Source organism: Curtobacterium sp. Leaf154 (assembly GCF_001424595.1).
In the GTDB taxonomy this organism is placed as follows: Bacteria; Actinomycetota; Actinomycetes; order Actinomycetales; family Microbacteriaceae; genus Curtobacterium; species Curtobacterium poinsettiae.
The window spans coordinates 228,223-450,963 of record NZ_LMOS01000006.1 but is presented as its reverse complement, the minus strand read 5'-3'; the positions used below and the strand labels follow the sequence as shown (position 1 = coordinate 450,963).

General features: G+C 71.0%; 231 protein-coding genes and 2 pseudogenes (2 of these 233 cut by a window edge). 163 read left to right on the top strand and 70 right to left on the bottom strand.

What is annotated here, in order from left to right:
- Positions 1–300: the 3' portion of a hypothetical protein gene (locus ASF75_RS13990; RefSeq protein ID WP_056072278.1), read on the top strand. The gene continues 57 nt to the left of window position 1, outside the view; 300 of the gene's 357 nt are visible here — the last part of the coding sequence; its start codon lies off the left edge, out of view; the stop codon is at positions 298–300.
- Between the two features lie 29 nt (positions 301–329).
- On the opposite strand, the gene ASF75_RS13985 is transcribed toward ASF75_RS13990, so the two are convergent.
- Complete coding sequence (locus ASF75_RS13985; protein WP_056072275.1) at positions 330–1,718, bottom strand: hypothetical protein; 1,389 nt, start codon at positions 1,716–1,718, stop codon at positions 330–332.
- Between the two features lie 139 nt (positions 1,719–1,857).
- Here ASF75_RS13985 and ASF75_RS13980 point away from each other — a divergent pair, with 139 nt between their 5' ends.
- The 3 genes from ASF75_RS13980 to ASF75_RS13970 all read left to right on the top strand — a co-directional run bounded on the left by ASF75_RS13980 (position 1,858) and on the right by ASF75_RS13970 (position 4,548).
- The gene (locus ASF75_RS13980) at positions 1,858–2,580 is read left to right on the top strand and encodes an SDR family NAD(P)-dependent oxidoreductase (protein ID WP_056072272.1); all 723 of its coding nucleotides are present in this window, start codon (positions 1,858–1,860) and stop codon (positions 2,578–2,580) included.
- Between the two features lie 97 nt (positions 2,581–2,677).
- The gene (locus tag ASF75_RS13975) at positions 2,678–3,427 is read left to right on the top strand and encodes a DUF6766 family protein (protein ID WP_235517681.1); all 750 of its coding nucleotides are present in this window, start codon (positions 2,678–2,680) and stop codon (positions 3,425–3,427) included.
- A complete protein-coding gene (locus tag ASF75_RS13970) occupies positions 3,424–4,548 on the top strand; it encodes a LacI family DNA-binding transcriptional regulator (RefSeq protein ID WP_056072268.1) in 1,125 nt (374 codons plus the stop codon). The genes ASF75_RS13975 and ASF75_RS13970 overlap by 4 nt, the downstream gene beginning before the upstream one ends.
- Here the strand turns inward: ASF75_RS13970 and ASF75_RS13965 are convergent.
- The gene (locus ASF75_RS13965; RefSeq protein WP_017887859.1) at positions 4,478–4,873 is read right to left on the bottom strand and encodes a MerR family transcriptional regulator; all 396 of its coding nucleotides are present in this window, start codon (positions 4,871–4,873) and stop codon (positions 4,478–4,480) included. The two genes, ASF75_RS13970 and ASF75_RS13965, sit on opposite strands and share 71 nt — an antisense overlap.
- A 95-nt stretch (positions 4,874–4,968) precedes the next feature.
- On the opposite strand from ASF75_RS13965, the gene ASF75_RS13960 reads away from it, so the two are divergent.
- Together ASF75_RS13960 and ASF75_RS13955 are read left to right on the top strand one after the other, a co-directional pair.
- The gene (locus tag ASF75_RS13960) at positions 4,969–5,670 is read left to right on the top strand and encodes an SDR family oxidoreductase (protein ID WP_042539945.1); all 702 of its coding nucleotides are present in this window, start codon (positions 4,969–4,971) and stop codon (positions 5,668–5,670) included.
- 121 nt (positions 5,671–5,791) lie between these two features.
- Positions 5,792–6,775 carry a matrixin family metalloprotease gene (locus ASF75_RS13955; RefSeq protein WP_017887861.1) on the top strand — a complete coding sequence of 328 codons (984 nt, stop codon included), beginning with the start codon at positions 5,792–5,794 and terminating at the stop codon, positions 6,773–6,775.
- Between the two features lie 87 nt (positions 6,776–6,862).
- On the opposite strand, the gene ASF75_RS13950 is transcribed toward ASF75_RS13955, so the two are convergent.
- Positions 6,863–7,513, bottom strand: coding sequence for an NAD(P)H-binding protein (locus tag ASF75_RS13950; protein ID WP_056072266.1), 651 nt, complete (start codon positions 7,511–7,513; stop codon positions 6,863–6,865).
- 146 nt (positions 7,514–7,659) lie between these two features.
- Between ASF75_RS13950 and ASF75_RS13945 the strand changes: the two genes are divergently transcribed.
- Entirely contained in the window at positions 7,660–8,145 is a 486-nt protein-coding gene (locus ASF75_RS13945; protein WP_042539939.1) for a DUF4126 family protein, read from the top strand.
- 430 nt (positions 8,146–8,575) lie between these two features.
- Positions 8,576–9,547 carry an NAD-dependent epimerase/dehydratase family protein gene (locus ASF75_RS13940; RefSeq protein ID WP_056072263.1) on the top strand — a complete coding sequence of 324 codons (972 nt, stop codon included), beginning with the start codon at positions 8,576–8,578 and terminating at the stop codon, positions 9,545–9,547.
- Positions 9,548–9,556: 9 nt separating this feature from the next.
- Here ASF75_RS13940 and ASF75_RS13935 read toward each other — a convergent pair whose 3' ends face one another.
- The 4 genes from ASF75_RS13935 to ASF75_RS13920 all read right to left on the bottom strand — a co-directional run bounded on the left by ASF75_RS13935 (position 9,557) and on the right by ASF75_RS13920 (position 13,369).
- Positions 9,557–10,750: an MFS transporter gene (locus ASF75_RS13935; protein ID WP_056072259.1), complete on the bottom strand. Its 1,194-nt coding sequence runs from the start codon at positions 10,748–10,750 to the stop codon at positions 9,557–9,559.
- 155 nt (positions 10,751–10,905) lie between these two features.
- A complete protein-coding gene (locus ASF75_RS13930; protein WP_056072256.1) occupies positions 10,906–11,109 on the bottom strand; it encodes a hypothetical protein in 204 nt (67 codons plus the stop codon).
- A complete protein-coding gene (locus tag ASF75_RS13925; RefSeq protein WP_056072253.1) occupies positions 11,106–12,023 on the bottom strand; it encodes a helix-turn-helix transcriptional regulator in 918 nt (305 codons plus the stop codon). Before ASF75_RS13925 ends, ASF75_RS13930 begins: the two co-directional genes overlap by 4 nt.
- 185 nt (positions 12,024–12,208) lie before the next feature.
- The gene (locus ASF75_RS13920; protein WP_056072250.1) at positions 12,209–13,369 is read right to left on the bottom strand and encodes a PQQ-dependent sugar dehydrogenase; all 1,161 of its coding nucleotides are present in this window, start codon (positions 13,367–13,369) and stop codon (positions 12,209–12,211) included.
- A gap of 110 nt (positions 13,370–13,479) precedes the next feature.
- Between ASF75_RS13920 and ASF75_RS13915 the strand changes: the two genes are divergently transcribed.
- Positions 13,480–13,878 (top strand): cupin domain-containing protein, encoded by a 399-nt coding sequence (locus ASF75_RS13915; RefSeq protein ID WP_056072247.1) that lies wholly within the window; start codon positions 13,480–13,482, stop codon positions 13,876–13,878.
- Positions 13,875–14,546 (top strand): SDR family NAD(P)-dependent oxidoreductase, encoded by a 672-nt coding sequence (locus ASF75_RS13910; protein ID WP_017887872.1) that lies wholly within the window; start codon positions 13,875–13,877, stop codon positions 14,544–14,546. The genes ASF75_RS13915 and ASF75_RS13910 overlap by 4 nt, the downstream gene beginning before the upstream one ends.
- Before the next feature lie 167 nt (positions 14,547–14,713).
- Here ASF75_RS13910 and ASF75_RS13905 read toward each other — a convergent pair whose 3' ends face one another.
- The 6 genes from ASF75_RS13905 to ASF75_RS13880 form a co-directional block, all read right to left on the bottom strand.
- Positions 14,714–17,536, bottom strand: a complete 2,823-nt coding sequence (locus ASF75_RS13905; RefSeq protein WP_056072244.1) for an ABC transporter permease — start codon at positions 17,534–17,536, stop codon at positions 14,714–14,716.
- On the bottom strand, positions 17,533–18,261 hold the full coding sequence (locus ASF75_RS13900; RefSeq protein WP_056072241.1) for an ABC transporter ATP-binding protein: 729 nt from the start codon (positions 18,259–18,261) through the stop codon (positions 17,533–17,535). The genes ASF75_RS13905 and ASF75_RS13900 overlap by 4 nt, the downstream gene beginning before the upstream one ends.
- Entirely contained in the window at positions 18,258–18,842 is a 585-nt protein-coding gene (locus ASF75_RS13895; protein WP_056072238.1) for a PadR family transcriptional regulator, read from the bottom strand. Before ASF75_RS13895 ends, ASF75_RS13900 begins: the two co-directional genes overlap by 4 nt.
- 177 nt (positions 18,843–19,019) lie before the next feature.
- The gene (locus ASF75_RS13890; protein ID WP_056072235.1) at positions 19,020–19,901 is read right to left on the bottom strand and encodes an aldo/keto reductase; all 882 of its coding nucleotides are present in this window, start codon (positions 19,899–19,901) and stop codon (positions 19,020–19,022) included.
- Positions 19,902–20,026: 125 nt separating this feature from the next.
- Positions 20,027–20,572, bottom strand: coding sequence for an acyl-CoA thioesterase (locus ASF75_RS13885; protein ID WP_042537617.1), 546 nt, complete (start codon positions 20,570–20,572; stop codon positions 20,027–20,029).
- A 141-nt stretch (positions 20,573–20,713) separates the two neighbouring features.
- Entirely contained in the window at positions 20,714–20,941 is a 228-nt protein-coding gene (locus tag ASF75_RS13880; RefSeq protein ID WP_156463884.1) for a hypothetical protein, read from the bottom strand.
- A 119-nt stretch (positions 20,942–21,060) separates the two neighbouring features.
- On the opposite strand from ASF75_RS13880, the gene ASF75_RS13875 reads away from it, so the two are divergent.
- Positions 21,061–22,047, top strand: coding sequence for an aldo/keto reductase (locus ASF75_RS13875; RefSeq protein ID WP_056072228.1), 987 nt, complete (start codon positions 21,061–21,063; stop codon positions 22,045–22,047).
- Between the two features lie 164 nt (positions 22,048–22,211).
- On the opposite strand, the gene ASF75_RS13870 is transcribed toward ASF75_RS13875, so the two are convergent.
- Together ASF75_RS13870 and ASF75_RS13865 are read right to left on the bottom strand one after the other, a co-directional pair.
- Entirely contained in the window at positions 22,212–22,694 is a 483-nt protein-coding gene (locus ASF75_RS13870) for an FBP domain-containing protein (RefSeq protein ID WP_056072225.1), read from the bottom strand.
- Between the two features lie 225 nt (positions 22,695–22,919).
- Entirely contained in the window at positions 22,920–23,624 is a 705-nt protein-coding gene (locus tag ASF75_RS13865; protein WP_056072222.1) for a class I SAM-dependent methyltransferase, read from the bottom strand.
- A gap of 38 nt (positions 23,625–23,662) precedes the next feature.
- Here ASF75_RS13865 and ASF75_RS13860 point away from each other — a divergent pair, with 38 nt between their 5' ends.
- A complete protein-coding gene (locus ASF75_RS13860; protein WP_017887883.1) occupies positions 23,663–23,866 on the top strand; it encodes a hypothetical protein in 204 nt (67 codons plus the stop codon).
- 45 nt (positions 23,867–23,911) lie between these two features.
- Here ASF75_RS13860 and ASF75_RS13855 read toward each other — a convergent pair whose 3' ends face one another.
- From ASF75_RS13855 to ASF75_RS17745, 3 genes are all read right to left on the bottom strand, one after another.
- Complete coding sequence (locus tag ASF75_RS13855) at positions 23,912–24,823, bottom strand: helix-turn-helix transcriptional regulator (protein WP_017887884.1); 912 nt, start codon at positions 24,821–24,823, stop codon at positions 23,912–23,914.
- A gap of 430 nt (positions 24,824–25,253) precedes the next feature.
- Positions 25,254–26,528, bottom strand: coding sequence for a hemolysin family protein (locus ASF75_RS13850; protein ID WP_056072219.1), 1,275 nt, complete (start codon positions 26,526–26,528; stop codon positions 25,254–25,256).
- A gap of 146 nt (positions 26,529–26,674) precedes the next feature.
- A complete protein-coding gene (locus ASF75_RS17745) occupies positions 26,675–27,727 on the bottom strand; it encodes a M23 family metallopeptidase (RefSeq protein ID WP_056072215.1) in 1,053 nt (350 codons plus the stop codon).
- 162 nt (positions 27,728–27,889) lie between these two features.
- Between ASF75_RS17745 and ASF75_RS13840 the strand changes: the two genes are divergently transcribed.
- Together ASF75_RS13840 and ASF75_RS13835 are read left to right on the top strand one after the other, a co-directional pair.
- Positions 27,890–28,384 (top strand): hypothetical protein, encoded by a 495-nt coding sequence (locus ASF75_RS13840; protein ID WP_017887887.1) that lies wholly within the window; start codon positions 27,890–27,892, stop codon positions 28,382–28,384.
- A 106-nt stretch (positions 28,385–28,490) separates the two neighbouring features.
- Positions 28,491–30,701, top strand: a complete 2,211-nt coding sequence (locus ASF75_RS13835; RefSeq protein ID WP_056072212.1) for an NADP-dependent isocitrate dehydrogenase — start codon at positions 28,491–28,493, stop codon at positions 30,699–30,701.
- Between the two features lie 227 nt (positions 30,702–30,928).
- Here the strand turns inward: ASF75_RS13835 and ASF75_RS13830 are convergent, their stop codons facing one another.
- Both ASF75_RS13830 and ASF75_RS13825 read right to left on the bottom strand, forming a co-directional pair.
- A complete protein-coding gene (locus ASF75_RS13830; RefSeq protein ID WP_056072209.1) occupies positions 30,929–31,384 on the bottom strand; it encodes a DUF3817 domain-containing protein in 456 nt (151 codons plus the stop codon).
- Positions 31,385–31,463: 79 nt separating this feature from the next.
- Positions 31,464–32,903, bottom strand: coding sequence for a DUF4832 domain-containing protein (locus ASF75_RS13825; RefSeq protein ID WP_056072207.1), 1,440 nt, complete (start codon positions 32,901–32,903; stop codon positions 31,464–31,466).
- Between the two features lie 140 nt (positions 32,904–33,043).
- On the opposite strand from ASF75_RS13825, the gene ASF75_RS13820 reads away from it, so the two are divergent.
- Both ASF75_RS13820 and ASF75_RS13815 read left to right on the top strand, forming a co-directional pair.
- The gene (locus tag ASF75_RS13820; RefSeq protein WP_235517678.1) at positions 33,044–33,820 is read left to right on the top strand and encodes a ThuA domain-containing protein; all 777 of its coding nucleotides are present in this window, start codon (positions 33,044–33,046) and stop codon (positions 33,818–33,820) included.
- Positions 33,817–34,974 carry a PP2C family protein-serine/threonine phosphatase gene (locus ASF75_RS13815; RefSeq protein ID WP_056072204.1) on the top strand — a complete coding sequence of 386 codons (1,158 nt, stop codon included), beginning with the start codon at positions 33,817–33,819 and terminating at the stop codon, positions 34,972–34,974. Before ASF75_RS13820 ends, ASF75_RS13815 begins: the two co-directional genes overlap by 4 nt.
- A 42-nt stretch (positions 34,975–35,016) precedes the next feature.
- On the opposite strand, the gene ASF75_RS13810 is transcribed toward ASF75_RS13815, so the two are convergent.
- Positions 35,017–35,460: a hypothetical protein gene (locus ASF75_RS13810; protein ID WP_056072201.1), complete on the bottom strand. Its 444-nt coding sequence runs from the start codon at positions 35,458–35,460 to the stop codon at positions 35,017–35,019.
- Positions 35,461–35,550: 90 nt separating this feature from the next.
- Here ASF75_RS13810 and ASF75_RS13805 point away from each other — a divergent pair, with 90 nt between their 5' ends.
- The 8 genes from ASF75_RS13805 (at position 35,551) to ASF75_RS13770 (ending at position 42,456) form a co-directional block, all read left to right on the top strand.
- On the top strand, positions 35,551–36,201 hold the full coding sequence (locus ASF75_RS13805) for a ScbR family autoregulator-binding transcription factor (RefSeq protein ID WP_056072199.1): 651 nt from the start codon (positions 35,551–35,553) through the stop codon (positions 36,199–36,201).
- 117 nt (positions 36,202–36,318) lie between these two features.
- Positions 36,319–37,197: an aminoglycoside phosphotransferase family protein gene (locus ASF75_RS13800; RefSeq protein WP_056072196.1), complete on the top strand. Its 879-nt coding sequence runs from the start codon at positions 36,319–36,321 to the stop codon at positions 37,195–37,197.
- Positions 37,198–37,255: 58 nt separating this feature from the next.
- Positions 37,256–37,858 carry a hypothetical protein gene (locus tag ASF75_RS13795; RefSeq protein ID WP_017887896.1) on the top strand — a complete coding sequence of 201 codons (603 nt, stop codon included), beginning with the start codon at positions 37,256–37,258 and terminating at the stop codon, positions 37,856–37,858.
- Positions 37,855–38,559 (top strand): DinB family protein, encoded by a 705-nt coding sequence (locus ASF75_RS13790; protein WP_017887897.1) that lies wholly within the window; start codon positions 37,855–37,857, stop codon positions 38,557–38,559. Before ASF75_RS13795 ends, ASF75_RS13790 begins: the two co-directional genes overlap by 4 nt.
- A 208-nt stretch (positions 38,560–38,767) precedes the next feature.
- On the top strand, positions 38,768–39,415 hold the full coding sequence (locus tag ASF75_RS13785) for an ABC transporter permease (protein ID WP_017887898.1): 648 nt from the start codon (positions 38,768–38,770) through the stop codon (positions 39,413–39,415).
- Positions 39,402–40,673 carry an ABC transporter ATP-binding protein gene (locus ASF75_RS13780; protein WP_017887899.1) on the top strand — a complete coding sequence of 424 codons (1,272 nt, stop codon included), beginning with the start codon at positions 39,402–39,404 and terminating at the stop codon, positions 40,671–40,673. Before ASF75_RS13785 ends, ASF75_RS13780 begins: the two co-directional genes overlap by 14 nt.
- Positions 40,670–41,434, top strand: coding sequence for an ABC transporter permease (locus ASF75_RS13775; RefSeq protein WP_017887900.1), 765 nt, complete (start codon positions 40,670–40,672; stop codon positions 41,432–41,434). The genes ASF75_RS13780 and ASF75_RS13775 overlap by 4 nt, the downstream gene beginning before the upstream one ends.
- Complete coding sequence (locus tag ASF75_RS13770) at positions 41,431–42,456, top strand: glycine betaine ABC transporter substrate-binding protein (protein ID WP_056072193.1); 1,026 nt, start codon at positions 41,431–41,433, stop codon at positions 42,454–42,456. Before ASF75_RS13775 ends, ASF75_RS13770 begins: the two co-directional genes overlap by 4 nt.
- A gap of 81 nt (positions 42,457–42,537) precedes the next feature.
- Here ASF75_RS13770 and ASF75_RS18015 read toward each other — a convergent pair whose 3' ends face one another.
- Positions 42,538–43,167 (bottom strand): TetR/AcrR family transcriptional regulator, encoded by a 630-nt coding sequence (locus ASF75_RS18015; protein WP_056072190.1) that lies wholly within the window; start codon positions 43,165–43,167, stop codon positions 42,538–42,540.
- A gap of 80 nt (positions 43,168–43,247) precedes the next feature.
- Between ASF75_RS18015 and ASF75_RS13760 the strand changes: the two genes are divergently transcribed.
- Genes ASF75_RS13760 through ASF75_RS13735 form a run of 6 tightly spaced genes read left to right on the top strand, consistent with a single transcriptional unit; the run spans position 43,248 to position 48,462 of the window.
- Entirely contained in the window at positions 43,248–43,976 is a 729-nt protein-coding gene (locus ASF75_RS13760) for an ABC transporter ATP-binding protein (RefSeq protein ID WP_031260145.1), read from the top strand.
- Positions 43,973–45,250 (top strand): ABC transporter permease, encoded by a 1,278-nt coding sequence (locus ASF75_RS13755; RefSeq protein WP_017887904.1) that lies wholly within the window; start codon positions 43,973–43,975, stop codon positions 45,248–45,250. Before ASF75_RS13760 ends, ASF75_RS13755 begins: the two co-directional genes overlap by 4 nt.
- A 27-nt stretch (positions 45,251–45,277) precedes the next feature.
- Entirely contained in the window at positions 45,278–45,805 is a 528-nt protein-coding gene (locus ASF75_RS13750) for a GNAT family N-acetyltransferase (protein WP_017887905.1), read from the top strand.
- Positions 45,806–45,859: 54 nt separating this feature from the next.
- Positions 45,860–46,528 carry a hypothetical protein gene (locus ASF75_RS13745; protein WP_017887906.1) on the top strand — a complete coding sequence of 223 codons (669 nt, stop codon included), beginning with the start codon at positions 45,860–45,862 and terminating at the stop codon, positions 46,526–46,528.
- A 39-nt stretch (positions 46,529–46,567) separates the two neighbouring features.
- Positions 46,568–48,013: a phytoene desaturase family protein gene (locus tag ASF75_RS13740; protein WP_017887907.1), complete on the top strand. Its 1,446-nt coding sequence runs from the start codon at positions 46,568–46,570 to the stop codon at positions 48,011–48,013.
- A 5-nt stretch (positions 48,014–48,018) separates the two neighbouring features.
- Positions 48,019–48,462 carry an SRPBCC family protein gene (locus ASF75_RS13735; protein WP_042537590.1) on the top strand — a complete coding sequence of 148 codons (444 nt, stop codon included), beginning with the start codon at positions 48,019–48,021 and terminating at the stop codon, positions 48,460–48,462.
- Between the two features lie 135 nt (positions 48,463–48,597).
- On the opposite strand, the gene ASF75_RS13730 is transcribed toward ASF75_RS13735, so the two are convergent.
- The gene (locus ASF75_RS13730; RefSeq protein WP_042537588.1) at positions 48,598–49,416 is read right to left on the bottom strand and encodes a shikimate 5-dehydrogenase; all 819 of its coding nucleotides are present in this window, start codon (positions 49,414–49,416) and stop codon (positions 48,598–48,600) included.
- Between the two features lie 103 nt (positions 49,417–49,519).
- On the opposite strand from ASF75_RS13730, the gene ASF75_RS13725 reads away from it, so the two are divergent.
- The 3 genes from ASF75_RS13725 to ASF75_RS13715 all read left to right on the top strand — a co-directional run bounded on the left by ASF75_RS13725 (position 49,520) and on the right by ASF75_RS13715 (position 52,175).
- Entirely contained in the window at positions 49,520–50,446 is a 927-nt protein-coding gene (locus ASF75_RS13725) for an NADP-dependent oxidoreductase (RefSeq protein ID WP_056072188.1), read from the top strand.
- Positions 50,447–50,539: 93 nt separating this feature from the next.
- On the top strand, positions 50,540–50,734 hold the full coding sequence (locus tag ASF75_RS13720) for a PspC domain-containing protein (protein WP_017887911.1): 195 nt from the start codon (positions 50,540–50,542) through the stop codon (positions 50,732–50,734).
- Positions 50,735–50,768: 34 nt separating this feature from the next.
- On the top strand, positions 50,769–52,175 hold the full coding sequence (locus ASF75_RS13715) for an L-serine ammonia-lyase (RefSeq protein ID WP_056072185.1): 1,407 nt from the start codon (positions 50,769–50,771) through the stop codon (positions 52,173–52,175).
- A gap of 39 nt (positions 52,176–52,214) precedes the next feature.
- On the opposite strand, the gene ASF75_RS13710 is transcribed toward ASF75_RS13715, so the two are convergent.
- From ASF75_RS13710 to ASF75_RS13690, 5 genes are read right to left on the bottom strand one after another with little or no spacing between them, the layout of a single operon-like run.
- Positions 52,215–53,051 (bottom strand): class II fructose-bisphosphate aldolase, encoded by an 837-nt coding sequence (locus ASF75_RS13710; RefSeq protein WP_017887913.1) that lies wholly within the window; start codon positions 53,049–53,051, stop codon positions 52,215–52,217.
- Positions 53,048–54,067 carry a 1-phosphofructokinase family hexose kinase gene (locus ASF75_RS13705; protein ID WP_056072182.1) on the bottom strand — a complete coding sequence of 340 codons (1,020 nt, stop codon included), beginning with the start codon at positions 54,065–54,067 and terminating at the stop codon, positions 53,048–53,050. Before ASF75_RS13705 ends, ASF75_RS13710 begins: the two co-directional genes overlap by 4 nt.
- Entirely contained in the window at positions 54,064–55,182 is a 1,119-nt protein-coding gene (gene nagA, locus ASF75_RS13700) for an N-acetylglucosamine-6-phosphate deacetylase (protein ID WP_056072177.1), read from the bottom strand. Before nagA ends, ASF75_RS13705 begins: the two co-directional genes overlap by 4 nt.
- Positions 55,179–56,090 (bottom strand): ROK family protein, encoded by a 912-nt coding sequence (locus tag ASF75_RS13695; RefSeq protein WP_056072174.1) that lies wholly within the window; start codon positions 56,088–56,090, stop codon positions 55,179–55,181. Before ASF75_RS13695 ends, nagA begins: the two co-directional genes overlap by 4 nt.
- A complete protein-coding gene (locus tag ASF75_RS13690) occupies positions 56,090–56,968 on the bottom strand; it encodes an SIS domain-containing protein (RefSeq protein WP_056072172.1) in 879 nt (292 codons plus the stop codon). The genes ASF75_RS13695 and ASF75_RS13690 overlap by 1 nt, the downstream gene beginning before the upstream one ends.
- Positions 56,969–57,101: 133 nt before the next feature.
- Between ASF75_RS13690 and ASF75_RS13685 the strand changes: the two genes are divergently transcribed.
- The 14 genes from ASF75_RS13685 (at position 57,102) to ASF75_RS13620 (ending at position 72,170) form a co-directional block, all read left to right on the top strand.
- Positions 57,102–57,890 carry a DeoR/GlpR family DNA-binding transcription regulator gene (locus ASF75_RS13685; protein ID WP_031260150.1) on the top strand — a complete coding sequence of 263 codons (789 nt, stop codon included), beginning with the start codon at positions 57,102–57,104 and terminating at the stop codon, positions 57,888–57,890.
- A gap of 147 nt (positions 57,891–58,037) precedes the next feature.
- Positions 58,038–59,279, top strand: a complete 1,242-nt coding sequence (locus ASF75_RS13680) for a Gfo/Idh/MocA family protein (RefSeq protein ID WP_056072160.1) — start codon at positions 58,038–58,040, stop codon at positions 59,277–59,279.
- Between the two features lie 23 nt (positions 59,280–59,302).
- Positions 59,303–60,628, top strand: coding sequence for an ABC transporter substrate-binding protein (locus ASF75_RS13675; protein WP_052481654.1), 1,326 nt, complete (start codon positions 59,303–59,305; stop codon positions 60,626–60,628).
- A 9-nt stretch (positions 60,629–60,637) separates the two neighbouring features.
- On the top strand, positions 60,638–61,615 hold the full coding sequence (locus ASF75_RS13670) for a carbohydrate ABC transporter permease (RefSeq protein ID WP_042537573.1): 978 nt from the start codon (positions 60,638–60,640) through the stop codon (positions 61,613–61,615).
- Positions 61,612–62,472 (top strand): carbohydrate ABC transporter permease, encoded by an 861-nt coding sequence (locus ASF75_RS13665; RefSeq protein ID WP_031260151.1) that lies wholly within the window; start codon positions 61,612–61,614, stop codon positions 62,470–62,472. The genes ASF75_RS13670 and ASF75_RS13665 overlap by 4 nt, the downstream gene beginning before the upstream one ends.
- Entirely contained in the window at positions 62,469–63,242 is a 774-nt protein-coding gene (locus tag ASF75_RS13660; protein ID WP_056072157.1) for a hypothetical protein, read from the top strand. Before ASF75_RS13665 ends, ASF75_RS13660 begins: the two co-directional genes overlap by 4 nt.
- 34 nt (positions 63,243–63,276) lie before the next feature.
- Positions 63,277–63,471 carry a hypothetical protein gene (locus tag ASF75_RS13655; protein ID WP_056072155.1) on the top strand — a complete coding sequence of 65 codons (195 nt, stop codon included), beginning with the start codon at positions 63,277–63,279 and terminating at the stop codon, positions 63,469–63,471.
- A gap of 54 nt (positions 63,472–63,525) precedes the next feature.
- Positions 63,526–65,211: a bifunctional 3'-5' exonuclease/DNA polymerase gene (locus tag ASF75_RS13650; RefSeq protein WP_056072152.1), complete on the top strand. Its 1,686-nt coding sequence runs from the start codon at positions 63,526–63,528 to the stop codon at positions 65,209–65,211.
- A 43-nt stretch (positions 65,212–65,254) separates the two neighbouring features.
- Complete coding sequence (locus tag ASF75_RS13645) at positions 65,255–66,073, top strand: phosphatase PAP2 family protein (protein WP_017887926.1); 819 nt, start codon at positions 65,255–65,257, stop codon at positions 66,071–66,073.
- A 151-nt stretch (positions 66,074–66,224) separates the two neighbouring features.
- On the top strand, positions 66,225–67,811 hold the full coding sequence (locus ASF75_RS13640) for a serine/threonine-protein kinase (RefSeq protein WP_056072150.1): 1,587 nt from the start codon (positions 66,225–66,227) through the stop codon (positions 67,809–67,811).
- Between the two features lie 85 nt (positions 67,812–67,896).
- Positions 67,897–71,010 carry a GH92 family glycosyl hydrolase gene (locus tag ASF75_RS13635; protein WP_056072148.1) on the top strand — a complete coding sequence of 1,038 codons (3,114 nt, stop codon included), beginning with the start codon at positions 67,897–67,899 and terminating at the stop codon, positions 71,008–71,010.
- 34 nt (positions 71,011–71,044) lie between these two features.
- Positions 71,045–71,275 carry a hypothetical protein gene (locus ASF75_RS13630; protein WP_056072146.1) on the top strand — a complete coding sequence of 77 codons (231 nt, stop codon included), beginning with the start codon at positions 71,045–71,047 and terminating at the stop codon, positions 71,273–71,275.
- A 64-nt stretch (positions 71,276–71,339) separates the two neighbouring features.
- Positions 71,340–71,552 carry a hypothetical protein gene (locus ASF75_RS13625; RefSeq protein WP_139179591.1) on the top strand — a complete coding sequence of 71 codons (213 nt, stop codon included), beginning with the start codon at positions 71,340–71,342 and terminating at the stop codon, positions 71,550–71,552.
- A gap of 72 nt (positions 71,553–71,624) precedes the next feature.
- Positions 71,625–72,170, top strand: coding sequence for a hypothetical protein (locus tag ASF75_RS13620; protein WP_056072143.1), 546 nt, complete (start codon positions 71,625–71,627; stop codon positions 72,168–72,170).
- Between the two features lie 81 nt (positions 72,171–72,251).
- Here the strand turns inward: ASF75_RS13620 and ASF75_RS13615 are convergent, their stop codons facing one another.
- From ASF75_RS13615 to ASF75_RS13605, 3 genes are read right to left on the bottom strand one after another with little or no spacing between them, the layout of a single operon-like run.
- Positions 72,252–72,797, bottom strand: coding sequence for a GNAT family N-acetyltransferase (locus ASF75_RS13615; protein ID WP_056072140.1), 546 nt, complete (start codon positions 72,795–72,797; stop codon positions 72,252–72,254).
- Between the two features lie 37 nt (positions 72,798–72,834).
- The gene (locus ASF75_RS13610) at positions 72,835–73,773 is read right to left on the bottom strand and encodes an aldo/keto reductase (protein WP_017887933.1); all 939 of its coding nucleotides are present in this window, start codon (positions 73,771–73,773) and stop codon (positions 72,835–72,837) included.
- Positions 73,774–73,824: 51 nt separating this feature from the next.
- Positions 73,825–74,445, bottom strand: a complete 621-nt coding sequence (locus tag ASF75_RS13605) for a CG0192-related protein (RefSeq protein ID WP_056072135.1) — start codon at positions 74,443–74,445, stop codon at positions 73,825–73,827.
- 67 nt (positions 74,446–74,512) lie between these two features.
- Here ASF75_RS13605 and ASF75_RS13600 point away from each other — a divergent pair, with 67 nt between their 5' ends.
- A complete protein-coding gene (locus tag ASF75_RS13600) occupies positions 74,513–75,325 on the top strand; it encodes a putative RNA methyltransferase (RefSeq protein ID WP_056072131.1) in 813 nt (270 codons plus the stop codon).
- A 13-nt stretch (positions 75,326–75,338) separates the two neighbouring features.
- On the opposite strand, the gene ASF75_RS13595 is transcribed toward ASF75_RS13600, so the two are convergent.
- Together ASF75_RS13595 and ASF75_RS13590 are read right to left on the bottom strand one after the other, a co-directional pair.
- Positions 75,339–75,872 (bottom strand): hypothetical protein, encoded by a 534-nt coding sequence (locus ASF75_RS13595; RefSeq protein WP_017887936.1) that lies wholly within the window; start codon positions 75,870–75,872, stop codon positions 75,339–75,341.
- A 96-nt stretch (positions 75,873–75,968) separates the two neighbouring features.
- Positions 75,969–76,388, bottom strand: a complete 420-nt coding sequence (locus tag ASF75_RS13590; RefSeq protein ID WP_017887937.1) for a VOC family protein — start codon at positions 76,386–76,388, stop codon at positions 75,969–75,971.
- A gap of 62 nt (positions 76,389–76,450) precedes the next feature.
- On the opposite strand from ASF75_RS13590, the gene ASF75_RS13585 reads away from it, so the two are divergent.
- The gene (locus ASF75_RS13585) at positions 76,451–77,395 is read left to right on the top strand and encodes a helix-turn-helix transcriptional regulator (protein WP_056072361.1); all 945 of its coding nucleotides are present in this window, start codon (positions 76,451–76,453) and stop codon (positions 77,393–77,395) included.
- On the opposite strand, the gene ASF75_RS13580 is transcribed toward ASF75_RS13585, so the two are convergent.
- A complete protein-coding gene (locus ASF75_RS13580; protein ID WP_017887939.1) occupies positions 77,382–77,720 on the bottom strand; it encodes a hypothetical protein in 339 nt (112 codons plus the stop codon). The two genes, ASF75_RS13585 and ASF75_RS13580, sit on opposite strands and share 14 nt — an antisense overlap.
- Before the next feature lie 259 nt (positions 77,721–77,979).
- On the opposite strand from ASF75_RS13580, the gene ASF75_RS13575 reads away from it, so the two are divergent.
- From ASF75_RS13575 to ASF75_RS13550, 6 genes are all read left to right on the top strand, one after another.
- Positions 77,980–78,069 carry a potassium-transporting ATPase subunit F gene (locus tag ASF75_RS13575; RefSeq protein ID WP_017887940.1) on the top strand — a complete coding sequence of 30 codons (90 nt, stop codon included), beginning with the start codon at positions 77,980–77,982 and terminating at the stop codon, positions 78,067–78,069.
- Positions 78,069–79,751 carry a potassium-transporting ATPase subunit KdpA gene (gene kdpA / locus ASF75_RS13570; RefSeq protein WP_056072128.1) on the top strand — a complete coding sequence of 561 codons (1,683 nt, stop codon included), beginning with the start codon at positions 78,069–78,071 and terminating at the stop codon, positions 79,749–79,751. The genes ASF75_RS13575 and kdpA overlap by 1 nt, the downstream gene beginning before the upstream one ends.
- Entirely contained in the window at positions 79,748–81,844 is a 2,097-nt protein-coding gene (gene kdpB, locus ASF75_RS13565; protein ID WP_056072124.1) for a potassium-transporting ATPase subunit KdpB, read from the top strand. The genes kdpA and kdpB overlap by 4 nt, the downstream gene beginning before the upstream one ends.
- Positions 81,845–81,846: 2 nt before the next feature.
- Complete coding sequence (gene kdpC / locus ASF75_RS13560; RefSeq protein ID WP_017887943.1) at positions 81,847–82,446, top strand: K(+)-transporting ATPase subunit C; 600 nt, start codon at positions 81,847–81,849, stop codon at positions 82,444–82,446.
- Between the two features lie 121 nt (positions 82,447–82,567).
- Positions 82,568–85,060, top strand: a complete 2,493-nt coding sequence (locus ASF75_RS13555) for an ATP-binding protein (RefSeq protein ID WP_017887944.1) — start codon at positions 82,568–82,570, stop codon at positions 85,058–85,060.
- Positions 85,057–85,740 carry a response regulator gene (locus ASF75_RS13550; protein ID WP_017887945.1) on the top strand — a complete coding sequence of 228 codons (684 nt, stop codon included), beginning with the start codon at positions 85,057–85,059 and terminating at the stop codon, positions 85,738–85,740. Before ASF75_RS13555 ends, ASF75_RS13550 begins: the two co-directional genes overlap by 4 nt.
- Positions 85,741–85,770: 30 nt before the next feature.
- Here the strand turns inward: ASF75_RS13550 and ASF75_RS13545 are convergent, their stop codons facing one another.
- Positions 85,771–86,616: a helix-turn-helix transcriptional regulator gene (locus ASF75_RS13545; RefSeq protein WP_056072121.1), complete on the bottom strand. Its 846-nt coding sequence runs from the start codon at positions 86,614–86,616 to the stop codon at positions 85,771–85,773.
- A gap of 110 nt (positions 86,617–86,726) precedes the next feature.
- Between ASF75_RS13545 and hxlB the strand changes: the two genes are divergently transcribed.
- The 4 genes from hxlB (at position 86,727) to ASF75_RS13525 (ending at position 89,316) form a co-directional block, all read left to right on the top strand.
- Positions 86,727–87,290 (top strand): 6-phospho-3-hexuloisomerase, encoded by a 564-nt coding sequence (gene hxlB, locus ASF75_RS13540; RefSeq protein ID WP_056072118.1) that lies wholly within the window; start codon positions 86,727–86,729, stop codon positions 87,288–87,290.
- 11 nt (positions 87,291–87,301) lie between these two features.
- On the top strand, positions 87,302–87,928 hold the full coding sequence (gene hxlA, locus ASF75_RS13535) for a 3-hexulose-6-phosphate synthase (RefSeq protein WP_017887948.1): 627 nt from the start codon (positions 87,302–87,304) through the stop codon (positions 87,926–87,928).
- 162 nt (positions 87,929–88,090) lie between these two features.
- A complete protein-coding gene (locus tag ASF75_RS13530) occupies positions 88,091–88,597 on the top strand; it encodes a GNAT family N-acetyltransferase (RefSeq protein WP_056072116.1) in 507 nt (168 codons plus the stop codon).
- The gene (locus tag ASF75_RS13525; RefSeq protein WP_017887950.1) at positions 88,594–89,316 is read left to right on the top strand and encodes an alpha/beta hydrolase; all 723 of its coding nucleotides are present in this window, start codon (positions 88,594–88,596) and stop codon (positions 89,314–89,316) included. Before ASF75_RS13530 ends, ASF75_RS13525 begins: the two co-directional genes overlap by 4 nt.
- A 71-nt stretch (positions 89,317–89,387) precedes the next feature.
- Here the strand turns inward: ASF75_RS13525 and ASF75_RS13520 are convergent, their stop codons facing one another.
- Positions 89,388–90,743: an APC family permease gene (locus tag ASF75_RS13520; protein WP_017887951.1), complete on the bottom strand. Its 1,356-nt coding sequence runs from the start codon at positions 90,741–90,743 to the stop codon at positions 89,388–89,390.
- Positions 90,744–90,944: 201 nt separating this feature from the next.
- Here ASF75_RS13520 and ASF75_RS13515 point away from each other — a divergent pair, with 201 nt between their 5' ends.
- From ASF75_RS13515 to ASF75_RS13505, 3 genes are all read left to right on the top strand, one after another.
- The gene (locus tag ASF75_RS13515; protein WP_056072113.1) at positions 90,945–91,730 is read left to right on the top strand and encodes an HAD family hydrolase; all 786 of its coding nucleotides are present in this window, start codon (positions 90,945–90,947) and stop codon (positions 91,728–91,730) included.
- A gap of 73 nt (positions 91,731–91,803) precedes the next feature.
- Positions 91,804–94,314: a glycoside hydrolase family 65 protein gene (locus ASF75_RS13510; RefSeq protein ID WP_017887953.1), complete on the top strand. Its 2,511-nt coding sequence runs from the start codon at positions 91,804–91,806 to the stop codon at positions 94,312–94,314.
- Positions 94,315–94,502: 188 nt separating this feature from the next.
- Positions 94,503–95,270, top strand: a complete 768-nt coding sequence (locus tag ASF75_RS13505) for an SDR family NAD(P)-dependent oxidoreductase (protein WP_017887954.1) — start codon at positions 94,503–94,505, stop codon at positions 95,268–95,270.
- A gap of 107 nt (positions 95,271–95,377) precedes the next feature.
- Here the strand turns inward: ASF75_RS13505 and ASF75_RS13500 are convergent, their stop codons facing one another.
- Positions 95,378–95,893, bottom strand: a complete 516-nt coding sequence (locus ASF75_RS13500; protein ID WP_056072111.1) for a DUF1697 domain-containing protein — start codon at positions 95,891–95,893, stop codon at positions 95,378–95,380.
- 26 nt (positions 95,894–95,919) lie between these two features.
- Positions 95,920–96,186 carry a hypothetical protein gene (locus tag ASF75_RS13495; RefSeq protein WP_056072109.1) on the bottom strand — a complete coding sequence of 89 codons (267 nt, stop codon included), beginning with the start codon at positions 96,184–96,186 and terminating at the stop codon, positions 95,920–95,922.
- Between the two features lie 133 nt (positions 96,187–96,319).
- Here ASF75_RS13495 and ASF75_RS13490 point away from each other — a divergent pair, with 133 nt between their 5' ends.
- The gene (locus ASF75_RS13490) at positions 96,320–96,772 is read left to right on the top strand and encodes a hypothetical protein (RefSeq protein ID WP_017887957.1); all 453 of its coding nucleotides are present in this window, start codon (positions 96,320–96,322) and stop codon (positions 96,770–96,772) included.
- Positions 96,773–96,943: 171 nt separating this feature from the next.
- Here ASF75_RS13490 and ASF75_RS13485 read toward each other — a convergent pair whose 3' ends face one another.
- Complete coding sequence (locus ASF75_RS13485; RefSeq protein ID WP_042537544.1) at positions 96,944–98,419, bottom strand: NCS2 family permease; 1,476 nt, start codon at positions 98,417–98,419, stop codon at positions 96,944–96,946.
- Positions 98,420–98,576: 157 nt separating this feature from the next.
- Here ASF75_RS13485 and folE point away from each other — a divergent pair, with 157 nt between their 5' ends.
- The 5 genes from folE (at position 98,577) to ASF75_RS13460 (ending at position 102,573) form a co-directional block, all read left to right on the top strand.
- Positions 98,577–99,188: a GTP cyclohydrolase I gene (gene folE / locus ASF75_RS13480; RefSeq protein ID WP_042537542.1), complete on the top strand. Its 612-nt coding sequence runs from the start codon at positions 98,577–98,579 to the stop codon at positions 99,186–99,188.
- On the top strand, positions 99,185–100,135 hold the full coding sequence (gene folP / locus ASF75_RS13475) for a dihydropteroate synthase (RefSeq protein ID WP_235517676.1): 951 nt from the start codon (positions 99,185–99,187) through the stop codon (positions 100,133–100,135). Before folE ends, folP begins: the two co-directional genes overlap by 4 nt.
- Positions 100,132–100,881, top strand: a complete 750-nt coding sequence (locus ASF75_RS13470) for a pyrimidine reductase family protein (RefSeq protein WP_235517675.1) — start codon at positions 100,132–100,134, stop codon at positions 100,879–100,881. The genes folP and ASF75_RS13470 overlap by 4 nt, the downstream gene beginning before the upstream one ends.
- Before the next feature lie 24 nt (positions 100,882–100,905).
- Complete coding sequence (locus ASF75_RS13465) at positions 100,906–101,559, top strand: HAD-IA family hydrolase (protein ID WP_056072102.1); 654 nt, start codon at positions 100,906–100,908, stop codon at positions 101,557–101,559.
- Between the two features lie 471 nt (positions 101,560–102,030).
- Entirely contained in the window at positions 102,031–102,573 is a 543-nt protein-coding gene (locus tag ASF75_RS13460) for a type 1 glutamine amidotransferase domain-containing protein (protein ID WP_031259152.1), read from the top strand.
- Between the two features lie 115 nt (positions 102,574–102,688).
- Here the strand turns inward: ASF75_RS13460 and ASF75_RS13455 are convergent, their stop codons facing one another.
- Positions 102,689–103,276, bottom strand: coding sequence for a hypothetical protein (locus ASF75_RS13455; RefSeq protein ID WP_056072099.1), 588 nt, complete (start codon positions 103,274–103,276; stop codon positions 102,689–102,691).
- 248 nt (positions 103,277–103,524) lie between these two features.
- Between ASF75_RS13455 and ASF75_RS13450 the strand changes: the two genes are divergently transcribed.
- From ASF75_RS13450 to ASF75_RS13435, 4 genes are read left to right on the top strand one after another with little or no spacing between them, the layout of a single operon-like run.
- Positions 103,525–105,108: an AlkA N-terminal domain-containing protein gene (locus ASF75_RS13450; protein WP_056072097.1), complete on the top strand. Its 1,584-nt coding sequence runs from the start codon at positions 103,525–103,527 to the stop codon at positions 105,106–105,108.
- On the top strand, positions 105,105–105,617 hold the full coding sequence (locus tag ASF75_RS13445) for a methylated-DNA--[protein]-cysteine S-methyltransferase (RefSeq protein WP_017885832.1): 513 nt from the start codon (positions 105,105–105,107) through the stop codon (positions 105,615–105,617). The genes ASF75_RS13450 and ASF75_RS13445 overlap by 4 nt, the downstream gene beginning before the upstream one ends.
- Before the next feature lie 28 nt (positions 105,618–105,645).
- Positions 105,646–105,906 (top strand): type II toxin-antitoxin system prevent-host-death family antitoxin, encoded by a 261-nt coding sequence (locus ASF75_RS13440; protein ID WP_031259153.1) that lies wholly within the window; start codon positions 105,646–105,648, stop codon positions 105,904–105,906.
- Complete coding sequence (locus tag ASF75_RS13435; protein WP_017885834.1) at positions 105,903–106,163, top strand: type II toxin-antitoxin system RelE family toxin; 261 nt, start codon at positions 105,903–105,905, stop codon at positions 106,161–106,163. The genes ASF75_RS13440 and ASF75_RS13435 overlap by 4 nt, the downstream gene beginning before the upstream one ends.
- Positions 106,164–106,174: 11 nt before the next feature.
- Here ASF75_RS13435 and ASF75_RS13430 read toward each other — a convergent pair whose 3' ends face one another.
- Together ASF75_RS13430 and ASF75_RS13425 are read right to left on the bottom strand one after the other, a co-directional pair.
- Entirely contained in the window at positions 106,175–106,768 is a 594-nt protein-coding gene (locus tag ASF75_RS13430; RefSeq protein ID WP_056072094.1) for a TetR/AcrR family transcriptional regulator, read from the bottom strand.
- 9 nt (positions 106,769–106,777) lie between these two features.
- Entirely contained in the window at positions 106,778–107,338 is a 561-nt protein-coding gene (locus ASF75_RS13425) for a hypothetical protein (protein WP_056072091.1), read from the bottom strand.
- Between the two features lie 211 nt (positions 107,339–107,549).
- Between ASF75_RS13425 and ASF75_RS13420 the strand changes: the two genes are divergently transcribed.
- From ASF75_RS13420 to ASF75_RS13410, 3 genes are all read left to right on the top strand, one after another.
- Positions 107,550–108,371, top strand: a complete 822-nt coding sequence (locus ASF75_RS13420) for an alpha/beta fold hydrolase (RefSeq protein ID WP_017885837.1) — start codon at positions 107,550–107,552, stop codon at positions 108,369–108,371.
- Between the two features lie 18 nt (positions 108,372–108,389).
- Positions 108,390–109,262, top strand: coding sequence for a hypothetical protein (locus ASF75_RS13415; protein ID WP_017885838.1), 873 nt, complete (start codon positions 108,390–108,392; stop codon positions 109,260–109,262).
- Between the two features lie 175 nt (positions 109,263–109,437).
- Positions 109,438–110,913 (top strand): APC family permease, encoded by a 1,476-nt coding sequence (locus ASF75_RS13410; protein ID WP_017885839.1) that lies wholly within the window; start codon positions 109,438–109,440, stop codon positions 110,911–110,913.
- A gap of 104 nt (positions 110,914–111,017) precedes the next feature.
- On the opposite strand, the gene ASF75_RS13405 is transcribed toward ASF75_RS13410, so the two are convergent.
- Positions 111,018–111,779 carry a LysE/ArgO family amino acid transporter gene (locus tag ASF75_RS13405; protein ID WP_056072089.1) on the bottom strand — a complete coding sequence of 254 codons (762 nt, stop codon included), beginning with the start codon at positions 111,777–111,779 and terminating at the stop codon, positions 111,018–111,020.
- Between the two features lie 70 nt (positions 111,780–111,849).
- On the opposite strand from ASF75_RS13405, the gene ASF75_RS13400 reads away from it, so the two are divergent.
- Entirely contained in the window at positions 111,850–112,764 is a 915-nt protein-coding gene (locus ASF75_RS13400) for a LysR family transcriptional regulator ArgP (RefSeq protein WP_017885841.1), read from the top strand.
- Here ASF75_RS13400 and ASF75_RS13395 read toward each other — a convergent pair.
- Both ASF75_RS13395 and ASF75_RS13390 read right to left on the bottom strand, forming a co-directional pair.
- Complete coding sequence (locus ASF75_RS13395; RefSeq protein WP_017885842.1) at positions 112,755–113,534, bottom strand: Fpg/Nei family DNA glycosylase; 780 nt, start codon at positions 113,532–113,534, stop codon at positions 112,755–112,757. The genes ASF75_RS13400 and ASF75_RS13395 overlap by 10 nt on opposite strands.
- A 50-nt stretch (positions 113,535–113,584) precedes the next feature.
- Complete coding sequence (locus tag ASF75_RS13390; protein WP_056072086.1) at positions 113,585–118,363, bottom strand: DEAD/DEAH box helicase; 4,779 nt, start codon at positions 118,361–118,363, stop codon at positions 113,585–113,587.
- 160 nt (positions 118,364–118,523) lie between these two features.
- Between ASF75_RS13390 and ASF75_RS13385 the strand changes: the two genes are divergently transcribed.
- Positions 118,524–119,198, top strand: coding sequence for a PadR family transcriptional regulator (locus ASF75_RS13385; protein WP_017885844.1), 675 nt, complete (start codon positions 118,524–118,526; stop codon positions 119,196–119,198).
- A gap of 72 nt (positions 119,199–119,270) precedes the next feature.
- On the opposite strand, the gene ASF75_RS13380 is transcribed toward ASF75_RS13385, so the two are convergent.
- A complete protein-coding gene (locus tag ASF75_RS13380) occupies positions 119,271–119,891 on the bottom strand; it encodes an alpha/beta hydrolase (RefSeq protein ID WP_056072083.1) in 621 nt (206 codons plus the stop codon).
- 73 nt (positions 119,892–119,964) lie between these two features.
- On the opposite strand from ASF75_RS13380, the gene ASF75_RS13375 reads away from it, so the two are divergent.
- Positions 119,965–120,507, top strand: a complete 543-nt coding sequence (locus ASF75_RS13375; protein WP_017885846.1) for an NUDIX hydrolase family protein — start codon at positions 119,965–119,967, stop codon at positions 120,505–120,507.
- Between the two features lie 107 nt (positions 120,508–120,614).
- Here the strand turns inward: ASF75_RS13375 and ASF75_RS13370 are convergent, their stop codons facing one another.
- Positions 120,615–120,818, bottom strand: coding sequence for a CsbD family protein (locus ASF75_RS13370; RefSeq protein WP_017885847.1), 204 nt, complete (start codon positions 120,816–120,818; stop codon positions 120,615–120,617).
- Between the two features lie 251 nt (positions 120,819–121,069).
- Positions 121,070–122,680 carry a DEAD/DEAH box helicase gene (locus ASF75_RS13365; RefSeq protein ID WP_056072081.1) on the bottom strand — a complete coding sequence of 537 codons (1,611 nt, stop codon included), beginning with the start codon at positions 122,678–122,680 and terminating at the stop codon, positions 121,070–121,072.
- A gap of 295 nt (positions 122,681–122,975) precedes the next feature.
- Between ASF75_RS13365 and ASF75_RS13360 the strand changes: the two genes are divergently transcribed.
- Positions 122,976–123,803, top strand: coding sequence for an endo alpha-1,4 polygalactosaminidase (locus ASF75_RS13360; protein WP_235517689.1), 828 nt, complete (start codon positions 122,976–122,978; stop codon positions 123,801–123,803).
- 140 nt (positions 123,804–123,943) lie between these two features.
- On the opposite strand, the gene ASF75_RS13355 is transcribed toward ASF75_RS13360, so the two are convergent.
- The 4 genes from ASF75_RS13355 to ASF75_RS13340 form a co-directional block, all read right to left on the bottom strand.
- Positions 123,944–124,303, bottom strand: coding sequence for a GntR family transcriptional regulator (locus ASF75_RS13355; protein WP_056072357.1), 360 nt, complete (start codon positions 124,301–124,303; stop codon positions 123,944–123,946).
- 10 nt (positions 124,304–124,313) lie between these two features.
- The gene (locus ASF75_RS13350; protein WP_056072354.1) at positions 124,314–124,886 is read right to left on the bottom strand and encodes a DUF1684 domain-containing protein; all 573 of its coding nucleotides are present in this window, start codon (positions 124,884–124,886) and stop codon (positions 124,314–124,316) included.
- Positions 124,887–125,018: 132 nt separating this feature from the next.
- Positions 125,019–125,501, bottom strand: coding sequence for a hypothetical protein (locus tag ASF75_RS13345; protein ID WP_056072075.1), 483 nt, complete (start codon positions 125,499–125,501; stop codon positions 125,019–125,021).
- A gap of 80 nt (positions 125,502–125,581) precedes the next feature.
- On the bottom strand, positions 125,582–126,220 hold the full coding sequence (locus ASF75_RS13340; protein WP_017885853.1) for a GNAT family N-acetyltransferase: 639 nt from the start codon (positions 126,218–126,220) through the stop codon (positions 125,582–125,584).
- Between the two features lie 91 nt (positions 126,221–126,311).
- Here ASF75_RS13340 and ASF75_RS13335 point away from each other — a divergent pair, with 91 nt between their 5' ends.
- Together ASF75_RS13335 and ASF75_RS13330 are read left to right on the top strand one after the other, a co-directional pair.
- Complete coding sequence (locus ASF75_RS13335; RefSeq protein WP_031259161.1) at positions 126,312–126,917, top strand: 2-phosphosulfolactate phosphatase; 606 nt, start codon at positions 126,312–126,314, stop codon at positions 126,915–126,917.
- 42 nt (positions 126,918–126,959) lie between these two features.
- The gene (locus tag ASF75_RS13330; protein WP_042537519.1) at positions 126,960–127,262 is read left to right on the top strand and encodes a DUF427 domain-containing protein; all 303 of its coding nucleotides are present in this window, start codon (positions 126,960–126,962) and stop codon (positions 127,260–127,262) included.
- 27 nt (positions 127,263–127,289) lie between these two features.
- Here the strand turns inward: ASF75_RS13330 and ASF75_RS13325 are convergent, their stop codons facing one another.
- The 6 genes from ASF75_RS13325 to ASF75_RS13300 all read right to left on the bottom strand — a co-directional run bounded on the left by ASF75_RS13325 (position 127,290) and on the right by ASF75_RS13300 (position 133,202).
- On the bottom strand, positions 127,290–128,549 hold the full coding sequence (locus ASF75_RS13325; RefSeq protein ID WP_017885856.1) for an Nramp family divalent metal transporter: 1,260 nt from the start codon (positions 128,547–128,549) through the stop codon (positions 127,290–127,292).
- 726 nt (positions 128,550–129,275) lie between these two features.
- The gene (locus ASF75_RS13320; protein ID WP_056072072.1) at positions 129,276–129,971 is read right to left on the bottom strand and encodes a CGNR zinc finger domain-containing protein; all 696 of its coding nucleotides are present in this window, start codon (positions 129,969–129,971) and stop codon (positions 129,276–129,278) included.
- A 47-nt stretch (positions 129,972–130,018) separates the two neighbouring features.
- Positions 130,019–130,510 (bottom strand): SprT-like domain-containing protein, encoded by a 492-nt coding sequence (locus ASF75_RS13315; protein WP_056072069.1) that lies wholly within the window; start codon positions 130,508–130,510, stop codon positions 130,019–130,021.
- Positions 130,507–131,337 (bottom strand): hypothetical protein, encoded by an 831-nt coding sequence (locus ASF75_RS13310; RefSeq protein WP_052481644.1) that lies wholly within the window; start codon positions 131,335–131,337, stop codon positions 130,507–130,509. The genes ASF75_RS13315 and ASF75_RS13310 overlap by 4 nt, the downstream gene beginning before the upstream one ends.
- 140 nt (positions 131,338–131,477) lie before the next feature.
- Positions 131,478–132,251 carry a DUF308 domain-containing protein gene (locus tag ASF75_RS13305; RefSeq protein ID WP_139179594.1) on the bottom strand — a complete coding sequence of 258 codons (774 nt, stop codon included), beginning with the start codon at positions 132,249–132,251 and terminating at the stop codon, positions 131,478–131,480.
- 108 nt (positions 132,252–132,359) lie between these two features.
- On the bottom strand, positions 132,360–133,202 hold the full coding sequence (locus ASF75_RS13300) for a spermidine synthase (protein ID WP_056072066.1): 843 nt from the start codon (positions 133,200–133,202) through the stop codon (positions 132,360–132,362).
- A 131-nt stretch (positions 133,203–133,333) separates the two neighbouring features.
- On the opposite strand from ASF75_RS13300, the gene ASF75_RS17735 reads away from it, so the two are divergent.
- The 6 genes from ASF75_RS17735 (at position 133,334) to rpoC (ending at position 144,547) form a co-directional block, all read left to right on the top strand.
- Positions 133,334–133,855 (top strand): hypothetical protein, encoded by a 522-nt coding sequence (locus ASF75_RS17735; protein ID WP_056072063.1) that lies wholly within the window; start codon positions 133,334–133,336, stop codon positions 133,853–133,855.
- On the top strand, positions 133,852–135,120 hold the full coding sequence (locus ASF75_RS13290; protein ID WP_056072060.1) for a sensor histidine kinase: 1,269 nt from the start codon (positions 133,852–133,854) through the stop codon (positions 135,118–135,120). The genes ASF75_RS17735 and ASF75_RS13290 overlap by 4 nt, the downstream gene beginning before the upstream one ends.
- Positions 135,117–135,782 carry a response regulator transcription factor gene (locus ASF75_RS13285; protein WP_056072057.1) on the top strand — a complete coding sequence of 222 codons (666 nt, stop codon included), beginning with the start codon at positions 135,117–135,119 and terminating at the stop codon, positions 135,780–135,782. The genes ASF75_RS13290 and ASF75_RS13285 overlap by 4 nt, the downstream gene beginning before the upstream one ends.
- Before the next feature lie 332 nt (positions 135,783–136,114).
- On the top strand, positions 136,115–136,714 hold the full coding sequence (locus ASF75_RS13280) for a hypothetical protein (RefSeq protein WP_056072054.1): 600 nt from the start codon (positions 136,115–136,117) through the stop codon (positions 136,712–136,714).
- Positions 136,715–137,132: 418 nt separating this feature from the next.
- A complete protein-coding gene (rpoB, locus tag ASF75_RS13275) occupies positions 137,133–140,621 on the top strand; it encodes a DNA-directed RNA polymerase subunit beta (protein WP_017885548.1) in 3,489 nt (1,162 codons plus the stop codon).
- Positions 140,622–140,665: 44 nt separating this feature from the next.
- A complete protein-coding gene (gene rpoC / locus ASF75_RS13270; protein ID WP_017885547.1) occupies positions 140,666–144,547 on the top strand; it encodes a DNA-directed RNA polymerase subunit beta' in 3,882 nt (1,293 codons plus the stop codon).
- A gap of 129 nt (positions 144,548–144,676) precedes the next feature.
- On the opposite strand, the gene ASF75_RS13265 is transcribed toward rpoC, so the two are convergent.
- Positions 144,677–145,072: a VOC family protein gene (locus ASF75_RS13265; RefSeq protein WP_017885546.1), complete on the bottom strand. Its 396-nt coding sequence runs from the start codon at positions 145,070–145,072 to the stop codon at positions 144,677–144,679.
- Positions 145,073–145,257: 185 nt separating this feature from the next.
- On the opposite strand from ASF75_RS13265, the gene ASF75_RS13260 reads away from it, so the two are divergent.
- From ASF75_RS13260 to map, 34 genes and pseudogenes are all read left to right on the top strand, one after another.
- On the top strand, positions 145,258–146,175 hold the full coding sequence (locus ASF75_RS13260; protein ID WP_235517674.1) for a prepilin peptidase: 918 nt from the start codon (positions 145,258–145,260) through the stop codon (positions 146,173–146,175).
- A 61-nt stretch (positions 146,176–146,236) separates the two neighbouring features.
- A complete protein-coding gene (locus ASF75_RS13255) occupies positions 146,237–146,485 on the top strand; it encodes a hypothetical protein (protein ID WP_017885544.1) in 249 nt (82 codons plus the stop codon).
- A 161-nt stretch (positions 146,486–146,646) separates the two neighbouring features.
- Positions 146,647–147,267 (top strand): CBU_0592 family membrane protein, encoded by a 621-nt coding sequence (locus ASF75_RS13250; RefSeq protein ID WP_414835790.1) that lies wholly within the window; start codon positions 146,647–146,649, stop codon positions 147,265–147,267.
- 27 nt (positions 147,268–147,294) lie between these two features.
- The gene (locus tag ASF75_RS13245) at positions 147,295–147,822 is read left to right on the top strand and encodes a DUF6121 family protein (RefSeq protein ID WP_056072044.1); all 528 of its coding nucleotides are present in this window, start codon (positions 147,295–147,297) and stop codon (positions 147,820–147,822) included.
- 37 nt (positions 147,823–147,859) lie between these two features.
- Entirely contained in the window at positions 147,860–149,092 is a 1,233-nt protein-coding gene (locus ASF75_RS13240; protein ID WP_056072041.1) for a hypothetical protein, read from the top strand.
- Positions 149,093–149,320: 228 nt separating this feature from the next.
- Positions 149,321–149,689, top strand: a complete 369-nt coding sequence (gene rpsL, locus ASF75_RS13235) for a 30S ribosomal protein S12 (RefSeq protein WP_017885540.1) — start codon at positions 149,321–149,323, stop codon at positions 149,687–149,689.
- 5 nt (positions 149,690–149,694) lie between these two features.
- The gene (rpsG, locus tag ASF75_RS13230; protein ID WP_017885539.1) at positions 149,695–150,165 is read left to right on the top strand and encodes a 30S ribosomal protein S7; all 471 of its coding nucleotides are present in this window, start codon (positions 149,695–149,697) and stop codon (positions 150,163–150,165) included.
- 87 nt (positions 150,166–150,252) lie between these two features.
- Complete coding sequence (gene fusA / locus ASF75_RS13225) at positions 150,253–152,370, top strand: elongation factor G (protein WP_017885538.1); 2,118 nt, start codon at positions 150,253–150,255, stop codon at positions 152,368–152,370.
- Positions 152,371–152,517: 147 nt separating this feature from the next.
- Positions 152,518–153,705 carry an elongation factor Tu gene (gene tuf, locus ASF75_RS13220; RefSeq protein WP_017885537.1) on the top strand — a complete coding sequence of 396 codons (1,188 nt, stop codon included), beginning with the start codon at positions 152,518–152,520 and terminating at the stop codon, positions 153,703–153,705.
- A gap of 173 nt (positions 153,706–153,878) precedes the next feature.
- A complete protein-coding gene (locus ASF75_RS13215) occupies positions 153,879–154,856 on the top strand; it encodes a DNA topoisomerase IB (protein WP_042537504.1) in 978 nt (325 codons plus the stop codon).
- Between the two features lie 79 nt (positions 154,857–154,935).
- The gene (locus tag ASF75_RS13210) at positions 154,936–155,763 is read left to right on the top strand and encodes a DarT ssDNA thymidine ADP-ribosyltransferase family protein (RefSeq protein WP_056072038.1); all 828 of its coding nucleotides are present in this window, start codon (positions 154,936–154,938) and stop codon (positions 155,761–155,763) included.
- Positions 155,764–156,284: 521 nt separating this feature from the next.
- Positions 156,285–156,593, top strand: a complete 309-nt coding sequence (rpsJ, locus tag ASF75_RS13205) for a 30S ribosomal protein S10 (RefSeq protein ID WP_017885534.1) — start codon at positions 156,285–156,287, stop codon at positions 156,591–156,593.
- A 12-nt stretch (positions 156,594–156,605) separates the two neighbouring features.
- The gene (rplC, locus tag ASF75_RS13200) at positions 156,606–157,262 is read left to right on the top strand and encodes a 50S ribosomal protein L3 (protein ID WP_017885533.1); all 657 of its coding nucleotides are present in this window, start codon (positions 156,606–156,608) and stop codon (positions 157,260–157,262) included.
- Positions 157,263–157,264: 2 nt separating this feature from the next.
- Positions 157,265–157,924 (top strand): 50S ribosomal protein L4, encoded by a 660-nt coding sequence (gene rplD / locus ASF75_RS13195; RefSeq protein WP_027466730.1) that lies wholly within the window; start codon positions 157,265–157,267, stop codon positions 157,922–157,924.
- A complete protein-coding gene (gene rplW, locus ASF75_RS13190; protein WP_017885531.1) occupies positions 157,921–158,220 on the top strand; it encodes a 50S ribosomal protein L23 in 300 nt (99 codons plus the stop codon). The genes rplD and rplW overlap by 4 nt, the downstream gene beginning before the upstream one ends.
- A gap of 18 nt (positions 158,221–158,238) precedes the next feature.
- Entirely contained in the window at positions 158,239–159,078 is an 840-nt protein-coding gene (gene rplB, locus ASF75_RS13185) for a 50S ribosomal protein L2 (protein ID WP_017885530.1), read from the top strand.
- Between the two features lie 11 nt (positions 159,079–159,089).
- Positions 159,090–159,371 (top strand): 30S ribosomal protein S19, encoded by a 282-nt coding sequence (gene rpsS, locus ASF75_RS13180; RefSeq protein ID WP_017885529.1) that lies wholly within the window; start codon positions 159,090–159,092, stop codon positions 159,369–159,371.
- 25 nt (positions 159,372–159,396) lie between these two features.
- Complete coding sequence (gene rplV, locus ASF75_RS13175) at positions 159,397–159,789, top strand: 50S ribosomal protein L22 (protein WP_017885528.1); 393 nt, start codon at positions 159,397–159,399, stop codon at positions 159,787–159,789.
- Positions 159,789–160,601, top strand: coding sequence for a 30S ribosomal protein S3 (gene rpsC, locus ASF75_RS13170; RefSeq protein WP_017885527.1), 813 nt, complete (start codon positions 159,789–159,791; stop codon positions 160,599–160,601). The genes rplV and rpsC overlap by 1 nt, the downstream gene beginning before the upstream one ends.
- A gap of 2 nt (positions 160,602–160,603) precedes the next feature.
- Positions 160,604–161,023, top strand: coding sequence for a 50S ribosomal protein L16 (gene rplP / locus ASF75_RS13165; protein WP_017885526.1), 420 nt, complete (start codon positions 160,604–160,606; stop codon positions 161,021–161,023).
- Complete coding sequence (rpmC, locus tag ASF75_RS18160; RefSeq protein WP_017885525.1) at positions 161,023–161,343, top strand: 50S ribosomal protein L29; 321 nt, start codon at positions 161,023–161,025, stop codon at positions 161,341–161,343. The genes rplP and rpmC overlap by 1 nt, the downstream gene beginning before the upstream one ends.
- Positions 161,343–161,627, top strand: coding sequence for a 30S ribosomal protein S17 (gene rpsQ, locus ASF75_RS13155; protein ID WP_017885524.1), 285 nt, complete (start codon positions 161,343–161,345; stop codon positions 161,625–161,627). Before rpmC ends, rpsQ begins: the two co-directional genes overlap by 1 nt.
- 31 nt (positions 161,628–161,658) lie before the next feature.
- Positions 161,659–162,027, top strand: coding sequence for a 50S ribosomal protein L14 (gene rplN / locus ASF75_RS13150; protein WP_017885523.1), 369 nt, complete (start codon positions 161,659–161,661; stop codon positions 162,025–162,027).
- A gap of 3 nt (positions 162,028–162,030) precedes the next feature.
- On the top strand, positions 162,031–162,390 hold the full coding sequence (gene rplX, locus ASF75_RS13145; RefSeq protein ID WP_017885522.1) for a 50S ribosomal protein L24: 360 nt from the start codon (positions 162,031–162,033) through the stop codon (positions 162,388–162,390).
- Positions 162,390–162,980: a 50S ribosomal protein L5 gene (gene rplE, locus ASF75_RS13140; RefSeq protein WP_042537502.1), complete on the top strand. Its 591-nt coding sequence runs from the start codon at positions 162,390–162,392 to the stop codon at positions 162,978–162,980. Before rplX ends, rplE begins: the two co-directional genes overlap by 1 nt.
- A gap of 153 nt (positions 162,981–163,133) precedes the next feature.
- Positions 163,134–163,532 (top strand): 30S ribosomal protein S8, encoded by a 399-nt coding sequence (rpsH, locus tag ASF75_RS13135; protein WP_017885519.1) that lies wholly within the window; start codon positions 163,134–163,136, stop codon positions 163,530–163,532.
- A 6-nt stretch (positions 163,533–163,538) separates the two neighbouring features.
- Positions 163,539–164,075, top strand: coding sequence for a 50S ribosomal protein L6 (gene rplF / locus ASF75_RS13130; RefSeq protein WP_017885518.1), 537 nt, complete (start codon positions 163,539–163,541; stop codon positions 164,073–164,075).
- A 2-nt stretch (positions 164,076–164,077) separates the two neighbouring features.
- Positions 164,078–164,452 carry a 50S ribosomal protein L18 gene (gene rplR, locus ASF75_RS13125; RefSeq protein ID WP_031259041.1) on the top strand — a complete coding sequence of 125 codons (375 nt, stop codon included), beginning with the start codon at positions 164,078–164,080 and terminating at the stop codon, positions 164,450–164,452.
- The gene (gene rpsE / locus ASF75_RS18155) at positions 164,449–165,297 is read left to right on the top strand and encodes a 30S ribosomal protein S5 (RefSeq protein WP_017885516.1); all 849 of its coding nucleotides are present in this window, start codon (positions 164,449–164,451) and stop codon (positions 165,295–165,297) included. Before rplR ends, rpsE begins: the two co-directional genes overlap by 4 nt.
- Complete coding sequence (rpmD, locus tag ASF75_RS13115) at positions 165,297–165,482, top strand: 50S ribosomal protein L30 (RefSeq protein ID WP_017885515.1); 186 nt, start codon at positions 165,297–165,299, stop codon at positions 165,480–165,482. The genes rpsE and rpmD overlap by 1 nt, the downstream gene beginning before the upstream one ends.
- Positions 165,479–165,787, top strand: a pseudogene (rplO, locus tag ASF75_RS13110) (50S ribosomal protein L15); the annotation flags it as partial. The gene rpmD and the pseudogene rplO, both read left to right, overlap by 4 nt.
- A gap of 283 nt (positions 165,788–166,070) precedes the next feature.
- Positions 166,071–167,393, top strand: coding sequence for a preprotein translocase subunit SecY (gene secY, locus ASF75_RS13105; protein ID WP_017885513.1), 1,323 nt, complete (start codon positions 166,071–166,073; stop codon positions 167,391–167,393).
- A complete protein-coding gene (locus ASF75_RS13100) occupies positions 167,390–167,980 on the top strand; it encodes an adenylate kinase (protein WP_017885512.1) in 591 nt (196 codons plus the stop codon). The genes secY and ASF75_RS13100 overlap by 4 nt, the downstream gene beginning before the upstream one ends.
- Positions 167,981–168,039: 59 nt before the next feature.
- On the top strand, positions 168,040–168,819 hold the full coding sequence (gene map, locus ASF75_RS13095; RefSeq protein WP_056072350.1) for a type I methionyl aminopeptidase: 780 nt from the start codon (positions 168,040–168,042) through the stop codon (positions 168,817–168,819).
- 166 nt (positions 168,820–168,985) lie between these two features.
- Here the strand turns inward: map and ASF75_RS13090 are convergent, their stop codons facing one another.
- Positions 168,986–170,275: an LCP family protein gene (locus ASF75_RS13090; protein ID WP_042537499.1), complete on the bottom strand. Its 1,290-nt coding sequence runs from the start codon at positions 170,273–170,275 to the stop codon at positions 168,986–168,988.
- 296 nt (positions 170,276–170,571) lie between these two features.
- On the opposite strand from ASF75_RS13090, the gene infA reads away from it, so the two are divergent.
- From infA to glmM, 14 genes and pseudogenes are all read left to right on the top strand, one after another.
- Positions 170,572–170,793, top strand: coding sequence for a translation initiation factor IF-1 (gene infA / locus ASF75_RS13085; protein WP_017885509.1), 222 nt, complete (start codon positions 170,572–170,574; stop codon positions 170,791–170,793).
- Between the two features lie 70 nt (positions 170,794–170,863).
- On the top strand, positions 170,864–170,980 hold the full coding sequence (gene rpmJ, locus ASF75_RS17420) for a 50S ribosomal protein L36 (RefSeq protein WP_022903266.1): 117 nt from the start codon (positions 170,864–170,866) through the stop codon (positions 170,978–170,980).
- A 186-nt stretch (positions 170,981–171,166) separates the two neighbouring features.
- The gene (gene rpsM / locus ASF75_RS13080) at positions 171,167–171,541 is read left to right on the top strand and encodes a 30S ribosomal protein S13 (RefSeq protein ID WP_017885508.1); all 375 of its coding nucleotides are present in this window, start codon (positions 171,167–171,169) and stop codon (positions 171,539–171,541) included.
- Between the two features lie 9 nt (positions 171,542–171,550).
- Complete coding sequence (rpsK, locus tag ASF75_RS13075; RefSeq protein WP_017885507.1) at positions 171,551–171,949, top strand: 30S ribosomal protein S11; 399 nt, start codon at positions 171,551–171,553, stop codon at positions 171,947–171,949.
- Positions 171,950–172,154: 205 nt separating this feature from the next.
- Positions 172,155–173,150: a DNA-directed RNA polymerase subunit alpha gene (locus ASF75_RS13070; protein WP_017885506.1), complete on the top strand. Its 996-nt coding sequence runs from the start codon at positions 172,155–172,157 to the stop codon at positions 173,148–173,150.
- Between the two features lie 63 nt (positions 173,151–173,213).
- A complete protein-coding gene (gene rplQ / locus ASF75_RS13065; protein ID WP_042537495.1) occupies positions 173,214–173,780 on the top strand; it encodes a 50S ribosomal protein L17 in 567 nt (188 codons plus the stop codon).
- A gap of 139 nt (positions 173,781–173,919) precedes the next feature.
- Positions 173,920–175,038: an FUSC family protein gene (locus ASF75_RS13060; protein WP_056072035.1), complete on the top strand. Its 1,119-nt coding sequence runs from the start codon at positions 173,920–173,922 to the stop codon at positions 175,036–175,038.
- 76 nt (positions 175,039–175,114) lie between these two features.
- Positions 175,115–176,023, top strand: a complete 909-nt coding sequence (gene truA, locus ASF75_RS13055) for a tRNA pseudouridine(38-40) synthase TruA (RefSeq protein ID WP_200942696.1) — start codon at positions 175,115–175,117, stop codon at positions 176,021–176,023.
- Positions 176,020–176,763: an MBL fold metallo-hydrolase gene (locus tag ASF75_RS13050; RefSeq protein WP_056072032.1), complete on the top strand. Its 744-nt coding sequence runs from the start codon at positions 176,020–176,022 to the stop codon at positions 176,761–176,763. The genes truA and ASF75_RS13050 overlap by 4 nt, the downstream gene beginning before the upstream one ends.
- A gap of 84 nt (positions 176,764–176,847) precedes the next feature.
- Positions 176,848–179,319 (top strand): annotated as a pseudogene (locus tag ASF75_RS13045) (ExeM/NucH family extracellular endonuclease); the annotation flags it as partial.
- 478 nt (positions 179,320–179,797) lie between these two features.
- Complete coding sequence (locus tag ASF75_RS18320; protein ID WP_082509762.1) at positions 179,798–179,896, top strand: hypothetical protein; 99 nt, start codon at positions 179,798–179,800, stop codon at positions 179,894–179,896.
- 331 nt (positions 179,897–180,227) lie between these two features.
- Entirely contained in the window at positions 180,228–180,674 is a 447-nt protein-coding gene (rplM, locus tag ASF75_RS13040) for a 50S ribosomal protein L13 (RefSeq protein WP_017885500.1), read from the top strand.
- Positions 180,675–180,711: 37 nt separating this feature from the next.
- On the top strand, positions 180,712–181,197 hold the full coding sequence (gene rpsI / locus ASF75_RS13035; RefSeq protein ID WP_017885499.1) for a 30S ribosomal protein S9: 486 nt from the start codon (positions 180,712–180,714) through the stop codon (positions 181,195–181,197).
- Between the two features lie 22 nt (positions 181,198–181,219).
- The gene (gene glmM, locus ASF75_RS13030; protein ID WP_056072023.1) at positions 181,220–182,593 is read left to right on the top strand and encodes a phosphoglucosamine mutase; all 1,374 of its coding nucleotides are present in this window, start codon (positions 181,220–181,222) and stop codon (positions 182,591–182,593) included.
- 94 nt (positions 182,594–182,687) lie between these two features.
- On the opposite strand, the gene coaA is transcribed toward glmM, so the two are convergent.
- Both coaA and ASF75_RS13020 read right to left on the bottom strand, forming a co-directional pair.
- Positions 182,688–183,632 carry a type I pantothenate kinase gene (gene coaA / locus ASF75_RS13025; RefSeq protein ID WP_056072020.1) on the bottom strand — a complete coding sequence of 315 codons (945 nt, stop codon included), beginning with the start codon at positions 183,630–183,632 and terminating at the stop codon, positions 182,688–182,690.
- 105 nt (positions 183,633–183,737) lie between these two features.
- The gene (locus ASF75_RS13020; protein WP_017885496.1) at positions 183,738–184,223 is read right to left on the bottom strand and encodes a glutathione peroxidase; all 486 of its coding nucleotides are present in this window, start codon (positions 184,221–184,223) and stop codon (positions 183,738–183,740) included.
- Between the two features lie 70 nt (positions 184,224–184,293).
- Here ASF75_RS13020 and glmS point away from each other — a divergent pair, with 70 nt between their 5' ends.
- From glmS to ASF75_RS12970, 10 genes are all read left to right on the top strand, one after another.
- Positions 184,294–186,141: a glutamine--fructose-6-phosphate transaminase (isomerizing) gene (glmS, locus tag ASF75_RS13015; protein WP_056072017.1), complete on the top strand. Its 1,848-nt coding sequence runs from the start codon at positions 184,294–184,296 to the stop codon at positions 186,139–186,141.
- An 8-nt stretch (positions 186,142–186,149) separates the two neighbouring features.
- Positions 186,150–186,545, top strand: coding sequence for a holo-ACP synthase (locus ASF75_RS13010; protein WP_017885494.1), 396 nt, complete (start codon positions 186,150–186,152; stop codon positions 186,543–186,545).
- Positions 186,542–187,645 (top strand): alanine racemase, encoded by a 1,104-nt coding sequence (gene alr, locus ASF75_RS13005; protein ID WP_056072014.1) that lies wholly within the window; start codon positions 186,542–186,544, stop codon positions 187,643–187,645. The genes ASF75_RS13010 and alr (ASF75_RS13005) overlap by 4 nt, the downstream gene beginning before the upstream one ends.
- On the top strand, positions 187,642–188,808 hold the full coding sequence (gene alr / locus ASF75_RS13000) for an alanine racemase (RefSeq protein ID WP_056072011.1): 1,167 nt from the start codon (positions 187,642–187,644) through the stop codon (positions 188,806–188,808). Before alr (ASF75_RS13005) ends, alr (ASF75_RS13000) begins: the two co-directional genes overlap by 4 nt.
- On the top strand, positions 188,805–189,320 hold the full coding sequence (gene tsaE / locus ASF75_RS12995) for a tRNA (adenosine(37)-N6)-threonylcarbamoyltransferase complex ATPase subunit type 1 TsaE (RefSeq protein ID WP_017885491.1): 516 nt from the start codon (positions 188,805–188,807) through the stop codon (positions 189,318–189,320). The genes alr (ASF75_RS13000) and tsaE overlap by 4 nt, the downstream gene beginning before the upstream one ends.
- Positions 189,321–189,412: 92 nt before the next feature.
- Complete coding sequence (locus tag ASF75_RS12990; protein WP_308159306.1) at positions 189,413–189,775, top strand: GNAT family N-acetyltransferase; 363 nt, start codon at positions 189,413–189,415, stop codon at positions 189,773–189,775.
- 20 nt (positions 189,776–189,795) lie between these two features.
- The gene (tsaB, locus tag ASF75_RS12985) at positions 189,796–190,431 is read left to right on the top strand and encodes a tRNA (adenosine(37)-N6)-threonylcarbamoyltransferase complex dimerization subunit type 1 TsaB (RefSeq protein WP_056072341.1); all 636 of its coding nucleotides are present in this window, start codon (positions 189,796–189,798) and stop codon (positions 190,429–190,431) included.
- On the top strand, positions 190,428–190,973 hold the full coding sequence (gene rimI, locus ASF75_RS12980; RefSeq protein ID WP_017885488.1) for a ribosomal protein S18-alanine N-acetyltransferase: 546 nt from the start codon (positions 190,428–190,430) through the stop codon (positions 190,971–190,973). Before tsaB ends, rimI begins: the two co-directional genes overlap by 4 nt.
- Positions 190,960–192,015, top strand: coding sequence for a tRNA (adenosine(37)-N6)-threonylcarbamoyltransferase complex transferase subunit TsaD (gene tsaD, locus ASF75_RS12975; RefSeq protein WP_031259030.1), 1,056 nt, complete (start codon positions 190,960–190,962; stop codon positions 192,013–192,015). The genes rimI and tsaD overlap by 14 nt, the downstream gene beginning before the upstream one ends.
- 156 nt (positions 192,016–192,171) lie before the next feature.
- Positions 192,172–192,843: a DUF4190 domain-containing protein gene (locus tag ASF75_RS12970; protein ID WP_056072009.1), complete on the top strand. Its 672-nt coding sequence runs from the start codon at positions 192,172–192,174 to the stop codon at positions 192,841–192,843.
- A 42-nt stretch (positions 192,844–192,885) separates the two neighbouring features.
- Here ASF75_RS12970 and ASF75_RS12965 read toward each other — a convergent pair whose 3' ends face one another.
- Positions 192,886–194,088: a class I SAM-dependent methyltransferase gene (locus ASF75_RS12965; protein WP_056072006.1), complete on the bottom strand. Its 1,203-nt coding sequence runs from the start codon at positions 194,086–194,088 to the stop codon at positions 192,886–192,888.
- 159 nt (positions 194,089–194,247) lie between these two features.
- On the opposite strand from ASF75_RS12965, the gene groES reads away from it, so the two are divergent.
- Together groES and rarD are read left to right on the top strand one after the other, a co-directional pair.
- Positions 194,248–194,544, top strand: a complete 297-nt coding sequence (groES, locus tag ASF75_RS12960) for a co-chaperone GroES (protein WP_017885484.1) — start codon at positions 194,248–194,250, stop codon at positions 194,542–194,544.
- 164 nt (positions 194,545–194,708) lie between these two features.
- On the top strand, positions 194,709–195,671 hold the full coding sequence (gene rarD / locus ASF75_RS12955) for an EamA family transporter RarD (RefSeq protein ID WP_056072003.1): 963 nt from the start codon (positions 194,709–194,711) through the stop codon (positions 195,669–195,671).
- Positions 195,672–195,825: 154 nt separating this feature from the next.
- Here rarD and ASF75_RS12950 read toward each other — a convergent pair whose 3' ends face one another.
- The 4 genes from ASF75_RS12950 to guaB all read right to left on the bottom strand — a co-directional run bounded on the left by ASF75_RS12950 (position 195,826) and on the right by guaB (position 200,661).
- Positions 195,826–197,154: an ABC transporter substrate-binding protein gene (locus ASF75_RS12950; protein WP_031259028.1), complete on the bottom strand. Its 1,329-nt coding sequence runs from the start codon at positions 197,152–197,154 to the stop codon at positions 195,826–195,828.
- 309 nt (positions 197,155–197,463) lie between these two features.
- Positions 197,464–197,865: a VOC family protein gene (locus ASF75_RS12945; RefSeq protein WP_056072000.1), complete on the bottom strand. Its 402-nt coding sequence runs from the start codon at positions 197,863–197,865 to the stop codon at positions 197,464–197,466.
- 181 nt (positions 197,866–198,046) lie between these two features.
- A complete protein-coding gene (locus tag ASF75_RS12940; RefSeq protein WP_056071997.1) occupies positions 198,047–198,952 on the bottom strand; it encodes a hypothetical protein in 906 nt (301 codons plus the stop codon).
- Between the two features lie 206 nt (positions 198,953–199,158).
- Positions 199,159–200,661: an IMP dehydrogenase gene (gene guaB, locus ASF75_RS12935; RefSeq protein WP_017885479.1), complete on the bottom strand. Its 1,503-nt coding sequence runs from the start codon at positions 200,659–200,661 to the stop codon at positions 199,159–199,161.
- Positions 200,662–200,987: 326 nt separating this feature from the next.
- On the opposite strand from guaB, the gene ASF75_RS12930 reads away from it, so the two are divergent.
- From ASF75_RS12930 to ASF75_RS12905, 7 genes are all read left to right on the top strand, one after another.
- Positions 200,988–202,298 carry a branched-chain amino acid ABC transporter permease gene (locus tag ASF75_RS12930; RefSeq protein ID WP_017885478.1) on the top strand — a complete coding sequence of 437 codons (1,311 nt, stop codon included), beginning with the start codon at positions 200,988–200,990 and terminating at the stop codon, positions 202,296–202,298.
- A 12-nt stretch (positions 202,299–202,310) separates the two neighbouring features.
- Positions 202,311–203,297, top strand: a complete 987-nt coding sequence (locus ASF75_RS12925; RefSeq protein ID WP_017885477.1) for a branched-chain amino acid ABC transporter permease — start codon at positions 202,311–202,313, stop codon at positions 203,295–203,297.
- Positions 203,290–204,192, top strand: coding sequence for an ABC transporter ATP-binding protein (locus tag ASF75_RS12920; RefSeq protein ID WP_017885476.1), 903 nt, complete (start codon positions 203,290–203,292; stop codon positions 204,190–204,192). The genes ASF75_RS12925 and ASF75_RS12920 overlap by 8 nt, the downstream gene beginning before the upstream one ends.
- Entirely contained in the window at positions 204,189–204,995 is an 807-nt protein-coding gene (locus ASF75_RS12915; RefSeq protein ID WP_017885475.1) for an ABC transporter ATP-binding protein, read from the top strand. The genes ASF75_RS12920 and ASF75_RS12915 overlap by 4 nt, the downstream gene beginning before the upstream one ends.
- Before the next feature lie 342 nt (positions 204,996–205,337).
- Positions 205,338–205,529, top strand: a complete 192-nt coding sequence (locus tag ASF75_RS17730) for a hypothetical protein (RefSeq protein WP_139179596.1) — start codon at positions 205,338–205,340, stop codon at positions 205,527–205,529.
- 95 nt (positions 205,530–205,624) lie between these two features.
- Positions 205,625–206,743 carry a GuaB3 family IMP dehydrogenase-related protein gene (locus tag ASF75_RS12910; protein WP_017885473.1) on the top strand — a complete coding sequence of 373 codons (1,119 nt, stop codon included), beginning with the start codon at positions 205,625–205,627 and terminating at the stop codon, positions 206,741–206,743.
- A 62-nt stretch (positions 206,744–206,805) separates the two neighbouring features.
- Positions 206,806–208,692, top strand: coding sequence for a glycerol-3-phosphate dehydrogenase/oxidase (locus ASF75_RS12905; protein WP_056071994.1), 1,887 nt, complete (start codon positions 206,806–206,808; stop codon positions 208,690–208,692).
- A 241-nt stretch (positions 208,693–208,933) separates the two neighbouring features.
- Here the strand turns inward: ASF75_RS12905 and ASF75_RS12900 are convergent, their stop codons facing one another.
- Positions 208,934–209,437, bottom strand: a complete 504-nt coding sequence (locus ASF75_RS12900; RefSeq protein WP_156463883.1) for a hypothetical protein — start codon at positions 209,435–209,437, stop codon at positions 208,934–208,936.
- Between the two features lie 75 nt (positions 209,438–209,512).
- Between ASF75_RS12900 and ASF75_RS12895 the strand changes: the two genes are divergently transcribed.
- From ASF75_RS12895 to guaA, 5 genes are read left to right on the top strand one after another with little or no spacing between them, the layout of a single operon-like run.
- Positions 209,513–210,043: a cation:proton antiporter regulatory subunit gene (locus tag ASF75_RS12895; protein WP_017885470.1), complete on the top strand. Its 531-nt coding sequence runs from the start codon at positions 209,513–209,515 to the stop codon at positions 210,041–210,043.
- A gap of 3 nt (positions 210,044–210,046) precedes the next feature.
- On the top strand, positions 210,047–211,498 hold the full coding sequence (locus ASF75_RS12890) for a cation:proton antiporter (protein ID WP_056071988.1): 1,452 nt from the start codon (positions 210,047–210,049) through the stop codon (positions 211,496–211,498).
- A 5-nt stretch (positions 211,499–211,503) separates the two neighbouring features.
- A complete protein-coding gene (locus ASF75_RS12885) occupies positions 211,504–212,280 on the top strand; it encodes an SURF1 family cytochrome oxidase biogenesis protein (protein WP_056071986.1) in 777 nt (258 codons plus the stop codon).
- Positions 212,281–212,290: 10 nt separating this feature from the next.
- A complete protein-coding gene (locus ASF75_RS12880) occupies positions 212,291–212,737 on the top strand; it encodes a DUF3817 domain-containing protein (protein WP_042539755.1) in 447 nt (148 codons plus the stop codon).
- Positions 212,734–214,314 carry a glutamine-hydrolyzing GMP synthase gene (guaA, locus tag ASF75_RS12875; RefSeq protein WP_042539757.1) on the top strand — a complete coding sequence of 527 codons (1,581 nt, stop codon included), beginning with the start codon at positions 212,734–212,736 and terminating at the stop codon, positions 214,312–214,314. The genes ASF75_RS12880 and guaA overlap by 4 nt, the downstream gene beginning before the upstream one ends.
- A gap of 352 nt (positions 214,315–214,666) precedes the next feature.
- Here the strand turns inward: guaA and ASF75_RS12870 are convergent, their stop codons facing one another.
- Together ASF75_RS12870 and ASF75_RS12865 are read right to left on the bottom strand one after the other, a co-directional pair.
- Positions 214,667–215,539, bottom strand: a complete 873-nt coding sequence (locus ASF75_RS12870; RefSeq protein ID WP_017885465.1) for a Bax inhibitor-1/YccA family protein — start codon at positions 215,537–215,539, stop codon at positions 214,667–214,669.
- Positions 215,540–215,570: 31 nt separating this feature from the next.
- Complete coding sequence (locus ASF75_RS12865) at positions 215,571–216,566, bottom strand: DUF817 domain-containing protein (protein ID WP_056071982.1); 996 nt, start codon at positions 216,564–216,566, stop codon at positions 215,571–215,573.
- 106 nt (positions 216,567–216,672) lie between these two features.
- Between ASF75_RS12865 and ASF75_RS12860 the strand changes: the two genes are divergently transcribed.
- From ASF75_RS12860 to ASF75_RS12845, 4 genes are all read left to right on the top strand, one after another.
- Positions 216,673–217,683 (top strand): glycerophosphodiester phosphodiesterase family protein, encoded by a 1,011-nt coding sequence (locus ASF75_RS12860; protein ID WP_042539763.1) that lies wholly within the window; start codon positions 216,673–216,675, stop codon positions 217,681–217,683.
- Between the two features lie 12 nt (positions 217,684–217,695).
- Positions 217,696–220,143, top strand: coding sequence for an ATP-dependent helicase (locus ASF75_RS12855; protein ID WP_017885462.1), 2,448 nt, complete (start codon positions 217,696–217,698; stop codon positions 220,141–220,143).
- 99 nt (positions 220,144–220,242) lie between these two features.
- Positions 220,243–222,234, top strand: a complete 1,992-nt coding sequence (locus ASF75_RS12850; protein WP_056071979.1) for a LamG-like jellyroll fold domain-containing protein — start codon at positions 220,243–220,245, stop codon at positions 222,232–222,234.
- A 95-nt stretch (positions 222,235–222,329) separates the two neighbouring features.
- Positions 222,330–222,741, top strand: partial view of a pyridoxal phosphate-dependent decarboxylase family protein gene (locus tag ASF75_RS12845; RefSeq protein ID WP_056071975.1) — the 5' end (the start) only. It continues 1,013 nt past the right edge of the window; the window shows 412 of its 1,425 coding nt (coding positions 1–412); it begins with the start codon at positions 222,330–222,332; the stop codon falls past the right edge of the window.

Below are 222,741 nucleotides of genomic sequence, written 5' to 3'. Positions count from 1 at the left end.
CGTGACCAGCTCCGGCGCTACGTCGTCCGGGGCGACCGCCTCGTCGCGTTCCTCACCGGTCACGGCGATCCGTCCGCCGCGCGGGTGCGGGCTCGCGTGGACCACGCGCGGGAGCTGCTCGAGCACGGATGGTCCCGTGACGACCTGCTGACGGTCGCCGCCCCGGTGTGGGCACCGTGGCCGAGCAGCGAGGGGCGTGATGCGGGGGCGCCTGCTCCGGAGTACGCCGACCGGGCGGACGGGTTGATCGCGGACCTGAACGCCGTGGCACTCGAGCTGCGGGCCGTCGCCGAGGTCTGACGGTGCACTGACCGGCAGCACGACACCCGTCAGATGTCGAGCACCCCGTCCACCGCGTCCGACCGGTCGGCGATGTGCCCGGTGGCGATCTCCTCCTCCAGGTGCACCGTGACGTACGTCCAGTCCTCCACGTGCCCGGCGTCGTCGAACACCCGGTAGCGCCGGCGGAGCCGCAGGTACGGCACGGCGCGGTGCTCGAACGACACCACGAGCTCGGTCGCCGGCCACTCCCCCTCGATGGTGGCGTCGACCGCCCGGTAGTCGCTCGCCGACCGGCGGGGCTCGGGGTGGTCGCGGGTCCACAGGATGCCGGGCTGGTCGAGGGCTTCGAACACGGCCACGAGGTCCGCGACCGCGCGCTCCCGTGCGGCAGCGTCCAGGTCGTGCAGCGGCCAGTGCGCGCCCTCGACGTCGGTCAGGTCGAACCGCTCCGTCCACGGCGCGAGGGCTGCTTCCAGACGCTCCTGTTCGTCCTCCCACGACGTCTCGTCCTCGTCGCTCGCGGGGCGGGACGGCAGGTCATCGGTGGTGATGACGCTGGGCAGTCCGGCAGCGACGTCGAGGTCGACCTCCCGAGCGTCGTAGTGGTAGGTCAACCCGCTCGTCCGATCGGGCGTGCGCCGGGGTCCGGTGGGCATGTACCGGACGGTGAGCACCGTGCCGTCGCGACGTACCTCCTCAGCCAGGTGGTCGACGAAGATTGCCGTCCGGCTGCCGTCGGTCCGGACGAGCACGAGCTCGGTCGGCGGGGTCGGCAGGGGTGGACCCGGTTCGGCCTGTGGTTCCGGTGTCGGGACGAAGCCGCCGACGCTGACACTCCAGGAACGGGGGCCGTCGTCGTCCTCGTCGTCGTCCAGCAGCTCGGGGTCGTCGTCCTCCTGCTCCTCGCCGGCAGCGAGCGTCGCTGCCCACTCTTCCGGTGACGGCCAGAACGGCTCCGACGGCGCCCACGGCAGGGTCTCCGGGTCGACGCCGTCGAACGGGTCGGCCGAGTCCTCGTCGAGGTCATCCGCGGACGCGTCGTCCTCGGGATCCTCGTCCTCGTCCTCGCCTGCCCACATCGACGCGTCACGCGGGTCGCCGATCCACAGGCCGTCGACGTCCGCCCCGAGCACGCGTCGATCACCGAGGTCGACGGTGCACGTCACCCCGGTCGGCGTGAGGTGCACGGCCGTCCGCGACTCGGTGTCGAGGTCGCCTCCCGCGTCCTCGCGTGACAGGTAGACGACCCAGGCGCCGGCCGCGGTCGCGAGGACCTCGACGTCGTCGACCGCACCGTCCGGCAACCGCGCGTCCGGCCACGTCACCCACCGCACGTCGTCGCCCGTGACGACCGCCGCGACCGGTCGTGTGGCGTCCGGCACGATCGTCGCGTCACCGACGCCGACGGCGTCGACGGGCTCGAGGAAGCTGCTCATGCAGCGACCGTACCGCGGCCCTGTGGCCGGCCCGTGAACCAGACAGGAGGCCCGTGGCGGGCCCGCACCGCGCCTCCCGTCCGCCCGTTCCCGGTCCACCTGCCGGACCCGCCGCAGCGGTCGGGCGCATGATGGGCGGATGGCACGCATCCTCGTCACCGGATCCACCGACGGCCTCGGGCGGGGAACCGCCGACTCGCTGCTCCGCAGCGGGCACGACGTCGTCGTCCACGCGCGCAACACGGCCCGCGCCGAGGCGGTCGCCGACCTGGTGGAGCGCGGCGCCGAACTCGTCGTCGCCGACCTGGCGGACCGCGACGCCGTGATCGCCACCGCCCGGGAACTCGACGCCGGCACCGCGCTCGACGCCGTCGTGCACAACGCCGGGGTGATCTCCGGCCGTTCCCTGGTGCCCGTCAACGTCGTGGCGCCCTACCTGTTCACCGCGTTGCTGCGCTCGCCGGAGCGGCACGTGTACCTGAGCAGCGGGATGCACCGGGGCGGTCGTCCGCGCCTGGACACCGTCGACTGGACCGGGGCCTCGGAGACGAACTCGTACTCCGACACCAAGCTGTTCGTGACGGCGCTCGCGGTCGAGCTGCCACTGCGGCGCCCGGGCGTGCTGAGCAACGCTGTCGACCCGGGGTGGGTGGCGACCAAGATGGGCGGGGCCGGTGCTCCGGACGACTTCGAGCTCGGACACCGCACGCAGGAGACCCTGGCGACCGATCCGAACCAAACCGTGACGGGTGGTTACTGGTTCCACGGTGAGCAGCAAGCACCGCACCCGGCGGTCGCCGACCAGCGGTTCCGCACCGACCTGCTCGACGCGCTCGCCGAGGCCACCGGCATCACGCTCTGAGTCGCTGACGGAACCACCGCGACCGGTCGGGTGCTCCTGCGAAGGCGTTCGTCGCGCCCGGACGAGGATGGCGTCGACGCGACGAACGGAGGACCCGGTGACCCTCGGCCTGCACAACGGATCGAGTGGGTGGCGGCGCGTGCGACGGCACGGCCTGCTCCTCGCGAACGTCGCCGTCTTCGTCGTGTGCTTCGTCGGCATGGTGTTCGCCGGGTGGCGGGTGCCCGCGGCGGACGCGATGCAGCACGGCGAGGCGGCCGTGTCGCTCTGGGGCTTCCTGACCAGCGGCGACTTCGCCGAGGCCACCTTCGAGAACTGGGAGAGCGAGTTCCTGCAGATCGGCGCGTACATCGTGTTCACGGTGTTCCTGTTCCAGAAGGGGTCGAGCGAGTCCGAGCCCCTGGACGAACAGGGCCCGCAGGACGAGGACCCCCGGGAGCACGCCGACGACCCGAAGGCGCCGTGGCCGGTGCGCCGGGGCGGGATCGTGCTCGTGCTGTACGAGAACTCCCTGCTGATCCTGTTCGCGGTGCTGTTCCTCGGCAGTGTCGTCGGGCACGTGGTCGGAGGCGCTGCGGCCTACAACGAGGAGCAGCTCGAACACGGTGACAGCGTGGTCTCGGCGTGGGGCTACCTGGGCACGAGCCAGTTCTGGTTTGAGTCGATGCAGAACTGGCAGTCGGAGTTCCTGGTCATCTCCGTGATGGTGATCGCCACCGTGTCCCTGCGGCAACGAGGGTCGTCCGGTCCGCACCGCGCTGGTGCGGTAGCGTCCTGCCCAACGCAGTCCGCACACGTGAGAGGGGGCGCCCGATGGCGCAGGGGCACCGCTCTCCACCCACGATGAGCGACGTCGCCGCCGTGGCAGGTGTCTCGAAGAAGACCGTCTCGAACGTGCTGTCCGGCTACGAACACGTCTCCGTCCGCACCCGTGACCGCGTGATGGCCGCCGTCGACGAGCTCGGCTACGAGCTCAACGTCTCGGCCCGCAACTTCCGCGCCGGACGCTCCAAGGTGCTCGGCCTCGCGGTGCCGGAACTGCGGCAGGCGTACTTCGCCGAACTCGCCGATGCCGTCATCCGCGCTGCCGGCGCCGTGGGCTACACCGTGCTGATCGAGCAGACCGCGAGCGGCGTGCGCGAGGCGGACGCGATCACCCGCATGCGCGAGCACTCCATCGACGGCATCATCTACAGCCCGTTGACCGTCCGACCGAGCGACGCCGCCGCGCTCGAGGTGAAGTTCCCCCTCGTCGTGCTCGGTGAGCCGATCCCGGACGCCCCTGTGCCGTTCATCGCCATGTCGAACGCCGACGCCCTGCGCGACGCGACCACCCACCTGCTCGACGCCGGTCGTCGTTCGATCGCGTTCATCGGTTCCGATCCGGCGGGCCCGGTGCGCACGGCGCAGGAGCGGTTGCGGGGCTACCGCGAGGCGCTCGACGACCACGGCGTGCCGTTCGCGCCCGAGCGCGTCGTGCCGACCGCGCTGTGGCACCGGGCCGAGGGGGCGGCGGCTGCACGACAGCTCCTGGAAGCCGACGTGCCGGTCGACGGGATCGTCTGCTGCAACGACGCGCTGGCGCTCGGGGCGATGAGCGCGCTGCAGCTGGCGGGCCGGACGGTGCCGGACGACGTCGCGGTCGTCGGGTTCGATGACATCGAGGAGTCGGCGTACTCCACCCCGGCGTTGACCACGGTGTCGGCCGACTTCGACCGCACGGCGGCGACGGCCGTCGGGGTGCTCGTCGCCCAGCTCGAGGAGGGTGCCCCGGCGACACCGGGCGTGCTGCGCTCGCGCCACGCGCTGGTGGTGCGGGCGTCGTCAGCGACCCGCTCGGGACGGGAGGCCCGTGGCGGACCCGCCACGGGCCTCCCGTCCGTCCTGGGGTGGTGTCTCAGGCCGCGACCGGCTCCGCAGGTCGGTCACGCAGTGCCGGGCAGTGCTCGGCGGTGGGGTGCTCGGTGATCGCGATGACCTGCTCGAGGCGCCCGCGGACCGCCTCGAGCTCGGCCAGCTGCGCGGTGATCCGGTCCCGCTCCGCGAGGAGGAGCGCGAACGACTCTGGCGTCGACTCCCCGCGGTCGACGCACGGCAGCAGCTGCACGATCGTGCGGCTCGCGAGCCCGGCGGCGAACAGCTGCTGCACGAGCTGGACCCGCTCCACGGCTGCGTCGGTGTAGATCCGCTGCCCGCTCGCGGTGCGCGACGCGGTGAGCAGTCCCTGCTCCTCGTAGTACCGCAGCGAGCGGACGCTGACGCCGGTCGCGGCTGCGAGGTCGCCGATGCGCATGTGGACTCCGATCCGGGCTTGCCCCTGACATGAATGTGAGGTCTTAGCGTAGCCGAGCCGCTGCGGGAGACACCCGCGCGGCAGGAGGAGACACCATGGACATCGCTGGATCGGTCGCACTCGTCACGGGCTCGAACCGGGGCATCGGACGCCGCTTCGCGCTGCAGCTGCTGGAGCGCGGCGCCACCAAGGTCTACGCGACCGCACGTCGACCCGAGCTCGTGGACATCGAGGGCGTCGTGGCGCTGCCGCTCGACATCACCGACCAGGCATCGGTCGAGGCGGCGGCCGCCGCCGCGGGCGACGTCACCCTGCTTGTGAACAACGCCGGCATCTCGACGACGGGCTCGTTGCTCACCGACGACCTCACCGATGCGCGCCGCGAGATGGACACGCACTACTGGGGGAACCTCGCGATGATCCGGGCGTTCGCGCCGGTGATCGAGCGGAACGGTGGCGGCGGCATCGTGAACGTCCTGTCCGCACTGTCCTGGTTCGTCTACCCGGGATCCGGCGCGTACGCGGCGGCGAAGGCCGCCGAGTGGAACCTGACGAACGCCGTCCGGTTGGAGCTCGCAGGCAAGGGGATCAGCGTGCAGGGGCTGCACCTCGGGGCGGCGGACACCGACATGATGGACGGCTACGAGGGGCCGAAGGTCGACCCGGCCGACGTGGCGCGGGCCGCGCTGGACGGCGTCGAGCGCGGTGCGGCCGAGGTCGTCGTCGACGACTGGAGCCGGATGGTGAAGGCATCGCTCGCCGATGCACCGGAGCGCTTCTACGCGCAGTTCGCCTGAGCGTCGCCCCTGACTGGGGGCATGTCCCCGCAGCGCAGTCCTGGACCCGGCGCTGGGTCATCAGCGACCATGGACCCGGATCAGGAACGGGGGGCACGTCGCCCGCCGCTGGAAGGGAACCATGCGTCCTGTCAGGAACGCACTCAGCACCGGGGCGATCGTCGCGATCCTCGCCGGGCTCACCATCACCGCAGCACCCGCCCAGGCGGCGACCCCGGGGACCGGCGCGAGCTGCGCCCCGGGGACCCTGTCGGTGCAGACGCTCGAGAGCGGCTGCACCGCGACGTCCGGCACGGTCGTCACGCCCGACGGCCGCACCTTCGCGCTCCCCGCACCGGGTGAGAGCGTGATGGCGAGCAGCACCTCGGCGCCGGGCGCGCCCGAGCTCGCCGACGTCCTCATCGCGAACAACGGCTCAGCCGGTGTCGCCGTCCGCGTCGACGAGGCCTGGACCGGTTCGGCCCCCGCCGTCCAGCAGGAACGTGCGCAGAGCCAGGCCGCGACCGCGCAGGAGCCCGCCGCGACGACCGCTGCGACCACGAAGTGCACGAGCACGGCGTGGAAGGCGTCCGGCTACAGCTGGGCGAGCACGGTCAAGTGGTACTACAACCAGACCGGCCAGAAGTCGACCTACGCCAAGGACGCCCTGCGCAAGGGCGCGAACGCGTGGAACGGCACCATCTCGGCCTGCGACCGCACCGTGACGTCGACGGCGAAGAACGACTACCTGCGCCTCGCGACCCAGAAGCCGAACCTCACCGACCAGGGCGGCTGCTCGCGCAACAACGGGTACAACGTGATGGGCTGGGGCAAGCTCCCCACCGGCACCCTCGGGGTCACGTGCGTCTGGTTCGACGGCAACGGCAACGCCCGTGAGGCCGACCAGCGCTACGCCACCGGCTTCAAGTGGAGCTCGACGGCCACCTGCTCGGGCGCCCGCTTCGACACCCAGGTCGTCGCGACGCACGAGTGGGGCCACCTGTACGGGCTCGACCACGTCGCCACCGGTACCGGTCAGGTCATGGAGCCGTCCGGCGGCTACTGCGAGCTCGGCGGCCGCACGCTCGGCCGCGGCGACATGACGGGCATCTCGACGCTCTACTGAGCTCGATGCGCTCCTGGGACAACGACGGGGTCGCGACGGAGAACCGTCGCGACCCCGTTCGTCTGTCTGTGGGGCTGGAGGTCTTGCTCAGACCGCGTCGGCGCGCAGGAACTCCGCCACCGGGGTCGACCCCTCGTTGAACCGGAAGGTGTTGCCGGCCGTGCCCGGGTTCTCGACCACGTCCGCGACCACGTGCGCCACGTCACCGCGCGGCACCTGGCTCGACGTGCCGTCCCAGTCGACGGACCCGGTCGGCTCGTCATCGGTCAGGGTGCTCGGGGCGACGATCGTCCACTGCAACCCGGAGTCGCGGAGCACGGCGTCGGCGATCATCTTGGACTGCGCGTAGGCGAAGAAGTCCTGGTCCTGCGGGACCCCGTGGTCGAGCTGCGAGCCGGAGAACGACACCATCACGTAGCGGTCGACCCCGGCCTGCTTCGCCCCCTGGATCGAGAGCACCGCGGCGTCGCGGTCGATGGCCCAGGTGCGGTCGACGGAACCGCCACCGGCACCGGCCGACCACACCACCGCGTCGTGCCCGCGCACGAGCTCGGCGAAGTCGTTCAGGGACTGCTGCTGGATGTCCGCGACGTGCGGTTCGCCGCCGTGCGCCCGGATCTCGTCGGACTGGTCGGCGTTCCGGATGACGGAGGTGACGGTGTGCCCGCGCTCGGACAGGATGCGGGTGGCGAGGAGTGCGACCTTGCCGTGGCCGCCGAAGACGATGACGTTGCTCATGGCCCGGACGCTACTCGGGGCGGCTCCGTACCCGGGGAACGCGGGACGTCCGCTCGTCGCTCGTCGCTCGTCGCCCGTCGCCTGCGATGCTCGGAACACCCGGGGGCACCGTGCGTACCGTCGGGGGCAACACGACAGGAGTCACGATGAGCAAGCAGCACGAGCAGCACACCCTGGTCCGCACCCTGGTCCTCGGCATCATGAGCGGCGGCCGGAGCGCCACCCCGCTCGCCGTCCTCGCACTGAACCACGACCGGTCCTCGTTGAAGGGGTCGTGGCAGCAGTGGAAGGTCTTCAGCACCCCGCTCGGCCGTGGGCTGCTCGTGGCGTCCGCGGTCGGTGAGCTCATCGGCGACAAGCTGCCGAAGACCCCGAATCGCATCGCCCCCTCTGCGCTGCTCGGTCGCGTCGCGTCCGGTGCCCTCGCCGGTGCGGCCCTCGGCACCACCGGCAAGCGCGACCTGCGCATCGAGGGCGCGATCCTCGGTGGCGTCGGCGCCCTCGTCGGCAGCTTCGTCGGCTGGGGCGCGCGCAAGCTCGTCGGGAGCACGGGACTTCCCGACCCGGTCGTCGCGCTCGCCGAGGACGCCGCGGTCGTCGCGGGCTCGGTGAAGGTCATCACCGCCGACTGAGGGGCGGGAGCGGCGGTCAGGACGTGCCGCTCAGGTCCGTGGGGTGGTTGCGATCTGTCGGTCGGCGGGTCGGCGGCCGACAGTTCGTGACCGGTCGGCGTTCGCCTCGCGACGTGTCGTGACCCGCCGACCGACGGCCCGACCGACAGGCCGACGGACGGGAGGCGCGGTGCCAGACCGCCACGGGCCTCCCGGCGGGCAGGTGCGAGCGGTCAGGACGTGCCGCTCAGGTCCGTGGGGTGGTCGCGAAGTGTCGGTCGGCGGGTCGGCAGTCGACAGTTCGTGACCGGTCGGCGTTCGCCTGGCGACGTGTCGTGACCGGCCGACCGACGGCCGACCGTCCGCCCGACAGCGGTAGGCACGGGCCTTCCGACCGCCACACCCGACCGTTCCTGCTCACGATCCACAGGCCGCGGCCTACGGTGGCCCCATGCACATCGTCGTCATCGGAGCCACCGGCCACATCGGCTCGTTCCTCGTCCCCCGTCTCGTCCGCTCGGGTCACCGGGTCGTCGCCATCACCCGCGGCACGAGCAACCCGTACGCCGACGCCCCGGAGTGGCAGCAGGTCGAGCGGATCACCGCCGACCGCGAGCAGGAGGACCGCGACGGCACCTTCGGCAGCCGCATCGCCGCGCTCGGTGCCGACGCCGTCGTCGACCTCGTCTGCTTCACCGAGTCCTCGGCCGCAGCGATGGTCGACGCGCTCCGCGGCACCGGTACGCACCTGGTGCACTGCGGCTCGATCTGGCGCGCGGGTGTCTCGCACGTGCTGCCGATCACCGAGCGGAACGCGACCCAGCCGTTCGGCGACTACGGCGTCCAGAAGGACGCCATCGCCCGGATGCTCAAGGAAGAAACTGCATCAGGCGGTTTGGTCACGACGTCGCTGCACCCCGGGCACATCAGCGGGCCGGGCTGGACGCCGATCGGTCCGCTCGGCAACCTCGACACGTCGGTGCTGACGAAGCTGTCCGCCGGCGAACCACTCGAGGTCCCCGGGCTCGGTGCCGAGACGATGGCACACGTGCACGCCGACGACGTCGCGCAGGCGTTCCAGCTGGCGGTCGAACACCGCGACGCTGCGGCCGGCGAGGACTTCTTCATCACGGCCCCGACGGCGCTCACCGCGCGCGGGTACGCACACCTTGCAGCGTCCTGGTTCGGCCAGGAGGCCCGGCTCGACTCCGTCACGTGGGACCGGTTCCGCGAGACCACGGCTCCGGAGCACGCTGACGCCAGCTGGGAGCATCTGTCCCGCAGCCAGGTCTTCAGCACCGAGAAGGCGAACCGGCTGCTCGGCTACGGCCCGGCGTTCACCGCCGAGGAGACCGTGCTCGACGCCGTGCGCTGGCTCGTCGACCACGGGGAGCTCGAGGTCGCGAACCCCCTGGTCCGCTGAGCACCGTGGTCACACCCGCTCCGGCTCGACCACGAGCCCGCGGTTCCGGTGCGCGACCCAGACCGTCGCGGCGAACCCGGTCAGCACCGCAGCGCCGATCGTGACCGCCGTCCAGCCTCCGGCGTTCCACAGCACCGACGCCAGCGCGGAGCCGATCGCCCCGCCGATGAAGTTCGAGGTGACGAAGGCGGTGTTGAGCCGGCTCCGCGCGGCCGGGTCGACCGAGAACAGCCGGGTCTGGTTGAGCACGTTCGCGGCCTGCACGGCGACGTCGAGCAGCAGCACGGCGAGCAGCACCACGACGATCGAGTGCGCACCGATCCCGGCGACGACCAGGGAGACGAGCAGGAGCACGATCGCTCCCCCGGTGACGGGTACCGACAGCCCCCGGTCGTGCAGTCGCCCGACCCGCTGCGCCGCCACGGCACCCGCGAGCCCCACCAGGCCGACCAGCCCGATGCTGCTGGTGGAGAAGTCGTAGGGGTCGCTGCTGAGCAGGAACGTCAGGGCGGTCCAGAACATCGTGAACACGGCGAAGACCGACGAGCTGATCACGAGCGTGACCTGCACGGTCCGGTGGGTCCCGATGGCACGGAACACCGACAGGATGAGCTGCGGGTACCGCACCCCGCCGCGGGCTTCGAGCTCCGGGATGGCGCGCCGCAGCAGCAGGGCGAGGACCACCGCGACGACGGCGGCGAGCACGTAGATCGCACGCCACCCGAACGCGTCCGCGACCAGGCCGCTGATCGTCCGCGACACCAGGATGCCGGTGAGCACCCCGGACGCGATCGTGCCGACCACGCGTCCGCGCTGCGCGGGGTCGGCGAGGTCCCCGGCCAGCGGGATGAGGAGCTGCCCGGCGACCGTGGTCAGCCCGACCAGCGCCAGGGCGACCAGGAGCGTCGCGAAGGTCGGAGCGATCGCGGCGAGCAGCAGCGCGACGGCGGAGGCGACGAGCACCCAGGGGATGAGGCGCCGGCGGTCGAGGACGTCCCCGAGCGGCACGACGAGCAGGATGCCGAGGGCGTAGCCGACCTGGGTCAGCGTGACGAGCAGTCCGGCGAGCGACGCCGAGGTGCCGAGCGACGATGCGATGTCGTCGAGCAGCGGCTGCGACCAGTACAGGTTGCCGACCGCCGCTCCCCCGGCGACGGCGAACAGCAGTGTCCGGCCCGTCGACATCGAGTGCTCCGTGCTCATGCTCCGGGTGCTCCGAGCGAGGCGTTCCGCAGGGTCTCGTCCACGAAGTCGGCGTGGTTCCGGGTGAACTCGGGGTCGGTGTCGACGAACGGCATGACCTCGACGCTAGGGCCGACCGCGGGGCCGTGACAGGTGCTGTCTTCCCCCCTCAGCCGTCACCGCCGCCGGAACAGCTCCCCCAGGTGCCACGGCCCGGGCGCGAGCCGCACCGCTGCCTCGGCTCGGACCCGTTCCTCGAGTTCGCGGTCGCGGGTGAGTTCGTGGATCTCCTGCTCGGCACGCCACCGGAACCGCAGTCGACCGAGGAACCCGGTCGTCGGAGCCGGGACGACGGTCTCGACGGACTCGGTCTCGTTCACGCGTCCTCCCCGGCAGCAGCGGCGGCAGCGCCAGCAGCACCAGCGGAGATGGTGTCCGTCGACACGGCCGTCGCGCTCGTCGCAGCGAGGTTCGCCAGCAGCTGCAGCCGTTCCTCGGAGGACGACCCGGGCTCGGTGCCGTACACGACCATGGTCAGTCCGGAGTCGGTGACGAGCTCCATCGTCTCGTAGGTCATGTCGATGTCGCCGACGTCCGGGTGGTGCACGCGTTTCACGCCGCTCCGGTGCCGCATCACGTCGTGCGCGGCCCAGCGTCGCCGGAACTCGTCGCTGCGGGTGGAGAGCTCCCCGATCAGGTCCGTCAGCCCCTTGTCGTACGGCGAGCGGGCCGCCTCGGCGCGCAGCGCGGCGACCACGTCCCCGGCGACCGAGTCCCAGTCGCGCCAGAACTGCTGCCCCCGCGGGTCGAGGAACGCGAAGCGCGCGGTGTTCGGGGTACCGGAGGGCGAGAGGAACAGCGGCGAGTACACCGCTCGGGCGAGGGTGTTGCCGGCCAGGAAGTCGAAGCGGCCGTTGCGGACCCAGGCGGGCGCGCTGATCGAGTCGAGCACCCGCTGCACGTTCGGCCGGACCTTCGACGTCGGGGTCGTCCGGCGCGAGGCCCCCGAGGCGTTCTGCAGGCGGGCCAGGTCGAACAGGTGCGCGTGCTCGGCGTCGTCGAGACGGAGTGCGCGGGACAGCGCTTCGAGGACGCCCTCGGACACACCGGTCAGGTTCCCGCGCTCGAGGCGGACGTAGTAGTCGACGCTCATCCCCGCGATTAGTGCGAGCTCTTCACGACGCAGTCCCTTGACGCGGCGGACCCCGCCGAAGTCGGGCAGCCCGACCTGCTGCGGCGTGACGCGCTCGCGGCGTGTGCGCAGGAAGTCACGCACTTCGCTCCTGGTGTCCATGCGTCCACGGCACGGCCGGCAGGGTGGCGGAAGCAGGGGCTGCTGGTACCCGTCAGGTGGCGCCCGGCGGTCTGACGCGACCACGAGCGGCCTGGAGGCGCGGTGCGGGCCGCGCTCGGACGTGCGGTGGTCGCCACCACCGCGTCAGGCGACCTGAAGCGAACGAAGGGACACAAGCGTCCCGTTCACGTGCGCGTGAACGGGACGGAGACGATCCGGTCGTCCCCGCTCGACGGTGTCCCGCGGCCGTCGGTGTTGTTCGTGACGAACCAGAGCGTGTCCGACGGGCCCTCGAGCACCGTCCGGATGCGGCCGAAGTCACCCGCGAAGTACTCGGTCGCGGTGCCGGGCTCGTCGGCGGGGACCGCCCGGAGCACCTCGCCCCGCAGGTTCGCGACGAACACGGTGTCGTCGACGACGGCGAGGCCGCTCGGGGACGCCTCATCGGTGGACCACTGCTGCACGGGGTCGACGAAGCCCTGGTCCTCGCCGCCGGTGCCCTCGACCTCGGGCCAGCCGTAGTTCGATCCCGGTTCGATCACGTTGAGCTCGTCGTGCGTGTTCTCGCCGAACTCCGACGCGAACATCGTGCCGTCCGACGACCACCCCATGCCCTGCACGTTGCGGTGTCCGAGGCTCCACACCGGTGACCCGTTGATCGGGTTGTCGGCGGGGACGTCGCCGTCCGGCGTGAGCCGCAGGATCTTGCCCGCGAGCGAGTCCTCGTCCTGCGCGTCCGTGCTCGCGCCGGCGTCCCCGACGCTCGCGTAGAGCATGTCGTCCGGACCGAACGCGATCCGGCCGCCGTCGTGGAACGAGTTCTTCGGCAGACCGTCGATGATCGTCGTCGCCTCGCCGAGCCCCCACGACCCGGTGTCCCCGGTCAGCTCGTACCGCTGGATCCGGTTGCCGTCGTCGGCCGTGGAGTACACGAACAGGTCGTCGTCGTCGTGCAGTGCGAGCCCGAGCAGTCCTCCCTCGCCGCCGTGGCTGACACCGTCGACGGTGCCGACCTGGCGGGTGGTGCCGTCAGACCGCAGCTCGAGCACCCGGGCCGAGTCGCGCTCGCTGACCAGCGCGTCGCCGTCGTCACCGGTCAGGACCACCGACCAGGGGGCCTCCAGGCCGGTGACCACGTCGGTGGTGTCACCGTCGAGCGCCACCTGCCCGGCCGACAGGTCGGCGGGTGCGGTCGCGCGCGCCGACGGCGAGCCGCCGCGATCGGACCCGTCCTGCTCCGTTCCGTCGCTGCTCGTGCAGGCGGTGAGGGCCAGCGCCGCGACGGCGGCGAGGCCGGCCACCGACCAGAGGCGGCGGCTGCGGGGCGTTCCGGCGGGTGTGTCCACGATGATCCTCCCGGGGTCGTTGGTCGATCACACACGCTGCGTTCGGGAAACCCCTGAGGGGGTCTGTCGGCACCTCCCGACGGTGCGCACGGCGGCCTACCGTCGTCGGCATGCAGATCGAACCGAAGCAGCCGACCGTCAAGAACCCGCCCGAGCAGTTCACCGGCGACGTGTACCTCGACGCCATCGCCTCGCCGAAGGAGCCCGGTCAGACGATGACCGTCGCCAAGGTCCGGTTCCTGCCCGGTGCCCGCACCGCCTGGCACTCGCACGCCAAGGGGCAGACCCTGCGCGTCACCGAGGGCGTGGCGCGGATGGGCACCCGGGACGGACACGTCATCGAGGTGCAGGCTGGACAGACCGTCACCACGCCGGCCGGCGAGGAACACTGGCACGGCGCGACCCCCACCGACTACATGGAACACCTCGCGATGCTCGATGCCGCCGACGACCCGGCGACGACCACCACCTGGCTCGAGCACGTGAGCGACGAGGAGTACACCGCATGACCACCATCGCCATCGTCGGGGCCGGCAAGGGCCTCGGCCTCGCCGTCGCCGAGCGCTTCGCCCGCGAGGGCTTCGCCGTCGCCCTGATCTCCCGCAACCAGGACCGCCTGGACGGCCTCGCCGCGGAGCTGCGTGAGCGCGGCCACACCGCAGCCGGGTTCGCCGCGAACGTCCGTGACGGGGACTCCCTGCGCACCGCACTCGAGCGCGCCACCGAGCAGCTCGGCCCCATCGAGGTGCTGCAGTACAGCCCGCTCCCCGCCAAGGAGTACATGCGCCCGGTGCTCGAGACCACGGCGGACGACCTGGTCGGCCCGATCGAGTTCTCGGTCTACGGCTCGGTCAACGCCGTCCGCCAGGTGCTGCCCGGCATGCGCGCGATCGGCCACGGCACGATCCTGTTCGTGAACGGCGGCAGCGCGGTCCGACCGGGCGCCCGCGTCACCGGCACCTCCGTCGCCTTCGCGGCCGAGAGCGCCTACGCGCAGCTCCTGCACGACGCCGTCCGCGACGAGGACGTCCACGTCGGGCAGCTCATCATCCCGTTCGGCATCGACGACGGGCAGCCCGAGCACTCCGGGGAGTCCATCGCCGACCGCCTGTGGGCGATCCACACGGAACGCGGCGACTTCCGCGCCTACGCGGAGGCGCTGCCCGAGCTCCCGTGAGCGGCATCGAGTGAGCAGAACGCGACGGGTCCGGAGACGCGACCCGTTGTCTTCTGCTCACTCCCTGACGGACTGGAGGCCCGTGGCGACGCCGCCACGGGCCTCCAGTCCGAGCAGCCGACTCGACATCTTCTGCTCACCAAGCGAAGCCTCACGCAGCACGCGCGTCAGTGCGCCCGTCGCACCGCCACCCGCCGCCGACCCCGCGACGTCAGCCACGCCCCGGCCGTCACCACGAGGGGCAGGCCGATCGCGAGCAGCGCCAGCACCGGCCAGTCCGGCACGAACGGCATGTGGTTCACCCCGACCGGACTCTCGGTGAACCGCAGGGTCAGGGCGCGGATCGGCAGGAGGCCGAGCAGCGTGCCGATCACCGAGCCGACCGTGGCCAGGATCGCCGCCTGCCAGGTCGACACCCCACGGCGCAGACGCGGAGCGGCACCGATGGCGTCGAGCACCTCGTCGTCCCGACGCCCGTCGGACCGTGCGAGTCCGATCGCCACCGCCGTCGCACCGATGGTCACGGCCGCGGCGAGTGCGAGGACGATCGCCCGGATGAGCGCCTCGTTGTCGGTGGGACCGGCTTCGTACGTGAACGTCGGGCCGCTCCACCGTGCACGGTCGTCGCCGCCGAAGCTCTGCCACGCCGAGCTCAGCTCGTCCGCCTGGGCAGGGTCGAGGTCGTGCGGCAACGTCGTGACGAGCATGCCGTCGACCACGGGGACGCCGTACCGCTCGGCAGTGGCCTTCGTCATGAAGACGCCGACCTGGATCCGCGGGGTCTGCACGTCGAGCACCGCGGGGATCGAGACGCTGGCCGCCGGTCGGGTGCGCTCGGTGATGGGCTCGCTGTCCCACGTCCGGTCGTGGAACGTGTCGACGCGGACCGCACCGTCGTGGGCGTACTCGGGCCAGAGCGACACGGCCCGACCGCCCTCGAGTGCGCTCCGGACGGCTGCGGACGGCTGGTGTCCGGTGAGCACGGCGTAGTCGTCGACGGTGCCCGTCCAGATGTGCGGCATCGACGCGCTCGCCGTGTCCAGGTAGTACGAGCAGCTCGTCGTGTCGTTCGCCGGGCAGTCGTACGCGCTCCAGCGGTGCGGGATCGTGACGGTCGAGGGGGTGTCGCCCGGCTGCTCCTGCGTGACACCGAGCACCCGGATGCGGTCCTGGTCGAAGACCCCGGACACCACCTTCGCGGCGTGGGCGGTCAGCTCCGCGTCGTGGCGACCGGTACTGCCGCCGTCCTTCGTCTCGGTCAGCACCTCGGACGTCGCCACCCCGACCGCCGTCGTGTACTCGTACCCGCGGACGTACTGGGCGTGGCTCGACGCACTCCACGTGATGACGACCGAGGCCACGAACACGACGCTCATCACGCTGGCGAGCACCGGCACCGTGCGGACCGGGTTGCGGCGGGCGTCGCGGGCGGCCAGTCGCGCCGACAGACCGGCCCGCGAGGTGAGCCGGGTGACCAGGGCGAGCAGCCACGGTGAGCAGATGGCGATGCCGAGCTGCATCAGGCACGGCCCGAGCGCGACACCGGCACCGACCACCCAGGCCCAGTGGTCGTCCTGCACGGGACGGTCGTTGAGCATGAGCACCCCGACGCCGCAGACCATCGTCGTCAGTGCCCCGAGGACCACGAGCAGCGGCCCCCAGATGCGCCGCCGTCGGCGGGCCGGACGGCTGACGGGCACCGGACGGAGCGAACCCCGCAGGGCTGCGAGCACGTTGATCCGGGTGGCCGACCGTGCGGAGACGAGCGCGGAGACGAGCCCGGCGAGCACCCCCGCGGCGGCGATGGACAACAGCAGGAGCGGCGGCACGTGCAACCCGGGGAACGACACCACGTTGCCGTTGTCGATGAGTCGGTAGGCGAGCACGCCGACCCCGGTGCCCACGGCCACGCCGAGGACCGCGCCGACGAGCCCGAGCACCAGGCCGGACCCGGCGACGATCGTGCGGACGAACCGTTTGTCACCGCCGACGCTCGTGACGATGGCGTACGAGCGGGTGTCCGCCCGGGTGCCGACCAGGAACGCGGCACCGGCGAGCAGGGCGACCTCGAACATCGCGAAGACGCCGAGCAGTGCCATCGCGCCGAGGTACCAGCCGATCGTCGAGCTCATCTGACCGCCGGGGAGCCGGGCGTCCGGCGGGTCGAGCACGACCGGACGCGACTGCACGACGATGCCGTGCGCGTTGAGCTGCCGGATCTCCGACCAGGTCGGGGCGTCCGACGGCAGGTACACGGTGACGTCGGTCAGCCCGACGTCGTCGGTGGTGTCGGTCGTCGAGAGCGTCGTGCCCCAGGGCAGGAAGATGCCCTGCGATCCCGGGTCGGTGCCCAGGTCGGTCATGGTGCCGGTGATCGTGAAGCGCTTGGTGACGGGGTCGGTCAGGTCCACCGTGTCACCGATCCGCGCCCCGAGGCGGTCGAGCGTGGCCGGCGTGACCATGAGCTCACTGCGTGTGGTCGGCCGGGAACCCTCGAGCACGTGCCAGTGACCGTCGAGCGACGGGTCCCAGACGCTGCCCTCGACGGCGGTCAGCCCGACCGGACCCTTCGGCCCCTGGAGCACGACGGGCGTGCTGCCGACCGGGATCGACAGCGCACCGTCGGGCACGTGTGCCAGGACGTTCGCGAACGGGGAGTCCTGGTCCGACTTCGTGACCGGGCTGTTCCGCTTCGAGTCGGTGAACTCCCACTGCACCGGGTCCTGCACCATGCCGGGCAGGTCCGGGCCGGACACCCGCATCTGCGCCGATGCGTGCCCGAGGTCGTGGTCGAGCCGCTCGGTGGCGGTGGCCTGCGTCGACTGCACCACGACGGCGACGGCCGCGAACCCCGCGGTGGGGATCCCGATGAGCGCGATGATCAGTGCCGCGCGGCCTGCCTTCGCGAACGCCAGCCGACGCCCCAGACGGAGCGCCGGTCGGAGGGCGAACGGCGTCCGGGCGGTCCCGGAACGCCGGCCCCGGCTCACGACGCGGTCCGGTCCGTCAGCGCGGTCTCGACGCCCGAGTACACGGTCTCGTCGACGACACGTCCGTCGCGCAGGAACACGATCCGGTCCGCCCAAGCCGCGTGCCGGGCGTCGTGGGTCACCAGGAGGGCGCCGGCTCCAGCGTCGACGTGTCGACGGAGCATGCGGAGCACGACCTCGCCGGTCTGCGAGTCGAGGGCGCCGGTCGGTTCGTCGGCGAGCACGAGTCGACGTTCACCGACCACGCCGCGGGCGATCGCGACGCGCTGCTGCTGCCCGCCGGACAGGTCGTCCGGGTAGGCGTCGGCACGGTGCGACAGCTCGACGTTGTCCAGCGCGAGTTCCGCGGCGCGGCGGGCCTGCGAGGCCTTCCACCCGTCCAGTTCGAGCGGCAGCGCCACGTTCTCGACCGCGGTCAACGAGGGGATCAGGTTGAAGTCCTGGAACACGAACCCGATCAGCCGGCGCCGCAGCGCTGCGAGTTCCCTGGCGGGACGGTCGGAGACGAACGCGCCGTCGATCAGGACCTCGCCGCTCGTCGGCGGCAGCAGGGTGCCGGCGCAGGCGAGCAGCGTCGACTTGCCCGACCCCGAGGTGCCCATCACGGCCACCATCTCGCCGCGTTCGACCCGCAGGTCGATGCCGGCCAGGGCGGTGACGGCCTTGGCGCCGGAGCCGTAGTGCACGCTCACGGCCTCGAGCTGCAGGAGCGGTGCGGCGGTCACCGTGCGCTCCGGGGCGCGGCAGCGGAAGCGGAGGCGTCGGCACTGGCCGGTGCTGCCGGGTGCTCGTCCGGCCGGTACCGCGCCACGCTCGACTCCACGTGGTCGAGCCAGCGCACCTCGGCCTCGGCCTGGAACACCATCGACTCGAGCACGAGCGACCACGCCAGGTCCGTCGACGGGTCGGTGGTCCGCTTCAGCCGCGTCAGGTCCTGCAGGTTCCGGATCGCGGCACCACGCTGCACCTGCACCAGCCGGGCGACGTCGACCCCGGGCACGGTCACGGCGAGGGCGAACTTGATCGCCAGCTCGTCGCGGCCGCGCTTCGCCGGCACGGGCTCGCTGAACCAGCGGGCCACCTCCGCCCGCCCCGCGTCGGTCGCCGTGTAGACGACGTGGCCGTCGTCGTCGGCGTCGCCGCGGGCGACCAGGCCGTCGCGTTCCAGGCGGTCCAGGGTCGTGTAGACCTGGCCGATGTTCAGTGGCCAGCTCCCGCCGGTGCGGTGCTCGAACTCCCCCCGGAGCTGGTACCCGTAGCCGGGTCCCCCCACCAGCAGCGCGAGTACGCCCATCCGAACGCTCATGACACTTCCCCTGTCCCGGGCCACCGTGGCCATACCGAGTATGCACATACCCGGTATGCGCGCGCAAGCGCGGATCTGGATAGGGCGAAAAACGGACGGGAGGCGCGGTGCCAGCTGGCACCGCGCCTCCCGTCCGTCGGCTGGTCGCGTTCGCGACCCGCGGTCGCGTCCGACGGGTCAGTGACCCAGCTTCGCCAGCTCCTCGAACTCGTCGTCGGTCAGCTCGACCGTGGCACCCGCCAGGTTGTCCTCGAGGTGCGCGACGCTCGACGTGCCGGGGATCGGCAGCATCACCGGGGAGCGCTTGAGCAGCCACGCGAGCGCCAGCTGCGCCGGGGTGGCGCCCTTGCGCTCGGCGATCTCGGTGAGCGGCGAGTCCTCGCCGGTCAGGCCACCCGTGGCCAGGGGGAACCACGGGATGAAGCCGATGCCCTGCTGCTCGGACCAGTCGAGCAGCTCCTCGGCGTCACGCTTCTGCAGGTTGTAGAGGTTCTGCACGGAGACGATCGTGGCGATCTGCTGTGCGGCCTTGACCTCGTCGACGGAGACCTCGGACAGGCCGATGTGGCGGATCTTGCCCTCGTCCTGCAGCTTCTTCAGCTCGCCGACCTGGTCCTCGAGCGGGACCTTCGGGTCGATGCGGTGCAGCTGGAACAGGTCGATGCGCTCCAGGCCCAGGCGGCGGAGGCTCATCTCCGCCTCTTGCCGCAGGTACTCGGGGCGGCCGACGGGCGGCCAGACGTTCGGGCCGGTGCGGGTCAGGCCGGCCTTCGTCGCGATGACGACGTCGTCGCCGTAGGGGTGCAGGGCCTCCTTCAGGAGCTCCTCGGCGACGTAGGGGCCGTACGAGTCGGCGGTGTCGAAGAAGTTCACGCCGAGCTCGACGGCGCGCTTGAGGACGCGGATCGCCTCGTCGTGGTCCTTCGGCGGTCCCCAGACGCCGGGGCCGGTGAGCTGCATGGTGCCGTAGCCGAGCCGGTTGATCTCGAGGTCGCCGCCGATGCGGAAGGTGCCGGAGGACGCGGCCGGACGGTTCGTGGTGTCAGTGCCTGTGGTCATGTCCCCGGTCTACGCCCGATGCGTTGCCGGTCCCTGAGTCGGTGTCCCCCGACCGCTTGCCGTGCTCGCAGAGTCCACGGACGGGTTCGTGCGCACCGTGGCGTTCGGAGCGGTCGTGCTGCCGTTCAGGCCGCGCTGCTGCTGATCCGGGTCGCGCTCGCCCAGTCGTGCACCCAGTCGGGCAGGGTCAGGTCGCGGTCCGCGCCACCCGCAGCCTCGAGCAGGTCCGCGGTCGGCACGGTCCCGCCGGCACGCCGCAGGAACCGGGCCTGCACCACGGCTCGAGCCATCACGGCGCCGCCGCGCACGAACGTCTGCTCCAGGTACACGGCACGGTCGTCGACCCCGAGCACGTGGGTGCGGAGCTCGAACCGCTGCCCGAGCGTCAGCGACCGCTTGTACGTGATCGTCTGCGCCGACACGACGGGGTACCAGCCACGTTCGGACAGCACCGCCCAGTACCCGGAGCGGAGCATCAGGTCGAGCCGACCCAGGTCGAGCATCGACAGGTACTTGCCGTTGTTGACGTGCCGCAACGGGTCGAGGTCGGTCGGAGCGACCCGGAACGGCGTCCGCACCTCGTCCCAGAGCGAGGCCCGGCGGCGTCCACCGACCCGAGCGCGCAACCGGGTGCGCAGCTGCAGCAGGAGCAGTCGGAAGTACAGGTTCACGGGACGATCACACCAGTGGACCGCGTGCTCGTGCCAGCACCTTGGAGGAACCTCACCAAGCGCGCGGGCGACCGGCGAACCGGAACGCCTGGTCCCGACAAGCGGCGCGAACGGCGGGGCCGACAGTCCAGCTCGGCCGGTTCAGCCGGGGATGCCGCCGCCGGCGCCGGTGATGCCGGGATGCGCGGACTTGGCGAGCCCCTCGGTCCTGGAGTGCGCCGCATCGGCTTCGGCCGCGGCGCGTGCGCTGTCACGCGGATCCGACAGGTCTTCGATCGATTCGAGCACCCGCCGACGACGACGGTTCTGCACCTCGAGCACGGTCAGCAGGGCGCCGATGACGACGACCACGGCGATGACGATCCACATGACGACCACGACACTCCCCCGAACCCGGGGCCCCTGCCCCGTCCTGGCAGCGTAGCGATGACGAGGCGGGTACAGCCAGTGCCTCCCGCCGTCCCGGGGACCGGGAGTAGACCTGCAGCATGCACACACGCAAGCTCGCAGACCTCGAGGTCGGACCCATCGGCCTCGGAACCATGGGCATGAGCGCCTTCTACACGGGCGCCGGCACCGACGACGACGAGTCGATCCGCACCATCCACCGCGCGATCGACCTCGGCGTCACCATGTTCGACACCGCCGAGGCGTACGGCCCCTACACGAACGAGGAACTCCTGCGCCGCGCGCTCGAGGGCCGTCGCGACGACGTCGTCATCGCGACCAAGTTCGGCCTGTACCGCCACGAGGCCGGTGAGGAGACCCCGACGCAGCAGCGCGGTCTCTCCAGTCAGCCGGAGTCCGTGCGCGAGGCGCTCGAAGGCTCCCTCCGTCGCCTCGGTACGGACCACATCGACCTCTACTACCAGCACCGCGTCGACCCCGCCGTCCCGATCGAGGACGTCATCGGCCAGCTCGCCGACTTCGTGCAGGAGGGCAAGATCCGGCACATCGGGCTGTCCGAAGCCGGAGCCGAGACCATCCGCAAGGCCCACGCCGTCCACCCGATCACCGCACTGCAGAGCGAGTACTCGCTGTGGACGCGGGACCCCGAGGGCGACGTGCTCGACACCCTGCGCGAGCTCGGCATCGGCCTGGTGCCGTACTCGCCGCTCGGCCGCGGGTTCCTGACGGGTGCCATCACGAAGCCGTCCGACCTGGACTCCGACGACTTCCGCCTGGCGAACCCGCGCTTCCAGCAGGAGGCGTTCGCGCAGAACATGCGCATCGTCGACGCCGTCAAGGACATCGCGATCGAGGCCGACGCCACTCCGGCGCAGGTGTCGCTCGCATGGCTGCTGGCCCAGGGCGACGACATCGTCCCGATCCCCGGCACGAAGCGGGTCTCACGCCTCGAGGAGAACGTCGGCGCAGCCGACCTGACCCTCACGACGGACCAGCTGTCGCGCCTGTCGGCGCTGCCCGTCCCGACCGGTGACCGCTACCCCGACATGTCGACCATCGGTCGCTAGACGCGACCGGTTGACGGACGGGAGGCCCGGTGCCAGCTGGCACCGGGCCTCCCGTCCGTCGTCAGTCGCGTTTGCGGACGCGAGACGCCGGCGTCAGCGCGTGACGCCCCCGAATCCGGCGGCGTCTCGCTGACTCGGCGGCGTCTCGCCACGACGCCGGCGTCTCAGACCTCGGCGGCGAAGGACGCGGCCCGGACCTGCAGGTCCTCGATGCGCCGGAGCCGCGCTGCCTCGACGTCGTAGCCCTCGTAGGCGGGCGGCGGCAGCTTCCGGACGTTCCGCGAGCACTGGAAGTCCTGGCACACCAGGGTGCCGACGGTGTTGCCGTTGCGACCGGCCGGCCCGGACCGCTTGGCGCTGTAGAACGTGACGTCGTTCGGCAGCTTGACGTCCTGGCACCACGAGCACTGGGCGCGGGAGCGCGGCGAGGCCTCGGCCTGCCGGAACAGGATGCCGATCAGTTCGCCGTCCAGGGTCGGCACGACGGCGTACGCCCGCCGACCGATCTTCGGGTCGCGCCAGCCGAGGTAGTCGAGCGCGTCCCAGTCGAGCGTCTCGAAGCCGGCGGGCAGTGTGATGTCGGTCGTCTCCTTGCGGGAGGCGTTGACGAAGGACGTGCGGAGGGTCTTCTCCGTGACGGGGAGCATGGGTGATCGCTTTCGAGCAGGCCCGGGGTGTGCGGACGCACACCGCACCGGGCGGAGGAGGTCAGGGTTCGACGAGGACGGCCGCGCCCGAGGGCACGACCGGGGGCCTCACGCCCTGATGCCGGCGATACGGGCGCCGACCACCTCCTGGAAGCTCACCCGACCAGCCTACGACCGGGTGTCAAGCCCGGGCCGGGCCGGTGCCGCCGCGTTGATCGTCCGCGGTCAGTTCGGCGTCGCCGTGACCAAGACGACGGAGCCCTCGTACGTCGGGCGGATCCGGAGCGACCCGTGCCGTCGGTCCCACTCCCCCGACTCCAGCGCGGTCCGGAGCGCAGCCACCGACCGCCGGACGGTGAACTCGTCGACCAGGTCCCATGCCGGGTCCGCGCGGCGCACGGCTGGGTCGAGCAGGCGTTCCGGGCGGGCGTAGTACGCCTCGGCGAACCCGTCGACGCACGTGAACGGGATCGGCAACGGGGTGCTCGTCGCGGTGTCGTCGCCGAGCGCGTCGGTGATCCGAGGCAGTGCCGGGTGGCGACGGGCCTCGGCCGACAGCACCTCGGGGGCGTACTCGGCGAGCCAGGAGCGCTCGATGCGGTCGGGGTCGAACGTCACGATCACGATCGGCCCTCGGGTCACCCGACGCACCTCGGCGAGCCCGCGCTCGAGGTCGGCCCACCCATGCAGCGAGAAGGTCGACACCGCGGCGTCGAAGGCGTCGTCGGCGAAGGGAAGGTCCTCGGCGGCCTGCACCGCGGTCACGTCGCGGTCGGTCGGCGCGTAGGACCCGGCGGCACCGGCACCGACGTCGAGCACGGTCCGGGCGTCGCCGAGGGCCTTCGCGACCGCACGGGCGAACGCGGGCTCGGGCCGGCGGTGCTGCCGACGGTCCGCATCCCCTGCTGAGCCGTCCGTCGTCCTGGTCACGTCCCCACCCTACGAACCCGCGCTGCTATCTTCGGCAGATGCTCGCAGACAGTGGTCTCGGATTCGTCGTCGTCCTGTACGCCCTGTTCGTGCTGGCGCTCGCCGTGCTGGCCGTCGCCCTCATCGTGCTCGTGTTCGCCGCGATCCGCGTGCTGCGGCTGTCGGCGACGGAGCGTCAGCTGCGCATCGAGCGGATGCGCTCACCGGAGCTGTTCGACGGCGACGTCCCGCCCCAGGCCTGACGGTCCGACCACGGCGCTGATGCACCCGTCCGTCGTCGGGGCGGGTCAGTCGACGGACTCGGACTCGGACTCCGACTCGCGGACGGCCGCGTACTGCTCGGCCCGTTCCGTCGCGGCCCAGCTGCCGAGCAGTGCGAGCGACCGCTCGGAGTCGCTGCCTGGTTCGGCCGAGTACGAGAACAGCGTCAGACCGGGGTCGGCGACCAGGTCGAGCGCCTCGTAGGACAGCCGGAGTTCCCCCACGATCGGGTGGTCGATGCGCTTCTTGCCGGTCCGCTGCATCCGGACGTCGTGTGCGGCCCACCAGCCGCGGAACTCCTCGCTCCGGGTGGAGAGCTCACCGACGAGCGTGATGAGCCCCGGCTCGCAGGGGTTCGACACCGCGGCGGTCCGGAGCACGGCCACGGCGTCCTTCGCGGTCTGCGCCCAGTCCGGGAAGAAGTCGCGGGCCGCCGGGTCGAGGAACGTGAAGCGTGCGGTGTTGACCGGGCGCCCGGGCCCGGCGAAGAGCGGTGCGTACAGGGCACGGCCGAGTTCGTTCGTCGCGACGACGTCCCCGCGCTCGTTCCGCACCCAGGCCGGGGCGCCGGTGATCGCGTCGAGCAGGCGCTGGACGCCGGGGCGGACGCGGGTCGGCACGTTCCGGTGCATGACCTTCGCGCCGGAGTTCGCCAGGCGCGTCAGGTCCCACAGGTGCGCACGCTCGTCCTCGTCGAGCTGCAGGGCGCTCGCCAGACCCTCGAGCACACTGTCCGAGACGCCCTTGAGCGAGCCGCGCTCGAGCCGCGTGTAGTAGTCGACGCTGACGCCGGCGAGCATGGCGACCTCGTGCCGACGCAGCCCGGGGACCCGCCGCACCCCGCCGCCGAACGACGGCATGCCGACCTGCTCGGGGGTGAGCCGCGCCCGCCTGGAGGACAGGAAGTCGCGGATCTCGTTGCGCACGTCGATACCCATGCGACGAGCGTACGTGCCCGGGCCGTGCGGCACGCGGGCGGGAGGGCCGTGGCGGGGCCGCCGGCCGTCGCCGACTGGTCACGACGCGTCGCGTGCTGCCCGCCGGGTGGTCGCGACCTGTCGGCTGGTGGCGCCGCAGGCGACGGCCTGTGACCGCTCGTCAGCGTCTGGCGGGGTGTTGTGACCGCCCGGAGCGGACGGGAGGCGCGGGACGGCCCCGCCACGCGCCTCCCGTCCGCCGTCTGGTCGCCTTCCGTTGCGTGACCGGCCGTGCCCGACTGGTCACGAAACGTCGCGTGCTGCCCGCCGGGTGGTCGCGACCTGTCGGCTGGTGGCGCCGCAGGCGACGACCTGTGACCGCTCGCCGGCGCCCCGCGGGGTGTTACGACCGCCCGCCGCCACGGGCCTCCCGTCCGCCGTGGTCCCGCGATCAGGGCGCGGCGTCGGCCCCGATGCGCACGCGCGCGACCCGGTGACCGTCCATGGCGGTCACCTCGAGGCGATGGCCGCCGGCCACGACGACGTCGCCGACCTCGGGCACGCGGTCCAGCTGCACCTGCACGAGCCCGCCGACCGTCTCGTAGTCGCCGTCCGGCAGCACCGGTCCGCCGTCCGCTGCCAGGTCCTCGAGCACCGTGGCGCCGTCGACGCCGTCGTGCGCCAGCACGGACTCGTCGTGCTCGGCGGTGTCCCACTCGTCCCTGATCCGACCGACGAGGTCTTCGAGCAGCGCCTCGAGCGTGACCATGCCCGCGCTGCCGCCGTACTCGTCGACGACCAGGGCGATCTGGTGGCCGTCGGTGCGCATGTCCGCGATCGCACTCGACAGCGACTTCGTCTCGGGCAGGGCGAGCACCGGCCGGACGAGCGTGGCGACGGGGGCCGCGGGGTCGACCGGACGCAGCAGGTCACGGAGGTGCACGAAGCCCTGCACCTCGTCACGCCCGCCGGAGGTCACGAGGTACCGCGTGTGCCCGGCCGCGATGGCCTGGTCGGTGGCCTCGGCGACGGAGACGCCGGCGTCCAGCGTCGAGACGTCGTACCAGGGGCGCATGGACTCGCGCAGGATGCGGTCACCGGCGTCCAGGGCGCTGCGGGCGATCCGGCGTCCCTGCTCGTCGACGCCGGTGTGCTCGTCGACCAGGCCGCGGAGCTCCTCGGTGCTCATCGACTCGCTGCGGGCGTTCGGGTCGCCACCGAGCAGTCGCACGACGGTGTCGGTGGACTTCGAGAGCAGCCAGATCACCGGCCGCATCAGCACCGCGAAGCGCTCCAGGGTCGGGGCGACGGCCATCGAGAAGCCCTCGGCACGCTGCAGGGCGAGGCGTTTCGGCACGAGTTCGCCGAACACGAGCGACAGGTACGCGATGACCAGGGTCATGAGCACGAGGGCAACTGCCTCGGACGTGCCCTGCTCGAGCCCGAGTCCCTGGAGGAGCGGCGCGACGTCGGGCGCGATCGACGACGCTCCGTACGCGGCGGAGAAGAACCCGGCGACGGTCACACCGATCTGCACGGCGGACAGGAACCGGTTCGGGTCGCGGCCGAGCTCGGCGACCCGCACGCCCCGGGGGCCGCGGCGTTCGAGCTGCTGCAGCTGCGATTCACGCAGGGAGACGAGTGCGATCTCGGCGGCCGCGAAGACCCCGCCGACGAGCACGAAGAGGATGACGAGCCCGAAGGCGATCCAGGTGTCGGCGCCCATCAGCGGGCAGCTTCCTCGGATCGACGACGGGCGGGCGGTCTGTGGGGATCGTCCATGCCTGTGAGTCTGCACAGGGCGACTGGGACATCACCGTGCTGGTGCTCGACAACGGCTGTGGATCGTCGCGCGGCGACGGGGCGTGGTCGCTACAGGGTGAGCGAGCGACCGATGCGGGCCTCGAGCCACGCCTTCGGGTCGATCGGCGTGACGCCGTCCATCAGGACCTCGAGGTGCAGGTGCGCGCCGGTCGAGACGCCGGAGGACCCGACGAGTCCGATGAACTGTCCGGCCGCGACGGTGTCGCCGACCTTGAGCGGCGACGACCCGGGGATCATGTGGCCGTACAGCGTGGACACCTGACGGCCGTCGACCACATGGTCGATGATGACCGCGTTGCCGTACGAGAAGTACGTGCCGGAGACCCGGACCTTGCCCGCGGCGACGGCACCGATCGGCGTCCCCATGCCCGGGGTGAAGTCGAGGCCCTGGTGCAGCGACGAGCACGCGCCGCACGGTGCCGAGCGGTAGCCGAAGCCGGAGCTCATCTGCACGGGGCCGGGGAACGGCGAGCGGACCGCGCCGCCGAACGACACGGCGCCACCGGCGGTGCCGGAGGACCTTGCCGTCTTCGTCGTGACGGTCGACCCGCCGCCGACGGTGAACCCGTCGCGGTCGGAGCCGGCGACCGTGACCGCCTGGGTCACGGCGTAGTCCTGGGTGCGCACGATCGGCGCGATGGTCGAGGTGGCCATCGAGGTGCCGGCGCTGGCGTGTGCGGGCATCGCCGACGCGGCGAACATCGCGATGGCGGCGGCGGCGCTGGTGAGCGTGATGCGTCCGGCGCGGGCCGACCGGGAGGCCCTGGGTGCGGTCGCCGTGCGGGTTGCCCGGGGTGCGGGGCGGCGGACCACGCGCTGGATGCGGTCGTCGACGTGCTCGGTGGTGGCGCGCGCGGCTGCGGCGCGGCGGCCGGTCGGCTCGGTGGTGGCGAGGACGAGGGGCTTCGCTGGCTTGGCGGCCTGCGCGACCTGCGCGACCTGCGCGACCTTGGCCGGCTTCGCGACCTTCGCCACCGGAGCCGCCTTGCTGCGACGCTGCGGTCCGCGGGCGGCTGCGCGCTCGGCTTCGAGGGCGGCGCGACGGGACAGGTGCACCACCGGGGTCGCCGGGTGCTGTTCGGGTTCGGGTGCAGTCGTCATGGCCGCCAACCATTCTGCACGACTCTGTCGCTTTGTACAGGCCCTTCCGTGATCTTTTCGTTACCGAGTCGGCTGGGAGGGGCCTGATCACCCTGTGCTGCCGCGTCCCCCGGGCCGCCCCGATCAGTACGGTCGAGGGAAAGCGACGGAAGGACCCGCACCATGGCCCGAACGCCGCGCGAGCGGTACGGAACGGTCGACCTGTCGTCGGCCGACGTCGTGCTGGCCGGTACCCAGGAACTCCTGCCCGTGCTCCGGGCCGCGGCCGTGCGCGCCGGCATCGACGCCGCACGGATGCGGGTCATCGGGGTCGACGACCTGCCGGACCCCGAGGAGACCTGGGATGCCGCGCTCGCCGTCATCGCGATCCGTCGCCCCGGTGACGACCCCGCGTTCCACCGGGCCCAGGCGGCGGCCGAGCTCATCGCGCCGCTGCTCGCGCCGCACGCCGTGCGCATCGTCGTCACGGTGTCCGGGGTGACCCGCCTCGCACCGAAGCTCGAGCGCACCCTGACGTCCGAGGTCCTGCACCAGATCGACGCGGCCTCGGCGTCGTCCGGGTTCCGACGCCCCTTCCGGCCCCTGCGCATGCGGCTCGGCCTCGCCGGGCTCCGTGCCGCGGGCGTCCGGGTGTTCCGCGTCTCGCTCGGCGACTGACGCGCTCACGCCCCACTCTGGGGGGCGATGTATCTTGATGTCGAGACATCCTGCGCCACGAGTACCGTGGACGTACCGACGGTCGAACAAGGGAGTACCCGCCAGCATGGCCAAGATCATCTACACCCTCACGGACGAGGCGCCGTTCCTCGCCACCCACTCCTTCCTCCCGGTCATCCAGGCCTTCGCCGGCACCGCGGGTGTCGACGTCGAGACCCGCGACATCTCGCTCGCCGGCCGGATCATCGCCCAGTTCCCGGAGCGGCTCACCGACGAGCAGCGCCTGGACGACGCCCTCGCCGAGCTCGGCGACCTGGCGAAGACCCCCGAGGCGAACATCATCAAGCTGCCGAACATCTCGGCGTCGATCCCCCAGCTCAAGGTCGCGATCAAGGAACTGCAGTCGCAGGGCTACGACCTGCCCGACTACCCAGACGAGGCCACCACCGACGAGCAGCGCGACGTCCGCGCCCGCTACGGCCGCGTCCAGGGCAGCGCCGTCAACCCGGTGCTGCGCGAGGGCAACTCCGACCGCCGCGCACCCCTGTCGGTCAAGAACTACGCCCGCAAGCACCCGCACCGCATGGGCGCCTGGTCGCGTGACTCGAAGACGAACGTCACCACCATGGGCGTCGACGACTTCCGGTCGAACGAGAAGTCCTGGATCGCCCCCGCCGACGACGTCCTGACGATCACCTTCGTGGCTGAGGACGGCAGCGAGCAGGTCCTCAAGCAGTCGATCCCCGTGCTGCAGGGCGAGGTCGTCGACGGCACCGTGCTGCACGTCGCCGCCCTCGAGTCGTTCCTGCGGAAGCAGATCGAGCGCGCCGCGGCCGAGGACGTCCTGTTCTCCGTGCACCTCAAGGCCACCATGATGAAGATCTCGGACCCGATCATCTTCGGCCACGTCATCAAGGCGTTCTTCCCGACGGTGTTCGAACGCTACGGCGCCGACCTCGCCGCCGCCGGCCTCACCCCGAACGACGGCCTCGGCTCGATCCTCGCCGGCCTCGGTGCGCTGCCGAACGGCGCCGAGATCGAGCGTGCCTTCAAGCAGGGCATCGCCGACGGCCCCGAGCTCGCCATGGTCGACTCGGACAAGGGCATCACGAACCTGCACGTACCGAGCGACGTCATCGTCGACGCCTCGATGCCCGCGATGATCCGCACCTCGGGACACATGTGGGGTCCGGACGGCGACGAGCACGACACCCTCGCCGTCATCCCCGACTCGAGCTACGCCGGGATCTACCAGGCCGTGCTCGACGACTGCCGCGCCCACGGCGCCTTCGACCCGTCGACGATGGGCTCCGTGCCCAACGTCGGGCTGATGGCGCAGAAGGCCGAGGAGTACGGCTCGCACGACAAGACCTTCGAGCTCCCCGGCGCCGGTGTCGTCCGCGTCACGACCGCCTCGGGCGACGTCGTCATCGAGCACGACGTCGAGCCCGGTGACATCTGGCGCGCCTGCCAGACCAAGGACGTCGCCATCCGCGACTGGGTGAAGCTCGCCGTCACCCGTGCCCGTGCCTCCGCGACGCCGGCCGTCTTCTGGCTCGACGAGACCCGCGCGCACGACGCCAACCTGATCGGGCTCGTCCGGAAGTACCTCGGCGAGCACGACACCGAGGGCCTGCAGATCGAGATCCTCGCGCCCGAGGACGCCATGCGCTTCTCGCTCGAGCGCATCCGCCGCGGCGAGGACACCATCTCGGTCACCGGCAACGTCCTGCGCGACTACCTGACCGACCTGTTCCCGATCATGGAGCTCGGCACCTCGGCGAAGATGCTCTCCGTCGTCCCGCTGCTCGGCGGCGGCGGCCTGTTCGAGACCGGTGCCGGTGGTTCCGCGCCGAAGCACGTGCAGCAGCTCGTGCAGCAGAACTACCTGCGCTGGGACAGCCTGGGCGAGTTCCTGGCCCTGGCGGTCAGCCTCGAGCACCTGGCCGGTGTGACGGGCAACGAGCGGGCGAAGATCCTGGGCGAGACCCTCGACCGCGCCACCGGGACGTTCCTGGAGCAGGACAAGTCCCCTGGCCGCAAGCTCGGCTCGATCGACAACCGCGGCAGCCACTTCTACCTGGCGAAGTACTGGGCCGAAGAGCTCGCCGCGCAGACCCAGGACACCGAGCTCGCGGCGTCGTTCGCGGACCTCGCGGCGAAGCTCGGTGAGCAGGAGCGCACCATCGTCGACGAGCTCGTCTCGGTGCAGGGCCACCCGGCAGACATCGGTGGCTACTACCGCCCCGACGACGCCAAGACGAGCGCGGTCATGCGCCCGTCCGCCACGCTGAACGCGGCGCTGGCAGCGCTCTAGCAGCGCCCAGCCCACGGACGGGAGGCCCGGTGCCAGCTGGCACCGTCCCTCCAGGCACGGCCGTCACCCCGCTGGCGCGGTGCGCCGGTACCGGCTGGTGGGGCCCACCTCCCGTCCGGCCGTGGTCGCGACCACAGCCGCGTCGAGTGAGCAGAAGACGTCGGGTCCCGCTTGCGAACCGGACGTCTTCTGCTCACTCGTTGATCAGCCGGGGGGCGCTCGTCGCCTCAGCCGCGCGACGGCACGGGCGGGCCGACGGTCAGCAGCCCGGTGAAGACCAGGGCGACGGCCACGACCCCGATGCCGGCGGCCACCGCGGGACGACGCACGACGAAGAACAGCAGGCGGTCCCAGAAGCCCGAGTGGGCGTCCGGCGAGCGGCGCCACAACCCCTCGAGCATGCCGCGGCGGGCGACCGCGACCTCGAACGGCACGGTGGCGTACGGCACGACGGCACTGACCCAGCCGAGCACGAGCGCCCCGAACGACCACCGCTGGTTCACGGCGACGACCGTCGTGACCACCAGGTACGCCAGGAACACGAAGCCGTGCACGCCGCCGCCGATGCGGACGCCCCAGTCGCCGGCGTCCAGTCCGTACTTGAGCACCATCCCGGCGATGAGCAGGGTCCAGGTCACGAGTTCGGCCACCGCGGCGGCGCGGAACAGGGAGCGCGGAGTCATGCCGTCAATCGTGGCGGACCCGGTTGACAGACAGCAGAACGCCCCGGATCGTCCGACCCGGGGCGCGCTGCAGGTCTGCTCAGTGCTGTACGACCACCGTCTGACCGAGGCGGTTCACGCCCGTGCTCGCGTCCCACGTGCCGGTGTTCGCCGTCTGGATCGCGAACGCGGGGTCCGTCGCCACCGAGGCCTCCGGTGCGGGCAGGGCCAGTGCGACGCTCCAGCGCCCGTTCGGCACGTCGGCGAGGGACGCCCGGACGGTCACGGTCCGTCCCGGCTGCCAGGACGACGCGTCGGCGGCCACGGGCACGGTCACCCGGCGGTCGCCGTCGGTCAGGACGAGGTGCACCGGGCGGCTGTTGTACGGCGCCGCCCAGCCGTCGTTCCGGATCGACACCGCCACCGACGCCTTCGCGCCCGAGGTGGCGGTGCTCGAGGTCATGGTGAAGCGGTAGCCGAGCTTCTTCGCGGCGTCGGTCATGCCGTCCGTGCCCCAGGTCGCCAGGACGTCCTTGTTGTAGTCCAGGTTGAGGTAGCTGTAGTGGTACTTCGCCATCTCGGCCGAGGCGGACGGGTAGTCGGTCCGCGGCGTGTTCACGGCGCAGGTCTCACCGCCGACGGGGACGTACCGCGACTCCGCCGCCAGGTAGTCCTGGTCGAGGGACAGCGGGTTGCTCAGGAACGTGCCGAAGTCGTCCGCCGAGGCGAGGAAGCAGTCGTTGTGGTGCCCGATCCGCGACGCCGGGGAACCGTCGTGCGCCTGCTCCGGGGTGAGCGCCCCGGCCGTGCCGGACGGGGTGCGGAGCGCGTCCTGCTTCATCTGCATGGTGCGGACCTGGACCGATCGGCTGGACGGCAGGGCGGCGAGCTCGGCCTGCAGGACCTGGCGTCTGGCGTCCTTGTCGGCCTCGGTCAGCACCCCCGGGTTCGCCGGGTCGCTGGCGAAGTGGTCGGTGTAGTAGCCCTCGCCCCAGAGCCCGATGAAGCCCCCCTGCAGGGTCGGGATGACGTCGGCGTTCCGGCGGAGCGTCGGGGTGAGCTGCTCGATGTGCGCGAGCACGGTCGGCAGGTCGGCGTCCCCGTAGGGCGCCGAGTACGGGTACGAGCCGCCCTGGACGTACGCGAACCGGGTGATCACACCCACGCCGGCTGCACGTGCGGTGTCGTAGTCGTGCTGCACGAGCGCGAGCCAGGCCGGGCTGAGCTGCCGCTGCTGGACGAACGCCTCCATGTAGAACACCCGGACGACCTGCGTGACGCCCTCGGCCCGGTAGCCCCGGAGCGTCGCGGCGTCGAGCGGCGTGTACCCGGTGCCGTCGGCGCGGTAGTGCGTCTCGGTGGTGTGGTCGAACCCGCGCGAGGGGTTCGGGATGACCGCGTCGCTCGCCGTGTAGGTCACGGTCGAGGTGGTCGCGGTCCGCTGCTGGTGGTGACCGGTGGGCGATGCCCACGCGGCGGTCGGTACGGCGAGTGCGAGCACCGCCGCGAGCGCGACGGTGGTGATGGTTCGGTGCTGCATCGGACGAGCCCCTGTCCTCGGCGCGGACGGGGATCGGTACCCCCTGGTACCGCCGTCTGCGCGTTTGTGATCCGAAGCTAGGCGAAACGATCAGAAAACGCCAGTGTCTGCGCAATCCGATCACGGGTAGCGTTGGTCCCATGTCGCCGTCGACCGAGAACCGTCCCCTGAACATCGTCGTCTGGAACGAGAACGTGCACGAGACCCGCGGTGACGCGACGGTCACCGGGCACTACCCCGACGGCATGCACACCGTGATCGCCGAGGCGCTCCGGCGGTCGCAGCCCGGGGCCGACGTCTCCACCGCCACCCTGCAGGAACCCGACCACGGCATCACCGCCGAACGACTGGCCACCACGGACGTGCTGTTCTGGTGGGGGCACGTCGCCCACGACGAGGTGCGCGACGCCGTCGTCGACCTGGTCGTCGACGCCGTGCACGCCGGCATGGGGCTGGTGGTGCTGCACTCCGGCCACTACTCCAAGCCGTTCAAGCGCCTGATGGGCACGACCTGCTCGCTGAAGTGGCGGAACGACGGCGAGCGTGAACTCGTCTGGACCGTCGCGCCCGAGCACCCGATCGCCGCCGGGGTCCCGCACCCGATCGTCATCGACCGGCAGGAGATGTACGGCGAGTACTTCGACATCCCGCGCCCCGACGAAGAGGTCTTCCTGTCGACCTTCGCGGGCGGCGAGGTGTTCCGCTCCGGCGTCGCGTACCGCCGTGGTCTCGGCCGGGTCTTCTACTTCTCGCCGGGCGACCAGGAGTACCCCGTGTACCACCACCCGGACATCCAGCGCGTGCTGTCGAACGCCGCCGCCTGGGCTGCACCGGTTTCCGAGCGCCGCGCGCTGACCGCCGACCCCCACCCGAGGGACTGGTTCCTGGCGGACGATGCGGGTAGACAGGCCGGGTGACCAACCATCTCGCCGATGCGGACCGCCGCACCGCGGTGATCGAGGCGCTCGCCATCTTGGGATCAGGACCCGAGGAGCGCTTCGACCGCATCACCCGCATGGCCCACGAGGCGTTCGACGTCCCGTTGACCTTCCTCAACCTCGTCCACCACGACCTCGTCACCACCCAGTCGACCTTCGGCTGGCACCAGGGCTCGAGCGTCCCCGCGAGCGAGCAGTTCTGCGCGACGACCGTCCTCTCCCGCGAACCGATGGTGATCCCGGATGCGTCGCTCGACGCCCGCTTCGCCGACACGGCCGCGGTGGCGGAGCACGGCATCCGGTTCTACGCCGGCGCACCACTGACCATGATCGACGGCACCCGGGTGGGCACGCTGTGCCTGATGGACGCGGTGCCGCGCACGTTCTCCCCCGAGGACGTCGCCCTGCTGCGTGACCTCGCCCGGTGGACCGAGCGGGAACTCGGCGTCGCCATCGACCTGGGACGGGTCCGTCGGGTGCTCGACGGGCTGGTGCCGGACCCGGTCGCGGTGCCGGGGTACGCCCTCGACGTCCTGGTCGCCCAGCACGACGGTGGCGGGGGTGACGTCGCCGACTGGCGCCTCGCCCCGGACGACGCCCTGCACGTCACCGTCGGCCGGGTGAGCGCCGCCGGACCGGCGTCCGGCCTGCTCGCCGCGGTGGTCCGCGGCGCCGTGGTGGCGCGGACCGGTGCCGAGGTGCAGGACACGATCGTCGGCCTGGAGGCCCAGGTCACCGCCGACCTGTCGGCCGCGGACGCCGTCGGCTCGCTCTTCCACCTGCGGCTCGACCCGACGTCGGGGCACGTCGACTTCGGCGACGCCGGCCACGGGCTCGCGGTGCTCGTCCCCGCGGACGGGCCCGCTCGGGTGCTGCGCCCGGTCGACCTGCCGCTCGGGTTGCAGCCGGTGTCGATCCCCCGGTCGTCCGGCTCGCTCGACCTGGCACCCGGCGACCGGTTGGCGATCTGCACGCAGGGTGTCCTGACGCTGGACGGGACCCGCCGCCTGGACGACCTCGCCGCGCTGGTGCGGTCCGCTCCGGACGGGGCGGGCGTGATCGAGCGGGTGCGCACGGCGGTCGCCGTGGACGCCGAGGTCGACGTCACGCTGGTGGTGCTCACCCGACTCTGAGCGCGGAGCACGTCCGGGCGCCGAGCGTTGCCACGGGGGCGGTCAGGAGCGGAAGCGGTCCTGCCGGGGGCGTGGCGTGCCGGTCAGCGAGACCACGAGCAGGGTGGCGAGCAGGCCGAACCCGGCGAGCTCGATGCCCAGGCCGGCGAGCTGCCAGTAAGCACTGCCGACGGTCTGCGGCTGCGTGATCGACTCCGGCCACCACGACGCGATGAGCGGGAACGAGCCCGGGAACGGGTCGAGGCCGAACACCACCAGGCCGCCGAGCAGCAGCACGACCCCGAGGGCGGCCATGGCCCCACGGGACCGACCGAGCATGTGCACCACCAGGGCCGCTGCCATGCTGGCGAGCCCGACGACGGCGATCAGGAACGCGAGCACCACGATGGTCTGCGGCGCGAGCGCGACCCAGTCGAGCACCGCGATCGGCAGCAGCAGCCACCGGCCCGTCCGTGCCCAGCGCGCAGGGTTCCGCCATCCGTCCATGGCGACCGACCGTAGGGCACGCGGCCGAACGCCTGCCGAATGCGGCCAGGGCTCCCCGGCGATCGCGTGCGCTGACTACGATCGGACCCCATGGCGCAGGACCGACCGACCCGGCAGCAGCGGTCGCTCGCGACCCGCACCGCGATCATCGAGGGCGCGGCCGCGGAGTTCGACGAACGCGGGTACGTCGGAGCCTCGATGGACGGCATCGCCGAACGCATCGGGATGACCAAGGGTGCGCTGTACTTCCACTTCACGTCGAAGGCCGACATGGCGGGGGGCGTCGTCGCCGAGCAGCACGCGATCTCGCGCCGGTACGGCGAGGCCGCGGTGGCGCGGGGCACCACTCCGCTCGAGTCGATCATGTGGCTGTGCCAGGGGCTCGCCGTGCAGATGACCACCGAGGTCGTCGTGAGCGCCGGGGTGCGCCTGTCGACCGACGTGGCGGCGAGCGACGTGGACCGGCGGGACCCGTACACCGACTGGGCCGCGGTGGTCGCCGGGTTCGCGCGGCAGGCCGTCGACGCGGGAGAGCTCGATCCGCGGTGGGACCCGGAGCTCGTCGGCCGGGTCGTCGTCCGTGCCTACACGGGCGTGCAGACCGTCTCGGACGTGATGACGCGGCGGGCCGACCTGTTCGCGGGCCTGCGGGAACTCTGGACGGTCCTGCTGGACGCGTTCGTCACCGAACGGCTGCGTCCGGAGATCCCGCGACTCGTCGCGCTCATCGCTCCGGAGTGACGCGAGTCCCCCCAGGGAAACACCCACGTCACCTCGCCTCTGAGACTACCGAGAAGCCGTTCGCGCCACCGGCCCCAGTTCGCGGGCATGTGTCCGGCGGCCCACTAGCCTGACGCGGTGCCCACACCCGCTGCCGAGGTCGACGTCGACGTCCCGCTCGTCCGCTCCCTGCTGCGTGACCAGCACCCCGACCTGGCCGGGCTGTCGCTCGAGGTCGTCGCGAACGGGTGGGACAACGTCGTCCTGCGTCTCGGTGACGATCTGGCCGTGCGGGTCCCCCGCCGGCAGCTGGCCGCACGCCTCGTCGAGCACGAACAGCGCTGGCTGCCGGACATCGCCGCCCGGGTCGGGTCGGTCGTCCCGGTGCCGGCTCCGGTGCGGACCGGCCGACCCGCCCTCGGGTACCCGTGGTCGTGGAGCATCGTGCCGTGGCTCCCCGGCACCCCGATCGGCGCACGCGCGGCCGGGGTCCCCGTGGCCGAGGCGCTCGCCGCGTTCGTCGGGCTCCTGCACGTGGCGGCCCCGGCCGGTGCCCCGGCGAACCCGTTCCGTGCGGTGCCGCTCGCGTCGCGGAGCGACGCGGTGCTGGCGCGACTCGATGGCCACGACGTGCACCGGGCCGGCGAGCTGGCCGCGCTCTGGCGGGCCGCAGCCGCGGCGCCGACGCACGCCGGGCCTCCTGTCTGGGTGCACGGCGACCTGCACCCCTTCAACCTGCTCGTCGACTCGTCATCCGCTGGCGTCGACCACCTGTCAGCCGTGATCGACTTCGGGGACGTCACCGCGGGCGATCCCGCCGTCGACCTCGCGACCGCCTGGTTGACGTTCGACCAGCCTGGGCGACGCGCGTTCCGTGCCCGCGTCGCAGCCTCGGACGCCACCTGGCAGCGCGCCCGCGGGTGGGTGGTGGCGCTCGCGTCCGCCCTGGCGACCGCCGACGAACACGCCTTCCGGAGCGTCGCCCGACGGAGCATCAACGCGGTGCTGGACGACTGAGTCTCCCCGGGGCTATCGTGACCGCACCATCCGTGCACAGTCGATCGGAGGGGCCGCCATGACCCTCGAGCTCCGCGTCCAGCACGACGTCGCCACCGACGCCTCCCCCGCCCCCGTCCGACGCGGTCTCCGCGGCCTGGTCGACCGACTCGCGGACCGCCGCGCCACCGCACGCGCGCGACGGGTCGACGACCGGGTGCGCGAACTCGGCGAACTCGTCCACCTGCTCTCCGACGCCCGCGCCGTCGTCGAGCGCGGCTGGGTGCAGCACGCCTGGTTCGCCTACCTCGACGAGCACGGCCACGAGCGGAAGGCCTCCAGTGCCGCCGCGATGGACGTGCAGGGCCGACCGCTCGTCGGCGCGTGCCTGGTCGGTGCGGTCGTGTCCGCAGCCGGTGGGCCGCTCGCGGTGCACGCACCGCGGGTCCAGCACGCGCTCGACGTCGTCTGGCACGCCCTGGCCCGCGACGAGGGCGAGCCCGTGCTGTGGTGCCCCGCGCCGGACATCCGGATGGGGCGCGTGCGCGACCTGACGAGCTGGAACGACGCCCCGGCACGCTCCGGTGCCGAGGTCGCGGGGCTGCTGCTGACGGCCGAACGGGTCGCGGTGCAGGAATCGACACGCCTGCAGGAGCTCCGGGTGGCACGATCGGGGGCATGAGCGACGTCGAAGCGGTCCCCGAGGTGCACCCCGCGAGCACCAGCACACTGGCGGCCAGCGGCAACGCGCTGCTGTCGGACGAGGGGTCCGCGCCGACCCCCGACCAGGCGGCTGCCGACGCCGCGGTGAAGCAGACGCTGCACCGGTACCTGCAGAAGCACCGAGCAGCACTGCTGGCCAAGCTCGACGGGCTGGCGGAGCGACAGGCACGCTGGCCGGTGACGCCGACGGGCACGAACGTCCTCGGGCTGGTGAAGCACGTCGCGGGCGTGCAGGCCGGCTACTTCGGCGAGGTGTTCGGGCGCCCGCTGCCGGACCCGCCCGCGTGGCTCGAGTCGGAGGACGGCGACGACATGTTCGCCCCGCTGGACGAGACGATGGCGGACGTCGTGGCCTTCCACCACCGGAGTGCCGCCCACGCCGACGCGACCATCGAGGCGCTCGACCTCACCGCGACGGGCACCGTGTCGTGGTGGCCTGAGGAGCACCGGCACGTCACGCTGCACCGGATCCTGGTGCACATGGCCTACGAGACCGCGCGGCACGCCGGGCACGCCGACATCGTGCGCGAGATGCTCGACGGCCTGGCCGGCGACGGCGACGGCAACCTGGCCGACAAGACGCCGGACGAATGGGTCCGGTGGCGCGAGCAGCTCGTCGACATCGCGGAGCGTGCCGGGTTGCGTGACCTGAGCGCATAGCCGGGCACCCAGCCCGATCGTTACCGTTCTCCCAGGCTTGCCCTGGTGTTCCCCCTCTGACCAGGGGTTGTCCTCATCGCAACTGCGAGGGAAACTGCCGCCTCGGCAGGGTTGCGTTGTACAACCGGTCCAGGTGCTGCGTAGCTTTGGCCGAGCTCGTGCCCCGATCTGTGGGCAGTTCAGCCGACCGGAAGGGGAGCGCCCACCCGTGTTCCAGTACGTCGTGGAGCGATGGAACCAGATCTGGTTCGCATCGTGGCAGCACTTCTCACTGGTCGTCCAGTGCGTCGTCCTCGCCACGGTCATCGCCGTGGTGCTCGCCACACTCGTCTACCGCAGCCCGCGCTTGACCGCGTTCGCGAACGGGGTGTCGGCCATCGGCCTCACCCTGCCGTCGTTCGCCGTCATCGGCCTGCTCATCGTCCCGCTCGGCTTCGGCGTCCTGCCGTCGGTCGTCACGGTCGTCTTCTTCGCCGCACTGCCGATCCTGCGCAACGCGGTCGTCGGTCTCGCCGAGATCCCGCCCACCGTCGTCGAGTCGGCGCGCGGCGTCGGCATGAGCCGGTTCCGCACCCTGCTGCAGATCGAACTGCCGATGGCGTGGCCGATCATCCTGAGCGGCGTCCGCGTCTCCGCACAGATGGTGATGGGCATCGCCGCCATCGCCGCCTACGCGCTCGGCCCCGGACTCGGCGGCTTCATCTTCTCCGGGCTGTCCCGCCTCGGCGGCGCCAACGCCCTGTCCTCCGTCGTGGTCGGGGTGGTCGGCGTCGTCCTGCTCGCCCTCGTCCTCGACCTGCTCCTCATCGGCCTCGGCCGCCTGACCATCTCGAGAGGTATCCGTGTCCAGCACTGACTCCGCCACCACCACCGCGCCCGACGGGGACGTCACCGGGCGCAGCATCCTGCTCGACGAGGTCACCAAGCGGTACCCCGGGCAGTCGAAGCCCGCCGTCGACGGCATCACGCTCGAGATCCCGGCTGGCAAGATCGTCATGCTCGTCGGCCCGTCCGGCTGCGGCAAGACGACGACGCTGAAGATGATCAACCGCCTGATCGAGCCCACCCAGGGCCGGATCGTCGTCGGCGACGACGACGTCACGGGCATCGACGGCGACGAGCTCCGCCGCCGCATGGGCTACGTGATCCAGGCCGGCGGCCTCTTCCCGCACATGACCGTCGCGGCGAACATCGCGATCGTGCCGAAGATGCTCGGCTGGTCGAAGGAGAAGATCGCGGCGCGCGTCGACGAGCTGCTCGACCTGGTCTCGCTCGACCCCGACACCTACCGGGACCGGTTCCCCCGCGAACTCTCCGGCGGCCAGCAGCAGCGCGTCGGCGTGGCCCGGGCGCTCGCCGCGGACCCGCCCGTCCTGCTCATGGACGAGCCGTTCGGCGCGGTCGACCCGATCACCCGCCAGCGCCTGCAGGACGAGCTCCTGCGCATCCAGGAGGAACTGCACAAGACGATCGTCATCGTCACGCACGACTTCGACGAGGCCGTGAAGCTCGGCGACTGGATCGTCATCTTCACCGAGGGCGCGCACATCGTGCAGTACGACACCCCGGAGCGGATCCTGGCCGAGCCGGCGAACGAGTTCGTCGAGAACTTCATCGGCTCCGGCGCGGGCCTCAAGCAGCTCACGCTGAACCGCGTGCGCGACGTCGAGGTCGAGTCGGCCGTGACGTGCTCGCCCGGCGAAGAGGTCAAGGCCGTGCTGCAGCGGATGAACGAGGCCGGCGGGCACCAGCACGCCGTCGTCGTCGACCACCGCCAGCGACCGATCGGGTGGCCGTCGCGCCGCCAGCTCGAGCGCCTCGACCGCATCCCCGACGGCGTCGAGCCCGGCCTGCCCGTCGTGGGCGAGGCCGCGACCCTCAACGACGCGCTCGACACCATGCTCGTCTCGAGCGCGGGTGCCGCACTGGTCACCGGTCGTCGTGACGCGTTCCGCGGGGTCATCACCGTCGAGACCGTGATGGAGGCGATCACCCGCTCCCGCGCGACCGCCGCCGGCGACCAGGCCTACACGCCCGTCGGCACGAACACGAACCCGATCGAGACCATGCCGTCGTCGCCGGTGTCGGCGATGCCCACCGGAGAAGACCTGTGAGCGCAGTCGCCGTCGCCGGTCCCGCCACCGGTGCGAGCACCTCGTGGAAGGGCCTGCTGTTCCAGCCGATCGCGATCCTGGTCGTCCTGGCCGGCTTCGCGGTGTGGCTCGCGACGGCGGACCTGACCCCGACCGAGCGCACGACGCTCAACCCGGCGGACATCCTCTCCCTGACCGGCCAGCACCTCGTCCTGACCCTGCAGTCGACGGTGCTCGTGCTCGTGATCGGCATCCCGCTGGGCGTCCTGCTCACCCGCGGCCCGCTGCGCCGGGCGAGCCCGTACGTGCTCGCCGTCGCGAACTTCGGGCAGGCTGCACCGGCCGTCGGCCTCATCGTGCTGCTCGCCGCCTGGCTCGGCCTGAACACGCGGTCGGCCGTCATCGCGCTCGTCCTCTACGCGATCCTGCCGGTGCTCCGGAACACCATGATCGGCGTGCAGAGCGTCGACGCCCGACTGGTCGAGGCCGGTCGCGGCATGGGCATGAGCGCCTTCAGCGTGCTGATGCGCGTCGAACTGCCGCTCGCGGTGCCGGTCATGCTCTCCGGCATCCGGACCGCGCTCGTGCTGCTCGTCGGCACGGCGAGCCTGGCCACCTTCGTCGGTGCGGGCGGACTCGGTCTGCTCATCACCACGGGCGTGACCCTGTTCCTGCCGAAGGTGCTCGTCTCGGGTGCCCTGCTGGTCGCCCTGCTCGCCCTCTCCATCGACTGGCTCGGCCGCGTGGTCGAGACGGTCGCACGACCGAAGGGACTCCGATGACCCGCAGCACCCGCAGCACCCGCCGCACCCGCACCCGGGTCGGAGCCGCCGCGTTCGTCGCCGGTGCCACCGCCCTCGTCCTGACCGGCTGCGGCCTGCAGCCCGCCACCTCGTTCGTGCCCGAGGCCGGTGCCGGTTCCATCCAGCGCATCGACGACCTGCCGGCCGGCGCCCACATCACCGTGACGTCGAAGAACTTCACCGAGCAGCTCGTGCTCGGCAAGATCGCCGTGCTCGCCGCCAAGGCCGCCGGGTTCGACGTCACCGACGAGACGAACGTGCCCGGCAGTGTCGCGGTCCGTGAGCTGATGACCTCGCACGCGGCCGACTTCACGTACGAGTACACGGGCACCGCTTGGCTGACCTTCATGGGCCACGCGAAGGGGATCCCGGACAAGACCGAGCAGTGGACGGCGGTGAAGAAGGAGGACGCCGGCAACGGGCTGACCTGGCTCAACCCGGCGCCGATGAACAACACCTACGCCTTCGCCGTCCGTGACGAAGCGGTCAATGAGCTCGGGAACGTCAAGACGCTCTCCGACATCACGAAGCTGCCGGTCGATCAGCGCACGTTCTGCGTCGAGTCGGAGTTCAACTCGCGTGCCGACGGCTTCAAGCCGATGCTCAAGAAGTACGGCTTGGAGCTCGGTGGCTCGGGGTCGAACGGCGTGCCGAGCAGCAACGTCAGCATCCTCGACACCGGCACGGTCTACACGGCCACCGACCGCGGCAAGTGCAACTTCGGTGAGGTCTTCACCACCGACGGCCGCATCAAGTCGCTCGGTCTGACGGTGCTCGAGGACGACAAGGGCTTCTTCCCGGCGTACAACGTCGCGCCCGTCATCGACTCGAAGACGCTCAAGGAGTACCCGCAGCTCGAGGGGATCTACGACCAGATCTCGCCGAAGCTCACCGACGCGGTGCTGCAGGAGCTGAACCGTCAGGTCGACGTCGAGGGGCGCGAGCCGGCCGACGTCGCCTTCGACTGGATGGTGAAGGAGGGCTTCATCACGAAGCCCTGACCGTTCTCGACGCATCCACGTCACGGACGGGAGGCACGGTGCCAGCTGGCACCGTGCCTCCCGTGCGTTCGTGGTCGCGTCTCAGGCCGCGGCGATGCGCGCCGCCGTGTCGCGGATCGCCGCGACCACTGCCGCCCGCACCTGTTCGGGGTCGGAGCCCTCGTGCCGAGCGGCACTGCGCAAGCCCGTCATGCACATGCCGAGGAGCATCTCGGCCGCCTGCGGGGTCGCGGCGTCCGGCCCCCAGGCCGGGTCGCGTTCGAGGATCGTGCGCACCGCGCCGGTCATCGCCTCGGCGACCGTGGTCATCCGCGCGACCTGCCGACGCATCAACTGCGGGAACCGCACGATGACGGCCTTGCGCTCGAGCCGCTCGTGCTCGTCGCCGAACGACGACCCGAACACCAGGAACGCCAGGTCGACGACCGCCTGCGCTGCCGGCTCCCCCGAGACGGCTGCCAGGTGTGCCTGGAGGGTGGCGGGTTCGAGGTCGAGTTCGGTGTGCCCGAGGACCGCGTCCTCCTTGCTCTCGAAGTAGTTGAAGAACGTCCGCGGGGACACGTCGGCGCGGGCGGCGACCTGCTCGATCGTGGTGCCGTCGACGCCCTGCTCGAGCGCCAGGGAGCGAGCGGCCTCGGCGATGCGGTTGCGCGTCTCGATGCGCTTGCGGTCACGGAGACCGAGTTCTGACGGCGTCGCGGAGTCGGGCATGGCCCGACTGTAACCGGAACGTCACATGATCTACAGCAAACGCAAACTTGCAGTCGTGCACCGGACACTACGGTGAACCCATGACCACTCCCGTGCTCGAGGCCCGTGACCTCGCCAGGACCTACGGCCGCGGCGCGACGCGGTTCGACGCGCTCAAGGGGGTGTCGCTGGCGGTGCACCAGGGCGAGAGCCTGGCGATCGTCGGCAAGTCCGGCTCCGGCAAGTCGACGCTGATGCACCTGCTCGCACTGCTCGACAAGCCGTCGGCCGGACAGGTGCTGCTCGACGGCACCGACGCCGCGACGCTCGGTGCCCGCCAGGTCAACCGCACCCGGAACAGCACGTTCGGGTTCGTGTTCCAGCAGTTCTTCCTGACGCCGAAGACCTCGGTGCTCGACAACGTCGTGCTCCCGCTCAAGATCGCCGGCGTCTCCGGGGCCGAGCGGAAGCGACGGGGCATGGCGGCGCTCGACGCCCTCGGGCTGGCCGACAAGGCGAAGAACGACGCCAACGACCTGTCCGGCGGCCAGAAGCAACGCGTGGTCATCGCCCGCGCGCTGGTCGGTGAGCCGAGCGTGATCTTCGCCGACGAGCCCACCGGCAACCTCGACACGAACACCGGACAGGTGGTCGAGGACATGCTGTTCGGGCTGCAGCGCGAGCGGGGGATCACGCTCGTCGTGGTCACGCACGACGAAGAGCTCGCCGCGCGCTGCGACCGCAGCGTCAACGTCCGCGACGGCCTGATCGTCGGCGGACCCGACGACGCGGTCGACGCGTCCGCCACGCACGGAAGGCACTCCGCATGAACTTCCTCGACCTCCTGCGCACCGCGGTCTCGAACACCTTCCGCTCGAAGCTGCGCACGACCCTGACCGTCATCGCGATCTTCATCGGCGCCTTCACGATCACGCTCACCTCGGCCATCGGCACGGGCGTCAGCAACTACATCGACACCCAGGTCTCGTCGATCGGTGACACCGGTTCCCTGACCATCACGAAGGCAGTCGACACCAGCTCGACCGACAGCGGCCCGGCGAAGTACGACCCCGAGGCCTCTGGTCAGAGCGTCGACCGTGGCCCGGCGTCGTTCTCGTACCTGTCGCAGTCCGACGTCGACGCGATCGAGAAGACCGACGGCATCAAGAGCCTCCGCCCCGCGGTCGCCCTCGCGCCGAAGTACGCCGAGTACGGCGACCACGGCAAGTACGTCGTCTCGCTCACGGCCAACGCCGGCGAGCTCGACGCCGACCTGGCGAGCGGCAAGCAGCTCGACGACCAGACCGACGCCAACCAGGTGATGCTGCCGACCGACTACCTGAAGAACATGGGCCTCGGCAGCGCCTCCGCCGCCGTCGGCAAGGAACTCACGATCGCCGTCGACGACTACCAGGGCAAGGCGCACACGCTCACCGCCACGGTCGTGGGCGTGCAGAACGAGTCGCTGTTCGGCAGTGGGGCCGGGGCGAACGCCGCGCTGACCGACGCCATGCAGGCCGCGCAGGAGATCGGCAAGCCCGACTCGATCGCGACCTCCTACGCCAGCGCCACCGCGACGCTCGATCCGGGCGCCTCCGTCACCACGGTCAAGAAGTCCCTGGCGGACGACGGGTTCCTCGGCCAGACCATCCAGGACCAGCTCGGTCAGTTCCAGACCGTCATCAGCGGCATCGTCGGGGTCCTGAACGCCTTCGCCGTGATCGCGCTCATCGCCGCCGGCTTCGGCATCATCAACACCCTGCTCATGAGCGTGCAGGAGCGCACCCGCGAGATCGGCCTGATGAAGGCGATGGGCATGGGCGGCGGCAAGGTCTACACGCTGTTCTCGCTCGAGGCGGTCTTCATCGGGTTCCTCGGCAGCGCCATCGGTGCCGGGGTCGCGATCGCGCTCGGCACCGGGATCTCGAACGTCCTGGCCGGCACGCTCCTCAAGGACCTGCCGGGGCTGCAGATCATGCAGTTCGCGCCCGGGTCCGTCGCCACGATCATCCTCGTCGTGATGTTCATCGCGTTCCTGGCGGGCACCCTGCCGGCACGACGAGCCGCACGGCAGAACCCGATCGAGGCGCTCCGGTACGAGTGACAGGCAGGGCTGCCTAGTGTCGGAGCGGTGACGACGTTCGGACGCGACCTCGGTGACGGCTCCACGCTGACGCTGCGCGACCTGACGACGGTCGACCAGGTGCTCGCACTCGTGCACGCCAACACCGATCGTCTGCGGGCCGCCGAGCCCTGGGCGTGGGACCCGCAGACACGCGAGGCCATCGCCCTGCACACGGAGCGGCTGCTCGGGCAGTACGCGATGGACCGCTCGCTGCCCTGCGTCATCCGCCACGACGACCGCGTGGTCGGGGTGGCCTCGCTGACGTTCGACCCGTACCTGGGGCAGGCGTCGCTCGGCTACTGGGTGGACGCCGGACAGGAGGGCCGTGGTGTCGCCCGGCGGGCCGCCACCGTGCTGATCGGGGTCGCCCGGGCCCGCGGCGTGGCCCGGGTGGAGATCCGGACGGCGGTCGACAACGTGCGGAGCCGGCGGCTCGCCGAGCGGCTCGGCTTCACCCACGAGGGCACCCTGCGTGGCGCCTTGCCGCTCGGCCCCGAGCGGGTCGACGTCGCCGTCTACGGCCTGCTCCTCTGACGTCCGCCGCCCTCGTGCAGACGGACCGACACCGGTCGCCGGTATCGTCGGAGCATGGCCTTGTTCGGACGACGCAACCACGACGTGCGCGATCGACCCATCAGCCAGGTCGAACTGAAGCGTGCGGTCGACGAGGGCTTCCTCATCGCGAAGGCCGCCGTCACCATCGCGGTGGCCAACCGCATCATCACGAACGCCTTGCGTGACCAGGGGTACTTCGACCACGCACTCATCGCCGAGGCCACGCGCGAGGAACTCCACCGCATGGCCGAGGAACAACGGGGTGACGCCGCACGGATGCGCGACATCCGTTCCACCTCGAGCAAGCAGAAGGGCCGTTCCCGCCACCAGCACGACTACCGGCGCGGCGACGACCTGAAGCTCCGGATGCGCGAGGCCACGTACGAGCAGCTCGCCGCCATGCTCGACAAACGCCGCGACGACCAGCACTTCGTCGACGGGATCGTCCTCGCAGCGCGGGCCCGCGCCTGGGACGACATCGGCACCACCGTCGTCGGACGCCTCGGCTGGGCACAGCGCCCGGCGGACGACTACGAGATCGGCCGCGACGACCGGTTGCAGCAGATGCTCGACGAGGACTTCGCCGAGTTGCTCGCCGAGCACCCCGTCGGGTCGACCCCGGTCGACGCCGACGAACCGGACGATGCCGACGGTGACCAGGACGAGTCCGACCCGGCCGACCCCGACACCTCGCGCACCTGACCGACACCACACGCAGTCACGAGTCCCTAGGCTCGGGGCATGGTGGATGCGGTGGTCGTCGGAGCGGGACCGAACGGACTCGCGGCGGCGGTGACCCTGGCCCGCGCCGGCCTGTCGGTCGAGGTCGTCGAACGGAACGACACGATCGGCGGCGGCGCCCGCACGGCCGAGCTCACCCTGCCCGGGTTCCTGCACGACGTCTGCTCCGCAGTGCACCCGATGGCCCTGCAGTCCGAGTTCTTCCGGCGCTTCCGCATGGAGGACCGCATCGAGCTCCGCCTGCCCGAGGTGCAGTACGGCCACCCGCTCGACCACGGTCGCGCCGGCATCGCGTACCAGGACCTCGACCGCACCGCCGCTGAACTCGGGGTGGACGGACCGGCCTTCCGGCAGCTGATGGCGCCGCTGGCGGAGAACGCCGACCAGGTCGCGGACTTCGCGACCGACGCGCTGCTGCACGTGCCGCGGCACCCCCTGACCGTCCTGCGGTTCGGGCTGCGGGCGCTCGAGCAGGGCACCGCCGCGTGGAACCTGCGCTTCCGCGGCGAGGCTGCCCCGGCGATGGTGTCCGGCGTCGCGGCGCACTCGATCCAGCACCTGCCGTCCCTGTCCACCGCGGCGGCGGCACTGTCGCTCGGCTCGTACGCGCACGCCCGCGGCTGGCCGGTGCCGATCGGTGGCAGCCAGGCGATCGTCGACGCGCTCGCCGCCGACCTCGTCGCGCACGGCGGCCGCATCGTCACCGGACACGAGGTCCGGTCGCTCGGTGACCTCACCCCGGCGAAGGCGGTGCTGTTCGACACGAGCGTGCCGGGCATGCTCCGGATCGCGGGCAAGCAGATCCCGACCCCGAAGCGCGGCGCACTGCGACGCTTCCGGTTCGGCAACGCGGCGGCGAAGGTCGACTTCGCGCTGTCCGACCCGGTGCCGTGGACCAACGAGTCGCTGCGGAAGGCCGGGACCGTGCACATCGGCGGGACCCGGCAGGAGATCGCGGCCGCCGAACGTGCCGTCGCGAACGGGCAGCACGCCGAGCGTCCGTACGTGCTCGGCGCGGAGCCCACGGTGGTGGACCCGACCCGCGCCCCGAAGGGCAAGCACGTCTTCTGGGCCTACGCGCACGTCCCCGCGGGCTCGGACGTCGACCCGACCGAGGCCGTCACCCGTCAGATCGAGCGCTTCGCGCCGGGGTTCCGCGACACGATCCTGTCGTCGAGCTCCCGCACCGCCGTGCAGATGGGCGAGTACAACCCGAACTACGTCGGTGGCGACATCGCCGCCGGTGCCGCGAGCTTCTGGCAGCTCGTCAAGCGCCCCGTCCTGTCGAGCGACCCGTGGCGGATGGGCGGCGGCATGTACCTGTGCTCCGAGTCCGCGGCACCCGGCCCCGGCGTGCACGGCATGGCCGGCTGGCACGCGGCGAAGAGCGCGCTCCGGCACACCTTCGGACTGCCGGAGGACGTCGACCTCACCCCGGAAGGCTGAACACCATGGCGAAGAACGTCCGCATCCTGCACTGCCGTCCCGAAGCCGTCTTCGACGTGCTCGGCGACGGGTGGCTCTACACGACCTGGGTGGTCGGGGCGTCGCGTATGCGCAAGGAGGAATCCGGGTGGCCGCAGGTCGGCACGCGGCTGCACCACTCGTTCGGCGCCTGGCCGATCGTCATCGACGACGTCACGACGTCGCTGGTCTGGGAGCCGCCACACCGCATGGTCATCCAGCCCAAGGGCTGGCCCATCGGCGAGGCCCGCGTCGAGCTGACGGTCGAACCGCACCGGCACGGCAGCAAGGTCACGATCACCGAGAACGCGGTGGCCGGGCCGGGTTCGCACGTGCCGGACTTCCTCATGCAGCCGCTCATCTGGATCCGCAACCGCGAGACGCTCCGCCGCCTCGAGTGGGTGGCCGTCGGGCGCTCGGCGACCGCCTGAGACGTCCCCACGAACGGACGGGAGGCCCGTGGCGGCGCCGCCACGGGCCTCCCGTCACGGCCGTCGTGCCGCTGGCGCGTCACGCCGGAACCGGCGGGTGGGGCCCACCTCCCGTCCGCCCTGTGGGTGCGTCGACTACTCGGCGCGCGAGAACTCGCTGGCCCGCGCCACCTGGTCGTCGGTCAGGGCGACGCCCGTGTACCGCTCGAACTGACGGGCTGCCTGCAGGGCGATGACCTCGGCGCCGGTGATGACGTGCTTGCCGGCGTCGCGGCCCGCCCGCACGAGCGGGGTCTCCGACGGGAACGCGACGACGTCGAAGACGGTGTGGGCAGCCTCGATCCGCTCCGGCGCGAAGGCGAGTGCGTCCTGCTGGTCGCCGCGCATGCCGAGCGGGGTGACGTTGACGACCAGGTCGGTCTCCCCCGCCTCACGCTCGTCGGCGACCCACTCGTAGCCGTACTGCGTCGCCAGGGCCGGGCCGGTCTGCTCGTTGCGGGCGACGACCGTCAACCGGTCGAAGCCGGCGCCTCGGAACGCCGCCGTGACGGCCTTGGCCATGCCGCCGGAGCCGCGGAGCAGCACACGCGAAGCCGGGTCGACCCGGTGCGACCCGAGCAGTGCGGCGATCGCCTCGTAGTCGGTGTTCGACGCGGTGAGCACGCCGTCGTCGTTCACGACCGTGTTGACCGACTGGATCGCGGCGGCGGAGTCCTCGATGTGGTCGACGAGCGGGATGATCGCCTCCTTGAAGGGCATCGACACCGAGCAGCCGCGGATGCCGAGCGCGCGGATGCCGGCGACGGCGCCGGGCAGATCCGTCGTGGTGAAGGCCTTGTACAGGAACTCGAGACCGAGCTCGTCGTACAGGAAGTTGTGGAAACGGGTGCCGATGTTGCTCGGTCGCGCGGCCAGCGACATGCAGACCTGCATGTCCTTGTTCAGGATGGGCATGCTCTCAGTCTCGCACTGTCGCACGCCCGCACTCTCCTGCTCTTGCAGGGATGGAGCGGTCCACGCAGGCCGGGTGCGGCGCTCCGGGGTAGCGTCTGTCCCGATGACTGAGATCCCGGAGACCATGCGCGCTGTCCGCTTCGACGAGTGGGGTGACCGATCGGTCCTGCACGTCGCCGAGGTGCCCGTGCCCGACGTGACCGCCGGGCGGGTGCTCGTCCGCGTGCGTGCCGCCGGGATCAACCCCGGTGAGTCGGCGATCCGCCAGGGCGCGTTCGGCGGCGACTTGCCGTCCGGGCAGGGCACCGACTTCGCCGGCATCGTCGTCGCCGTCGGGGCCGAGGTCGACGGCGTCGACGAGGGCGAAGAGGTCATCGGCTGGTCGTGGGACCGCGCGAGCCAGGCCGAGTACGTCTCGGTGCCGGCCGTGCAGGTCGTCCAGAAGCCACGCCTGCTCGACTGGACGGTGGCGGGTGGCCTCGACGTCATCGCGACCACCGCGGCGGCGGCCGTCCGCGCGGTCGACCCGCGTGCCGGTGAGACCGTCGTGGTGTCCGGTGCCGCGGGCGGGGTCGGCGGCTTCGTCACCCAGCTGCTCGCGAACGAGGGCATCGACGTCATCGCCGTCGCGTCCGAGGCGAACCACGAGTGGCTCCGCTCCAAGCGCGCACGACCCGTCGCGTACGGCGACGGCCTGCAGGAGCGCATCACGGAACTCGCGACGAACGGCGTCGACGCCGTGATCGACACCCACGGTGCCGAGTACGTCCGGCTCGGCATCGCGCTCGGGGTGCCGGTCGACCGCATCGAGACGATCATCGCGTTCGACGAGGCAGCCGAGGTCGGGGCGAAGACCTCGGGCAGTGCGGACACGGCCGATCCGGAGATCCTCGGCGCGCTCGCACTCGAGGTCGCGAACGGCGCGATCGAGGTGCCCGTCGCCGCGACCTACCCGCTCGACCGCGTGCAGGACGCCTTCGAGGAGCTCGAGCAGGGCCACACGCGCGGCAAGATCGTCCTCATCCCCTGACCCCACGACCACGCGGGTCCGGGGGTTTCCCCCACCACGCTCGGGGTGCGTCCCGGATGCGCCGGCCCGGCGGCGTTGCGTAGCGTCGTCGGTATGAGCACACTGTCCCGTCCCCGCAACGGTCGTCTGCTGGCCGGTGTCTGCGCCGGTCTCGCCGACCGCTTCACCCTGTCCCGCACCCTGGTCCGGGTGATCTGGGTCATCCTGAGCCTGTTCCCCGGGCCGCTGTGGATCGCCTACGTCGTGCTGTGGTTCGTGATGCCGCCCGAGGGTGGTCGGCGGCGCTGAGCACCGGTCCGTCCGGACGGGTTAGTGTGGCGGCGTGCCGGTCTCCGTCTTCGATCTGTTCAGCGTCGGTGTCGGCCCCTCGAGCTCGCACACCGTCGGCCCGATGCGGGCCGGTGCCGAGTTCGCGAGCCTGGTGCGTGGCCTGCCCGTCGCCTCCGTGGTGGTCGACCTGTACGGGTCCCTCGCATCGACCGGGCAGGGCCACGGCACGCTCGGCGCCGTCGTCGCGGGGCTCATGGGTTCGCACCCCGAGACCGTCGACCCGGATGCCATGGCCCGCGCACTCGAGGCGCTGGAACGCGACGGCGTCCTGCGGCTCGACGGCGGAGCGAGCGTGCCGTTCCGCCTCGCCGACATCGTCCTGCACCCCCTGACGATGCTGCCCCGCCACCCGAACGCCATGCGGCTGCGAGCCCGTGACGCCGCGGGTGTCGACCTGGCCGACGAGACCTACTACTCGATCGGCGGCGGGTTCATCGCGCGGGACGACGAGGCCGAACCCGCCGTGGACGCACTGGCTGCCGTCGCCGGTGCCGCGATCCCGGTCGACGACGCCGTGCCGTACCCGTTCTCGAGCGGTGCCGAGCTGCTCGTCGCCTGCGCGGATTCGGGCCTGCCGATCAGCAGCGTCGCCCTGGCGAACGAAGCCGTCGCCCGGACGGACACCGAGGTCCGCTCGGGGCTGCTCGGGATCCACGGCGTGATGGAGTCGTGCGTCGACCGATCCGTCCGCCGGGGCGGGTGCCTGCCCGGCGGGCTCGACGTCCGTCGTCGCGCGGCCACCTGGCACGAGCAGCTCACCCGCGAGGACCCCGACCACGACCCGCTCTTCGCGATGGAGTGGGTGAACCTCGTCGCCATGGCGGTCAACGAGGAGAACGCCACCGGTGGCCGCGTCGTCACCGCCCCGACGAACGGTGCCGCCGGCATCATCCCCGCGGTGCTGTACTACGCGCGCACCTACGTCCCCACGGTCGCCGACGCCTCCGCGGACGAACGGGACGACGCCGTCGTGCGATTCCTGCTGACCGCCGGGGCGATCGGGTCGATCTACAAGGAACGGGCGTCGATCTCCGGCGCCGAGGTCGGCTGCCAGGGCGAGGTCGGTTCGGCAGCGTCGATGGCGGCTGCGGGGCTCGCCGAGGTCCTCGGGGGCACGCCGGAGCAGGTCGAGAACGCCGCCGAGATCGCGATGGAGCACAACCTCGGGCTGACCTGTGACCCGATCGGCGGGCTGGTGCAGATCCCGTGCATCGAGCGGAACGCGATCGCGGCGAACAAGGCGATCAACGCCGCCCGGATGGCCCTGCGTGGCGACGGGGTGCACCACGTGTCGCTCGACCAGGTCGTCGAGACGATGCGGCAGACCGGGGCGGACATGTCCTCGAAGTACAAGGAGACCGCGATGGGCGGGCTCGCGGTGAACGTCCCGCTCTGCTGAGCGTCGCGGTCGCGCGTGCTCGTCTGCTCTGCTCGCTCGTCAGGCGTGCAGGAGCGTCAGCAGCCGCGCCGTCTCGGTGGCGATGGCGTCCCGGCCCGCTGCGACGTACTTGCGCGGGTCGACGACGTCCGGCCGCTCGTCGAGCACGGTGCGGAGCGCACGGGTGAACAGGCCGTTCAGGTGCGTCGAGATGTTGATCTTCGTCATCCCCGCGTGCACGGCGCCGCGGAGTTCGTCGTCGGACAGGCCCGAGGAGCCGTGCAGCACGAGCGGCACCGGCACCGCGGCACGCAGGCGCTCGACCAGGTCGCGGTCCACCGAGGCCTCGCGGGTCTGCATCGCGTGCGACGTCCCCACCGCGACCGCCAGGGCATCGACGCCGGTGTCGGCCACGAACGCGGCGGCGTCGGTCGGATCGGTGCGGACGCCGGGCGCGTGCACGCCGTCCTTGCCACCGACCTCGCCGAGCTCGGCCTCGATCGCGACCCCCGCGGCGTGACACCGAGCAGCGAGTTCCCGCGTTGCAGCCACGTTCGCGGCGAAGTCTAGGTGCGAGCCGTCGTACATGACCGAGTCGACGCCCAGGTCGACGCCGGCCGCCACCAGCTCGGGGTCCTCGATGTGGTCGAGGTGCACGAGGACCTCGACGTCGGCCGCACGTGCGACGGCCTGGGTCGCGGTCGTGATCGGTGCGAGGCCGCCGTGGTACCGGACGCAGTTCTCGCTGATCTGCAGGATCACCGGCAGCCCCGCCAGCTCGGCACCGGAGACGATCGCCTCGGCGTGCTCGAGCAGCACCACGTTGAACGCGCCGACCCCGCGGCGTGCCGTGCGGGCGGTGTCGAGCAGGCCGGTGAGGGCGAGGTCGGTGATCATGCGGAGGTCCTCGTTCGGTCGTGTGCGGGAGCAGGAGCGGGCGGGGTGGACAGGAAGCGGTCGACGTCAGCCGGGTCGACCGTGCCGGCCACCGGCTGCAGGACGGCGGCAGCCCCGTGTGCGGCGGCGGACCGCAGCGCGCGGAGCAGGGTGGCGTCGTCGGGGGCGCTGACACTGCCCTCGGGCGTGGGGAGGCCGGCAGCGACGAGCGCACCGACGAGTCCGGCGGTGGCTGCGTCGCCGGCGCCGGTGGGGTTGCCCGAGACCCCGGGGACCGCAGGCACTTCGAGCACGTGGTCGGCGGTGTGGGCGGCGATGCCCTCGGAACCCCGGGAGACCACGACGACCGCGGCCCCGAGACCGAGGAGCCGGAGCGCCCCCGACCGTTCGTCGTCGGCGCCGGTGGCCTCGACCAGTTCCTCGCGGTTGGGCTTGCAGACCGTCGCCCCGGCCGAAGCGGCAGCCAGCAGCGCGGTGCCCGAGCAGTCGACCACGGAGAGCACCCCGCGGTGGCGTGCGGCGGTGACCCAGGCAGTGACCACGGCGGGGTCGGTGTCGCGGGGCAGGGAGCCCGACACGACCAGGGCCGCGGCGTGCGGGGCATCGGCGGCACCGTCGGCACCGCCGACATCGCCGTCGAGCAGTGTCTCGACCGCGGTGGTGACGGTGTCCCACTCGCCGGGGCTGAGCACGGGCCCGGGCTCCCCGAACATCGTCGGGTGCGCGGTGTCGTCCACCACCGTCACGGTCGTGCGGGTCTCGCCACGGACAGCGACGTCGGTGTGGACGAGCCCGAGGCCGTCGAGTGCGTCGGCGATCCAGTGCCCGCCGTCGCCGCCGAGGGGCAGCACGGCATGGGTCGGGACACCGGTGGCGGCGAGGACCCGGCCGACGTTCAGCCCCTTGCCGCCGGGGCGTCGCTCGACCCCGAGCACGCGCTGGGTCTCGCCGATGCGCTGTTCGGCGACCCGGTAGGTCACGTCGACGGCGGGGTTCGGGGTGACGACGAGGATCACGAGACCACCGCCGTCGGCAGGGCTCGGACGCTGCCGTGCTCCGGGTCGAGCACGAGCAGATCGGCGGGGGCGCCCACGCCCAGGGGCGCCGGTGCCCCGAGCAGGCGTGCCGCACGCGCCGCGGAAGCAGCGACGACCTCGGGCAGGTCGGTCCCCGCGTCGAGCAGGCGGCGGACGGCGTCGGCGACCGTGATCGTGCTGCCCGCCAGCGACGAACCGTCAGCGAGCACGGCGAGCCCGTCGCGGACGGTCACGGCCGATCCGGCCACCGTGTACGCCCCGTCGGGGCAACCGGTCGCGGCCATGGCGTCGGAGACCAGGACCATCCGGCCCGGTGCGCTGCGCTGGACGACGTCGACGGTGACCGGGTCGAGGTGGTGGCCGTCGACGATGCACTCGAGCAGCACCCGGTCGTCGGTGAGCGCGACCCCGACCGGCCCGGGCGCGCGGTGGTGCAGCGGTGGCATCCCGTTGAACAGGTGGGTGACGAGCGAGGCGCCGGCGTCGACCGCGCGGCGGGTCTGCTCGGCGGTGGCGTCGGTGTGGCCGATGGCGACGACGACCCCGGCTCCGACGAAGCGGGCAACGGCGTCGAGGGCACCGGGCAGCTCCGGCGCGAGCGTGACGATGCGCAGGGCGCCACCCGCGGCGTCGCAGTAGGCGTCGACCTCGGCGGGGTCCGGGGCGTGCAGCAGGTCGACGCGGTGCGCCCCGCGACGGGCGGGCGCGAGCCACGGCCCCTCCAGGTGGAGCCCGGCGAGCGTGCCGTCCGCGACGAGCGGTCGGAGCCGGGTGAGGGCCGCCACGGTGTCCGTGCGCTCACCCGTGGCGATGGACCCGACCAGGGTGGTCGTGCCCCGTGACCGGTGGTGCCCAGCGGCGGCGCGGGCGTCCTCGGCGGAGCACCCGGCGAAGTCGTGCCCGAGTGCGCCGTGGGCGTGCAGGTCGACGAACCCGGGCACGATCGCACCGTCGACGGTGACGGCGGTGTCCGTGCGCATCGGGGATCCGGTGCCGGTCGCCAGCACGGTGTCGTCATCGCCGATGACGAGCCAGCCGTCGTGCAGGTCCGACTGGGCCGTGACGATGCGACGGGCTCGGACGAGGGTGGTCACAGCAGGACCCCGGTCTCGGTCTCGAGCAGCTCGCGTGCGAGGATCCCCGCACCGATGGCGCCGGCTGCGTCGCCGTCCCGGGCGGGGACGATGACGGGGACACGGACGCCCCGCAGACGCTCCGCGACGGCAGCGCGCAGCGGGTCGAGCAGCAGCGGTCCGGACTCGGCGAGTCCCCCGCCGACGATGATCGTGTGGTTCCCGGCGACCGCGGTGGTCCAGGCGAGCGCATCGGCCAGGACCGCGACGCAGTCGTCCCAGACCGCACGGGCGGCGGGGTCGCCCTGGCGGACCAGGAGCATGGCGGCGTGTGCGGACGGAGCAGCGGCACGACGTGCGACTCCCCCGGCGGACGCGATCTCCTCGACGCGGTGACCCGCGTGCGGGCCGGTCTGGATCCGGACCTGCCCGATCTCCCCCGCCCAGCCACCACCGGACACGACGACACCGTCGACCACCAGGGCGCTCGCGAGCCCGGTGCCGACCGGCACGAACGAGACCGACCCCCGACACAGTGCCGGGTCGCCGGCCCGGACCTCGGCCAGGGCACCGGCTCGGACGTCGTGGCCGAAGGCGAGCGGGACGTCGATCGCCTGTCGCAGGAGCTCGGCGCGGACGAGGTCACGCACCGGGACGTCACGCCATCCCAGGTTGACGGACAGGTCGACGGTGCCGCGGGTCTCGTCGACGACGCCGGGGGTCACCAGCCCGATCGCTCCGAGCGGCGCCCGTCGCGTGGCCTGGGCAGCCAGTCCGGCGACGACCAGGGCGAGGCGCTCGGCGTCCGGGTCGTCACGCGGCGTCGGTACCCGGGTCTCGTCGAGGACGAGTCCGTCGGCGGTCGTCAGACGGGTCTTGATGCCCGTGCCGCCGACGTCGACCCCGAGCACCGCGCCTGCGCCACCCATCAGGTGAGGATGACCGACCGGGTGAGCGACCGGGGGTTGTCCGGGTCGAGCCCGCGTCCCTCGGCCAGGGCGACGGCGAACCGGTGCACGACGACGAGTCCGGCGATCGGGTCGAGGTCGTGCTGGACGAACCGGGCCCCGGTGGCGGCGACCTCGGCGGCCAGGCCCTCGGGTGCTGCGCCGAGCGACCAGACGAGCCGGCCGGGCTGGGCGATCGCGATGGGGCCGTGCCGGTAGTCCATCGCCGGGTAGGACTCGGCCCAGAACTGCGCGGCCTCGCGCGTCTTGAGCGCGGCTTCGAACGTCAGACCCACGGCGGGCCCACGACCGACGAACGAGACCTGCTCGGCGTCGAGCAGGTCGTCGATCGGCACCGTCAGTGCGGTCTCGGCCTGGGCTGCGAGCGCGTCGACGTCGTCGCCGATGGACGCTCGCAGCAGTGCGAGCGTCGTGGTGGCGAAGCGGGTCTGGACGACCGAGCGCTCGTCGGCGAAGGGCAGTGCGACCACCTGGTCGGCGACGGCCGCGGCGGGGCTGTCGGCGACGGCGGTGACCAGCACGGTCCGCTGGGACGGCAAGGCCTGCAGCAGGTCGACGATCTCGGTCGTCGTGCCCGAGCGGCTGATCATGAGCACGCGGTCGTACTCGCGTGACGCGGGGTACTCGGACCCGGCGAAGGCGTCGGTCACGCCGAGGCCCGCCTGCTCACGGGCGACGGCGTAGCTCATGGCGATGAACCAGCTCGTCCCGCAGCCGATCACGGCCACGCGTTCGCCCGGCTGGGGGAGCGCGTCGGCGAAGGTCGGCAGGAGCGCGGCGGCTGCACGCCAGGTCTCCGGCTGCGAGGCCAGTTCAGCGCTCACGAAGGTGTCGGTCATGGGAGCCTTCCGGGTCCGGATCGATCCGGGTGATCGATGATCAGGAAGCGTAGCGAGCGATCGTGCGCAAGGGAAGGGCAAAACGTCATTTCCGATCACCGAGGGACGGCGGCGACGCCGTAGGATGACCGTCATGACCCCCCAACAGCGGCTGAACGCCCTGCTCGAACTGGTGAGCGAACGCGGCAACGTGTCGATCGCCGAGATCGGGGAGCTGCTGGGGATATCCGCCGCGACTGCCCGCCGTGACCTCGCCATGCTGGCCGACCAGCGACTCGTCACCCGCACGCACGGGGGAGCAGCCGCACTCGGTGCCGGCTACGAGCTGCCGCTGCAGTACAAGATCGCCCGGCAGGCCGAGGCCAAGACCGCGATCGCCCGTGCCGCCGCCCGGCTCGTGCAGCCCGGCGAGACCGTCGGGCTCAACGGCGGGACGACCACGACCGAGGTCGCGCGCGAACTCGGCAAGAGCGAACGGTTCATCCGCGCCGACGGCGAGTTCGGCATCACGATCGTGACGAACGCCCTGAACGTCGGGTACGAGCTGTCCGTCCGTGCCAACGTGAAGATCGTGGTCACCGGCGGCGTGGCCCGACGCCAGTCCTACGAGCTGGTCGGGCCGCTCGTCCGGGACACCCTCGACGAGTTCGCCCTCGACCTGGTGGTGCTCGGCGTCGACGGACTCACCGGGCAGTACGGCGCGACGACCATGCACGAGGGCGAGGCCGAGGTCAGCAGGCACTTCGCCTCGGTCGGTCGACGGGTCGTCGTGGTCGCCGACTCCACCAAGATCGAACGCTCCACCTTCGCCCGGATCTGCCCACTCGACCGCATCGACGTCCTGGTCACCGACCAGCCCGTGCCGGCCTCGTTCGCCGCCGACCTGGCCAGCGCCGGCGTGGAGCTCGTCGTCGCCGACTGAGCCCTCCGTGCGTCCGGCCCCGGGTGGGCCGGACGTTTCGATCGTGTAAAACCCTTCCCTGCGCGGATGCGTGAGCGATCCGTGAGCGCCTATTGTGCATTCATGAGCGATTCGGCATCATGGACGTCACATTCACGCAAGGGAGCGATGAGCATGGGCGTTGACAACGCAGGACTCCGCGTCGCGGTGATCGGGATGGGCCAGCGGTCCGCCATCGCGCGCCACGTGGCCGAGGCCACCGCCGCCGACGCGTCGCTGCAGGCCCGGGTCGTGGCCGTCGCGGACGTCACGGCGGCGGGCCGCCAGCGCGGACTCGACGAGTACCCGGATGCCCTGGTGGTCGAACACCACCTGGACCTCACCGGCCACGTCGACGCCGCCATCGTCACCACGCCGGACTGGACCCACGCCGAGATCGCGATCGACCTGCTCCGCGCGGGCATCGCCGTCTACCTCGAGAAGCCGCTCGCCATCACGGTCGAGGACGCCGACGCGGTCCTGAACACCGCGGCCCGGACCGGCACCCCGCTGTACGTCGGACACAACTTCCGGCACGCCGCCGTCGTCCGCCTGATGCGCGAGATCATCGGCCGTGGCGAGATCGGCCAGGTCAAGGCCGTCTGGTGCCGGCACTTCGTCGGCAACGGCGGTGACTACTACTTCAAGGACTGGCACGCCGACCGCAGCAAGGTGAACTCGCTCCTGCTGCAGAAGGCGAGCCACGACCTCGACGTCATCCACGCGCTCGGCGGGGGCGACACCGCCCGGGTCGTCGGGATGGGCTCGCTGTCGGTCTACGGCGACGTCACCGACCGCCGCGACCGCAGCGGTGAACTGATGGGGGACTGGTTCTCCCACGACAACTGGCCGCCGCTCGCCCAGACCGGGCTGAACCCCGTCGTCGACGTCGAGGACGTCTCGATGGTGATGATGACGCTCGACAACGGCGTGCAGGCCAGCTACGAGCAGTGCCACTTCACGCCGGACTACTGGCGGAACTACACCGTCATCGGCACCGAGGGGCGCCTCGAGAACATCGGTGACACCGGTGGTGGCGTCGTGAAGGTCTGGGCGCACCGCCGGGGCTGGGACACCGCGGGGGACCGCGAGTACCCGATCGACGGCGTCGAGGACGGCCACGCCGATGCCGACCTGCTCACCATGACCGAGTTCCTGCGGTCCGTCGCCCTCGGCGAACCGTCGGAGCTGTCCCCGATCGCGGCCCGTGCCGCCGTCGCCGCGGGCGCGCTGGCCACGCGCTCGCTCCGCAACGGGTCCGTCCCCATCGACGTCCCGCCCCTGCCGGCCGAGACCATCGCGCACTTCACGTCGAACGCCCTGCACTCCACCCCCTCCACCCCGCATCCCGCCCAGACCGTCGGCTCCTGACGGCCGTGCGAAAGGACACCCCGATGACCGCACACATCCCCACCCGAGGAACCGGCGTGCGCCGCGTCCTCCTCGGCGCCGTCGCCGCCCTCGGCGCGGCCGCACTCCTGGCCGGCTGCTCCTCGTCGTCCGGAGCGTCCGGCTCCGGCGGCGACTACGAAGCCGCGCCGAAGGACACCAAGGCGTCTCTGACCTACGCCGTCTGGGACGAGAACCAGGTGAAGGCGATCAAGGCCAACCTGAAGGGCTTCAACGAGGAGTACCCGGACATCAAGGTGAGCGTCGACGTCACGCCGTTCGCCAACTACTGGACGAAGCTGCAGACCCAGGGGTCGAGCAACACACTGCCCGACCTGTTCTGGATGAACGGCCCGAACTTCCAGCTGTACGCGGCCAACGGCAAGCTCGCGCCGATCACCGGCGAGGTCGAGTCCGGGGACATCGACGCGTCGAAGTACTCGAGCGCCCTCAACGACCTGTACACGTACGACGACACCCAGTACGGCGTGCCGAAGGACTTCGACACCATCGGGGTCTGGCTCAACAAGTCGCTGTTCGAGCAGGCTGGCATGGACCTGCCGTCCAAGGACTGGACCTGGGACGACTTCCAGCAGACCGGCGCCGAGCTGTCCGAGAAGCTCGAGTCGAAGGGCGCCTACGGAGCGGCCGGCGGCATGGACGGCCAGACGACCTACTACAACACGATCCTGCAGGCCGGGGGATCGGTCCTGAACGCTGACGGCACCGAGTCCGAGTACGCCACGAAGGCGTCCGAGGACGGCCTGCGGTTCTGGACCGACCTGATCGACTCGGGGGCATCGCCCTCGATCAAGCAGCTCACCGACACCACGGCGGACCAGTGGTTCACCTCGGGCAAGCTCGCGATGTACCAGGGCGGCAGCTGGTTCCGCTCTGCGCTGACCGGCACCGAGCTCGAGAAGGACGTCGTCGCCTACCCGCTGCCGAAGGGCAAGGAGCAGGCGACCGTCATCCACGGCGTCTCGAACGTCGTGTCCGAGGCCAGCAAGGACAAGGCCGCCGCCCAGGCGCTGCAGGTCTACCTCGCGGGCAAGACGGCCCAGCAGCAGCAGGGCGACATGGGCGCGGTCATCCCGGCGTACGAGGGCACGCAGGGCGCCTTCACGAAGACGATGCCCGACGCCGACCTGCAGGTGTTCCTCGACGCGGTGGACTACGCGAAGCCGCTGCCGGTGTCGAAGAACACCGCGGCCTGGAACACCCTCGAGACCACCCTGCTGCCGAGCGCGTTCGACGGGTCGAAGCCCGTCGACCAGGTGGCCGAGGACCTCGCACAGAAGATGGACGCCGCCCTCGCCAAGGAAGAGTAGGACCCGCGCGTGACGATCAACACCGAGCGGCCCCCGGCCGCAGCCGCCCCCGCCCGGACGACACGTTCGCCCGGGCGGGGTGCCCCGGCTCCGCGAGGCGGCGGCGGCCGAGCAGCACGACGGACCGACGGCTGGTGGCCGTGGCTCTTCGTGCTCCCGATGCTCGTCGGCGTCGGCACCTTCTACATCTGGCCGATCATCCAGACGTTCTGGTACTCGTTCACCAGCTGGGGCGTCTTCGGCGGTGCGACCTTCACCGGCGTCGCGAACTACGTCCGGCTCGTCGGTGACCCGCAGCTGTACCAGTCGCTGCTCAACACGGTGATCTACACGGCCGTCGTCCTGGCCGGGATCCCGATCGCGGTGTGGCTGGCCAGCCTGCTGAACACCCCGGGGCTGCGGTTCGCGCAGTTCTACCGGGTGCTCTTCTTCCTGCCGTACGTCGCCATGCCCGCGGCGATCGCGCTGGTCTGGCGCATCATGTACAACGGCGACTACGGCATCGTGAACTGGTTCCTCGGGAACGTCGGCATCGACGGCCCGTACTGGATCTCGACGCCCGGCTTCGCGCTGGTCGCCGTGAGCCTGGTCGGCCTCTGGTCGTCCCTCGGCTTCTCGATGATCATCCTCGGCGCCGGGCTCAAGGACATCCCGCCGGAGCTCTACGAGGCCGCCGAACTCGACGGCGCGAGCCGGTGGCGGCAGTTCCGCTCGGTGACCGTGCCGTTGCTCAGTCCGAGCATCTTCTTCGTGGTGATCGTGACGACGATCTCGAGCTTCCAGCTGTTCGACCTGCTGTACGCGATCCTCGGCAGCACCAACCCGGTGATCCCGAAGACGATGTCGCTCGTCTTCTACTTCTACAACGCCGGGTTCATCGACAACGACAAGGGCTTCGCGGCCGCGATCGCGATGGTGATCTTCCTGCTCATCGGCATCGTCACGCTCGTGCAGTTCCGCGTCCAACGGAAGTGGGTGCAGGGATGACCGCCACCGTCACACCACCCCGGGCAGCACGCCGGCCCGGCCGTCGAGGCGGCAGCCACTGGTGGATCCACGTCGTGCTGGGCATCGGCGGCTTCGCGATGGCGTTCCCGTTCCTGTGGCAGATCATCATGTCGCTGTCCACGAACGCGCAGGTGCAGTCCGTCACGCCGGTCTTCTGGCCGGGGGAGCTGCAGTGGCAGAACTACGCGCAGGTCTTCGAACGCCTGCCGTTCCTCAGCCAGCTCGGCACGTCGGTGTCCGTCACGATCATCCGCACGATCGCGCAGATCGTCCTGTGCACGCTCGCCGGGTACGCCTTCGCCCGGATGCGGTTCCGCGGCCGGGCGGCGCTGCTCGCGATCGTGCTCTCGATCCTGCTCGTGCCCTCGCAGGTCTATCTGATCTCGCAGTACCAGATCGTGCAGGGCCTCGGCTGGCTCGACACCCTGATGGGGATCGTCGCACCCGGGCTGTTCAGCGCCTTCGGCACGTTCCTGATGCGGACCGCGTTCCTGAACATGCCGCCCGAGCTCGAAGAGGCCGCGCGGATGGACGGCGCGAACCCGTTCCAGACGTTCTGGCGGATCATGCTGCCCCTGGCCCGTCCGTCGATCAGCGTGCTCGCGATCACGACCGTGCTGTGGTCGTGGAACGAGCTGCTCTGGCCGCTCGTGGTCTCCACCCGCGCCGAGGACATGCCGCTCGCCGCCGGCCTCGCGACGCTGTCGAGCGACCGCACGATCGACTACCCGGTGCTGATGGCCGCGAGCCTGATGGCGATGGCGCCGGTGCTCATCATGTTCGTCGTGCTGCAGCGTCGGGTGATGGACGGGCTCGCCTCGTCCGGTCTGAAGTGACCACCGCGACCCCCGGCCTGGAGGCCCGTCCCGCGTCCGTCGCGGTCCTCGCCGCCGCCGTGGGGTCACCGGACGACTCCGCGACGGTGGCGGCCGCAGTGGCCGCCACCGTCGCCGACGCCGGACCCGCGGAGCGGGACGCACTGCTGGTGGCAGCGCTCCGCGCCGCGGTGCCGGACACCGCCGATGCCCTCGCGGGGCGTGGGCTCCCGCGCGCGCTCGCCGAGGCATCCGTCGCCGACGTCGACCGCAAGCTCGCGCGCTACGGGCTGCACGGCACCGGGGTGGAGTGGCTCGTCGCCGTGGTGACCGGGCGCGTGGTGGCCGTGGGGCGCCTCCAGTTCGAACTCGGCGACCACCTGGCGGACGGCACGCTGGCCTGGGGTGTGCACGTGCCGGAGACGGGGCCGCTCGACCCGGCGGCCTGCGACCGCGCGTTCGCCGGCGCACCCGAGGTCCTGCGCGGCTTCGCGGGGCACCTCGCTGCGGACCGGTGGCAGTGCCGCTCCTGGATGCTCGACCCGGGGCTGCCCGCCGTGCTCGGTCCCGATGCCAACCTCGTGCGGTTCGCCCGGCGCTTCAGACTCGTCCCGCCGGGGGAGCACGATGCGACCGAGGGCGACGCCAGCGTCGCGAAGTTCGTCTTCGGGGTGCCGCTGGCGACCGCTCGGTCCGCGGCGCCGTCCGGTCGGTTGCGTGCGGCCATGCTCGACCGGTGGGCTCGCGGTGGGCACTGGACCGAGCGGACCGGAACGGCGCCGGTCGCGTGACCGTCCGCAGCCGCGGCCGCGTACCGTGCACGGCATGACGAAGCCCGACCACGACCACCTCGACGACGGCGTCGACATGACGTTCGAGGAACGCCGACAGGACACGTTCCGTCGCATGTCCGGATCCGACGAGCACGACGCCGATCCGCGGGTCGAGGTCTCCCATGCCGAGGACGGCGACGTCCGCATCGACGTCGCCGACACCGCGGCGGTCCGACCCGGCGAGTGACGGCCGTTCCGGCCCTGGTCCGCCGGGGTCGGTGGGGCACGGCATGATCGTGTCGTGCACCTCGTCCTCCGCCGCGTCGACGGCGGCGTCCTCGCGACGCCCCTGACCGACGCGGGGACCGCCGGGGGTGAGCCGGTCCGCCTGGACGAGCCGGGCCTCCCGGCCTTCGTCGCGGTCCACGACGCACCGGGCGTGCGCTGGGTGTGGGACGACACCGCGCGCTGGTACCCGGCCGTGCTCGCCGCCGGGGGTCGGGTCGGTCGCTGCGTCGACCTGCGCCTCGGTCGTCGGGTGCTGCGGGCCGCGCTCGCTGCTCGGGGATCCGTGCTCGCCGCTCGACCGGCCGACGGCCTGGACGCCCCGGTCGCCGAAGCCCGCGTGGTCCGCCCGACGCAGGCCCAGCTCTTCGACGACGCGTTGTTCACCGCCGCCGTGCCCGACGACGAGGTCGACCCGGTGGCAGAGTTCCGCGCGCAGCTCGCCGCCGTTGCGGGGTCGAGCGCGCCCGGCGCCCTGCGCCTGCTGCTCACCGCGGAGTCAGCCGGTGCGCTCGTGGCGGCCGAGATGCTGCACGCCGGGCTGCCGTGGCGGGCCGACGTGCACGAGCGCCTGCTCGAGGACGCCCTCGGGCCGCGCGTGCCCTACGGCGTGCGGCCGCGACGGCTCGAGGAGATCGCCGCCGTCGTGCGGGAACGCCTCGACGATCCCGGTCTCAACCCGGACTCGCCCGCCGACGTGCTGAAGGCGCTCCGCCGCGTCGGCCTGATGGTCACCAGTACCCGGAAGTGGGAGCTGCAGGAGATCGAGCACCCCGTCATCGAGCCGCTGCTCGAGTACAAGCGCCTGGCGCGACTGCTCACCGCCAACGGCTGGACGTGGCTCGACGACTGGATCCGCGACGGCCGGTTCCACCCGAAGTACGTCGTCGGCGGTGTCGTCACCGGTCGTTGGGCGGCCGACGGCGGGGGAGCGATGCAGCTGCCGAAGGGCATCCGCGGAGCCGTCATCGCCGACCCCGGGTGGAAGCTCGTCGTGGCCGACGCCGCACAGCTGGAGCCCCGGGTGCTCGCCGCGATGTCCGGCGACCGGGCGATGGCCGCGGCCGGCGACGGACGCGACCTGTACGACGGCGTGGTGGCCTCGGGCGCGGTCGAGACCCGGCAGCAGGCCAAGGTGGCGATGCTCGGCGCGATGTACGGGGCGACCCAGGGCGAGGGCGGTCGGCTCGTGCCGCGCCTGGTCCGGGCGTTCCCGCAGGCGCTCGACATGGTGGAGCGCGCGGCCCGTGCGGGGGAGCGCGGCGAACCGGTGACGACGCTGCTCGGGCGGACGTCACCGGTGCCCGAGGACTCGTGGTTCGAGGCCCGGAACCAGGCCTACACGGTCGAGGGGACCCCGGCCATGCAGCGTACCGTCGAGTCCCGCGCCCGGAGCTGGGGGCGGTTCACCCGGAACTTCGTGGTGCAGGGGACCGCGGCGGAGTGGGCGCTCGCGTGGATGGGGTCCCTGCGATCGCGGCTCCTCGCGCGGTTCCCCGGTGACGTGACGGACGGGCCGCACCTGGTGTTCTTCGTGCACGACGAGATCGTGGTGCACGCCCCGGCGGAGCACGCGGACTGGGTGGCACAGCAGATCCGGGAGGCCGCCGTCGACGCCGGACGGCTGCTGTTCCAGGACTTCCCGGTGACGTTCCCGCTGTCGGTCGCGGTGGTGGGGGCGTACTCGGAGGCGAAGGACTGACGCTGCCGGGACGGCTCCCGGCGGCTTCGGGCATGGTGGACGGATGCACACCGAACGCGGGGACGCCGCCGACCGCACCGTCGGCGAAGTCGACCTGACCCGCTGGCGCTCCCGGGTCGGCCGCGGTGTCGCCGGTGCGTGGACCGCACTCGGCAAGCGCTTCGGTGCCATGCCCGTGCTGCTGCTGACCCTCGCCGTGGGTCTCGGTGTCGCCGTCCTCGCCACGTGGATCGCCTCCGAGGTCTACGACGCCGTCCGTGAAGCCGACGACGTCGCGGTGCTCGACCGGCCCGTCCTCGACTGGGCCCTCACGCTCCGATCACCAACGGCCGACACGGTCGTCACCTGGTGGACCGACATCGCGGGCACGATCGGGATGCCGATCGTCGCGCTCGGGTTCCTGGTCGGCTTCACGATCCAGCGGCGTGCGTGGACGCCATTGGTGCTCCTCGTCGCCGCGAGCGGTGGTTCGCTGCTCATGACGATCGCGGGCAAGGACCTGATCGGTCGGGCGCGTCCGCCGCTGTCCGACGCGGTGCCGCCGTACGAGACGTCGCCGTCGTTCCCGTCGGGGCACACGCTCAACTCCACGGTGATCGTGGGCACCATCGTGTACCTGCTGCTCCTGCGGCAGTCGCGCGTCGTCACCCGGGTGCTGACGATCGTCGTGGGCACCCTCTTCGTGCTGTCGGTCGGTGCGTCGCGCGTGTTCCTCGGGCACCACTGGCTCACCGACGTGCTGGCGGCGTGGGCGCTCGGGCTGGCGTGGCTCGCGCTCGTGATCACGGCGCACCGGCTGTACCTGACGGCGATCCACCACGGTGCCGAGCCCGCGCCGGACGTCGACCGCGTCATCCACTGAGCAGAAGAAGTCGGGTGGCCGCGAGCGACCCGACATCTTCTGCTCACTCGACGGCCGCCCGGGCCGCCCGGGCCGCCCGGGCCCGCGCCCGGGCGTCGCCCGGGCGCGCTCCGGCAGAGCGCCGTCAGCCGCGACCGGTAGGTTGCCGGGCATGGAAGAACGGGTCTTCGGCGGCAGGTACCGCGTCACGGGCACGCTCGGACACGGTGGCATGGCGTCCGTGTACCGGGCGGTCGACGAGCAACTCGGTCGCGAGGTCGCGGTCAAGGTGTTCCGCATCGGCCCCGTCGACCGCGGTGAGCGCGCCCGCGCCGAGGCGGAGATCCAGACCCTCGCGACGCTCCGTGCCCCCGAGCTCGTCACGCTCTACGACGCCGCCCTCGACGACGTCGACGGCGACTCGTACCTCGTCATGGAACTCGTGCCGGGCAGCGACCTGGCGACGCGTCTGCGCGAGGGGCCGCTCGACCCCGCGACCGCCGCCCGCCTGGGTGCGCAGGTCGCCGACGGCCTGGCCGCCGTGCACGCGCAGGGGATCGTCCACCGTGACGTGAAGCCCGCGAACGTGCTGCTCGAGAGCGACGGCCGGCACGTCAAGCTCGCCGACTTCGGGATCGCCCTGCTCCGCGACGCCTCGCGCGTGACGGGGACGGGCACCGTGATGGGCACGGCCGCGTACCTGGCACCGGAGCAGGTCCTGGCGCAGGAGATCACCGGCAAGGCCGACGTCTACTCGCTCGGACTCGTGCTGCTGGAGTGCCTGACCGGCCGCCAGCCGTTCCCGGGCAGCGCCGTCGAGTCCGCCACCGCCCGGCTCACCCGCTCGCCCGAGATCGACCGCCAGCTGCCGACGGCCTGGCGGACCCTCCTGCACGTGATGACGGCGCAGGACCCGGCGGAGCGCCCGACCGCCGCCGAGGCAGCCGAGCGCCTGCGTGCCCTGGGCCGCGACGAGCCCACCAACGCCACGCAGCTCCTGCCCGGTGCGCCCGGTGCGGTGACGGCCGCGGCCGCCGGCGCGGCTGGTGCCGCAGTCGGCGCCGCCGCAGCGGCGAACGCCGACGACCGGACGCGGGCGATGCCGGCGAGCGAACTACCGAACGGCGGCGCGCAGCCGGGTGACGACGCCACGCGCGTCCTCGACACCCACGGTCCGAACGCCGCTGACGACGTCTCGACGACCGTCCTCGGCGCCCAGGCGAACGGGCGCGGTGCATCGGGCCCGAGCGGGCCGACCCCGCCGCCGGTCGCGCCCCGCCCGGTCCGGGGCGACCAGCCGGAGGACCAGTCGGCGAAGAAGAAGCGCGGGCCCCTCATCGCCGCGATCATCGTGATCGTCCTGGTGCTCATCGGCATCGGTGTGGCCGTGTTCGCCCTGAACGGTGACGGTGACGGCACGCCGGCTCCGACGGACACCACCTCGACGGCTCCGACGGAGCAGCAACCGACCGAGGACCCGGGGCAGGAACAGCAGCCGAGCGAGCCGGCGGAGCAGCAGCCGTCCCAGGAGCAGCAGCCGTCGCAGCCGGCCGAGGAGCCCAGCGAGCAGCCGAGCGAACCGACCGAGCCGGAGCAGCCCACGCAGGACCCGCCCGTCGGCCCGGAGCCGAGCACCCCCGCCTCGAACCCGGTGCAGGCGCCCCAGGACGGCACCGGCGCGGTCGACACCTCGTCGGACAAGGGCCCCGGTGCCGGCCCCGGCAAGTCCGGCAGCGCCCCCGGGCAGAACAAGGACTGACACGCCGGGGTTTTCGTCCAGTTCCTGGAGCAAATAGGCTCGCACGGTGCGAGAACTGCAACGGAGCGGTGGTCCGAATACGGCCGTGGCCGCTCGGAACGGTGTCGGCTTCGGTTCTGCCGCGGGCTGGCTCGTCGAACGACCAGCGGGCGCGTCGGTGGCCGAGGCGATCGTCCCCGGCCTCACCGGACGCACCATCGCCCCCGGCGACGAGCTGTCCTGGGTCTGGTTCCCCGAGCGGACCCTTCCCGACGGGGCGACGGAGCCGACGGAAGCAGACCTGCCGCACTTCTGGGACGCCACGGCCTTCGCCGTCGACGTCGTCTTCACCGACGGCTCGCGGCTGCGTGAGCACGCGGGGGCCCGCGACCAGTACGGCGACGCGGTCACCCCGGACGCGCAGGACGCGGCCCGCAAGCAGTGGGTGGACCAGTGGAACCGCCGAGCGGTCGACCTCACGCCGTTCGCGGGGCTGGTCGTCGACCGTCTGGAGGCCCGGCTCGGCTCCGACACGTCGGCTGCGGTCACCGACGGCGAGCGTCCGGCACTGCGCGGCTGGCTCGACGCCGTCCGGATCGGTCCCGCGCGCCCGACCCCGACGACCGCGCTCGGCCACGTCCGGACGACCCGCGGCACCCAGGCGTCGTCCCGGTTCTCCCGCGGCAACAACGCGCCGCTCGTCGGCGTCCCGCACGGCGGCGTGTTCGGCCTGCCGATGACGGACGCCTCGAGCAACCGCTGGCCGTACGCCTACCAGGAGCACGACCGGCTCGACGACCAGGGACGACTCCGTCCGGCGATCCAGGCCTTCGCGACGAGCCACATCCCGTCGCCGTGGATGGGCGACCGCGGGGTGTTCCAGGTGATGCCCTCGCCGCTCGACACCCCCGACGTCGACCGGGCCGCCCGCGCGCTCGGGTTCGACCACGAGGACGAGCAGGACGGCCCGCACCGCTACCGGGTCGCGCTCGACCACGGTGTGACGGCCGAGCTGACCGCAGGGGAGTTCGCCCTCGGGTTCCGGTTCACCGGTACCCGCAGCGTCGTGCTCGACCACCACGGCCGGGTGTCCGACGTCTCCGTGACGGTCACCGACGGCACCGCCGTGGTCGAAGCTCTGCTCGACGACCGCCCCGGCACCCCGCCGCACCACGTGCACCTGCGGGTCGCCGGGGTCATCGCCGACCACACCACGATCGGCGAGCACGAGCTGCGCGGCTGGCTGTCCGTGGGCCAGGCCGGGGATGTGGACGGCCCGGTCGACGTCCTGCTCGGCATCTCGACCGTCTCGATCGAGGACGCCCGCGCGAACCTCGACGACGCCGGCTCGTTCGACGCCATGTGCTCCCGTGCCGAGGCGCTGTGGACCGAGAAGCTCGCGACGCTGTCCTTCGACGGCGCGACCCCCGACCAGCTGACGAGCCTGTACTCGGGTCTGTACCGGCTGTTCCTCTACCCGAACCGTGCCGGGGAGACCGCCTTGACCGGCGCCCCGCGGCACCGTTCTCCGTACGGCGACGTGCTGGCGGACCCGATCCGCGACGAGCCCGGGCCGGAGATCGTCGACGGCCCGTTCACCACCACGAACGGCTTCTGGGACACCTACCGCACCGCCTGGCCGCTCCTCGGACTCCTGACCCCCGACACCGCGGGCGAGCTGGCCCAGGGCTTCGTCGAGCACCACCACGACGGCGGGTGGACCCCGCGCTGGAGCGCGCCCGGCGCCGAGGACTGCATGACCGGCACCACGAGCGACACCGTCTTCGCCGACCTCGCGGTGAAGGGCGTGCGCGGCTTCGACCTGGCCGAGGCGTACCGGAGCGCGGTGCGGAACGCGACCGTCCCGCCGCGGGACGAGCGCGTCGGACGCAAGGGGAGCCTCCCGGGTGCATTCCGCGGCCACGTCGACACGGCGACCCACGAGGGGATGTCGTGGACCCTGGACGCGGCCATCAACGACTGGGGTCTGGCCGTCATGGCGGGCCTGCTCGCATCGCGTGCGCGGACGCCCGCCGACCTGTCCCGGTACGAGGCCGAGGCCGAGTGGTTCGCCCGCCGGTCGCTGCAGTACCGGCACGTGTTCGACTCCGAGCGCGGGTTCTTCATCGGCCGCGACCCGGACGGCTCGTGGCGGGTCGGCACCGAGTTCGACCCGCGCGACTGGGGCGACGACTACACGGAGACGAACGCGTGGGGCACCGCGTTCACGGCGCCGCACGACGGCGCCGGCATCGTCGACCTGCACGGCGGGCCGGAGCGGTTCGATGCCGCTCTCGACGCGTTCTTCGCCACCCCCGAGACCGGTGCGCTGGCGCGGTCCGGCTCGTACGGGTTCCCGATCCACGAGATGACCGAGGCCCGCGACGTCCGGATGGGCATGCTCGGGCTGTCGAACCAGCCCGCGCACCACATCCCCTTCTTCCCGATGTTCACCGGGCGCCACGATGACGCGCACCGCATCGTCCGCGAATCGCTCGAGCGTCTGTTCGTCGGGTCCGACCTCGGCCAGGGCTACCCCGGCGACGAGGACAACGGCGAGATGAGCGCCTGGTACGTCTTCGCGACCATCGGCCTGTACCCGCTGGCGCCGTCGACCGGCACCTACGTGCTCGTACCGCCGTCGGTCCGCAGGACGGTGCTGCGGCAGCCTGGAGGCGCGGAGACGGTCATCGAGATCACCGCGGGCTCCGCAGGCGCGTACGTCGCGTCGGTGACGGTCGACGGCTCGCCCTGGACCTCGGTCACCATCCCGCACAGCGTGGTCGTGGCCGCGTCGCGGATCGAGTTCACCCTGTCCGACGATCCGCAGGGCTGGGCGTCGGACACCCGCCCCGTCTCCGCCTCCGACGTGCACGGCTACCGGGACGCCCCGGTGGACGTCCTGCCCGTCGGAGCCTCGGCGCTCACCGACGACACCGGCGGCACCGTTACGTCGCTGGCCGCGGGGGAGTCCGTGTCCTTCGACGTGTCGTGCGCCGCCGCTTCGCTGTACACGGTGACGGTGGCATCGCCCGGGTCGTACTCGTGGCGGGTCGGCCTCGACGACACCGTCACCGCGGTCGACGGCGCCGAGTTCACGTGGGCCGGCCAGACCCGGGTGTTCCGCATCATCGGCGGGGGTTCGTCGTTCACGTTCACCGCGGGCACCGACCTGGCACTCACGCAGCTCGAGCTCATCGCGGCCGACGGACAACGCTGACCACGCGTTCACCGAGCGGGAGCATGCTCCCACCATGTCGATGAGCGCACCGTTCGATCCCGAACAGCAGGGCCGGTCCATCGCCGTGGACGGCAGTGACGAGTCCGAACTCCAGGTGGAGGAGGACCGCGGCGCCGACGTCGGCGACGACTCCGCCGACCTGAGCGTCTCGCCCGTCAGCCACCACGACGAGGACGAGGCCGGCGGCGGCCCGGTGTTCCGGCGTCCGCAGGCTGGCGAGCGGCTGCACCCGGACGACCTCTGACCGTTCCGGGGGTCTTCCGGGGATTCTTGGGCGATTGCCAAGCGGCTCGGGCATGCTCGTGCGCATGTCGATCGCGAACTCGTGGGACCCGTCCGGTGGCCGTGCAATCCCGGAGGACCAGGTCCGTCAGGACGGGCTCGAACTCGACGAGGACCCGGCGATGCTGGGGATCTCGTTCGACGTCGTGGGTGGCGCCTCCGCCGATCCCGCCGGGGTGTCCCCGGTCGACGTGAACGTTCCGACGCCGAGGTCTGCTGGTTCCGCCTCCGACGACTAGCGCGGCTTCGGTCGGATCGGCCGTGCGTCACTGTCTGACCGGTAGTATTCCGGAATGGTACCGACGGCCTACGTGGACGAGTCCGAGCCCGGAGACGAACGTGACCCCGGCGCGTACATCCTCGGGGCGGTGACAGTCGCCGACCGCGATGCTGAGCGGTTCCGGGACTCGCTCTGCGCCATCAAGCCACGATCGGCACGGAAGCTGCACTGGTCCGAGAGCGACGCCCGGCACCGCACCGGGATCGTCGGGATGCTGTGCGACCATCCGTTCGAAGCCATCGGGGTCGTGAGCGTGACTGACCGATCCGTCCGGAGCGAGCGCCGTCGCCGTCTTGCTCTTGTGCACTTGATCCTCGAACTCCGCGCGGGCGGTGTCGACCGAGTCGTCCTCGAATCTCGCGGGCCCTCGGACCGGAACGATCGCGCGCACCTCGACGCCCTGCGGTCACGCAAGTTGGTTCACGGGCTGGTGTTCGAGCACCTGCCAGGTGGCCGCGAGCCACTTCTCTGGGCGGCGGATGCGGTCTGCGGCGTGGTCGCGCTGGCTCGGCGAGGGGAAACGGCCTACCTCGAGCAGCTGGACCATGTGCTGAGCGTCCACGAACACCGTCGGTGAACGCGCGAATCCCCGGGCCCCGCTATACCGCAGGATCTCCCGGGGATCACTTCCGCACCCACCTCGATGGGGCGACTGGTCTCAGTGTGACATATCAGGCGGGATGGCGGAAGGGTCGGGGACCCGGTACTTGAACCCGACGTGCGAGCCGGTGAAGCCGAGACGCTCGTAGAACCGGTGCGCATCGGTCCGTGCAGCGTCCGACGTGAGTTGCACGAGCGGGGTCCCGAGGGCCGGCGCCGCGACGTCGGTGACCCAGCGCATCAGCGCACTCCCGATGCCGGCAGATCGGCGTGCACTGCTGACCCGCACCGCCTCGACGAGCAGTCGGGTGGCACCACGACGAGCCATCCCGGGGATCCGGGTGAGTTGCAGCGTCCCGACGAGCCGCCCGTCGGCGTCCTCGGCGACGAGCAGCGCGTTCGCCGGGTCGTCCACGATCGATCGGAGTGCCTCGGCGTACCGCGGTCGGTCCTCCGGCGCGGCGACGTCACCACGTGCAGCGCTGATCGGGTCGTCGGACAACAGTGCCATGAGCGCATCGAGGTCCTCGTCCACCGCGTCCCGCAGCGTCACCTCGCCGGAGCGTGTGGTCAGGCGGACAGGCAGGGCGAGGTCGTTGAGCACGATCCCACCCTGCCCGACCTGACCGGGCGGTCCCGGTTCAGGGAACGGTGTGTCCGGCCGCGGTGAAGATCCGGTACCACTCCTCGCGCGACAGCTCGACGTCCGAGCCGGCGGCCGAGTCCCGCACGCGCTGCGGGTTCGTCGTGCCGAGGACGACCTGGAAGTGCGCGGGGTGGCGGGTGATCCACGCGACCGCGATGCCGGTCGGGGTGACTCCGTGCGCGGCGGCGACCTCCTCGAGCACGTCGTTCAGCTCGGCGTACTGCTCACGGTCGCCCAGGAAGACGCCGTCGAAGAAGCCCTTCTGGAACGGCGACCAGGCCTGCAGCGTGATGTCGTTGATGCGCGAGTAGTTGAGGATGTCGTTGTCGCGGTCGACCGACTGCTCGAGGCCGCCCATGTTCGCGGTCAGGCCCTGCGAGATCACGTTGGCGTGCGTGATGCTCAGCTGCACCTGGTTGAACGCGAGCGGCTGGCGGACGTGCTTCTTGAGCAGGTCGACCTGGCCGGGGGTGTGGTTCGAGACGCCGAAGTGGTGCACCTTGCCGGCGGCGTGCAGCTCGTCGAATGCCTTCGCGACCTCTTCCGGCTCGACCAGGGCGTCGGGGCGGTGCAGCAGCAGCACGTCGACGTACTCGGTCTGCAGTGCCTCGAGCGACTCGTGCACGGACTCGAGGATGTGCTCGTACGAGAAGTCGAAGTACGCGCCCTTCGGCGTCGGCCGGATGCCGACCTTGGTCTGCAGCACGATCTCGGCGCGTTCCGCGGGCGTCAGCGTGACGGCGGCGCCGAACCGCTCCTCGCAGCCGTGCCACTCGCCGTAGACCGCGGCGTGGTCGAACATGTTCACGCCCGCGTCGCGCGAGGCGCTGTAGAGCGAACGGATGCCCTCGTCGCTCATGTCGTTGATCCGCATCAGTCCGACGACGACGTCGGAGGCGGTGAGGTCTGTCTGTGGCAACTCCAGTGTCTTCACGTCGTCGATCCTGCCAGCCGGTCCCCGGCACAGGCAGGCCCTGCCAGTACCTCAGGCGCGTTCGGGCAGCAGGACGGCGAGCACCTCGGAGCCGTCCGTCCACGTCCCGGTCAGCGTCTCGCCCTCGGGCAGGGCCGTACCGACGACCCGAGCGACGACGATCGTGCCGTGGTCGGTCGCGATCGACGTCACCGCACCCGTCGTCGTCGCGTGCAACGAGGTGATCGTGGGGGAGTCGGGTTCGGAGCCGCTGCCGCTGGCCCAGGCGTCCTTCGGCCGCTGTCCGGCACCGTTGGCCAACTCGAGCTCCGCTTCGTGCCCGCCGGTGACGATCGCCCGGCGCAGCACGTCGGCGTGCACGGGATCGCCCACCGCGTCGTACACCCACCGTCGTCCGAGCACGGAGTGGTCCATTTCGGTCACCAGGAACGCGTCGGCACCCGGCAGCGGTGCGTCCCGGTAGGTCAGTGGTGCCTGCAGGACCCGGCCGCCGTCGGTGCGGACGAGCAGCACTTCGATGCCGACCTCGCCAGCGGGGTCGTCGAACCGGAACTGCCCGACGACCCGGATCGGCGCTCCCGCGACGACGCCGCTCCACGCCTGGTCGGGGAGCCAGGCGGCGAGCGCCTCGGCCTTGGAGGGGCGGAGCGTTGCCTGCTCGATGACTGCCATGTCCTGACCGTACTGCCGCGCAGCACCGACATCCGGTCAGGGGGAGCCAGGCCCGTACGCTGGGCCGGTGCGTGACGACCTGCTGCCGATGCTCGCCTGCCCCGTGTGCGCCGAGCCCCTCGGCCGCGTCGACGGCGGCCAGGTCGGCTGCCCGAACGGTCACCGGTTCGACGAGGCGAAGCAGGGCCACCTGACCCTCCTGCCCGCGAAGCGCCGCGCACTCACCGCGGACACCCCGGAGATGGTGGACGCGCGGCTGCGGTTCCTGGGGCGCGGCTACTACGCGCCCGTCGAGCGGGCGCTCGCCGCGATCGTCGCGGACGCCACCGCGCCCGGCATCGTGCTCGACGTCGGTTCCGGCCCGGGGACCTACCTGGCGCATGCGCTGCGCGCGGCGGACGGGAGGCTCGGGGTCGCGCTCGACCTGTCGGCCGTCGCGATCCGGCGTGCGGCACGCGCCCACGAGCGCGCGGGGGCCGTCGTCGGTGACGTGACCGAGCGCCTCCCGGTCGTCGACGGCGCTGCCGCCGTCCTGCTCGACGTCTTCGCACCCCGCAACCAGACCGAGTACGCCCGCGTCCTGCACGCCGACGGCGTGCTCGTGGTGGTGACCCCGCGGACCGGCCACCTGGCGGAGCTCGCCGAGGCGACGATCAGCGTGGACCCGGAGAAGGAGCGCCGACTGCACGACTCCCTGACGCCGTCGTTCGCGCTGCGGTCCTCCGAGGACCTGATGTGGTCCATGGAGCTGTCGGCGGAGGACGTCCACGACGTCGTGCACATGGGACCGAGCCACCACCACGTCTCGGCGGAGCAGGTGTTCGCGCCGACGAGCGTGACCGCGACCGTGACGGTCAGCACCTGGAGCCGCTCGGGCTGATCCTCCGACCGGGTCAGCGCTCGCCCACGTCCCGCGGACTGTCCTGTTCGGCCCGCCGACGGGCGGTGTGGGCTCGCCCGCGCACACGGTCGACGGCCATCCCGATCCGGGCGAGCAGGAGGACGACGCCCAGGCTCCCGGCTCCGATCGGCGTCACGAACAGCCCGAGGTCGATGCCGGGCATCCGCCACCAGTCGATCGACCACGCGGCGACGAGCGCGAACCCGAGCAGGAGCGCGCCCGTCCACCACCACCGCCCGGGGACCCGGACGGTGCCGAGACCGGCGAGCACGAGGAGCGCCCAGCACCCCTCCGGCGCGAAGGACCGCGGGTCGCTCGTGCCGCAGGTGGACACCGCGCACTCCCACTCGACCTGGTCGGCCACGCCCGCGTACCAGTGGAACAGCAGCGCGGCAGCGACGACGGCGACGAGTGCGACCGGCGGCCCGATCCAGCGCCACACGCTGCCGAACCGGGAGCGGCGTCGGCGGGCGGCCACCCATCCGTGGCCGAGCTCGTAACCGGGCATCGGGCGGAACTCGGGCATGCCAGCACGCTATCGGCGGCCGGATTCCGTGGGGAAGTGGTTCACAAACGTCCGAGCGTCGGTGCGGGGCGGGACCATCCGGGCCGCACCGCCGCGTCACTCGGTCGGGGCCGCGACGTCGAGCTGCCAGACCACGCCGAAGCGGTCGCGCAGCTGCCCGGCCAACGGTGCCCAGGCCGAGGGTTCCAGGGGCTGCCGTACTTCGGCGCCCTCGGACAGTGCCGCCCAGTACCGCTCGATCTCGGCCGTGTCGTCGCCGTGCACGAACACGTAGAAGGCGTTCGATCCCTGGTCGTAGGGCTGCCCGGGCCAGACGTCGAAGGCCATGACGCGGAAGCCGGCGGCCGTGGAGACCTGCCCGAAGACGATGCGGTCCGCCCAGTCCGGGTCGTCCAGGGCGCCCATCTGGCCGTAGGTGGCGGCGGTGACCTCGCCGCCGAAGACCGATGCGTAGAAGTCGAGCGCCGCGCGGGCGTCGCCGTCGAAGTTGAGGTGGGTTGTCGTCTCGATGCTCATGGGACGAGGATCTCGGGCAATGCGGTCAGATCCTGTCCGCTTCTCGGACGAAGATGGACGCCATGGCCGGACCCTCCGCACGGATGCTCACGCTGCTCTCCCTGCTCCAGGTGCACCGCGACTGGCCGGGGGACGAGCTGGCCGGGCGGCTCGAGGTCAGTCCCCGTACGGTCCGCCGCGACGTCGATCGACTCCGTGGGCTCGGGTACCGGGTCGAGGCGCTCCGCGGACCGGCCGGCGGCTACCGGCTCGAGGCCGGCTCCGACCTGCCCCCGCTGCTCTTCGACGACGACCAGGCGGTGGCGATCGCCCTGGCGCTCGCCGTGGCACCGGCATCGGGGGCGGACGTCGCCGAGTCGGCGGCCCGCGCCCTGGCGACCGTCCGGCAGGTGATGCCCGCGCGACTGCGGTCCCGGGTCGACGCGGTGCAGGCCGTGACCGCGACGAGCCGGACCACCACCGACCCGGAGGTCCTGGTGGCGGTGAGCGAGGCCGTCCACCTGCAGGAGGTCTTCCGCTTCGGGTACGGCGACGACGAGACCCCGCACCGGGTGGAACCGCACGCCGTCGTCGCCCGGAACGGTCGCTGGTACCTGCTCGACTGGGATGCCGACCGCGACGACTGGCGCACGCACCGCATCGACCGGATCACGCCGCGGATGCGCACCCGCGTCCCCTTCACGCCGCGACCGATCCCCGGTGGCGATGCGGCCGCGTTCGTGTCCGCGCGGTTCAAGGGGTCGGCGGTCGACGACTTTTGGCCGTGCACCGGTTCGGTGACCACGACGGCGGACGATGCGCGGCGGATCGCGCCGTACCTGCCCGAGGACGCCGTGGTCGAGCAGCTCGAGGGCGACCGGGCCCGCGTCACCCTCGGGTCGTGGTCGTGGGACGGGCTCGCCGGAGTCGTCGCCGGGCTGGCCGTGCCGATCCGGGTCGAGGGGCCGGAGGAGCTCGTCGAGGCCGTGGCAGACCTCGCTGACCGGTTGCGCGTCAGTCGCCCGTGATGGATCCGCCGAAGAACATCGCCACCGGCGCGAGCACGACGAACGCGATGCACCCGATGGTCAACGCCGCCCGGCTCCGGCCACCACCGCGGAACCACCCCGTCGCGGCGAGCACGAGCGCCGCGACGGCCACGAGCCACGGCACGACGGACAACGGTGCCGCCCAGAACCACAGCAGCATCTGTCGCCGTTCGCCGAAGATCCACAGCGGCGCGAACACCGTCCCCCAGAGCACACCGAACCCGACGCCGGCGACCGCCAGCAGTCCGGCCGCCACGACGGACGCCGTCGTACCGGGACGGGCGGGGACCACGGGGATCGTCACGTCTCGATCGTAGGACGCCGGAACGCGTTAGGAGCGTGCATGCGTCCGCCAGGGCGGCGTCAGGGATCCGTTAGGAGCGGACTGGAGGCCCGGCGCAGGATCCAGCATCGGTTCGGCACCACAAGTGGTGCCGGTCCGCGTCACCCGGCGCGGACACCGCAGACCTTCTGGAGTCCCTCGTGTTCGACGTGTTCGTCGTCGCCGGTGTCCTCGCCGTGTTCGGCGTGGTGGCACTGATCGCCAAGGGGGTGGAACGGCTGTGATCGGCATCACCATCGCGGCCGCCGTCCTCGGCATCGCCGCTGTCGTGTACCTCGTCTGGGCGCTCGTGCGTCCGGAGCGCTTCTAGTGGGCGCCGCGGACCTGTGGGCGGGCATCGCCCAGGTCGCCACCCTCGTCCTGCTGCTCGTCGTCGCGTACCGCCCGCTCGGCGACTGGATGGCGAAGGTCTTCACACCCGTCCGGCACAACCGGGTCGAGCGCGGGGTCTACCGGCTGATCGGCGTCGACCCGGACGCCGAGCAGTCCTGGCCCGTGTACCTGCGCGGCGTGCTGCTCTTCAGCGTCGCCGGGCTCCTGCTCGTCTACCTGCTGCAGCGCATCCAGGTCGTCCTGCCCGGCGACCTCGGACTGCCCGGTGTCGGACCCTCGCTCGCGTTCAACACCGCGGCGTCGTTCGTGTCGAACACGAACTGGCAGTCGTACTCGCCCGAGGTCACCCTCGGCTACACCGTGCAGATGGCCGGCCTCGCGGTGCAGAACTTCCTGTCCGCAGCCGTCGGCCTGGCGGTCGCCGTGGCGCTGGTGCGCGGGTTCGCCCGTCGCAAGTCCGGCACCCTCGGCAACGTGTGGGTGGACATCGTCCGCGGGCTCGGCCGGCTGCTGCTGCCCGGGGCGTTCGTCTTCGCGATCGTGCTCGTCGCCGGCGGGGTCGTCCAGTCGTGGGGGAGCGGCACCGACGTCACCACGCTCATCGGTGGCACGCAGCACATCCCCGGCGGGTTCGTCGCCTCGCAGGAGGCGATCAAGGAACTCGGCACGAACGGTGGCGGCTACTTCAACGCGAACTCGGCGCACCCGTTCGAGAACCCGCAGGCGTGGACGAACCTCGTCGAGATCTTCCTCATGCTCGTCATCCCGTTCTCGCTCCCGCGCACGTTCGGGCGGCTCGTCGGGGACGACCGCCAGGGCTACGCGATCCTCGCCGTGATGGGCGCGATCTTCCTCGTGTCGCTGTCGGTCATGTCGATCGCCGAGCTCGGCGGCGGCGGGATCGCCACACACGCCGCCGGGGCCGCGATGGAAGGCAAGGAGAGCCGCTTCGGCATCCTCGGTTCGACGCTCTTCTCGACCGCGACCACCTCGACGTCCACCGGCGCCGTCAACGCGATGCACGACAGCTACACCCCGATCGGCGGGATGATGGCGCTCGTCAACATGATGCTCGGCGAGGTCACCCCCGGCGGCGTCGGCTCCGGCCTGTACGGCATGCTCGTGCTCGCCGTCATCACGGTGTTCATCGGCGGCCTGCTCGTCGGCCGAACCCCGGAGTACCTCGGCAAGAAGATCCGCGCCAAGGAGATGACCTTCGCGGCGCTGTACATCCTCGTCACGCCGACGCTCGTGCTCCTGGCCACCGGGCTCTCGCTCGTGATCCCCGGGGTCCGCGAACAGGTGCTCGGGACGTCGATCTTCAACCCCGGCAACCACGGGCTGACCGAGCTGCTCTACGCCTTCACCTCGGGCGCGAACAACAACGGCTCGGCCTTCGGCGGACTCACCGCGAACACCACGTGGATGAACTCCTCGCTCGGCGTCGTGATGCTGCTCGGCCGCTTCGTGCCGATGGTGTTCGTCCTGGCGCTCGCCGGATCCCTCGCGGCGCAGGACCGGGTGCCGGAGACCGCCGGCACCCTGCCCACCCACCGCCCGCTCTTCATCGTGCTGCTCGGCGGCGTCGCCGTCATCGTCACCGCACTCACCTACTTCCCGGTGCTCGCACTGGGTCCGCTCGCAGAAGGACTGTCATGACCACCGTGACCTCCGAGCACGAGGCGACCACCGCCTCCAGGCCGGCCATCCGCTCGTCCGCATTCGGACCCCGCCAGCTGGTGGCGGGCCTCCCGGGCGCCCTGCGGAAACTCGATCCGCGACTCATGTGGCGGAACCCCGTCATGTTCATCGTCGAGGTCGGCGCGGCGCTGACGACGGCAGCCGCCGTCGTCGAGCCGTCCGCCTTCACGATCGCCATCGCCGTCTGGCTCTGGCTCACCGTCGTCTTCGCCAACCTGGCGGAGTCGGTGGCCGAGGGCCGCGGCAAGGCCCAGGCCGACACCCTGCGGAAGACCCGCTCGACCACGAGTGCCCGCCGGGTGCTCGGGTACGCGACGTCCGACGCGGCCGCGACCGGCAACGCGACCGAGGAGGTCGCTTCCGTCGACCTGGCCAAGGGCGACGTGGTCCTGGTCGTCGCGGGCGAGGTCATCCCGGGCGACGGTGACGTCATCGACGGCATCGCGTCGGTCGACGAGTCGGCCGTCACGGGTGAGTCGGCACCGGTCATCCGCGAGTCCGGCGGCGACCGCAGCGCCGTCACCGGCGGCACCCGCGTGCTGTCCGACCGGATCGTGGTGCGCATCACCTCGACCCCGGGCGAGACCTTCATCGACCGGATGATCCGTCTGGTCGAGGGTGCGGCACGGCAGAAGACGCCGAACGAGATCGCGCTGAACATCCTGCTCGCCTCGCTGTCGATCGTCTTCGTGATCGTCTGCCTGACGATGCAGCCCATCGCGGGGCTCGTCGGTGCGACGGTCAGCGTGCCGGTGCTCATCGCCCTGCTCGTCTGCCTCATCCCGACCACCATCGGGGCCCTGCTCTCCGCGATCGGCATCGCCGGCATGGACCGACTCGTGCAGCACAACGTGCTCGCGATGTCGGGCCGCGCGGTCGAGGCCGCCGGTGACATCACGACGCTGCTGCTCGACAAGACCGGCACGATCACCTACGGCAACCGCCGGGCATCCCGCGTGGTGCCCGTGCCGGGCGTGACGACCGCCGACCTGCTCGAAGCTGCAGCGCTGTCGAGTGCCGCGGACAGCACCCCGGAAGGTCGCTCGATCGTCGACCTGGCGCGCGAGGACGGCGCCGCCGTGGGCCTGCCGGACGGGGCCGTCGAGGTGCCGTTCACGGCGCAGACGCGCATGTCCGGTCTCGACCTGCCCGACGGATCGCAGATCCGGAAGGGCGCCGCTGCGGCTGTGCTCGCCTGGGCGGACACCACCGAAGCCGGTGTCGTTTCGGCCATCGACGCGACCGTCGCGGAGATCTCCGACCAGGGCGGCACACCGCTCGTCGTCGGCCGTCGGTCGTCGACCGGTACGGTCACGCTGCTCGGCGTCGTGCACCTGAAGGACGTCGTCAAGGACGGCATGGCATCACGGTTCGCCGAGCTCCGGTCGATGGGCATCCGCACGGTGATGATCACCGGTGACAACCCCCGCACCGCGGCAGCCATCGCCCACGAGGCCGGCGTCGACGACTTCCTGGCCGAGGCCACCCCGGAGGACAAGCTCGCCTACATCAAGCGCGAGCAGGAGGGCGGCAACCTCGTCGCCATGACCGGTGACGGCACCAACGACGCCCCGGCCCTGGCCCAGGCGGACGTCGGGGTCGCGATGAACACCGGTACGACGGCGGCGAAGGAGGCGGGCAACATGGTCGACCTCGACTCCGACCCGACCAAGCTCATCGACGTCGTCCGCATCGGCAAGCAGCTGCTCATCACCCGCGGTGCCCTGACCACCTTCTCCATCGCCAACGACGTCGCGAAGTACTTCGCGATCATCCCGGCGATGTTCCAGGCCGCGTTCCCGGGCCTCGCGGCGCTCAACATCATGGGGCTGCACAGCCCGTCGTCCGCGATCCTGTCGGCGGTCGTCTTCAACGCGCTGGTCATCGTTGCGCTCATCCCGCTGTCCCTGCGTGGCGTCAAGTACCGCGCAGCCGCAGCGTCGTCGATCCTCGGCCGCAACCTGCTCGTCTACGGGCTGGGCGGCGTGGTCGTCCCCTTCATCGGCATCAAACTGATCGACCTCGTGGTCGGTCTCATCCCGGGGTTCTAGTCATGGCATCTGCACGTTCCACCTTCCGTTCCGCCGGTGTGGCGATCCGCCTCACCCTCGTCGCCACCGTCGTCCTCGGCGTCGGGTACCCGCTCGCCGTCTGGGGCGTCGGCCAGGCGGCGTTCCACGACCAGGCCAACGGCTCGATGGTCACGGACTCGTCCGGCAAGGTCGTCGGTTCCTCGTTGATCGGGCAGTCGTTCACCGGCAAGCAGGCCGACCGCTGGTTCCAGTCGCGGCCGTCCGCCGCCGGGGACGGCTACGACGCGGGGGCGTCCTCCGGCTCGAACCTCGGGCCGAACAACGCCGACCTGCTCAAGGCCGTCGAGGAGCGTCGTACCGCCCTGGCGAAGGCCGACGGGGTCCCCGCCGCACAGGTGCCGGCCGACGCCGTGACCGCCTCGGGCTCGGGGCTCGACCCGGACATCAGCCCGGAGTACGCACGCCAGCAGGTGGCGCGCGTGGCATCGGCACGGGGGTTGTCCGTCGCCACCGTGCGGCAGCTCGTGCAGTCGCACACCGAGTCGCGGCAGCTCGGGTTCCTCGGTGAGCCCGTGGTGAACGTGCTCGCGCTGAACCTGGCGCTGGCGAAGGCGTCCTGAGCGTGGGCGACCCCTCCGCAAGACACCGGTGCTCGCGCGTCGAACACCCGCAGACCGCGGTGCGACAGGTGAACACCGGTGTTTTGCGGAGACCGACCCCCGCACGCGAGAGGATGAGCACGTGAAGCGCGGGAAGCTGCGGGTCCTGCTCGGTGCAGCGCCCGGTGTCGGCAAGACCTACACGATGCTCGAAGAGGGGCGTCGGCTGCTCGACGAGGGTCGCGACGTGGTCGTCGCCGTCGTCGAGACGCACGAGCGCGCCGCCACCGCGGCCCTGGTGAACGGGCTCGAGGTGGTGCCCCGCCGCACCGTCTCGCACCGCGGAGTCGACCTGGACGACCTCGACCTCGACGCTGTCATCGCCCGGGCACCCGAGGTCGCGCTCGTCGACGAACTCGCCCACACGAACGCCCCCGGCAGCCCGAACGAGAAGCGCTGGCAGGACGTCGAAGCGCTGCGGGACGCCGGCATCGACGTCATCTCGACGGTCAACGTGCAGCACATGCAGTCCCTCGGCGACGTGGTCCGCGAGATCACCGGCACCGTGCAGCGCGAGACCGTCCCCGACGCCGTGGTGCGTGCGGCCGACCAGATCGAGGTCGTCGACCTGGCCCCGGCAGCGTTGCGCGAACGGCTCTCCGACGGGCTCGTGTACCCGGCGGCCCGGATCGACGCCGCGCTGTCGAACTACTTCCGCCTCGGCAACCTCACCGCCCTGCGCGAGATCGCCCTGCTCTGGCTCGCGGACGAGGTCGACGACGCGCTCAAGGCCTACCGCGCCGAGCACGGCATCGAACACCGCTGGGAGACCCGGGAGCGCGTGCTCGTCGCCCTGACCGGCGGCCCCGAGGGCGAGACCCTGCTGCGCCGCGGCGCCCGCATCGCCGCCCGCAGCGCCGGCGGCGAGCTCGCCGCCGTCCACGTGACCACGAACGACGGCCTGCGCGTGCGGCACCCCGGCGCGCTCGGCAAGCAGCGGACCCTGCTCGAGCAACTCGGTGGGACGTACCACCAGGTCGTCGGCGACGACGTACCGAGCACCCTGGTGCGGTTCGCACGGTCGATCGACGCCACCCAGATCGTGATCGGGGTCAGCCGCCGCAGCCGGCTCGCGGCCGCCATGACCGGTCCGGGCATCGGCAACACCGTCATCCGGGAGTCCGGCGACATCGACGTGCACGTCGTCACGCACGAGCGGGCCGGCGGCGGGATCACCCTGCCGAAGCTCGGGGGCAGTCTGTCCCGCGGACGCGTGATCGCCGGGTTCGTGCTGTCGGTCCTGGTCGGCCCGCTGCTCACCTGGGTGCTGTCGATCGGCAGCGACCCGGACGCCATCACCGTCGACGTGCTGGCGTACCAGCTGCTCGTGCTCGTCGTGGCGCTCGTGGGCGGGATGTGGCCGGCGGTGTTCGCAGCCGTGCTGTCCGGGCTGAGTCTCGACTACTTCTTCGTGCAACCCCTCTACATGGTGACGGTCCAGCAGCCGTGGCACCTGTTCGCGCTGGTCATGTACGTCATCAGCGCGGTGCTGGTCAGCTTCGTGGTCGACCGGTCCGCCCGCCGGTCACGTGCCGCCCGTCGGGCCTCGGCCGAGTCCGGGCTCCTGATGGGCATCGCCGGCAGTGTGCTCCGTGGTGACGACGCCCTGCAGGCGCTGCTCGACCGCACCCGTGAGGCCTTCGGCTTCGCCGGCGTCCGGATCCGCCAGGGCGACGAGGTGCCGGCGACCTCCGGCGAGTTCGGTGCGACGCCGGACGCGTCGACGACGCTCGCTTCCGGCGCCGTGCTCGAGTTCGCCGGCGCACCCGACGACCCGACCCAGCGCCGCCTGCTGCGGGTCGTCGAGCAGCAGCTCGACGCCGCCGTCGAGCATCGCGAGCTGACCCGCACGGCCGTCGGTGCTGAACGCATCGCCGCCGCCGACCGGGTTCGCAGCGCACTGCTCGCGGCCGTCGGCCACGACGTGCGCCGACCGATCGCAGCGGCCTCCGCCGCCGTGCAGACGCTGCGTGCGCCCGACATCGACCTGTCCGGACCCGACCGGGAGGCGCTGCTCGCGACCGCCGACGAGAGCCTCGGTCAGCTGGCGGTGCTGTTGGCAGACCTGTTGGACGTCAGCCGCGTGCAGGCCGGTGTCCTCGCGGTCACCCCGGCGTCGATCGCACTCGAGACGGTGGTCGCCCCCGCACTCGACGAGCTCGAGCTCGGCCCCGACGACGTCGACCTCGACCTGCCCGCCGACCTGCCGCCGGTGCTCGCCGACCCCGTCCTGCTGCAGCGCGTCGTCGTGAACCTGCTCGCCAACGCCGCCCGGTACGCCCCGGATGGCACCCACGTCCGGGTCGCCGCCAGCGCCTTCGCCGGCGTGGTCGAACTCCGCGTCGCCGACCACGGCCCCGGGATCCCCGCGGACCGCCGCGACGAGGTGTTCCAGCCGTTCCAGCGGCTCGGCGACACCGACAACGAGACCGGCCTCGGGCTCGGCCTGGCTCTGGCACGCGGGTTCACCGAGGGCATGGGCGGCACGATCGAGGTCGACGACACCCCGGGCGGTGGCCTCACCGTCGTGGTGCGGCTGCCGATCGCCGGGCACGTGGGAGTGGAGATCCGATGAAGGTCCTGATCGCTGACGACGACGCGCAGCTCGTCCGTGCGCTGTCGGTGACGCTCTCGGCGCGTGGGTACGACGTCGTCACGGCTCGGGACGGGCGCGAGGCGATCGACGCCGTCATCACCGAGCGCCCCGATCTGGTGCTCCTCGACCTCGGCATGCCCCGACTCGACGGCATCGGGGTGCTCGAGGGCGTCCGGGCCTGGTCGCAGGTGCCCGTCCTGGTGCTCTCCGGCCGGACCGACTCGTCGGACAAGGTCGACGCGCTCGACGCCGGCGCCGACGACTACGTGACGAAGCCGTTCCAGATGGACGAGCTCCTCGCCCGGCTGCGGGCACTCGGACGACGCCGGGTGGTGGCGACGGAGGAGACCCCGACGATCGCGATCGGACCGCTGCTCGTGGACCTCGTCGCGAAGCAGGTCACCCCGGCCGAGGGTCCGGCGATCCGCCTGACGCCCACCGAGTGGCGCCTGCTCGAGGTCCTGGTCACGAACCCCGACCGGCTGATGACCCGCGAGATGCTGTTGACCGAGGTCTGGGGGCCGACGCACGGCAACGACTCCGGGTACCTGCGCCTCTACATGGCCCAGCTGCGGCGGAAGCTCGAGCCCGACCCCGCGCACCCGCGCTTCCTGGTGACGGAGTCCGGCATGGGCTACCGCTTCGCCCCCGGGGCGTAGGAACCCGGTACGCGTCGCGGTCCCGTCGGTTCACGCCCGGGAGCTGAACGCCGCGAGCTCGGCCCGGGTCCGGGCGCCGTGCTTCCGGAGCAGGTTCGCCACGTGGTACTTCACGGTGTTGACACTGATGCCGAGCCCCTCGGCGATCTCCCGGTTGCCGACACCGGTCGCCACGAGCCGCAGCACGTCGCGCTCCCGCGGGGTCAGATCGCCGTCGTCGACCGCGTCCACCTCGGTCGGTCGCGGGTCGAGGGGCAGCGAGATGTCGAGCACGGACCCCCAGCCGGGCGTGCTCGCGACCTGCACCCGCCCGTCGAGCGTGACGACCCGCTCGGCGATCGGTCGCATGGCGTCGTCCTGCACGTCGAGCGTGCCGGAGCCGTCGTCGCGGAGCTGCATGAGCAGGTTCCGGCCGTCGCAGTCCCACTGGATGCGCACCCGCTTCGCCGCACCGTCGTCGACCAGGGCGAGCACCGCGGTCCGCACGATCGCCCGGGCAGCGTGGGCGACGTCACCGGGGAGCGCACGCCCGGTTGCCGGCGGCTCGACGAACTGCACGTCGAGGTCCCCGAAGCGCACGAGCGGCCGCAGGTCGGCGCGCAGCCGCGAGAACGCACCGGTGACCGGTTCGAGCAGGGTGCTCCGCTGCTGATCGGTCACGGTGCGCAGGTCGACGAGGGCGGCCGAGGCGATCTCGACGGCCTCGGCCCGGGCGGCCGCGTCGGTGACCCGCGACGACCGGAGCACGGCGAGGACGGACTCGAGGGTGAGGGCGTGCCGGTCCGCCTGCTCGGCGACGGTGCGGGCGTGCTCGGCGGCCGCGAGCCGGATGGCGGAGCCGCCCCGGGCCTCCAGGGTGTCGACCGATGCGTGCATGGAGGCGACCGTACCCGTCCCACCCGAGCGGACGGGCCCACCCGATGGGATGGGACCCCTGCCGGGGCGGGTAGCGGCGCGCAGGGTCCGCTGACGGAAGGATCGTCGTCATGGCAGCAACCACCGTCTCCGCAGCGCTCGACCTGGTCGTCCGCGAGGTCGGCGACCTGGCGGCCCGCCTCGACGACGCTCCCGCACAACGCGCACTCGACCTGATCGAGGGCGCCGACCGGGTGTTCGTCCACGGCGCCGGTCGCTCCGGCCTCGCCCTCCGCATGACCGCGATGCGTCTCATGCACCTGGGGCTCGACGCGCACGTCGTCGGCGAGGTCACCACCCCGGCCATCCGGCAGGGTGACCTGCTCCTCGTCGCGAGCGGTTCCGGGACGACCACCGGCATCGTGCAGGCCGCACGCACCGCGCACGAGGTCGGGGCATCCGTCGTGGCGCTCTCGACCACCGACGACTCCCCGCTCTCCGAGCTGGCGGACGTCACGATCGTGCTGCCCGCCGCGACGAAGACCGACCGCTCCGGCACCGCCTCGGCCCAGTACGCCGGTGGCCTCTTCGAACAGGCGGTCGCCCTGGTGGGCGACGCCGTGTTCCACGCCCTGTGGACCCGAGGCGGGCAGTCCGCCGACGACCTCTGGCCCCGTCACGCCAACCTCGAATGAAAGGCACACCCATGCAGCTCCAGTTCGCCATGGACACCCTGACCACCGAAGCCGCCCTCGAGCTCGCCGCCGCGGCCGCGCCGCACGTCGACGTCCTCGAGCTCGGCACGCCCCTGATCAAGAGCGCCGGCCTGTCCGCCGTCACCGCGATCAAGGAAGCGCACCCCGACAAGATCGTGTTCGCCGACCTCAAGACCATGGACGCCGGTGAGCTCGAGGCCGACATCGCCTTCTCGGCCGGTGCCGACCTGGTCACCGTCCTCGGTGTCGCCGGCGACTCGACGATCGTCGGCGCCGTCAAGGCCGCGAAGAAGCACGGCAAGGGCATCGTCGTCGACCTGATCGGCGTCTCCGACAAGGCCGCCCGCGCCCGCGAGGTCGTCGCACTCGGCGCCGAGTTCGTCGAGGTCCACGCCGGGCTCGACGAGCAGGCAGAAGAGGGCTTCACCTTCTCGACCCTGCTCGACGCCGGCAAGGACTCGGGCGTCCCGTTCTCGATCGCGGGCGGCGTGAACGCGTCCTCGGTCGCCTCGGTGCAGGATGCCGGTGCCCGCATCGCCGTCGCCGGCAGCGCGATCTACAGCGCCTCGGACGTCGGCGCAGCAGCCGCCGAGATCCGCGCCGCCATCAAGGCGTAGTCCCGGTCGCCCTTCCCGGGCGACGGCCGACGAGTGAGCAGAAGACGTCGGGTGCGACCACCGCACCCGACGTCTTCTGCGCACTGGATGCGGGACCCTGCCGGTCCCGCCCTGCCGGTCCCGCCCTGCCGGTCGCACCCCGCTCCGCGGTACCGTCGGGACGTGGGGATCGAACTGCGCCGCGTGACCGCCGACGACTGGGAAGCGTGGCGAACCGTGCGCCTCCGCGCCCTCGCCGACGCCCCGCACGCCTTCGGCTCGACGCTGCAGGACTGGGTGGACGCCCCCGAGCACCGGTGGCGCACCCGCCTGTCGATCCCGGGAGCGCTCGACCTGCTCGCGGTCGACACCGATGCCGACGGACCCGGCGCGGTCGTCGGGATGGCCAGCGGCGTCCCGCCCACCGACCCGGACGGCCCCGCGGAGCTCATCTCGATGTGGGTCGACCCGGCAGCGCGCGGCCGCGGCATCGCCCGTGCACTCATCGACGCGATCGCCACGTGGGCGGCTGCTTCCGGAGCCACCGAACTCGAACTCTCGGTGCTGCCCGACAACGCCGTCGCCCGTCGCGCCTACGAGCACGTCGGCTTCAGCGCCCGCGACGAACCCGGCGATCCGTTGCCGGACGGCCGGACCGAGGTCCTGATGCGCCGTACGGTGGCCACATGAACCGAGCGCTGCGCTGGACCACCTGGATCGTCGCCGTCGTCGTCCTGCTCGCGGTGGTGTTCCTCGTGTGGGCGCACATCGTCATGCAGGGCACGCGCAGTGCCGCCCTGCAGGTCTGGCGTGACGACCGGATCGCGGTGCGGGACGCCGGTGACTCGGTGGTGATGACCCCGACCGGCCAGGCCGACGGGGTCGGGATCGTGTTCATCCCCGGTGCGAAGGTGGATCCCTACGCCTACATGGCGACGTTCCGGCAGGTGGTCGCCAACGGCACGACGGTCGTCATCACGAAGCCGACGCTCAACCTGGCGTTCTTCGACACCCGGCCGCTCGCCACGTTCGAGGCCCACGCCCCCTCGGTCACGCGCTGGGCCGTCGGCGGGCACTCCCTCGGCGGGGTCCGTGCGTGCCAGCTCGCCCAGGATGCCGACGGTCTGCTGCTCTTCGGCAGCTACTGCGCGAACGACATCAGCCGCTCGTACATCGACGTGCTGAGCGTCTCCGGTTCGCGTGACGGCCTGTCGACGCCGGCCAAGGTCGACGCCGCGCGGGACAAGCTGCCGTCGACCGCCACCATGACCGAGATCCAGGGGTCGAACCACGCCGACTTCGGTGCCTACGGCGACCAGCCGGGCGACCGGACGGCGACCATCAGCCGTGCTGATGCCCGGCAGCAGATCTCGGACGCGGTCGAGGCCTGGGTGCGCGACCTGCGCTGACTCCGCGCGCCGACCGGCGGACGCACCACGGGCCTCCAGACGGTCTGCCTGGAGGCCCGTGGTGCGCGACGTCAGTGGATCACGCCCGCCTCGTGGTCGCGTCCGGAACGGCGCCCGGTGAACCGGGCGATGAAGTAGAGCACCACGCCGACGGCGAGCAGGATCGCGGCGTAGAGCCAGACCTGCCCGCTCTGCTGCGTGAGCAGCAGGACGCACGACAGCACCCCGAGCACCGGGACGAAGGTCCAGACCCGGAAGTGGTCGTGCTCGACGTGGTCGCGGCGGAGCACCAGGACGGCAACGTTCGTGCTGATGAACACGAAGAGCAGCAGGAGCACGACGGTCTCGGCCAGCACGCCCACGTCACCCACCAGGGTCAGGAGCATCGCGACGACCGTCGTGGCGACGATCGCGGTCCACGGGGTCTTCCGGTTCGGCAGGACCTTCGCGAGCAGGGCGGGCAGGAGCCGCTGCTCGGCCATGCCGTAGGTCACGCGGCTCGCCATGATCATCGTGAGCAGCGCGCCGTTCGCGACGGCGACCAGGGCGATGAGGCTGAAGACCCAGTCAGGGATCGGGACGCCGGTGGCGGAGACGACCGCGAGCAGCGGGCCGCTGGACTCGGACAGCTCGGACGCGGGCAGGGCGATCGCGCTGGCGAGGGCGACGAGGACGTAGACGACACCGGCCGTGGCGAGGGCGCCGAACAGGGCCTTCGGGTAGACGCGGCGGGGGTCGCGGACCTCTTCGGCGATGTTGGCGGACGTCTCGAAGCCGACGAACGAGTAGTAGGCGACGATCGCGGCGCTCAGCGTCGCCAGGGCCGGGTTCGCCTCGGACGGGAACGCGCCGATGCGCGAGACGTCGCCGCCGCCCCCGCCGATCATCACGGCCACGACGACGACCACGATGACGAGGCCGGAGACCTCGATGACCGTCATCACGACGTTGCTCCTGAGCGAGTCGGAGATGCCGCGGGCGTTCAGGCAGGCGATCAGGGCGAGGAAGACGATCGCGGTGGGCACCGGAGGCAGGTCGACGAAGGTGCCGAGGTAGTCGCCGGCGAAGGCGAGCGACAACCCGGCGGCGCTCGTGACACCGGCGGCGAGCATGCTGAAGCCGACCAGGAACGAGACGATCGGCGTCTTGTAGGCCCGTTCGGCGAAGACCGCGGCACCGCCCGCCTTCGGGTACTTCGTCACGAGTTCGGCGTACGACCCCGCGGTGAGCAGGGCCAGCAGGAGCGCGAGCACCAACGGTGCCCAGAGCGCTCCGCCGACGTCCTCCGCCAGGGTCCCCATCAACGCGTAGATGCCGGCGCCGAGCACGTCGCCCAGGATGAAGAGGAACAGCAGCGGGCCGGTGATCGCCTGGCGGAGCTTCGACTGCGAGCCGTCGTGGGGTGCGGCGGTGGTGTCGCTGGTCATGGAGTTGCCTTTCGTCCGGGTCAGCGTGCCGGGGTGTGTCTCGGAGGCTTCACAGGTGCGCCGCGGAGGGGGTTCCCCCTGCACAGTGCAGCCCCTGGTGAACTCTCTCCACAGCGTGCGGCGCGTCGGGACCCGGCACCTGGAGCGGTCCTAGACTCGTCGGGAGCCACACGTCCACCACCAGTCCCCGGAGGACCGCAGATGACGACGCAGGACCAGCGCACGCCCGCTCGACTCAGTGACCAGCGAGCGCTCCTGTTCGACCTCGACGGCGTGCTCACCCCCACCGCCGACGTGCACATGCGGGCCTGGAGCCGGCTCTTCACGCCGTACCTCGAAGCGCACGGGGTCGCGCCGTACACCGAGCAGGACTACTTCACGTACATCGACGGCAAGCCCCGGTACGACGGCGTGCGCTCGCTGCTCGAGTCGCGTGGCATCGACCTGCCGCAGGGCACCCCGGACGACGCGCCCGACACCGACACGGTGTGCGGACTCGGCAACCGGAAGAACGCGGAGTTCACGGCCGAGCTCGACGAGCACGGTGTCGAGCCCTACCCGGGCTCGCTGCGGTTCCTGACCGCCGCGATCGACGCCGGTCTGTCCGTCGCGGTCGTCTCGAGCTCGGCGAACGCCACCTCGGTGCTCCGGACCGCGGGCATCCTCGACCGGTTCCCGGTGGTCGTCGACGGGCTCGTCGCGCGCCAGGATGGCCTGACCGGCAAGCCGGCACCCGACACGTACCTCGACGCGGCAACCCGGTTCGGGCTCACCGCCGCCGAGTGCGTCGTGGTGGAAGACGCGACGAGCGGGGTCGAAGCCGGCCGCAACGGTTCGTTCGGTCTGGTCATCGGTGTCGACCGCGGCGCCGGGGCGGACGCCCTGCGCGAGCACGGTGCCGACGTCGTGGTGTCCGACCTCGCCGAACTCCTCGACGACCTGCCCGCACCGGTCGCCAGCACCAGCACCAGCACCAGCACGACGTAGGCCACCCGGCCGGGCGCTCCCTGCCTGCCCGCCGCACCGACGTACCCATCTCCCTCCCTTCCCACGGAGCAGCATGAACCCCATCACCTCGGACCCCCTCGACCGCGTCCGCTACCCGATCGACGAGTGGGCCCTCGTCGAGACCGAGTACACCCCCGACGAGCAGGGCGTCGCCGAGACGAACTTCGCCGTCGGCAACGGGTACCTCGGCCTGCGCGGCAACCTCGACGAAGGCCGTGGCGGCGTGCAGTACGGCACGTACGTCAACGGCTTCCACGAGACCTGGCCGATCCGGCACGCGGAAGACGCCTTCGGCTTCGCGAAGACCGGGCAGACGATCATCAACGCGCCCGACGCCAAGGTCATCCGCCTCTACGTCGACGACGAGCCCCTGGTGCTGGCCGAGGCCGACATCCTGCGGCACACGCGCCGGTTGGAGTTCCGTGGCGGGTACCTGTTCCGCGAGACCGAGTGGTCGACGCCGTCCGGCAAGCGGGTCCTCATCCGGTCGCGCCGGCTCGTGTCGTTCACCGACCGGCACCTCGCCGTCATCGACTACGAGGTCACCGTGCTCGACGCGGACGCCTCGATCCTGCTGTCCAGCCAGATCCTCAACCGCCAGGACGTGCAGGACGAGTACCACGCCGGCATGCGGGCCGCGGCGAACGCCTTCGACCCCCGCAAGGCCGAGTCGTTCACCGAGCGGGTGCTCGTGCCGAAGGTCAAGCGCAGCACCGGTGACCGTTCGGTCCTCGGGTACCAGGCGTCCAGCTCCGGCATGACGATCTGCGTCGGCGTCGAGCACCACATCGAGACCGAGAACAGCTGGGACGAGTCGTCGTCGATCGAGGACGACCTGGCGAAGCACGTCTACCGGGTGCAGGCCCGCGCCGGTCAGCCCATCCGCCTCGTGAAGCACGTGGTCTACCACACCTCGCGCGGCGTGCCCGTGCGTGAGCTTGCCGACCGATGCGAGCGCACGCTCGACCGCGCACACGCCGAGAACGTCGACGAGACCTTCGCGAAGCAGCGCGAGTGGCTCGACGACTACTGGGCACGCAGCGACGTCGAGATCACCGGCCAGCCCGCGATCCAGCAGGCCGTGCGGTGGAACCTCTTCCAGCTCGCGCAGGCCACGGCCCGCACCGACGGCCACGGCATCGCCGCGAAGGGCGTCACCGGCTCCGGCTACGGCGGCCACTACTTCTGGGACATGGAGATCTACGTCCTGCCGTTCCTGTCGTACACGGCGCCGATCGTTGCCCGGAACGCCCTGCGCTTCCGCTACAACATGCTCGACGCGGCACGGGCGCGAGCCCGCGAGCTGAACCAGCGCGGGGCGCTGTTCCCGTGGCGGACCATCAACGGCGAGGAGTCCAGCGCGTACTACGCCGCCGGCACCGCGCAGTACCACATCGACGCCGACATCGCCCATGCACTCATGCAGTACGTGCGGGCATCGGGCGACCGTGAGTTCCTGAAGCGCGGCGCCATCGACGTGCTCGTGGAGACCGCCCGACTCTGGGCCGACCTCGGGTTCTGGCGGTCCAACGGCGACAAGAAGTTCCACATCGACGGCGTGACCGGACCGGACGAGTACACGACCGTCGTCGACGACAACCTCTACACGAACGTGATGGCGCGGGCGAACCTGTGGTTCGCCGTCAACGCCTGCCGCGAGCTCGCCGCCGACGACGCCGAAGAGTACGACCGCATGGTGCGCCGGACCGGCCTGCGCCCCGACGAGCTCGTCGAGTGGGAGCACGCCGCCGAGTCGATGGAGATCCCCTTCGACCCGCACCGCGGCATCCACCCGCAGGACGCCCAGTTCCTCGACAAGGAACTCTGGGACCTCGAGAACACCCCCGACTCCAAGCGCCCGCTGCTGCTCCACTACCACCCGCTGGTGATCTACCGGTTCCAGGTGCTCAAGCAGGCCGACGTCGTGCTCGCACTGTTCCTGCAGGGGCACGAGTTCACGGCGGCCGAGAAGCGTCGCGACTTCGACTACTACGACGCACTCACCACCGGTGACTCCACGCTGTCGGCGGTCGTGCAGTCGATCATGGCGGCCGAGGTCGGGTACCACGACCTCGCCGACCAGTACTTCCAGACCGCGCTCTACGTCGACCTGGCGGACCTGCACGGCAACACCTCGGACGGCGTGCACATCGCGTCGACCGGTGGCATCTGGGGTGCGCTGGTCAACGGCTTCGGCGGCATGCGCGACCACGGTGGCCGGATGACCTTCAACCCGCGGCTGCCGAAGCACTGGGACCGTCTGTCCTACCGCCTGACGGTGCGCGGCTCGCGCGTGCGGATCGACCTGGAGCAGGACACCATGACGCTCACGGTCGAGACCGGTGCGGGCTTCACCGTGTGGGTGCACAACCAGCAGTGGGACATCGAGGCGGGGGAGCCCACCGTGGTGCCGCTGCCGCACCACGGGCCGCGGATGTCCGGGCACGCCCCGACCACGAGCGACATCCAGGGCACGCTGCGGGCGGACGGCTCGGTGATCACCGCGTCGATCCCGACGATCTCGCTCGAGCGCGACTTCGACCTGGACGAGACGACCGCCTGACACCGGTTCCTCCGCCCCGCGGTCACACGTCGCCCCGGTCCCGCCTCGCGGTGCCGGGGTGACGTGCACCGCGGGGTGCTCCCGGCACCTCCGAACGCGTTCAGTCGCCCCCGGGCACCGTGGTCTGCCGTGCCCTTCGGGTCGATGGCGTCTCCCCGGGCACGGTTCGTGCAACGAGAGGAGACATCATGGGCAACCGGTTCGAGGGCAAGGTCGCGATCGTCACGGGCGCGGGTTCGGGCATCGGCGCAGCGACGGCGCGCGCGTTCGTCGACGAGGGTGCGTCCGTCGTGCTGACCGACAGCGTCGAGGAGAAGGTCCGCACGGTGGGAGATTCCCTGCCGACCGACCGTGTCGTCTCCCTGCACGCCGACGTGGCGAGCCCGGAGGACTGGGAGACCGTCGTCTCCGCGGCGATCGACCGCTTCGACCGGCTCGACGTCCTGGTGAACAACGCCGGGACCTTCAGCTCGGGCGACATCACCGACATCAGCACGGCCGAGTGGCGCCGCGTCATCGAGACCGACCTGTCCGGGGTGTTCTACGGCACCCGGGCAGCGTTGCCGTTCCTGCGCGAGACGAAGGGTTCGATCGTCAACACGTCGTCGGTCTCCGGTGAGGACGCCGACTGGCGGATGAGCCCGTACAACGCGGCGAAGGGCGGCGTCACGAACTTCACGAAGGCGGCCGCGCTCGACAACGGGCAGTTCGGCGTCCGCGTGAACGCCGTCGCTCCGGGACTCATCTGGACCGACCTGACCCAGGAGCAGGCCGAGGACGAGGCCCTGCAGTCGAAGTTCGAGGAGCGGATCGCGCTCGGCCGTGGGGGTCGCTCCGCCGAGGTCGCCGAGGCGATCCTGTTCCTGGCCAGCGACGCTGCGTCGTTCATCACGGGCGCGGTCCTGCCGGTGGACGGCGGCACCATGGCGAGCAACGGGCAGCCTCCGCAGGCCTGAGCCTCCGCCGCGTCGGCGGAGATTCGGCCCGGCGGACACTTCGGGCGGTCAGGAACGCCCGGATCGTCCGCGGGAGCGAGTCTCGGCCCGCTTCGAGTGCACGAGCGTCACAGGAGCTTCCGCAGGGTGTTCGTGTTGCGGGTCGTCGTCGTGCGCTTGAAGCGTGCGGCGCCGGCCCGCTTGGCGAACACCGTGTCGGTGCTCGACCCCTTCGGGCACGACCAGTAGACGACGCCGTTCCCACGGGCGACCTGCTCGACCGCGTCGTCGAACTCGAGGTCGGCCACCAGGGCGTCGAGCGCTGCATCCTCGGACCCGAACACGACGTAGTCGTGCCGATCGTCGTCACGCGCGAAGGGGAACCCGTCGACGACAGCGGCGAGGGCGTCGTGCCGGACGAGCACGATCCAGGCGTCGTACCCGAACCGGTCGCGCAGCCCCTGCTCGATCGACGTCTTGAGCCGTCCGGCGGGCACGTCGGCTGCGAACACGACGTTGCCCGAGGCGAGCACGGTGCGGACGTCGTCGAACCCGAGCCCCCGGAAGAGTTCCGCGAGTTCGGCGCTGCGGATCGTGATGCCGTTCACGTTGACCCCGCGCAGCAGCGCCACCCACCTGTCCATGTCCGGACGCTAGCGGTCCGAGCCGTTCACGTCCACGTCCGGGCCACGCCCCAACCGGAGCCCTGCGGGACGATGTCGACCACCAGCGCCTCACCGTCGTCGTCGCTGGTCGCCTGGAACCGCCAGCCCACGGTGCGCTCGGGTGCGTGCGTGATCGCGGTCGGCAGTTCGGCGCGCGTCACGGTCAGCCGCGTGGGGGTGTCGCTCACCCGCCAACGCCGTCCGGCCCACACCAGCCGGGTCGGCGTGCCCTCGGCCCACCACACCGTGGCGGCCGTTTCGGTGATCATCATCGGGTCTCCTCGTTCGAACGTGTGTTCGAATGGTAGGTGTCGACCTCCGACGTCGCAACCACCGGCAGTGGACCTCGGCGGGTCGTGGACGAACCCCTCGAACGACGCAGCAACCCTCGTGTAGACGGGACCCATGACGAACGACGCACAAGGCCCCGACGCACAGCACCAGGTTCCCGAGGGGGTGTCCGAGGCCACGGTCGAGGCGCTCGGCAGCCTGTCCGCGGCGGTCGAGGTCATCGAGCACGCCCGTGGCCTGCTCTACGGGTTCCACCGCCTGACCGGCACCGCCGACCTGAACCTCGGTGAAGCGGTCGAGCAGCTCCGGAAGGCCGGGCACACCGAACTCGCCGAGCGCATCGACACCGAACTCGTGGGCCGCAACGTCATCGCGGGCCGCTGGACGTTCCAGATCGTCGAGGACTACGACGACGGCTACTACGCCCTCGCCAAGGAGCTCGAGCGCACCGCGCGGGACGAGCTCGTGCAGGGCCGCCGCCACCTGTTCGAGGCGGGCATGAAGGAAGACCGACGCACCCAGGACCAGCGCCACCACGAGGCGACGCCGAGCGACCTGCCGGATTGAGCACGGGCCTCCAGGCCGACGCGGCCGACGCCGCCGACGCGGCCGACGGAAGACGCCGGCGTCATCCGGACACGGCCCGGAAACGTCGAGACGCCGCCGGATTCGGCGGCGTCCCGATGACACGACGGCGTCTTGCGCCGGACCCCGATCAGCAAGGCCCCGCAGCAAGCCTCAACCGACGCCGAGCATCGTCTCCAGCGGCCCCCGCGCGAAGTACAGCAGGAAGCCCGCGGCGACGACGTAGAGCAGCCACGAGACCTCGCGGCCACGGCCGGACAGCAGCTTGATGAGCACCCAGCTGATGAAGCCGGCGCCGATGCCGTTCGCGATCGAGTAGGTCAGCGGCATGACGACGATCGTCAGGAAGGCGGGCAGGGCCGAGCCGAAGTCCGACCACGAGATGTCCGCGACCTGCGCGACCATGAGCGCACCGACGACGACGAGCCCGGCGGCGGCGACCTCGAGCGGGACGACCTGGGTGAGCGGCGTCAGGAACATCGACGCCAGGAACAGCAGCCCGGTGACGACCGAGGCCATGCCCGTGCGGGCACCCTCGCCGATGCCGGAGGCCGAGTCGATGAAGACGGTGTTCGACGACACCGACGCGCCACCACCGGCGATCGCGCCGACGCCCTCGACGACGAGCGCCGACTTCAGGCGGGGGAACGTGCCGTCCGGCTTCGCGACACCGGCGGCCTTGGCCAGCCCCGTCATGGTGCCCATCGCGTCGAAGAAGTTCGTGAACACGAGGGTGAAGACGAGCATCGACGCGGCGAGCGGGCCGATGCGGGTGAAGGCGCCGACGACGTCGGCGTGGCCGACGAGCGACAGGTCCGGCACGGCGAACAGTGCGCTCGGCAGACCGGGGGCGTTGAGGTTCCAGCCGGTCTTCGAGTCGACCGAGGTCGGCACCTGGAAGATCGCCTGCAGGATGATCGCGATGATCGTGGTCGCGACGATGCCGATGAGCAGCGCACCCTTGACCCGGCGGGCCATGAGCGTGCCGATGATGATCAGGCCGATCAGGAACACGACGGTCGGCAGCGCCCCGACGGAGCCGTCCTCACCGAGCTGCAGCGGCGGCGACGGGTTCCCGGAGGACCGCACGAAGCCGGAGTCGACGAGCCCGATGAACGCGATGAACAGGCCGATGCCGACCGTGATCGCGGCTTTCAGCTGAGCCGGGACGGCGGTGAAGATCATCGTCCGGATGCCCGTCAACGCGAGGATCACGATGATCACGCCGTTGATGACGACCAGGCCCATCGCCTCGGCCCAGGTGACCTGGTGCACGACGCTGACGGCGAGGAACGAGTTGATCCCGAGCCCCGCGGCGATGCCGAACGGCAGGTTCGCGATGATGCCCATCGCGATGGTCATGACGCCGGCGACGAGGCCGGTCGCCGCCGCCACCTGAGCGTTCTCGAGCCACCCGCCGTTGACGTCCTTCGCGGCCTGGTCGGCGCTGAACCCACCGAGGATGAGGGGGTTCAGGATCACGATGTAGGCCATCGTGACGAACGAGACGAGGCCACCGCGGACCTCGCGGGGGATCGACGATCCGCGTTGCGTGATGGAGAAGAATCGATCGAGGCCGGTCGCGAAGCGGTTCCGGGGCGTGGTGTCGGTCTGCGGGGCGCTCACCACGAGAGTTTAAAGGACGCTGGGTTTCGGGCGTGTCACACCGGTCTCACAGGTTCCGGCGGCCGGGAGGCCCGTCCCACGCGGGTCGCGCACGTCGCGCTGGGCGTATGCCCGCGTTCTCCGGCCAGGGCTGGTGTTGGATGAGCGGGTGACGTCACACATGGACCGCGCCCGTGTGGAGGCCGCCGTCCGCGAGCTGCTGCTCGCCATCGGCGAGGACCCCGACCGCCCGGAACTCACCCGCACCCCCGCCCGGGTCGCCGACTCGTACTCCGAGTTCTTCTCCGGGATCGGCACCGATGCGGTCGCGATCGCCCGGGACGGCACCGTGCACGCCGAGGACGGCGAACGCGGTCGGCTCGTCATCGTCCGCGACGTGAAGTTCCGATCCGTCTGCGAGCACCACCTGCTGCCGTTCCTCGGGGTCGCGCACCTGGCGTACGCCCCGGGGGAACGGCTCATCGGCCTCGGCACGCTGGCACGGGTGCTCGACGCGGTGGCCTCCCGCCCGCAGCTGCAGGAGCGGCTCGGCGAACAGGTCACCGCGACCATCGCCGAGGGCCTCGGCGCCGAGGGTGTCCTGGTGGTCCTCGACGCGCAGCACCAGTGCGTGACGACGCGTGGAGAGCGCCAGACCGGTTCGACGACGGTGACGGTCGCGGCGACCGGCTCGCTGGCCGACACCGCGGGACGGGCCGAGGCGATCGCGCTCATCGGCGCGGGGCGTGGGACCGATGCCGCGGGTGCGGCGACTGCCGAGGCGGGCGCATGACCGGCCTCCCGCACGTCTCGGGCGAACACGCCGCGGGCGGACCCGACGCGGCCGGACCCGGCTGGGTCGTGCCGGACCTGCGGCACCCGGTCCGGACGTTCGGACGCCGCACCATCGACTTCGACCACCGCATCGCCGTGATGGCGATCGTGAACCGCACCCCGGACTCGTTCCACGACCGCGGCGCCACCTTCGAACTCGACCGGGCCGTCGCCGCCTCGGTCCGCGCAGCCGAGCAGGGTGCCGACTGGGTCGACATCGGCGGCGTGAAGTTCGCACCCGGCCCGGAGCTGCCCGCGTCCGACGAGATCGACCGGGTCGTCCCCGTCGTCGAGCAGCTCGCCCAGCAGTCCGACGTCGTCATCAGCGTCGACACCTTCCGACCCGAGGTCGCCGCGGCGGCGATCGCAGCCGGCGCGACCGTCGTCAACGACACCACCGGCCTGTCCGACCCGCGGATGGCCGCCGTGGTCGCCGACTCCGAGGCCACCGTCGTCATCACGCACTCGCTCGCCGAACCCCGTCGTCCCCTGCCGGCCCCACCGCAGTACGCCGACATCGCGGGCGAGGTCGTCGCGTTCCTGCGCGAACGGGTCGACCGGGCGCTCGCCGCGGGCATCCCGGAGTCGCGGATCATCGTCGACCCGGGCCACGACCTGCACAAGAACACCGTGCACACCCTCGAGATCACCCGGCGCCTGCCCGAGGTCGTCGCCCTCGGCTACCCGGTGCTCGCAGCAGTGTCGAACAAGGACTTCGTCGGGGAGTCGCTCGGCCGCCCCCGCGGGGAACGGCTCTCCGGATCGCTCGCCGTCGCGACCGTGAGCGCGATGCTCGGCGCCCGGATCGTCCGCATGCACGACGTCGCCGAGAGCGTCGACGCGATGCGCATGGTCGAGGCCACCCTCGGATGGCGCACCCCCGTGGAATCGAGGCACAACACGTGACCGTCCTGCCCCCGTCGATCGCGGACCTGTCCGACGACGACCTGCTCGAGCTCTACACCGCCGACGTCGGGGACCCCTGGCTCCGGGTGAACTTCGTCGCGACGCTGGACGGCTCGGCCTCGGCCGCCGGCGTGTCCGGGTCGCTCGGCGGCGACGACGATCTGCGGGTCTTCGACCTGCTCCGCCGCGTGGCCGACGTCGTGCTCGTCGCCGCCGGCACCGTCCGTGACGAGGGCTACGGACCGATGGTCCTGCACGACGCCGACGTCGCTTGGCGTCGGGCCCACGGCATGCCGGACCACCCCGTGTTCGCGATCGTCACCGGGTCGCTGTCGCTCGACCCGGCGTCGCGGGTGTTCACCGAGGCACCGGTGCGGCCGATCGTCCTGACCTCGGCGACGGCGGCTGCCTCGGCGACGGCCCGGGTGCTCGCCGAGGTGGCCGACGTCGTGTCCTGCAGCGCGGACGACGACCCCGACTCGGTGGACGCCGGACGGATCCGCGGTCTGCTGGCCGATCGTGGCCTCGGGACGATCCACTGCGAGGGTGGTCCGTCGTTCCTCGGGGCGCTCGTCGCCGCGGACGCCGTCGACGAGCTGACCCTGACGATCGACCCGTCGCTCGAGGGCGGGGAGGGGCCGCGCATCGCCCGCGGGTCGTCCCCGGAGCTCCGGCGGATGCGACCGGCGCACGTGCTGCTCGGCGCCGGCGACGTGCTGCTCACGCGGTACGTCCGGGCGCGCTGACCCCCTTGGGCTAGGGTCGGGCGCGTGATCGACATCGTGGCGTCCGGGGTCCTCTTCGACATGGACGGGACCCTCGTCGACTCGACCGCGGTGGTCGAGGCGACCTGGACCCGGTTCGGCCACGCGAACGGCATCGACCCCGACGAGATCCTCGCGTTCTCGCACGGACGGCAGGCGATCGACACCCTGCGGCGCTTCCTGCCCGACCTGCCCCTGGCCGAGCAGCAGCGGATCGCGGCGGAGCTCGTCGCCGAGGAGACCGCGAGCACCGAGGGCATCCTCGAGATCCCCGGCGCCGTCGCCTTCGTGCAGCGCCTCGTCGACCTCGGCGTCCCGGTCGCCCTCGTGACGAGCGCGCCCCGTGACCTCGCCGCGGGCCGGATGGCGGCCGCCGGGTTGGCCGTGCCCGAGGCCTTCGTCCCCTCGGAGGACGTCGAGCACGGCAAGCCCCACCCCGACGGCTACCTGCGCGGCGCCGCCCTGCTCGGTGTCGACCCCGCCGACTGCGTGGCGTTCGAGGACGCCCCCGCCGGCCTGGAGTCCGCCATCGCCTCCGGCGCGGCCACGGTCGTCGTCGGTCCCCTCGAGCACCCCGTGACCGCCGGGCTGCACCGGGTGCACGGGTACGACGGGCTGACCGTGGAGCGCGACGGCGGCGCCTTCCGCATCCGGGGCTGAGCCCCGGCCGGTCAGGACACCCCGCCCGCCCTGCGCCGAGTGGTCGCGAACCGTCGGCTGCGCCGTCGCCAGCCGACACTTCGTGGCCACCGCGCGGACGTGAGCGGGGAGTTGCGGCCGGTCGCGCTGTCGGCCTGGAGGCCCGTGGCGGGCCCGCACCGTGCCTCCCGTGCGACCGTGGGCGCGTCCACGGCGCCCCGCCCGCCGGTCTGGACACCCCGCCCGGCGTGCGCCGAGTGGTCGCGAGCCGTCGGCTGCGCCGCCGCCAGCCGACACTTCGTGGCCGCCGCGCGGACCTGAGCGGGGAGTTGCGACCGGCCGCCGGGCGACATGTCGTGACCGCCGGGCGGACCTGAGCGGGGTGTCGTGACCAGTCAGCCGGGCGCCGCACCGCTCCTGGAGGACTGCCCAGCCGACCCCGACGACCCTCGGGTGTGCGGCCGGAACGACCGGGCCGCGGAAGGAGCGATCATGGCAACTCTCGACGGCAAGAAGATCCTCGTCATCACGACGAACTACGGCGTGGAGCAGGACGAGATCGTCGTCCCCACCGAGCAGCTGCGCGAGCGCGGTGCCTCGGTGACCGTGGCGGCCAAGGAGACCGGCACGATCCAGACCCTGGTCGGCGACAAGGACCCGGGGCAGACCCTCGAGCCCGACACCACCCTCGCCGGTGTCGACGCGAACGACTTCGATGCCCTCGTCATCCCCGGTGGCACGATCAACGCCGACACGCTGCGCCAGGAGTCCCGCGCGGCGACGCTCGTGCAGGCCTTCGCCGAGGCGAGCAAGCCGGTCGCGGCGATCTGCCACGGCCCGTGGACCCTCGTCGAGGCGGGCGTGCTGTCCGGCAAGACCGTCACCTCGTTCCCGTCGCTGCAGACCGACCTGCGCAACGCCGGTGCCGAGTGGGTCGACCGGGAGGTCCAGGTCGACGGCGGCTTCATCACGTCCCGCACCCCGGACGACCTGCCGGCGTTCGTCGACGCGATCGAGAGCGCCCTCACCGCCTGAGCGCCTCGTCGCCGAGCCGAGTCTCGGCCGACCGGACACCGTGCGCCTCCGGCTGTCGACGAAGTGTCCGCCGGGCCGAGTCTCGGGTACGCCCGGGCGCCCGACGTCGCCGGCGTCAGCCGAGCGGCACGGGGCGGGCAGTGCGGAGCACCGCCGGACCGAGGGCGAGCACACCGTCGGACTCCGGATCGCACCGCGCGCCGCCCCGGCCGCGCATCGCCCGGAACGCACCGGGGGCCACCTCGTGGTCCATCCAGGCGCAGGGGTTCGCCGCACGGTAGCCACGGAACCGGACGGCACGACCGAGGTCGCCGCTGCCGCTGCCGTCGCCACCGGGGAGCAGGCTCTCCAACGAGAACGGCTGGCCCCGCAGCGCTTCGACGTCGGCGCCGCGCAGGAACACGTTCCGCCGGGTCGCGACGGGGTCGACGGTGGTGCCGATCGCCTGACCGACCGCCTCGAGCCCCTCGAGGCCGATCACGGTGACCGAGGCGTGCACGTGTGCCCGCGCGGCGAAGTAGCGGTCGCCGACGATCCCGAGCCCGGCCCGCAGCTCGATCCGGTCGCGCCGTTCGTCCGGGTCCGTCGACCGGGGTGGCAGCGCGCCGTCGGCGGGGCGCCCCTCGTACCGGTGCCGCGGTGAGACGAGCAGCAGTGCGATCTCGACCTCGGTCCGGAACGGCAGGTCGTCGAGCCCGGCCATGTCGTCTGCTGGGGTCACGCTGCCAACGCTAGCCGGGCCTCCCGGCCGTGCGCTGCCATGTCTGCCTGCTGTGACACGCCGTCGTGGCGCCGGGACGCCGGCTTCTTCGCGAGACGCCGCGGATTCCGGCGGCGTCTCACGCGGTCGGCGGCGTCTCGACGAGACGGCGGCGTCATGGCCACCTGGCCCTGCGCTGCTCCGTCCGATTCCCGCCAGTCGACGTCGGTGGCGCGTGCCAGGCTGAGGCCATGACCAGCCCGGACACCGACGCGCAGCACGACGCGCTGCACGCCGAACGACACCGCGCCGTCGCCTCGCGCGATGCTCGGTTCGACGGCCAGTTCGTCACCGCCGTGCACTCCACCGGCATCTACTGCCGCCCGAGCTGCCCCGCCCGCACACCGAAGGTCACGGGCGTCACCTTCTACCGAACGAGTGCCGCAGCACACCTGGCCGGCTTCCGTGCCTGCAAGCGCTGCCTGCCCGAGGCGACCCCCGGCAGCCCCGAGTGGGACCTGCGCGAGGACGTCGCTGGACGGGCGATGCGCCTCGTCCTCGACGGCGTCGTCGAGCGCGACGGCGTCCCCGGGCTCGCCGCACGCGTGGGCTACTCGGAGCGGCAGCTCAACCGCATCATGACCGCCGAGCTGGGTGCCGGGCCGAAGGCGCTCAGTCGAGCACACCGCGCGCAGACGGCCCGCACCCTGCTCACCTCGTCGGACCTGCCCGTCGCCGACGTCGCGTTCGCCGCGGGGTTCGCCAGCGTCCGACAGTTCAACGACACCGTGCGCGAGGTCTTCGCCGTCACCCCGACCGAGCTCCGCGCACGCCGGGTCGGCCGAGGCGACGGCGACCCCGACGGCGCACTGCACGTCCACCTGCCGGCCCGGGCACCCTTCGACGCGCAGGGCCTGCTCGACTGGCACGCGCTGCACGCCCTGCCGGGCACGGAGCAGGTGGACACCGACCCCGCCGGTCGAGTCACGTCGTACGGGCGGCTGGTCGACCTGCCTGGAGGCCCGGGCTGGTTCAGCGCGTCGGCCGCCGTCCCCGACGTGCCCGGTCGGGGCACCGGGATCGACCTGCGCGTGCGCGTCGCCGACCTGTCCGACCTGCCGGCGCTCGTGGCGCGGGTGCGCGCCCTGTTCGACCTCGATGCCGACCCGGTGGCGGTCGACGCCGTCCTCGGAGCCGTGCCCGAGCTCGCCGGCCCCGTCGCACGGGTGCCCGGCCTGCGGCTGCCCGGCGCGGTGGACGCCCACGAGATCGTGTTCCGCACCCTGATCGGGCAGCAGGTCTCGGTGGCCGCGGCGCGCACCGCCCAGACCCGGCTCGTGGCCGCGCTCGGTGCGCCGGTGCCCGACGCGATCCGGCCCGGCGGGCTGCTGTTCCCGTCCGCAGCGGTGGTCGCCGAACGCGGGCACGAGGTCCTGCGCGGTCCGGCCGCGCGCGTCGACACGATCCTGCGGGTGGCTGCGGCGCTCGCCGACGGGTCCCTGGTGGTGGACGGCGCGCAGTCCCTCGGTGACCTGCGCGACGGACTGCTCGCGGTGAAGGGCATCGGGCCGTGGACCGCCGACTACGTCGCGCTGCGGATCCGGCACCACCCCGACATCTTCCTCCACAGCGACCTCGCCGTACGGAACGGTGCACAGGAACTCGGGCTGCCCGGAACGGCGCGCGAGCTCTCCCTATGGTCGGAGCAGGTGGCCCCCTGGCGGAGCTACCTCACGATGCACTGCTGGCGACCGATCATCGACCGCGCGATGACCGCGACCGCCGGCGCCCGTGCAGCCCGTGCCCCCGAGGACCCCCGGAAGGACGACCGATGACCGACGCAACCATCCAGACCCTGGACACCCCCGACGGGCCGTTCACCGTGCTCGAAGACGCCGAGGGCAGGGTCCTCGCCTCCGGGTGGACCGACTCCGTCGAGCGGATCCTCGCCCGCCTGGCCGACCGCCACCGCCCCGATCGGGTGCTCGACGGCGTGGTCGCCTCGGCCGACGCGGTCGACGCCTTCTACTCGGGCGAGGTCGAGCACGCCATGCAGGTGCCCGTGCGGCAGTTCGGCACCGAACTCTTCACCGAGGGGTGGAGGCAGCTCCGCCGGATCCCCGCCGGCGGCACGCTGACCTACACCGGGTTCGCGGCGGCGATGGGGCGACCCGACGCCGTACGGGCGGCGGCGAGCGTGTGCGCCCGGAACGCCCCGGCACTGTTCGTCCCGTGCCACCGGGTGCTGCGCTCCGACGGCACGCTCGGGGGCTTCGCATGGGGGCTCGACGTCAAGCGGTCCCTGCTCGAACGAGAGTCGGTCGGCACCACGGCACTCGTCTGAATTGTACAAAACGCTCTAGAATGTACAGGTGAGCGAAGTGTCGATCTCCGAAGCCCGTGGCCGTCTGGCGTCGATCATCGACGACGCCCGGCATGCACCCGTCTACCTGACCCGGCGCAACAAGCGCGTCGCGGCCGTGGTCGACGCGGCCGTCCTCGACCGGTTGCTCGAGGCGGCGGAGGACCTGGACGACCTGGTCGCCTACGACGAAGCCGTCGCCGAGAGTGCCCGCATCGGTGGCGAGAACGTCAAGTGGGACGACCTCAAGCGCGAACTCGGCCTCGGGTGACGTACTCGGTCGAGGTCATCCCGGCCGCGCAACGCGTCATCCGCAAGCTCCCGCTCGACGGACGGCGGCGGATCGAGGGGCTCCTCGCGATCCTCGCCGAGCACCCCCGGCCACCCGCCGCACGCAAGCTCGTGAACCGGCCCGGATGGCGAGTCCGCTCGGGGGACTACCGACTGATCTACCGGATCGACGACGGCAAGCTCGTCGTGGTGGTCGTCGACGCTGGGCACCGGCGCGAGGTCTACCGGGACCGCTGAGCCGTCAGTCGTCAGCCGATCGTGCCGCGCAGGCTGTCCACGTGCAGTTCGACCAGCGCCAGGACCCGCTCCGGCGCACGCGCCGTCGGGTCCCACGTGTGCTCGATCGCCAGCCCGTCGATCAGCGCGTGCAGCCGGTCCGCCTCGTCGGTCAGGTCGCGATCGGCGCCGAGGCTGCCGTCCTCGCGCAGGATCTCCAGCGCCCGGGTGCACACCCGGCTGACCCCGTCGTTCAGGCGTCGAGCGCTCGCGGCCAGGTGTTCGTCGGTGCGCGCGAGCACGCCGAGCTGCACCTGCGCCAGGATCTCGGTCGTGCGCTCGGCGTCGAGCGGCAGCACCTGGGCGAGCACGTCCAGTGCACGGGCCCGGCCGGTCGAGCGCAGGGACGTGAGCCGAGCGATGACGCGTTCCTCGATGATCGTCAGGCAGTGCTCCCGCAGGGCGTGCTGCGTCGGGAACACGCGACGGAGTGAGGCCGGAGCGATGCCGGCCTCGTCCGCGACGTTCCGCACCGACAGCGCGCTCAGGCCGTCCCGCTCCAGGATCCGCAGGCACGCGGCGGCGACCAGGGATCCCCGTTCCTCCAGGTCGACGCGTCGTGGCACCGGGTCAGCCTACGACCGGGCCGCCTGTCCCGTCGGTGCACCGGCGGCGGGCCGGCGCGGCCAGATCGTGTAGCTGATCGCGCGCACCAGCTCGATGCCCATGAGCAGCCCGAGCAGGGACAGGTTGCCCTGCAGGTCGCTGGTGCGCTCCGGGTCCCCGACGACGAGGACGAGCACACCGATGACCCCGCCGGCGATCAGCACGGCGAGCCCGGTCCGCAGCACGTCGCCCCAGCAGTGGGCCGTGTGGCGCCGTCCGCTCAGGCGCTCCGGTGCGGGACCCCCGGCGAACCGGTGCGTGAACCGGACGTCGGCCCACGCGATCATCCGGTGCCCGTACACGACCGAGAAGCCGATGTAGATCGCCGCGAGGCCGTGGTGCCACGTCGCCGTCCCACCACCGAGCAGGTCGACCGTGACGACGGCGAGCAGGATGACGTCGATCACGGGGGCCGCGACGAGCATGGCCGCCCCCAAGCGCGGACGCCGCAGCAGGTACCGGGTGGCCAGCCCACCGAGGATCGCGACCCAGAAGGCGATCTCGCAGGCGACGATGGCGATGAGCGTCATGGGATCCCCGATGCAGTGGTGTTGATTGCTGAGTACAGGTGTACTCAAACAGCATGACACGGTGACCACCACAGCGTCGAGCGGCGGTGTTCTGCCCCTGGAAGCGGGGGGAGACACGGACCTCCACGCCTGCGACACTCGGAGCACCGGTAATCCGCACGGTCCCCTCCGAGGCCCGACGCATCGCCGTCGACAGCCCGCAAAGGACCCCATGCTCCCTCCCGTCGACCGAACGGTCGTCTCCTCCGACGGCACCACCATCGCCGTGTCCGAGGCAGGGGACGGACCGGCGGTCGTCGTCGTGGGCGGTGCCTTCGACCACCGGGGGACCCCGTACCTCGACCGCGTGGTCGCCGAGCTCGCTCCCACCCATCGTGTCGTCACCTACGACCGACGCGGTCGCGGTGCGAGCGGCGACTCGGCGTCGTGGGCGATCGAGCGCGAGGTCGACGACCTCCGCGCCGTCGTCGAGAGCGTCGGCGTCCCCACGACCGCCGTCGGCATCTGCGTCGGTGCCGGTGTCGTCCTGCACGGCCTCGCCACCGGCCTGCCCGTCGACGGCGCCGTCCTGTGGGAACCGCCGTACCGCGCCTCGGTCGACCCGCACGCCGACGACGTCGTCTTCGCCGACCTGCTCGACGAGCACGTGGTCGCAGGCCGCCGCACCCAGGCCGTCCGCGGCTTCCTGACCCAGGTGCTCGGGCTCCCGATGGGCCAGGTCACGGCGCTCCGACTCAAGGGCTCGCTCTGGCGCTCCCTGGTCGTCGACGCCCACGTGCTCAGCCGCGAGGTCCGGGTGCTGAACGGCCTCGCCGTGCCCGAGCGGGTCGCCGCAGCCGTCGGCGTGCCGGTGCTCGTCGGCGCCGGCGGTGACGGTCTCGAGTGGATGCGTCGTGCGGCCCGCGCCGTCGTGGACGCGGTGCCGGGTTCGGAGTACGCGGAGGTACCCGGGCAGGGACACGTCCCCGCCCCCGCCGCCCTCGGAGCACTGATCGACCGCGTCCGGAGCCGGATCGTCTCGCCCAGCAGCTGACTGCGAGAGGATGGGCTGGTGAACGCACCCCGCCTCGGTCTCCTGCTCGACGTCGACGGGCCCATCGCCAGCCCGGTCTCCCGCACCATCGCGATCCCGAGCATCGTCGCGGACCTCGTCGCGCTCGCTGCCGAGGGCATCCCGATCGTCTTCAACACCGGCCGCAGCGACGCCTTCATCCGCTCCGAGGTCGTCGGCCCGCTGCTCGCCGGTGGCCTCGCCGAGGGCGGCCGGGTGCACGCGGTCTGCGAGAAGGGTGCCGTGTGGTGCTCGATCGGCCCGCAGTACGACGGCGGCATGGGTGAGCTGACCGTCGCCGAGGACCTCGCGCTGCCGCGGGACTACGCCGACGAGATGCGCGAGCTGGTCCGCGCCGAGTACGCCGACCTGGTGTTCTTCGACGAGACGAAGCGCGCGATGGTGTCGATCGAGCAGCGCGTCGAGGTGCCGAACGCCACGTACCTCGCCCGCCAGCCGGAGTTCGACGCGAAGGCGATGGCCGCGCTCGAGCGTCGTGGCCTCGGTGTCCGCCGCCTCGACGATGCCCGACCCGACGCCGACGGTGCCGTGCAGTGGCGCATCGACCCGACCATCATCTCCACCGACGTCGAGTCCGACCGCAGCGGCAAGGACCTGGGTGCCGAGCGGTCGCTCGAACTCCTCGGGCAGGACGGCGAGCTCCCGATCACCTGGCGCACCGTGGGCGACTCCCGCAGCGACTACGCCATGGCGGACTGGCTGCACGCCAACGGGTACGAGGTCGCGCACGTCGACGTCCGTCCTGCCGACGGTGTGCCGGCCACGCCGTACCCGGTGCTCACCGCGCCCGACGGCGTCATCCACGACGAGGCCGGCGCCCGGTTCCTGGCGGACTGGCGCGCCGCGCGCTGACGCGACCGCGGCCCTGGACGCACCCGTCCGCCGACCGAGTGGTGCGCGCCGGACCGCCACCGCGCCTCCTGTCCGTCCCCGGACCGGCCCACCGTCCGGCCGGACGCTTTGCGTGACACAGTGGTACACCAGTACCCTTCCGAGGTCCGCCGCCAGCCGATGACGGGATCCACCCATGGCAACGAAGATCCGCATCAAGTCGATCGAGGCCTCCCTGGCCGACTCCGAGGAGCAGGGCAGGTCCCTGAAACGCTCCTTGAAGACGTTCGACATCGCCGCGATGGGCATCGCGGTCGCCGTCGGCGCCGGCATCTTCTCGGTCGGCGCGAACGCCGCCGCGAACTTCGCCGGGCCCGGCGTGATCGTCTCCTTCCTGCTCGCAGCCGTCACGTGCGGCCTGGCGATCATGTGCTACGCCGAGTTCGCGTCGACGATCCCCGTCGCCGGCTCCGCGTACACGTTCACGTACGCCACGATGGGTGAGCTGCTCGCCTGGATCGTGGGCTGGGACCTCATCCTCGAGACCCTCACGGCCAGTGCCGTGATCGCGAAGTACTGGGGCATCTACCTCAGCACCGCGTTCGACGTCTTCGGCGTGACCCTGCCCAGCACGATCCAGCTCGGTCCGATCCCGTTCACCTGGGGTCCGGTGCTCATCGTCGGGATCTTCACGGTGCTCCTCGCCTTCGGCACCCGCCTGTCCTCGCGGGTGTCGGCGGTCATCACCGTCATCAAGGTCGCCATCGTCGTGTTCGTCATCGTCGCCGGTGCGTTCTTCGTCAAGGCCGCGAACTTCACCCCGTTCATCCCGCCGGCCGAGCCCGCCAAGGGTGCCGAGGGCAGCGTCTGGACCCAGTCGCTCGTGTCCTGGTTCACCGGTGCGGAGCCCGCCCAGTACGGCGTCTTCGGCCTGCTCGCCGCCGCGTCCCTGGTGTTCTTCGCCTTCATCGGCTTCGACGTCGTCGCCACGAGCGCCGAGGAGACCGAGAACCCGCAGAAGACCCTGCCCCGCGGCATCTTCATCGGCCTCGGCATCGTGACGCTGCTCTACGTCGGCGTCAGCATCGTCATCACCGGCATGGTCTCGTACCAGCGCCTGGCGGAAGAGAAGGCACCGTCGCTGGCCTCGGCGTTCGACATCGTCGGGCTGCCGTGGGCCGCCGGCATCATCGCCATCGGCTCGCTGATCGGTCTGACCACCGTCGTCATGGTGCTGCTGCTCGGCCTGTCCCGCATCGTCTTCTCGATGAGCCGCGACGGCCTGCTGCCCCGCTGGTTCTCCAAGACCAACCCGAAGACGCAGACGCCGGTCCGCGTGCAGGTCGTCGCCGGTGTCGTCGTTGCGCTGCTGGCCGGGTTCACCGCGGTCGACAAGCTCGAGGGCATGATCAACATCGGCACGCTGTCCGCGTTCGTCCTGGTGTCGATCGGCATCGTCGTGCTGCGTCGTTCGCGGCCCGATGCCCCGCGGGCCTTCCGGGTGCCGTGGTCGCCCGTGCTGCCGATCATCTCGGCGGTGCTGTGCTTCTGGCTGATGCTGAACCTCGAGGTCGAGACCTGGCTCCGGTTCGTCGTCTGGCTGGTCATCGGCTTCGTCATCTACTTCGGGTACAGCCGCCGCCACAGCCGCGTTGGCCAGGGCATGCAGTAGGGCCGTCCCGCAAAACACCGGTGTTCGCACGTTGCACACCCGCACACCGCGGTTCGACGTGTGGACACCGGTGTTTTGCAGACCGCCGGTTCGCGCCGCAGCCGCTACGCGCCGACGAGCAGCAGCCCGCCGAACGCGAGCATCACGACGGCGACCAGACCGTCGAACACCCGCCACGTGAGCGGCTTCTCGAACAGCGGCCGCAGCAGCCGACCGCCGAACCCGAGCGCACCGAACCACAGGCAGCTCGCCGCGGCGGCACCGATCGTCCAGAGCCACCGGTCGTCCGCACCCTGCTGGTTCGCTACCGACCCGAGGAACACCAGCGTGTCCAGGTACACGTGCGGGTTCGCCCACGTGAAGACGAGCATGGTCAGCACCGCCGTCCGCATGGTCACCCCCTGGCCGGGAGGCACGGTGCGCGTCCGCCCCGCCGCCACCGTCGAACGCCCGGTCGCGTCGATCCCCGGACCGGCGCCCGCGCCCGTGTCGACCCCCGCGCCTGCGCCCGCACCGGCGCCCACGACCCCGTCGTCGGCCGCCTCGTCGGCGACCCGCATCGCGTCCCCCAACGGTCGCAGCGCCCGCCGCGCCGCGAGCACCCCGTAGGTGAGCAGGAACGCGGCACCGACGAACCGGACCACCAGGAGCGCCACGGGGAACCGCTCGACCACGGCGCCGACCCCGAGCACCCCGGCGACGATGAGCAGCGCATCCGAGACCGCGCACACCACGACCGCCGCGGCCACCACCCGGAGTCCTGCGCTGACCGCGAGCCGGAGCAGGTACGTGTTCTGCACACCGATCGCGACGATCAGTGCGAGTCCCGTGCCGAGTCCGGAGAGCAGGGGCAGGAGCGTGGTCACGGATCCGACGCTAGAGCAGCGCCCCGCTGCAGTACAGCTCACGTTCCTGCAGCGCCGTAAGCTCAGCTGCATGTCCCGCTTCCAGCGCGAACACCTCGAGACGCTGCTCGCCGCCGTCGACCACGGCACCCTGGACGCCGCGGCCCGTGCGCTGGCCATCACCCCGTCGGCGGTCTCGCAGCGGATCAAGTCGATGGAGCAGCAGGTCGGTCGGGTCCTGCTCCAGCGCACCACCCCGGTGCGCCCGACCGCGGACGGCGAGGTGGTGCTCCGGCACGCGCGGCAGGTCCGGCTGCTCGACGAGGAGACCTCCCGTGCACTCGGCGGTGGCTCCTCGGTGGTGCCGTCGATCCCGCTGGCCGTCAACGCCGACTCGCTCGGCACCTGGTTCCTCGACGCCCTCGCCCTCGTCCGGGCCGACACCGAGGTGGTCTTCGACCTGCACCGCGAAGACCAGGACCGCACCGCCGAGCTGCTCCGCGCCGGCACCGTGATGGGCGCGGTGACGGCCGAGGCGGACCCCGTGCAGGGCTGCTCGTCGGTGCCGCTCGGCATCGATCGGTACCGGGCCGTGGCGTCACCGGCGTTCGTCGCCCGGTACCTCGGCGACACCGGCACCGAGCGGCGGATGCTCCGGCGGCTCGACGAGGTCCCGCTCGTCGACTACGACCGCGACGACGACCTGCAGCAGGGGTACCTGCGCCAGGTCCTGGGGCACGCTCCCGGCGGCCCGCGCCACTTCGTCCCGACCTCTGCCGACTTCGCCCGCGCCGTCACGCTCGGGTTCGGGTGGGGGCTGCTGCCCGAGGCGCAGTGCCTCGACGCGATCGACCGCGGTGTCCTGGTCGAGCTGGCCCCGGGTCGGCACGCCGACGTCGCGCTGTGGTGGCAGCGCTGGAACCTGGCGTCACCGCTCCTCGAACGGGTCACCGACGCGGTCCGGGTGACCGCCGCGGAGCGCCTGCACCCCGTGCGTCAGGTCTGACAGCGCGGACACCAGTAGGTGTCGCGCAGGGTGAGCTCCGAGTCGCCGAGTTCGCCGTGCCGGATCGGGGTCCCGCAGCGCAGACACGGCTTGCCGGCGCGACCGTAGACCCAGAACCGTCGACCGGGGCGGTCGACACCGGTGGTCACGCGGGCGCTGCGGTCGCGGTTCGCCAGGATCAGTCGGCTGGCGAGCGTGATCGTGCGCGCCGGGTCGGGGACCTGGCCGGCCGGACGCGTCGGCAGCACCCCGCGCAGGAAGCAGAGTTCGTTCCGGTACACGTTGCCGAGCCCGGCGAGCACCCGTTGGTCGAGCAGCGCCAACCCGACCGGCCGTTCGGGGTCCTCCGTCAGGTTGGCGAGGGCCAGGTCGGCGTCCCAGTCGGGGCCGAGCAGGTCGGGCCCCAGGTGTCCGACGACCTCGGACTCCTGGTCGCGCGGGACGACCTCGAGCACCCCGAGCGCGAAGCCGACGGTGGAGACTCCTTCGGCGTCCAGGATCGCCCGGGCTTGGTGCGCCGGACGTCGCCAGCGGTCACCGGGCGCGTAGACGTCCCACCGGCCCTCCATCTTCAGGTGCGAGTGCACGGTCAGGTCGCCGATCCGGTGCAGCAGGTGCTTGCCGCGGGGGACGACCTCGTCGACGGTGCGCCCCACCAGGTCGAGGGTGGCGAAGGCCGGGACCCGGAAGTCGCTCTTCGTCAGGACCTTGCCCGCCAGCGCGGTGTGCAGGCGGCGTGCCGCACGGTAGACGGTGTCGCCTTCAGGCACGGGGCACCTCCGGCACGTGGTCACCGCACGGCCGGGAGGCGCGGCTCGCCTCACACACGGAGCCGCAGCCCCTGCGGGGTCGCCGTGAACCCCGCCTGACGGAGCGCGCCGCCGAGCGGCGTCTCGAGCACGAAGTCCCCGTCGACCCGCTCGACCGAGAGTTTCCGCAGCCCGGTCCGGACGATCGAGGCGATCGAGGTGGCGGCAGCGGCGAGGTCGGCCGCGTCGTCGGTGAACGTGAGCACGGACTTGCCGCCCCGCTCGACGTACACGGTGAGCTTGCCGTCGACGGTCGTCACGAGGGCGCCTGCCTTGCGCCCGGGCCGGTGACCGCGGGTGGCCTTCGCACCGCTCGCAACGCCGCTCGCCGCATCGTTCGCGCCGGTGCTCGCCCCACCGGCTGCGACGGCATCGTCCGCGACTCCGGGGTCGACGTCGCCCGTGGGCCACGGCAACGAGGCCCCGTACGGGTTCGCCGGGTCGGTCGCCGCGAGCGTCAGGGCCTCGCGCTTGCGGTCCGGATCGCCACGCTCGTCGTCGCCGAGCTCGCGGGCGTAGGTGCGCAGCCGGTCGACGGTCGGGCCGGTGGCGAACTGGGCGGCACCGAGCCCCTCGACGAAGTACCCGCGACGAGCCCGGCCGGACTCCTCGAACCGCGAGAGCACCCGGTACACCCCCGCGAAGCCGCCGCGGACACCCTCGACCTGCACGGCGCCGCGGGTCACGACGCCGTAGCGTTCGAGCAGCTGTTCGGCGGTCGCCGCGGCCCGCACGGTCGAGTCGGACTCGGCCAGCGGCAGGAGCGACCAGCGACCCCCGACGGACGGCGGCCCGGACTGCGTCGGCATGGTCGGCCGCCGACGGCCGCGGTAGGCCCGGGCCCGTGGAGCGCTCGAGCTCTTCGCCTTGCCGCCGAGCATCGACCGCAGCGGGGCGAACGTGTCGTTCGTGATCTGCCCGGCCCAGACCAGGTCCCACAGCGCGGTCGTGAGCGCCTGGTCGTCGCTGCTGCCCACGGCCTGGCCCAGCTGCCGGAAGAAGTAGGCGCCGCCACCGGCCAGCGCACCGAGCACGTCGCGCTGCAGCTCGGTCGTCTCGTCACCGGAGGGCTCGGCGAGCGTCGTCGCCGCGGTGTCGGCCAGGTGCAGACGCACCCAGCCGTCGTTGCCGGGCAGTGTGCCGCCGCCGGACCACAGGACCTCGCCCGTGGCGGTCAGTTCGTCGAGCATGCTCGTCGAGTAGTCGGTGACGCGCGACGGCAGCACCAGGGTCTCCCACGCGCTGGCGGGCAGGGCCACCCCGGCGAGCTGGTCGATCACCTGCAGCACGCCGTCGACGCCACGGAGGCCACCGCGGGTCCCGGGGGTCTGCACGTGCTGCCAGGCCGGCAGGAAGCGGGCGAGGGTGTCCGGCGAGACCGGTTCGACCTCGTGCCGCAGGGCCGCGAGGGACTTCGTGCGGATCCGTCGTAGGACCTCGGCATCGCACCACTCGGCACCCTGGCGATCGGGTCGGAACTCGCCCTCCACCACACGGCGGTCGGCGACGAGTCGGCGCAGGGTGTCCTGCACGACGGCGATCCCCAGGCCGAGGCGACCGGCGGCCTCCTGTGCGGAGAACGGTCCGTGCGACCTCGCGTAGCGGCCGATCAGATCGCCCAGGGGATCCGCCACGGGCTCGATGAACGCCGTGGGCACACCGATCGGCAGCGGGACCCCGAGGGCGTCACGCAGGCGGGCGGCGTCCTCGATCACGGCCCAGCGCGACGCCGCGGCGTGCGAGAACGAGAGCACCCGGCGATCCCGCTCCAGGACCTGGAGCGTGCTCCGCAGCTCGGCGGTGGCCCCGGCCCGGTCGGCGGTGTCGGCGAGCCAGCTCCGGTCGACCGCTTCGTCCAGGTCGAGCGCACCGACCAGCCGCAGGACGTCGACGAGCCCCTCGGCGTCACGGGCACGGCGGTCCGGCGAGAGCCGCTGCAGGTCGCGTTCCACCGACGTGATGACCGCAGGATCGAGCAGCTCGCGCAGCTCCGCACGACCGAGCAGTTCGCCGAGCAGCGTCGAGTCGAGCGACAGCGCCGCTGCCCGGCGTTCGGCGAGCGGGGTGTCGCCCTCGTACATGAAGGCCGCGACGTACCCGAACAGGATCGACCGGGCGAACGGCGACGGCTGCTCGGTCTCGGTCTCGACCAACCGGATCCGGCGCCCGGCGATGTCGTCGGCGATCCCGAGCAGTGCGGGCACGTCGTAGACGTCCTGCAGCACCTCGCGTACGGTCTCGAGCACGATCGGGAACGTCGGGTACTTCTGCGCGACCTCGAGCAGCTGCGAGGCCCGCTGTCGCTGCTGCCAGAGCGGCGACCGCTGCCCGGGGTTCCGTCGGGGCAGCAGCAGGGCGCGCGCCGCGCACTCGCGGAACCGCGCGGCGAAGAGCGCTGAGCCGCCGACCTCGTCGGTGACCAGGGCCTCGAGGTCGTCGCGCTCGAACACGAACAGGTCGGCACCCGGCGGCTCGGCGTCGGTCTCCGGGATGCGCACGACGATCCCGTCGTCGGCCGCCATCGCGTCGCCGTCGATGCCGTGCCGTTCGCGCAGCCGCGCGGCGACGGCCAGGGCCCACGGCGCGTGCACCTGCATGCCGTAGGGCGAGTGCAGGATGAGCCGCCAGTCCCCGAGTTCGTCGCGGAACCGCTCGACGACGAGCGTGGTGTCGTTCGGCACGTGGCCGGTGGCCGCGCGCTGGTCGCGCAGGAACGTCAGCAGGTTGGTGACGGCACGCTCGTCCAGTCCGCCGGCGGCGACCCGGGCGCGGGCGTCGTCGTTCGATGCGCCCTCGACCTCGCGCACGAACGCACCGGTGGCCCGGCCGAGCTCGGCGGGTCGGCCGATGCCGTCGCCCTTCCAGAACGGCACGCGACCGGGCTGCCCGAACGCCGGGCTCACGACGACGCGGTCGTGGGTGATCTCCTCGATCCGCCAGCTCGTGGCACCGAGGGCGAAGACGTCCCCCACGCGTGATTCGTAGACCATCTCCTCGTCGAGCTCGCCGACGCGGGACGCCTTCTCGCCGACCATGAACACGCCGAACATGCCACGGTCGGGGATCGTCCCGCCGCTCGTCACCGCGAGCCGCTGGGCACCGGGCCGCCCGGTCAGGGTGCCGTGCACGCGGTCCCAGACCAGCCGTGGCCGGAGTTCGGCGAACTCGTCGCTCGGGTACCGACCCGTGACCAGGTCGAGCGTCGCCTCGAACGCCGACCGGGGCAGGCCGCTGAACGGGGCGCTCCGCCGCACGAGTTCGAACCAGTGTTCGACGTCGAGGGTGTCGATGGACCCGGCCGCCACGGTGTGCTGCGCCAGGACGTCGAGCGGGTTCGCCGGCACCGAGATCGACTCGATCTGGCCCGAGACCATCCGCTCGACCGTGACCGCGCTGTTGACCAGGTCGGCCCGGTGCTTCGGGAACAGTACCCCGCGCGAGATCTCGCCCACCTGGTGTCCGGCACGACCGACGCGCTGCAGCCCGCTCGCGACCGAGGGTGGCGCCTCGACCTGGACGACCAGGTCGACCTCGCCCATGTCGATGCCGAGTTCGAGCGAGCTCGTCGCGACGACGCACCGCAGCCGACCGGACTTCAGGTCGTCCTCGATGATCGCGCGCTGGTCCTTCGACACCGAGCCGTGGTGCGCGCGGGCGAGCACCGGGTTGGAGGCGTCCGAGCCCCCGCCGGCGGTCTGCCCGGATCCGCCGATGAGCTGCGCCGGCGGCCGTTTGGCCCCCTGGGGCGCGACCGCGTGCGCCGAGGTGCGCGCCGGAGACTGCGGCCGCCCCCGTGCCACGGGCAGGCCGTCGTCGTCCGGGGACGCCCCTGCCGGCACCAGGGCGCCGTCGCCGGCTGCGGCGAGCACGCGTTCCTCGTGGATCTCGTTGAGGCGTGCCGTCAGCCGCTCGGCCAGCCGCCGCGAGTTCGCGAACACGATGGTCGAGCGGTGTTCCTCGATCAGGTCGACGACGCGCTCTTCGACGTGCGGCCAGATCGACCCGTTCGTCGGTGACTCGGACGCGTCCGCACCGACCGGCGGCGCCCCGAGCTCGGTCATGTCGTCGACGGGCACGACGACCCGCAGGTCGAAGGTCTTCTGCGCCGGCGGCGCGATGATCGTCACCGGGGCGCGGCCGCCCAGGAACCGCGCGACCTCTTCCGGCGGACGGACGGTCGCGGACAACCCGATGCGCTGCACGGGCTTGTCGAGCAGGTCGTCGAGGCGTTCGAGCGACACGGCCAGGTGTGCGCCGCGCTTGCTCGAGGCGACCGCGTGGACCTCGTCCACGATGACGGTGTCGACGTTCACCAGGGTCTCGCGTGCCTGCGAGGTGAGCATCAGGTAGAGCGACTCGGGCGTGGTGATGAGGATGTCCGGCGGCTGGCGCAGGAGCTTCTGCCGGTCGGACGACGGGGTGTCACCGCTGCGCACACCCACCGTGACGTCCGGTGGTTCGGTACCGAGACGGCGTGCGGTCTGGGTGATGCCGACGAGCGGGCTCCGCAGGTTGCGCTCGACGTCGACGCCCAGGGCCTTGAGTGGCGAGACGTAGAGCACCCGCGTGCGCTGCTTCGCCGGCGGCCGGTCGGTCGCGCTGATGAGCCGGTCGATCGACCACAGGAACGAGGCCAGGGTCTTGCCGGAACCGGTCGGGGCGATCACGAGCGCGTGCTGCCCGGTCGAGATGGCGTCCCACGCCCCGGCCTGTGCGGGGGTCGGTGCGTCGAAGGCGCCGCGGAACCACTCGGTGGTGGCGGGGGAGAAGCGCTCGAAGACGTCCGTCATGGTCCGTCCCATCCTGCCCGTCGCCACCGACAGCAGGCCGAGCGGACGTCGCTCTTGACAGAGCGATAGTTACCGATCTATCGTAAACACATCGCGATACGACGAAGACGATCAGGTCAGACCGGTCGCGAGCCGACTCAGCACGACGAAAGGACTCCTCATGCGCCCCTCGTATGACGACAACAGCAACACGTCCCCCCGCGACCAGCGCGGGTTCGGCCCGCGCGGCCCCCGCTTCGGCGGCGCGCGGCAGCACCACGGCGCCGGCTTCCCCGGCCGCGACCGCGGTGACCACGACCACGGCGGCCGGGGCTTCGGTGGCCGCGGGTTCGGCCCCGGCTTCGGCCCGGGCATGGGCTTCGGTCCCGGATTCGGCGGCCCCGGCTTCGGCCGCGAACGCCGTCGCCGCGGCGACGTCCGACTCGCGATCCTCGGCCTGCTGGCCGAGGGCCCGCAGAACGGCTACGCCGTGATCAAGACCATCGCCGAGCGCACCGGCGGCGCCTGGAAGCCGAGCCCCGGCTCGGTCTACCCGACGCTCCAGCAGCTCGTCGACGAAGACCTCGTGGTCTCGTCCGGCGACGGTCGCAAGACGCTCTTCGAACTCACCGACGCCGGCAAGGCCGAGACCGAGGCCAAGGCCGACGAGATCGCCGCGGCACTCGACGGGGCCCCTGGCATCCCGGACGCCCAGCGCGAGTTCTTCGAGGCGCTCCGGAAGACCATGGGCGTCCTGCACATGTACCGCAGCACCGCGACCGAGGAACAGGCCAAGGCGGCCACGGCCAAGGTGGACCAGCTCCGCAAGGACCTGCTCCAGATCCTCGCCGACTGACGGACGTCACCCCGTGACGGACAGGAGGCCCGGTGCCAGCTGGCACCGGGCCTCCTGTCCGTCGTCGTGCGCCTACACCGCGTCGACGAACGCCGTCACGTCCGCGAGCTCCGCCGTCGACACCGCGTGCGGCAGGCCCGCGTAGGTCCGGTCGGTCACGTCGGTGTGCGCCGCGGCCCACGCCTGTGTCCGAACGGTGGCCTCGGGCGGGATCACCGGGTCGAGGTCGCCGTGCCCCAGGAAGACCCTCGGCCGCACAGCCGAGACGGCCTCGTCACGCGAATCCGTGACGCCCGGCACCACGAACCCCGACAGCGACACCGCGAACGCGAAGGCCGCGGGCCGTGCCCGCAGGAGCTGGAGCGCCATCGAGCCGCCCTGCGAGAACCCGAGCAGTCCGATCCGCGGGTGGTCTGCGGCGACGGAGTCGATCCAGTCGAGCACCTCGTCGACCGCGGCGTCGACCGCCTCGGGCGCGGGGGAGCCGGGGGTGCCGAGCGGGTACCAGCTGAAGCCGGGCCCCCACGGCATCGGTGCCCGGAGCGAGGCGACGGTCCACGCGGGCGGCAGCGCGGGGGCGAGTCCGAGCAGGTCGTGCTCGTTCGACCCCACCCCGTGCATCGCGACGAGCAGGGGTGTGCCCCGCCGGTCCGAGGCACTCCGTGTCCACTGCACCAGGTCCGCATCGATCATGTGGACAACGCTAACCATCCCCAACTCCCGCGCCTTCCGCCGAACTCGCCGCCGTCCCTGGTAGACACGGTGCATGTCCTCGCTGCGCACCCCCGACCCCGACTCCGGCTGGCTGTCCGACGAGGAGCTCGCGAACGTCCGCCGTCGTCTGCCGATCTGCTACGTCGAAGCGGTCCCCGTCCGCACCGACGGCCTCGGTGTCGTGACCGAGGTCGGGGTGCTGCTGCGGGTCTCCCCGAGCGGTTCGATCGCCCGCACCCTGGTGTCCGGTCGCGTGATGTTCGGCGAGTCGATCCGCACCGCACTGTTCCGCCACCTGGAGAAGGACCTCGGGCCGATGGCGTTCCCGCAGCTGCCCTCGAGCCCGGCGCCGTTCACCGTGGCCGAGTACTTCCCGCTGCCCGGCGCCTCGGTGTACACCGACGAGCGGCAGCACGCGATCTCGCTGGCCTACGTCGTCCCGGTCACGGGGACGTGCGAGCCCCGGCAGGACGCTCTCGAACTCACGTGGATGAGCCCGATGGAAGCCGCGTCCGACGCCGTCGCCGACGAGATGGAAGGCGGCCGCGGCGCCCTGCTCCGGGCCGGTCTCGCGTCGGTCGGCGCCCTGCACTAGCCCGACGGGGGCGGTCGTACCCAGCGCACGACGAAGCCCCGCGCGCACGACGAAGCCCCCGGATCCGATCGGATCCGGGGGCTTCGCAGCGCGGTCGCGAACCGGCTTCAGTGCTTGTCGTTCTTGAAGCTGTCGGCGACGCCGTGCGCGGCGTCCTTGACGTCGGTGACGCCCTGCTTCGCCGAGGCCTTGCCCTGGTCGGTCTGGCCTTCGGCCTTCAGGCGGTCGTTGTCGGTCGCGTTCCCGACGGCTTCCTTGACCTTGCCTGCCGCCTTCTCAGCGGCGTTCTTGATGTCATCGATGCCAGCCATAGGCACTCCTTCCAGAAGCGGACGTGTTCCCCGTCAGCCGCTTGCGCGGCATCCGGTGAAGCAGACCGTACGCCCGCCGGGGTACCCCACCCCCAGCCCCCGCCAAGGTTCCGCCCCCGCCTTCACGCAAAACACCGGTGTTCGCGGATCACACCCCGGGATGCGGGGGTGCGAAACGTGAACACCGGTGTCTTGCGAGCACCGACGGGCTCAGGCCGACGGGCTCAGACCACGCGGGTCGAGCGGGTGGTTCAGTGGCGGTCCGCAGCGCCGGCCGGACGGGAGGCGCGGCGCGAGCCACCACGACGGTTGCCGCCCGACTCGTTGCCGGACCGACCCGCGGCGTAGCCGCCCTCGGACGACCAGACGGCCGACGAGCCGCCGCGCACGACGTCACCGCTGCCGGAGCGGCGGTTGCCGCCGCTGCGGCGACCACCGGTCGAACCGGCGGCCGCGGCGCCGGAGCGCCCGGCGCCCTCGGAACGCGCGCCACGGGCCGGACGGCCCTGACGGCCCCCGGCCGAACCGGCGGAATCGCCAGCGGAACCGGAGCGTGCGGGCTGCGCCGCGCCTCCCGACCGACCGCCGCGACCACGGCGACGACCGCCACCGTCACCGGCGGACTCGGCAGAGCGCTGCTTGGGCTGACGCTGCTGGGTGGGCTGCTCCTCGGCGACGTGGCGGATCGGGGCGACCTCGCCGACGAGCGCGGTGACCGCGGCGGAGGTCGAGGTGACGTGCTGCGGGGTGACCTTGATCGCGGCCGCACGCATCATCTGCGCGACGTCGCGACGCTCGGCGGGCATCGTCACCGTGACGACGTCACCGGACGAACCGGCGCGCGCCGTGCGACCCGAGCGGTGCAGGTACGCCTTGTGCTCGGTGGGCGGGTCGACGTGCACGACGAGCTCGACGTTGTCGACGTGCACGCCACGGGCGGCGACGTCGGTGGCGACGAGCACGAGGGCCTCACCGGAGGAGAACTTCGCGAGGTTGCGCTCACGGGCGCCCTGCGACAGGTTGCCCTGCAGGTCGACGGCCGGGATCCCCTGGCTGCTGAGCTGCTTGGCGAGGCGCTTGGCGTGGTGCTTCGTGCGCATGAAGAGGATGCGGCGACCGTTGCCCGAGGCGAGGGCGCTCACGAGGTGCTTCTTCGCGTCGGCGTCGGCGACCTCGAACAGGTGGTGGGTCATCGCCTCGACGGGGCTGTTCGCCTCGTCGACGGAGTGCATCACCGGGTTGTGCAGGAACTTCTTGACAAGCTTGTCCACACCGTTGTCGAGTGTGGCGGAGAACAGCAGACGCTGTCCCTTCTCGGGGGTCGCCTGCATGATCTTGGTGACGCCGGGCAGGAAGCCCATGTCGGCCATGTGGTCGGCCTCGTCGAGGACGGTGACCTCGATGTCGCCCAGGTTCACGTGGCCCTGCTGCATGAGGTCGGCGAGGCGACCCGGGCAGGCGACCACGACGTCGACGCCGCCGCGCAGGGCGTCGACCTGACGACCCTGACCGACGCCACCGAAGATGGTCGTGGTGTTCAGGCCCATGGCCTTGGCGAGCGGGGCGAGCGCGACGTCGATCTGCGTCGCGAGCTCACGGGTCGGGGCGAGCACCAGCGCGCGGGGGCGACCGGCGCGGCGCTTGCGGCCACTGGCGGCGAGGCGGGCGACCAGCGGGATCGCGAACGCGATGGTCTTGCCGGAGCCGGTGCGGCCGCGGCCCAGGACGTCCTTGCCCTGCAGGGAGTCCGGGAGCGTGTCCGCCTGGATGGGGAACGCCATGTCCTTGCCCTGGTCGGCGAGGACGGAGACCATCGGCGCGGGGACGCCGAGGTCGGAGAAACGGATGTCTTCGGTGGTCATGGTGACCTTTCGAGCCGGAGCGAGCCGGCTGTGGGCGCACTTGCGAGGCAGCGCGCGGGCGGGATGCGCGCCAACGGATGTGGCTGGCGCAGTCGCCGCAGCAGAGAAGCCTGGGCACCTTCGTGAGGTGCTCGATCATCGACCGGAGTCCGGAGACAGGTGGTCGGGAGTTCGGGGCGTCCGTACGACGCACGAGGCGATCGGCGCCTCGAGTACGACCAGCATAGCGTGCACATGCCCGGATCAGCGAGGGCCGGGTGGTTCTCCCCGCGCATGCGAGGATTCCGGGGTGCGCATGCGAACCGTCCTGTTGACCACCGCGATTGCCCTGGTGGCCGTCCTCGGTACCGCCGGCTGCGCCGAGGCCGCCACGACGAGCGCGGCCGCCAGCTACCGGAACCTGCCGACCTCGGGCCGTGTGGACTACCAGCTCGGCGGCGGCTACACCCCGCCGTCCGGCGTCACGATCGTCGAGCGGGACAGCACCGACCGCCCGGCCAAGGGCAAGTACAACATCTGCTACGTCAACGGGTTCCAGACGCAGCCCGAGGCCGCCCGCACCTGGAAGAAGTCCTACCCGTCGGCGATCCTCCGCGACCGCGCGGGCAAGCCGGTCGCGGACCCGGGGTGGCCCGACGAGATGCTCCTCGACACCCGGACGGCGGCCAAGCGTGCCCTGATCACGAAGGTGCTCGCGAAGACCGTCGCCCGCTGCGCTGACCGCGGGTTCGACGCGGTCGAGTTCGACAACCTCGACTCCTGGACCCGCAGTGGCAAGCGGCTCACCCGGTCCGGCAACCTGGCGCTCGCGAAGTCGCTCGTCGCCAAGGGACACCGGCACGGCCTGGCCGTCGGGCAGAAGAACACACCGCAGCTCGGGGCATCCGGCCGGAAGCAGACCGGGTTCGACTTCGTCGTCGCCGAAGAGTGCGTGCAGTACCGGGAGTGCGCGGCGTACACGAAGGCCTACGGCGGGCGGGTCATCGACGTGGAGTACTCGGACACCCTCAAGCGCTCGTGGGGGTCGGTGTGCACGCTGAAGAACCGTCCGGCCATGACTATCCTGCGCGACCGCGACCTGGTGACCCCGAAGGACGACGCGTACGTCTACAAGCGCTGCTGATCGCTCGGGCGTTCCTTCCCAGAACGCGTGCGATGCCTGGTCGAATCGGGCGGAGCGGGTCGGAACTCCCGACCCGGGTACGCCCGGAACGACCGGGTACGCCCGGAAGCGCCAGCCGCTCCCGCCCGTCCCGCGCAGCCCTACGCCGGCCAGGCCTCGCGCAACGCGGTCGCGGCCTGGTCCGCCGACAGCCCCGCCGAGCGCGCCGCGCCGGCCAGGGCACGAGCGGCCTCGGTCACGGCGTCGGGGACCGCCGCCGGCCGCACCACCCGGGTGCCGGCGCCCCGTGCGGTGTGCACGAGCCCGGCTTCCTCGAGCAGCTGGTAGGCCTTCGCGACGGTGCCGGCGGCGAGGCCGAGCTCGTCCGCCAGCCCCCGCACGCTCGGCAGCCGTTCGCCGTCCACCAGGTACCCGGCGGCGATCTGCGCGGCGATCTGCGATCGGACCTGCTCGAACGGGGGCACGCGGCCGCCGACGTCGAGGGCGACGAGTCCTGTCATGCGTTCCACCCTAGAAGTCGTACTGCTCGCCGACGGGGATCGGGACCGGCACGGTGTTGCCCGGAGGCGCGAGCGGGCACGCCCACGCTGGGTCGTACGCGCACGACGGGTTGTAGGCGAAGTTGAAGTCGAGCACGAGCGACCCGAGGTCGTCGCCGCCCAGGTCCGAGCCCTTGATGGTGTCGAGCAGGTAGCGGCCGCCGCCGTAGGTGCCGCGGGCCTTGCCGGCGCTGGCGTCCTTGACGGGCACGAACACCCCGCCCGCGTAGCCGCCGTGCTTCCAGACGTCGAGGGTGCCGACACCGGGGACCCGCACCAGGCCGAGGCGGTCGAAGTGGACGACGCCGTCGGTGCCGGTCTCGAAGTCGAAGTCGGCGGGCTCCGTGGCCTCGATGCGGACCTGGAAGCGCCAGGCGGGGTCGTAGTCCGGCACCGGCAGGGACTCGAAGTCGCGGGCGTCCTCGTCGAGCAGCGGCGACGCCGGGTGCTCCGCGAACATCGCGTCGCGGGTCTCCCGCCACAGCGCGTGCGCCGTCTGGGGGTCCGGCGTCGCGCGGACACGGCGGTACAGGTCGAACGTCATCCGCCGCCAATCCGTCGTCGCCAGCGTGCTGCGCACACGGTCGTCGGTCGTCGGCTCCTGGGGGCGCGTCTGGCTCACGTGGACGAGGCTACGCCCGCTGCGCGGTGGACGGGAGGCCCGACCCGCGTCGCGTCACGCGCCGTCGGTCCGCCAGGTGGGCGCGAGGGCACGCATCCGGAACGCCCGCCACTGCCAGATGACCCACATGCCGGGCCACAGGGCGAGGCCGAGGGCGGCCGGTCGCATGCGGTAGGTCAGGCGGTCGAGCAGCAGGGTCCGGCCGCCCGGCGCGGGGAGGACGGCCATCCGGTGCGACATCGTCATCCGGCCGAACAGCCCGGACGTGCCGCCGCCGTTGTCGCGCTGCACGGGAACCCCCTGGATCTCGTACAGGTCGAGGTCGACGTGCGTGTCGCCGCTCGGCACCAGGCCGAAGGCGTCCGCGGTGATCGGGTGCGGGTGCCCCGGCTCCCAGCGCTCCGGGAACCCCTGGGGGTCGCGCGAGCGGTACGCCAGGAACGGCTTCGTCACCGCCACCATCACGGACGGGGACAGCAGGGCATCGCGCACGGCGTCGACCGGCGCGTCGAGGACGATCCGGAGGCCGACGTGCATGCCGCTGACGCTACGCCCGCGGGCTGGGCGCTGCTCCGTGCGTCGCCGATGCGGGCATCACACCCGTCGCGGCGCGGGGATCAGGCGTGCCGGGCCGACCGGCGGCGGGACCCCTCGGCGCGGTCGTGCCGGCGGAGCCGCTCGGCCAGTCCGAGCCGGACGGCCGGCCACTCCGACGCGATGACCGAGAAGACCACGGTGTCGCGCAGGGTGCCGTCTCGGCCGATCGCGTGGTTCCGGAGCACGCCGTCCTGCTTGGCGCCGAGGCCCGCGATGGCCGCGCGCGACTGCAGGTTGTGCCAGTGGGTGCGGAACTCGACCGCGATGCACTGCCACGCCTCGAACGCGTGCGAGAGCATGAGCAGCTTCGACTCGGTGTTGATCCCCGAGCGCTGGGCGGACTTCGCCAGGAACGTGCTGCCGATCTCGACGTGACGGTTGCCCGTGTCGATGTTCATGAAGGTCGTCGCGCCCACCACCCGCCCGGTCGGGCGGTCCCGCACGGCGAAGGGCACCATGCGGCCGGCCTCGTGCTCGGCGAGCCGCCGGTCGATCTCGGCCTCGACCTGTGCCGGAGCGGGCACCGAGGTGTACCAGGTGCGCCACAGATCGCCGTCCGCGACCGCCGCCCGCAGGTCTTCCGCGTGCTCCTGCCCGAGGGGCTCGAGGGTCACACGGTCGCCGGTCAGGGTGGGCACGGGGGCGATCTCCATGACCATGCATCCTACGGTCGCCGACCCTGGCGGAACCCGGTCGGACGGCGACCCTGTGGAGAGGGACAGCATCGCCCGGACGGCTATCGTGACGGACGTGGCAGAACGCACCCAGGAGAAGTACCAGGTCCGGTTCGCGTGGGGTCCCGGAGGCGCGGCACGCATCGCCCACGGCACCCACCTGCTCGTCTGGGTCGACGCCCTGCCGCCGAGCCCCGACGCCGCCGCGCAGCGGCGCGCGCTCCGGAACGTGAGCGCCCAGCTGCCGGAGGGTCCGGAGGTCGTGCTCGGCCACCTCGGCAACGCGGCGGCGGTCGCGGAACGGGTGACGGGCCTCCAGGCCGCACGTGGGGACCGATGCGTCGTCGCGATCGTGGCCGCCGGGCTGCACCACACCGCGACCCTCGACGACGCGGCCGAGGCGGCGGGGGAGTCCGTCGACGTCGCCGACGCACCCGACTTCGCCGTCGAGGACCTGCTCGCCGCCGGAGCCGTCGTCGACGCACTCACCGAGGTCGGCATCGACCACACCTCGCCCGAGGCCGCTGCGGCCTGCGCGGCGTACACGGGGCTCCGCCGTGCCGTGCGGCACCTGGTCAGCGCGTCCGAGGGAGCCGCCGTCCTGAGCCGGGACGACGTGCACGCGGCGCTCGCCGCGGGCCCCGACCTGCCCGTCCTGCGGGAATCGGGGGAGCGCGCGTAGCGTTCGCCCCGTCACGGAACCAGCGAGCGAAGGAGCAACGCCATGAAGGCAGTCGTCGGCGACACGGTGATCGCGGAGGCCCCGGAAGAGGACCTCATCAAGATCGAGGGCAACTGGTACTTCCCGCCGTCGAGCGTGCACACCGAGCTCTTCACCGAGAGCCCCACCCAGTACCACTGCCCGTGGAAGGGCGACACCCAGTACTTCACGGTGAACGTGGACGGCCAGGCGCTGCAGGACCGCGCGTGGTCGTACCCGACGCCGATCCCGTCGTCGTTCGAGCGTGTCGGCAAGGACTACTCGGGCTACGTCGCGTTCTGGAAGGACGTCCAGGTCGTCGCGTGACGACCGCCGCGCCCTGACCGGTGTGCCTCAGCCGGTCAGGGTGAGCACCACCAGCGCGATGTTGAGCGCCACGATGACCGCCGCGATCACCCACGCCACCACGCGGGTGATCGCGGCGTTCACGTCGGTGCCCATCACGCTCCGCCGTGACGTGTAGACCACGAGCGGCACGATCGCGAAGGCGATCCCGAAGCTCAGCACCACCTGGCTGACGACGAGCAGCATCGTCGCGTCGATGTGCAGCGCGAGCAGCACGATCGCGGGCACCAGGGTGATCGCCCGCCGGGCCACCAGCGGGATCCGCACGTGCAGCAGCCCCTGCATGATCTCCGCTCCGGCCATGCAGCCCACCGAGGTCGAGGCCAGTCCGGACGCCAGCAGTCCGACGGCGAAGAGGACCCCGACGACCGGGCCCACGTTCTCGGCGATGGCCCGCTGCGCCCCGGGGATCGAGTCGGTGCCCGCGACGCCCGGCAGGGTGGCCGCGGCGAGGACGAGCATCGCGATGTTCACCCCACCCGCGACGATCAGGGCGAGCCCGACGTCCCACCGGGTCGCGACGAGCACCCGGCGACGCTCCGGCCCGGCGGGGACGTCCCCGTGACGGTCCCGGGCGAGCGCCGAGTGCAGGTACACGGCGTGCGGCATCACGGTCGCGCCGAGCATCGAGGCCGCGAGCAGCACCGACCCGGCGCCCTCGAACCGCGGCACGAGCCCGGCGACCAGGTCTGCGGGTGTGACGCGGGCGAACAGCAGCCCGGCGCAGAAGCCCACCGTCAGGATCGCGAGCATCGCCGTCACCACGGTCTCGAACAGGCGCGTGCCCCGGCGGCTGTGCAGGGTCAGCAGCAGCATCGAGACGAGCCCGGTGATGATCCCGCCGACCACGAGCGGCAGGTCGAAGAGCAGGTAGAGGGCCAGCGCGCCGCCGATCACCTCGGCGATGTCGGTCGCTGCCGCCACGATCTCGGCCTGGCCCCAGAACAGCAGGCGCGGCGCGCGCCGCATCCGCAGGCCCAGGTGTTCGGGCAGCGACTTGCCCGTCACCACCCCGAGCTTGGCGGACAGGTACTGCACCACCACGGCGCTGGCGTTCGCGGCCACGAGCACCCAGAGCAGCAGGTAGCCGTACTCGGCCCCGGCGGTCAGGTTGGCGGCGACGTTGCCCGGGTCGACGTAGGCGATGGCTGCGACGAAGGCCGGTCCGAGCAGGGTGAGGCCGGCTGCACGACGACGCGGGGCACCGGGTGGGCGCTCGTCGAGCCGGGTGCTGGCAGTGTCGGTCATGCACCGATCCTGCCAGAGGATTCGGCACGCCGAATCTTTTTCTTCGCCGCTTCTGCGTTCGGTGGCCACCACGCCCGTGCGCGTGCCGTGCGCGGTCGCGATCCGTCGGCTGGGATGCCGTCGAGCGACGGTTGGTGACCACACGGCAGAGGCGAGCGGGGTGTCGTGACCGCTCGCGGAGGGCGGACGGGAGGCCCGTGGCGGCGCTGCCACGCGCCTCCACGGCCGGTGGCTGGTCGCGACTCGTCGCTTGCGTTGCGTCGAGTGGTCGCGATCCGTCGGCGGCGAGGCCGTCGGGCGACGGTTGGTGACCGCTCGGCGGAGGCGAGCGGGGTGTCGTGACCGCTCGCGGAGGGCGGACGGGAGGCCCGTGGCGGCGCTGCCACGCGCCTCCCGGCCGGTGGCTGGTCGCGACTCGTCGCGTGCGTTGCGTCGGCTGGTCACGACCGGTCGGCTGCGAGGCCGTCGGGCGACGGTTGGTGACCGCTCGGCAGAGGTGAGCGGGGTGTCGTGACCGCTCGGCGGAGGCGAGCGGGGTGTCGTGACCGCTCGCGGAGGGCCGGTGGCTGGTCGCGACTCGTCGCTTGCGTTGCGTCGGCTGGTCACGACCGGTCGGCTGCGAGGCCGTCGGGCGACGGTTGGTGACCGCTCGGCGGTCGTGAGCGGGGTGTCGTGACCGCTCGCCGAAGGCGGACGGGAAGCGGTCAGGCCGTGCTCAGTGCCTGCTCACTCCGCTGCCCGGCGGGCGCGGTGCGCCCGGACCTTCGCACGGTTGCCGCACCGCTGCATCGAGCACCAGCGCCGGGTCCCGCCGCGCGACGAGTCGTAGAACACCAGGCCGCAGTCCTCGGCCGAGCAGCGGCTCAGCCGGGTCGGGCGGCCGTCGGCCTCGACGTCGTCGAAGCCGACCTCGGTGAAGAGCGCGACGGCGTCGCGCGCGACGCTCGACAGGGCCTGGGCCAGGCGGACCCGGTTGGCTCCGGCGCGGCGTCGGCCACCGGGGAGGCTCGGGGGCACGTCCGGCAGGGCGGCGAACAGGTTGACGGTGTCGATGTCGTCGGGCGCGGGGCGCGTGCGGCCGGCTCCGGCGCGCAGGCCCGCCGCCACGGCGGTGCGCTCGGCGGCTGTGCTCGCCGGCGCGGGGGCGGCGGCGACGGCCAACCGGGCGATCGCGGCGCGCAGGGCGCGGGCGTCCTGCAGCTCGCGGCCGCTGGCGCCGACGTCGATCGGCTCGGTGTGCTCGCTGAGCCACTCGTCCAGGTCGGCCGGGCTCGCGAGCAGTTCGCCGAGCTGCGACCGCGGGCGTCGTCCGGCGGAGTCGTCGGCGAAGCCACCCGTGTGCGCGAAGTCGAGCGCGATCCGTCCGGCGTCGAAGAACCAGGAGGAACCGGCGTCCGTGCGGATGTGCTGCCCCGTGTGCATCCGCCCAGGCTAACGGGTTACCGGCGCGCCTCCGTGCGTCGGGCACCTCATGCGGTAGTCGACGCCATCGTGGCCGCGTCGTCGTCGGCGGTCCGGCGCCGCCAGGCGATGACGTTCCGGGCGTCGAACCGTCGGGAGCAGCGGGCACAGGCCAGGGGGCGTGTGGGGGTGCGGTACCGGAAGTGCTCGTGGCCCGCGGGGCAGCTGCCGATCCACGGTGCGAGCTCGCTGGCGATCGGCCCGTCGTGCAGGCGGGAGCCGGTGTACCCGATCGACGCGGCCGTGCGCTTCCACTTCGGTCCGTGTGCCGCCCGTGCGCCGGCGAGGGCGTGGGCGACCTCGTGCAGCAGGACCTGCTCGACGTCGTGGTCGGAGAACCGGGTGGCCAGGTGACGGCTCACGGTGATCCGCTTCCGCGCGAAGTCGCACTGGCCGGCACGGGTCTTCGCGTGGTCGAACCCGAACGCCCAGGTGCCGGCGCCGAGGTGTTCTGCGATCAGGGCCTCGGCGCGGAGCCGGACGGTCTCGAGCGCGGTCACTGCTCGGCGCGCGGGTCGGCCTGGCCCTTCTTCGCTGCCCGGGCCGCGATCCGACCCCAGATGTCGTCGGCCTCGGTCCGCGCGGCGTCGGGCGCACCGAGCACGCGACGGCGGATCGGCGGGACCTGCTTCACCGGCTCGGCGACGCGGGTGACGGGTTCGTCGTCCTCGGCGCGACGGGCGGCGACCTCGCGGGCCGTCCGGGGCTTGTCCGACGGTTCCGCCGGGTGCGTGATGGCGGCACGCATCGCGGCCTCGACCGCGGTGCGCAGGGCGTCGGTGCGCTCCGACGGCGCCCCCGCCTGGCGGAAGGCCTGGTAGGCCCGCGACAGGGCGGCGCGCGCCTCGTCGAAGCGGTCGTTCTCGAACAGCGACCAGCCCTCGATCTCGGCGGCGGCACCTTCGAGTTCCGGCCACTCCTCGGTGGCGGCGGTGTCGCGGGCCATGGCGGCTTCGTTGGCGGCGCGGTCGTGGCGCCCCAGGTCGTGCAGGACGTGCGCACGACGGATCCGTGCGGCGACCTTGTCCTGGCGCTCCCCGGTGAACATCGCGAGACGGAACACCTCTTCCGCGATGACGAGCGACTCGTCCAGACGACCGAGCAGACGGAGCAGCTCGGCCCGTTCGGCGAGTGCGTCGGTGCTGCGGCTCTGGCCGAGGTCGCGGAGCCGCTGGTGCACGGCGTCGACGTCGACCGCGGGTCGCAGGCTGATGGGCGCGAAGGTGCTGCCCGGGCTGACCCCGGCCGTCACGGGAGCCGCGTGGCGCGGTTCACGGGAACGGTCGGACGGGTCGGGCAGCTGGCGGTCGTCGGGCGGGAGGGACATCGGTTCGAGGGTAGCCGCGGTCTGCCGGGAGCCGTCGGTGCGACGCGCTCAGGTTGCGCGGGTGCGGCGGTCCGGGGTGCCCGGCGGAACGACCGACGGCCCGCCGTGCCGGAGCACGACGGGCCGTCCGGAGCGGTCGATCAGGAGTTGGCGGCCACCGCGGCGGCAGCGGCCACGCCGACGTAGGTGACCAGCGTCGCGATCGTGGCGACGACGGCCAGGACGATCGCGAAGATGCCCCAGCCGCGACCACGCTTGGTCACGGCGGCGATGATGCCCTGCACGAGCGCCCAGAGCCCGAGGATCGCGGCGACGCCGGCGATCACCGCACCGACACCGATCTGCGAGATGACGGCCGGGTCGTTCATGAGCTGACGCTGCAGCTCCTGCTGGTCCGGGGTGGCACCGCTGCTCGGGACGAGGTTGTTGATCGCGTCGCTGTTGGCGAGCGCCGACCCCATCACGTACCCACCGATGACGCCGATCACGAGCGCGGCGAGTCCGAGGACGAACGCCACCACACCGAGGGTCTTCTTCTTGGGCTTCGGCTCGTCGTAGCTCTGCCAGGCCGGGGCACCGGAGTGCGACGGCGCGGCGGCGTACGGCTGCTGGTCGTGGCCCTGCTCGTGACGCTGCTGGTCGTTCCAGCTCGGCGTGCTCGACGGCTGGTCGTACTGCTGCTGTCCGTACTGCTGCTGCCCGTACTGACCCTGCTGCTCGCCGTTCGGCTGGCCGTACTGCTGCTGGCCCTGCCCGTACTGCTCGCCGTACTGCGGGGTCGAGGTCGGCGTCGGGTCCACCCGCTCGCCGTACCGCGGGGCGTCGGCGTCGGGCCGCTGCTGCGGGGCTTCGCCCCAGCTCGGCGCCTGGCCGTCGCCCGTCCGGTCCTGGTCGTTCCGGTCGTCGTTCGTCATCAGGGTTCCCATCGCTCGGTCGCGCACCTGCGCGGTCGTTCAGACCATCCTGACAGCCGGACCGGCCGAACGCCCGAAGTCAGTCCTCGGCGAGGCCCCGCGCGGGCGTCAGCCCCCGAACACGCTCCGGTTCGGCTCGGGGGACGCGACCGCCGTCTGGTCGGTGACGATCGGCGCTCCGGCGATGAACGAGCGGAGCTCCGCACCGTGCACGACCTTCGCCGGCATCGGGTCCGACGAGTACCGCCTGGGCATGTCCGCCACCGGCAGGTCGGTCGGCGAGCCGAGCAGCACGATGTTGCCGAACCGTCGGCCCTTGAGTATCCCGGTGTCCGCGACCGCGGCGACCGAGGGCAGCACCGACTGCAGGGTCGACGCCTGTCCGCGGGCGAAGGCCAGCCCGGCGCCGTCGGCCACGTTCACCGCGACGATGCCCGTCGGCGACAGGAACGCGGCGACCTCGCGGTAGAACTCGACGCTCGTCACGTGGGCGGGGATCTGCGAACCGCCGAACACGTCCACCACCGCCAGGTCCACCGTGCCGCGCAGGCCGGCGGGCAGCTTGCCGAGGACCTCGCGGGCGTCGCCGTACCGCACCCGGATCGAGGCGCCCCGGGGGAACGGCAGGGCCTCGCGCACATGCTCGACCAGGTCGCGCTCGAGCTCGATGACCTGCTGCCGCGAACCCGGACGCGTCACGGCGACGTAGCGGGGCAGGGTCAGTGCCCCGGCGCCCAGGTGCAGCGCCGTGACCGGGCCGTCGGGCAGCAGGTCGATCGCGTGCCCGATCCGCCGGATGTACTCGAACGCCAGGTGCGTCGGGTCCTCGAGGTCCACGTGCGACTGCGGGGTGCCGTCCACCACCAGGGTGAAGGACCCCGGCCGGTGCCGGTCCGGCTCCACCACCGAGTACCCCGCACCGATCCGGAACCCGTCGAACGCATCAGCCATGCGGTCAATGGAACACCACCGCGATCACCACCCGCGTCCCCACCCCTGGTTGGTGTGCCCGGGGGGCACCCGGAACGAGGCTGATCACTCCGGTCGGGAAGGCCCCGCCGGACCACCTCGAAAGGCACACCATGTCGGTCCAGCTCCTCGCGAACGTGCTCATCGGCCTCGCCCTCGTCGGCCTCCTGGCGTACCGGCAGGCGACCTGGCGGTCCCTCGACCCGACGCGCATCTGGCGCGGACCGCTCGTCATGGCGATCGTCGGGGTGGTCGTCCTCGCGCAGACCACGACGACCGTCACCACCACCGACGTCGTGTTCCTCGGCCTCGAGGCCCTGCTCACCGTCGCCGTCGGCCTGGCCATGGGGGCCATGACCCGGTTCCGCACCGTGACGACACCGGACGACAAGGGCCGCACCCTGCAGTCCCGCACCGGTTGGCTCGGCGCCGGCCTCTGGATCGTCCTCATCGCCGCCCGCATCGGCCTCGACGTCCTCGGCGGCCACCTCGGAGCACACCTGCTCACCTCGACCGGCACGATCCTGCTCGTGCTCGCCCTGAACCGAGCCGCCCGCGCCCTGGTCGTCGACCAGCGCATCCCCCGCGGGACCGACCGCCCGGCGACCGCCGGCCGCGGCATGATGGTGCGGTGAGCCTGCCGACCGAACCGGAGCGGACCGACCCCGCCGGGGTCCGGTCCCGGGCCGGCGTCTCGTGGCTGCTCAACGGCGCGGGCATCGCCGTGGTCGCCTTCTGGTTCGTCCGGAACGGCGTGCTGCTCCACCACCCCGCGTGGGTCTGGGTCCTCGGGGCCGCTGCGCTCGCCGCCTGGGCCGTCCGCGAAGGGGCACGTACACCCCGGGTCCTCGTCGCCGCAGCCGGCGTGATGGTCGCCGCCGGATCGCTCACCGTGGTGCCGACCGACTCGCTGCTGGTCGTGCCGGTGATCGTCGGGCTCGTCGTCCTCGGTGCCGACCTCCGCCTGCCGGTCTGGACGGCCGCGGTCGCCGCGCTCGCCGCCGTCGTGGTGGTCGCCGTCACCGCGACGATCGAGCAGACGTCCGTGCAGTTCGTCCTCGGCGTGAGTGGCGGGCTGCTGCTCGGCGTGCTCGTCGGGTTCAGCCGTCGGCAGGCGCGGCTCACGACGGCGCAGGCCCGCGAGACCGAGCGCCAGCAGCAGCGCGCACGGCTCCTCGCCGACCGGTCGCGGGCGTCCCGGGACATCCACGATGTCCTCGCCCACTCGCTCGGCGGCCTGGTGCTGCAGCTCGACGCGGTCGAGGCCCTGCTGGAGGCCGGCCGCGTCGACGAGGCCACCCGCCGTGCCGGTGACGCCCGTGCGCTCGCCGCCGACGGTCTGGCCGAGGCGCGGCGTGCGGTGCACGCGCTCCGCGACGAGCCGCACTCCGGACGACCAGTTCCCGACGAGTCCCGGACCCACCGACCGCAGCCCGACCAGCCGGAGCCGACCCGTGCCTCCAGTCCGTCCGCCGACCGCGGGGCGGGCCTGACGGCCCTCGTCGACGCGCACCGCTCGTTCGGCGGCGAGGTCGTGGTGCAGGGCGACGCGACCCTCGCGGTCCTCGACGACGCCCACCGTGCCGCCGTGGTCCAGGTCGTCCGGGAGGCCCTCAGCAACGCCCGCAGGCACGCCCCCGGCCGCCCCGTGTCCCTGTCCGTGATCCGGGACGGCGACGCCGTGGACGTCGTCGTGGCGAACCCGTTGCCCAGCGGCGGCCAGGGGCTGCTCGGGATGCGCGAGCGGTTCGCGGAACTCGGCAGCGAGGCCACGGTCGAGGCCGAGCGTTCCGACGACGAGTTCGTCGTCGCCATGCACCTGCCCGTCGACGGCACGCGCGAGGCGGACACTGCGGACGACGCGGACGCGGCGGTCGTCGCCGAGGACGACCGCTCGTGACCATCCGGGTGCTCGTGGTCGACGACCAGGCCATCGTCCGCGACGGCCTGGTGACGGTGCTGTCGCTCGTGCCCGACCTGCGGGTGGTCGGGCAGGCGGCCGACGGGGCCGAGGCGATCGCCGCCGTCGGCCGGGACACACCCGACGTCGTCCTGATGGACCTGCGGATGCCGGGCGTCGACGGGCCGACTGCCACCGCACGGATCGTCGCCGAGCACCCCGGGGTCGCGGTGCTGGTGCTGACGACGTACGCCGACGACGACTCCATCGTCACCGCGATGCGGGCCGGGGCGCGTGGCTACCTGACGAAGGACGCCGGGCGGGCGGAGATCGCGGCCGCGGTGCGTGCGGTGGCCGCGGGGCAGTCGACCTTCGACGCGACGGTGGGAGCGCGGCTCGTGGCACACCTCGTCGGTGGTGCCGGTGCCCCTGCTGCTGCGCCTGCGGAGCCCGATCCCGGCCCGGCGCTCGGTGCGCGGTTCCCGGACCTCACTCCGCGCGAAGTGGACGTCCTCGAGCGCATCGCCGACGGCCGGACGAACCCCGAGATCGCCGCCGAGCTGTTCCTGACGGTGCCCACCGTGAAGTCGTACGTGAACCAGGTCTTCGCGAAGCTCGGGGTCCGCACCCGCGCCGAGGCCGTCGCCCGCGTCCTGCGCTGAGCGTCGGCAGCCCGACGTCGTCCCCGGGCGACGCACTCGGGACAGGTGGATGCGTCCACATGGACAGCCAGCGGACGCCAAGACTCGTCGCCTACCGTTGACGCCTGTCGTCACGACGCCCGAGCGTCGATGCGTGTGTGCCCCACACCCCACGCGTCCGCCCGGACACCGTGACCACGACGTGCCCGTGAGCGCCCCCACCGCTCGAGCGTGCGCGCCGTCGGCGTGCTGCTGCGCGCCACCCCTCCGGCCACCCGCGCGCGCTGGCCGTCGAACGCACCGCACCCGATGACGAGTGCACCACTGCTGATCCGCCGCAGGAGACCTCCGTCATGACCGCCGACACCATGAGCGTGCCCACCGCACGCCGCACCACCCCGGACCCCCACCGGTCCGGGAGCCGACCCATCCGGGCGATCCGGGCCTCCAGGCCGTTCCACGCCGACCGCGAGGCGGCGCCGACCTGGATGCGCGTCGTCGGCACCGCGCTGTTCGTGGCCGGCGCCGGGCTGTCCGCCGCCGTGCTCGGCTGGCCGGGCGATGCACCCGAGGTCGCGCTCCTGGTGCCGGGACTGCTCGCCGTCGCCCTCGGACTGCTGCTCGTCCTCGCCCGTGCCGGGTTCACCGTCACCGAGCGGCACGTGACCCTGCACTTCCGTCCGCTCCCGCCGCGACGCATCGCGCGCCGGCGGATCACCGACGTCCGTCTGGTCGAGGCGGACGCGGCCACCTACGGCGGGGTCGGCCTGCGGATCCGTCGCGGCGTGCGGGCGCTCATCCTCACGCCGGGGCTCGGGATCGAGCTCACCGACGACCGGGGGCGGGTCACGTTCGTCCGCACGCGGCGTCCCGAGGACGCCTTCCGTGCGCTGGCCGGACTGCCGGGCGGGCCGGGAGGCGCGGATCGCGTCGATCGCGAGCGTCTGGGCTGAGCAGGGGGCGCGTCCGGGCTGCACATCGGATGCGTCTCCGCTGCCTGCGCAGGGGAATGGAAGCGGCGTCCGGCGGCTTATACACGCCACTGCCGAATCCGGTCAAGCCGGGACTGGACAGCACGCCGCGGAGCGAACTATGATGACAGTTCGCGCTCCCTGGCATCCGTGTCGTCATATTTCGGTCGACGCAGAGTTCTGAGACAGAAACTCATCTCGCCCTGGTGCAGCCGGACCCGTATATGGCGGCGGGTACCGCTCACGGAGATCATCCCACACGTGCACCGACGTTCCGCGTCAGGCACGCGTCGGCGTGGTCGCAGGGCTTGCACTCTCAGGGTTCGCCGAGCGATCAATCCACTCACCTACACACTGCTCGTCAGTGTCGGCCCGACGGGGCCTACCGGAGGTCACACCCTTGGCTGCTGCGCCCAACGCATCCACCAACCCCAAGAACGGTCGCAACCACTCGCGACTCTCGTTCGCCAAGATCACGGACACCCTCACGGTTCCTGATCTGCTCGCACTCCAGACGGAGAGCTTCGACTGGCTCGTCGGCAACGACGTCTGGAAGGCCCGCCTCGCCGAAGGGCAGGAGCAGGGTCGCACCGACCTCGCGCTGCACTCGGGGCTCGAGGAGATCTTCGAGGAGATCTCCCCGATCGAGGACCTCGGCGAGACCATGCAGCTCTCGTTCACGGCTCCCGAGCTCGAGGACCCGAAGTACTCGATCGACGACTGCAAGGAGCGCGGCAAGACCTACGCCGCTCCGCTGTACGTCAACGCCGAGTTCATGAACCACATGACGGGTGAGATCAAGACGCAGACGGTCTTCATGGGCGACTTCCCGCTCATGACCGAGCGCGGCACGTTCATCATCAACGGCACCGAGCGCGTCGTCGTGTCGCAGCTCGTCCGTTCGCCCGGCGTGTACTTCGAGCGCCAGCAGGAGAAGACCTCCGACAAGGACATCTACTCGGCGCGGATCATCCCGTCGCGTGGTGCCTGGCTCGAGTTCGAGATCGACAAGCGCGACCAGGTGGGCGTGCGCATCGACCGCAAGCGCAAGCAGTCCGTGACCGTCTTCCTCAAGGCCCTCGGCCTGACGAGCGAAGAGATCATGGACGAGTTCCAGGGCTTCGCGTCGATCGAGTCGACCCTCGAGAAGGACGCCGTCCTCACGAAGGAAGAGGCGCTCAAGGACATCTACCGCAAGCTCCGCCCGGGCGAGCAGGTCGCTGCCGAGGCCGCGCGTGCGCTCCTCGACAACTTCTACTTCAACTCGAAGCGCTACGACCTGGCGAAGGTCGGCCGGTACAAGGTCAACCGCAAGCTCGGCATGGACGCCCCGCTGTCCGACTCGGTGCTCACCGTCAAGGACATCGTCGCGACGATCAAGTACCTGGTGTCGCTGCACGCCGAGCGCACCACGATCGACGGCATCCGTGACGGCGAGCCGGTGCAGCTGCGCCTCGACGTGGACGACATCGACCACTTCGGCAACCGTCGCATCCGCGCCGTCGGCGAGCTCATCCAGAACCAGGTCCGCACGGGTCTGTCCCGCATGGAGCGCGTCGTCCGCGAGCGCATGACCACGCAGGACATCGAGGCGATCACGCCCCAGACGCTCATCAACGTGCGTCCGGTCGTCGCCGCGATCAAGGAGTTCTTCGGGACCTCCCAGCTGTCGCAGTTCATGGACCAGAACAACCCGCTCGCGGGTCTGACGCACAAGCGTCGCCTGTCGGCCCTCGGCCCGGGTGGTCTGTCCCGTGAGCGTGCCGGCGTCGAGGTCCGCGACGTCCACCCGTCGCACTACGGCCGCATGTGCCCGATCGAGACCCCGGAAGGCCCGAACATCGGCCTGATCGGCTCGCTCGCGTCGTTCGGTCGGATCAACTCGTTCGGCTTCATCGAGACCCCGTACCGTCGCGTCGTCGACGGCGAGGTCACGAAGACCATCGACTACCTCACCGCTTCGGAAGAGGACGACTTCGTCGTCGCGCAGGCCAACGCCCCGCTGACGAACGACTTCCACTTCGCCGACGACAAGGTGCTCGTCCGCAAGAAGGGCGGCGAGGTCGAACTCGTCGCCAAGGGCGAGGTCGACTACATGGACGTCTCCCCGCGCCAGATGGTGTCGGTCGCGACGTCGCTCATCCCGTTCCTCGAGCACGACGACGCGAACCGCGCCCTCATGGGTGCGAACATGCAGCGTCAGGCCGTCCCGCTGCTCCGCTCCGAGTCGCCGCTCGTCGGCACCGGCATGGAGGGCTACACGGCCATCGACGCGGGCGACGTCGTCACCGCCGACAAGGCCGGTGTCGTCTCCGAGGTCTCGGCCGACGCCGTCACCCTGCAGCTCGACGAGGGCGGCACGCAGACCTACTACCTGCGCAAGTTCGACCGCTCCAACCAGGGCACGAGCTACAACCACCGCGTCATCGTCTCCGCAGGCGAGCGCGTCGAGCAGGGCGAGGTCATCGCCGACGGTCCCGCGACGGAGAACGGCGAGCTCGCGCTCGGCAAGAACCTCCTCGTCGCGTTCATGCCGTGGGAGGGCTACAACTACGAGGACGCGATGATCCTGTCGCAGAACCTCATCAAGGACGACACGCTCTCCTCGATCCACATCGAGGAGTACGAGGTCGACGCCCGCGACACCAAGCTCGGCAAGGAGGAGATCACCCGTGACCTCCCCAACGTCAGCCCGGACCTGCTGGCCGACCTCGACGAGCGCGGCATCATCCGCATCGGTGCCGAGGTCCGCCCCGGCGACATCCTCGTCGGCAAGGTCACGCCGAAGGGCGAGACCGAGCTGAGCGCCGAGGAGCGTCTGCTCCGTGCCATCTTCAACGAGAAGTCGCGCGAAGTCCGCGACACCTCGCTCAAGGTGCCCCACGGTGAAGAGGGCACGATCATCGGCGTCAAGGTGTTCGACTCGCAGGACGGCGACGACGAGCTCGGCTCGGGCGTCAACCAGCGCGTGGTCGTCTACATCGCCCAGAAGCGCAAGATCACCGCGGGTGACAAGCTCGCCGGTCGTCACGGCAACAAGGGCGTCATCTCGACCATCCTCCCGGTCGAGGACATGCCGTTCCTCGCCGACGGCACCCCCGTCGACATCGTCCTCAACCCGCTCGGCGTCCCCGGCCGCATGAACTTCGGTCAGGTGCTCGAGATCCACCTCGGGTGGCTCGCCAAGCAGGGCTGGAACGTCGAGGGCATCCAGGAGTGGGCCGAGAACCTGCCGGAGGCAGCGCACAGCGCCGAGCCCGGCACCAAGGTCGCCACCCCGGTGTTCGACGGTGCGTACGAGCGCGAGATCGAGGGCCTCCTCGACTCGACCCTCCCGAACCGCGACGGCGAGCGCCTGATCGGCTCGTCCGGCAAGGCGCAGCTCTTCGACGGCCGCTCCGGCGAGCCGTTCCCGGAGCCCGTCTCGGTCGGCTACATGTACATCCTCAAGCTGCACCACCTGGTCGACGACAAGATCCACGCGCGTTCGACCGGTCCGTACTCGATGATCACGCAGCAGCCGCTGGGTGGTAAGGCGCAGTTCGGTGGACAGCGATTCGGTGAGATGGAGGTGTGGGCGCTTGAAGCGTACGGCGCCGCTTACGCCCTCCAGGAGCTCCTGACGATCAAGTCCGACGACATCCTCGGCCGCGTGAAGGTCTACGAGGCGATCGTCAAGGGCGAGAACATCCAGGAGCCCGGTATCCCCGAGTCCTTCAAGGTCCTCATGAAGGAGATGCAGTCGCTCTGCCTGAACGTCGAGGTGCTCTCGGCCGACGGCCAGGCGGTCAGCCTGCGCGACAACGATGACGAGGTCTTCCGCGCTGCGGAGGAGCTGGGCATCAACATCTCCTCGCGGTTCGAGTCGTCCTCCGTCGACGACATCTGATCCCGCCCGTACATCGAAGCCTGAATCAGCAAGAGAGAAGAACATTGCTCGAAGCAACTTCCTTTGACGCCATTCGGATCGGCCTCGCAACCGCCGAGGACATCCGTCAGTGGTCGTACGGCGAGGTCAAGAAGCCGGAGACCATCAACTACCGCACCCTGAAGCCCGAGAAGGACGGTCTGTTCGGCGAGCAGATCTTCGGTCCTTCCCGCGACTGGGAGTGCGCCTGTGGCAAGTACAAGCGTGTCCGGTTCAAGGGCATCGTCTGCGAGCGCTGCGGCGTCGAGGTCACCAAGTCCTCGGTCCGTCGTGAGCGCATGGGCCACATCGAGCTCGCTGCCCCCGTCACGCACATCTGGTACTTCAAGGGCGTCCCGTCGCGCCTCGGGTACCTCCTCGACATGGCGCCGAAGGACCTCGAGAAGGTCATCTACTTCGCGGCGTACATGATCATCGACATCGATGAAGAGGGCCGTCACGCGGACATGCCGGGTCTCGAGAACGAGATGCGTCTCGAGATCAAGACCCTCGAGGGCCAGCGCGACTCGATCATCGCCGACCGCCTCAAGAAGCTCGAGGACGACCTCGCAGCCCTTGAGGAAGAGGGTGCGAAGGCCGACGTCAAGCGCCGCACCAAGGACACCGCCGAGAAGGAGATGTCCCAGGTCCGCAAGTCGTTCGACGAGGACATCACCCGTCTCGAGCGTGTGTGGGAGGACTTCCGCAACCTCAAGGTGGGCGACCTCAAGCCCGAGGACGCCGTCTTCCACGAGCTCCAGGACCGGTTCGGGATCTACTTCGACGCCTACATGGGCGCCGAGGCGATCAAGCTCCGGCTCGAGGCGTTCGACCTGGCCGCCGAGGCCGAGGCGCTGCGTCTGCAGATCGCCGAGGGCAAGGGCCAGAAGAAGATCCGTGCGATCAAGCGTCTGCGCGTCGTCAGCTCCTTCCTCGCCACCGGCAACTCGCCGGCGGCGATGGTGCTCGGCGTCGTGCCGGTCATCCCGCCGGAGCTGCGCCCGATGGTGCAGCTCGACGGTGGCCGGTTCGCCACGTCGGACCTCAACGACCTCTACCGTCGTGTGATCAACCGCAACAACCGTCTCCGCCGCCTGCTCGACCTCGGTGCTCCCGAGATCATCGTGAACAACGAGAAGCGCATGCTGCAGGAAGCCGTCGACGCGCTGTTCGACAACGGTCGTCGCGGACGTCCGGTCACGGGTACCGGCAACCGCGCCCTGAAGTCCCTGAGCGACATGCTCAAGGGCAAGCAGGGTCGTTTCCGCCAGAACCTGCTCGGCAAGCGTGTCGACTACTCGGGCCGTTCGGTCATCATCGTCGGCCCGCAGCTGAAGCTGCACCAGTGTGGTCTGCCCAAGCAGATGGCGCTCGAGCTCTTCAAGCCGTTCGTCATCAAGCGCCTGATCGACCTGTCGCACGCGCAGAACATCAAGTCGGCCAAGCGCATGGTCGAGCGTTCGCGTCCGCAGGTGTGGGACGTGCTCGAGGAGATCATCCGCGAGCGCCCCGTCCTGCTGAACCGTGCGCCGACGCTGCACCGTCTGGGCATCCAGGCGTTCGAGCCGCAGCTCGTCGAGGGCAAGGCCATCCAGCTCCACCCGCTCGTCTGTGCTGCGTTCAACGCGGACTTCGACGGTGACCAGATGGCCGTGCACCTGCCGCTGTCGGTCGAGGCTCAGGCCGAGGCACGCATCCTGATGCTCGCCTCGAACAACATCCTGAAGCCGTCCGACGGCCGCCCGGTGACCCTGCCCGCACAGGACATGATCATCGGTCTGCACCACCTCACGACCGTCCGCGAGGGCGCCGTGGGCGAGGGCCGTGCGTTCTCGTCGGTGGCCGAGGCGATCCTGGCGAACGACCAGCACACGCTGCACCTCAACGCGATGGTGAAGATCCGCATGACGGGTGTCCACTTCGCCGAGGGTGAAGCCCCCGAGGGCTACGAGCAGGGCGACACGCTGCTGCTCGAGACGACCCTGGGCCGTGCGCTCTTCAACGAGACCCTGCCGGCGAACTACCCGTTCGTCCAGAAGGTCACCGACAAGGGTGTGCTCTCCGCGATCGTCAACGACCTCGCCGAGCGCTACTCCAAGACCGAGACGGCCGCTGCGCTGGACCGGATCAAGGACGCCGGCTTCTACTGGGGCACCCGCTCCGGTGTGACCGTCGCCCTGTCGGACGTCGTGACGCCTCCTCGCAAGAAGGAGATCATCGCGGGCTACGAGATCCAGGCCGCCAAGGTGCAGGGCGAGTTCGACAAGGGTCTGATCACCGACTCCGAGCGTCGCGCCGACCTGATCAAGATCTGGACCGAGGCCACCAACGAGATCGCACAGGAGATGCGGGACAACTTCCCCGTCGACAACACGATCAACCGCATGGTGTCGTCCGGTGCTCGTGGTAACTGGCTGCAGGTCCGCAACATCGCCGGTATGCGTGGTCTGGTGAACAACCCGAAGGGCGAGATCATCGCCCGCCCGATCATCAACTCGTACCGCGAGGGCCTGACCGTGGCGGAGTACTTCATCGCCACGCACGGTGCTCGCAAGGGTCTGGCCGACACGGCGCTCCGTACGGCCGACTCCGGCTACCTGACCCGTCGTCTCGTCGACGTCTCCCAGGACGTCATCATCCGCGAGGACGACTGCGGTACGACGCGTGGCCTCGAGCTGCCGATCGCGACCGTGGACGCCGACGGCAAGCTCGTCCGCGACCCGCGCGTCGAGAACACCGTGTACTCCCGCACCCTGGCCACCGAGGCCGTGGACGCCAAGGGCACGGTCGTTGCAGAGGCCGGTGAGGACGTCGGTGACGTGCTCCTCGAGAAGCTGCTGGCAGCCGGTGTCGAGAGCATCAAGGTGCGCTCGGTCCTGACCTGCGAGTCGGCCGTCGGTGTCTGCGCGAAGTGCTACGGCCGTTCGCTCGCCACCGGCAACCTGGTCGACATCGGTGAGGCAGTCGGCATCATCGCCGCGCAGTCCATCGGTGAGCCCGGTACCCAGCTGACGATGCGTACCTTCCACACGGGTGGTTCGGCCTCGGCCGACGACATCACCCAGGGTCTGCCGCGTGTCACGGAGCTCTTCGAGGCGCGTACCCCCAAGGGCGCGTCCCCGATCGCCGAGGCCCCCGGCCGCGTCGTCGTCGAGGACACGGACAAGGGCCGTCGGATCATCCTGACGCCGGACAACGGCGACGAGCCGTTCATCTACCCGGTGCTCAAGCGTGCGACGCTCCTCATCGAGGACAACCAGCACGTCGAGCTCGGCGAGCAGTTCATCGCCGGCACCGTCGACCCGAAGGAAGTCCTCCGGGTCAAGGGTGTCCGAGAGGTCCAGAAGCACCTGGTCAACGGTGTGCAGGACGTCTACGGCTCGCAGGGTGTGCCGATCCACGACAAGCACATCGAGGTCATCGTCCGCCAGATGCTCCGCAAGGTCACCGTCGTCGACCACGGCGACACCGACCTGCTGCCGGGTGAGCTCGTCGACCGGTCGCGCTACAACGCGCTGAACCGTGCGGCGCTGCAGGAGGGTCGCAAGACCGCCTCGGCTCGCCAGGAGGTCATGGGCATCACGAAGGCGTCCCTCGCGACCGAGTCGTGGCTGTCCGCCGCTTCCTTCCAGGAGACCACCCGCGTGCTCACGCAGGCGGCCATGGAGGGCAAGCAGGACCACCTCGTCGGCCTCAAGGAGAACGTCATCATCGGTAAGCTCATCCCTGCCGGGACGGGCCTCAGCCGGTACCGTGACGTGGACGTGAACGCGACCGAAGAGGCGAAGGCGGAGCGGTACCCCAACCGCATCTTCGCTGACGACTCGTCGTTCTCGGACGCCGACCTGAGCTTCGTCGACTTCGACAGCTTCTCGTCGGACGACTTCACGCCGGGCACGTACAACTGAGCCTGATGTGATCCCACGAAGGCCCCGTCTCCGCAAGGAGGCGGGGCCTTCGTCGTGTCGTCACCACGTGACGGCCTGGAGGCACGGTGCCCGGCCGTCACGGGCCTCCCGTCCGCCGTGGGGTCGCGGCTAGAGCGCGCGGCCCGCGCCGTTGTCGCGGCCGGAGCCGCGACCGGTCTCGTCGACCAGCGAGAACAGGCTCAGCACGTTGCCGTCGGGGTCGCGGACGTCGAACCAGTCGACCGCGCCGTCGACGCACTCGACGGGGCCGATGTCGATGCCGAGCGCGCCGATCCGTGCGTGCTGCGCGGCGACGTCGTCGACGCCGAAGCGGACGCTGACCGGGTTCTCCTCGGCCTGTTCGTCGACGTAGAGCTGGATCCAGATGCCGCCGACCTCGTACTCGGCGACGCCGTCCTCGGGTTCGAGGTCCGGCTCGGTGCGCTCGAAGACCGCGCCGTACCAGAGGCAGGACGCCTCGATGTCGGTGACGGGCAGCCCCACGGTCACGCTCGTGATGTCCATGTCTCATCATGTGCCCGGGCGGGGGCGCGCGTCGAGAGGGATTCCGCTGCGTCGCGCTGTCCGGCCCGTGTCGACCTGGTGTCGTTCGTCGCGGTGTTCCTCCACAGGCGGCATCGCGCCGATGTCCTCCACCGCCTGCCGGTCTGAGGCCACGGAGCGGCCCGTGGTCCGTGAGGCTGGTCGACATGTGCACCCGAACGGCCGCAGCGAGACCGCACCGACGGCACCCCGACGGGGAGGTGACCGGCACCGTGTCCACCTCGGCGCTGCCCCTCGTCACCGCGTTGGTCGGTCTGCTCGGTCTCGCGATCGGGTCGTTCCTGAACGTCGACGTGCACCGCATCCCCGCCGGGATGTCGGTCGTTGCACCGGCCAGCTCCTGCCCCGGCTGCGGCCACGAGATCCGGGGGTGCGACAACGTGCCGGTGGTGTCCTGGCTCCTCCTGCGTGCCCGGTGCCGTCACTGCGACGCGCCCGTCTCGGCTCGGTACCCGCTCGTCGAAGCCGCCACGGGCCTCCTGTTCGTCGCGGTGACCCTGCTCTCGGTCCTCGCACCGTGGTCGACGTCGGCGGCACCGGACGGTGTTCCCGGAACGATCCACGCGGCGACCCTGCTCGTCGCGCTCCTGTACCTGATGGCGATCAGCATCTCGTTGACGCTCATCGACCTCGACACCCACACCCTGCCGAACCGGATCGTGCTGCCGGCGTACATCGTGTTGCCCGTGCTCCTGCTCGTGGCATCGGTGGTGTCCGGGGACTGGGGCGCCGCGGTCCGTGGGATCGGCGGTCTCGTCGTCCTCGGCGGTGTCTACCTCTTGCTCGCGCTGGCGGTCCTCGGCGGGATGGGACTCGGGGACGTGAAGCTCGCCGGCGTGCTCGGTCTCGTGCTGGCGTACCTCGGATGGGGACCCCTCGCAGTGGGTTCTTCCGCCGCGTTCCTGCTCGGCGGTACCTTCGCAGTCGTCCTCCTGGCCGTGCGCCGGGCGGGCCGCCGGAGCGGGATCCCGTTCGGCCCCTGGATGCTCGCGGGTGCCTGGCTCGGCATCGCCGTCGGTGCGCCCGCGTGGGATGGCTACCTGCGCCTCCTCGGACTCGCCTGACGCCTCGTCACGCGCTGCGCCACCAGACCGACCCGAAGACGGTCACGGGGAAGGACCGCCCATGTCGAAGAGCATCGTCGGCGTCGACATCGGCGCCGCCGCGATCCGTTCCGTCGAGGTGCAGGACGCGGACCGGGCGAGACCGACGATCCTGCGGTTCGCCGAGGTGCCGGTACCCGTCGGCGCGACGAAACAGGGCGAGGTGCTCGAACCGAACACCGTGGCGGTCGCACTCCGCCAGCTCTGGTCGATCGGACGCTTCCGCTCGAAGGACGTGACGACGGACGCAGGCGGCACCGCGGCGGGCTGATCCGACCCGCACGGACCGGTGTCGGCCGCGCCACGCCGACATCACTTCCGCGACGCCCGTCGCGGAGATTACGATGCTCACGGCGCCGTGTCCGCGGCTGCTCATCCCCTCTCGAACGGTCGGCTCGAATCGGCCGTTCCTCGTCGTGCCCGGAGTCGCGCGTGTTGGTCGGAATCGTGGAGTTCCTCGGTTGGTTCGGGGCGGTAACCGTCCTTGCTGGTTACATCTTGTTCTCCACGGGCAGGATCCCGAACGGTCCGCTCTACCAGTTGCTCAACCTGGTCGGCGGCCTCGCGGTGGCCGTCAACGTCGCCGCCCACCACGCCGTCCCCTCGACGATCGTCAACGGCATCTGGGCGATCGTCGCCGTCGTCGTCCTGGTGAAGATGCTCCGTGCGCGTCGCGCGGCGAAGCGCGACGGGTCCGCTGCGGCCGAGCCGCCGGTCCTGCACGCGGAGCCCCCGGCCACGACCGGGGTCCTGCCGGTCATCGGGCCGGCGCTGCGCGACCACGAGCTGGAGGGGGCCGGCGAGACGGACGCGACCACGGGCCTCCAGTGGGTCGACCTGGCGGACGCGACGGACGCCACGGACGCGACTGACCCGACCCGCCCGACGACGTCGGATCTCGTGCCCGCGACGGTGCCGGAGGCGCCCGCCCCGATGACGGAGACCGTCCCGATCATCACGGCGACCATCGCGCTCGCCCTGGTCGCCGCAGCGCAGGAGCAGTCCGACCGTGCGCACGCCGACGACACGGACCACGCCGAACCCGCTCGCTGACCAGCCGGTCGGCGATACGATCGGCCCATGTCCCGGTGGCTGATCGCGACGATGACGTCGATCCTCTTCATCGCGCTCGTGATCGCCGTCACGGGCTTCGAAGCCCTGCTCGCCGACGTCGAGGTCATCTCGCAGCCCGACGCCACCCCGTACCTCGGGCCTGCGATGGTGGTCGGCGGCGCGGTGGTCGTCTTCCTGGCGACCGCGGCGGGTGTCCGCGACGGCAACCCCGGGGTGACCGCCCTCGTCGCGGCGGCGACCGTCTACCTGGTCATGCTCGGCGTCGGAGCCGTGGGCTACGCACTCGTCCGCTCGGACGCGACCGAGCTCCTCGTCTTCCCCGCGGGGTACGCCCTCGGCCCGTTCGTGGTCGGTTCCGTCGTGGTGGCGCTCCTGTCGGTGCTCGGCGGGATCGCGACGGCTCGCCACCACGCGCGGACCGCGGGCGGCTCGGTCGCGACCGACGGGACGCACGCGACCAGCGGCGCGGACGGGTCGGGCGGACTCTCCGGGCACAACCGGACGAACGCGGGCGAGGGACCCGCCGAGCGGTAGTCTTCGGACAGCACGACGCACACCAAACGGGGGAACGATGAGCGACCAGCACGCGCAGGATCCGGACCAGCAGGGCGGCTGGGGCGCCGTCCCGCCGGTGGCATCGATCCGTGGCACCGACGGCACGTCCGCCGCAGCCGGCCAGACGGTCGGCCCTGGTCCTGCGGTCGGTCCCGGCGCCGGCTTCGCCGGAGCGCCCGGCGCCGGCTTCGCCGGAGCGCCCGGGCCGGTGCCGCAGCGTCCCCGCCGGAAGCTCCGCCGCGGGCAGCTCATCGGGATCATCTCGGGTGGCACCGCCGTCGTCCTGCTGCTCGTCGCCGGGGTCGTCGGGTACTCGGTCGGTTCCGCCTCGCACTCGGCCGACCGCCCCGTGCGGGCGTTCCTCGACGACCTGACGGCCGGACGCGTGGCCGACGCCCTCGACGACGCGGGCATCGAACGTGGGAAGTCCGACGTGCTGCTCGGTGACGCCGCCTACGCGAAGGCATCGGACAAGGTCACCGGGTACCGCGTCGCCGCGACGCGGACGGACGGCGACACCGCGACCGTCCGGGCGTACCTGCGCCAGGGTGGCCAGGACGTCGCCGCGACCTTCACGCTCGACAAGGCCGGGACCGACTGGGGTGTGTTCCCGGTCTGGGAGCTCCAGGCCCCCGAGCTCGGCTCGGTCGACGTCGCCGTGCGCGGACCGTCCGGTGCGTCGGTCACGGTCGCAGGCCGGAACGTGCGGACCGCGAAGGACGGCACGGTGAGCCTCCGCGCGCTGCCCGGTACCTACGACGTCGCCTTCGACGGCGGCAAGTGGACCACGGCACGTGGTGGATCGGCGGACGTCAGCGGGTTCGGCCGGACGACGTCGACCCCGGTGCAGATGACGACCACCCTCACGACCGCGGGGCAGCAGGCCGCCAAGCGAGCGGTGGACGACTGGGTGGACGGCTGCATCGCCTCCACCGACGCCGCGCCGGCCGGCTGCAGCTTCTACGCGTACGGCCAGAACCCGGCGTACACCTACACGAACCAGAAGTGGACGCTCGAGACGCGGCCGACGGTCCGGGTCGGCAGCTGGACGACGAACGGCTGGTTGATCACGACGACCACGTTCGGGCGGGCGAAGTACACGGCGGACATCTCGGGTGCCGCCGGCACCGGAACGGCGTCCGCGGGGCCGCTCAACGTCAACGCGAGCGGGTACGTCACCGGCTTCTCGAGCGACGGTGCCACGTTCCGCTCGGCGGTGGGCAACGGCTCGTCCGACACCGGCTCATGACGGTGTCGGTTCCCGGGGCGACCCGGATTGATTTCGTCCCGTTCCGCGGGTAGTCTCTACCGGGTGTGCGCCCTCGGGCGCGCCCGAAAAGTCCGGCGAGCGGGATCGCCCAGCCGGACCACTCCGTCCCCCACTCGAACACCCGCCGTCCGGCGGTGATCAGCGTGGGACGAGGAAGCCGGCGGAACGCGCCGGCCAGAGAGCACGAGCGAAGAACCAGGAGAACAGTTGCCTACTATTCAGCAGCTGGTTCGCAAGGGTCGTACGCCGAAGGTCACCAAGACCAAGGCGCCCGCCCTGAAGGCGAACCCCCAGCAGCGTGGTGTGTGCACCCGCGTCTACACCACCACCCCCAAGAAGCCGAACTCGGCACTGCGCAAGGTCGCTCGTGTCAAGCTCTCGAACGGCACCGAGGTCACGGCCTACATCCCCGGTGAGGGCCACAACCTCCAGGAGCACTCGATGGTGCTCGTCCGCGGCGGTCGTGTGAAGGACCTCCCGGGTGTGCGGTACAAGATCATCCGTGGCGCCCTGGACACCCAGGCAGTCAAGAACCGTAAGCAGGCTCGCAGCCGCTACGGTGCGAAGAAGGGTTGAGTTAGATGCCTCGTAAGGGTCCCGCTCCCAAGCGTCCCGTCGTCGCCGACCCGGTCTACGGTGCGCCGATCGTCAGCCAGCTCGTCAACAAGATCCTGCTCGACGGCAAGAAGGGCCTCGCTGAGCGCATCGTCTACGGTGCACTCGAGGGCGTTTCCGCCAAGAACCAGCAGGACGCCGTCGTGACGCTGAAGAAGGCGCTCGACAACGTCCGTCCGACCCTCGAGGTCCGCAGCCGCCGTGTCGGTGGCTCGACCTACCAGGTCCCGGTCGAGGTCAAGCCGCACCGCGCGAACACCCTCGCGCTCCGTTGGCTCACCTCGTACGCCAAGGCCCGTCGCGAGAAGACGATGACCGAGCGTCTCATGAACGAGATCCTCGACGCGTCCAACGGCCTCGGTGCCGCGGTCAAGCGCCGCGAGGACACGCACAAGATGGCCGAGTCGAACAAGGCCTTCGCCCACTACCGCTGGTAGTCCCGGCACCGTCCGGGCGCCGGTGGTCAAGAACCCCGGCGCCCGGACGGCCGCCAACCTCTCCTACAACTCTTCCGGAGGAACCCTGTGGCACAGGACGTGCTCACCGACCTGAACAAGGTCCGCAACATCGGCATCATGGCGCACATCGATGCCGGCAAGACCACGACGACCGAGCGCATCCTGTTCTACACGGGCATCACGCACAAGATCGGTGAGGTCCACGACGGCGCTGCCACGATGGACTGGATGGCGCAGGAGCAGGAGCGCGGCATCACGATCACGTCGGCCGCGACGACCTGCTTCTGGGACAACAACCAGATCAACATCATCGACACCCCCGGTCACGTGGACTTCACGGTCGAGGTGGAGCGTTCGCTCCGCGTCCTCGACGGTGCCGTCGCCGTGTTCGACGGGAAAGAGGGCGTCGAGCCCCAGTCCGAGACCGTCTGGCGTCAGGCCGACAAGTACGAAGTCCCGCGCATCTGCTTCGTCAACAAGATGGACAAGCTGGGCGCCGACTTCTACTACACCGTCGACACCATCGTGAACCGCCTCGGCGCGGAGCCCCTCGTGCTCCAGCTGCCGATCGGTTCCGAGAGCTCGTTCGAAGGCGTCGTCGACCTCGTCCAGATGCGTGCACTCACCTGGCGCGGCGACGCCAAGGGTGACGTCGCGATGGGCGCGAAGTACGAGATCGAAGAGATCCCGGCCGACCTGCAGGACCGTGCCGCCGAGTACCGCGAGAAGCTCATCGAGCGCGTGGCCGAGGCGGACGACGTCCTCATGGAGCGCTACCTCGAGGGCGACACCGACTTCTCGGTCGCCGAGATCAAGGCAGCGATCCGTGCCCTCACGGTGAGCAGCACGCTCTACCCGGTCCTCTGCGGTTCCGCGTTCAAGAACCGTGGTGTCCAGCCGATGCTCGACGCCGTCATCGACTACCTCCCGTCCCCGCTCGACGTGCCGCCGATGATCGGCCACGACGTCAAGGACGAGGAGAAGGAGATCATCCGCAAGCCCGACGCGACCGAGCCGTTCTCGGCGCTCGCGTTCAAGGTCGCGGTGCACCCCTTCTTCGGTCGTCTGACCTACGTGCGCGTCTACTCCGGCTCGATCGAGTCCGGTGCTCAGGTCATCAACTCGACCAAGGGCAAGAAGGAGCGCATCGGCAAGATCTTCCAGATGCACTCCAACAAGGAGAACCCGGTCGCCAACGTGACCGCTGGCCACATCTACGCGGTCATCGGCCTCAAGGACACCACCACCGGTGACACCCTGTGCGACCCGACCAACCAGGTCGTCCTCGAGTCGATGACGTTCCCGGAGCCGGTCATCGAGGTCGCCATCGAGCCGAACACGAAGGCTGACCAGGAGAAGCTCTCCACGGCCATCCAGAAGCTCGCCGAAGAGGACCCGACGTTCCGCGTCGAGCTCAACGCCGAGACCGGTCAGACGACGATCAAGGGCATGGGCGAGCTCCACCTCGACATCCTCGTCGACCGCATGAAGCGCGAGTTCCACGTCGAGGCGAGCGTCGGCAAGCCCCAGGTGGCCTACCGCGAGACGCTCACCAAGATCGTCGAGCGCTACGACTACACCCACAAGAAGCAGACCGGTGGCTCCGGTCAGTTCGCGAAGGTGCAGATCGCGCTCGAGCCGATGGAGGTCACGAGCGAGAAGGTCTACGAGTTCGTCAACGCGACCTCCGGTGGCCGTGTCCCGCGTGAGTACATCCCGTCGGTCGACGCCGGTATCCAGGACGCCATGCAGGTCGGCATCCTCGCGGGCTACCCGACCGTCGGCGTGAAGGCCATCCTCAAGGACGGCGCGGCGCACGACGTCGACTCGTCCGAGATGGCGTTCAAGATCGCCGGCTCGATCGCCTACAAGGAAGCGGCTCGCAAGGCCGGTCCGGCGATCCTCGAGCCGATCATGGCCGTCGAGGTCCGTACTCCTGAGGAGTACATGGGCGACGTCATCGGTGACCTGAACTCCCGTCGTGGCCAGATCGCCTCGATGGAGGACGCCTCGGGCGTCAAGGTGGTCCGCGCGAGCGTGCCGCTGTCCGAGATGTTCGGCTACGTCGGCGACCTGCGGTCGAAGACCTCTGGTCGTGCGGTCTACTCGATGACCTTCGAGACCTACAGCCAGGTCCCGGCCAAGGTCGCCGAGGAGATCATCGCGAAGAACGCGGGGGAGTAGCGCTCAGCGCTTCTCCACAGGCGGGGGCGCCCGGCGACGGGCCCCTCGCCACCAAGTAAAGTACAGACACACACCGCGCACCCACGGTTCCGAGCCCATCCAGGGCCGGCCGGGGGTGACGCTTCCGAGTCCTGAGGAGGACCCACAGTGGCCAAGGCCAAGTTCGAGCGCACCAAGCCGCACGTCAACATCGGAACCATCGGTCACGTCGACCACGGCAAGACCACGCTCACGGCGGCGATCACCAAGGTTCTGCACGACCAGTACCCGGACCTCAACGAGGCCCGCGACTTCGCGCAGATCGACAACGCTCCCGAGGAGCGCCAGCGCGGCATCACGATCAACATCTCGCACGTCGAGTACCAGACCGAGAAGCGTCACTACGCGCACGTCGACGCCCCCGGTCACGCCGACTACGTGAAGAACATGATCACGGGTGCGGCACAGATGGACGGCGCGATCCTCGTGGTCGCCGCCACCGACGGCCCGATGCCCCAGACGCGTGAGCACGTCCTGCTCGCCCGCCAGGTCGGCGTCCCCTACATCGTCGTCGCACTGAACAAGTCCGACATGGTGGACGACGAGGAGATCCTGGAGCTCGTCGAGCTCGAGGTCCGCGAGCTCCTCGGCTCGCAGCAGTTCGACGAGGACGCCCCCGTCGTGCAGGTCTCGGCGCTCAAGGCGCTCGAGGGCGACGAGAAGTGGGTCAAGTCGGTCCAGGACCTCATGGCCCAGGTCGACGAGCACGTGCCGGACCCGGTGCGCGCCACCGACCAGCCGTTCCTGATGCCGATCGAGGACGTCTTCACGATCACCGGTCGTGGCACCGTCGTCACCGGTCGCGTCGAGCGTGGCACGCTCAACCTGAACGCCGAGGTCGAGATCGTCGGCATCCGCGCGACGCAGAAGACCACGGTCACGGGCATCGAGATGTTCCGCAAGCTGCTCGACTCCGCGGTCGCCGGTGACAACACCGGTCTGCTCATCCGTGGCCTCAAGCGCGAGGACGTGGAGCGCGGCCAGGTCGTCGTGAAGCCGGGTTCGGTCACGCCGCACACCGAGTTCCAGGCGAACGCGTACATCCTGACCAAGGACGAGGGTGGGCGTCACAACCCGTTCTACGCGAACTACCGCCCGCAGTTCTACTTCCGCACCACGGACGTCACCGGCGTCATCACGCTGCCCGAGGGCACCGAGATGGTCATGCCCGGTGACACCGTCGCCATGACGGTCGAGCTGATCCAGCCGATCGCCATGGAAGAGGGCCTCCGCTTCGCCATCCGTGAGGGTGGTCGTACGGTCGGCGCCGGTACGGTCGAGAAGATCATCAAGTAACTCCGGTTCCTTGCGACAGCGGGGTCGGGCCTTCGGGTCCGGCCCCGCTTCGTCGTACCCGGCCACTGGCGCGCCGTACAGGGCGTCGGACAGGAGGAACGGGGCGTGGTCGGCCACGGGCCTCCTGTCCGCCCCGTGACCCGTCACAGGCTTCACGGAGTTGGCTCGGGCATGTGACCCGCCTCCGCAGATCCGCGACCTCCGGTCGCGGCTACCACCGCGTCCGTTCCGGACGCGGTTTCTCGTTCCGCGACCCCGACGGCAAGACCGTGACCGATCCGGACGAGCGCCGTCGGCTCGAGGAGTTCGTGATCCCGCCGGCGTGGGACGACGTCTGGATCTCGCCGTACCCGAACGGCCACATCCTGGCCACGGGCACGGACGGTGCTGGCCGTCGCCAGTACATGTACCACCCGTCGTGGCGTGAACGGATGGACCGGATCAAGTACGACCGCGCGCTCGCGCTGGCGGAGTCGTTGCCGGTCGCCCGTCGCGGTGTCACACAGGACCTCCGCCGGCCGGAACCGGACCGCCGGCGCGCGCTGGCCGCAGCCTTCCGGATGCTCGACCAGGGGTCGCTCCGGGTCGGGTCCGAGCGGTACGCCACCGAGCACGGCAGCCGCGGGCTGTCCACGCTGCTCTGCGCGCACGCCCACGTGTCCGGCGACGACATCGAACTCGACTTCCCCGGCAAGAGCGGGCAGGAGTGGTCGTCGTCGATCCACGACCACGACCTGGCGCGGGTCATCGTCGGCATGAAGCGTCGCGGACCCAATGCGCGTCTGCTGTCGTTCCGCGAGCGCCGTGGGGCGGAGTGGGAGCCGCTCTCCGCCGAGGACATCAACGCCTACGTGAAGGAACGTGCCGGCGACGAGTTCACCGCGAAGGACTTCCGGACCCTGCACGGGACGGTCGCGGCCGCGGTCGACCTGGCGAAGACCGGGCCGCAGTCATCCCAGGCCAAGCGGAAGAAGGCCGTGTCACACGCGGTGAAGGCCGCGAGCGACGAGCTCGGCAACACCCCGACGGTGTGCCGACAGAGCTACATCGACCCCCGTCTGCTCGACGCGTACGACCACGGGGAGACCATCGATCCGGACCGCCTGGCGTCCGCCGAGGCCGAGGTCCGGGCACTGCTCTACCGACAATGACCCGGGGGCCGTCCGGATGACGTAGCGTTGGTCGACGTGCCGGACCACCCCACACGGCACGGAAGGACCCACAACAGTCGTGACCGACGAGTGCATCCACGGTTTCCCCACCGAGCTCTGCGACATCTGCGCACCCCGGCAGCGCGAGGCGTCGGAGATCCCAGCCACCCCGGCACCACGCCGGACCCGCATCACCACCAACCTGCGCGTCGACCCGCCGGCCTCCGGGCCGAACACGTCGCTCCGGTCGCCGACGTCGCTCCGTTCGTCGTCCACCGACCTGCCCGAGGCACGTGAGTTCGCAGCGCTCCGTGCCCACCACGTCACCCACATCGACAACCTCGACGGCATCGTCGGCGCCGGCGCGATCCTGGCGGCCGACCAGGCCGAGCCCGTCGTGGACGTCAGCTCCGCCGACACCCGTGCCGCACGTGCCGAGGCCGAGGCACCGGACGGTTCCTCGATCGCCGGGCACGTGCCGTTCACGCTGTCGCCCGACGCGACGCGGTGGGACGAGCTCCGCACGGGCGCCGAGGGTGAGCGCTGGTCCGATGCCGCCCGTCGCACCCGCGCGATCGACTACGTGGTGCTCGTCGTGCCGGTCTCGGCGTTCGGCGCCTCGGTGATCGTCGCGGACCAGGACGCCGACGCCGACGACGTCCGGTTCGCCGTCGGCCCCGACGCCGGCACGAACCTGATCCGTCGCACCGACTTCACGGACCCGGAGATGCACGGCCTCGAGCTGCTCGCCGGTCCGAGCGTGCCGTTCACCTCGGTGGCCGTGATCGGTGTGCCGAACGACAAGGCCCGGCAGACCGTCCGCGCCGTGCTCGCCGACCACGGCGGACACGCTCCCCGCGTGGCCGTCTTCCCGCCGTGGTTCGTGCCCCCGGTGACCGCCGAGTGACGGTCTCCTGACCCGTCTCGACGCACCCTCCGGACCACGTCCGGAGGGTGCGTTGCGTTGCGGGGCCGAGCCGGGCCTCCAGACCGTCCGATCCCCGTGGATCCGGGCAAGCGAGCCGGCGGGACACGCCCGGCAATTCGCGACACGCCCGGGTTGCACGTGGGCCGGGGCTATGCGAGACTTGTCCGGTTCCGAATTCCCCGTGGGTGTACGCCCACAGGATCACTGCTCTGGCAGTGCACAACCCCCTTGTTCAGCAGGGCTGGGTTGGGCCGCAGGCAGCAGAACACGACTCCCCGAGATGTGACGGACGCGGTGCACCACTGCTGCGCCCGGAGCACGAGGCAGTCGATTGCCCACGCTGGACGGCCACGGTCGCCCGCGAGGTTGACAGGTGAACAGCGGTCATCCCCAGTGGATGCGGCCGGTTGGTTCAGGAAAACAGCACGGTCCGCAGGAATGCGGAACCGAGCGGCGTCAGGCGGCCAGAGGGTGCGCGGCGCAGAGAGGACAAGAGACACATGGCGGGACAGAAGATCCGCATCCGGCTCAAGTCGTATGACCACGAGGTCATCGACACGTCGGCCCGGAAGATCGTCGACACGGTGACCCGTGCCGGTGCAACCGTGGTCGGCCCGGTGCCGCTCCCCACCGAGAAGAACGTGATCGCAGTGATCCGTTCCCCTCACAAGTACAAGGACTCGCGCGAGCACTTCGAGAAGCGCACGCACAAGCGGGTCATCGACATCGTCGACCCGACGCCGAAGGCCGTGGACTCGCTCATGCGACTCGACCTGCCGGCCGACGTCAACATCGAGATCAAGCTGTAAGGGGGCTGACCAATGGCGAACTCAACCAAGACCGTCAAGGGCCTCCTCGGCAAGAAGCTCGGGATGACCCAGGTGTGGGACGAGAACAACAAGTTCATCCCCGTCACCGTGATCGAGGTCGGCCCGAACGTGGTCACCCAGATCCGCAACGCTGAGCGCGACGGCTACGAGGCGATCCAGATCGCCGCCGGTGCCATCGACCCGCGCAAGGTCAACAAGCCGGCCGCTGGCCACTTCGAGGCCGCTGGCGTGACCCCGCGTCGCACCCTCACCGAGATCCGTACCAACGACTCCGCTGAGTACACGCTCGGCCAGGAGCTCACCGTGGACAGCACGTTCACGGCGGGCCAGAAGGTCGACGTCGTCGGTACCTCCAAGGGCAAGGGCTTCGCCGGTGTCATGAAGCGCCACGGCTTCCACGGCGTCGGCGCCTCGCACGGTGCGCACCGCAACCACCGCAAGCCCGGCTCGATCGGTGCTTCCTCGACCCCGTCGCGTGTCTTCAAGGGCATGCGCATGGCCGGTCGTATGGGTGGCGACCGCGTGACCGTCCTCAACCTCACGGTGCACGCCGTCGACGCCGAGAAGGGTCTGCTGCTCGTCAAGGGCGCCGTCCCCGGTGCTCGTGGCCGCTCCGTCTTCGTCCGCACCGCCGTGAAGGGTAAGTGATCATGGCCACCACGACCGCAACCACGATCGACGTCCTCGACGCATCGGGTGCCAAGTCCGGCACCGTCGAGCTCCCCGCAGCTCTCTTCGACGTCGAGACCAACGTCCCGCTGATCCACCAGGTCGTCACCGCGCAGCTCGCAGCCGCGCGTCAGGGCACCCACAAGACCAAGAACCGCGGCGAAGTCCGCGGTGCCGGTCGCAAGCCGTTCAAGCAGAAGGGCACCGGCCGCGCCCGTCAGGGTTCCGTCCGTGCTCCGGAGCACACCGGCGGTGGCGTCGTCCACGGACCGACCCCGCGTGACTACTCGCAGCGCACCCCGAAGAAGATGATCGCCGCTGCTCTGCTCGGCTCGCTCTCGGACCGCGCCCGCGGTGGCCGCATCTCCGCTGTGGAGGGCTTCGTCGCGGCTGAACTGCCGTCGACCAAGACCGCCCGCACGCTCCTCGAGAAGGTCGCGCCCGTCAAGAACGTGCTCGTCGTGCTCGAGACGGACGACGAGCTGACGCTCAAGTCGATCCGCAACCTGTCGAACGTCCACGCGCTCTCGTACGGCCAGCTCAACGCCTACGACGTGCTGCGTTCGGACGCCGTCGTCTTCAGCAAGAGCGCCCTCGACGCCTTCATCGCGTCGAAGACCGCGAAGGAGATCACCGCATGAGCGGCTTCAACAAGGACCCGCGCGACGTCGTCATCTCGCCGGTCGTCTCGGAGAAGAGCTACGCGCTCATCGACCAGGGCAAGTACACGTTCATCGTGGACCCCCGCTCGAACAAGACCGAGATCAAGCTCGCCATCGAGAAGATCTTCAACGTCAAGGTCGCGAGCATCAACACGCTGAACCGCCCGGGCAAGACCCGTCGCACCAAGTTCGGTCTCGGCAAGCGCAAGGACACCAAGCGCGCCATCGTGACGCTCAAGTCCGGTTCGATCGACATCTTCACGGCTGTCGGCTGAGGACCAGAGGGATAAATCATGGCTATTCGTAACTACAAGCCGACGACCCCCGGTCGTCGCGGCTCGTCGGTCGCCGACTTCGCTGAGATCACCCGTTCGACTCCGGAGAAGTCACTGCTTCGTCCGCTGCCGAAGACCGGTGGTCGCAACAGCTCCGGCCGTATCACCACGCGTCACATCGGTGGTGGCCACAAGCGCCAGTACCGCGTGATCGACTTCCGTCGCTCCGACAAGGACGGCGTCGACGCCAAGGTCGCTCACATCGAGTACGACCCCAACCGCACTGCGCGCATCGCGCTCCTGCACTACGTGGACGGCACGAAGCGGTACATCATCGCGCCGAACAAGCTGAAGCAGGGCGACGTCGTCGAGCAGGGCCCCGGCGCGGACATCAAGCCCGGCAACAACCTGCCGCTGCGCAACATCCCCGTGGGTACCGTCGTGCACGCCATCGAGCTCCGCCCCGGTGGCGGCGCCAAGATGGCCCGCTCCGCCGGCGCCTCGGTGCGTCTCGTCGCCAAGGACGGCCCCTACGCGCAGCTCCGTCTGCCGTCGGGCGAGGTCCGCAACGTCGACGCACGCTGCCGCGCCACGATCGGCGAGGTCGGCAACGCCGAGCAGTCGAACATCAACTGGGGCAAGGCCGGCCGCATGCGCTGGAAGGGCGTCCGCCCGACCGTTCGTGGTGTCGCCATGAACCCGGTCGACCACCCGCACGGTGGTGGTGAGGGCAAGACGTCCGGTGGTCGTCACCCGGTCAGCCCCTGGGGCCAGTCCGAGGGCCGTACGCGCAAGCCGAACAAGCCGAGCGACAAGCTCATCGTCCGTCGCCGTAACGCCGGCAAGAAGCGCAAGTAGGAGTTCAGAAGATGCCACGCAGTCTGAAGAAGGGCCCCTTCGTCGACGAGCACCTGCTCCGCAAGGTCGTCACGCAGAACGAGGCCAACACCAAGAACGTGATCCGTACGTGGTCGCGTCGGTCGATGATCGTCCCGAACATGCTCGGGCACACGATCGCCGTCCACGACGGCCGCAAGCACATCCCGGTGTTCGTCACCGAGTCGATGGTCGGTCACAAGCTCGGCGAGTTCGCGCCGACCCGCACCTTCCGTGGTCACGTGAAGGACGACAAGAAGGGCCGTCGCCGCTGAGGCGGCGACGCAGAGGAGGAACGAAATGGTGGAGTCGATCGCACGCGTGCGACACATCCGCGTCACGCCTCAGAAGGCCCGTCGCGTCATCGAGCTGATCCGCGGCAAGCAGGCCCACGAGGCCCTCGCCATCCTGAAGTTCGCCCCCCAGGGCGCTTCGGAGCCCGTGTACAAGCTGGTCGCCTCGGCGATCGCGAACGCACGGGTCAAGGCGGACTCGACGAACAGCTTCCTCGACGAGCGCGACCTCTACGTGAGCCGCGTCTTCGTCGACGAGGGCACGACCCTGAAGCGGTTCCAGCCGCGCGCCCAGGGCCGCGCCTTCCGCATCAACAAGCGCACCAGCCACATCACGGTCGTCCTCGCGACGCCGGACGAGGTCGAGGCTGCCGCGACGAGCAAGAAGGCGAGCAACTAATGGGCCAGAAGGTCAACCCGTACGGTTTCCGTCTCGGGATCACGACGGACCACGTCTCGCACTGGTTCACCGACAGCAAGAAGGCCGGTCAGCGCTACGCCGACTACGTGGCCGAGGACATCAAGGTGCGCGAGTACCTGAAGAAGACCCTCGACCGCGCCGGTGTCGCACGCATCGAGCTCGAGCGCACCCGTGACCGTGTCCGCGTGGACATCCACACGGCTCGTCCGGGCATCGTCATCGGCCGCCGCGGTGCCGAGGCGGAGCGCGTTCGCGGTGAGCTCGAGAAGCTCACCAAGAAGCAGATCCAGCTGAACATCCTCGAGGTCAAGAACCCCGAGACCGAGGCCCAGCTCGTCGCGCAGGGCATCGCCGAGCAGCTCTCCGCTCGTGTCGCGTTCCGTCGCGCCATGCGCAAGGGCCTGCAGGGTGCACAGCGCGCCGGCGCCAAGGGTGTCCGCATCCAGGTGTCGGGTCGTCTCGGCGGCGCCGAGATGTCGCGTTCGGAGTTCTACCGCGAAGGCCGTGTGCCGCTGCACACGCTCCGCGCGAACATCGACTACGGCTTCTACGAGGCCCGGACCACGTTCGGCCGCATCGGCGTGAAGGTCTGGATCTACAAGGGCGACATCACGAACAAGGAGCTCGCTCGCGAGCAGGCGAACCAGCGTTCGTCGCGCCCCGAGCGTCGTGGCGGCCCGCGCGGTGAGCGTGGAGACCGTGGCGGCGACCGTCGTGGCGGCGACCGCGGTGACCGTCGCCCGCAGCAGGCCCCGCAGGACGCGCCGGCCGGCGCAGGAGTTGAGGCGTAACCATGCTTATTCCCCGTCGAGTCAAGCACCGCAAGCAGCACCACCCGAAGCGTTCGGGTCAGGCAACCGGTGGTACCAAGGTCAGCTTCGGCGACTACGGCATCCAGGCCCTCACCCCGGCGTACGTGACCAACCGTCAGATCGAGTCCGCTCGTATCGCCATGACGCGTCACATCAAGCGTGGTGGCAAGGTCTGGATCAACATCTACCCGGACCGTCCGCTGACCAAGAAGCCCGCCGAGACCCGCATGGGTTCCGGTAAGGGTTCGCCCGAGTGGTGGGTCGCGAACGTGAAGCCGGGCCGGGTGCTCTTCGAGCTCTCCGGCGTCAGCGAGGAGATCGCCCGCGAGGCGTTGACTCGTGCAATCCACAAGCTGCCCCTCAAGGCACGCATCATCAAGCGCGAGGAGGGCGACGCATAATGGCGATCGGTTCCAAGGAGCTCCGTCCGACGGAGCTCGACACGTTCGAGAACGAGCGTCTCGCTGACGAGCTGAAGAAGGCCAAGGAGGAGCTCTTCAACCTCCGCTTCCAGTCGGCCACCGGCCAGCTGGAGAGCCACGGTCGTCTCCGTGCCGTCAAGCGCGACATCGCCCGCATCTACACCGTCCTCCGCGAGCGCGAGCTCGGCATCCGTGCCACTCCCGCGCCCGTCGAGACCGCCCCCAAGGCCAAGAAGACGACGAAGAAGGCTGACAAGCCGGCCGAGTCGACCGAGGCCGAGACCGCCGAGGAGAAGTAATGGCGAACGAAGAGAAGAACTCCGCCGCCCTCACTCGCGGCTACCGCAAGACGCGTCGCGGCTACGTGACGAGCGACAAGATGGACAAGACCATCGTGGTCGAGGTCGAGGACCGCGTGAAGCACGCGCTCTACGGCAAGATCATCCGTCGTACGTCCAAGGTGAAGGCCCACGACGAGCTCGGCACCGCTGGTGTCGGCGACCTCGTCGTGATCAGCGAGACCCGTCCCCTCAGCGCGTCCAAGCGCTGGCGCCTGGTCGAGATCCTCGAGAAGGCCAAGTAGGCCTCGGCCTGCTTCGGAATAGGAGACAGCAGTGATTCAGCAGGAATCCCGCCTGAAGGTCGCCGACAACACGGGTGCCAAGGAGATCTTGACCATCCGCGTGCTCGGTGGCTCGGGTCGTCGCTACGCCGGCCTCGGTGACGTCATCGTCGCCACGGTGAAGGACGCCATCCCCGGCGGCAACGTGAAGAAGGGTGACGTCGTCAAGGCCGTCATCGTTCGCACCAAGAAGGAGACCCGTCGTCAGGACGGCTCCTACATCAAGTTCGACGAGAACGCGGCAGTGATCCTCAAGGCCGACGGCGACCCGCGCGGTACGCGCATCTTCGGTCCGGTCGGTCGCGAGCTCCGTGACAAGAAGTTCATGAAGATCATCTCGCTCGCGCCGGAGGTGCTGTAAGCCATGGCGAACATCAAGAAGGGTGACCTCGTCCAGGTCATCACGGGCGCGACGCAGGAGCGTGGCGGCGACCGTGGCAAGCAGGGCAAGGTCATCGAGGTCCTCAAGGACAAGAACCGCGTCGTCGTCGAGGGCGTGAACTTCGTCACGAAGCACGTCCGCGTCGGCCAGACGCAGCGTGGTTCGAAGACCGGTGGCATCGAGCAGCACGAAGCCTCGATCCACGTCTCGAACGTCGCGCTCGTCGACCCGAAGACGAAGAAGCCGACGCGTGTCGGTTTCCGCACCGAAGAGGTGGAGAAGGACGGCGTCAAGAAGACCGTCCGTGTCCGCTACGCGAAGAAGTCTGGTGAGAAGCTCTGATGACTGACACGACTGCTGCGCCCGCTGGCAAGATCCAGCCGCGCCTCAAGCAGAAGTACCTGGCCGAGATCAAGACGGCCCTCACCGAGCAGTTCGGTTACGCGAACGTCAACCAGGTCCCCGGCCTGGTCAAGGTCGTCGTGAACACCGGTGTCGGTGAGGCAGCTCGCGACTCGAAGATCATCGAGGGGGCCATCAAGGACCTCACGGCGATCACGGGTCAGAAGCCCCAGGTGAACATCGCCCGCAAGTCCATCGCACAGTTCAAGCTGCGCGAGGGTCAGGCCATCGGCGCGCACGTCACCCTCCGTGGTGACCGCGCGTGGGAGTTCCTCGACCGCCTGGTCACGCTCGCACTGCCCCGCATCCGCGACTTCCGCGGTCTCAGCGACAAGCAGTTCGACGGCAACGGCAACTACACGTTCGGTCTCACGGAGCAGTCCGTGTTCCACGAGATCGACCAGGACCGCATCGACCGTGTCCGCGGCTTCGACATCACTGTCGTGACCACCGCGAAGACGGACGACGAGGGACGCGCGCTGCTCCGGCAGCTCGGCTTCCCGTTCCGCTCCAACGAGCAGACGGTCTAAGCTACTTCGAGCAGTGCGGGCCGGAGGATTCACGTCCTCCGGCCCGCACGCACGAACACACCGATCTCGGGGAACCGCCCCGGGATCACTCGATCGCTCAGGTCGGCATTCGTGGAACGGGTGTCGAAACCAGGCGAGAAATGGACGAACATCATGACGATGACCGATCCGGTCGCAGACATGCTGACCAGATTGCGGAACGCGAACTCCGCGCACCACGACGCAGTCGCGCTCCCGAGCTCCAAGCTCAAGAAGAACATCGCCGACATCCTCAAGCGTGAGGGCTACATCAGCGAGTGGAAGGTGGAGGACGCCCGAGTCGGGCAGACCCTCACCATCGACCTGAAGTACGGCCCCGAGCGCGAGCGTTCGATCGCCGGCATCAAGCGCGTCTCGAAGCCGGGCCTCCGGGTCTACGCGAAGTCGACGGAGATCCCCCAGGTCCTCGGTGGCCTCGGTGTGGCGATCCTCTCGACCTCCTCCGGCCTCCTGACCGACCGCGAAGCCGAGCAGAAGGGCGTGGGTGGGGAAGTCCTCGCCTACGTGTGGTGATCGACAATGTCACGAATCGGACGTCTCCCCATCGACATCCCCGCCGGCGTCACCGTCTCCGTTGACGGTCAGAACGTGGCGGTCAAGGGCCCGAAGGGCGAGCTCGCGCTCGTCATCGCGGAGCCCATCCAGGCCAAGGTCGAGGAGAACCAGGTCCTCGTCACCCGTCCGGACGACGAGCGCGAGTCGCGTTCGCTCCACGGACTGACCCGGACCCTCATCGCCAACAACATCATCGGCGTGACCCAGGGCTACACCAAGGGCCTCGAGGTCGTCGGCACCGGTTACCGTGTCGCGGCCAAGGGCTCGAACCTCGAGTTCGCGCTCGGGTACTCCCACTCGATCACGGTCGAGCCGCCGGCGGGCATCAGCTTCGCGGTGGAGGGCAACAACAAGGTCACCGTCGCCGGTATCGACAAGCAGGCTGTCGGCGAGGTCGCCGCGAACATCCGGAAGCTCCGGAAGCCCGAGCCCTACAAGGGCAAGGGTGTCCGTTACGCCGGCGAGAACGTGCGCCGCAAGGCCGGAAAGTCAGGTAAGTGATCATGGGACTCCTCAAGACACGAGGCAAGAGCAAGGCGGCCGCCAAGGCGCGTCGTCACAACCGTCTCCGCAAGAAGATCACCGGCACCGAGGCTCGTCCCCGTCTCGCCGTCACCCGCTCGTCGCGTCACGTGTTCGTGCAGGTCATCGACGACGCGAAGGGTCACACCCTCGCCAGCGCCTCGACGATGGAGGCAGACCTCCGCTCGTTCGACGGCGACAAGACCGCCAAGGCCCGTCGCGTCGGTGAGCTCCTCGCCGAGCGCGCGAAGTCGGCTGGCGTCGAGGCCGTGGTCTTCGACCGCGGTGGCAGCAAGTACGCCGGTCGCGTCGCCGCGATCGCCGATGGTGCCCGTGAAGGAGGGCTGAACCTGTGAGCGACAACGCGAACACCAACGAAGACGCCAAGACCGAGGCCGTCGAGGCCACGGAGACCGAGGCAGTCGAGACCACGGAGGCCACCGAGGCGAGCACGGAGGCCACGGCCACCGATGCGACCGCCGAGGCACCTGCCGAGGGCGCCAAGACCGGCAAGGAGGCTGAGGCACCTGCCGTCGCCGAGCGTCCGGTCGAGACCGCCGCGGGTTCCGCGTCCAACAACCGCGACTCCGCTGACAACCGTGGCCGTCGTGGTGGCGGTCGTGACCGTCAGCAGGGCCGTGACCGCAACAACCGCGGTGGCGACAGCCAGTTCCTCGAGCGCGTGGTGACCATCAACCGCGTGTCGAAGGTCGTCAAGGGTGGTCGTCGCTTCAGCTTCACGGCGCTCGTCGTCGTCGGCGACGGCAACGGCCTCGTGGGCGTCGGCTACGGCAAGGCCAAGGAGGTCCCCACGGCGATCTCCAAGGGCGTCGAAGAGGCGAAGAAGAACTTCTTCCGCGTCCCCCGCGTCGGCAACACGATCCCGCACCCGGTGCAGGGTGAAGCCGCCGCTGGCGTCGTCCTCCTGCGTCCGGCAGGCCCCGGTACCGGTGTCATCGCCGGTGGTCCGGTCCGCGCCGTGCTCGAGTGCGCCGGCATCCACGACGTGCTGAGCAAGTCGCTCGGCTCGTCGAACACCATCAACATCGTGCACGCGACCGTCGAGGCTCTGAAGCAGCTCGAGGAGCCCCGCGCCGTCGCGAGCCGTCGTGGCCTCGACGTCGAGCGGGTCGTCCCGGCCCGTCTGCTCCAGGCCGAGGCCGCAGCCCTGCGTGCCGCGACCGAGAAGGCAGGTGCGTGATGGCGATGCTGAAGATCACGCAGATCAAGTCCGTTATCAGCGAGAAGCAGTACCAGCGCGACACCCTGCGCAGCCTGGGCCTCAAGCGCATCGGCCGTTCGGTCGAGCGTGAGGACAACTCCCAGAACCGCGGGTACATCGCGACGGTGGCGCACCTCGTGAAGGTCGAGGAGGTCGACGCATGAGCGACGAGAAGAACGAGCGCGTGCAGGTGCTGAAGCTGCACCACCTCCGTCCCGCAGAGGGCGCCAAGAAGGACCGCACCCGTGTGGGTCGCGGTGAGGGCTCGAAGGGCAAGACCGCTGGGCGTGGTACCAAGGGCACGAAGGCCCGTTACCAGGTCCGGGTCGGCTTCGAGGGTGGGCAGATGCCGCTGCACATGCGCACCCCGAAGCTCCGCGGGTTCAAGAACCCGTTCCGGGTCGAGTACCAGGTCGTGAACCTGGACAAGATCTCGGAGCTCTACCCCGATGGTGGCGACGTCACCGTTGCGGGCCCCGCGACCGAGCACAGCGTGATGTGCGTCCGTGGTGCCGACGGGGAGCTCGCGACGTTCGAGCAGATCAAGACCGTCAGCGGCAAGGTCTGGAACAGCAACGGCGTCCAGAAGGGCGTGCACGTCGCTGAAGACTTCATCGGCCCGTGCGTTTGCGCACGGGCCGCCGTTACGGTTTCCTTGACAGTGGCCGGCATCCGCCAGCCGGGTCGGCCCTGCCGACCGAAACCGGTCCGGCCGCGATCGACGGCCCCGGTCCCACAAGTTCGGAGTCATCGTGTTCAGAGCGGTCGCGCGCATCATGCGCACCCCTGATCTTCGCAAGAAGATCGGCTTCACCCTCGCGATCATCGCGCTGTTCCGTCTCGGGTCGTACATCCCGGCACCGTTCGTCGACTACACCGCTGTGCAGAGCTGTCTCGCCAGCGCGTCGTCCTCCGGCGGCCTCTACGACCTGATCAACCTCTTCTCCGGCGGCGCGCTGCTGAAGCTCTCGGTCTTCGCGCTCGGCATCATGCCGTACATCACGTCGTCGATCATCGTGCAGCTGCTGCGCGTGGTCATCCCGCACTTCGACACCCTCTACAAGGAGGGCCAGTCGGGCCAGGCGAAGCTGACGCAGTACACGCGGTACCTCACGATCGCGCTGGGCGTCCTGCAGTCCACGACCCTGATCACGGTCGCTCGTTCCGGCGCCCTGTTCGGCACCAACGCCTCCGCCTCCTGCACGTCGATCATCTCGAACGACAGCTGGTACGCCATCATGCTGATGGTCGTCACGCTGACCGCCGGCACCGGCATCATCATGTGGATGGGCGAGCTCGTCACCGAGCGCGGCATCGGCAACGGCATGTCGCTCCTGATCTTCACGTCGATCGCGGCGCAGTTCCCGTCGGCGCTCTGGGCGATCGAGCAGTCGCAGTCCTTCGAGCTCTTCCTGTTCGTGATCCTCGTCGGACTCGTGATCATGATGGCCGTCGTGTTCGTCGAGCAGTCACAGCGCCGGATCCCCGTGCAGTACGCCAAGCGCATGGTCGGGCGGCGGACGTACGGCGGCAACAACACGTACATCCCGATCAAGGTGAACATGGCCGGCGTCGTGCCCGTCATCTTCGCCTCGTCGCTGCTGTACCTGCCGGCCCTGGTCGCGCAGTTCAACCAGCCCTCCGACGGCTCCGAGCCGGCCGCGTGGGTGACCTGGGTCCAGAACAACCTGACCTCGGGTGACAACTGGTTCTACATGGTCCTGTACTTCCTGCTCATCGTCGGGTTCACGTACTTCTACGTGGCGATCACCTTCAACCCCGAAGAGGTCGCCGACAACATGAAGAAGTACGGCGGGTTCATCCCCGGCATCCGTGCCGGGCGTCCGACCGCCGAGTACCTCGACTACGTCCTCACCCGGGTGACGCTGCCCGGCTCGCTCTACCTCGGTCTCATCGCGCTCATCCCGCTGGCAGCACTGGCGCTGTTCGGCGCGAACCAGAACTTCCCGTTCGGTGGCGCGAGCATCCTCATCATCGTGGGTGTCGGTCTCGAGACCGTGAAGCAGATCGACTCCCAGCTGCAGCAGCGTCACTACGAAGGGCTTCTCCGTTGAGCGCACGTCTCATCATCGTCGGACCTCCCGGAGCCGGGAAGGGCACCCAGGCCGGCCGCATCGCCGAGTCCTTCGGGATCCCCGCCATCTCGACCGGGGACATCTTCCGCAAGAACGTGGCAGAGGGCACGCCCCTCGGCGTCCAGGCGAAGGCGATCATGGACGCCGGCGACTACGTGCCGGACTCGCTCACGAACGAGCTCGTCAAGTCCCGGCTGCAGGAGCCGGACGCCGAGAACGGGTTCCTGCTCGACGGCTACCCCCGGACGGTCGGCCAGGTCGAGTACCTCGACGCACTGCTCGCTGAGCAGGGCACCGGGATCGACGCCGTCGTGCAGCTCGTCGCGGACCAGGACGAGCTCGTCGGTCGCCTGCTGAAGCGTGCTGAGGACCAGGGCCGCAGCGACGACAACGAGGAGACGATCCGTCGTCGTCAGCAGGTCTACGCCGAGCAGACGGCGCCCATCGTGGCGGCGTACGGCGAGCGTGGCCTGGTGGTCGACGTCGACGGCCTCGGCGGCATCGACGAGGTCGGCGACCGGATCCAGACCGCACTGTCGGGTCGCGGGCTCGCCGCGGCCGTCTGACCAGCGTGGTGCGGTTCCGGAAGCCCTCGATCTACAAGACCCCGGACGAGCTCCGGGCGATGGTCCGCCCGGGGCTGCTGACGGCTGAGGCGCTGGACGCCGTCCGTGCAGCGATCCGTCCCGGCGTCACCACCGGTGCGCTCGACGCGATCGCGGAGCGCACGATCCGCGACGGCGGCGGCATCCCGAACTTCCAGCTCGTCCCCGGCTACCGCCACACCCTGTGCGTCTCGGTGAACGACGAGATCGTGCACGGGATCCCCGGCGACCGCGTGCTCGCGCCCGGTGACATCGTGTCGGTCGACGCCGGTGCCGAGGTCGACGGTTGGAACGGCGACAGCGCCTTCACGACCGTCGTCCCCGGTGGCGACGAGACGGTCACGGTGGCTCGGCAGGCGCTCTGCGACACGACGGAGCGGTCGCTCTGGCACGGCATCGCAGCACTGGCCAGCGCCAAGAACCTGCACGAGGTCGGCTCGGCGGTCGAGGACGCGATCGACGAGACCGGTTCGTGGGGCATCGTCGAGGACTACACCGGCCACGGCATCGGCCGGTCGATGCACGAGGAACCACCCGTCTTCAACTACCGCGTCCGTGGTGCCGGTCCGGCCGTCAAGCCCGGCCTGGTGGTCGCCATCGAGCCCATGGTCACGGCCGGGTCGATCGACAGCTCGACGGACGACGACGACTGGACGGTCCGCACGCTGGACGGCAAGGACGCCGCCCACTGGGAGCACAGCGTCGCGGTGCACGCGTCCGGCATCTGGGTGCTCACCGCCGCCGACGGCGGCGCACGGGGCCTGGCCCCGCTGGGCGTGACGCCCGTCCCGATCCCGTAGGGCGGGCCTCCAGGGCTGGGCCTGATGGCCTGACGACCTGACGGCCTGACGGCCTGACGGCCTGGAGGCGCGGCCCGGGTCCGCCCCGCCGGGTCCCCGTGTGTGCGGCGCGCGCTCAGGGCGCGTCAGGCGGACCGTGCGGGTGGGCGACCGACGGCGGCGGCCGTCAGTTGCCGACGGAGCAGGTCTGCTCCGAGGCACTCTGCCCGGTGATCGACGAGGGCAGCGGTGTCGCCGACGCGGCCGGCGTCCGGGTGGCCGTCGCGCTCGACGAGGGTGCGGGGGTGCCGGCAGGCGACGAACCGCCAGTCGACGTTCCCGACGATCCCGACGACCCCGACGACCCGGTCGTGCCCGACGATCCGCCGCTCGACGTCGACTCCTCGGACGCCCGGCCGGTGCTCGAGTCGCTCAGCGAGGACCGGACGTCGTTCTGCAGCGCCACGTTGAGCGTGTGCGCGGTCTCCTGGTCGACGACCACGCGCGCGTTGTCGGCGGGGTCGTCGACGACGGGGTACTGCACGAAGAGCATGTTGGCCGTGCTCATCCCACGCAGGGCGGCGGCGAGCTTGACCAGTGTCCCGGTCTGCGCCAGCCCGTCGGAGAGCGTCATGTTGGACAGCGCGGCGCCGGCCAGCTTGTAGAGCGTGATGGGGTTCGAGAGGGTGCCGTCCGAGGTGACCTTGCGGAGCAGTGCAGAGAGGAACACCTGCTGCGAGCTGATCCGGGCCAGGTCGCTGCCGTCCCCGACACCGTGGCGACTGCGCAGGAAGGCCAGGGCGTCCGTGCCCTGGAGCGAGTGCGAGCCCTTCGTCAGGTGCAGGCCGGTGAACGTGTCGTCGATCGGCTGGGCGACGCAGACGTCGACGCCGCCCAGGGCGTTCGACATCTCGATGACACCGTCGAAGGTGATGAGGCCGGCGTAGGGGATGCTCAGGCCGGTCAGGTTCTCGACCGTGTCCACGACGCAGGAGACACCACCGTTGCCGAGTGCGGTGTTGAACATCGCCGACGTCGCGGCGGGGTAGGTCGTGCCGGTCGCGGGGTTCGTGCACGCCGGGATCGGGACCATCAGGTCACGGGGGAAGCTGACCGCGGTGAGCTGCTGGTGGTCGGCCGAGATGTGGATGAGCATCGTGACGTCGTTGCGAGCGCCCTCGACGTCCTCGTCGGAGTCGAACTGGCCGACACGGGTGTCGCTGCCGATGAGCAGGATGTTCGCCCCGCCCTTGATCGCCGAGATGTCGGCGGTCTTCGCGGTGCTCTGGTCGTCGGTGCTGAGCGCGACGGTCCGGGGAGCGGACGACAGCTGTGCGCCGGCGATCGCGGCGACGCTCGTGCCGCTGACGAGCAGGACGGCGACGGCGGACGCCACGACGGTGACGAGCGTGCCCCAACCCCGGCGACGGGCCTGCTTGCCGTGACTGGCGAAGGGGCGTCGTGTGGCGTCGGGCACGTGTTCTCCGTTCGGTGGTCCGTCGCGTTGGCTGCTGGCGCGGCGGACGTGGCTGCGGAGCAAAACTACGGTTCGCACGCATGAGCGCGCCCGGAGCGCGCCGTCAAACCACTGTGGAACGCTCAGACACTGCTCCGGAAGCCCCAGACGTGGGGTGTTCCGCGCCCCCACTTGGCAATTGCGGGTTTACCACATAAGATCGATCTTTGGTGTGTCATGCCCTTTCGGGTGTGGCGACCGACCCGCAGACCGGTTCGGGGATCACACCTGTTCCACAACCAAGCGACAGTGAGGCTATGGCCAAGAAAGACGGCGTCATCGAGATCGAAGGCTCGGTGCTCGAAGCTCTGCCCAACGCGATGTTCCGCGTTGAGCTGACGAACGGACACAAGGTCCTCGCGCACATCTCCGGGAAGATGCGCCAGCACTACATCCGCATCCTCCCCGAGGACCGCGTGATCGTGGAGCTGAGCCCGTACGACCTGACCCGCGGCCGGATCGTCTACCGCTACAAGTGATCCGCGAGCTGGAAAGGAACGGCACGGCAATCCTGCCGAGCACGAAGCCAGCGAGCACGAGGAAAGAACCATGAAGGTCAACCCCAGCGTCAAGCCCATCTGCGAACACTGCCGTGTGATTCGCCGCAAGGGCCGCGTCATGGTGATCTGCAAGAGCAACCCGCGTCACAAGCAGCGCCAGGGCTAGTCCCGGGCGTGTGACCGGCGCCGACGGTGTCCCTCGGACACCAGGCTGCTCGAGCACGACCCACAACTGAAGATCGACAACGCAGTACCAGAACCCGACCGCACGACGGCCGGGGGACACCTCGGGGCGGAGGCCCGAGCACCGGTACTGCGCCACACCTCCATCGACAACAGGAGCAGCCATCACATGGCACGTCTAGCAGGCGTCGACATCCCGCGCGAGAAGCGCGTGGAGATCGCACTCACGTACATCTACGGCGTCGGCCGTACCCGCGCCGTCCAGGCACTGACGGAGACCGGTATCTCCGGTGACATCCGCGTCAAGGACCTGACCGACGACCAGCTCGTCGCCCTCCGTGACTTCATCGAGGGCAACTTCAAGGTCGAGGGTGACCTCCGCCGTGAGGTCGCCGCCGACATCCGACGCAAGGTCGAGATCGGCAGCTACGAGGGTCTCCGCCACCGTCGTGGTCTCCCGGTGCGCGGTCAGCGCACCAAGACCAACGCTCGTACCCGCAAGGGACCGAAGCGCACCGTGGCAGGCAAGAAGAAGGCTCGATAGGAGACCCCGATGGCTACCCCCAAGACTGCCGCGCGCAAGCCGCGCCGCAAGGAGAAGAAGAACGTCGCTGTGGGCCAGGCCCACATCAAGAGCACGTTCAACAACACGATCGTCAGCATCACCGACCCGTCGGGTGCCGTCCTCAGCTGGGCGTCCTCGGGTGCCGTGGGCTTCAAGGGTTCGCGCAAGTCGACGCCGTTCGCGGCGCAGCTCGCTGCCGAGTCCGCTGCGCGTCAGGCGCAGGAGCACGGCGTCAAGAAGGTCGACGTCTTCGTGAAGGGCCCGGGTTCGGGTCGCGAGACCGCGATCCGTTCCCTCCAGGCCGCTGGCCTCGAGGTCGGCTCGATCAACGACGTCACGCCGCAGGCGCACAACGGGTGCCGCCCGCCCAAGCGCCGCCGCGTCTGACGCGAGGAGCAACCGGCCGCGCCCTGCTCGTCCCCTGACCGGATCAGTTCCGGCGAGGGCGGGCAGGGCCCGCGGCCATTCCTGGTCGTTCGATCGCGCACGTGTGTGCGCGTGATCACAACTCAACAGACCCGTCGGGGCCCATGCGGCCCCGTCGTACCGCCAAGTGTCATATAGCGGACACTTCGCCGAAAGGAATCCCACAGTGCTCATTGCACAGCGCCCCACCCTGACCGAGGAGCCGATCTCCGAGCACCGCTCGCGCTTCGTCATCGAGCCGCTCGAGCCCGGCTTCGGGTACACCCTCGGCAACTCGCTGCGCCGCACGCTCCTCTCCTCGATCCCCGGCGCGGCTGTCACCAGCATCCGCATCGACGGCGTCCTCCACGAGTTCAGCACCGTTCCCGGTGTCAAGGAAGACGTCACCGAGATCATCCTCAACATCAAGAGCCTGGTCGTCTCCAGCGAGCACGACGAGCCCATCACGGCGTACCTGCGCAAGCAGGGTGCCGGTCAGGTCACCGCAGCGGACATCTCCGCTCCGGCCGGCGTCGAGATCCACAACCCGGAACTCGTCATCGCGACCCTGAACGACACCGCGCGCTTCGAGCTCGAGCTGACGATCGAGCGTGGCCGTGGCTACGTCTCGGCGACGCAGAACCGTTCCGAGTTCAGCGAAGCCGGTCAGATCCCGATCGACTCGATCTACTCGCCCGTCCTCAAGGTCACCTACCGCGTCGAGGCGACGCGTGCCGGTGAGCGCACGGACTTCGACCGCCTGGTCGTCGACGTCGAAGCGAAGCCGGCCATCACGCCGCGCGACGCCATCGCGTCGGCCGGTCGCACGCTGGTCGAGCTGTTCGGGCTCGCTCGCGAGCTCAACACGGCGGCCGAGGGCATCGAGATCGGCCCCGCGCCGGTCGACGCCGTGCTCTCGAACGAACTGCAGACCCCGATCGAGGACCTCGACCTGTCGGTCCGCAGCTACAACTGCCTGAAGCGGGAGGGCATCAACACGGTGTCCGAGCTCGTCGCCCTGTCGGAGACGCAGCTCATGAACATCCGCAACTTCGGTCAGAAGTCGGTGGACGAGGTCAAGGACAAGCTCACCGAGCTCGGCCTGTCCCTCAAGGACACCGTCCCCGGATTCGACGGCGCCCACTTCTACAGCGGGTACGACGAGGACGAGTCCAACAACTGACCTCGCGCTCACGCGCAAGCGCGCTGACACCGCGCGCACCACTTTCACCACTGGAGAACTGACATGCCGAAGCCCACCAAGGGCCCCCGCCTCGGTGGCGGTCCCGCCCACGAGCGCCTGCTCCTGAGCAATCTCGCCAACGCCCTCTTCACGCACGGTCGCATCACGACCACCGAGACGAAGGCCAAGCGCCTCCGTCCGGTCGCGGAGCGTCTCATCACGTTCGCGAAGCGCGGCGACCTGCACGCGCGTCGTCGTGTGATCAGCATCCTGCGCGACAAGTCCGTCGTGCACACGCTGTTCACCGAGATCGCCCCCCAGGTCGAGGACCGCCAGGGTGGTTACACCCGCATCACGAAGCTCGGCTTCCGCAAGGGCGACAACGCCCCGCTGGCGTCGATCGAGCTCGTCCTCGAGCCCGTCTCGAGCACGCCCGCTCCGGTCAAGCGCAACTCGGCTCCGGCCGCTGCTGCCGCCCCGGCCGCCGACGAGACCACCGAGGAGGCCCCGGTCGAGGAGACCGAGACCACCGAGGAGTCCGCCCCGGTCGAGACCGAGTCCGAGACCGAGGCAGCTGCCGAGGTCGAGGCCGACGCCGCCGAGAAGTCGGACGACGCCGACACCAAGTAGTCCGGTGCGCCTCTGGCGCGCGGCCACCACGACGAAGCCCCCGCGACCCAGGTCGCGGGGGCTTCGTCGTGCCCGAGGCTGGTCGCGCTCACCGACTGCTCCGCGTAACGTCACCGGCCGGGTGCGACGGAGGGAAGTCATGGCGTTCCAGCACGTAGCGGGTCTGGGGACACGGGTCTGGCGGTGGAGCCGGACCTCGGGCACGCAGCCGCGCCTGCTGCACGCCGGCAAGGCCGCTGCCGCCGCGGTGATCGCCTGGTTCGTCGCGCAGCACATGCCGGGCGTCGCGGCCGAGTACCCCTACTACGCACCGCTCGGTGCCGTCGTCGCGATGCAGACCACGGTGTTCGCGGGCATCCGGAGCGGCGTGCAGACCCTGGTCGGGATCGCGCTCGGCATCCTGATCGCCGGGTTCACGATGTGGGTCGGGGACCCCGGTTTCCTGGCGATCGCCCTGGCGGTCGGCGTCGGTGTGCTCGTCGGTGGGTTCCGCGTGCTGGGCGAGGGCAGCTCGTGGGTGTCCACCGCGGCGCTCTTCGTGCTGCTCGTCGGCGGTGCGCACGCCGAGGGCTACTCGCTCGGGTACCTGGTGCAGATGGCCGTGGGCGTGGTCGTCGGGCTGCTCGTCAACTTCCTGGTGTTCCCGCCGCTGCACTTCTGGGACGCCGAACACCGCATCGACGCGGTGAACGGCGTGCTCGCCGACCACCTCGACGGCCTGGCTGCCGTGCTCGAAGAGGGCAAGCGCGACGAGAAGGCGTGGGACCACCAGCAGGACCGCCTGGACCGCGCCATCGCCGACGTGCGGTCGCGCGTGGCGATCGCGCACGAGAGCCGACGGCTCAACCCCCGCGGTGCCCTGCGCGGATCCCGCGCGCGGCTCCAGAAGGACGGTGGACGCTTCCGCGCGCTGGAACGGGTCGCCTGGTACACGACGGACCTCACCGAGCTCGTGGCACGTTCCGGCCCGGTTTCCGAGGGCGTCGGGCGGCCGGACCCCGCCTTCGCCACGCCCATCGCCGAGGCGCTCCGGAAGATCGCCAGCACGATCCGCGGCGACTCCCCGGAGGACCAGGCCGAGGCGGCGATCGCCGACCTCGAGCAAGCGCTCGACGCCTCGCGCGAGAACCCCTCCCACGTCGCCGTCACGTCGGCCGCGCTCGTCGCCCTGCGCGGGATCGTCGAGTCCGAGCGACGCGCCACCGACGACCTCGACACCCGCACGGGCCCGTCAGCGTTCGGTCGGCCGCGCGGCTGAACGGGTGCAGGCAGCCACGACCCGGTGGACGGGGCACCGGCCGGGAGGCACGGACCACCCCCGCTACGGTGGTCACGTGGACGAGACGGCCGGGTTGCAGGACGCCGACAGCACCGCCGACGTGCGGCTGCGGCTCGACATCGCCTACGACGGGGCCGCGTTCTCCGGGTGGGCACGGCAGCCCGGGCTCCGGACCGTGCAGGGTGCCCTCGAAGCCGCCCTCGCCACCGTCTTCACCCGCTGGGGCGAACCGCCGCTGCTCACCGTCGCCGGACGCACCGATGCAGGCGTGCACGCCACCGGGCAGGTCGCGCACCTGGACCTGTCGGCAGAGCAGTGGGCAGCACTCACCGGGAAGCGTGGGTCGGGCCGCTCACCCCTCGACGGGTTGCGCAAGCGGGTCAACGGCATCGCGGCACCCGAGGGGGACGTCGTCGTCACCGGGGCCTCGGTGGCGCCCGCCGGGTTCGACGCCCGGTTCTCGCCACTCTGGCGCCGGTACGAGTACCGGATCGCGGACGCCGACGCCCCGCGCGATCCACGTCGGCGGGGGCACACGCTCTGGCACGCGGCGCGGCTCGACCCGGCAGCGATGGAGCGCGGTGCGCTGACGCTGCTCGGGCTGCACGACTTCGCGACGTTCTGCAAGCCGCGCGAGGGGGCGACCACCATCCGGACGTTGCAGCAGTTCCGCTGGGACCGCGAGCCGGACGGCGTGCTGGTGGCGCGCCTCCAGGCCGACGCCTTCTGCCACTCGATGGTGCGGGCCATGGTCGGCGCGACCATCGCCGTCGGCGAGGGCCGCTTCGGCCCGGACCGCCTCGAGGAACTGCGCGTCGCCGAGGAACGCACCAGCGCGTTCAAGACGGCGCCCGCGAAGGGACTGACCCTGACCGAGGTGGGCTACCCGGCGGACGCTGCGCTCGCGGAGCGGGCGGAGCAGACCCGGGCCCGACGCTCGGCGGACGGTACCGTCGAGGGATGAGCCCGCGCGAACCCCGTTCCGTCGTGTCCGTCGCCCCCGGAGTCGTCTTCGTCGAGGGCCCGGTGTCGAACTGGGTGGTGCTGGCGGAGGAGGACGGCGTCGCGCTCATCGACGCGGGGTACCCGGCCGACACGGACCTGGTGCTCGACACCGTGCGCGCCGCCGGACACGACCCCGCCGACCTCCGACGCGTCTACGTCACGCACGGACACGTCGACCACGTCGGCGGCATCCCCGGGATCCTGGAGCGGTACCCGTACGTCGAGGTGCTCGCGCACGCCGACGAGCTCGACAACGTCCGCGGGCCGGAGCGGCAGCAGGTCACCCCGGCGGAGATCGGCGGTCGGCTCGCCAGCCCACGCGTCCTCGCCTGGTTGGCACGGGCGATCCGGTCGGACGCCCTGCGGCCCACCACCGTGCCGTCGGCGCGTGCGTTCACGGGCGCGGACTTCGCGGGACGCGCGATCGCGCCGTTCCCGGCCGTCGGGCACACCGACGGTTCGACGGCGTACCTGCTGCCCGCAGCCGACGCGATCGTGACGGGCGACGCGGTCGTCAGTCGCCACGACACCCAGCCCGGGTCGTGGGCCCCGCGGCCGCGGATGATCACGCCGTTCTTCACCGCCGACCAGGACCGCGCGCTCGAGTCGGCGCGGGCGCTGCCGTTCCCGGCACTGGTACTGCCCGGACACGGACCAGCCGTGCGGCGCGTGGGCGGGACCTGGCTGCCGATCGGCTGATGCCGCCGCATCGCTGATGTTGCCGAACGCAATCATTCACCTCAGCGCAACCTGAATGTCCCCGCAGGTCGGTAGCGTGCGGGCATGGCCAACACCCTCGGGCGCACTCTGCTGTGCGCCACGGCGGCCGCGACGCTCCTCGCGGCACCACTCGTCACCGTCACCGCAGCGTCCGCGAACCCCGAGGGGACCGGCCTCGTCATCGAGGAGGCCTACCTGAAGGCGGGCAGCAAGGGCGCCTCCTACAACCAGAAGTTCGTCGAGATCGGCAACCCGACCGACGCCCCGGTGTCGCTCGACGGGTGGTCGCTGCAGTACCGCTCCGCGACGGGCACCGGCACCTTCTCGGCCAGCGCGCTCGCGGGCACCGTGCCGGCGAAGGGCACCTTCCTGGTGTCGATGGCGGGCAACGGCGGGGCCACCGCGGCCGGCGAGGACCTGCCCGCCGCCGACGACACCGCGTCGCTCACCCCGTCGGGCACCACGGGCACCCTCGTGCTCTCCGACGCCACCGCACCGCTGGCGCTCGCCGCCGGACCCGTCGCCGCAGGCACCGACGGCGTCGTCGACCTGCTCGGCTACGGCGCCTCGAACACGTTCGAGTCGACCGTCCGCGCCGTGACCGGGGACAACTCGGTGCCGAACGGCCTGGTCCGCCAGGGCACCACGGACACCGACGTCAACGGCGCGGACTTCTCGGTGACGACGACGCTCACCCCGCGGAACGCCGCGGGCGAGACGACGGCGCCGACCGAACCCACGGACCCGACCGACCCGGGCGACGGCGGGACCCCCACGCCCGGCACCCCCGCCGAGACGGTGACCATCGCCCAGCTGCAGGGCACCACGGACACCTCGCCGTACGCCGGCAAGAACGTCACGACCGACGGCGTCGTCACCGCGGTGTACGGCACCGGTGGCTTCAACGGCTACACGATCCAGACCGCCGGCACCGGCGGCGCGATCGACCTCGGCGCCCACACCGCGTCCGACGCCGTGTTCGTGTTCTCGTCCGCCACCGCCGGCCTGGTGCAGCGGGGCGACCACGTTCGCGTCACCGGCGCCGTCTCCGAGTACTTCGGCCTGACCGAGCTCACGGTGTCCGGTGCCTCGTCGCTGCAGCAGCTCGACGACACCGTCGCGGCACCGCTGCCCGCCGCGGTCGCGTTCCCGTCGTCCGACGCCCAGCGGGAGTCGCTCGAGAGCATGCTCGTCGCTCCCCAGGGCGCCTTCACCGTCGCCGACAACTACACGACGAACCAGTACGGCGAGGTCGTGCTCGCCAGTGGGACGAAGCGTCTGGTCCAGCCGACCGAGGTCGGTCGCCCCGGCAGCGCCGAAGCGAAGGCCGTCGAGGCCGACAACGCCGCGCGCAAGGTCACGCTCGACGACGGCGCGAGCACGAACTTCCTGACCCAGGCGAACCAGGGCATCCCGGTGTCGTGGCTCACCCAGGGCCCCGTCACCGTCGGGGCCGCCGCCACCTTCACCGAGCCGGTCGTCCTCGACTACCGCAACAACGGGTGGAAGTTCCAGCCGACCGCGCCGATCACCGGTGCGACCCCGGCGGCCGACCTGCCCGCGTCGTTCTCGAAGGTGCGCCAGCCGGCACCGCAGGACGTCGGCGGTGACCTGAAGCTCGCCGGCTTCAACGTGCTCAACTACTTCCCGACCACGGGCGACGAGCTCACCGGCTGCAAGTACTACACGGACCGTGCCGGCGACCCCGTCACGGTGAACTCCGGTTGCGACGCCCGCGGCGCCGCTGAGCAGGAGGACTTCCTGCGCCAGCAGGTCAAGATCGTCAAGGCCATCAACGGGCTGGACGCCGACGTCGTCTCGCTCGAGGAGATCGAGAACTCGGCCCGCTTCGGCCAGGACCGCGACGCCGCCGTGGCCACCCTGGTCGACGCACTCAACGCCGCCACCGGCCAGGACACCTGGGCGTACGCGAAGTCCCCGGCCGTCGTGCCCGCGAGCGAGGACGTCATCCGCCTCGCACTCATCTACAAGAAGGCCCGCGTCGAGCCCGTCGGCGAGTCCACGATCCTGCTCGACGACGCGTTCACGAACGCCCGCCAGCCCGTCGCGGACGCGTTCCGCCCGGTCGGTGGCACCGCGGACGACGACTTCCTGGTGATCGCGAACCACTTCAAGTCCAAGGGCTCCGGCACCGGTGAGAACGCCGACCAGGGTGACGGGCAGGGAGCGTCGAACGCGTCCCGCGTGGCCCAGGCGAAGGCCCTCGTGACCTTCTCCAGCGCCATGCAGGACCAGTACGGCACCGACAAGGTGTTCATGCTCGGCGACTTCAACGCCTACAGCAAGGAGGACCCGGTGGTCGTCCTCGACGACGCCGGCTACACCGACCTCGGCCCGGCTCGGGACAGCACCGAGTACTCCTACGTGTTCTCCGGCCTGAGCGGTTCGCTCGACCACGTGTTCGCCTCGAAGGCCGCACTCGAGACGGTCACGGGCGTGGACATCTGGAACATCAACTCGGTCGAGTCGGTGGGCCTGGAGTACAGCCGCTACAACTACAACGCGACGAACCTGTACACCGACGACGTGTACCGGGCGAGCGACCACGACCCGATCCTGGTCGGCTTCGACCTGGACGCCCCGGGCACGGACCCGGGCACCGAGCCCGGGACCGACCCGACCCCGGTGCCGAGCCCGACGCCCTCGAAGCCGACCCCCGCTCCGACCCCGTCGACTCCCGGGGCGGTGCCGCCGGTGGCCCCGTCGGAGACCGGTCTCGCCGACGCGAACCGCGGGAGCGTCTCGGCGCCGTCGTCGGCTCGTGCGGGGGAGACCATCACGGTGACGGTGGGCACGCAGTACGCGGGTGACGTCGTGGCCGTGTGGTTGTACTCGACCCCGACGCTGATCGGAACGGTGACGGTCGGCGCTGAGGGCACGGTGCGCGTCACGATCCCGGCGGACACCTCCGCTGGTGCACATCGCGCTGATCGGGTGGACCCCGATCACGATCACCGCGGACGGGCAGCTCGCGTTCACGGGCGCCGCAGGGATGGGTGCCGGTGCGCTGGTGGCGTTCCTGCTGCTCGCGGCGGGCGCTGGTGTGCTGGTCGTGCGCCGCCGCCGCCGTCGGGCTGCGGCTGCGGAGTAGTCCCCACGCCCCACGTCGGGGCGATGAGTGTGCAGAAGACGTCGGGTTCGCGGTGCGGACTCGACGTCTTCTGCTCACCGTGCGCGGTGGGCGCGACCGCGCGGCGGACGGGAGGCGCGGTGCGGGGCCGCCCCGCGCCTCCAGGCCGCGGGTGGCCGCGTTTGACCGACGCACCCCGCGTCGGCTAGGCTCCTACCTTGGTCTGTGCGCCCCGCGCGCGGACAGTCAGATGAGCCCTCCAACCGAGGTGTTCCCCGTGCTTCTGCCCGCGGAACTCCCGACCGGAGTGGGATTCACGGACTCCTCACCTCGACACGAAAGCAGCACTCCTGTGACTCGCACGTTCTCACCGAAGCCGGCAGACGTCCAGCACGACTGGATCGTCATCGACGCCACCGACGTCGTCCTCGGCCGTCTCGCCACCCACGCCGCGGCGCTCCTGCGCGGCAAGCACAAGGCCACCTTCGCCCAGCACATGGACATGGGTGACTACGTCATCATCGTGAACGCCGACAAGGTCGCACTGACCGGTTCGAAGCTCGCGAAGAAGGTCTACTACCGTCACTCGGGGTACCCGGGCGGCCTGACGGCGACCTCCTACCCGGAGATGCTCGAGAAGCACCCCACCCGCGCCGTCGAGAAGGCGATCCGCGGCATGCTGCCGAAGAACACCCTCGGCCGCGAGCAGCTCAAGAAGCTGAAGGTCTACGCCGGCGCGGAGCACCCGCACGCCGCGCAGCAGCCCAAGGCGTACATCTTCGACCAGGTCGCACAGTAGTTCCGGCCACGACGACTTCAAGGACATAGAGAAACTCATGGCTCAGATCGCTGATTCCCTCGACCAGACCCCGGAGAGCTTCACCACGGAGAGCGCACCCGCCGCTGCCGAGGCTGCTCCCCGTCAGATCCTCAACGTCTCCGGCGGAGCCGTCGGGCGCCGCAAGGAGGCCATCGCGCGCGTTCGACTCGTTCCGGGCTCCGGCACGTTCGTCGTGAACGGTCGCACGCTCGAGGACTACTTCCCGAACAAGCTGCACCAGCAGCTCATCAACGACCCGTTCAAGGTGCTCGAGCTCCTCGGCTCGTACGACGTCGTCGCCCGCATCACCGGTGGCGGCCCCTCGGGTCAGGCCGGCGCGCTCCGCCTCGCCATCGCCCGCACGCTGAACGAGATCGACCGCGAGAACAACCGCGCGGCCCTCAAGAAGGCCGGCTTCCTCACCCGTGACGCCCGCGTCATCGAGCGCAAGAAGGCCGGTCTCAAGAAGGCCCGCAAGGCGTCGCAGTTCTCGAAGCGCTAGTCGTCACCGGCTGAAGATCGCCATGCCGCGTCTGTTCGGTACCGACGGGGTTCGTGGTCTCGCCAACGGCGAGCTGACGGCCGCGCTCGCACTGGGTCTTGCCCAGGCGAGCGCGGCCGTCCTCACACACGGACACCATGCCGACGCCCGCCGGGCGTCGGGTCGACCGCGCCCGCGCGCGGTCCTCGCGCGTGACCCGCGCGTCTCCGGCGAGTTCCTCGGTGCCGCCGTCGCGGCCGGGCTCGCCTCGGCCGGCGTCGACGTGCTCGACGCCGGGGTCATCCCCACGCCCGCCGCGGCGTTCCTCGTCGCGGACATCGACGCCGACTTCGGCGTGATGATCTCCGCGTCGCACAACCCCGCTCCCGACAACGGGATCAAGTTCTTCGCCACGGGTGGTCGCAAGCTGCCGGACGAGGTCGAGGACCGCATCGAAGCGGCCATGCACGACCACTCCGCACCGACCCCCACCGGCATCGACGTCGGGCGCATCTCGCGGTTCGCCGACGCCGAGGACCGCTACGTCGTCCACCTGCTCGGCACGCTGCCGCACCGGCTCGACGGCATCCACGTCGTGCTCGACTGCGCCAACGGTGCCGCCGCTGGCGTCTCACCCGAGGTCTTCGTCAACGCGGGTGCCCGCGTGACGCTCATCGGTGCCGACCCCGACGGTTGGAACATCAACGACGGCGTCGGGTCGACCCACATCGACAACCTGTCGCGCGCCGTGCTTGAAGCCGGCGCGGACGTCGGCATCGCGCACGACGGCGACGCGGACCGTTGCCTGGCGGTCGACGCCGCGGGCAACGCGATCGACGGCGACCAGATCATGGCGATCCTGGCGTTGTCGCTGCAGGAGCGCGGACGCCTGAAGGACGACACCCTCGTCGCGACGGTCATGTCGAACCTCGGGCTCAAGCGGGCCATGGCCGACGCGGGCATCACCGTGATCGAGGCCGGTGTCGGCGACCGCTACGTGCTCGAGAAGATGACCGAGGGCGACTACTCCATCGGTGGCGAGCAGTCCGGCCACATCATCTTCAACGAGTTCGCCACCACGGGCGACGGCATCCTCACCGGGCTCCACCTGGTCGCCGAGATGGCGCGGACGGGCAAGACCCTGCAGGAGCTCGCCTCGTGCATGACGGTGTTCCCGCAGGTGCTGCTCAACGTCCGCGGCGTCGATCGTCACGGGCTCGCCGACCAGGGCGTGCAGGACGCCGTGACTGCGGCGTCCGCGGCACTCGGCGACACCGGTCGCGTGCTGCTCCGACCCTCCGGCACCGAGCCGGTCGTGCGGGTCATGGTCGAGGCTGCGTCGCAGGACGACGCCCAGCGCATCGCCGAGGAGCTCGCCGCCGTCGTGCAGGACCGCCTGGCGCTCGACGCCGCGTAGGGTTCCCCTCCGCAAGACACCGGTGTTCGCCGGTTGAACACGCGCAGGACGCGGTTCAGCTCGCGAACACCGGTGTTTTGCTGCCCGCTCCCGTTCAGATCTTGCGGAGCAGGACCGAGTTCACCTTGTGGTTCGCGCCCTTCTTCAGCACCAGGGTGGCGCGGGAGCGCGTGGGCAGCACGTTCTCGAGCAGGTTCGGCTCGTTGATCGCCCGCCAGACCTCGGTCGCCGTCCGCACCGCGTCCTCACGCGAGAGCGAGGCGAACCGGTGGAAGAACGAGTCGGGGCTCGAGAACGCCTCTTCCTGCAGGGCGAGGAACCGGTCGACGTACCAGGACTCGATGTCCTTGGTCTTCGCGTCCACGTAGATCGTGAAGTCGAACAGGTCGGACAGCGCGAGCCGCCCGTGCACCGGGGGCGCCAGCACGTTGAGACCCTCGACGATGAGCACGTCGGGCTGCCGGACGACGATCTCGGCATCAGGCACGATGTCGTAGACCAGGTGCGAGTAGTACGGCGCCCGGACCTCGGTTGCCCCGCTCTTCACCTGGCTCACGAAGCGCAGCAGGGAGCGGCGGTCGTACGACTCCGGGAAGCCCTTGCGGTCCATGATCCCGCGGCGCTCCAGCTCGGCGTTCGGGTACAGGAAGCCGTCGGTCGTCACGAGCTCCACGCGAGGGGTGTCCGGCCAGCGCTTCGTCAGCTCCCGCAGCAGACGGGCGACGGTGGACTTGCCGACGGCGACGGAACCCGCGACGCCGATGACGAACGGCGTGCGTCCGGCGCGCTCACCCAGGAACCGGCTCGTCTCGGCGTGCAGGTTCCGTGCGCCGGCCGCGTAGAGCGTGAGCAGGCGGGACAGGGGCAGGTAGACCTCTTGCACCTCCTGCATGTCCAACCGGTCGCCGAGTCCGCGCAGCTGCACGATCTCGGTCTCGGTGAGCGACAGGTGCTCCTTGGGTGCGAGCTGCGACCACTCGGCACGCGGGATCTCCACGAACGGGGTCGGGTGCGCGACGGCGGTCTCCGGGATCGGCATGGGATCGAGCGTACAGACGGGAGGCCCGGGGCACGTGAGCCGGTCGGCTCACGTGCCCCGGGCCTCCCGGCCAGTGCTCGGTGCGCGCCCGCAGGACGCGACGCGTCAGGCGGGCAGGGCCGCCTCGATGGCGGCGACGACCTCGGGGGCGTCCGGCTTCGTGGTGGGGCGGAAGCGCGTGACGGTGCCGTCGGGGGCGACGAGGAACTTCTCGAAGTTCCAGCTCACCCGACCGGCCTTGCCGTCGGCGTCCGGGGTCTCCTTGAGGGCCTGGTAGAGCGGGTGGGCGCTCTTGCCGTTGACCTTGACCTTCTCGGACATCGGGAACGTCACGCCCCACGTGGTGGAGCAGTACTCGTCGATCGCCTCGGACGAGCCGAGCTCCTGCAGGAACTGGTTGCTCGGGAAGCCCAGCACCGTGAACCCGCGGGGGCCGTACTGCTTCTGCAGGGCCTCGAGCTGCTCGTACTGCGGGGCGAGGCCGCACCGGGAGGCGACGTTCACGACCAGTACGGCCTTGTCGGCGTAGGCGCCGAACGTGGTGTCCTCGCCGTGCAGCGTGGTGATGGCGATGTCGTCGAAGCGTCCCATGGCCGAAACGTTATCCCCACCCCCGGGACTTCGCAGGGTCGGCGTCCAGGCAGACCGTAGGATCGGACCCATGTGTGGAATCGTCGGCTACGTCGGCAGCAACAGCAGCCAGGACGTCCTCCTCGGTGGCCTCCGCCGCCTCGAGTACCGCGGCTACGACTCGGCGGGCATCGCCGTGGTCGACCCAGCCGGAGACCTCGTGTCGGCCAAGAAGGCCGGCAAGCTCCAGGCCCTGGTCGACGAACTCGAGTCGTCGCCGATCCCGGACGGCACGACCGGCATCGGGCACACCCGCTGGGCGACCCACGGTGGCCCGACCGACGGCAACGCCCACCCGCACCTGGCCGACGGCGACAAGCTCGCCCTCATCCACAACGGCATCATCGAGAACTTCTCCGAGCTCCGCGCCGAACTGCAGGCCGAGGGCATCGAGTTCCGCAGCGAGACCGACTCCGAGGTCGCCGCGCACCTGGTCGGGCGGGCCTTCCGCGACACCGGTGACCTGACCGCCGCCATGCAGCAGGCCGTGCAGCGACTCGAGGGCGCCTTCACGCTCCTCGTCGTGCACGCCGACCAGCCCGGTCTCGTCGTCGGCGCCCGTCGCAACTCGCCCCTGGTCGTCGGGCTCGGCGACGGCGAGAACTTCATGGGCTCGGACGTCGCCGCGTTCGTCGCCTACACGCAGCGCGCGCTGTCGATCGGGCAGGACGAGATCGCCACGATCCGCCCCGACGGCGTCGACGTCATCCACTTCGACGGCACCCCCGCCACGCCGACCGAGTTCGAGGTCAACTGGGACGCCTCCGCCGCCGACAAGGGCGGCTGGTCCTCGTTCATGGCGAAGGAGATCAGCGAGGAGCCCGAGGCCGTCGCCAAGACGATCCTCGGCCGTGTCCACGACGGCGCCGTCACCCTGACCGACCTCGACCCGATCGCCGAGCGCCTGGCGACCGTCGACCGGGTCATCGTGATCGCCTGCGGCACCGCCGCCTACGCCGGCATCCTGGGCAAGTACGCCATCGAGCAGTGGGCCCGCATCCCGGTCGAGGTCGAGCTCGCCCACGAGTTCCGCTACCGCGACCCGGTGCTGAACGAACGCACCCTGGTCGTCTCGATCAGCCAGTCCGGCGAGACCATGGACACGCTCATGGCCGTCAAGTACGCCCGCGAACAGGGCGCCCAGGTCCTGTCGATCTGCAACACCCAGGGCGCCACGATCCCGCGTGAGTCCGACGCCGTGATCTACACGCACGCGGGGCCCGAGGTCGCCGTCGCGTCCACCAAGGCGTTCATCGCCCAGGGCGTCGCGCTGTACCTGCTCGGGCTGCACCTGGCGACGCTGCGCGGCACGCTCACCACCGAGCAGATCGCCGAGCAGGTGGCCGAGCTCGAGGGGCTCGCACCGAAGCTGCAGCAGACCATCGAGGACGCCGCCGGCATCAAGGACCTGGCCCGCTGGATGGCGGACACCCGGAGCGTGCTGTTCCTCGGTCGCCACGTCGGCTACCCGATCGCGCTCGAAGGTGCGCTGAAGCTGAAGGAACTCGCGTACATCCACGCCGAGGGCTTCGCCGCCGGCGAGCTCAAGCACGGTCCGATCGCGCTGATCGAGCCGGGCCAGATCGTCTTCGTCATCGTGCCGTCGCCCCGCGACCCGCGATCGCTGCACCCGAAGGTCGTCTCGAACATCCAGGAGATCCGCGCCCGCGGTGCCCGGGTCATCGCCATCGCGGAAGAAGGCGACGCCGCGGTGCTGCCCTTCGCCGACGAGGTCCTGCGGATCCCGCTCGCGACCCCGCTGTTCGAGCCGCTGCTCGCCGTGGCCCCGCTGCACATGTTCGGCATGGAGCTCGCCGCGGCCAAGGGCCTCGACGTCGACCAGCCACGCAACCTGGCGAAGTCGGTCACCGTCGAGTAGTCGAGACGGTGATCATCGGGATCGGGGTCGACGTGGTCGACCTGGAGCGGTTCGAACGGGTGCTGGAACGCACACCGGCGATGCGGGCGCGGTTGTTCACGCCGTCCGAGCAGGTCCGTGACGGCGAACCCCGTCCGATCGCGTCCTTGGCGGCACGGTTCGCCGCCAAGGAAGCACTGATCAAGGCCTTCGGGTCGAGTGCCGGGCTCAGCTGGCAGGACCTCGAGGTCGTGTCCGACGACCAGCGGAACCCCTCGCTCACCCTGCGCCAGGGTGCGCGCCGGGTCGCCGATGCGCGTGGCGTGACGAGCGTGCACCTGTCGCTCTCGCATGATGGAGGGATCGCGACCGCGTTCGTGGTCCTGGAAGGAACAGACGTGGTCCTGGAAGGAACGGCCCGGTGAGCGCGTTCACCGGCATCACGATCGATCGCGGAGCCCTGATCGAGAACTACGCGACGATCGCCGACCGGGTCGCCCCGGCTGGTGTGATCGCGGTCGTCAAGGCGAACGCCTACGGCCACGGGGCCCTCGACGCCGCGCAGGCCTTCGTCGACGCGGGCGCCGAGTGGCTCGGGGTCGCCGACATCGACGAGGCCGTCGCGCTCCGGCAGGGCGGCATCGACGAGGGGGTCCGGATCCTCACGTGGCTGCACGCCCCCGACGAGGACTTCCGTCGCGCCGCGCAGTTCGACGTCACGCCGGCGGTGTCGAGCGTCGAGCAGCTGTCCGCCGCCGCCGACTCCGACGTCCGTGCCGTGCACCTGTGCGTCGACACGGGCCTGAGCCGCAACGGGGCCGTCGAGTCCGAGTGGGCCGAGCTCTTCGCGACCGCCGGCGCCCTGGCCCGCGGCGGCAACCGCACCCGGGTCGAGGGGCTCATGTCCCACCTGTCGAACGCCTCGCGCACCGACGACCTCGACCAGGACGCCGCACTGCAGCGTGCGCTGGACGGTCTCGCCGCGAACGGCATCGTGCCGGACGTGGTGCACCTCGCCGCGAGTGCCGCGAGCATCGCCGTGCCGGAGACCCGCCACGACCTGTCCCGCGTCGGACTCGCTCTGTACGGACTGAGCCCCTTCGACGGCCGCACCTCGGCCGACCTGGGGCTGCGTCCGGCGATGCGGGTCACCGCCGCCGTGCTCCGCACCGTGCCGGTCGCCGCGGGTGACGGCGTCTCGTACGGGTACACCTGGCGCGCCGAGACCGACACCCGCCTCGCTGTGATCGGCCTGGGCTACGCGGACGGCTTCGACCGCGACTTCGGCAACCGGGTCTCGGTGCGCATCGGGGACCGCACGTTCCCGGTGGTCGGACGCGTCGCGATGAACGCCATGCACGTCGACGTCGGCGACGCGGACGTGCAGGTCGGTGACGAGGCCGTGCTGTGGGGCGACCCCGCGAACGGCGACCCCGCCGTCGAGGACTGGGCCGACGCCGTCGGCACGATCAACTACGAGGTGGTCGCCCGGATCGGCCGCAGCGTGGAACGGAGGACCACGTGAGCTCCGCACCGCTGCGTCAGGCACGCATCGACCTCGACGCGTACCGCGCCAACCTCGAGCGTGTCCGCGAGTGGATGGACCCGGTCGAGGTCATGGCGATCATGAAGGCCGACGCGTACGGGCACGGCCTCGAACCGATCGCGCTCGCCGCAGTCGACGCCGGCATCAGGTGGATCGGTGTGCTGACGGTCCCCGCCGCCCTGCGCCTGCGGTCGATCGGGGTGGGCGAGGACGTCCACCTGTTCACCTGGCAGCACGACCCTGACCTGGACTTCCGTGACGCCATCGACTCGGCCGTCGACCTCGGTGTCTCGAACGTCGCCGAACTGCAGCGCATCGTCGACGCCGTCGACCAGCGCCCCGCCCGGGTCCACCTGGGCGTCGACTCCGGACTGCACCGCGACGGCGCGGTCCCCGCGGACTGGCCGGCCCTCGTCGAGGCCGCGCGGGACGCCCAGCGGAACGGCCGCATCGAGGTCGTCGCCGCCTACACGCACCTGGCGGAGTCGTCCGACCACGAGGACAGCGCCGCGGTCGCCGTGTTCGACGCCGCGATCGAGATCGCCGAGGACCTGGGGCTCGACGTCCCGACGGAGCACGTCGCCGCGTCGCTCGCGGGGCTGGAACGCAAGGAGTTCCGCAAGGACATGGTCCGGATGGGTGCGAACCTGTTCGGCATCCCCGGGGCCGACGGGGTCTCGGCAGCAGACCTCGGGCTCGAGCCGGTGATGACCCTGACCGCGTCGGTGGCGAAGACGAAGCGTGTCCCCGTCGACACCGGCGTCTCGTACGACTACACGTACCGCACCGCGACCGAGACGACCCTGGCGCTCGTGCCCGTCGGGTACGCCGACGGGGTCCCGCGACTGGCGCAGGGCCGCATCGAGGTCGCGATCGGCGCCAAGCGCTACCCGATCGCCGGCCGCGTCGCGATGGACCAGTTCCTGGTGGACGTCGGCGACGACGACGTGCGGACCGGTGACACCGTCGTCCTCTTCGGCACCGGCGAGCACGACGAGATGACCGTGCTCGAGTGGGGCGCGGCGCTCGAGACCATCGGTGAAGAGATCGTCTGCCGGATCGGCAGCCGTGTGCCCCGGTCCTACGAGGGTCACGACATCGAGGGACGCGTCGGGGAGTACCTGCGGGGCGAGCGGCCGTGACCGGGTCGTCCCACGTCCTGCTCGACACCACCGTCGACGGCACCGAGGCGATGGGGGAGCTCGGTGCCCGGTTGGCCCGGGTGCTGCGCGCCGGAGACCTCGTCGTGCTGACCGGCCCCCTCGGCGCCGGCAAGACGACCCTGACCCGTGGGCTCGGCGCAGCACTCGGTGCGCGTGGACAGGTGTCCAGCCCGACCTTCGTCCTCGCCCGGACACACCCGACCACCGCCGGGCCGGACCTGGTGCACGTGGACGCCTACCGCCTGTCCGACCCGGTCGAGCTCGACGACCTCGACCTCGACTGGGACGCCGCGATCGTGGTGGTCGAGTGGGGCCGCGGGATGGTCGACGGCGTCAGCGACAGCCTGCTCGACGTCGAGATCACGCGGGCGACCGGTGCCGACGCCGGACCCGCAGCTCCCGACGACACGGACCCGGACGACGTCCCCGACGAGCCCCGCCGGGTCGTCGTCACCGCCTCCGGTCCGCGCTGGCAGGGCGTGGTCCTCTGACCCTGCGGCCCGTCACCGCGGACGACGTCGAGGCGCTCCGGGCGTTCCTCGTCGAGGCCGACCTGACCCTGGCCGGGCTCGACGTCCCGACCGTGCGGCTCTGGACCGACCGCGCCGACGACGGCAGCGTGATCGGCAGCACCGGCTTCGAGTCGAGCGCGGACGGCGTGCACGTCCTCGTCCGCAGCGTGGCCGTCGCTCCGCAGCACCGCGGGTCCGGAGCCGGCACCCGCCTCGCACGGTTCGCGATCGACCGGGCCACCGAGGCCGGCGCCCGGCGTGCGTGGCTGTTCTCCCGTCGCTCCGGTCCGTTCTGGCAGTCGCTCGGCTTCGCACCCGCGGACCGACAGGCCCTGGCTGCCGCGCTGCCGGACACCCACCAGGTCCGCCTGTTCCGCCGGACGGGGCAGCTGGAGCACGAGGTCGCGTGGTCCCTGGGACTGCCGGTGCGCTGACCGCCGCCTACGATGGACGGGTGCTGCTCGCGATCGACACCTCCGCCGGGACCTCCGTCGCCGTCGTCGACCCGGCCACCGGCCAGGCCCTCGCGACCCGCGACACCGAGGACAGCCGCCGGCACGCCGAGGTGATCGGCCCGTTCCTGGCCGACACCCTCGCCGAGGCGGGCATCACCGGCGCCGACGTCACCGGTGTCGTCGCCGGCATGGGCCCGGGCCCCTTCACCGGCCTGCGCGTCGGCATCGCCGCCGCCCGCACCTTCGCGGCAGCCCGCGGCGTCCCCGTCCTGCCGCTCGTCAGCCACGACGCCGTCGCCCTCGACCAGCGCGTCGCCGGCCTCGCCGGCCCCTTCGTCGTCCTCACGGACGCCCGCCGCCGCGAGGTCTACTGGAGCGCCTACGACGCCGACGGCGTCCGCGTGGCCGGCCCCGGACTCGCCAAGCCCGCCGATCTCGACGACGCGATCCGCGCCTCCCGGCCCGCAGCGGTGGACTGGGACCGCGTGACCGTCACGTCCATCCCGGCCTGGAGGCTCGGCGCGCTCGCCGCGGGCCGACTCGCGTCCGGCGCGGCGTTCGACCAGGACACCCCCCTGTACCTGCGCGACCCCGACGTCACGGTGCCCGGTGCGCCGAAACGGGTGAAGCAGTGACCCTGCCGGACGCGCTCCGCCTGCGCCGAGCCCACCCGCAGGACCTCGACGACATCATGTGGCTCGAGCACGTCTCGTTCCCGACGGACGCCTGGTCGGCGTCGCAGATGTCGGGCGAGCTGTACTCACCGCACGGGTACTACGTCGTGATCGAGACCGTCGACGACACCGCAGCGCCGATGGTCGTCGGGTACGCCGGACTCTCGTCCCTGGCGGGCAACCCGGTGGCCGACGTGCAGACCATCGCGGTCGCCGCCGATCAGCGCGGCAAGGGGCTCGGACGGGTCCTGTTCACGGAACTGCTCGACGAGGCGCGGCGCCGCGGTGTGCGTGAGGTGTTCCTCGAGGTGCGGGCGGACAATCCCGTGGCGCAGGCGATGTACACGGCGTTCGGGTTCGAGCACATCGCGACCCGGCCCCGCTACTACCAACCGGACGGCGTCGACGCGTGGGTGATGCGGGCGGAGCTGCCCGGCCCGGACGCGGAACCGTCGTCGGACGTCGGACCCATCGGACAGGAGGCCCTCGGTGAGCGCGACTGAACCACTGGTGCTCGGCATCGAGACGAGCTGCGACGAGACGGGCGTGGGGATCGTGCGGGGGAACACCCTGCTGGCGAACGTGATCGCCTCGAGCATGGACGAGCACGCGCGCTACGGCGGGGTCGTGCCCGAGGTCGCCGCACGGGCCCACCTGGAGGCGATGACCCCGACGCTGCACGAGGCGCTCGAGCGTGCCGGCGTCACCCTCGACGAGCTCGACGCCGTCGCAGTGACCGCCGGGCCGGGTCTGGCCGGAGCGCTCATGGTCGGGGTGGGGGCAGCGAAGGCGCTCGCCGTGGCCACGGGCAAGCCGCTGTACGGCGTCAACCACCTGGTCGGGCACGTCGGTGCCGACGTGCTGCGCGAGGACGGCAGCGAGATCGAGCTGCCGACGATCGCGCTGCTCGTCTCCGGTGGGCACACGTCACTGCTGCTGGTGCGGGACCTGGTCGGCGACGTCGAACTGCTCGGCGAGACGATCGACGACGCGGCGGGTGAGGCGTTCGACAAGGTCGCGCGGCTGCTCGGACTGCCCTACCCCGGCGGCCCGCAGATCGACCGGGCCGCGGCCGAGGGCGACCCGACGGCGATCCGGTTCCCCCGCGGGCTGACGCTGCCGAAGGACATGGCCGCACACCGGTACGACTTCTCGTTCTCGGGGCTGAAGACCGCCGTGGCCCGCTGGGTCGAACGCTGCCGCGACGAGGGCCGCGAGGTGCCGGTGGCCGACGTCGCCGCGAGCTTCCGCGAGGCCGTCGTCGACGTCCTGCTCACCAAGGCCCTGAACGCCTGCCGCGACACCGGTGTCGACCGGCTGCTACTCGGTGGCGGCGTCGTCGCGAACGCCCGGTTGCGGCAGGTCGCCGAGGAACGCTGCGCGGCCGTGGGCGTGCGGCTGCGGATCCCGCCGTTCGACCTGTGCACGGACAACGGCGCCATGATCGCCGCCGTCGGCGCCCGACTCGTGGCCGAGGGGCACGCGCCGAGCGACCTCGGCATCGCGGCGGACTCGACCCTGCCGGTGACGACCGTCCAGGTCTGACCAGTTCGGCCCCGGTCCTTCTGGGGGAGCCTGTGGGAGGATTCACACGGGCGTCGGAGAGACCGGACGCCCGAGAGGGGTGGACGGTGTCCGATCAGAACGAGTGGCCGAAGCCGGGCGAGACGCCGAACGGCGCGGCGAACGGACAGCCCGACGGTGCACCCGCCCCGGACGCCCCGCAAGCACCTGACGCGCCGCAGGCCCCGTCGGCTCCGGAAGCGCCCCAGAACCCGCACGGCCAGCAGCCAGCCGCCGCAGCAGCAGAACCCGTACGGCCAGCCGCCGCAGCAGCAGAACCCGTACGGCCAGCCGCCGCAGCAGCAGAACCCGTACGCCGCTCCGCAGCAGCCGCAGCCGCAGCCGAATCAGTACGGTCAGCAGCAGAACCCGTACGCGGCCCCGCATCAGCAGCCGCAGCAGGCGTACGGCGCACCGCAGAACCCCTACGGTCAGCAGCAGAACCCGTACGCGCAGCAGCAGCAGCCGTACGCGGCCAACCCGTACTCGTACCAGCCCTACGCGCAGCGCCCGAAGACGAACGTCCTGTCGATCCTGTCGATCGTCTTCGCGTTCGGCGGCGTCATCATCTGGCCGATCATCATCCTGACGAGCCCGGCCGGCGCGATCATGGGCCACATCGCCCTCGGCAAGATCAAGCAGAGCGGCGAGGGCGGCCGTGGCCTGGCGCTCGCCGGCATCATCGGTGGCTGGGTCCTCACGGGCCTGTTCATCCTGATCGTCGCCCTGGTGTGGATCTCGATCGCGAACTCGTCGAACTACTCGGACTACTCCGACTACAGCTCGAACACCGGGGCCTTCGTCAGCTGACGTCGCCGCAGGGCGACGGAGGCCGCGAGCGGCCCCCGGCCGTCAGCCGACCGTGTCGGTGAGCCGCTCGCACAGGATCGCCGTGTGGCGTCCCTCCAGGCGGGTGAGCACGAGTGTGACGCGACCCGATCCGCGCAACCGCAGCCGTTTGCGGAACTGCGCCGGGTCGACGTCGACGCCGCGCTTCTTGATCTCGACGGTGCCGATGCCGTCGGCGGCGAGCCGCGCGGCCAGTCGCTTGACGTCGAGCGGCATCGTGTCGAGCACCCGGAACCCCTGCGCGAAGGGTGTCGTGACGGCCCGGTCGGACGTGACGTAGGCGATGCCGTCGGACAGCATGTGCCCGTCGAGGCCCCTCGCCAGGTCGCCGATCAGTCGCGCGCGGATCACGGCGCCGTCCGGCTCGTACAGGTAGGCGCCGAGCGGTCCGACCTCGGCGTCGTCGGCGTCCGCCGCTCCGGTCATCTCGGCGATGCCGTGGCTGCCGATGACGGTGGCCGCGCGGCGGATGCCGGGCCGTGCGAGGGGGCCGAACCACAGGGCGAGCTCGACGACCTCGCGGTCGACGGAGGTCCACTGGGCCTCAGCGGCGTCCGGGATCAGGTCGCGGTCGATGCCGGGTCCGAGCTTCACGCCGGTCGGCGTCGTCGTCGCTGCAGCGAACACCGTGTCGAGCGAGGGGGACCAGTCGTCCGGGTCGGCGAGTCGGCGGGTGTCGGAGTGGCCGGAGGTGCGTCGTGCGGGGTCCATCCACGCGCCGTCCACCGAAGACAGGTCGAAGGACTCGGCGTCGCCGAGCTCCACCCGCGCGTTCGGCCAGAGGGCCAGGTTGTGGGTCGCGACGGCAGCCGTGACCTCGTCGCGGTCGACGGCGGTGACGTCCAGGTCGAGCGCCGCCATCGCTATGGCGTCCCCGCCGATGCCGCAGCCGAGATCGGCGACCCGGGTGAGCCCCGCGGCGGCGAAGCGTCCGGCGTGCTGGGCCGCGACCTGCAGTCGGGTGGCCTGCTCGAGACCGGCCTCGGTGAAGAGCATCCGGGACGCGAAGTCACCGAACTTGCCGCGGGCCTTGAGCCGGAGCTTCGCCTGGGTCAGCACGGCTGCGACGAGCCGTGGGTCGTGGCCCTCGGCGCGCAGCCGGGACACCACGCGGACGATCTCGCCGCCGTCGGAGACACCGGGGGTACGGTCGAGCAGGGCCATCCCGTCCGGGGTCAGCAGTGCGGTGAGTTCGGCGGCGTCCATGCGTCGATCCTCGCAGGTGCTGCGTGTTCTCCGGATGTGCTGGCACTCGGATTGACCGAGTGCCAGTGGCCCCCTAGAGTTGGCGTTGGCACTCTCCTGTGCGAAGTGCCAACCGGTTTTCATCTGTACCGAGTCCGTACCGAGAAAGAAGAGGTCACCGTGGCCGTCAGCATCAAGCCGCTCGAGGATCGCATCGTCATCCGCCAGGTCGAGGCGGAGCAGACCACCGCTTCCGGTCTGGTCATCCCCGACACCGCGAAGGAGAAGCCCCAGGAGGGCGAGGTCGTCGCCGTGGGTCCGGGTCGCATCGACGACAACGGCAACCGCGTCCCGCTCGACGTCGCCGTGGGTGACAAGGTCATCTACTCCAAGTACGGCGGAACCGAGGTCAAGTACTCGGGCGAGGACCTGCTGGTCCTGTCGGCCCGCGACGTCCTCGCGGTCATCGTCCACTGAGTCCAGTACGCATGACGGACGCCCCGTCCGGCCTTCGGGCCGACGGGGCGTTCGTGTGTCCGGGGCCGGTCTGCAGGGCGCTCCGGTCCTGATCAGCCCGCTTGCAGCCCGCCTGGAGGCCCGGTGCACGTCCCGGGGTCGGCGGTCGTTCCTAGGATGGTTCCGTGAGTGAACCGAGTCCGGCGCGACCCGTCCGCAGCGAGGCATCCGTCGGCGTGGTGCAGGCCGTCGTGGCCTACGGGCTCTGGGGGCTGATGCCCCTGCTCTTCGCGGCCATGGCCCCCGCGGCGGCGTTCGAGATCGTGTCGTGGCGGATCGTCTTCGGTCTGGTGTTCTGCGCGGTGGCGATCGCGGTCACCCGGTCGTGGCTCCGCACCCGCACCTTGATGGCCCAGCGCCGCGTGATGCTCGTGATGGGGCTCGCCGCCGTCCTGATCCTGGTGAACTGGACCGTCTACGTCCTCGCGACGACGACCGGTCACACGGTCGAGGCCGCGCTCGGGTACTTCATCAACCCGCTCGTCACGATCGCCCTCGGCGTCGTGGTCCTGCGCGAACGCCTGCGTCCGGCGCAGTGGGCCGCGGTCGGGTTGAGCGTCGTGGCGGTCGTGGTCATCGCGATCGGCTACGGGCAGATGCCGTGGATCTCGCTGGCCCTGGCGTTCTCGTTCGGCCTGTACGGCCTGGTGAAGAAGCGCGTCGGCGGCACCGTGGACGCGCTGAGCGGCCTGACGATCGAGACCGTGTGGCTGCTGCCGATCGCGGTCGTGGCGCTGGTGGTGCTCGGTGTGACCGGGCTCGGCGGCGGCGTGACGTTCACGAGCGAGGGCTGGGGGCACGCTGTCATCACCGTGCTGACCGGGCCGGCGACCGCGGTGCCGCTGCTGCTCTTCGCCTCGTCGGCGCGCCGGGTGAGTCTGTCGACCCTGGGCCTGACCCAGTACCTGGCACCGGTGATGCAGCTGCTCGTCGGGGTCCTGGTGCAGCACGAGGAGATGTCGGCCGGGCGCTGGTTCGGCTTCGGCATCGTGTGGCTCGCGCTCGTGGTGCTGACGGCGGACTCGTTCGCCGCCGCACGCGCGTCCCGCCGCCGGGTGCTCGCACCCACCCCGGCCGAGCCGGTCTGACCCGGTCTCCACGGGCCTCCAGGCCGCCCGTCGGTCCTGTCTTGTGGAGGCGACACATCGTGCCGCTCGTCCCGGTCTCCACCGCGAAAGCGACAGGCCCCCGCGGAACTTCCGCGGGGGCCTGTCGCTCTCGCGAGCGGTGCTGGGCTGAACCCTACTTCTTCACCGCACCCTGGATGGCGCTCTGGTAGACGGGCTTGTTGTCGCCGTCGAACTTGTAGATGCCGATGTAGGCGCTCGACGGGTCGTTGTTGTCGTCGAACGGACCGATGCCGGACGGGCCGGTGTAATGGATGTCCTTGCCGTCGTCCAGGAGCGTCTTGCACTCCTTGAACGTCGCACACTCCGTGCCGCCGTCAGCTCCCGACACCGCAGCCATGTTGGCCTGGATCGTGCCGGAGTCGGTGCCCTTGCCCTTCACCGCAGCGAGGGCGGCGAGGACCGTGGCGTCGTACGACTCGGCCGCGTACGAGTAGTCGGCGAGCGTCTTGCCCGACGAGTCCTTGTAGAACGCGGCGAGCTGCTTCTTGAAGTCGTCCTTCGGCGAGGCACCGGGGATGGTGCCCTGGGCGCCGCTGAGGGTGCCCTTGTCGAAGTCCTTCGAGTAGTCCGCCGTGTTGCCGTCGGACATGTAGATCTTCGCTTCGTTCCCCTGCGAGACGAGCTCCGGGATGATCGACTTCGTCTCGTCGAAGGCCAGGACGACGATCGCGTCGGGCTTCTGGGCCAGTGCCGCGGTCACCTCGGACGAGAACGTGGTCTGGCCGGGCGGGAACTCCTGGCCCTCGCCCTTGCCGCCGTAGACGACCTGGCCGCCCGAAGCCTCGACCGCGGCCTGCACGGAGTTGCGGAGGCCGGTGCCGTACGTGTCGTTGAAGACCAGGAAGGCGACCTTCGCGTTGCCGTCACCGGTCACGAGCTGCCCGAGCGCGGAACCCTGCACCGAGTCCGGCGGTGCGGTCCGGTAGTAGTACGACGAGTACCCGGAGAGGTCGCTCGCCGTGTTCGCCGGCGAGATCTCGACGATGCAGTTGCTGGTCAGCTGGTCGATGACGTTCAGCGTGACGGACGAGGACTCGGCGCCGATCGCGACCGGGACCTTCGCGTTGACGAGCTTCGTCGCCGCGGAGCTCGACACGGTCATGTCGTTGCTGTCACCGGAGTCGGTGGCCGGGTCGATCGTGACGTCCTTGTCGAGGACACCGCCCGCGGCGTTGATGTCCTTGACGGCCAGGCCGACACCGGACTCGGCCGGCGGGTTCAGGTAGGCCAGCGAACCGGTCAGGGGCAGGATCGTGCCGATCTTCAGCGCGTCCGTGCCAGGGGTGTCGGGGGCCTTGCAGCTGGCGGCGGGATCCTTCTTCGCATCGCTCGACGCCGAGCTCGAGGGGGAAGCACTGCCGGTGGTGGAACACGCGGCGAGGAGGACGGCTGCTGCGCCCGCCAACGCCAGTGCCGCGGTGGCACGGGTGGTTCTGATCATCCGTGGAGCCCTTTCTCTGCGCGGAGGCTCTGCCGCTTCGGGTGAATGCGACGCCTCCACTGGATGTCGAGAAACGTAGGGTCCATGTGTTTCGCCCGTGTGACGGGGCGGTACGCAAAGGTGTTTCGTTACCGAGCCGTGACGTTCCTGTGCGTGGGGACAGGCATCCGTGCAGGAGCTGCGGTGCCGGCGTGGTGCCCTGACCTGCGCCAGGCGGATGGTCCGGCAGGGTGTTCGGGAGGCCCGGGGGCGCGCCGGTGGACGGCGGGCCGGTCAGCCGTGCTGGCCCGGTCAGCCGTGCTGGCCCGGTCAGCTCTGCTGTCCGGCTTCCTCGTCGAGTTCGGCCTGGGACCGCAGGACGCAGAACTCGTTGCCCTCCGGGTCGGCGAAGACCACCCATCCGCCGTCCGGGTGGCGCAGGTCGGCGAGCTCCACGGCACCGATCCCGCGGAGCCGCTCGATCTCCTCGTCGCGGGTGCGGTCGGCGGGGCGCAGGTCGAAGTGGATCCGGTTCTTCACGGTCTTCGTCTCGGGCACCTGGAGGAACAGCACCGTGTGCGATCGATCGGGTGCTGTGATCTCGCACTCCTCGTGCCCCGGAGCGTTCGGGTCGTCGGGCAGGTCCACGTACCCGAGCACCTGCTTCCACCACTCGGACTGGGCGTAGGCATCGCGGGAGTCGATCGTGGTGTGGGAGACAGCGCTGACCATGCCGCGACACTACCGCCGGGGAACGCAGCTGCGGGGGACGGGGGGAGACGGGGGTGAAGACGCCGTCGTGCTGCTCCGACGCCGCGGTGCTCGCGAGACGCCGCCGGATTCGGCGGCGTCTCGGGGACTCGGCGGCGCCCAACCCACACGACGGCGTCTCGCGCTGTCCGCCAGCCGCTGCTCACGAGCCCGGCTGGCGACGTGCGCTGATCGGTGCTGCGCGGAACAAGGGGAGCCCGGCAGCTGACAGCACCGCGGCCAGCGCTCGTGCATCCGCGGCCTCCCGCATCGTCCACCGCGCGAACCCGCGCACCTCGGGATCCCGTCGGAGCGCGTCCTCACGGTTCTTCTCGTCCCACAGCGCTCGAGGGTCGTCGTACTTCAAGCGACCGTCGAACTCACCGATCAGCCCGGCGTCGGGCCACCAGAAGTCCGTCCTGAACCTGCCGAGCGGTGTCTCGAACTCGCGCTGCAGCTCCGGAGCAGGACCCCCGAGGTCACGGGCGGTGACGCGGCTGATCGACTCGCCGGGCGATTCGGCACGGGCATCGGCGAAGTCGATCGCGGCGGCAGCCTGTCGGCATCCGCGCAGGCGCCCGGGTGGTCCGAGCGCGTCGAGTGCGGCGACGAGCCCTTCGCGGCTGACCAGGGCAGACCGGAGCACGTGGTCGAGCACGACGACGGCGTGGGTGAACGACTGTCGACGCGCGATGTCGAGCACGGTCCGGTCGAGCGAGGTCGTCGGGATCCCGTCGACCACGACGCGTTCGCCGTTCCGGATCCGCCCAGCGTGACGGACGACGCCTCGACCGGTGTGCGTCTTGTCGAGCCGGACGTCGATCACGTGCAGCCGCCAGTCGGTCGCGTCGAAGTCAGGCAAGCCCCAGAGCGCCGCGGCCGAGGTCCCCGAGACGACGCACTCGGACTGCAGGGACCCGTACCGTGCGCGGACGAACAGGCGCCGGCGTTCCAGGGGTGAGAGCGCCTCCCACTCCGGACGTTCGACGGCGGCGCCGTGGAACAGGCGCACCGGTTCGTGCAGGGCCGACGGGACACGGACCAGTGCTGTCCGGGCGAGCGCGTTCATCCCCGCAGCATGGAACGCGACCACGGCGCGAGGCGACTCGCACGACGGACCGGTGGAGAGCCTCCAGGCCGTTGCCGCCTGTGGAGGAGTCGCAAGACGCCGTCGTCTCCGAACCACGCCCGGAAAGCGTTGAGACGCCGCCGGATTCGGCGGCGTCTCAACGACACGACGGCGTCTTGCGGACCAGAACCGGCCCGGCCCGCGGGCTAGCTGCGGTAGTTCGGCGCCTCGACGACCATCTGGACGTCGTGCGGGTGGGACTCCTTGAGCCCCGCCGCGGTGATGCGGACGAACTTGCCACGGGCCTTCAGCTCGGGGATCGTGCGACCGCCGACGTAGAACATCGACTGCCGCAGCCCACCGGTGAGCTGGTAGACCACGTTGCCGACCGAGCCGCGGTAGGGCACCTGGCCCTCGATGCCCTCGGGGATGAGCTTGTCGTCGTTCGGCACGTCCGCCTGGAAGTAGCGGTCCTTCGAGTACGAGGTCTTCTTGCCGCGGGTCTGCAGGGCCCCGAGGGACCCCATGCCGCGGTAGGCCTTGAACTGCTTGCCGCCCACGAACACCAGGTCACCGGGGGACTCGTCGGTGCCGGCCAGCAGTGACCCGAGCATGACGGTGTCGGCACCGGCGACCAGGGCCTTCGCGATGTCGCCCGAGTACTGCAGGCCACCGTCGGCGATGATCGGCACGCCGGCTTCACGTGCGGCGAGGGACGCCTCGTACACGGCGGTCACCTGCGGCACACCCACACCGGCGACGACGCGCGTGGTGCAGATCGAGCCCGGGCCGACACCGACCTTGACGGCGTCGACACCGGCGTCGATGAGCGCCTGGGCGCCCGCGCGGGTGGCGACGTTGCCGCCGATGACGTCGATCGCGTCGAACGTCGGGTCGGCCTTGAGGCGGCGGACCATGTCGAGCACGCCTTCGCTCTCACCGTTGGCGGTGTCGACGACGAGCACGTCGACGCCGGCGTCACGCAGGGCCTCGGCGCGCTGCCAGGCGTCGCCGAAGAAGCCGATCGCGGCACCGACGCGGAGCCGGCCCTCGTCGTCCTTGGTGGCGTCGGGGTACTGCTCGCTCTTGTCGAAGTCCTTGACGGTGATGAGGCCGCGGAGCTTGCCCTCGGCGTCGACCAGCGGCAGCTTCTCGATCTTGTGCTGGGCGAAGATGGCGATCGCCTCTTCGGGGTCGATGCCCTCGAGCGCGGTGATCAGCGGCGCCTTCGTCATGACGTCGCGCACGTACGTGGTGGCCTGCTCGAACGTGGCCACGAAGCGCATGTCGCGGTTCGTGATGATGCCGACGAGGGTGCCGTCCTGCTCGACGACCGGCAGGCCGGAGACACGGAACTGGCCGCAGAGCGCGTCGACCTCGGCCACGGTGGCGTCCGGGGTGGTGGTCACCGGGTTGGTGATCATGCCCGACTCGGAGCGCTTGACCTTGTCGACGTAGGCAGCCTGGTCCTCGATGGACAGGTTGCGGTGCAGGATCCCGATGCCGCCCTGGCGCGCCATGGCGATCGCCATACGGGCTTCGGTGACGGTGTCCATCGCGGCGGAGAGCAGCGGGACGTTGACGGAGATCCGCTTGGTGAGCCGGGACGCGGTGGACGCCTCGCTCGGGATGACGTCGGTGTGCCCGGGCAGGAGCATGACGTCGTCGTACGTGAGTCCGATGAATCCGAACGGATCCGGCTGGTCCATGGGTCCCCTTCGTGGGCGAGTGAAGTGTCGAGACACCGGGAACACGACGACGGGTTCCGGATAGGACATGGTAACGCGAGCGGCTGTCGCCGCATTCCGCCTGGAGGCACGGATCGCGCCCGCCTCGGAGCATTCCTCCACAACGTCACAGTTCGGGTACGAATCACACAGGGAACGTGTTGGAAACACGGGTGTCACAAAATCCCCATAGGTTCCTCGTCATCCGAACGAGAGGCTCTTCCGTGGGATCCATCACTCCTCCGGGACGGGCGCAGCCGCGCCTGTTCCGCCTCCGCCAGACACGACGACGACCGGTCCTCGCGGCCGTGCTCGTCGCCGCGTTCCTGGCGACCTTCCTGATCGACTGGGCGGTCACCCTGCCGGCCTTCAGTGCCACGTCGGCTCCGGCCACCAGCCAGGCGTGCACCGTCAGCCCCGACAACGGGTGCATCCAGGGCACGATCACCGACTCCGAGCGTGATCCGGCCGAGGGCGTCGACGTCGACGTGACCGGCCCGAGCGGCTTCGACCAGACGGCCACGACCAACGCCGACGGCCGCTGGTCCGTCAAGGTCGAGACCGCTGGCGAGTACACGGTGAGCGTCGACCAGGGCACCCTGCCGAAGGGGCAGTACCTGACGAACGCCGCGGACGCCGAGCGGAAGGTGCAGGCGACGCTGAACGCCAACGTCGGGCAGATCTTCCAGCTGTCCGACCAGAAGGGCGCGACGACCTCGTCCGACTCGTCGGGTGTGAGCATGCAGCGGGCCTGGCAGCAGTTCGCCTCCGGGCTCCGGCTCGGCCTGCTGATCGCGCTGGCGTCCATCGGGCTCTCGCTCATCTACGGCACGACGGGGTTGTCGAGCTTCTCGCACGGTGAGCAGGTCACCCTCGGCGGTCTGCTGGCGTACGTCTTCGCCAACCAGCTCGGCTGGAACATCTGGGTCACCGGCATCGTCGTCACGCTGTTGTGCGCCGCGACCGGGTACCTGCAGGACGCCGCGATCTGGCGCCCGCTCCGGCGCCGACGCATCAGCCTGACGCAGCTCATGATCGTGACGATCGGGCTGTCGATCGCCGCCCAGTACGCGTTCCAGTACTTCTTCGGCGCCTCGACGGTCCGCATCCAGCAGGGCAACCCGGAGACCGTGCGGTTCGCCGGCGTGACCCTGACGGTGCAGTCCTACGTCGCCATGGGGATCGCGCTCGTGGTCCTCGTCGCCACCGGGCTCTTCCTGGCGAAGACGCGCTTCGGCCGGGCCACCCGCGCCGTGTCGGACAACCCGGCGCTCGCCGCGGCCTCCGGCATCGACGTCGACCGGGTGATCCGCTTCGTGTGGACGCTCGCCGCCGGCCTGGCGGGCCTGTCCGGCGTGATGCTCGGGCTCGTCCTGAACGGCGTGAACTGGCAGACGGGGCTCCAGCTGCTCCTGCTCATGTTCGCCTCGGTCACGCTCGGCGGCCTCGGTACCGCGTACGGCGCACTGGTCGGCTCGATGATCATCGGCGTCGTCGTGGAGCTCACGAACCTGGTGCTCCCCGGTGACTTCAAGTACGCCACCGCCCTCGTCATCCTCATCCTCATCCTGCTGTTCCGGCCGCAGGGCATCTTCGGCCGCGCCGAGCGGATCGGCTAAGGGAGCACGCGCATGGACTACATCCTCAACCTGCTGTCCTCGCTCACCCAGGAGGCACTCGCCCCGACCACGGCGGCGTTCGCGCTGGCCGCGATCGGCCTGAACGTGCACTTCGGGCTCACCGGGCTCGTGAACATGGGCCAGGCGGCGTTCCTGCTGCTCGGGGCCTACGGCTTCGCGATCTCGATCACCAACGGACTGCCGTTCGTGATGGCGGTGCTCATCGCCCTGCTCGTCTCGATCGTGTTCGCGATCATCCTCGGCGTCCCGACCCTGCGGTTGCGCGGCGACTACCTGGCGATCGTCACGATCTCCGGCGCCGAGATCATCCGCATGGTGGGCCGCTCGAGCCTGCTCACCTCGACCACGGGCGGCTCGAACGGCATCACCGGGTCGAGCTACCGCGACCCGTTCACCGCCCTCAGCCCACTGCCCGACGGCACCACCACGATCCTGTGGTTCACGTACGCCAACAACGGCGTCAACGGCTGGTGGATCCGCATCGCGGCGTGGGCCATGGTCGCTCTGTTCACCCTGGTGCTGTTCCTGCTCATGCGCAGCCCGTGGGGCCGCGTGGTGAAGGCCATCCGCGAGGACGAGGACGCCGTCCGCTCGCTCGGCAAGAACGTCTACTCGTACAAGATGCAGGCGCTCGTGTTCGGTGGGGCGCTCGGTGCGATCGCGGGCATCATCTACGTCCTGCCGAGTTCCGTGCAACCGGACGCCATGGGCCGCTCGATGACGTTCTTCATCTGGACGGCGCTCATCCTCGGTGGCGCGGCGACGGTGTTCGGACCGGTGCTCGGAGCCGTGCTCTTCTTCGTCGTCCGGCTCTTCATCCGCACGCTGGCCGGCGACTTCATCCCCGACTCGATCATGAACGCACAGCAGGCCGAGCAGTTCTCGTACGTGCTCGTCGGCGTCGCGCTCATGCTGCTCATCGTGTTCCGTCCACAGGGGTTGCTCGGCAACAAGAAGGAGCTGACGTTCAGTGTCTGAGACCTACGGCCACCCCAAGGCCGACCCGATCCTCACCGTCGACGACGTCACCCGCCGCTTCGGGGGCATGACCGCCGTGGACGTCGACCACCTCGAGGTCCAGCGCGGCTCCATCACCGCCCTGATCGGCCCGAACGGCGCCGGCAAGACCACGTTCTTCAACCTGCTCACCGGATTCGACAAGCCGAGCCCCGGTGCGAAGACGCAGTTCAACGGCGCCACGCTGCAGAAGACGAGCGCGACGCACATCGCGAACAAGGGCATGGTCCGCACCTTCCAGCTGACCAAGGCCCTGTCGCGGCTCACCGTGATGCAGAACATGCTGCTCGGCGCCCGCGACCAGCCCGGCGAGAACTTCTTCGCCGCCCTGGTCAAGCCGGTGTGGGCGAAGCGGGAGCGCGAGATCACGGCCAAGGCCGAGGACCTGCTCGCCCGGTTCAAGCTCGACACCAAGGCCGACGACTACGCGGGCTCGCTGTCCGGCGGGCAGCGGAAGCTGCTCGAGATGGCCCGGGCGCTGATGTCCGACCCGACGATGATCATGCTCGACGAGCCGATGGCCGGCGTGAACCCCGCGCTCACCCAGTCGCTCCTCGGGCACATCCAGTCCCTGCGCGACGACGGCATGACCGTGCTGTTCGTCGAGCACGACATGCACATGGTCCGGCACATCTCGGACTGGGTGGTCGTGATGGCCGAGGGCAAGGTCGTCGCCGAGGGCCCGGCGGACACGGTGATGGACGACCAGGCCGTGATCGACGCCTACCTCGGCGCGCACCACGACACCGACCTGGGTGACGACTCGCTCCTCACCGAGGAGACCTTCGAGGAACTGGCAGAGGAAGTCGCGGAAGAAGACGCGGCGGACGCAGCAGCAGAGGAGACGACCCGTTGACGGACCAGGCGGACCCCACGAACGCGAGCAGTGCCTCCAGTCCGTCCCCGGCGGCCACGCTGGAACGCGAGCCGGTGCTCAGCGCGAAGAACCTCGTCGCCGGCTACCTGCCGGGCGTGAACATCCTGAACGGCTGCGACCTGGACTGCTACCCGGGCGAGCTCATCGGCATCATCGGGCCGAACGGGGCGGGCAAGTCGACGCTCCTCAAGGCGCTGTTCGGGCTCGTGTCGATCCGCGAAGGCTCGGTGACCCTGCAGGGGGACGACATCACGAACCTCAAGGCGAACAAGCTCGTGCAGGCCGGTGTCGGCTTCGTGCCGCAGACGAACAACGTGTTCCCGTCGCTGTCGATCGAGGAGAACCTGCAGATGGGGCTGTACCTGCGGCCCCGGAAGTTCACCGAGCGGCTCGAGGTCATCTACGACCTGTTCCCGGTCCTCGCCCAGCGGCGGAACCAGCGGGCCGGATCGCTGTCGGGCGGTGAGCGGCAGTCCGTCGCGATGGCCCGGGCGCTGATGATGGACCCGAAGGTGCTGCTGCTCGACGAGCCGAGCGCCGGACTGTCCCCCGTGCGTCAGGACGAGACGTTCCTGCGGACCCGCCGGATCAACAAGGCCGGTGTGTCGATCATCATGGTGGAGCAGAACGCGCGACGCTGTCTGCAGATCTGCGATCGTGGGTACGTGCTCGACCAGGGGAAGAACGCGTACTCGGGCACCGGGAAGGAACTCGCTGACGATCCCAAGGTCATCGAGCTCTACCTGGGGACGCTCGCCAAGGACGTCGACGCACAGCGCTAGCGCTGTCGTCGGCTACGGGTACCGCTGTGGGGGTGGTATCCGTGACGGGTGGGGCCGTGCGTGGTCGCTTCGCGCCGCACGGCCCCGCTCCTGTACCCGCCCGGAGGCGCGGCTCGCCTCTGGTCGCGTCCGATCGCGTCTGGTCGGGTGACTGTGGTCGCATGACGCCGTCGTGTTCCGTCGACGCCGCGGTCCCGTCGAGACGCCTCGGAATCCAACGGCGTCTCGTCGGGATGGCGGCGTCCTGCGCTGACGACGGCGTCTTCCGTTGACGACGGCGTCGCCCGTCGCACCCGGCCAGGAGGCGCTACTCGCCCCGCGCGGGTCGGTATCGTTCCGCAGGTGCAGAGACTGTCGGTGAGCGCGATGGACGCCCTGGTGTGGGTGGTCTTCATCGCGCTGTTCGTCGGTGCTGCGCTGCTCGTCAAGGTCGCGGCTGTGCTCCTCGTCGTCCTCGTGGTGCTCGCGCTCCTGCTCGGCTTCGTGCTGCGGGTGCTCCGCAAACGTCGACGAGCCCCGCGCCGCCCGCGCTGACGGCTCCGCCGTGACGGCTGCACGGTGCGAGGTTGCCCGCGGTCCGCACCGTCCGGCCCGTGCACGCCGAAGAGCCCGCCCGGTAGGCTGTCCTGGTGAGCGAAGTCGAGATCGGTGCAGGCAAGCGCGGACGTCGGGCGTACGCGTTCGACGACATCGCGGTGGTCCCCTCCAGGCGGACGCGTGACCCGCGCGACGTCAGCGTGCAGTGGTCGATCGACGCGTTCACGTTCGAGTCGCCGATCCTGTCGGCACCGATGGACTCCGTGTCCTCGCCCGCGACGGTCATCCAGATGGGCAAGCTCGGCATCCTGGGCGTGCTCGACCTCGAAGGCCTGTGGACCCGCTACGAGGACCCGACCCCGTACTACGACGAGATCAAGTCGCTCACCGACGGCAACGTCACGAAGCGCATGCAGGAGATCTACTCCGAGCCGATCAAGGCCGAGCTCATCACCGCCCGCCTGGCCGAGATCCGCGCAGCCGGGGTGCCGGTCGCCGGTTCGCTCAGCCCGCAGCGCACCCAGGAGTTCTCGAAGACGGTCGTCGACGCCGGTGTCGACCTGTTCGTCATCCGCGGCACCACGGTCTCGGCGGAGCACGTCTCCCAGACCGAGGAACCCCTCAACCTCAAGAAGTTCATCTACGAGCTGGACGTCCCGGTGATCGTGGGCGGTGCCTCGACCTACACGTCGGCGCTGCACCTCATGCGCACCGGTGCCGCCGGTGTGCTCGTCGGCTTCGGTGGCGGCGCAGCGTCGACCACCCGTGCCGCACTCGGCATCCACGCCCCGATGGCCACCGCCGTCGCGGACGTCGCAGGTGCCCGTCGCGACTACCTCGACGAGTCGGGCGGCCGCTACGTGCACGTCATCGCCGACGGCGGGCTCGACACCGCGGGCGACATCGTCAAGGCCATCGCCGTCGGCGCCGACGCCGTCATGCTCGGCACCGCGCTGGCCCGTGCGACCGAGGCCCCGGGTGGCGGCTACCACTGGGGTGCCGAGGCGCACCACCCCGAGCTGCCGCGTGGCCGCCGGGTCGAGGTGGGCACGATCGCCCCGCTCGAGAACGTCCTGAACGGCCCGACGCCGACCCACGACGGCCGCGCCAACCTGGTCGGTGCCCTGCGCCGCTCGATGGCGACGACCGGATACTCCGACGCCAAGGAGTTCCAGCGAGTAGAAGTGGTCGTGGCGCCGTACCACCAGTGACGGTGGCACCCGGACACTGCTCCGGGTGACGCCACGGCGCCGACCGTGACCCGGAGGCGACGATGGCGAAGTCCAGCACGACGAAGCAGACCAGCACGGCCGGACGTCCGCGTGACGTCGCGCCCGGCGTGGGGTTCGACCCCACGGCGAAGCTCGGACCGGACGAACGTGCGGCCGCGATCGAGACGCTGAAGACCAAGGAGCTCGACGTCCTGGTCGTCGGCGGCGGCATCGTCGGTGCGGGCAGTGCGCTCGACGCCGTGACCCGCGGCCTGAGCGTCGGCATCGTCGAGGCCCGTGACTGGGGCTCGGGGACGTCGAGCCGTTCGTCGAAGCTCGTGCACGGCGGCATCCGGTACCTCGAGCAGCTCAACTTCGCACTCGTCCGCGAAGCCCTCATCGAACGCGGGCTGCTGCTGCAGCGCATCGCCCCGCACCTGGTGAAGCCCGTGCGCTTCCTCTACCCGCTCAACCACCGGGTCTGGGAGCGCTTCTACATCGGCATCGGCATGGCGATGTACGACGTGTTCAGCTGGTCCGGCGGTCGTCCGCCCGGCGTCCCGCACCACCGGCACCTCAGCCGGAAGCAGGTGCTCAGGAACATGCCCGGGCTCAAGAAGGACGCCTTCGTCGGCGGCATGACGTACTACGACGCCCAGGTCGACGACGCGCGCTACGTCGCGTCGCTCGTGCGCACCGCGGCCTCGTACGGTGCCGAGGCGGCGAGCCGCGTCCGCATCGAGGGGTTCATCAAGGTCGGAGAGCGCGTGGTCGGCGCGCAGGCACACGACATCCAGACCGGTGAGCGATTCGAGATCCGCGCGAAGCAGGTCGTCAACGCCACCGGTGTCTGGACCGACGACACCCAGGCGATGATCGGCACCCGCGGGCAGTTCAAGGTGCGGGCGTCGAAGGGCGTGCACCTCGTCATCCCGCGCGACCGGTTCCAGTCGAACACGGGCATGATCCTGCGCACCGAGAAGAGCGTCCTGTTCGTCATCCCGTGGGGCCGGCACTGGCTCGTCGGCACGACCGACACCGACTGGTACCTCGACAAGGCGCACCCGGCGGCGACCGCGGCGGACATCGACTACATCCTCGAGCACGTCAACAAGGTGCTCGCCGTCCCGCTGACCCGCGAGGACGTCGAGGGCGTCTACGCCGGCCTCCGCCCGCTGCTGGCGGGGGAGTCCGACCAGACGTCGAAGCTCAGCCGCGAACACGTCGTCGCGCACACCGTGCCCGGGCTCGTCGTCGTCGCCGGCGGCAAGTGGACGACGTACCGCGTGATGGGCAAGGACGCGATCGACGAGGCCGTCGCTGCCATGGACGGCAGGATCCCGGAGTCGACGACCGAGGACATCCCGCTCCTCGGCGCCGAGGGCTACCCGGCCGCGTGGAACCGACGCGCCCGCACCGCACGGAGCTGCAACGTGCACAAGGTCCGGATCGAGCACCTGCTCAACCGGTACGGCACCCTCGCGACCGAGGTGCTGCAGCTCGTCGAGCAGGACCCCGCGCTCGCCGAACCCCTGCCCGGGGCCGACGACTACATCGGCGCCGAGGTCGTGTACGCCGCCGCGCACGAGGGCGCCCTGCACCTGGAGGACGTCCTCGCCCGCCGCACCCGCATCTCCATCGAGGCCTGGGACCGCGGCGAGTCAGCGGCGCCCGTCGCCGCGAAGCTCATGGCGGACGTGCTCGGGTGGGACCAGGAGACGACCGAGCACGAGGTCGCGAACTACCTGAAGCGCGTCGCCGCAGAACGGGAGTCGCAGCTGCAGCCCGACGACGAGAGCGCGGACCGCGTGCGGCTCGAGGCTCCGGACATCGCGTTCGGCTTCGACGAGGACGACGTGGTCGTGGGTGGCGGCCGTTCGGACGGCGCGGAGGGCGCGAAGGCGTCCGACGAGCAGGTCATCGGCGAGAAGACGAGCGAGCCGGAGTGAGGAGGCCCGCAGACGCCGTCGTGTCACCGAGACGCCGGCGTCTGCGGGTTGCGTAAGACGCCGTCGTCTCGGGTCGACGCCGTCTGGTCGCCGAGACGCCGCCAAATCAGGCGGCGTCTCGCGGTGGACGAGGCGTCTCGACGAGACGACGGCGTCTTGCGGAGTCCACCCGCGCCTCCAGGACGGAAGACCGGAAGACCGGAAGGACGGAAGACCGGACTGGAGGCCCGTGGTGCGTCCGTCAGACGGCGCGCGACCGCAGGGCCGCACGGCGCACGTGCACCGCCTGGCCGACCACGAGCACCACCGGGATCCCGATCAGCGCGACGAGGCTCGTCACGTACATCACGCCCGACCAGATCGTGTGGGCACCGCCGCCGACCCCGTAGGCATCTGCGACGTCCATCTGCAGGGCGAACGCCGCCACGAACGACATCGGCGTCCCCATCACGACGACGGCGAGCAGCACCGCCGCGATGACGTGCGCCGTCGCCCGGGTGATGAGCAGCAGCACCGACAGTCCCGCGGCGAACAGGACGCCGACGACGGCGATCCCCACGACGGTCGCGATGTCCGCCCCGACCGAGAACCCCTGCTCCGAGAGCTCGGCGTGGATCTCGGCCAGGCTCGCACCGGGGACCGCGGCGAGCGGGTCCAGCACCAGTGCGTTCAGCGCCAGCAGTGCCGCGTACAGCGCGACGACCAGCACCCCGACGACGGCCACGACGATCCGTGTTCTCCCCATCCACAGAACAGTAGTGCGCGGAATGCGCGGGGTCACCGGGTGGTTATCATCGGGGTACTCGAAGAGGGAGCCATCATGGTCGACGTCCATCGCGTCAAACTCCCCGGAGTCGGCGTGCTGCACAGCTTCTACACCGACGACGGTGGCAAGTGCGGTGTCATCACGCACCGGTCGGGGCACTCCGACCTCATCTCGTTCGCCGACGTCTCCGACGGCGCGGACAAGTCCGAGAAGGTCTCGCTCCGTCTCAGCGAAGACGAAGCGCACACCCTCGCCGAACTGCTCGGCGGCACCCGGATCACCGAGGGCCTCGACAAGCTCGACGAGATCCCCGGGCTGTCCATCGACTGGTTCTCGGTCGACTACGACGACGCCATCGCGGGCAAGCCCCTCGGTGACCTGCACGACTCGGGCTTCATCGGCCTGACCGTCGTCGCCGTGGTCCGTGGCGACAGCGCCAACCCGGCGCCCTCGTCGGACTTCGTCGTCTTCCCCGGTGACACCATCGTCGTGGCCGGATCCCCCGAGAAGGTCGCCAAGGCGTTCTCCTTCTACCGCAGCGGAGAGCTTGCGGCCGCCTCGGCCGAGGCCCCGCGGAAGAGCTAGCGCATGCACCTGGGTGGTGAGCTGCTCACCATCGGTGTGCTCTTCGTCATCGCCTACGTCCTGGGCCGACTCGGCAAGACCATCGGTCTGCCGGCCATCCCGATCTACATGGTGGTCGGCCTCGTCGCGAGCCCGAACACGCCGTGGTTCGGCCTGAGCGTCGAGTCCCACACGATCGAGCTCATCGCGACGTTCGGGCTCATCCTGCTGCTGTTCAACCTCGGGCTCGAGTTCGACCAAGAGGAGTTCTACGGCAACGCCGGCAAGCTCCTGGTGTCGGGCGGCACCTACGTCGTCATCAACATGGGCGTGGGGTTCGCCTTCGGGTTCTCGCTCGGCTGGGGCACCCGTGAAGCCCTGATCATCGCGGGCATGACGGCGACGTCGTCGAGCGCCATCGTGACGAAGCTCCTCATCGAACTCCGCCGTCTGGCGAACGACGAGACCCCGATGATCCTCGGCGTCACCGTGATCGAGGACGTCTTCATCGCCGTGTACCTGGCGATCGTCTCCGTCGTGCTGTCCGGCGACACCAACCTCTGGGCCGTCGTCGGCAAGCTGGCCCTGGCGTTCGGGTTCCTGATCGTGATGTTCACGCTCGCGCGCTTCGCGGGCAAGTGGGTCTCGAAGATCTTCGCCACGCGTGACGACGAGCTGTTCACCGTGCTGTTCTTCGGACTCGCGGTCATGTTCGGCGGCATCGGCGACCTGCTCGGTGTGACCGACGCGATCGGCGCCTTCGTCATCGGCCTGCTCTGCGGAGCGACCCGGTACCGCGACCGCATCGAACAGCTCGCCCTGCCGATGCGCGACGTCTTCGCGGCGTTCTTCTTCGTGAACTTCGGGCTCGGTCTCGACCTGTCGACCTTCGGTGAGGTGCTCTGGCCCGTCCTCGGCGCCATCGGCATGACCATCGTGCTCAACGCGGTCGCCGGCCAGATCGTCGCGCGGATGAACGGCTTCAACGTCCAGCAGGGCATCAACACCGCCGTCATCCTGGTGAACCGCGGCGAGTTCGCGCTGATCCTCGCGACGCTGTCGGCTGCCGCCGGGCTGGAGGCGCGGATCACCGCCTTCGCGGGCCTCTACGTCCTCTGCATGGCGGTCCTCGGGCCGCTGCTCGCGGTGAACTCGGACCGGATCGGCCGCCTCGTGGTGCGCCCGGGCCGGCTCATCCGCCTGCGCGGACGCCTGGGCGGCCGACGTGCCGTCGCCGCGGCAGCCGCCGCCGAGAGCGCCGAAGCAGCCGAGGCCGAGGCGGACGCCACCGCCGCGGCACGGAAGGCCGAGCGGGATCGCCAGTTCGCCGAGGAGTTCGCCCTCGTGGAGGCCGCTGGCAGGGACGAGCGAGACAATGAGGGGCCCGAGCCGACGTCCGCACCCGTGACGTCGCCGGTCGAGATCCCCGCCGAGCGCCCCGAACGCCCGGTCCGACAGCGCGATCCGGAGTACTGATACAGATGTGGGCCGTTGCCCGACGACCGAGGTGGATCGCGCTGCTGTTGCTGGCGCTCGTGCTGGCGGCGGTGTTCGCCGGGCTGGGCAAGTGGCAGCTCGAGCGGTCCATCGCCAACGGCAAGCCCCTGCCGGCGACCACCGAGACCCGCCGCACGCTCGAGGCGGTCACGACCCCCGAACGCCCCGTCAGCGAGAGCCTCGCCGGGCAGAAGGTGACCGTCACGGGGACCTTCGTCGCCGACGACACCGCCGTGCTGACCGGCCGCACCGGGGGTGGGAAGTACCAGACCGTCGGGCACCTGGTGGACTCGGATGGTGGGGCGAGCCTCCCGGTCGTCATCGGGTGGTCCGACCAGCGGTCGGCCGCCGTCGCCGGGGGCGAGCGCCTGGCGGACGGCCAGACGCTCACGATCCAGGGCCGGTACTACCCGGCCGAGTCCCCGGACCAGGACGCCTACAAGAAGGCCGAGTACTCGGCCGTCGCGCCCGCACGGTTCGTGAACACCTGGCAGGCCTTCGACGACCGCATGTACCTGGGGTACGTCGTCGCCGACGGCACCACCGCGAAGGCCGCCGACCTCGGCACCATCGCCGACCGTGCACCGTCGCGCGAGGTCCAGTTCGACTGGCTCAACCTGTTCTACGCGATCGAGTGGGTCGTCTTCGCCGGCTTCGCCGTGTTCCTCTGGTACCGGTTCGTGAAGGACGCCTGGGAGCGCGAGCAGGAAGAGGAGCGCGAGGCACTGCTCGCCACCGAAGCCGACGCGCTCCGACGGTAGGATTGCCGACATGGCCCTGACCGTCCGAACCCGTGACATCCCCAAGATCCCGGGGGCGGTGAAGTGGTACCGCGTCTCGGCGTACATCACCGGTGTGCTGCTGCTCGCCCTGGTGGTCGAGGTCATCATCAAGTACACGCCGCTGCAGCTCGAGATGCAGCTCGGCAACGGCCCGTTCTTCGTGCCCAACGGCACGGCGGGCGAGACCCCGGGCACGTTCAACCTGTCGATCGCGATCCTCATCGCCCACGGCTGGCTGTACGTGCTCTACCTCTTCACGGACTTCCGTCTGTGGAGCATCATGCGCTGGAGGCCGTCGCGCTTCCTGCTCATCGCCCTCGGGGGCATCATCCCGTTCATGTCCTTCGTGGTCGAACACCGTATGCAGCAGAAGGCCATGGACACCTACCACGAGCTGATCGCTGCCCAGCAGCGTGAGAAGGAGGCCGCTCGGTGAGCGAGACCGAACAGCGTCCCGTCCTCGTCGTCGACTTCGGGGCCCAGTACGCGCAGCTCATCGCGCGTCGGGTCCGAGAAGCGAACGTCTACAGCGAGATCGTGCCGCACTCCATCACCGCGGACGAGATCCGCGCCAAGGACCCGGCGGCCATCGTGCTGTCCGGCGGTCCGTCGTCCGTCTACGAAGCAGGTGCGCCGTCGCTCGACGGTGACATCCTCGACCTCGGCGTCCCCGTGCTCGGCATCTGCTACGGCTTCCAGGCCATGGCGACCGCCCTCGGCGGCGAGGTCGCGAACACCGGTCTGCGCGAGTACGGCGCCACCGACGTGACGCTCGCGCCCGGCACCAGCACCCTGCTCGGCGACCAGCCGGCAGACCAGGTGACGTGGATGTCGCACGGCGACTCCGTGGCGAAGGCCCCGGCCGGCTTCGAGGTGCTCGCCTCGAGCGCATCCACACCCGTCGCAGCGTTCGCGTCCGACGAGCGCAAGCTCTACGGCGTGCAGTGGCACCCCGAGGTGAAGCACTCCGTGTACGGCCAGGCCGTCCTCGAGAACTTCCTGCACCGTGCCGCGGGCCTGCCGGGCGACTGGAACTCCAGCAACGTCATCGAGGAGCAGGTCGCCCGCATCCGCGAGCAGGTCGGCTCCGCGCGGGTCATCGCCGGACTCTCCGGTGGTGTCGACTCCGCCGTCGCCGCAGCCCTGGTGCACAAGGCCGTCGGTGACCAGCTCACCTGCGTCTTCGTCGACCACGGGCTCCTGCGTGCCGACGAGCGCAAGCAGGTGGAAGAGGACTACGTCGCCTCCACCGGTGTCCGGCTCATCACGATCGACGCCGAGCAGCAGTTCCTCGACGCCCTCGCCGGTGTCAGCGATCCGGAGCAGAAGCGCAAGATCATCGGGCGCGAGTTCATCCGCACGTTCGAAGGCGCGGCCGAGGCACTCGTGCTCGAGGCCCAGGCGTCCGACTCTGACGCCGAGGTCAAGTTCCTCGTGCAGGGCACGCTCTACCCGGACGTCGTCGAGTCCGGCGGCGGAGCGGGCACCGCGAACATCAAGTCGCACCACAACGTCGGCGGCCTGCCCGAGGACATGACGTTCGAGCTCGTCGAGCCGCTGCGCACCCTGTTCAAGGACGAGGTCCGTGCGGTCGGTCGCGAGCTCGGCCTGCCCGAGGTCATCGTCGGTCGGCAGCCGTTCCCCGGGCCCGGCCTCGGCATCCGCATCGTCGGCGAGGTCACGAAGGACCGGCTCGAACTGCTCCGCGCGGCCGACAAGATCGCCCGCGAAGAACTCACCGCGGCCGGCCTCGACGAGGAGATCTGGCAGTGCCCGGTCGTGCTGCTCGCCGACGTCCGCTCCGTGGGCGTGCAGGGCGACGGCCGGACCTACGGCCACCCGATCGTGCTCCGTCCGGTCTCGTCCGAGGACGCCATGACCGCCGACTGGACGCGTCTGCCGTACGACACCCTGGCGAAGATCTCGAACCGCATCACGAACGAGGTGCCCGACGTCAACCGGGTCGTGCTCGACGTCACGTCGAAGCCGCCGGGGACGATCGAGTGGGAGTAGGGCTCCCCTGAGCGACGGGAGGCCCGGTACGCGTCACGCGTGCCGGGCCTTCGTGCGTCCGGGGGCGCTGCCGGAGCGGTGGGCGTGGGTGCTGCCGGGGTCGTCGAGTGGTCACAACACCCCGCGGGCCCGGTGCCGAGGGGTCACGAAGTGTCGACTGGCCCCGGCTCCGGCGACGCTTCGTGACCACTCGGCGGGCGACCGGCGGGGTGTTGTGACCACCCGGGACCGCCGCCGCCTTCCGCCCCCGCCTCCCGCACCGCCTCCCCTCCGCCCCGGCTGTCGCCGACCACCGACCCGGGAACGACGAAGGGCCCCGGCAGCGCCGGGGCCCTTCGTGTGTGCGGTGGTGCTAGTTGCGCGAGCTGCTCGCGATGATGGCGAGGATGCGCAGGATCTCGAGATACAGCCAGACGAGCGTCACGATCAGGCCGAACGCTGCGGTCCAGGCGTAGATGCGGGGTGCGCCGCGCTCGACACCGGTCTTGATCTGGTCGAAGTCGAGGATCAGCGAGTACGCCGCCATGACGACCACGAAGATGCCGATGAGCACACCGAGCGGGATGCCGAAGAGCGTCACGCCCATCAGGCCGAACGCGCTCTGCGTCACGCCCGTCCACATCAGGACCAGGTTGACGAGCGAGAACGCCATGTACCCGACCATCGCGATCAGGAAGAAGCGCGTGGCCTTCGGGGTCGCGCGGACCTTGCCGGAGCGGAACAGCAGCAGGGTGACGAAGAACACACCGAGCGTGCCGAACACCGCCTGCGCGACGATGCCGTCAGCTTCGGGGAACGCGGTCTGGAAGTAGTTCGAGATACCGCCGACGAACAGCCCCTCGAAGAACGCGTACGTCAGGATCAGACCCGGCGACGGCTTCTTCTTGAAGGTGTTGACGAGCGCCAGGACGAACCCGACGAGCGCGCCGACGACCCAGACGGCCGGCGGCAGGTTCCAACCGGCCACCGCGCCGACGACGAGCACGCCGAACGCGAGCAGCGTCTTGACGATGGTGTCTTCGTACGACATGCGGTCGGTGTCCACCGGGGACGCAGTCGGGCGGTCGTACATGTACTGCAGCTGCTCGGGGGTCATGCCGCCCTGTGCCTGCTGCGGGGTCTGTCCCCAGCCGGCCTGCTGCTGACCAGCACCGCGCCCGCCCCAGGTGTTTGCCCCCTGTGCGTTGAAGGCGGGGGACTGGTCGAAACCGGGCTTGAAGGCCATGGTGTCCTCTTCCTAGGAGATTCGAGTCCTCTCAGCCTAGGTGCGCTCGGTCGCGGAAGGCTGAGGATTCGCGGCGAGCGGACGCGGGCCCAGCGGGCCCCGACGAGGGAAGCCTAGGGTCGCCCGCTGCACGCGCGCCTCGAAGACGTCGAGAGTCCGCCGTCGAGCGCGGGGAGCCCGCGGGTGACGCCGGGTGCAACCAGGTCACGAGCGCGACCGAGATCGTCATGAGCAGGAACCACGCCACGATCTTCGTCGGGGCCACCGGGTGCCAGGCGGCGAGCTGCGCCGGGTAGCTCCACGCCCCGGCCCAGGTCGCGACGTTCTCGGCTGCCCAGACGAACACGGCCACCAACCCCATCGCGACGAGCACGGGCATCCGCATCGTCGCCCGGTGGATCCGGACGTCCATGGTGGTGCGGGCGAAGAGCAGCAGCACGAGCGCCAGCAGGACGTACCTTGCGTCGGCGACGAAGTGGTGGCCGAAGAAGTTCAGGTAGACGCCGCCCGCGACGACCGCCAGCAGCCGCTGCCGCGGGTACCGGTCGAACCGCAGGTCGAACAGCCGGTGGACCCTGACCATGTACGACCCGACGGCCCCGTACATGAAGCCCGAGAACAGCGGCACCCCGGCGACGACGAGCAGCCCGCCGGGTTCGTAGGTCCACGAGCCCATGTGGGTCTTGAACACCTCCATCACGGTGCCGACGACGTGGAACAGCACCACCACCCGGAGTTCCCGTACGGTCTCGAGCCCGAACACGAGCATGCCGACCTGCAGCAGCACGGCCGCGGTCGTCAGGACGTCGTTCCGCATCGGGGCCGGCACGGTCAGGTGCACCAGGGCCATCGTCGCGAGCAGCAGCGCCCCGAACGCACACGCCCAGGCCTGCTTGGCACCGAACACCAGGAACTCGGTGACGAACACGCGGACGGGTCGGTGCGGTCGGTGCCCGGCGTCGAGCACACGGCGTGCGGCCCGGTCGATCCGGGCCTCGACGGCGGTGGAGAGCGATCGGACGGTCATGCGGTGATGCTCGGCGTCGGCGCTGGGAACGGCGGTCCCCGGCGCGACGAGTGTGTCCCGCGACACAGGTGGCCCGCTCGTCATCCCGGGCAAGTAGGGTCGCGCCATGACCCTCGTGATCGCCCACCGTGGCGCGTCCGGCTACCGCCCCGAGCACTCGCGGAGCGCGTACGACCTGGCCATCGAACTCGGCGCCGACGCGATCGAACCGGACCTGGTGCCCACGAAGGACGGCGTCCTGGTGCTCCGGCACGAGAACGAGGTCTCGGGCACCACGGACGTCGCCGACCACGCCGAGTTCCGGCACCTGCGCACGACGAAGACCGTCGACGGCCAGACGCTGACGGGCTGGTTCACCGAGGACTTCACGTGGGCGCAGCTGCAGACGCTCCGCACCCGCGAGCGCCTGCCCGCGCTGCGCCCGGGATCCGCCGAGCACGACGGCGCGCAGCCGATCCTGCGGTTCGTCGACCTGCTCGCGATCCTCGACGCGGCGCCCCGCCCGGTCGGGCTCGTCGCCGAGGTCAAGCACGCCGCGTCCTTCGACCGCGCCGGGTTCCCGATGGGCGAGCTCGTCGACGCCGCGCTCGGCGAGGCCGGGTGGCGGCAGGACGAGCGGCTGACGGTGGAGAGCTTCGAGAAGGGCGTGTTGCGGGACCTGCGCGAGCGGGCGACCGGTGGTCGGCTCGTGTACCTCCAGGAGGCCCGTGGCAGCGCCGCGGACGAGGTCGCGTCCCACGGGGCGCTCGCCCCGACCTACGCCGCCGAGCGCTCCGAGGACGCGCTCGCGTCGTTCGCAACCGAGTTCCACGGCATCAGCGTCGACCTCGGCACCCTGATGGCCGGCGTGGACAGCGTCGCGCTCGACGACCCGACGCCGGTGCGCAGCGCGATCGTCGACCGTGCCCACGCCGCCGGGCTCGCGGTGTACACGTGGACCCTCCGGCCGGAGAACCGGTTCCTGCCGTCGCCGTTGCGTCGCGGCGGGGACGTCGCGGCCTTCGGCGACTGGGAACGCTGGTTCACCTCGGTCATCCGCACCGGACTCGACGGCGTGTTCGCCGACCACACGGACCTGGCGGTGCTCGCCCGGTCCGCTGTCGGGGGTCCCGCCTAGACTGTTCCGGACATGACGATCGTGCTCGACCCCTTCGAATCGACGCCCGAACCGGGCGCCGGTGCCCGCGCGTACCAAGACCCGTTCACCGCGGGTCTGAACCCCCAGCAGAAGGAAGCCGTCGAGTACCGCGGCGAGTCCCTGCTGATCGTGGCCGGTGCCGGTTCCGGCAAGACGAGCGTGCTCACCCGCCGCATCGCGCTGCTGCTCGCCAACCGCGAAGCCTGGCCGTCGCAGATCCTGGCGATCACGTTCACGAACAAGGCCGCCGCCGAGATGCGCGAGCGTGTCCGGGCCCTGGTGGGCGGCGAGGCCGAGGGGATGTGGATCTCCACCTTCCACTCGGCGTGCGTGCGCATCCTGCGGCGCGAAGCCGAGCGGTTCGGGTTCCCGCAGTCGTTCACGATCTACGACTCCGCCGACTCCAAGGCGCTGCTGAAGCGGATCATCAAGGAGCTCGAAGCCGACTCCCTCGGGCTGACCGTGGGTGCCGCGGCGTCGAAGATCTCGAAGCTCAAGAACGAGCTGCAGGACATCGACACCTACGCGCGCAACATCAACGTGAACGACCCGCAGGAAGTCATGTTCACCGAGGTGTTCCGGCGCTACACGAACGAGCTCCGCCGGGCGAACGCGTTCGACTTCGACGACCTCATCGGCCAGACGGTGTTCCTGTTCCGCGCCTTCCCGGACGTCGCCGCCCTGTACCAGCGGCGCTTCCGGTACATCCTGGTCGACGAGTACCAGGACACGAACCACGCCCAGTACGCCCTGATCCGTGAGCTCACCCGCCCGGTGCCGGTCGAACAGGTCGACAAGCTCGAGGACTCCGGGCAGCACGTCGCCCGGATGCGCGAGACCGACGGCTCGATCGCGCCCGCGTCCCTGACGGTGGTCGGTGACTCCGACCAGTCGATCTACGCCTTCCGCGGGGCGGACATCCGCAACATCGTCGAGTTCGAGCGGGACTTTCCGAACTCCAAGACGATCCTGCTCGAGCAGAACTACCGGTCGACGCAGAACATCCTCGACGCCGCGAACGCCGTCATCGCGAACAACTTCGACCGCCAGGCGAAGAGCCTGTTCACCGACGTCGGAGCCGGCGAGAAGATCGTCGGCTTCACCGGGTACACCGGCCACGACGAGGCGCAGTTCGTCGCCGACGAGATCCAGCGCCTGCGTGAAGACGGCATGGACTACCGCGACATGGCGGTGTTCTACCGGACCAACTCGCAGACCCGTGCGCTGGAGGAGATCTTCATCCGTGCGGCGATCCCGTACCGGGTGCTCGGCGGTACCAAGTTCTACGAGCGCGCCGAGATCAAGGACGCCATGGCGTACCTGATCACGGTCGCCAACCCGGCAGACCCGATGGCCCTGCGCCGCATCCTCAACGTGCCGAAGCGCGGCATCGGCTCGGTCACCGAGACCACGCTGCAGCGCTACGCCGACGAGCACGAGACCACGATGCGCGACGCCCTGCGGCACGCGGGTGAACTCGGGTTCGGGCCGAAGGTGCGGAACGCCATCACGGAGTTCGCGGCGCTGCTCGACGCCGTGTCCGAGAAGGCGCAGACGCAACCGGTGGTCGACACCCTGACGCAGTTGCTCGACGGCTCCGGGCTGCTCGACAACCTGCGGAAGTCGCCCGACGCGCAGGACGCCGCGCGCGCCGACAACATCGACGAACTCGTGGCCGTGACGCGCGAGTTCCAGAAGAACAACCCCGAGGGCACCCTGTCGGACTTCCTGACCGAGGTCTCCTTGGTCGCAGCGGCGGACGAGCTCGACGACTCCTCGGGCACGGTCTCGCTGATGACCCTGCACACCGCGAAGGGTCTGGAGTACGACGCGGTGTTCCTGACCGGTGTCGAGGAAGACCTGCTCCCGCACCGGATGTCCGCCAACGAACCCGGTGGTCCGTCGGAAGAGCGCCGGCTGTTCTACGTCGGCATCACCCGCGCCAAGAAGGTCCTGTTCCTGTCGCTCGCGATGACCCGTGCGCAGTTCGGCGACGTGAACGTGGCGATGCCGTCGCGCTTCCTGCAGGAGATCCCCGAGGGGCTCATCGAGTGGAAGCAGTCGCCGGGCATGGCGAACAGCCGCGGTGGCACGCAGCCCCGGGCCCTGAACGCCAAGCGCGACGGTGGCTTCAACGGTGGTGGTGGCGGCGGTGGCTACCGCGGTGGTGGTGGCTGGGGCGGCGGATCGTACGACCGTGCAGCAGCAGCCTCGAAGACCCGTCCGAAGACCGAGTGGGCGAACCGGGTGTCCGGCCAGGTGCGCGACAACGGGGACATGGAACTCGTCGCCGGCGACCGCATCAAGCACGTCGACTTCGGCGAGGGCACGGTGTCCGCGGTGACGGGGCAGGGTGCCAAGCGCATCGCCGAGATCGCGTTCGACTCCGCGGGCCGCAAGAAGCTCCTCATCAAGATCGCCCCGATCGAGAAGCTGTAGGAGCCCTCACCGGTCCACACCGAACCGGCAGCAGCGGCCGGTCTGGTGTTCACGGGACGGACCCGGGGCGTTCCCCCGCGGACCGTACGGTGCGGTGCTGTGCAGAACAGCCCTGACGACCACGAAGCCGCCCACGACGGTGCAGCAGCCCCCGCCGACGATCGCAGCAAGCGCATCCCGGTCTCCCGCCGTGGCTTCTTGGTCGGGTCCGGACTGGCCGGCGCCGCAGGCCTCGTGGCGTCGAACGGTTTCGGCAGCGCCCCGGCCGTCGCCGACGCGCTGACCGCAGCCCCCGCCGTCACCCCGGCGGCCCTCGGCGGGTCCGGCATCGCGGCCCAGCAGGCGGTGGCACGTGGGCGCACCGGTCCGTGGCGACCCGACACGACCTCGCCGCGCTTCACCGTCGCGGTGATGCCGGACACCCAGTACATGTTCGACGGTGCCGCGGTCGACCAGGCCCCGATGCGCGCCTCGCTCGAGTACGTCGTGCGCGAGCAGGCCCGGCACAACACGGTGTTCCTCGTGCACCTCGGCGACCTGACCCAGAACGGTGCGGCGTCCGAGATGCGCGCGTCCGGCGAGGTCTTCGACGTGCTCGACCGTGCCGGAGCGCCCTACAGCGTGCTCGCCGGCAACCACGACGTCGACTCGTCGACCGACGACCAACGCGGCCGCACCCCGTACCTCGACGTGTTCGGTCCGCAGCGGTTCCGGAAGGCCCCGGGCTGGATCGGTTCGAGCTCCGACGGCTACAACACCGCCCACCGGTTCACCGCGGCCGGCCGCGAGTGGGTCGTCCTGGCCCTCGACTGGCGGACGAGCGCGAGCGGCCTCGCCTGGGCCAGCTCCGTGCTCGCAGCCCGGCCGCACTCGCCGGTGATCCTCACGACGCACGCCATCGTCGACTCGGACGCCGACGGCGGGGCGGCGTTCGACCCCTACGGGCAGCAGCTCTGGGACTCCTTCATCACGAAGCACGACCAGGTGTTCCTGACGCTCAACGGCCACTACTGGGGGCCGGGCCGCACGACGGCGAAGAACGCGGTGGGACACGACGTCGCCCTGCACCTGACCAACTACCAGAACCGGTACTACGGCGGGGCGGCCATGATCCGGCTGTACCACGTCGACCTCGAACGGAACGTCATCGACGTCGAGACGCTGTCGCCGTTCCTGCTCGCCGGCGGGCTCGGCGAGGCGAACGAGCTCGCCGCCCAGGAGGTCAACCTCAGCGGTGACGTCGACCGCTTCACCATGGCAGTGGACTTCGAGGCGCGCTTCGCGGGCTTCGCGCCGGTCGCACCACGGGCCTCCCGGCCGGCGGCACGCATGCTGGTACCGGGGACGCTCGCGTACTGGCGGTTCGACGGCAACCCGGACGGGGCGGCGCTCCCGCCGACCACGCGGGTGCGCGACCAGAGCGGCAAGGGCAACGACCTGGTGGTCGCCCGCCGGACCGGCGCCGTCGCCGGGGCGTTGCGCTGGACCGCCGCGCACCACCCCGACCAGCCGGGTGCCGGCAGCCTCGCGCTGCAGGGTGGCAAGACCGGGGGCGACCACCTGCAGACCGTCCGGGCGGCGCCGCTCAACCGCACCCACTTCCCTCGCGGGTACACGGTCGAGGCGTTCTTCGCGCTGCCGACCACCTTCGACCCGAGCACGAACGGGTTCAGCGCCCTGCTGTCGCAGTACTCGAGCGCCGGCCAGGTGGGGAAGGCGACCGGAGCCGACGGCGACCCGGACGAACCCGCGGTGACCCTGAGCCTGTCGGGGGACCGCGAACTGCAGTGGTGCGTGTACCCGACGAGCCAGGACGGATCGTTGACGAACTGGGGGCACGAGCTGCCGCTCGGAGCCTGGTGGCACGTGGCCGTGGTGAACGACGGGACGCACAGCGTGCTCTACGTCGACGGGTGCCCGGTCGTGCGGAACCCGTCCACCCAGAACCGCGGTCTGAGCACGATCGGCAAGCCGTGGCTGCTCGGCGGGTACCGCTACGGCGGCAAGCTCGACAACGTGTTCGTCGGGTCGATCGGTGACGTGCGCATCGTCGGCCGGGCGCTGCAGCCGAGCGAGTTCATGAACGCCTGACGACCCGACAGGCGGCCGTCTGACACGCCCGGCCGACCAGGACACCCCTCGTTCGGGTGGCGTGAACGCGTTTTGTGAGGTTAGCCTTACCTAACGTGACACCTCCCATCGAACTCCTGACCACCGCCACCGCCGAGCGCTACCGCTCCGCCGTGACGTCCACGGTGGACCGTCTGGCCGACCGGTTCGCCGCGGCCGACCGTCCGACCACCGACACCGCCCCGGACGTCCTCCGGGCCCGGGTGCAGGACGTCGACCTCGACGCCGAACCCCTCGGGACGGACCGCGCGCTCGCCGAACTCGACGAGCTGTTCGTCCGCGAAGCCGTCTGGTTCCACGACCCGGCCTACCTCGCGCACCTGAACTGCCCGGTCGCGCTGCCCGCGGTCGCCGCCGAGTCGGTCCTGGCCGCCGTGAACCCGTCGGTCGACACGTGGGACCAGTCCCGCATCGGCACCGAGATCGAGCGCCACGTCGTCGCCTGGCTCGCCGGCCGGATCGGGTTCG

Bases quoted from the DNA above. Each gene is read 5' to 3' on its own strand.
- ASF75_RS13355 (WP_056072357.1), bottom strand. From the start codon at position 124,303: ATGACAGGACTCGTCGCCCTCGACGTCGGCGGCCGCGTGCCCCCGTTC.
- ASF75_RS12950 (WP_031259028.1), bottom strand. From the start codon at position 197,154: ATGATCAGAACCACCCGTGCCACCGCGGCACTGGCGTTGGCGGGCGCA.
- ASF75_RS13835 (WP_056072212.1), top strand. From the start codon at position 28,491: ATGGCCAAGATCATCTACACCCTCACGGACGAGGCGCCGTTCCTCGCC.
- ASF75_RS13880 (WP_156463884.1), bottom strand. From the start codon at position 20,941: ATGTGGATCGTCATCGCCGTGGTCGTCGTCATCGGCGCCCTGCTGACC.
- ASF75_RS12945 (WP_056072000.1), bottom strand. From the start codon at position 197,865: ATGGTCAGCGCTGTCTCCCACACCACGATCGACTCCCGCGATGCCTAC.
- ASF75_RS13495 (WP_056072109.1), bottom strand. From the start codon at position 96,186: ATGATGATCACCGAAACGGCCGCCACGGTGTGGTGGGCCGAGGGCACG.
- ASF75_RS13520 (WP_017887951.1), bottom strand. From the start codon at position 90,743: ATGACCAGCGACACCACCGCCGCACCCCACGACGGCTCGCAGTCGAAG.
- ASF75_RS13050 (WP_056072032.1), top strand. From the start codon at position 176,020: ATGAGCCCGCGCGAACCCCGTTCCGTCGTGTCCGTCGCCCCCGGAGTC.
- ASF75_RS17735 (WP_056072063.1), top strand. From the start codon at position 133,334: ATGTCGGTCCAGCTCCTCGCGAACGTGCTCATCGGCCTCGCCCTCGTC.
- rplC (WP_017885533.1), top strand. From the start codon at position 156,606: ATGGCGAACTCAACCAAGACCGTCAAGGGCCTCCTCGGCAAGAAGCTC.
- ASF75_RS12880 (WP_042539755.1), top strand. From the start codon at position 212,291: ATGGCCCTGACCGTCCGAACCCGTGACATCCCCAAGATCCCGGGGGCG.
- ASF75_RS13655 (WP_056072155.1), top strand. From the start codon at position 63,277: ATGACGAAGCCCGACCACGACCACCTCGACGACGGCGTCGACATGACG.
- ASF75_RS13245 (WP_056072044.1), top strand. From the start codon at position 147,295: ATGTCCCGGTGGCTGATCGCGACGATGACGTCGATCCTCTTCATCGCG.
- rplX (WP_017885522.1), top strand. From the start codon at position 162,031: ATGGCGAACATCAAGAAGGGTGACCTCGTCCAGGTCATCACGGGCGCG.
- hxlA (WP_017887948.1), top strand. From the start codon at position 87,302: ATGCAGCTCCAGTTCGCCATGGACACCCTGACCACCGAAGCCGCCCTC.
- rpsJ (WP_017885534.1), top strand. From the start codon at position 156,285: ATGGCGGGACAGAAGATCCGCATCCGGCTCAAGTCGTATGACCACGAG.
- rpsC (WP_017885527.1), top strand. From the start codon at position 159,789: ATGGGCCAGAAGGTCAACCCGTACGGTTTCCGTCTCGGGATCACGACG.
- rplP (WP_017885526.1), top strand. From the start codon at position 160,604: ATGCTTATTCCCCGTCGAGTCAAGCACCGCAAGCAGCACCACCCGAAG.
- ASF75_RS13510 (WP_017887953.1), top strand. From the start codon at position 91,804: ATGAACCCCATCACCTCGGACCCCCTCGACCGCGTCCGCTACCCGATC.
- ASF75_RS13980 (WP_056072272.1), top strand. From the start codon at position 1,858: ATGGCACGCATCCTCGTCACCGGATCCACCGACGGCCTCGGGCGGGGA.
- rplE (WP_042537502.1), top strand. From the start codon at position 162,390: ATGACTGACACGACTGCTGCGCCCGCTGGCAAGATCCAGCCGCGCCTC.
- ASF75_RS13490 (WP_017887957.1), top strand. From the start codon at position 96,320: ATGACGAACGACGCACAAGGCCCCGACGCACAGCACCAGGTTCCCGAG.
- ASF75_RS13690 (WP_056072172.1), bottom strand. From the start codon at position 56,968: ATGACCGACACCTTCGTGAGCGCTGAACTGGCCTCGCAGCCGGAGACC.
- ASF75_RS13020 (WP_017885496.1), bottom strand. From the start codon at position 184,223: ATGGGACGCTTCGACGACATCGCCATCACCACGCTGCACGGCGAGGAC.
- rpsH (WP_017885519.1), top strand. From the start codon at position 163,134: ATGACGATGACCGATCCGGTCGCAGACATGCTGACCAGATTGCGGAAC.
- ASF75_RS13830 (WP_056072209.1), bottom strand. From the start codon at position 31,384: ATGACTCCGCGCTCCCTGTTCCGCGCCGCCGCGGTGGCCGAACTCGTG.
- ASF75_RS18015 (WP_056072190.1), bottom strand. From the start codon at position 43,167: ATGCCCGACTCCGCGACGCCGTCAGAACTCGGTCTCCGTGACCGCAAG.
- ASF75_RS13795 (WP_017887896.1), top strand. From the start codon at position 37,256: ATGACCCTCGAGCTCCGCGTCCAGCACGACGTCGCCACCGACGCCTCC.
- ASF75_RS13745 (WP_017887906.1), top strand. From the start codon at position 45,860: ATGGCCTTGTTCGGACGACGCAACCACGACGTGCGCGATCGACCCATC.
- ASF75_RS13585 (WP_056072361.1), top strand. From the start codon at position 76,451: ATGGCCGGACCCTCCGCACGGATGCTCACGCTGCTCTCCCTGCTCCAG.
- coaA (WP_056072020.1), bottom strand. From the start codon at position 183,632: ATGCCGATCCCGGAGACCGCCGTCGCGCACCCGACCCCGTTCGTGGAG.
- ASF75_RS13740 (WP_017887907.1), top strand. From the start codon at position 46,568: ATGGTGGATGCGGTGGTCGTCGGAGCGGGACCGAACGGACTCGCGGCG.
- ASF75_RS13755 (WP_017887904.1), top strand. From the start codon at position 43,973: ATGAACTTCCTCGACCTCCTGCGCACCGCGGTCTCGAACACCTTCCGC.
- ASF75_RS13770 (WP_056072193.1), top strand. From the start codon at position 41,431: ATGACCCGCAGCACCCGCAGCACCCGCCGCACCCGCACCCGGGTCGGA.
- ASF75_RS13680 (WP_056072160.1), top strand. From the start codon at position 58,038: ATGAGCATGGGCGTTGACAACGCAGGACTCCGCGTCGCGGTGATCGGG.
- rpsI (WP_017885499.1), top strand. From the start codon at position 180,712: ATGGCTCAGATCGCTGATTCCCTCGACCAGACCCCGGAGAGCTTCACC.
- ASF75_RS13365 (WP_056072081.1), bottom strand. From the start codon at position 122,680: ATGACCACCGAAGACATCCGTTTCTCCGACCTCGGCGTCCCCGCGCCG.
- ASF75_RS13940 (WP_056072263.1), top strand. From the start codon at position 8,576: ATGCACATCGTCGTCATCGGAGCCACCGGCCACATCGGCTCGTTCCTC.
- ASF75_RS13730 (WP_042537588.1), bottom strand. From the start codon at position 49,416: ATGCCCATCCTGAACAAGGACATGCAGGTCTGCATGTCGCTGGCCGCG.
- ASF75_RS12860 (WP_042539763.1), top strand. From the start codon at position 216,673: ATGACCCTCGTGATCGCCCACCGTGGCGCGTCCGGCTACCGCCCCGAG.
- rplW (WP_017885531.1), top strand. From the start codon at position 157,921: ATGAGCGGCTTCAACAAGGACCCGCGCGACGTCGTCATCTCGCCGGTC.
- ASF75_RS13910 (WP_017887872.1), top strand. From the start codon at position 13,875: ATGACCACCATCGCCATCGTCGGGGCCGGCAAGGGCCTCGGCCTCGCC.
- ASF75_RS13895 (WP_056072238.1), bottom strand. From the start codon at position 18,842: ATGAGCGTTCGGATGGGCGTACTCGCGCTGCTGGTGGGGGGACCCGGC.
- ASF75_RS13385 (WP_017885844.1), top strand. From the start codon at position 118,524: ATGCGCCCCTCGTATGACGACAACAGCAACACGTCCCCCCGCGACCAG.
- ASF75_RS13455 (WP_056072099.1), bottom strand. From the start codon at position 103,276: ATGGCCGGGCTCGACGACCTGCCGTTCCGGACCGAGGTCGAGATCGCA.
- rpsK (WP_017885507.1), top strand. From the start codon at position 171,551: ATGGCTACCCCCAAGACTGCCGCGCGCAAGCCGCGCCGCAAGGAGAAG.
- ASF75_RS12905 (WP_056071994.1), top strand. From the start codon at position 206,806: ATGGCGAAGTCCAGCACGACGAAGCAGACCAGCACGGCCGGACGTCCG.
- ASF75_RS13380 (WP_056072083.1), bottom strand. From the start codon at position 119,891: ATGATCGATGCGGACCTGGTGCAGTGGACACGGAGTGCCTCGGACCGG.
- ASF75_RS13605 (WP_056072135.1), bottom strand. From the start codon at position 74,445: ATGGCAGTCATCGAGCAGGCAACGCTCCGCCCCTCCAAGGCCGAGGCG.
- ASF75_RS13850 (WP_056072219.1), bottom strand. From the start codon at position 26,528: ATGGGCGCCGACACCTGGATCGCCTTCGGGCTCGTCATCCTCTTCGTG.
- ASF75_RS13645 (WP_017887926.1), top strand. From the start codon at position 65,255: ATGCACACCGAACGCGGGGACGCCGCCGACCGCACCGTCGGCGAAGTC.
- ASF75_RS13595 (WP_017887936.1), bottom strand. From the start codon at position 75,872: ATGCCCGAGTTCCGCCCGATGCCCGGTTACGAGCTCGGCCACGGATGG.
- ASF75_RS13695 (WP_056072174.1), bottom strand. From the start codon at position 56,090: ATGGGTGGCGCAGGCGCGGTGCTCGGGGTCGACGTCGGCGGCACGGGC.
- ASF75_RS13675 (WP_052481654.1), top strand. From the start codon at position 59,303: ATGACCGCACACATCCCCACCCGAGGAACCGGCGTGCGCCGCGTCCTC.
- kdpB (WP_056072124.1), top strand. From the start codon at position 79,748: ATGACCACCGTGACCTCCGAGCACGAGGCGACCACCGCCTCCAGGCCG.
- ASF75_RS12965 (WP_056072006.1), bottom strand. From the start codon at position 194,088: ATGGACGCCGCCGAACTCACCGCACTGCTGACCCCGGACGGGATGGCC.
- ASF75_RS13820 (WP_235517678.1), top strand. From the start codon at position 33,044: ATGTCGCCGTCGACCGAGAACCGTCCCCTGAACATCGTCGTCTGGAAC.
- ASF75_RS13390 (WP_056072086.1), bottom strand. From the start codon at position 118,363: ATGACGGACGTCTTCGAGCGCTTCTCCCCCGCCACCACCGAGTGGTTC.
- ASF75_RS13735 (WP_042537590.1), top strand. From the start codon at position 48,019: ATGGCGAAGAACGTCCGCATCCTGCACTGCCGTCCCGAAGCCGTCTTC.
- ASF75_RS13460 (WP_031259152.1), top strand. From the start codon at position 102,031: ATGGCAACTCTCGACGGCAAGAAGATCCTCGTCATCACGACGAACTAC.
- ASF75_RS13360 (WP_235517689.1), top strand. From the start codon at position 122,976: ATGCGAACCGTCCTGTTGACCACCGCGATTGCCCTGGTGGCCGTCCTC.
- rplQ (WP_042537495.1), top strand. From the start codon at position 173,214: ATGCCGAAGCCCACCAAGGGCCCCCGCCTCGGTGGCGGTCCCGCCCAC.
- infA (WP_017885509.1), top strand. From the start codon at position 170,572: ATGGCCAAGAAAGACGGCGTCATCGAGATCGAAGGCTCGGTGCTCGAA.
- ASF75_RS13805 (WP_056072199.1), top strand. From the start codon at position 35,551: ATGGCGCAGGACCGACCGACCCGGCAGCAGCGGTCGCTCGCGACCCGC.
- ASF75_RS13720 (WP_017887911.1), top strand. From the start codon at position 50,540: ATGAGCACACTGTCCCGTCCCCGCAACGGTCGTCTGCTGGCCGGTGTC.
- glmM (WP_056072023.1), top strand. From the start codon at position 181,220: ATGCCGCGTCTGTTCGGTACCGACGGGGTTCGTGGTCTCGCCAACGGC.
- ASF75_RS13310 (WP_052481644.1), bottom strand. From the start codon at position 131,337: ATGTCCCTCCCGCCCGACGACCGCCAGCTGCCCGACCCGTCCGACCGT.
- ASF75_RS13810 (WP_056072201.1), bottom strand. From the start codon at position 35,460: ATGGACGGATGGCGGAACCCTGCGCGCTGGGCACGGACGGGCCGGTGG.
- ASF75_RS13550 (WP_017887945.1), top strand. From the start codon at position 85,057: ATGAAGGTCCTGATCGCTGACGACGACGCGCAGCTCGTCCGTGCGCTG.
- ASF75_RS18320 (WP_082509762.1), top strand. From the start codon at position 179,798: ATGGGTGCCGGTGCGCTGGTGGCGTTCCTGCTGCTCGCGGCGGGCGCT.
- ASF75_RS13060 (WP_056072035.1), top strand. From the start codon at position 173,920: ATGGCGTTCCAGCACGTAGCGGGTCTGGGGACACGGGTCTGGCGGTGG.
- ASF75_RS13545 (WP_056072121.1), bottom strand. From the start codon at position 86,616: ATGCACGCATCGGTCGACACCCTGGAGGCCCGGGGCGGCTCCGCCATC.
- ASF75_RS13260 (WP_235517674.1), top strand. From the start codon at position 145,258: ATGTGCACCCGAACGGCCGCAGCGAGACCGCACCGACGGCACCCCGAC.
- ASF75_RS13320 (WP_056072072.1), bottom strand. From the start codon at position 129,971: ATGCACACGGGGCAGCACATCCGCACGGACGCCGGTTCCTCCTGGTTC.
- ASF75_RS12890 (WP_056071988.1), top strand. From the start codon at position 210,047: ATGCACCTGGGTGGTGAGCTGCTCACCATCGGTGTGCTCTTCGTCATC.
- ASF75_RS13890 (WP_056072235.1), bottom strand. From the start codon at position 19,901: ATGACCACAGGCACTGACACCACGAACCGTCCGGCCGCGTCCTCCGGC.
- ASF75_RS13945 (WP_042539939.1), top strand. From the start codon at position 7,660: ATGAGCAAGCAGCACGAGCAGCACACCCTGGTCCGCACCCTGGTCCTC.
- rpsS (WP_017885529.1), top strand. From the start codon at position 159,090: ATGCCACGCAGTCTGAAGAAGGGCCCCTTCGTCGACGAGCACCTGCTC.
- ASF75_RS13840 (WP_017887887.1), top strand. From the start codon at position 27,890: ATGGCCCGAACGCCGCGCGAGCGGTACGGAACGGTCGACCTGTCGTCG.
- ASF75_RS13855 (WP_017887884.1), bottom strand. From the start codon at position 24,823: ATGGGTATCGACGTGCGCAACGAGATCCGCGACTTCCTGTCCTCCAGG.
- ASF75_RS13340 (WP_017885853.1), bottom strand. From the start codon at position 126,220: ATGGTCATGGAGATCGCCCCCGTGCCCACCCTGACCGGCGACCGTGTG.
- rplR (WP_031259041.1), top strand. From the start codon at position 164,078: ATGGGACTCCTCAAGACACGAGGCAAGAGCAAGGCGGCCGCCAAGGCG.
- rpsQ (WP_017885524.1), top strand. From the start codon at position 161,343: ATGGCGAACGAAGAGAAGAACTCCGCCGCCCTCACTCGCGGCTACCGC.
- ASF75_RS13330 (WP_042537519.1), top strand. From the start codon at position 126,960: ATGAAGGCAGTCGTCGGCGACACGGTGATCGCGGAGGCCCCGGAAGAG.
- ASF75_RS13410 (WP_017885839.1), top strand. From the start codon at position 109,438: ATGGCAACGAAGATCCGCATCAAGTCGATCGAGGCCTCCCTGGCCGAC.
- ASF75_RS13640 (WP_056072150.1), top strand. From the start codon at position 66,225: ATGGAAGAACGGGTCTTCGGCGGCAGGTACCGCGTCACGGGCACGCTC.
- ASF75_RS13825 (WP_056072207.1), bottom strand. From the start codon at position 32,903: ATGCAGCACCGAACCATCACCACCGTCGCGCTCGCGGCGGTGCTCGCA.
- rplD (WP_027466730.1), top strand. From the start codon at position 157,265: ATGGCCACCACGACCGCAACCACGATCGACGTCCTCGACGCATCGGGT.
- ASF75_RS12900 (WP_156463883.1), bottom strand. From the start codon at position 209,437: ATGGGGAGAACACGGATCGTCGTGGCCGTCGTCGGGGTGCTGGTCGTC.
- map (WP_056072350.1), top strand. From the start codon at position 168,040: ATGGTCCGCCCGGGGCTGCTGACGGCTGAGGCGCTGGACGCCGTCCGT.
- ASF75_RS13665 (WP_031260151.1), top strand. From the start codon at position 61,612: ATGACCGCCACCGTCACACCACCCCGGGCAGCACGCCGGCCCGGCCGT.
- ASF75_RS12870 (WP_017885465.1), bottom strand. From the start codon at position 215,539: ATGGCCTTCAAGCCCGGTTTCGACCAGTCCCCCGCCTTCAACGCACAG.
- folP (WP_235517676.1), top strand. From the start codon at position 99,185: ATGACCGGCCTCCCGCACGTCTCGGGCGAACACGCCGCGGGCGGACCC.
- hxlB (WP_056072118.1), top strand. From the start codon at position 86,727: ATGGCAGCAACCACCGTCTCCGCAGCGCTCGACCTGGTCGTCCGCGAG.
- ASF75_RS13370 (WP_017885847.1), bottom strand. From the start codon at position 120,818: ATGGCTGGCATCGATGACATCAAGAACGCCGCTGAGAAGGCGGCAGGC.
- ASF75_RS13515 (WP_056072113.1), top strand. From the start codon at position 90,945: ATGACGACGCAGGACCAGCGCACGCCCGCTCGACTCAGTGACCAGCGA.
- ASF75_RS13350 (WP_056072354.1), bottom strand. From the start codon at position 124,886: ATGACGTTCGACCTGTACCGCCGTGTCCGCGCGACGCCGGACCCCCAG.
- ASF75_RS13255 (WP_017885544.1), top strand. From the start codon at position 146,237: ATGTCGAAGAGCATCGTCGGCGTCGACATCGGCGCCGCCGCGATCCGT.
- ASF75_RS12865 (WP_056071982.1), bottom strand. From the start codon at position 216,566: ATGACCGTCCGATCGCTCTCCACCGCCGTCGAGGCCCGGATCGACCGG.
- ASF75_RS13965 (WP_017887859.1), bottom strand. From the start codon at position 4,873: ATGCGCATCGGCGACCTCGCAGCCGCGACCGGCGTCAGCGTCCGCTCG.
- rpmC (WP_017885525.1), top strand. From the start codon at position 161,023: ATGGCGATCGGTTCCAAGGAGCTCCGTCCGACGGAGCTCGACACGTTC.
- ASF75_RS13630 (WP_056072146.1), top strand. From the start codon at position 71,045: ATGTCGATGAGCGCACCGTTCGATCCCGAACAGCAGGGCCGGTCCATC.
- rplF (WP_017885518.1), top strand. From the start codon at position 163,539: ATGTCACGAATCGGACGTCTCCCCATCGACATCCCCGCCGGCGTCACC.
- ASF75_RS13970 (WP_056072268.1), top strand. From the start codon at position 3,424: ATGAGCGACGTCGCCGCCGTGGCAGGTGTCTCGAAGAAGACCGTCTCG.
- ASF75_RS13960 (WP_042539945.1), top strand. From the start codon at position 4,969: ATGGACATCGCTGGATCGGTCGCACTCGTCACGGGCTCGAACCGGGGC.
- ASF75_RS13420 (WP_017885837.1), top strand. From the start codon at position 107,550: ATGCTCCCTCCCGTCGACCGAACGGTCGTCTCCTCCGACGGCACCACC.
- rpsG (WP_017885539.1), top strand. From the start codon at position 149,695: ATGCCTCGTAAGGGTCCCGCTCCCAAGCGTCCCGTCGTCGCCGACCCG.
- ASF75_RS13925 (WP_056072253.1), bottom strand. From the start codon at position 12,023: ATGGACACCAGGAGCGAAGTGCGTGACTTCCTGCGCACACGCCGCGAG.
- ASF75_RS13300 (WP_056072066.1), bottom strand. From the start codon at position 133,202: ATGGCTGATGCGTTCGACGGGTTCCGGATCGGTGCGGGGTACTCGGTG.
- rplV (WP_017885528.1), top strand. From the start codon at position 159,397: ATGGTGGAGTCGATCGCACGCGTGCGACACATCCGCGTCACGCCTCAG.
- ASF75_RS13525 (WP_017887950.1), top strand. From the start codon at position 88,594: ATGAACCGAGCGCTGCGCTGGACCACCTGGATCGTCGCCGTCGTCGTC.
- ASF75_RS12855 (WP_017885462.1), top strand. From the start codon at position 217,696: ATGACGATCGTGCTCGACCCCTTCGAATCGACGCCCGAACCGGGCGCC.
- guaB (WP_017885479.1), bottom strand. From the start codon at position 200,661: ATGGACCAGCCGGATCCGTTCGGATTCATCGGACTCACGTACGACGAC.
- kdpC (WP_017887943.1), top strand. From the start codon at position 81,847: ATGGCATCTGCACGTTCCACCTTCCGTTCCGCCGGTGTGGCGATCCGC.
- ASF75_RS13625 (WP_139179591.1), top strand. From the start codon at position 71,340: ATGTCGATCGCGAACTCGTGGGACCCGTCCGGTGGCCGTGCAATCCCG.
- ASF75_RS13790 (WP_017887897.1), top strand. From the start codon at position 37,855: ATGAGCGACGTCGAAGCGGTCCCCGAGGTGCACCCCGCGAGCACCAGC.
- ASF75_RS13375 (WP_017885846.1), top strand. From the start codon at position 119,965: ATGTCCTCGCTGCGCACCCCCGACCCCGACTCCGGCTGGCTGTCCGAC.
- glmS (WP_056072017.1), top strand. From the start codon at position 184,294: ATGTGTGGAATCGTCGGCTACGTCGGCAGCAACAGCAGCCAGGACGTC.
- ASF75_RS17745 (WP_056072215.1), bottom strand. From the start codon at position 27,727: ATGACGACTGCACCCGAACCCGAACAGCACCCGGCGACCCCGGTGGTG.
- ASF75_RS12925 (WP_017885477.1), top strand. From the start codon at position 202,311: ATGGACTACATCCTCAACCTGCTGTCCTCGCTCACCCAGGAGGCACTC.
- rplB (WP_017885530.1), top strand. From the start codon at position 158,239: ATGGCTATTCGTAACTACAAGCCGACGACCCCCGGTCGTCGCGGCTCG.
- ASF75_RS13725 (WP_056072188.1), top strand. From the start codon at position 49,520: ATGACTGAGATCCCGGAGACCATGCGCGCTGTCCGCTTCGACGAGTGG.
- ASF75_RS13265 (WP_017885546.1), bottom strand. From the start codon at position 145,072: ATGGACATCACGAGCGTGACCGTGGGGCTGCCCGTCACCGACATCGAG.
- folE (WP_042537542.1), top strand. From the start codon at position 98,577: ATGGACCGCGCCCGTGTGGAGGCCGCCGTCCGCGAGCTGCTGCTCGCC.
- ASF75_RS13870 (WP_056072225.1), bottom strand. From the start codon at position 22,694: ATGCTCCCCGTCACGGAGAAGACCCTCCGCACGTCCTTCGTCAACGCC.
- ASF75_RS13400 (WP_017885841.1), top strand. From the start codon at position 111,850: ATGTCCCGCTTCCAGCGCGAACACCTCGAGACGCTGCTCGCCGCCGTC.
- ASF75_RS13240 (WP_056072041.1), top strand. From the start codon at position 147,860: ATGAGCGACCAGCACGCGCAGGATCCGGACCAGCAGGGCGGCTGGGGC.
- ASF75_RS13445 (WP_017885832.1), top strand. From the start codon at position 105,105: ATGACCGACGCAACCATCCAGACCCTGGACACCCCCGACGGGCCGTTC.
- ASF75_RS12885 (WP_056071986.1), top strand. From the start codon at position 211,504: ATGTGGGCCGTTGCCCGACGACCGAGGTGGATCGCGCTGCTGTTGCTG.
- ASF75_RS13875 (WP_056072228.1), top strand. From the start codon at position 21,061: ATGCACACACGCAAGCTCGCAGACCTCGAGGTCGGACCCATCGGCCTC.
- ASF75_RS12895 (WP_017885470.1), top strand. From the start codon at position 209,513: ATGGTCGACGTCCATCGCGTCAAACTCCCCGGAGTCGGCGTGCTGCAC.
- ASF75_RS13345 (WP_056072075.1), bottom strand. From the start codon at position 125,501: ATGCACGTCGGCCTCCGGATCGTCCTCGACGCGCCGGTCGACGCCGTG.
- ASF75_RS13935 (WP_056072259.1), bottom strand. From the start codon at position 10,750: ATGAGCACGGAGCACTCGATGTCGACGGGCCGGACACTGCTGTTCGCC.
- ASF75_RS13710 (WP_017887913.1), bottom strand. From the start codon at position 53,051: ATGATCACCGACCTCGCCCTCACCGGCCTGCTCGACACCGCCCGCACG.
- ASF75_RS12940 (WP_056071997.1), bottom strand. From the start codon at position 198,952: ATGAACGCGCTCGCCCGGACAGCACTGGTCCGTGTCCCGTCGGCCCTG.
- ASF75_RS13425 (WP_056072091.1), bottom strand. From the start codon at position 107,338: ATGACGCTCATCGCCATCGTCGCCTGCGAGATCGCCTTCTGGGTCGCG.
- ASF75_RS13955 (WP_017887861.1), top strand. From the start codon at position 5,792: ATGCGTCCTGTCAGGAACGCACTCAGCACCGGGGCGATCGTCGCGATC.
- ASF75_RS13590 (WP_017887937.1), bottom strand. From the start codon at position 76,388: ATGAGCATCGAGACGACAACCCACCTCAACTTCGACGGCGACGCCCGC.
- ASF75_RS13685 (WP_031260150.1), top strand. From the start codon at position 57,102: ATGACCCCCCAACAGCGGCTGAACGCCCTGCTCGAACTGGTGAGCGAA.
- rpmJ (WP_022903266.1), top strand. From the start codon at position 170,864: ATGAAGGTCAACCCCAGCGTCAAGCCCATCTGCGAACACTGCCGTGTG.
- ASF75_RS13280 (WP_056072054.1), top strand. From the start codon at position 136,115: ATGACCGCCGACACCATGAGCGTGCCCACCGCACGCCGCACCACCCCG.
- ASF75_RS13450 (WP_056072097.1), top strand. From the start codon at position 103,525: ATGACCAGCCCGGACACCGACGCGCAGCACGACGCGCTGCACGCCGAA.
- ASF75_RS13760 (WP_031260145.1), top strand. From the start codon at position 43,248: ATGACCACTCCCGTGCTCGAGGCCCGTGACCTCGCCAGGACCTACGGC.
- ASF75_RS13950 (WP_056072266.1), bottom strand. From the start codon at position 7,513: ATGAGCAACGTCATCGTCTTCGGCGGCCACGGCAAGGTCGCACTCCTC.
- ASF75_RS13860 (WP_017887883.1), top strand. From the start codon at position 23,663: ATGCTCGCAGACAGTGGTCTCGGATTCGTCGTCGTCCTGTACGCCCTG.
- ASF75_RS13325 (WP_017885856.1), bottom strand. From the start codon at position 128,549: ATGACCGACACTGCCAGCACCCGGCTCGACGAGCGCCCACCCGGTGCC.
- ASF75_RS13505 (WP_017887954.1), top strand. From the start codon at position 94,503: ATGGGCAACCGGTTCGAGGGCAAGGTCGCGATCGTCACGGGCGCGGGT.
- ASF75_RS13305 (WP_139179594.1), bottom strand. From the start codon at position 132,251: ATGACGAACGACGACCGGAACGACCAGGACCGGACGGGCGACGGCCAG.
- ASF75_RS13915 (WP_056072247.1), top strand. From the start codon at position 13,480: ATGCAGATCGAACCGAAGCAGCCGACCGTCAAGAACCCGCCCGAGCAG.
- rpmD (WP_017885515.1), top strand. From the start codon at position 165,297: ATGGCGATGCTGAAGATCACGCAGATCAAGTCCGTTATCAGCGAGAAG.
- ASF75_RS13985 (WP_056072275.1), bottom strand. From the start codon at position 1,718: ATGAGCAGCTTCCTCGAGCCCGTCGACGCCGTCGGCGTCGGTGACGCG.
- ASF75_RS13500 (WP_056072111.1), bottom strand. From the start codon at position 95,893: ATGGACAGGTGGGTGGCGCTGCTGCGCGGGGTCAACGTGAACGGCATC.
- rpsM (WP_017885508.1), top strand. From the start codon at position 171,167: ATGGCACGTCTAGCAGGCGTCGACATCCCGCGCGAGAAGCGCGTGGAG.